General features: G+C 44.2%; 176 protein-coding genes, 1 tRNA gene, 5 pseudogenes and 1 riboswitch (2 of these 183 cut by a window edge). Of the genes and pseudogenes, 145 read left to right on the forward strand and 37 right to left on the reverse strand.

Translation table 11 applies throughout. The features are described 5' to 3' along the window. Positions 1 to 2,438, forward strand: the 3' portion of a protein-coding gene (locus tag NST40_RS06365) for a collagen binding domain-containing protein (protein WP_342410533.1). 1,501 nt of this gene lie to the left of the window's left edge; the window shows 2,438 of its 3,939 coding nt (coding positions 1,502-3,939); its start codon lies beyond the left edge, outside the window; it ends in the stop codon at positions 2,436 to 2,438. A gap of 67 nt (positions 2,439 to 2,505) precedes the next feature. Here the strand turns inward: NST40_RS06365 and NST40_RS06370 are convergent, their stop codons facing one another. Next, positions 2,506 to 3,651, reverse strand: a complete 1,146-nt coding sequence (locus tag NST40_RS06370; protein ID WP_081387680.1) for a response regulator — start codon at positions 3,649 to 3,651, stop codon at positions 2,506 to 2,508. A gap of 83 nt (positions 3,652 to 3,734) precedes the next feature. Next, a complete protein-coding gene (locus tag NST40_RS06375) occupies positions 3,735 to 6,833 on the reverse strand; it encodes an ATP-binding protein (RefSeq protein WP_076278010.1) in 3,099 nt (1,032 codons plus the stop codon). Between the two features lie 103 nt (positions 6,834 to 6,936). Here NST40_RS06375 and NST40_RS06380 point away from each other — a divergent pair, with 103 nt between their 5' ends. From NST40_RS06380 to NST40_RS06395, 4 genes are all read left to right on the forward strand, one after another. Next, on the forward strand, positions 6,937 to 7,518 hold the full coding sequence (locus NST40_RS06380) for an RNA polymerase sigma factor (RefSeq protein WP_076125482.1): 582 nt from the start codon (positions 6,937 to 6,939) through the stop codon (positions 7,516 to 7,518). Further along, positions 7,515 to 7,967 carry a zf-HC2 domain-containing protein gene (locus tag NST40_RS06385; RefSeq protein WP_038569222.1) on the forward strand — a complete coding sequence of 151 codons (453 nt, stop codon included), beginning with the start codon at positions 7,515 to 7,517 and terminating at the stop codon, positions 7,965 to 7,967. Before NST40_RS06380 ends, NST40_RS06385 begins: the two co-directional genes overlap by 4 nt. 75 nt (positions 7,968 to 8,042) lie before the next feature. Next, positions 8,043 to 8,540, forward strand: a complete 498-nt coding sequence (locus tag NST40_RS06390; RefSeq protein ID WP_076125480.1) for a hypothetical protein — start codon at positions 8,043 to 8,045, stop codon at positions 8,538 to 8,540. A 17-nt stretch (positions 8,541 to 8,557) separates the two neighbouring features. Next, entirely contained in the window at positions 8,558 to 9,649 is a 1,092-nt protein-coding gene (locus NST40_RS06395; protein ID WP_076218521.1) for a DUF5668 domain-containing protein, read from the forward strand. A gap of 76 nt (positions 9,650 to 9,725) precedes the next feature. On the opposite strand, the gene NST40_RS06400 is transcribed toward NST40_RS06395, so the two are convergent. Continuing rightward, positions 9,726 to 10,706 (reverse strand): aldo/keto reductase, encoded by a 981-nt coding sequence (locus NST40_RS06400; protein ID WP_076218520.1) that lies wholly within the window; start codon positions 10,704 to 10,706, stop codon positions 9,726 to 9,728. 226 nt (positions 10,707 to 10,932) lie between these two features. On the opposite strand from NST40_RS06400, the gene leuB reads away from it, so the two are divergent. The 5 genes from leuB (at position 10,933) to NST40_RS06425 (ending at position 16,477) form a co-directional block, all read left to right on the forward strand. After that, positions 10,933 to 12,015, forward strand: coding sequence for a 3-isopropylmalate dehydrogenase (gene leuB, locus NST40_RS06405; RefSeq protein WP_036680106.1), 1,083 nt, complete (start codon positions 10,933 to 10,935; stop codon positions 12,013 to 12,015). Positions 12,016 to 12,196: 181 nt separating this feature from the next. Then, on the forward strand, positions 12,197 to 12,736 hold the full coding sequence (locus tag NST40_RS06410) for a peroxiredoxin (RefSeq protein ID WP_076278011.1): 540 nt from the start codon (positions 12,197 to 12,199) through the stop codon (positions 12,734 to 12,736). 225 nt (positions 12,737 to 12,961) lie between these two features. Further along, the gene (locus NST40_RS06415) at positions 12,962 to 13,369 is read left to right on the forward strand and encodes a hypothetical protein (RefSeq protein ID WP_036680100.1); all 408 of its coding nucleotides are present in this window, start codon (positions 12,962 to 12,964) and stop codon (positions 13,367 to 13,369) included. A gap of 391 nt (positions 13,370 to 13,760) precedes the next feature. Further along, the gene (locus NST40_RS06420; RefSeq protein WP_076218519.1) at positions 13,761 to 14,864 is read left to right on the forward strand and encodes an ATP-binding protein; all 1,104 of its coding nucleotides are present in this window, start codon (positions 13,761 to 13,763) and stop codon (positions 14,862 to 14,864) included. 107 nt (positions 14,865 to 14,971) lie between these two features. Further along, entirely contained in the window at positions 14,972 to 16,477 is a 1,506-nt protein-coding gene (locus tag NST40_RS06425) for a leucyl aminopeptidase (RefSeq protein ID WP_143761989.1), read from the forward strand. Positions 16,478 to 16,575: 98 nt separating this feature from the next. Here NST40_RS06425 and NST40_RS06430 read toward each other — a convergent pair. The 5 genes from NST40_RS06430 to NST40_RS06450 form a co-directional block, all read right to left on the reverse strand. Next, positions 16,576 to 18,134 (reverse strand): IS3 family transposase gene (locus NST40_RS06430; protein ID WP_342410153.1). Its coding sequence is split into 2 segments (ribosomal slippage): positions 16,576 to 17,501 and positions 17,501 to 18,134, totalling 1,560 coding nucleotides; the frame shifts between segments, so codons are not numbered across the junction. Between the two features lie 115 nt (positions 18,135 to 18,249). After that, positions 18,250 to 18,396: a hypothetical protein gene (locus NST40_RS06435; protein ID WP_172628785.1), complete on the reverse strand. Its 147-nt coding sequence runs from the start codon at positions 18,394 to 18,396 to the stop codon at positions 18,250 to 18,252. Between the two features lie 103 nt (positions 18,397 to 18,499). Beyond that, positions 18,500 to 18,679 carry a FeoB-associated Cys-rich membrane protein gene (locus NST40_RS06440; RefSeq protein WP_038569228.1) on the reverse strand — a complete coding sequence of 60 codons (180 nt, stop codon included), beginning with the start codon at positions 18,677 to 18,679 and terminating at the stop codon, positions 18,500 to 18,502. Between the two features lie 44 nt (positions 18,680 to 18,723). Next, on the reverse strand, positions 18,724 to 20,736 hold the full coding sequence (gene feoB / locus NST40_RS06445; protein WP_076276672.1) for a ferrous iron transport protein B: 2,013 nt from the start codon (positions 20,734 to 20,736) through the stop codon (positions 18,724 to 18,726). Beyond that, positions 20,733 to 20,975, reverse strand: a complete 243-nt coding sequence (locus tag NST40_RS06450; protein WP_036680093.1) for a FeoA family protein — start codon at positions 20,973 to 20,975, stop codon at positions 20,733 to 20,735. Before NST40_RS06450 ends, feoB begins: the two co-directional genes overlap by 4 nt. A gap of 238 nt (positions 20,976 to 21,213) precedes the next feature. Here NST40_RS06450 and NST40_RS06455 point away from each other — a divergent pair, with 238 nt between their 5' ends. The 4 genes and pseudogenes from NST40_RS06455 to NST40_RS06470 all read left to right on the forward strand — a co-directional run. Beyond that, complete coding sequence (locus tag NST40_RS06455; protein WP_339189972.1) at positions 21,214 to 22,173, forward strand: aldolase catalytic domain-containing protein; 960 nt, start codon at positions 21,214 to 21,216, stop codon at positions 22,171 to 22,173. A gap of 244 nt (positions 22,174 to 22,417) precedes the next feature. Further along, positions 22,418 to 24,544, forward strand: a complete 2,127-nt coding sequence (locus NST40_RS06460) for an EAL domain-containing protein (RefSeq protein WP_076276671.1) — start codon at positions 22,418 to 22,420, stop codon at positions 24,542 to 24,544. A 64-nt stretch (positions 24,545 to 24,608) separates the two neighbouring features. Further along, positions 24,609 to 24,682, forward strand: a tRNA-Gly gene (locus NST40_RS06465). Between the two features lie 147 nt (positions 24,683 to 24,829). Further along, positions 24,830 to 25,093, forward strand: a pseudogene (locus tag NST40_RS06470) (cation diffusion facilitator family transporter); the annotation flags it as partial. A 316-nt stretch (positions 25,094 to 25,409) separates the two neighbouring features. Here the strand turns inward: NST40_RS06470 and NST40_RS06475 are convergent. Further along, entirely contained in the window at positions 25,410 to 26,765 is a 1,356-nt protein-coding gene (locus NST40_RS06475; protein WP_076136221.1) for a dipeptidase, read from the reverse strand. Positions 26,766 to 26,923: 158 nt separating this feature from the next. Then, a complete protein-coding gene (locus NST40_RS06480) occupies positions 26,924 to 27,607 on the reverse strand; it encodes an SDR family NAD(P)-dependent oxidoreductase (RefSeq protein WP_076276670.1) in 684 nt (227 codons plus the stop codon). 115 nt (positions 27,608 to 27,722) lie between these two features. Between NST40_RS06480 and NST40_RS06485 the strand changes: the two genes are divergently transcribed. The 4 genes from NST40_RS06485 (at position 27,723) to NST40_RS06500 (ending at position 30,120) form a co-directional block, all read left to right on the forward strand. Continuing rightward, positions 27,723 to 28,118, forward strand: coding sequence for a helix-turn-helix domain-containing protein (locus tag NST40_RS06485; RefSeq protein ID WP_244886429.1), 396 nt, complete (start codon positions 27,723 to 27,725; stop codon positions 28,116 to 28,118). A gap of 42 nt (positions 28,119 to 28,160) precedes the next feature. Continuing rightward, complete coding sequence (locus tag NST40_RS06490) at positions 28,161 to 29,114, forward strand: RNA methyltransferase (RefSeq protein ID WP_076276669.1); 954 nt, start codon at positions 28,161 to 28,163, stop codon at positions 29,112 to 29,114. Between the two features lie 33 nt (positions 29,115 to 29,147). Then, the gene (locus tag NST40_RS06495; protein ID WP_076125462.1) at positions 29,148 to 29,765 is read left to right on the forward strand and encodes an NUDIX hydrolase; all 618 of its coding nucleotides are present in this window, start codon (positions 29,148 to 29,150) and stop codon (positions 29,763 to 29,765) included. Positions 29,766 to 29,967: 202 nt separating this feature from the next. Continuing rightward, positions 29,968 to 30,120 carry a hypothetical protein gene (locus tag NST40_RS06500; RefSeq protein ID WP_155288093.1) on the forward strand — a complete coding sequence of 51 codons (153 nt, stop codon included), beginning with the start codon at positions 29,968 to 29,970 and terminating at the stop codon, positions 30,118 to 30,120. A 101-nt stretch (positions 30,121 to 30,221) separates the two neighbouring features. Here the strand turns inward: NST40_RS06500 and NST40_RS06505 are convergent, their stop codons facing one another. Together NST40_RS06505 and NST40_RS06510 are read right to left on the reverse strand one after the other, a co-directional pair. Then, entirely contained in the window at positions 30,222 to 30,689 is a 468-nt protein-coding gene (locus NST40_RS06505; protein WP_076276668.1) for an ASCH domain-containing protein, read from the reverse strand. A gap of 24 nt (positions 30,690 to 30,713) precedes the next feature. Further along, a complete protein-coding gene (locus tag NST40_RS06510; protein WP_076125458.1) occupies positions 30,714 to 32,675 on the reverse strand; it encodes an ABC-F family ATP-binding cassette domain-containing protein in 1,962 nt (653 codons plus the stop codon). A gap of 465 nt (positions 32,676 to 33,140) precedes the next feature. On the opposite strand from NST40_RS06510, the gene NST40_RS06515 reads away from it, so the two are divergent. The 23 genes from NST40_RS06515 to NST40_RS06625 all read left to right on the forward strand — a co-directional run bounded on the left by NST40_RS06515 (position 33,141) and on the right by NST40_RS06625 (position 59,623). Next, a complete protein-coding gene (locus NST40_RS06515; protein ID WP_036680049.1) occupies positions 33,141 to 33,518 on the forward strand; it encodes a PH domain-containing protein in 378 nt (125 codons plus the stop codon). 517 nt (positions 33,519 to 34,035) lie between these two features. Further along, complete coding sequence (gene ggt / locus NST40_RS06520; RefSeq protein ID WP_076276667.1) at positions 34,036 to 35,613, forward strand: gamma-glutamyltransferase; 1,578 nt, start codon at positions 34,036 to 34,038, stop codon at positions 35,611 to 35,613. Positions 35,614 to 35,737: 124 nt separating this feature from the next. Continuing rightward, positions 35,738 to 37,156, forward strand: a complete 1,419-nt coding sequence (locus tag NST40_RS06525; protein ID WP_256718981.1) for an amidase family protein — start codon at positions 35,738 to 35,740, stop codon at positions 37,154 to 37,156. A 613-nt stretch (positions 37,157 to 37,769) separates the two neighbouring features. Further along, the gene (locus tag NST40_RS06530; RefSeq protein WP_179087005.1) at positions 37,770 to 37,922 is read left to right on the forward strand and encodes a hypothetical protein; all 153 of its coding nucleotides are present in this window, start codon (positions 37,770 to 37,772) and stop codon (positions 37,920 to 37,922) included. Between the two features lie 94 nt (positions 37,923 to 38,016). Further along, positions 38,017 to 38,352, forward strand: coding sequence for a hypothetical protein (locus tag NST40_RS06535; RefSeq protein ID WP_143761899.1), 336 nt, complete (start codon positions 38,017 to 38,019; stop codon positions 38,350 to 38,352). Positions 38,353 to 38,683: 331 nt separating this feature from the next. Beyond that, positions 38,684 to 40,279 (forward strand): PucR family transcriptional regulator, encoded by a 1,596-nt coding sequence (locus NST40_RS06540; RefSeq protein WP_076276666.1) that lies wholly within the window; start codon positions 38,684 to 38,686, stop codon positions 40,277 to 40,279. A 74-nt stretch (positions 40,280 to 40,353) separates the two neighbouring features. After that, positions 40,354 to 41,478 carry an XdhC family protein gene (locus tag NST40_RS06545; protein ID WP_076276665.1) on the forward strand — a complete coding sequence of 375 codons (1,125 nt, stop codon included), beginning with the start codon at positions 40,354 to 40,356 and terminating at the stop codon, positions 41,476 to 41,478. Continuing rightward, the gene (locus tag NST40_RS06550; RefSeq protein WP_175617362.1) at positions 41,420 to 41,992 is read left to right on the forward strand and encodes an NTP transferase domain-containing protein; all 573 of its coding nucleotides are present in this window, start codon (positions 41,420 to 41,422) and stop codon (positions 41,990 to 41,992) included. Before NST40_RS06545 ends, NST40_RS06550 begins: the two co-directional genes overlap by 59 nt. 254 nt (positions 41,993 to 42,246) lie before the next feature. Continuing rightward, positions 42,247 to 43,407, forward strand: a complete 1,161-nt coding sequence (locus NST40_RS06555) for a BMP family ABC transporter substrate-binding protein (protein WP_076276664.1) — start codon at positions 42,247 to 42,249, stop codon at positions 43,405 to 43,407. Positions 43,408 to 43,516: 109 nt separating this feature from the next. Then, positions 43,517 to 45,049 (forward strand): ABC transporter ATP-binding protein, encoded by a 1,533-nt coding sequence (locus NST40_RS06560; protein WP_076218314.1) that lies wholly within the window; start codon positions 43,517 to 43,519, stop codon positions 45,047 to 45,049. Next, positions 45,046 to 46,188 (forward strand): ABC transporter permease, encoded by a 1,143-nt coding sequence (locus NST40_RS06565; RefSeq protein ID WP_076276663.1) that lies wholly within the window; start codon positions 45,046 to 45,048, stop codon positions 46,186 to 46,188. Before NST40_RS06560 ends, NST40_RS06565 begins: the two co-directional genes overlap by 4 nt. Positions 46,189 to 46,191: 3 nt before the next feature. Further along, positions 46,192 to 47,121 (forward strand): ABC transporter permease, encoded by a 930-nt coding sequence (locus NST40_RS06570; protein WP_042185778.1) that lies wholly within the window; start codon positions 46,192 to 46,194, stop codon positions 47,119 to 47,121. A gap of 58 nt (positions 47,122 to 47,179) precedes the next feature. Then, positions 47,180 to 48,079: an FAD binding domain-containing protein gene (locus tag NST40_RS06575; RefSeq protein WP_076276662.1), complete on the forward strand. Its 900-nt coding sequence runs from the start codon at positions 47,180 to 47,182 to the stop codon at positions 48,077 to 48,079. Positions 48,080 to 48,113: 34 nt separating this feature from the next. Beyond that, positions 48,114 to 50,408, forward strand: coding sequence for a xanthine dehydrogenase subunit D (gene pucD / locus NST40_RS06580; RefSeq protein WP_076276661.1), 2,295 nt, complete (start codon positions 48,114 to 48,116; stop codon positions 50,406 to 50,408). Beyond that, complete coding sequence (locus NST40_RS06585) at positions 50,395 to 50,931, forward strand: (2Fe-2S)-binding protein (RefSeq protein ID WP_081387469.1); 537 nt, start codon at positions 50,395 to 50,397, stop codon at positions 50,929 to 50,931. Before pucD ends, NST40_RS06585 begins: the two co-directional genes overlap by 14 nt. 4 nt (positions 50,932 to 50,935) lie before the next feature. Then, positions 50,936 to 51,448: a 2-oxo-4-hydroxy-4-carboxy-5-ureidoimidazoline decarboxylase gene (uraD, locus tag NST40_RS06590; protein ID WP_076218310.1), complete on the forward strand. Its 513-nt coding sequence runs from the start codon at positions 50,936 to 50,938 to the stop codon at positions 51,446 to 51,448. Between the two features lie 39 nt (positions 51,449 to 51,487). Continuing rightward, positions 51,488 to 52,438 (forward strand): factor-independent urate hydroxylase, encoded by a 951-nt coding sequence (pucL, locus tag NST40_RS06595; protein WP_076218309.1) that lies wholly within the window; start codon positions 51,488 to 51,490, stop codon positions 52,436 to 52,438. Further along, positions 52,438 to 52,812 (forward strand): hydroxyisourate hydrolase, encoded by a 375-nt coding sequence (gene uraH / locus NST40_RS06600; protein WP_076125436.1) that lies wholly within the window; start codon positions 52,438 to 52,440, stop codon positions 52,810 to 52,812. The genes pucL and uraH overlap by 1 nt, the downstream gene beginning before the upstream one ends. A 33-nt stretch (positions 52,813 to 52,845) precedes the next feature. Continuing rightward, the gene (locus NST40_RS06605) at positions 52,846 to 54,240 is read left to right on the forward strand and encodes an allantoinase (protein WP_076276660.1); all 1,395 of its coding nucleotides are present in this window, start codon (positions 52,846 to 52,848) and stop codon (positions 54,238 to 54,240) included. Then, positions 54,237 to 55,493 carry a M20 family metallo-hydrolase gene (locus NST40_RS06610; RefSeq protein ID WP_342410535.1) on the forward strand — a complete coding sequence of 419 codons (1,257 nt, stop codon included), beginning with the start codon at positions 54,237 to 54,239 and terminating at the stop codon, positions 55,491 to 55,493. Before NST40_RS06605 ends, NST40_RS06610 begins: the two co-directional genes overlap by 4 nt. A 34-nt stretch (positions 55,494 to 55,527) precedes the next feature. Beyond that, entirely contained in the window at positions 55,528 to 56,760 is a 1,233-nt protein-coding gene (locus tag NST40_RS06615; RefSeq protein ID WP_076125430.1) for an alanine--glyoxylate aminotransferase family protein, read from the forward strand. Positions 56,761 to 56,994: 234 nt separating this feature from the next. Beyond that, the gene (locus NST40_RS06620) at positions 56,995 to 58,812 is read left to right on the forward strand and encodes an adenine deaminase C-terminal domain-containing protein (protein ID WP_342410888.1); all 1,818 of its coding nucleotides are present in this window, start codon (positions 56,995 to 56,997) and stop codon (positions 58,810 to 58,812) included. A 358-nt stretch (positions 58,813 to 59,170) separates the two neighbouring features. Beyond that, positions 59,171 to 59,623, forward strand: a complete 453-nt coding sequence (locus NST40_RS06625; RefSeq protein ID WP_076125508.1) for an IDEAL domain-containing protein — start codon at positions 59,171 to 59,173, stop codon at positions 59,621 to 59,623. Between the two features lie 92 nt (positions 59,624 to 59,715). Here the strand turns inward: NST40_RS06625 and hemH are convergent, their stop codons facing one another. Beyond that, positions 59,716 to 60,729: a ferrochelatase gene (gene hemH, locus NST40_RS06630; protein ID WP_342410536.1), complete on the reverse strand. Its 1,014-nt coding sequence runs from the start codon at positions 60,727 to 60,729 to the stop codon at positions 59,716 to 59,718. A 450-nt stretch (positions 60,730 to 61,179) separates the two neighbouring features. Here hemH and NST40_RS06635 point away from each other — a divergent pair, with 450 nt between their 5' ends. Further along, complete coding sequence (locus tag NST40_RS06635) at positions 61,180 to 63,477, forward strand: FMN-binding protein (protein WP_342410537.1); 2,298 nt, start codon at positions 61,180 to 61,182, stop codon at positions 63,475 to 63,477. A 197-nt stretch (positions 63,478 to 63,674) separates the two neighbouring features. Continuing rightward, positions 63,675 to 64,631 (forward strand): HD domain-containing protein, encoded by a 957-nt coding sequence (locus tag NST40_RS06640; RefSeq protein WP_036680004.1) that lies wholly within the window; start codon positions 63,675 to 63,677, stop codon positions 64,629 to 64,631. A gap of 70 nt (positions 64,632 to 64,701) precedes the next feature. Here the strand turns inward: NST40_RS06640 and NST40_RS06645 are convergent, their stop codons facing one another. Further along, positions 64,702 to 65,358 carry a 3'-5' exonuclease gene (locus NST40_RS06645; RefSeq protein WP_076125424.1) on the reverse strand — a complete coding sequence of 219 codons (657 nt, stop codon included), beginning with the start codon at positions 65,356 to 65,358 and terminating at the stop codon, positions 64,702 to 64,704. Positions 65,359 to 65,469: 111 nt separating this feature from the next. On the opposite strand from NST40_RS06645, the pseudogene NST40_RS06650 reads away from it, so the two are divergent. The 4 genes and pseudogenes from NST40_RS06650 to NST40_RS06665 form a co-directional block, all read left to right on the forward strand. Continuing rightward, positions 65,470 to 65,985: pseudogene (locus NST40_RS06650) on the forward strand (TerD family protein); the annotation flags it as partial. 111 nt (positions 65,986 to 66,096) lie between these two features. Then, positions 66,097 to 66,768, forward strand: coding sequence for a VWA domain-containing protein (locus NST40_RS06655; protein ID WP_248547966.1), 672 nt, complete (start codon positions 66,097 to 66,099; stop codon positions 66,766 to 66,768). Positions 66,769 to 66,951: 183 nt separating this feature from the next. Then, a complete protein-coding gene (locus tag NST40_RS06660) occupies positions 66,952 to 67,569 on the forward strand; it encodes a DNA-3-methyladenine glycosylase (protein WP_076276655.1) in 618 nt (205 codons plus the stop codon). A gap of 22 nt (positions 67,570 to 67,591) precedes the next feature. Then, positions 67,592 to 68,302, forward strand: coding sequence for a DNA alkylation repair protein (locus NST40_RS06665; RefSeq protein WP_076276654.1), 711 nt, complete (start codon positions 67,592 to 67,594; stop codon positions 68,300 to 68,302). A gap of 27 nt (positions 68,303 to 68,329) precedes the next feature. Here the strand turns inward: NST40_RS06665 and NST40_RS06670 are convergent, their stop codons facing one another. Together NST40_RS06670 and NST40_RS06675 are read right to left on the reverse strand one after the other, a co-directional pair. Then, positions 68,330 to 69,022, reverse strand: a complete 693-nt coding sequence (locus NST40_RS06670) for a PspA/IM30 family protein (protein WP_076136267.1) — start codon at positions 69,020 to 69,022, stop codon at positions 68,330 to 68,332. A gap of 59 nt (positions 69,023 to 69,081) precedes the next feature. After that, on the reverse strand, positions 69,082 to 69,300 hold the full coding sequence (locus NST40_RS06675; protein ID WP_038569266.1) for a PspC domain-containing protein: 219 nt from the start codon (positions 69,298 to 69,300) through the stop codon (positions 69,082 to 69,084). Between the two features lie 286 nt (positions 69,301 to 69,586). Here NST40_RS06675 and NST40_RS06680 point away from each other — a divergent pair, with 286 nt between their 5' ends. Then, positions 69,587 to 70,000 carry a zinc ribbon domain-containing protein gene (locus tag NST40_RS06680; RefSeq protein WP_076125416.1) on the forward strand — a complete coding sequence of 138 codons (414 nt, stop codon included), beginning with the start codon at positions 69,587 to 69,589 and terminating at the stop codon, positions 69,998 to 70,000. A gap of 292 nt (positions 70,001 to 70,292) precedes the next feature. On the opposite strand, the gene NST40_RS06685 is transcribed toward NST40_RS06680, so the two are convergent. Beyond that, positions 70,293 to 71,396 carry an endospore germination permease gene (locus NST40_RS06685; protein WP_076125414.1) on the reverse strand — a complete coding sequence of 368 codons (1,104 nt, stop codon included), beginning with the start codon at positions 71,394 to 71,396 and terminating at the stop codon, positions 70,293 to 70,295. Between the two features lie 145 nt (positions 71,397 to 71,541). Here NST40_RS06685 and NST40_RS06690 point away from each other — a divergent pair, with 145 nt between their 5' ends. The 16 genes from NST40_RS06690 to NST40_RS06765 all read left to right on the forward strand — a co-directional run bounded on the left by NST40_RS06690 (position 71,542) and on the right by NST40_RS06765 (position 90,891). Then, positions 71,542 to 73,056 carry a spore germination protein gene (locus tag NST40_RS06690; RefSeq protein ID WP_076125412.1) on the forward strand — a complete coding sequence of 505 codons (1,515 nt, stop codon included), beginning with the start codon at positions 71,542 to 71,544 and terminating at the stop codon, positions 73,054 to 73,056. After that, complete coding sequence (locus tag NST40_RS06695) at positions 73,053 to 74,276, forward strand: Ger(x)C family spore germination protein (RefSeq protein WP_076125410.1); 1,224 nt, start codon at positions 73,053 to 73,055, stop codon at positions 74,274 to 74,276. The genes NST40_RS06690 and NST40_RS06695 overlap by 4 nt, the downstream gene beginning before the upstream one ends. Before the next feature lie 6 nt (positions 74,277 to 74,282). Next, entirely contained in the window at positions 74,283 to 74,513 is a 231-nt protein-coding gene (locus NST40_RS06700; protein WP_076185386.1) for a hypothetical protein, read from the forward strand. 239 nt (positions 74,514 to 74,752) lie between these two features. Beyond that, positions 74,753 to 76,312, forward strand: a complete 1,560-nt coding sequence (locus NST40_RS06705) for a helix-turn-helix domain-containing protein (protein ID WP_076276678.1) — start codon at positions 74,753 to 74,755, stop codon at positions 76,310 to 76,312. Continuing rightward, positions 76,309 to 78,099 (forward strand): sensor histidine kinase, encoded by a 1,791-nt coding sequence (locus NST40_RS06710; protein ID WP_076276653.1) that lies wholly within the window; start codon positions 76,309 to 76,311, stop codon positions 78,097 to 78,099. The genes NST40_RS06705 and NST40_RS06710 overlap by 4 nt, the downstream gene beginning before the upstream one ends. A gap of 184 nt (positions 78,100 to 78,283) precedes the next feature. Continuing rightward, positions 78,284 to 79,585: an extracellular solute-binding protein gene (locus tag NST40_RS06715; RefSeq protein WP_076125404.1), complete on the forward strand. Its 1,302-nt coding sequence runs from the start codon at positions 78,284 to 78,286 to the stop codon at positions 79,583 to 79,585. Between the two features lie 228 nt (positions 79,586 to 79,813). After that, positions 79,814 to 80,626, forward strand: coding sequence for a sugar ABC transporter permease (locus NST40_RS06720; protein WP_232061505.1), 813 nt, complete (start codon positions 79,814 to 79,816; stop codon positions 80,624 to 80,626). Further along, a complete protein-coding gene (locus tag NST40_RS06725; protein ID WP_076185385.1) occupies positions 80,626 to 81,447 on the forward strand; it encodes a carbohydrate ABC transporter permease in 822 nt (273 codons plus the stop codon). Before NST40_RS06720 ends, NST40_RS06725 begins: the two co-directional genes overlap by 1 nt. A gap of 37 nt (positions 81,448 to 81,484) precedes the next feature. Next, on the forward strand, positions 81,485 to 84,556 hold the full coding sequence (locus NST40_RS06730) for a glycoside hydrolase family 2 TIM barrel-domain containing protein (RefSeq protein WP_076276652.1): 3,072 nt from the start codon (positions 81,485 to 81,487) through the stop codon (positions 84,554 to 84,556). A gap of 156 nt (positions 84,557 to 84,712) precedes the next feature. Further along, positions 84,713 to 85,423 carry a lantibiotic protection ABC transporter ATP-binding protein gene (locus NST40_RS06735; protein WP_076276651.1) on the forward strand — a complete coding sequence of 237 codons (711 nt, stop codon included), beginning with the start codon at positions 84,713 to 84,715 and terminating at the stop codon, positions 85,421 to 85,423. Next, the gene (locus tag NST40_RS06740; RefSeq protein WP_076276650.1) at positions 85,420 to 86,166 is read left to right on the forward strand and encodes a lantibiotic immunity ABC transporter MutE/EpiE family permease subunit; all 747 of its coding nucleotides are present in this window, start codon (positions 85,420 to 85,422) and stop codon (positions 86,164 to 86,166) included. Before NST40_RS06735 ends, NST40_RS06740 begins: the two co-directional genes overlap by 4 nt. A 2-nt stretch (positions 86,167 to 86,168) precedes the next feature. Beyond that, positions 86,169 to 86,930 carry a lantibiotic immunity ABC transporter MutG family permease subunit gene (locus tag NST40_RS06745; protein WP_076276649.1) on the forward strand — a complete coding sequence of 254 codons (762 nt, stop codon included), beginning with the start codon at positions 86,169 to 86,171 and terminating at the stop codon, positions 86,928 to 86,930. A 15-nt stretch (positions 86,931 to 86,945) separates the two neighbouring features. Continuing rightward, positions 86,946 to 87,605 (forward strand): response regulator transcription factor, encoded by a 660-nt coding sequence (locus tag NST40_RS06750; RefSeq protein WP_076276677.1) that lies wholly within the window; start codon positions 86,946 to 86,948, stop codon positions 87,603 to 87,605. Between the two features lie 101 nt (positions 87,606 to 87,706). Continuing rightward, entirely contained in the window at positions 87,707 to 88,969 is a 1,263-nt protein-coding gene (locus NST40_RS06755; protein WP_179087004.1) for a HAMP domain-containing sensor histidine kinase, read from the forward strand. Positions 88,970 to 89,258: 289 nt separating this feature from the next. Beyond that, on the forward strand, positions 89,259 to 90,032 hold the full coding sequence (locus NST40_RS06760) for an SDR family NAD(P)-dependent oxidoreductase (protein WP_036675873.1): 774 nt from the start codon (positions 89,259 to 89,261) through the stop codon (positions 90,030 to 90,032). Positions 90,033 to 90,531: 499 nt separating this feature from the next. Then, positions 90,532 to 90,891, forward strand: coding sequence for a hypothetical protein (locus NST40_RS06765; protein WP_036675871.1), 360 nt, complete (start codon positions 90,532 to 90,534; stop codon positions 90,889 to 90,891). A gap of 64 nt (positions 90,892 to 90,955) precedes the next feature. Here NST40_RS06765 and nrdF read toward each other — a convergent pair whose 3' ends face one another. From nrdF to NST40_RS06790, 5 genes are all read right to left on the reverse strand, one after another. After that, a complete protein-coding gene (nrdF, locus tag NST40_RS06770; RefSeq protein ID WP_076275365.1) occupies positions 90,956 to 91,915 on the reverse strand; it encodes a class 1b ribonucleoside-diphosphate reductase subunit beta in 960 nt (319 codons plus the stop codon). A 39-nt stretch (positions 91,916 to 91,954) separates the two neighbouring features. Further along, positions 91,955 to 94,039 (reverse strand): class 1b ribonucleoside-diphosphate reductase subunit alpha, encoded by a 2,085-nt coding sequence (nrdE, locus tag NST40_RS06775; protein WP_076185378.1) that lies wholly within the window; start codon positions 94,037 to 94,039, stop codon positions 91,955 to 91,957. Beyond that, a complete protein-coding gene (gene nrdI / locus NST40_RS06780) occupies positions 94,026 to 94,385 on the reverse strand; it encodes a class Ib ribonucleoside-diphosphate reductase assembly flavoprotein NrdI (RefSeq protein ID WP_036675861.1) in 360 nt (119 codons plus the stop codon). Before nrdI ends, nrdE begins: the two co-directional genes overlap by 14 nt. Positions 94,386 to 94,788: 403 nt before the next feature. Further along, a complete protein-coding gene (locus NST40_RS06785) occupies positions 94,789 to 96,438 on the reverse strand; it encodes a helix-turn-helix domain-containing protein (RefSeq protein WP_076185377.1) in 1,650 nt (549 codons plus the stop codon). Between the two features lie 30 nt (positions 96,439 to 96,468). Further along, complete coding sequence (locus NST40_RS06790) at positions 96,469 to 98,292, reverse strand: sensor histidine kinase (protein ID WP_081383302.1); 1,824 nt, start codon at positions 98,290 to 98,292, stop codon at positions 96,469 to 96,471. Positions 98,293 to 98,519: 227 nt separating this feature from the next. Here NST40_RS06790 and NST40_RS06795 point away from each other — a divergent pair, with 227 nt between their 5' ends. From NST40_RS06795 to NST40_RS06810, 4 genes are all read left to right on the forward strand, one after another. Continuing rightward, positions 98,520 to 99,863, forward strand: a complete 1,344-nt coding sequence (locus tag NST40_RS06795; RefSeq protein WP_036675860.1) for a sugar ABC transporter substrate-binding protein — start codon at positions 98,520 to 98,522, stop codon at positions 99,861 to 99,863. A gap of 99 nt (positions 99,864 to 99,962) precedes the next feature. After that, entirely contained in the window at positions 99,963 to 100,901 is a 939-nt protein-coding gene (locus NST40_RS06800; protein ID WP_036675858.1) for a sugar ABC transporter permease, read from the forward strand. Between the two features lie 15 nt (positions 100,902 to 100,916). Further along, entirely contained in the window at positions 100,917 to 101,756 is an 840-nt protein-coding gene (locus tag NST40_RS06805; protein ID WP_081383301.1) for a carbohydrate ABC transporter permease, read from the forward strand. Positions 101,757 to 101,905: 149 nt separating this feature from the next. Next, positions 101,906 to 108,586, forward strand: coding sequence for an S-layer homology domain-containing protein (locus tag NST40_RS06810; RefSeq protein ID WP_143761898.1), 6,681 nt, complete (start codon positions 101,906 to 101,908; stop codon positions 108,584 to 108,586). Positions 108,587 to 108,754: 168 nt separating this feature from the next. Here the strand turns inward: NST40_RS06810 and NST40_RS06815 are convergent, their stop codons facing one another. Then, on the reverse strand, positions 108,755 to 109,591 hold the full coding sequence (locus tag NST40_RS06815) for an AraC family transcriptional regulator (RefSeq protein ID WP_076185376.1): 837 nt from the start codon (positions 109,589 to 109,591) through the stop codon (positions 108,755 to 108,757). 180 nt (positions 109,592 to 109,771) lie between these two features. On the opposite strand from NST40_RS06815, the gene NST40_RS06820 reads away from it, so the two are divergent. The 11 genes and pseudogenes from NST40_RS06820 to sigK (NST40_RS06870) all read left to right on the forward strand — a co-directional run. Further along, a complete protein-coding gene (locus NST40_RS06820; protein ID WP_076276647.1) occupies positions 109,772 to 110,914 on the forward strand; it encodes a DUF2264 domain-containing protein in 1,143 nt (380 codons plus the stop codon). 73 nt (positions 110,915 to 110,987) lie between these two features. Then, entirely contained in the window at positions 110,988 to 112,796 is a 1,809-nt protein-coding gene (locus tag NST40_RS06825; RefSeq protein WP_076276646.1) for a heparinase II/III family protein, read from the forward strand. A gap of 72 nt (positions 112,797 to 112,868) precedes the next feature. After that, complete coding sequence (locus tag NST40_RS06830; protein ID WP_076276645.1) at positions 112,869 to 114,005, forward strand: glycoside hydrolase family 88 protein; 1,137 nt, start codon at positions 112,869 to 112,871, stop codon at positions 114,003 to 114,005. Between the two features lie 19 nt (positions 114,006 to 114,024). Further along, the gene (locus tag NST40_RS06835) at positions 114,025 to 115,875 is read left to right on the forward strand and encodes a DUF2264 domain-containing protein (protein WP_081387474.1); all 1,851 of its coding nucleotides are present in this window, start codon (positions 114,025 to 114,027) and stop codon (positions 115,873 to 115,875) included. Positions 115,876 to 116,082: 207 nt separating this feature from the next. Then, positions 116,083 to 116,784 (forward strand): RNA polymerase sporulation sigma factor SigK, encoded by a 702-nt coding sequence (gene sigK, locus NST40_RS06840; protein ID WP_036675850.1) that lies wholly within the window; start codon positions 116,083 to 116,085, stop codon positions 116,782 to 116,784. Between the two features lie 297 nt (positions 116,785 to 117,081). After that, positions 117,082 to 117,275, forward strand: a riboswitch (cobalamin riboswitch). 330 nt (positions 117,276 to 117,605) lie between these two features. Further along, the gene (locus tag NST40_RS06845) at positions 117,606 to 119,468 is read left to right on the forward strand and encodes an Ig-like domain-containing protein (protein ID WP_076220111.1); all 1,863 of its coding nucleotides are present in this window, start codon (positions 117,606 to 117,608) and stop codon (positions 119,466 to 119,468) included. A gap of 53 nt (positions 119,469 to 119,521) precedes the next feature. Beyond that, the gene (locus NST40_RS06850; protein ID WP_076276601.1) at positions 119,522 to 125,272 is read left to right on the forward strand and encodes an RHS repeat-associated core domain-containing protein; all 5,751 of its coding nucleotides are present in this window, start codon (positions 119,522 to 119,524) and stop codon (positions 125,270 to 125,272) included. 28 nt (positions 125,273 to 125,300) lie between these two features. Continuing rightward, complete coding sequence (locus NST40_RS06855) at positions 125,301 to 125,687, forward strand: DUF5071 domain-containing protein (protein WP_076276600.1); 387 nt, start codon at positions 125,301 to 125,303, stop codon at positions 125,685 to 125,687. A 425-nt stretch (positions 125,688 to 126,112) separates the two neighbouring features. After that, complete coding sequence (locus NST40_RS06860) at positions 126,113 to 126,304, forward strand: RHS repeat-associated core domain-containing protein (protein ID WP_256718978.1); 192 nt, start codon at positions 126,113 to 126,115, stop codon at positions 126,302 to 126,304. After that, positions 126,301 to 126,798, forward strand: a complete 498-nt coding sequence (locus NST40_RS06865; RefSeq protein ID WP_076276599.1) for a hypothetical protein — start codon at positions 126,301 to 126,303, stop codon at positions 126,796 to 126,798. The genes NST40_RS06860 and NST40_RS06865 overlap by 4 nt, the downstream gene beginning before the upstream one ends. An 834-nt stretch (positions 126,799 to 127,632) precedes the next feature. After that, positions 127,633 to 128,137: pseudogene (gene sigK / locus NST40_RS06870) on the forward strand (RNA polymerase sporulation sigma factor SigK); the annotation flags it as partial. Positions 128,138 to 128,504: 367 nt separating this feature from the next. On the opposite strand, the gene NST40_RS06875 reads toward sigK (NST40_RS06870), so the two are convergent. The 5 genes from NST40_RS06875 to NST40_RS06895 all read right to left on the reverse strand — a co-directional run bounded on the left by NST40_RS06875 (position 128,505) and on the right by NST40_RS06895 (position 134,668). After that, positions 128,505 to 130,070, reverse strand: coding sequence for a histidine kinase N-terminal 7TM domain-containing protein (locus NST40_RS06875; RefSeq protein ID WP_076276598.1), 1,566 nt, complete (start codon positions 130,068 to 130,070; stop codon positions 128,505 to 128,507). A gap of 409 nt (positions 130,071 to 130,479) precedes the next feature. After that, complete coding sequence (locus NST40_RS06880; protein WP_076276597.1) at positions 130,480 to 131,469, reverse strand: family 43 glycosylhydrolase; 990 nt, start codon at positions 131,467 to 131,469, stop codon at positions 130,480 to 130,482. 29 nt (positions 131,470 to 131,498) lie between these two features. Then, positions 131,499 to 132,332 carry a carbohydrate ABC transporter permease gene (locus NST40_RS06885; protein ID WP_076125501.1) on the reverse strand — a complete coding sequence of 278 codons (834 nt, stop codon included), beginning with the start codon at positions 132,330 to 132,332 and terminating at the stop codon, positions 131,499 to 131,501. A gap of 16 nt (positions 132,333 to 132,348) precedes the next feature. Beyond that, entirely contained in the window at positions 132,349 to 133,245 is an 897-nt protein-coding gene (locus NST40_RS06890; RefSeq protein ID WP_042185833.1) for a sugar ABC transporter permease, read from the reverse strand. Positions 133,246 to 133,330: 85 nt separating this feature from the next. After that, a complete protein-coding gene (locus NST40_RS06895) occupies positions 133,331 to 134,668 on the reverse strand; it encodes an extracellular solute-binding protein (RefSeq protein ID WP_042185834.1) in 1,338 nt (445 codons plus the stop codon). Positions 134,669 to 134,931: 263 nt separating this feature from the next. Here NST40_RS06895 and NST40_RS06900 point away from each other — a divergent pair, with 263 nt between their 5' ends. Further along, on the forward strand, positions 134,932 to 135,996 hold the full coding sequence (locus NST40_RS06900; protein ID WP_076219034.1) for a GntR family transcriptional regulator: 1,065 nt from the start codon (positions 134,932 to 134,934) through the stop codon (positions 135,994 to 135,996). Positions 135,997 to 136,785: 789 nt separating this feature from the next. On the opposite strand, the gene NST40_RS06905 is transcribed toward NST40_RS06900, so the two are convergent. Then, positions 136,786 to 139,944: an amidase family protein gene (locus NST40_RS06905; protein WP_081387465.1), complete on the reverse strand. Its 3,159-nt coding sequence runs from the start codon at positions 139,942 to 139,944 to the stop codon at positions 136,786 to 136,788. A gap of 881 nt (positions 139,945 to 140,825) precedes the next feature. Between NST40_RS06905 and sigK (NST40_RS06910) the strand changes: the two are divergent. After that, positions 140,826 to 141,340 (forward strand): annotated as a pseudogene (sigK, locus tag NST40_RS06910) (RNA polymerase sporulation sigma factor SigK); the annotation flags it as partial. A gap of 413 nt (positions 141,341 to 141,753) precedes the next feature. Here the strand turns inward: sigK (NST40_RS06910) and NST40_RS06915 are convergent. Continuing rightward, on the reverse strand, positions 141,754 to 142,719 hold the full coding sequence (locus NST40_RS06915) for a nitronate monooxygenase (protein WP_076219033.1): 966 nt from the start codon (positions 142,717 to 142,719) through the stop codon (positions 141,754 to 141,756). A 247-nt stretch (positions 142,720 to 142,966) separates the two neighbouring features. Here NST40_RS06915 and NST40_RS06920 point away from each other — a divergent pair. From NST40_RS06920 to NST40_RS06975, 12 genes and pseudogenes are all read left to right on the forward strand, one after another. Then, positions 142,967 to 143,290 (forward strand): annotated as a pseudogene (locus NST40_RS06920) (sigma factor); the annotation flags it as partial. A 498-nt stretch (positions 143,291 to 143,788) separates the two neighbouring features. Beyond that, positions 143,789 to 143,947, forward strand: a complete 159-nt coding sequence (locus NST40_RS06925) for a hypothetical protein (protein ID WP_248547758.1) — start codon at positions 143,789 to 143,791, stop codon at positions 143,945 to 143,947. Between the two features lie 256 nt (positions 143,948 to 144,203). Next, positions 144,204 to 144,818 (forward strand): Gfo/Idh/MocA family oxidoreductase, encoded by a 615-nt coding sequence (locus tag NST40_RS06930; protein ID WP_249267684.1) that lies wholly within the window; start codon positions 144,204 to 144,206, stop codon positions 144,816 to 144,818. Between the two features lie 501 nt (positions 144,819 to 145,319). Next, a complete protein-coding gene (locus NST40_RS06935) occupies positions 145,320 to 145,952 on the forward strand; it encodes a carbohydrate-binding family 9-like protein (RefSeq protein ID WP_076125364.1) in 633 nt (210 codons plus the stop codon). 224 nt (positions 145,953 to 146,176) lie between these two features. After that, the gene (locus tag NST40_RS06940) at positions 146,177 to 147,055 is read left to right on the forward strand and encodes an ABC transporter ATP-binding protein (RefSeq protein ID WP_342410538.1); all 879 of its coding nucleotides are present in this window, start codon (positions 146,177 to 146,179) and stop codon (positions 147,053 to 147,055) included. Beyond that, positions 147,052 to 149,511 carry a hypothetical protein gene (locus NST40_RS06945; RefSeq protein ID WP_342410539.1) on the forward strand — a complete coding sequence of 820 codons (2,460 nt, stop codon included), beginning with the start codon at positions 147,052 to 147,054 and terminating at the stop codon, positions 149,509 to 149,511. The genes NST40_RS06940 and NST40_RS06945 overlap by 4 nt, the downstream gene beginning before the upstream one ends. Further along, positions 149,508 to 150,200 (forward strand): hypothetical protein, encoded by a 693-nt coding sequence (locus NST40_RS06950; RefSeq protein ID WP_076276595.1) that lies wholly within the window; start codon positions 149,508 to 149,510, stop codon positions 150,198 to 150,200. The genes NST40_RS06945 and NST40_RS06950 overlap by 4 nt, the downstream gene beginning before the upstream one ends. Before the next feature lie 26 nt (positions 150,201 to 150,226). Then, positions 150,227 to 150,820: an RNA polymerase sigma factor gene (locus tag NST40_RS06955; RefSeq protein WP_076125358.1), complete on the forward strand. Its 594-nt coding sequence runs from the start codon at positions 150,227 to 150,229 to the stop codon at positions 150,818 to 150,820. Next, positions 150,795 to 151,772: a hypothetical protein gene (locus NST40_RS06960; RefSeq protein WP_342410540.1), complete on the forward strand. Its 978-nt coding sequence runs from the start codon at positions 150,795 to 150,797 to the stop codon at positions 151,770 to 151,772. The genes NST40_RS06955 and NST40_RS06960 overlap by 26 nt, the downstream gene beginning before the upstream one ends. A 9-nt stretch (positions 151,773 to 151,781) precedes the next feature. Beyond that, the gene (locus NST40_RS06965) at positions 151,782 to 152,435 is read left to right on the forward strand and encodes an ATP-binding cassette domain-containing protein (protein ID WP_081387462.1); all 654 of its coding nucleotides are present in this window, start codon (positions 151,782 to 151,784) and stop codon (positions 152,433 to 152,435) included. A 259-nt stretch (positions 152,436 to 152,694) separates the two neighbouring features. After that, positions 152,695 to 152,886, forward strand: a complete 192-nt coding sequence (locus NST40_RS06970; protein WP_076218378.1) for a hypothetical protein — start codon at positions 152,695 to 152,697, stop codon at positions 152,884 to 152,886. Between the two features lie 713 nt (positions 152,887 to 153,599). Then, complete coding sequence (locus NST40_RS06975; RefSeq protein ID WP_076218377.1) at positions 153,600 to 153,839, forward strand: hypothetical protein; 240 nt, start codon at positions 153,600 to 153,602, stop codon at positions 153,837 to 153,839. Between the two features lie 293 nt (positions 153,840 to 154,132). On the opposite strand, the gene NST40_RS06980 is transcribed toward NST40_RS06975, so the two are convergent. Next, complete coding sequence (locus tag NST40_RS06980; protein ID WP_342410541.1) at positions 154,133 to 154,762, reverse strand: hypothetical protein; 630 nt, start codon at positions 154,760 to 154,762, stop codon at positions 154,133 to 154,135. A 176-nt stretch (positions 154,763 to 154,938) separates the two neighbouring features. On the opposite strand from NST40_RS06980, the gene NST40_RS06985 reads away from it, so the two are divergent. Together NST40_RS06985 and NST40_RS06990 are read left to right on the forward strand one after the other, a co-directional pair. Then, entirely contained in the window at positions 154,939 to 155,298 is a 360-nt protein-coding gene (locus NST40_RS06985) for a hypothetical protein (protein WP_076218375.1), read from the forward strand. Between the two features lie 31 nt (positions 155,299 to 155,329). Further along, on the forward strand, positions 155,330 to 155,989 hold the full coding sequence (locus tag NST40_RS06990; protein WP_256718976.1) for a hypothetical protein: 660 nt from the start codon (positions 155,330 to 155,332) through the stop codon (positions 155,987 to 155,989). Between the two features lie 55 nt (positions 155,990 to 156,044). Here the strand turns inward: NST40_RS06990 and NST40_RS06995 are convergent, their stop codons facing one another. Then, on the reverse strand, positions 156,045 to 156,461 hold the full coding sequence (locus tag NST40_RS06995; protein WP_076218374.1) for a MerR family transcriptional regulator: 417 nt from the start codon (positions 156,459 to 156,461) through the stop codon (positions 156,045 to 156,047). Between the two features lie 120 nt (positions 156,462 to 156,581). Here NST40_RS06995 and NST40_RS07000 point away from each other — a divergent pair, with 120 nt between their 5' ends. The 4 genes from NST40_RS07000 to NST40_RS07015 all read left to right on the forward strand — a co-directional run bounded on the left by NST40_RS07000 (position 156,582) and on the right by NST40_RS07015 (position 161,469). Further along, positions 156,582 to 157,631 (forward strand): NAD(P)-dependent alcohol dehydrogenase, encoded by a 1,050-nt coding sequence (locus tag NST40_RS07000; RefSeq protein ID WP_076218373.1) that lies wholly within the window; start codon positions 156,582 to 156,584, stop codon positions 157,629 to 157,631. Positions 157,632 to 158,199: 568 nt separating this feature from the next. Continuing rightward, positions 158,200 to 159,600, forward strand: coding sequence for a sugar ABC transporter substrate-binding protein (locus tag NST40_RS07005; protein WP_342410542.1), 1,401 nt, complete (start codon positions 158,200 to 158,202; stop codon positions 159,598 to 159,600). Positions 159,601 to 159,685: 85 nt separating this feature from the next. After that, complete coding sequence (locus NST40_RS07010) at positions 159,686 to 160,603, forward strand: sugar ABC transporter permease (protein WP_248547752.1); 918 nt, start codon at positions 159,686 to 159,688, stop codon at positions 160,601 to 160,603. After that, complete coding sequence (locus NST40_RS07015; RefSeq protein ID WP_076125340.1) at positions 160,600 to 161,469, forward strand: carbohydrate ABC transporter permease; 870 nt, start codon at positions 160,600 to 160,602, stop codon at positions 161,467 to 161,469. Before NST40_RS07010 ends, NST40_RS07015 begins: the two co-directional genes overlap by 4 nt. Positions 161,470 to 161,683: 214 nt before the next feature. Here NST40_RS07015 and NST40_RS07020 read toward each other — a convergent pair whose 3' ends face one another. Then, positions 161,684 to 163,213, reverse strand: coding sequence for a helix-turn-helix domain-containing protein (locus tag NST40_RS07020; RefSeq protein WP_076218371.1), 1,530 nt, complete (start codon positions 163,211 to 163,213; stop codon positions 161,684 to 161,686). Between the two features lie 195 nt (positions 163,214 to 163,408). Between NST40_RS07020 and NST40_RS07025 the strand changes: the two genes are divergently transcribed. From NST40_RS07025 to NST40_RS07110, 18 genes are all read left to right on the forward strand, one after another. Continuing rightward, a complete protein-coding gene (locus NST40_RS07025) occupies positions 163,409 to 163,660 on the forward strand; it encodes a hypothetical protein (protein WP_076125336.1) in 252 nt (83 codons plus the stop codon). Positions 163,661 to 163,671: 11 nt separating this feature from the next. Further along, on the forward strand, positions 163,672 to 165,420 hold the full coding sequence (locus tag NST40_RS07030; RefSeq protein WP_076218369.1) for a CocE/NonD family hydrolase: 1,749 nt from the start codon (positions 163,672 to 163,674) through the stop codon (positions 165,418 to 165,420). Positions 165,421 to 165,437: 17 nt separating this feature from the next. Next, positions 165,438 to 165,821 carry a holo-ACP synthase gene (locus NST40_RS07035; protein ID WP_076125332.1) on the forward strand — a complete coding sequence of 128 codons (384 nt, stop codon included), beginning with the start codon at positions 165,438 to 165,440 and terminating at the stop codon, positions 165,819 to 165,821. Next, positions 165,822 to 166,826, forward strand: a complete 1,005-nt coding sequence (locus NST40_RS07040; protein WP_076276591.1) for a phosphate acyltransferase — start codon at positions 165,822 to 165,824, stop codon at positions 166,824 to 166,826. Between the two features lie 4 nt (positions 166,827 to 166,830). Further along, positions 166,831 to 167,964: a butyrate kinase gene (gene buk / locus NST40_RS07045; protein ID WP_076218367.1), complete on the forward strand. Its 1,134-nt coding sequence runs from the start codon at positions 166,831 to 166,833 to the stop codon at positions 167,962 to 167,964. Next, positions 167,957 to 168,880, forward strand: coding sequence for an alpha/beta hydrolase (locus NST40_RS07050; RefSeq protein WP_076218366.1), 924 nt, complete (start codon positions 167,957 to 167,959; stop codon positions 168,878 to 168,880). The genes buk and NST40_RS07050 overlap by 8 nt, the downstream gene beginning before the upstream one ends. 23 nt (positions 168,881 to 168,903) lie before the next feature. Continuing rightward, the gene (locus NST40_RS07055; RefSeq protein WP_076218382.1) at positions 168,904 to 170,358 is read left to right on the forward strand and encodes an FAD-dependent oxidoreductase; all 1,455 of its coding nucleotides are present in this window, start codon (positions 168,904 to 168,906) and stop codon (positions 170,356 to 170,358) included. A gap of 3 nt (positions 170,359 to 170,361) precedes the next feature. Next, positions 170,362 to 172,500, forward strand: a complete 2,139-nt coding sequence (locus NST40_RS07060) for an FAD-dependent oxidoreductase (RefSeq protein WP_342410543.1) — start codon at positions 170,362 to 170,364, stop codon at positions 172,498 to 172,500. Between the two features lie 2 nt (positions 172,501 to 172,502). After that, positions 172,503 to 173,864, forward strand: coding sequence for an NADH-ubiquinone oxidoreductase-F iron-sulfur binding region domain-containing protein (locus NST40_RS07065; protein ID WP_076276590.1), 1,362 nt, complete (start codon positions 172,503 to 172,505; stop codon positions 173,862 to 173,864). A 50-nt stretch (positions 173,865 to 173,914) separates the two neighbouring features. After that, positions 173,915 to 174,358: a hypothetical protein gene (locus tag NST40_RS07070; protein ID WP_076125323.1), complete on the forward strand. Its 444-nt coding sequence runs from the start codon at positions 173,915 to 173,917 to the stop codon at positions 174,356 to 174,358. Positions 174,359 to 174,398: 40 nt separating this feature from the next. Then, positions 174,399 to 175,367 carry a 2-keto-3-deoxygluconate permease gene (locus tag NST40_RS07075; RefSeq protein WP_076125321.1) on the forward strand — a complete coding sequence of 323 codons (969 nt, stop codon included), beginning with the start codon at positions 174,399 to 174,401 and terminating at the stop codon, positions 175,365 to 175,367. Positions 175,368 to 175,377: 10 nt separating this feature from the next. Further along, on the forward strand, positions 175,378 to 176,343 hold the full coding sequence (locus tag NST40_RS07080) for a flavodoxin family protein (RefSeq protein WP_076218364.1): 966 nt from the start codon (positions 175,378 to 175,380) through the stop codon (positions 176,341 to 176,343). Between the two features lie 45 nt (positions 176,344 to 176,388). Then, complete coding sequence (locus tag NST40_RS07085; protein WP_076276589.1) at positions 176,389 to 177,399, forward strand: 2-oxoacid:acceptor oxidoreductase family protein; 1,011 nt, start codon at positions 176,389 to 176,391, stop codon at positions 177,397 to 177,399. A gap of 26 nt (positions 177,400 to 177,425) precedes the next feature. Continuing rightward, positions 177,426 to 179,732: a thiamine pyrophosphate-dependent enzyme gene (locus NST40_RS07090; protein ID WP_342410544.1), complete on the forward strand. Its 2,307-nt coding sequence runs from the start codon at positions 177,426 to 177,428 to the stop codon at positions 179,730 to 179,732. 1,113 nt (positions 179,733 to 180,845) lie between these two features. Then, the gene (locus NST40_RS07095; protein ID WP_076276587.1) at positions 180,846 to 181,583 is read left to right on the forward strand and encodes a CPBP family intramembrane glutamic endopeptidase; all 738 of its coding nucleotides are present in this window, start codon (positions 180,846 to 180,848) and stop codon (positions 181,581 to 181,583) included. Positions 181,584 to 181,697: 114 nt separating this feature from the next. Beyond that, entirely contained in the window at positions 181,698 to 182,849 is a 1,152-nt protein-coding gene (locus NST40_RS07100; RefSeq protein WP_342410545.1) for a DUF4163 domain-containing protein, read from the forward strand. Positions 182,850 to 183,245: 396 nt separating this feature from the next. Beyond that, on the forward strand, positions 183,246 to 184,643 hold the full coding sequence (locus NST40_RS07105) for an MATE family efflux transporter (protein ID WP_076276585.1): 1,398 nt from the start codon (positions 183,246 to 183,248) through the stop codon (positions 184,641 to 184,643). Between the two features lie 322 nt (positions 184,644 to 184,965). Beyond that, entirely contained in the window at positions 184,966 to 185,772 is an 807-nt protein-coding gene (locus NST40_RS07110; RefSeq protein WP_179087002.1) for an ATP-binding protein, read from the forward strand. Positions 185,773 to 185,874: 102 nt separating this feature from the next. Here the strand turns inward: NST40_RS07110 and NST40_RS07115 are convergent, their stop codons facing one another. Next, positions 185,875 to 186,912, reverse strand: a complete 1,038-nt coding sequence (locus NST40_RS07115) for a LacI family DNA-binding transcriptional regulator (protein ID WP_076276583.1) — start codon at positions 186,910 to 186,912, stop codon at positions 185,875 to 185,877. A 465-nt stretch (positions 186,913 to 187,377) separates the two neighbouring features. Between NST40_RS07115 and NST40_RS07120 the strand changes: the two genes are divergently transcribed. The 18 genes from NST40_RS07120 to NST40_RS07205 all read left to right on the forward strand — a co-directional run bounded on the left by NST40_RS07120 (position 187,378) and on the right by NST40_RS07205 (position 210,752). Next, positions 187,378 to 188,298: an ABC transporter permease subunit gene (locus NST40_RS07120; protein WP_076276674.1), complete on the forward strand. Its 921-nt coding sequence runs from the start codon at positions 187,378 to 187,380 to the stop codon at positions 188,296 to 188,298. 17 nt (positions 188,299 to 188,315) lie between these two features. Beyond that, complete coding sequence (locus NST40_RS07125; protein WP_036675818.1) at positions 188,316 to 189,197, forward strand: carbohydrate ABC transporter permease; 882 nt, start codon at positions 188,316 to 188,318, stop codon at positions 189,195 to 189,197. 61 nt (positions 189,198 to 189,258) lie between these two features. Beyond that, complete coding sequence (locus NST40_RS07130) at positions 189,259 to 190,872, forward strand: ABC transporter substrate-binding protein (RefSeq protein WP_076193509.1); 1,614 nt, start codon at positions 189,259 to 189,261, stop codon at positions 190,870 to 190,872. 57 nt (positions 190,873 to 190,929) lie between these two features. Then, a complete protein-coding gene (locus tag NST40_RS07135) occupies positions 190,930 to 192,411 on the forward strand; it encodes a glycoside hydrolase family 32 protein (RefSeq protein ID WP_076276582.1) in 1,482 nt (493 codons plus the stop codon). A gap of 21 nt (positions 192,412 to 192,432) precedes the next feature. Beyond that, positions 192,433 to 193,320 (forward strand): ROK family protein, encoded by an 888-nt coding sequence (locus NST40_RS07140; protein ID WP_076276581.1) that lies wholly within the window; start codon positions 192,433 to 192,435, stop codon positions 193,318 to 193,320. Between the two features lie 100 nt (positions 193,321 to 193,420). After that, complete coding sequence (locus NST40_RS07145) at positions 193,421 to 197,224, forward strand: GH32 C-terminal domain-containing protein (RefSeq protein WP_342410546.1); 3,804 nt, start codon at positions 193,421 to 193,423, stop codon at positions 197,222 to 197,224. Positions 197,225 to 197,521: 297 nt separating this feature from the next. Next, positions 197,522 to 198,523 (forward strand): LacI family DNA-binding transcriptional regulator, encoded by a 1,002-nt coding sequence (locus tag NST40_RS07150; RefSeq protein ID WP_076125296.1) that lies wholly within the window; start codon positions 197,522 to 197,524, stop codon positions 198,521 to 198,523. Positions 198,524 to 198,544: 21 nt separating this feature from the next. Beyond that, positions 198,545 to 199,525 (forward strand): BadF/BadG/BcrA/BcrD ATPase family protein, encoded by a 981-nt coding sequence (locus NST40_RS07155; RefSeq protein WP_076125294.1) that lies wholly within the window; start codon positions 198,545 to 198,547, stop codon positions 199,523 to 199,525. Positions 199,526 to 199,568: 43 nt separating this feature from the next. Further along, complete coding sequence (locus NST40_RS07160) at positions 199,569 to 200,867, forward strand: 6-phospho-beta-glucosidase (protein WP_076307094.1); 1,299 nt, start codon at positions 199,569 to 199,571, stop codon at positions 200,865 to 200,867. 24 nt (positions 200,868 to 200,891) lie between these two features. Continuing rightward, a complete protein-coding gene (locus tag NST40_RS07165; RefSeq protein WP_076185343.1) occupies positions 200,892 to 201,818 on the forward strand; it encodes an ABC transporter permease subunit in 927 nt (308 codons plus the stop codon). Positions 201,819 to 201,877: 59 nt separating this feature from the next. Continuing rightward, positions 201,878 to 202,768: a carbohydrate ABC transporter permease gene (locus NST40_RS07170; RefSeq protein WP_076125288.1), complete on the forward strand. Its 891-nt coding sequence runs from the start codon at positions 201,878 to 201,880 to the stop codon at positions 202,766 to 202,768. Positions 202,769 to 202,801: 33 nt separating this feature from the next. Continuing rightward, positions 202,802 to 204,448: an extracellular solute-binding protein gene (locus NST40_RS07175; protein ID WP_076219658.1), complete on the forward strand. Its 1,647-nt coding sequence runs from the start codon at positions 202,802 to 202,804 to the stop codon at positions 204,446 to 204,448. A gap of 38 nt (positions 204,449 to 204,486) precedes the next feature. Next, positions 204,487 to 206,220 (forward strand): family 10 glycosylhydrolase, encoded by a 1,734-nt coding sequence (locus NST40_RS07180; protein ID WP_342410547.1) that lies wholly within the window; start codon positions 204,487 to 204,489, stop codon positions 206,218 to 206,220. Between the two features lie 266 nt (positions 206,221 to 206,486). Then, positions 206,487 to 207,770 (forward strand): DUF1963 domain-containing protein, encoded by a 1,284-nt coding sequence (locus NST40_RS07185; RefSeq protein ID WP_342410548.1) that lies wholly within the window; start codon positions 206,487 to 206,489, stop codon positions 207,768 to 207,770. Positions 207,771 to 207,936: 166 nt separating this feature from the next. Next, positions 207,937 to 208,266, forward strand: coding sequence for a PadR family transcriptional regulator (locus tag NST40_RS07190; protein WP_036675798.1), 330 nt, complete (start codon positions 207,937 to 207,939; stop codon positions 208,264 to 208,266). A gap of 14 nt (positions 208,267 to 208,280) precedes the next feature. Then, the gene (locus NST40_RS07195; protein WP_076219656.1) at positions 208,281 to 209,147 is read left to right on the forward strand and encodes a pentapeptide repeat-containing protein; all 867 of its coding nucleotides are present in this window, start codon (positions 208,281 to 208,283) and stop codon (positions 209,145 to 209,147) included. Positions 209,148 to 209,222: 75 nt separating this feature from the next. Then, positions 209,223 to 209,981, forward strand: a complete 759-nt coding sequence (locus tag NST40_RS07200; protein ID WP_076185338.1) for an ATP-binding cassette domain-containing protein — start codon at positions 209,223 to 209,225, stop codon at positions 209,979 to 209,981. Beyond that, a complete protein-coding gene (locus NST40_RS07205; RefSeq protein WP_076276575.1) occupies positions 209,982 to 210,752 on the forward strand; it encodes an ABC transporter permease in 771 nt (256 codons plus the stop codon). It abuts the gene before it with no gap. Between the two features lie 66 nt (positions 210,753 to 210,818). Here the strand turns inward: NST40_RS07205 and NST40_RS07210 are convergent, their stop codons facing one another. Next, positions 210,819 to 212,750 (reverse strand): ATP-dependent DNA helicase, encoded by a 1,932-nt coding sequence (locus NST40_RS07210; RefSeq protein WP_256718975.1) that lies wholly within the window; start codon positions 212,748 to 212,750, stop codon positions 210,819 to 210,821. Positions 212,751 to 213,041: 291 nt separating this feature from the next. Here NST40_RS07210 and NST40_RS07215 point away from each other — a divergent pair, with 291 nt between their 5' ends. The 8 genes from NST40_RS07215 to NST40_RS07250 all read left to right on the forward strand — a co-directional run bounded on the left by NST40_RS07215 (position 213,042) and on the right by NST40_RS07250 (position 220,387). After that, a complete protein-coding gene (locus tag NST40_RS07215; RefSeq protein WP_076276574.1) occupies positions 213,042 to 214,223 on the forward strand; it encodes an ATP-binding protein in 1,182 nt (393 codons plus the stop codon). A 182-nt stretch (positions 214,224 to 214,405) separates the two neighbouring features. Continuing rightward, positions 214,406 to 214,852, forward strand: coding sequence for a V4R domain-containing protein (locus NST40_RS07220; protein ID WP_076185335.1), 447 nt, complete (start codon positions 214,406 to 214,408; stop codon positions 214,850 to 214,852). A 148-nt stretch (positions 214,853 to 215,000) separates the two neighbouring features. Next, the gene (locus NST40_RS07225; protein ID WP_076219424.1) at positions 215,001 to 216,260 is read left to right on the forward strand and encodes an MFS transporter; all 1,260 of its coding nucleotides are present in this window, start codon (positions 215,001 to 215,003) and stop codon (positions 216,258 to 216,260) included. After that, positions 216,257 to 217,561, forward strand: coding sequence for an ectonucleotide pyrophosphatase/phosphodiesterase (locus NST40_RS07230; protein WP_076276573.1), 1,305 nt, complete (start codon positions 216,257 to 216,259; stop codon positions 217,559 to 217,561). Before NST40_RS07225 ends, NST40_RS07230 begins: the two co-directional genes overlap by 4 nt. Before the next feature lie 28 nt (positions 217,562 to 217,589). Then, on the forward strand, positions 217,590 to 218,462 hold the full coding sequence (locus tag NST40_RS07235; protein WP_036675789.1) for a YitT family protein: 873 nt from the start codon (positions 217,590 to 217,592) through the stop codon (positions 218,460 to 218,462). 168 nt (positions 218,463 to 218,630) lie between these two features. Further along, a complete protein-coding gene (locus NST40_RS07240; protein WP_256718974.1) occupies positions 218,631 to 219,719 on the forward strand; it encodes a nucleotidyltransferase domain-containing protein in 1,089 nt (362 codons plus the stop codon). Positions 219,720 to 219,849: 130 nt separating this feature from the next. Beyond that, positions 219,850 to 220,176, forward strand: a complete 327-nt coding sequence (locus NST40_RS07245; protein WP_076185332.1) for a DUF6442 family protein — start codon at positions 219,850 to 219,852, stop codon at positions 220,174 to 220,176. A 1-nt stretch (position 220,177) separates the two neighbouring features. Further along, entirely contained in the window at positions 220,178 to 220,387 is a 210-nt protein-coding gene (locus tag NST40_RS07250) for a helix-turn-helix transcriptional regulator (RefSeq protein ID WP_076125269.1), read from the forward strand. A gap of 104 nt (positions 220,388 to 220,491) precedes the next feature. Here the strand turns inward: NST40_RS07250 and NST40_RS07255 are convergent, their stop codons facing one another. After that, positions 220,492 to 223,164 carry a cation-translocating P-type ATPase gene (locus NST40_RS07255; protein ID WP_076276572.1) on the reverse strand — a complete coding sequence of 891 codons (2,673 nt, stop codon included), beginning with the start codon at positions 223,162 to 223,164 and terminating at the stop codon, positions 220,492 to 220,494. A gap of 311 nt (positions 223,165 to 223,475) precedes the next feature. Then, complete coding sequence (locus NST40_RS07260) at positions 223,476 to 224,882, reverse strand: MFS transporter (protein ID WP_076276571.1); 1,407 nt, start codon at positions 224,880 to 224,882, stop codon at positions 223,476 to 223,478. A 111-nt stretch (positions 224,883 to 224,993) separates the two neighbouring features. On the opposite strand from NST40_RS07260, the gene NST40_RS07265 reads away from it, so the two are divergent. After that, entirely contained in the window at positions 224,994 to 225,881 is an 888-nt protein-coding gene (locus NST40_RS07265) for a LysR family transcriptional regulator (protein WP_076276570.1), read from the forward strand. 406 nt (positions 225,882 to 226,287) lie between these two features. Beyond that, positions 226,288 to 230,686 carry the 5' portion of an endo-1,4-beta-xylanase gene (locus NST40_RS07270; RefSeq protein ID WP_342410549.1) on the forward strand. The gene runs 158 nt beyond the window's last position, so the window shows 4,399 of its 4,557 coding nt (coding positions 1-4,399); its start codon is at positions 226,288 to 226,290; the stop codon falls past the right edge of the window.

Here is a 230,686-nt window from a genome sequence, read left to right on the forward strand (position 1 = left end):
TAGTGGTGACAGATACTTTTGGCAATGCCGGATTAAAGCTTGTCCCGGGTACATTAAAGGTTCAACCAACTAAAGGCGGAACTGCTACCGTCCATAGTGTTGTTTACAATGCGCATGATCCGGTTGCAGTAAACGATGGATTTGTGATTACTTTTAATGCGCCGATAAATGAGCCTTACACAATTACTTATACAACAAGCTTTAACTATGATTGGCTGGCTCCGGGCAAAACTCAATTCACTAATACAGGTGCACTCGATTGGAAAGAAACGGTTAATGGGGTGCAGGAGTCTAAGCATAAAGAAGCGACCGTAACCTTTAATCCAAGAGATGAGGTTAAAAACAATGGGAAGAAGAGTGGTTCCTACAATGCTGTAACTAAGGAAATCACTTGGAACATTGGGGCTAATTATAATCAGAAAACGTTAAACCAAGCTCAACTGGTTGATACCATTTCAGCTGGCCAAGTTGTAAATATGGATTCTGTGAAAGTGAATAAATGGGAGTATGGAAAGGATGGAAATCCTTCTCCTCAAGCTAGTGTGAATTCCGCGGACTATAAAGTGGAGCTGGATGGCAGTGAGCTGAATGTGACATTTAATAAAACGATTAATTATGCGTTCTACGTCACTTTCAAAACAACGTTCGCGGATCAAGCGATTGATTCAAATGAAATTAAAAATACAGCTACGTTATATGACGGTGCGAAAGTAGAGTCCGCTAAACTGCAAGCTTCTGTTAATATCCCTCAGGGCGGGGAATACGTTAACAAAGAAGGTGCGCAGGATGGCAATAAAATACATTGGACGGTTTACATCAACCGTAACCAATCTTTTGTAAAAGAAGCGGTAATTACGGATATTCCAAGCGACAATCAAATCCTGCTGTCCAATACATTCCATGTCTACAAAACGAAAGTTGCAAGTAATGGGGATGTAACATCGACCAACCAAGAATTGGTGAGTGGTACAGATTATAAGCTGGAAATCACTACGGATAATGACGGAAAAGAAAGCTTTAAGCTTAGTTTCCTGAAGGATATTTCCGAAGCTTATATTTTGAAATATGACTCCCTGATCACAGCACAAAACAATGATAAGGTAACCAATAAGGTTAGTTTCGATGGTAAAAACATCAAGGTAGTTCCAGGTGTAAGCACCGAGGAAATTATCGTTAAGCTCTCTAGCGGCTCCGGCACAGGAAGCGGCGTAAGAGGACCGTTGACGATTACCAAAGTAGAAGACGGGAATACGAGTAAGGTGTTAAGTGGGGCCGTTTTTGATCTGTATCGGGTAGTTGATGCCGATAAGATCTGGATTAAGGAAGGCACTACGGATACAAACGGGATACTTGAATTTACCAAACTGACAGGTGGGAAATATGTCTTAATTGAGAAAACAGCGCCTGCTGGTTATGTTCTTGATCAAACACCACATGAAGTGACTATTTCTTCGACGACAGGGATAAGCCTTGAGGTAAAAAACAAAGTTCCGACACCAACAGCAACGCCTATACCGATCGTAACGCCCGCACCAACGGTAACACCAACGCCCGCACCAACGGTAACACCAACGCCAGCGCCAACAGCAACACCAACGTCGACACCAACAGCAACACCAACAGCAACACCAACGCCAGCGCCAACAGCAACACCAACGTCGACACCAACAGCAACACCAACGTCGACACCGACAGCAACACCAACGTCGACGCCGGCAGCAACACCAACGTCGACGCCAACAGCAACACCAACGTCGACGCCAACAGCAACACCAACGTCGACACCGACAGCAACACCAACGCCGACACCGACAGCAACACCAACGCCGACTCCAGAGGAACCGACAGGTCCTATCTGGACACCATCACCGACACCGGAAGTAGTCGTTACTTCTACACCAACAGCAACACCAGTTGTGGTGGCAACACCTTCGCCAACACCGATGGTAACGCCAGTGTCGACGGCAACGCCAACGGTTACGCCAACAGCTACTCCAAGCCAGCCTGTGGCAACTAGTACGCCTGTTGTTCCGCAGGTAACTCCACCTGTGCAGAAAGAGATTACCAATGAAGATGTTCCTATTGAAGGTGAAATTCCACTTGGGGGAGTGCCAAGCTTGGGAGATGAGCCGGGACATGGTAAAGTGACTATTACTAAGGATGGCAAATGGGTCTACACACCTGATCCGGGCTATATTGGTAAAGATAAGTTCACCATTATTGTTACAGATGAGAATGGAAATGAAGAAGAAATCCTCATAGAGATTGATGTGGAGGAAGTACCAAAGGGTACAGTTACTAAGCCGGGAAATAACAGCAATAAACCGACTCAGCTTCCGAAAACAGGAGAAGACAGCGCGTTTCCGATCTACTTGGCTGGTGGAAGTCTGGTGCTTTTAGGGTTTGTATTAACAAGACGATTCAAACGTAATAACTAGGAAGGTAATAATAAAGACACCCGGTTTTATCCGGGTGTCTTTATTATGTCTTGATAGGTTATTTAGCTCATCGCACTCTATGGTTAAGCTGTTCCCATTGCTCGTACCAGTGCTCAACGCTGGCTGGAAGATTAATGTTAAGCTCCTGCTGGAATAAACCCTTTAGCAGCTTGTACTGCTCTTCCACAGCGGAACGTTCTCCAATGCTGTCGTAGACCTTCATTAATCCTAAATGCCCTTGTTCAAAATAAGGCTGTAGCTGCACTACTCGTTGATAGACAGTAACGGCCTCGGCAATTCTGTTGCTTTCTATATAAAATTGGGCTATGCCCATTGCATGGTGCAGCCAAATGGTACGAAGGCGTTGCCGCTCACTTTCAGCCCATAAATAATCATAATCGTCATAGTAATCTCCAGAATAAAGCTCGAATAAAACTTGATGCTCCGCACAATTAACTTCACTGATGGTTTCCAGAGCCAGGATACCCTGTTCCCACTTATCTACATCAATCAACATTGATCCGGTTTCAAGGGTATAGCCTTCCCCCCCGCTAAGGTTGCTGATATGCAGGTCGACTTCATTCTGCTTTAAGCATTGCCGGACTTGATAAATTGTTGTATAGAGATGGGTAGAGGCCTTTTTCAGATTGAAGTCTGGCCACAGCAGTTCAATCAGCATGTCTTTACTTACGAAGCGGTTGCGATTATGGAGCAAAAAGGCAAATAACTCTTGGGCCTTAGAGGTTCTCCAACGCAGATTATTCAGAGATTGTCCGCCTCGTTCAAAACGAAGCGATTGAAGACAACGAATGGTTACCTCTTCTTTTGCAATTATGAGTTTTGGTGCAAGTGACAATCTTTCTTCTAACCGCTGGACAGCTTTCAGTAGTCGGTCATTTCGCACAGGCTTCAAAATATAATCGAGCGCATTAATCTCAAAAGCCTCCACAGCATAATGGTTATACGCGGTAACGAAGATAATATTTGCGTTTGGACAGGCCTCTTGGAGCATCTCCGCAGCTTGAAGACCATTAATTTCAGGCATTTCAATATCAATAAAAATAACGTCAGGATGATAAGACGGAGCCTCTTGAATGGCCTGTGAGGGGTCCGTATAGGAAGCGGCTATATGTAAAGATGGTATTTTTTTTAACATAAACTCTAATTTCACAAGGGCAAGCCGTTCATCGTCAACTAATATTGCCTGAATCATTATTAATCACCACTCAGATATAGTATTTTAGCCAAAATACGTCGAATCCTTACTTGATATTTCGGTTCACAATAGTTTGTCTGTTAATCAGAAGGTTTTCGAAGCGGATTTTTTTTGTCAGAAGGAATAATAAAACTCACAGAAGTTCCTTTCCCTTCGGAGCTTTTAATCTGCAGCCCTTTTCCGTAGACCCGCAACAGCCGTTTATGTGTATTTAAAAATCCGATTCCTCTTGCATCATTAGACGGATTGCTGAGCAACTGCTGGAGTTGTTCGTTTTTCATGCCTTGGCCATTGTCTGATATCGTGATTTCAATATCGCCAGCTTGTTCCTTGATGGTTATGGACACCGTTCCTCCTTGGGAGCGACTCAAAATACCGTGCCGGACAGCATTTTCAACCAGTGGCTGTATAGTCAGGGGCGGCAGCTGAAAATGCAAGCTTTCCTCATAATCCCAAAGAATGGTCATCCTATCTTCAAAGCGCTCCTTTTCTATGTAGAGGTAGGCATGAACAAGCTCAAGCTCTCGTTCAATCGGTATCATAGGCTCAGCATTCAGGAAATTGAAGCTTAAACGCAAATAAGAGCTGAAGGCATCCACAAGGTGACTCATTCTATTAATATCAAAAGAAGCCAGCGCGGATATTGAATTTAATGTGTTGAACAAGAAATGTGGTTGTATTTGCGCTTGAAGATAGGCAGCTTCCACACGAAGTCGTTCGTTTACGGACTGTTTTAGATCTGTTAAGGAGCGTACACGGGCCTTCAGCTCTATTGCATTCATAGGCTTCATTACATAGTCATTTGCACCTGAAATAAAACCGGTATAAATATCTTCCGCTTGGCCTCGTGCCGTCAGAAGCAGAATGGGAAGCTCAGCAATGGTGTAACGTTCACGAATTCTATGCGCCAGCTCATACCCGGACATTTGTGGCATCATTACATCTGTAATAATTAAATCCCACTGAACGGTATCCAGCAATAGTAAAGCATCGTTTCCGCTTGTCACCGTAACGATTTCATAGTCCTTGATGGAAAGTACGTTGGTAAGTATTTTTAGATTAACCGGATCATCATCTACAGCCAGAAGCTTGGGTCTCCTTCCATGGGCTGATGAAACGATACCCGGTGCGGTTAATTTGGATAAAGTGATCATAGATGGCGTGTCTGAGAATTCAGTCATAGAGGGCAGTTCTGAACTCAATACCCGGCTGGTTGAATCGTATAATGGCATTGTGAATGTAAAGGTAGTACCTTCTCCAAGTGTAGAGACTACACTGATTTTCCCGCCGTGAAGTTCAACTAACTGCTTGCTGGTGCTTAATCCAAGCCCGATGCCACCGCTAACTTCGTTCATGCTGGAATCGCCCTGTTCATAGGGCTGGAAAGCTCTGAGCAACGTCTCCTCGTTCATGCCAAGACCCGTATCCGTAATATGAATCTGCGCCGATTTTTTATGAATATCTGCATGGATTCTTATCGTGCCTACAGTCGTATATTTAACAGCATTTTGAAGCAGATTGAACAAGATCTGAATGAGTCTTTTTTCATCAGCCACAATAGAAGGGAATGAATCTGGTATTTCTGAGATTAAGGTTAAAGATTTCCCTTCCGTTAAGAATTTGAACATATCAAGCACACCCACTGCGAAGGATTGGATCTTAAGTTCTCTGAGCTGCAATTGTATATTGCTTTCACGGAGCTGGGATTGATCCAGCAGATCGTCTACCAGAAGGGACATACGTCTTCCAACGGTAATGAGCAGTTTTAAATTCTCAGCATTTTGATGCGTTACAGTGTCACGCTCGCTGTCCAGGACAGTTTCGGCAATGTTAATGATACTGTACAGCGGATTTTTTAATTCATGTGAGGTGTTAGCCAAAAAAACATCCTTTTGCGTAACACTTCTCTGCAGGCTGTGCGCCAGTTTTTCTGTCTCCTTAGTATTCCAGTGATATCGGTTAAATCCAAAAGTCGCAAAGCACAAAAAGGCGATAATTAGATCAAAAGGATAATAGGTAACGTTAACCCAGTTATAATTCTTGAACATTCCCCAAAGTGTGCTGTTAACGATGGCAAACATAGATAACAACAGGAAAATAGAGCCTTCGTAATTTTTAACAATAGATCTCAGAAAAAGAATTACGACACCTAATGCTAAAACTAATAAATTTATGCCGAAAATCAGTGTGTGAAATTCATAATAGTGAACAACGGGTCCAAATAATATGAACAGGATGTCTATTACGGACAGGATGGTTAGGATACGAATACTTTTTATTTTTAAATCCGCGAACAAAAGATGTTTGCTTGTCTGCAGGATAAAAATAAATACAGCAATATAAGAGATAAAAAATAGCTTGAAATTCCATTGATAGTTCAAGGGAAATACGTGCAATAAAAGCCTGTCATCATCTATGAGTACGGTAGTTATAGCGGATATTACCAGTAGAAAAAAATAGATCAACATCTTTTGCCGCAGCCCAATTATATATAAAATAACAGCATATACAGCGTGCAGTATTAGAACAACACATAATAGCAACTGTAGGCTAATAGAGAGCAGTCTTTCCTGTGTTAAAGCTTTTTCGCTGCCAAATACAATCGTTTTAGAAATTCCTCCCGTTTGGGAAAAGGAATAGTTGGCTACATGGATCACAATTTCAAGTTCACTTTTATCGGTTGTAAAGGATACTGAATAAGGCAGTATGTACGGAATATAGTGTTCTTTACTCTCAGCAGGAGTGCCAGAGCTGTCCAGCCGTTCACCGTTGATATACACTTCTGAAGAGGACCGAGCTCCGGAAATTAGAAGACTATAGGATTGCTTCTTATGATTATCTGTTAGGACACGTAGCCGATAGGAGCCGTAGCCATAAGCAGATTTATCGCTATCGCTAAGGGCATCTTTCCAGTTCCCCGGGACTTGTATATATTTTGCAAGAGCAGCAGTTACAGGTTGTTCGTTGAATGAAGGAAGCAGCATACCCGGATAGAACTCCCACTGCCCACTTAAAATAAGGAGTTTGTCCTGATTCCATTGTTTATCCCGTAAATCCAACACACCATTGATCAGTGGTGGTTGTGTGGTGTGCGGAGAAATCTTTACCCATAGGATACGGAATCCAGTGAGTATAATAAGAAACAATGCGATAATTAAGAAGAGTTTTCTTTTAGTCATAGTAGTTAAACATTATTCGACAACAAACTATATATTCCTCTCTTCAGCCTATTTCAAAAAAACCAAAAAAATTTATGTATAGGTTGCAGGGGAGAACGATTGGTTGGCGTCTAACGTTATGAAGGTGAAGGAGGGGAGAAAGCTGGAAGAGGCAGAATGGATTGCTGCTGTGCTGAACGGTCAACATCAAGCCTTTGGGCATTTGGTGACACGTTACCAAGGCATGGTATACAGAGTATGCGTCAAAATCACAGGAGAAGCCGAATCGGCCAAAGATATGGCCCAGGAGGTTTTTATAAAAGCATATAAAGCGCTCCCCTCTTTCAGAGGACAATCCTCCTTCTCGACATGGCTGTATCGGATTGCCTACCGAACCTGTCTGGACTGGAAACGGGCCAACGATAGGGAGTGGAAGTACCGAAGTGCAGCTGATTACACAGAAAATGATTGGGTAACGTCTCAAACTCCGGAGCATGAGGTACTTGAGCAGGAAACATCAGCTGAATTAGGAGAGAATGTGAACAGTCTGGCGGAACCGTACCGGTCGGTCGTCCAGCTGTACTATTTTCAGCGGAATTCCTATCAAGAGATTGCAGAGCAAAAGGGAGTTTCCGTGAAAACAATCGAATCGCAGCTTTATCGAGCCAGACAGATGATGCGTAAACAAAGGGAGGAATGGCGATGAATTGTGCAATAGTGAAGGAATGGATGCCACATTATATAGACGGCCTACTGTCTCCAGAGATGGAGCTGAGTATCCGATTGCACATAGAGTCATGTCCTGATTGCGCAGAGTGGCTGGAGGAAGCCAAAGCAATGTCGGAGCTGTGGTCGGAAATGGATGCTGACAGAGAACAGTTGCAGGCGCAGATGGACTTCCCGGATCTCGCAGCAGATGTTATGACACATATTGAGCAGCTCGAAACAGGGCGCAGATCACGAGCGACTAAGGCAACCAATGTAAGACGTCGTTCTGCCCCAAAAACCTCATGGATTCATTATGGAGTGGCTGCTTGCCTCAGTTTGTTATTGTTGCAGTTTGGGGTATTTGAGAATTTGGCCTATGGCATTACCGAAATAAACGGCCATATGTCGAATTCAGTAACCCAGTGGTTTGGTGGCTTTGGGAGATAGTAATAAAATAATTGATCATCAATAGATGTTTAAATTGGCTAAAGTTTTGCTACCCAAATTTTAGGAGGATGTATTATGATTAAGAAGAGACGTTGGCTCACTTTTATGCTGGCTATGATACCTGGAGTAGGTCATTTGTACTTAGGCTTTAAAAAGCAGGGTTTACAGTTTATGATCGGGGCCTCCTTATGTATAATGTTTATTCCGTCCGAGCCCTTGATCTTCCCGTTTGCCCTGGCGGCGCTGTGGTTTTATCAGTTGTTTGATGCCCTGCAGAAGGCGGCTTGGATGAAAATAACTGCTGCTGAACACGAACGAATGATGTTTCATCCAGACAGCTTCGGAGCCCCTTGGACCATGGGTATGTCCTCTATGCCTGGATATCCACATGAAGAGATCAATCCAGCTTGGGTGGGAATCGGCTGTGTTGTTGCTGGGTTCCTTATGTTGGTAATCACAGCTTTCCCTACCCTTTGGGATATGCTGACTGAGATCAACATCGGCACGATCTTATTATCAGTGGGTCTGATTGCGTACGGACTGAAGATGTTAAGGAACAATACGAGAGCATAAGAAACGGGGATTTAACTATGGGGAGATGGAAAATAGGAAGTTTCACAGCAGCCTTGGGCTGCATTGCCCTTGGTGTCATTATCGTGATGGCTCAGTATGATATGATCAGCTATGAGGTGCTTGGTTTTTTATGGCCGGCGTTGTTGGTCTTATTCGGAATTGAGATGTTGATTAGACTTTTTATCAAATCCGATGTCAAAAGCCGTGTAAGCGGCTGGGCCATCCTGTTAATTATTGTACTGATCGGAGCAAGTGCTGCTCAGACAGTAATGGCTGGAGGTTCACTCAGCAATCTGATCGGTAATACACATCTAACTCCGCTTAGTGGGAATGTGGAAGTGAAAGAGAATATTACGACGCTCAAAATCGTACTTCCAAGTGGAAAAGTAAAGGTTGAGGGTGTAGCTGGAGGCTCTTTGGATTATGAGGGGAGTTTACTGCTGCCTGGAAAATCGCAAAGTGATGCTGAAAGTGCACTGGAAAAGAAATGGAAGGTTAGTACTGAAGGAGATACACTGATTATGGAGCTTGATACCGATCATAATTGGTTCTCTAACATTCAGTTTGGATTCAATACCAAAAGTCCTTATTTAAATATAAGTGCACCCAATAACCTTGCTGTTGAGGTTGAGACAAGTGATGGCTCTATAGAAGCCTGGAATCTTAAGTCAGGTATAGAGGTTGAGACAAGTAATGGTGCATTAAATATTCATGATATTGTCGGCGAAGTGGATGCGCATACCAGCAATGGGTCACTATCCGTACAGAATATCCAAGGTGAAGTTGAACTTGTGAGCTCTAATGGAGCCATAGTATTGGATAACATTGATGGGGCGTTGTCAGCCAAGAGCAGCAACGGCAAAATTACTATAAACTCAGCAGTGACCGGAAACTGGAAATGTACATCCAGTAACGGAAAGATTATAGTGGGCTTGCCGGCCGTGTCGGATGCGAAAATTATTGCAGATACAAGCAATGGCTCGCTGAAGGGGAATGTACCCTGGGATCGGGACGGCGATAGCTATGGTACCGCTGTGCTTGGGAAAGCCACGTATACTGTGGATTTAAGCACGAGTAATGGAAGTGTGACCGTGGACACAGCTGAATAAGTATGAGTAAAAGGGAGCTGAGGCTTCAGCGAATGGATTCTGCTGAGGCCTCAGCTCCTTTTGTGATAGAACTTACCTACCAAGCATAGGCTTTAGGGGCTTCACCGCCGGGTCCAGGGAATATTTCATCTAGTCGTTTAAGCACAGCTTCATCTAGTACAATCTCAAGACTGCGCAGCGCACTCTCAAATTGCTCCAGTGTGCGGGGGCCGATAATAGGAGCTGTTACAGCAGGATTAGCCAGTAGCCAAGCAAGAGCGACATTATCCTGTGGTTCTCCCAGCTCCATACATAAGCTGGCAAAAGCCTCAAGCTGGCTCTTGTGCTGCTCTACACGATCTGCATTTCCGCCACTTCGGCTGCCCTCTATTTTTTTGAGTGCATTTCTTCCGAGCAGACCTCCATCGAGTGGACTCCAAGGAATAATACCTAGCCCCAGATGGCGAGCGGCTGGCAAAACTTCAAGTTCAGGAAGCCGACAGGTCAGACTGTATTTATGCTGCTCTGAGACTAGTCCAAGAAAACCACGAGCCTTTGCTTCTTGTTGTGCTATGGCGATATCCCAGCCTGCGAAGTTACTGGAACCGACATAACCAATCTTGCCTTGACTCACAGCCAGCTCGAAAGCCCCCCAGAGCTCTTCCCAGGACGTACTGCGGTCTATATGATGCATCTGGTACAATTCAATATGATCGGTCTGAAGACGCTGCAGGGACCCTTCAAGATGGCGGCGAATGATATATGAGGATAATCCTTCTTCATCATTAGGACCATCAAGCTTATCATTCATGGCTCCATAAACTTTGGTGGCTAGTACGACCTTTTCCCGCCGCCCGCCGCCTTGTTTAAACCAGCGTCCGATAATGGTTTCAGTCAGGCCAGAATTTTCGCCCCAGCCGTAAATGTTAGCGGTATCAAAAAAATTAACACCTGCATCCAGTGCAGCGTCCATGATGCGGAAGGCTTCTTTTTCATCCGTCTGTGGGCCAAAATTCATCGTTCCTAGACATAGGCGACTGACCTTCATGCCGGATTTGCCAAGCTTTGTATAATGCACTTCGCATTCACTCCTTTGATAGATGACTTCATAGTAATTGTAAACATCTTCAGAACTAAGAGCAAATATGCTCAGCATTTACGGTGGTGGTCTGATTCTCACTGTTTATAGGCTATACCTATCAGCTCAATAGAATCTATATCTTTGTCCTTTACGACTGGGTATGATACAACAATATAAAGAAGAACTATGTCTGTTAGAGCAGAAAACTTGAGGAGTGACTGAGATGAGTGAAGTTAAAAAAATCGCCGTTATCGCAGGGGACGGTATTGGACCAGAAGTTGTAGCAGAAGCGGAAAAAGTATTGAAAGTAACAGAAGAAGTATTCGGTTATGCCTTTGAAACAGAGCATGCATTATTTGGCGGTATCGCTATAGACGAGAAGGGCACTCCGCTGCCGGAAGATACACTTGAAATCTGTCGTAGCGCAGATGCTGTGTTATTGGGTGCTGTTGGTGGACCAAAATGGGATAATAATCCAAAGGAACTTCGTCCTGAAACCGGACTGCTCGGAATTCGCAAAGCACTGGGGTTGTTCTCAAACCTGCGTCCAGCTGTCGTATTTGACTGTCTTAAGGATGCTTCGACTTTGAAGCCTGAAGTCCTGGAAGGCACAGATCTTATGGTAGTTCGCGAACTGACTGGCGGGATTTATTTCGGAGATAAATTGCGCCGTCAAGGAGAACATGGTGAAGAAGCTGTGGACACCTGTGTGTATAACGTAATGGAAGTAGAACGAATTGTCCGCCAAGCTTTTGAAATTGCCGGCAAGCGCCGCAATAAACTGGCGAGTGTTGATAAAGCGAATGTACTTGAAACTTCACGTTTGTGGCGTGAGGTTGTGAATAAGATCGCTCCAGAATATCCGGAGGTAGAGGTAGAGCATGTACTGGTTGATAACTGCGCAATGCAGCTGCTGCGCCGTCCATCTAGCTTTGACGTTATCGTTACTGAGAACATGTTTGGTGATATCCTGAGCGACGAGGCTGCTATGCTGACAGGTTCTATCGGTATGCTTGCTTCGGCTTCGATGGGTGACGGCAACTATGGTCTCTACGAGCCCGTTCACGGCTCTGCTCCTGATATTGCCGGACAAGGGCTTGCGAACCCGATCGCAACAATCTTGTCGCTGGCCCTTATGTTCCGCTTAACCTTTGGTTATGAGGATGCTGCTGCTGCAATCGAAGCTGCAGTTGCTGCTGTATTGGATGCAGGACACCGTACAAGTGATATCGCCGTGGATAAGAGCAAAGCGATCAGTACAACTGAAATGGGCGACCTGATTGTTGCAGCAATCCGCAAAGCTTAATTATTAGTTTATAATGATTACAAATAAATAATTGGTCTAATCTTGACTTTGATTTTGTGCGATGATACCATTTGTTTAGTAGACAAGATATTATCGATTTCTGCAAATTTCAATATATTTCAGTATATTGAGAGATACAAATGGTACTTTTTCTTACATAATCAGAGGGAGGATTCTAGCAATGGCGGAACGTTTAGTAGGTAGACCGGCTCCCGATTTTACTATGGAAACCGTATCAGGTGATGGTAAGGATTTTGGTAAAGTAAGCTTGTCTGATTATCGTGGCAAATGGCTTATATTCTTCTTCTATCCGCTTGATTTCACATTTGTATGTCCAACTGAAATCACAGCTCTGAGTGACGCAGCAGCACAGTTTGAAGCACTTGATACAGCGATTCTCGGCGCAAGCATCGATTCGATCCACAGCCACAAAGCTTGGATCAATACCCCTAAGGATTCCAATGGCCTGGGTCGTTTGAATTTCCCGCTTGCAGCTGATATTACGAAACAAGTCTCTAAAGACTATGGCATTCTGATTGAAGAAGAAGGTATCGCATTGCGTGGCTTGTTCATTATCGATCCTGAAGGCGAATTGAAATATCAAGTCGTTAACCACAATGATGTAGGCCGCAGCGTGGAAGAAACTCTTCGTGTTCTGCAAGCCTTGCAATCTGGTGGCTTATGCCCAATGAACTGGAAGCCGGGCGATAAGAATCTGTAAATTCTCGACCGTTATCATAGTGATCTTTGATATTCTGATTTCTACCTCCTTGCAGAAAATTTTCTGTAAGGGGGTTTTTTGCTCCAAAAGATCTTGTATATCTAAATAGATTTGAAAATAGGCGCGAAAAGTTATATTATGTCCTCGAGTGGAGGAATCTCCATTGGGGTAATGTAATACAATAATAAACAATCAAAGGGTTATTTCTAAGGAGGGCGAACAAATATGAGCTTTTGCTGTGGAGCGAGTATGGTAGGAACAAAGGGGACCCTAAAACATTATCGCACGCAAGTCCATAATGTTCCCCTGCTTTTTTGTCCGGTATGTCATCGTGTGGAGGTTCACTACAAGGTCGAGAATGAATATGAGATCTTAGCGGAATATGCACATGGAGATGGTGTTACCGACGTGGACTTTCAGGACTATGTCATGGAAGACGAAACTGCAATATTCGAGAACGTCATTAACGTCGAGAGTGAAGATCCTCTAGCCGTTGTACGCAATCAAATCGATATGGCGCTTGACCTGCTAGCTGTAGCCAAACAGATTGAGGATACCAAGTGGGAACGGGAATTGAAAAAAAGGTTAGCTGTGATGAGTCAGCGCCGTCTACGCCTGCAACAAAAGGCATAAGTTTATTACTAATTTTTTGGGCATGCCCCATTTTTCCATGTAAGCCTCCGCAATCGCGGGGGCTTTTTAGCTTTTTATAATCCTTTTTAGCTTTTCGTGATCCTTTTTAGATTGTTTTAAATCATTTAGGCGAATAAATAGCAATAAATATAATTTGATGTGATGTTTCATATGTCTTTGGAATCATTTTATGAATTTTTTTACCATTCGACAGTTTCTCCGATTGCGTTGTCTAGTTCTCTTGGATATGATTGGAATATAATTGAACCGGTTGGAAAAAGTGCAACGATTACCGAATGTTCTGGCGGCTTCGTCATACACTCAAATACATAGTAATTTGATGTCGCTTAAGCGTCTTCGTCAAATGCAGTAAAAGGGGGAACTTCGTATCGTGATTAGCCAATATCAAGAAAGTCTTCTATTACCGGGAAGAACCTATCAAACTGGACCTGTGGATACTACATACGAGGATGTTCTAGAGAATATTGACAGCGGAATCATGCTTTTTGATGAAGAGGGAGTTATAAGTTTTGTAAATAAGCAAATGTACGGGATGCTTGAGCTTACCCGTCACTCTCTTGTGGGCTGCACATTTTCCCATCTGCTGTCTAATATTCGACTGAGCCGTTCCAAGAAAAAACAAGTACTGCAGAGCTACAGAGAGATGGTATACAAAGGAAAATCAAATTATGAGTTTCTAGACGAGTATGGCCGTTACTGGAAGGTTACTTTATGCTGCGGAGAGCAAATGAAAGGCTGTTATTTGTTCACTGTCAAGGAAATCTCGGATTATAAGTTAATCGAACAAACGGCTTACCAGAACGATAGCTTGGCTATGCTAGGCAAATTATCCGCATCTATTGCCCATGAAATCCGGAATCCGTTGACCGCGATCCGGGGATTTATTCAACTGCTTCATCCATACTTGCATCAACTGGGGAAAGAGGAATATGCCAAGATTATATTGGCCGAGATCGATCGTGCGAACGATATTATTCATGAATTTCTGTCCTCCTCTAAGCCGTCAGTTCCGCAGGTGGGGATGATACCCGTGTCCGCATTGCTTAAGGAGGTTGTTCTCCTTACAGAGAGCGAAGCTTTAATGAAAGGCTGCCAGATCAATCTTCATCCTCTTCAAGAGGACATGGTGATTTCTGGCGATGTCAAACAGATGAAGCAAGTCGTGCTTAATATGATTAGAAACGCAATGGAGGCTGTAGCGGATCGAGAAGATGATTCGATGGGGAAAATCGAAGTTGGTGCCCGCAGAGAAGGCTCTGAGGTCCGTATGTTCATATCTGACAACGGTAAAGGAATGGATATTCGTACACTGGACAGGTTATTTAATCCTTTCTTTACTACCAAAGAGAATGGTACAGGATTGGGTCTTTCCGTAAGTGACCGCATCATCAAAAATCATGGCGGATGCATTTCTGTTAGCAGCAGAGTCAACGAGGGTACTCATTTTGTGATCTCTTTGCCATTAATCCATTAGAATAAGTAATAAGAGGCTGATCCCTGCGGATAATACAGATGCGGAGATCAGCCTTTGCTTATGTTACAATGGGTGTTGGTTTTGGGAAACAAATGGAGGGAATCACAATGAATATAGATTACAACAGTGGTGTTGCCAACAATGTGCAGGGTGATGCCCTTATCCTTATTATTTCTGAGTCTGAGGTTGAAAATGGAGGCTTTTCCGAGGGCTGGGATGACAGAATTCGCCTATTGGGAAAGGCAGGTTTATTTAAAGGCAAGCTTAATCAGACTTATGTACTACCTGCTGAGAATTCATCTGGTTGTCCTGTTGTTATTTTGGTTGGCAGGGGGGACCAACTTCTCACGACTGAGGATCTAAGGCAAATGGGGGCTCAGACAGCCCGTGCAGCACTTCGTTTGAAGGCGCTCAAGCTGATATTTGAAGTGCCGGACAAATTACAGGAGCTTACCGTAGAGAAGGATGTGACTTCTATTGCTTATGCGCTGACGGAGGGGCTAATGCTTGGTTCCTATCGTCGGGCTACCTATAAGCAGGTGCAGTCTTTTTATACAGGCCCAACAGCAGTTGTTTTCACTATAAAAGAGAAATTAGAGGGTACTGCCGGGCGGGGTTGGACTCAAGGCATTCAGAAGGGGCTAGCTTTCGGTGAGGCCACGAATTTGGCGCGGAGCTTGACCAACATGCCTGGTAATCTATTGACCCCCTCAGACCTTGCTGTGGCCGCTATAGAGGTTGCTGAACGATATGGCTTTCCTTCTGAGGTGCTGGACGAACGGGAAATTGAGAAAAAAGGAATGGGCGGATTGCTCGCCGTCGGAAAAGGAAGTGTAAACCCTCCACGAATGATCGTCATCCGTTATCAGGGGACAGGGAATTGGGATAACGTAGTGGGGCTTGTAGGGAAGGGAGTTACCTTTGACACCGGCGGGATCTCCTTAAAAAGAGCACCAGGTATGGAAGAGCTGATTAGTGATATGGGAGGGGCAGCGGCTGTACTCGGAGTAATGGAGGCGCTTGGCCGCTTACGTCCACGAATGAATGTCGTTATGGTTATTCCATCTGCGGAGAATATGCCATCGGCCAATGCTTTTAAGCCTGGAGATGTTATTACCTCCATGAGCGGACGAACAATAGAAGTGTTGAATACCGACGCTGAAGGCAGAATTGTCCTGGGAGATGCGCTGACTTATGCTCGGGAATGGGGAGCGAAACGTATTATCGATGTAGCTACGCTGACAGGCGCTGTGTTGTCCACTTTGGGAGATATAGCAACAGGTGCTGTGACTAATGATGAAGCGTTTCTGGAGCGATTTCTGGCCGCTTCAAGCTATTCAGGGGAAAAGGTCTGGCAGCTTCCGGCATACCCGGAATTTCGTGAAATGCTAAAGAGCGAGGTTGCCGATATCCGTAACACTGCTGGAAGATATGGTGGAGCTACTACAGGCGGATTATTTGTAGGTGAGTTTGCTGAGGGCTTGCCATGGATTCATCTAGATATTGCTGGCACTGCATATGTATCTAAAGAACGTGGAGTTAATCCTAAGGGAGCAACAGGTGTCATGGTTCGTTCTATCATTCAGTGGCTGCTGAGCGAAAGCGAGATCTAAACATCCGGGGAGCTGTCCGTTCTAAACAACAAGGGGTGTTCCCTAAACCAGACTGAACTGCACCCCGTCAAGTAGACAGCAAAAAAAATAAAAGTAGTTTAAGCGGCCTTAGTCCTAAATTCAATGGGACTGAGGCCGTTTAGTTTTGCCTGTAACCGTTCGTTATTGTAAAAATGAATGTAGGTATCAATATCTGTTTGGAGTTCTTCAAAGGTCTGGTAGGAATGTAAGTAGTACTTCTCACATTTCAATGTTCCCCAGAAGGATTCCATCGGCGAATTGTCAATGCAGCAGCCTACTCGGGACATGCTTTGCTTCAGTTCTGCATCGTCCAGCATCTTTTTAAAATGCAGAGAGGTATACTGAAAACCACGGTCGCTATGGAGTAAGGTTCGGCTCTCCGGTGCTGCCTTCAAAGCTAATTCCAGTGTGTTAAAAACTAGCGAATTATTATTGGAATGACCCAGAACGTAAGCAACAATCGACTTGTCATACAGATCTTTTATTGCACTTAAATACGCCTTCTTGCCGTTTCCGTATTTGAATTCCGTTACATCCGTTACCCATTTTTGGTTTGGAGCTTCAGCCTCAAAATTACGGTTCAGCACATTCTCTGCAACCTGCTGAGGCGTGGAGCCTACATACTTCTTTCTCTTTCTGCGGATGACTGACTGGATGCCTTGGCATTTCATCAGCCGGTACACTCGCTTTGCGTTAATAGATTTATCCATTTGTCTGCGCAAATGCAGGGTCAATTGGCGATACCCAAAGGTTCGCTCCACCTTCTCATACAAGAGGAGCATAGCCTCTGTCAGTTTCTCGTTGTCAGCCTCTCGAGAACTGGGTTTGCGATTCAACCATTTGTAATAACTTGACCGTGAAATCCCTGCGATGTCACACAAAAGCCGAATGGAGCAAGATTGTTCCTGCTGAACGGCCTGAATGGCCAGGTAAATGTTCACCTGGCGAATGGTCCTTAACGTCTCCTCCTTTCGAGCTCCTCTAACTTTTTTAGAAAAGCATTCTCCGCACGCAGGCGTGCATTCTCGTATTCCAGTTTTTGCATCGCGAGTTTGTGGCGATCTGCTTCCGTAAGTTCTTCAGGCGCTTTAGTGCGTCCTCTACCGTCTCGTAACGCCTCTTCACCACCAGCTTCGTACTTCTTTACCCAGCTATATACTTGTTGGTAAGACACGTGAAAATGGCTTGCCGTCTTCGCATAGTCTTCTCTGTTCGAAAGGCAGTACAGCACGATATTTATCCGTTCCTGCCAAGTGGTTACGCGTCCTTTGGTCATAGCTTTAGTTCCTCCTGAATGAGCTGTTAAGCTGTTGCTATGACCATTATACTTCCTAATCCAGTTGGCAAGTTGGGTTGAACTTGCAATCTTATACTTGCAGATGATTTGGTTTTGCGACAATCCTCCCTCGAGATAGTCCTTAACGGCATGGAGTTTAAGTTCTGCAGAATATGTACGATTGTAGCTTCGGACTTCCAGCCCTTCGTATCCATACAATTGATAACGTTGCCGCCACTTCACTAATGAGTTTTTGGATATTCCATACTTCCGGGCCGCAGTTTTCAAACCAATGTCGCCCCGTTCAATTTCTTGGAGAATCATTAACTTTTCCAGTGCTGTAAACTTCTTTTGTTCCATAAAAATGCTCCCCATACAGCGACAGGTTTTTATTATTTCACCTGTCTACTATATGGGGAGCATATCAGACTCTGGTTTAGGGAACACCCCTTTATTGAAATCCAAGAGCAGAAGCTTAAACAGTACCACTGGATTTTTTGGCCTTCGATTGGGAAGTGTAGGATTGAATGCCGTTCATAATTTTATCGCGAGTTCCCTTATTCTTCAGTAAATATACTGCTCCCAATGCGACTGTTGTAAATAATGTCTTTTTGGTATTCATAGGAATTACCTCCTTGGTATTGTCTTTAGTTGCTTATAACAAACATACCCGTTAGTTAAGGAGGCTAAACGATAAATCTCTATTTATTGCTCGTTTTACAAGCTTACTTCTTGTTGTTAACCGGTGTTGAACAACAAGAAAGAGGGGAATCCATCGATGCTGCCGAGCAGCTTTTTCCTTTATCACAGCCTGCACAAGCGCCCTGCTTCCCCTTTTGCACATGTCGATAGATGGTCCAGCCAGAATAACCGAAAATTAAGGCGACAATCACAACATTTATCATAATGGTACCCCACTTTCATCATGAGAATCTTATTATTTACAAGTCTACGACCATCCTAATAACCGTCCGCCTTGAAAAATAATTAAAGATACGATATACGCCAGAACGAGAGAATAGCCCATGGAGAAGAAGGTCCATTTCCAAGATGCTGTTTCTTTTTTGATTACCCCTACAGTAGCCAAACAAGGAATATATAGCAGGATAAAGGCCATAAAGCTGATCGAACTCAATGGTGTGAAGACTTGAGAAATTTGATTTTCTAAACCAGCAGCATCTGGTGCGTGATAGATGATATTCATGGTAGAGACTACTACCTCTTTTGCCAAAAATCCCGGAACCAATGTAGAGCCAGCCTGCCATGTTCCGAAACCAAGCGGTGCCAGTAGCGGTGCGATCATACCTCCAAACTTAGCCAGGAAGCTGTGATCCATGTCCACATCAAACCCGCCAGGACCGGCATAAGACATAAACCAAATAATTGCTGAGCCTGCAAGAATAATAGTTCCAGCTTTTCGCAGGAAACCTTTGCCCTTTTCCCAAGTGCTGCGCGATAAGGTCTTGATCTGCGGCATACGATAAGGTGGAAGCTCGATCATGAAAACTGAGGATTCATTTTTGAATAAATATTTAGAGAATACCTTACAAAGAATCAGTGCAAACACAATACCCATCACATACATGGACAGAACTGCTACGGCCTCTTGCGCCGGAAAAAACACAGCTGCGAATAAAGCGTAAACAGGCAGTCTCGCAGAACAGGACATCAGCGGCATTAGCAAGGTGGTCAGCATTCGGTCTTTGGGCTGTTCGATGCTGCGCGCCGCCATTATGGCAGGTACATTGCAGCCAAAGCCAATGATGAATGGAATAAATGCTTTTCCGTTTAGTCCCATACGTTCCATCGTGCTGTCCATTAATAAGCAAACCCGAGCCATGTATCCTGAATCCTCCAAGAAGGAAATGATCAGGAAGAGAATGAAGATTTGCGGGACAAAGACGAGGACGCCCCCTACACCGCTAATTAATCCATCGACGATCAGGGCATGGGTGAAGCTGGATGCTCCAAGCGTCTGTAGCAGGGAATTGGCTCCATCACTAATCGGTCCGGAGATCAGGCCATCGAGGAGATCTGATAGAGGTCCGCCGACCCAGTCAAATGTGGTCTTAAAGAGAGCATACATAAAGAAGATAAATAAGGGCAGTCCTAGAAAACGATGCGTCAATATGGAATCTAATTTTTCTGTTAAGTTATGAGGCTTCTGCGTTGTTGTATCAAGTACAACCTCACAAATGGAGTGGATATAATCCATCCGCTGTGAGCGAATCCATTGGGGGAGCGTCAGGGCCAGCTTTTTGATCTGTAGCTCACTCTGACAGGATTCACAGATGTTTAGCAGGCGGGTGGTGTCCATACGTGTCTTTAGAAAATGAAGAATAACCGGATTCTGCTCCATAAGCTGTAGAGCAATCCAGCGATGATTTGGTAAGTTCTTGATAGGAAGTAATTCCTTTTCTATAGAAGATATCGCATGCTCTACAATCTCACCATAGTTCAACTTGAACTTTACAGCGGGAATCGCAGAGGATTTCTCTAAAATACTGAGGACTTGTGCGCAGCCTTTTCCCGTTCTTGCAACAAGCGGGAGGACAGTTATACCCAGTCGTGATTGTAAGACTTCATGATTGATGCGAATTCCACGTGCATTGGCGACGTCAATCATATTCAGTCCGAGTAAGGTAGGTTTGCCATACTCAAGTAATTGAAGCGTGAGCAGCAGATTTCGTTCCAGCTGTGAAGCATCCACGATATTAATTAAGGCTTCAGGAGATTCTTCTATTAAATACTGGGCAGCAACTCCCTCATCACGTGAGAGTGGGTGCAAGGAATAGATGCCCGGCAAATCAATGAGCTTGCCAGCGCCGTTCTTCAGGCTGCCGATCTTCTTTTCTACCGTTACCCCTGACCAGTTACCAATATATTCGTATGAGGAGGTCAATGTATTGAAGAGAGAGGTTTTACCTGTATTGGGGTTACCTACAAGTGCTATTGAACTCAAGACACGTTCACCTCAATCAATGAAGCTTCCTTCCGGCGGATGGCGAACAGTTGTCCATTGCATTCCAAGGTAATAGGTCCTAAAAAAGGTCCTTTTCCTTTCAGGCGAATGCTCACACCCTCGGACACTCCAAGATCAGCCAGACGACGACGCAGGATGGGGTTGATTCCTTCTATTTTATGAATATATCCGGTCGAACCCGGTTGTAGTCGCAGTAATGAGCAAGAGGTAGAAGCCATTTTTATCCCTCCAAAAGAGACTGATAATCAATCTCAATGATTTTCTTGTAATGTAGCATTTTTAGGGCTTATTTACTGTGATCATTGTCGCTGACACGATGTGGTAATAGCATTAAAGAGAAGAAGATGAAATTCCTTTACATTTTATTCTTCATTAAAGTATGATTATACGATATAAATTGCATAGTAAAGCTATATTCGCGGTTATAATGATTGCAATAGTTGAAGGGAGATAATTATGAAGACTAATCAATGTAAGATTGTTGACTGCACCATCCGAGATGGGGGCCTAGTGAACAACTGGGATTTTAGTGTGGAATTTGTACAAAACTTATATGCCGGCTTGAATGAAGCTGGTGTTGATTATATGGAAATCGGTTATAAAAATTCACCAAAATTGCTCAAAGGAGCAGAGGGTGCCGGACCATGGCGTTTTCTGGACGATGATTTCCTGCGTAAAGTGATTCCGCAAAAAGGTCACACCAAGCTATCTGCTTTGGTTGATATCGGCCGCGTGGATGAGAATGATATTTTGCCTCGCAGCGAAAGTATGCTGGATTTGATTCGTGTGGCATGCTACAGCAAAGATGTAGAGAAAGCCCTGCAATTGGTACAAACTTTCCATGATCTAGGCTATGAGACAACGATCAACATTATGGCTTTGTCTAATGTTATGGAGAATGAATTGTTGGAAGCTTTTGAAATGATCCGTGAGAGCGTTGTTGATGTGGTATATATTGTAGATTCATACGGCAGCTTGGATCACAATGACATGAATTATCTGGTTGAGAAGTTCAAGACACATCTGCCAAACAAACGTCTAGGCGTACATACTCACAATAATCTTCAGTTGGCGTTCTCCAACACGTTGATTGCTGCTGAGAATGGTGTAGAGTTACTGGATGCTTCTTGTTATGGAATGGGACGAGCTGCAGGAAATTGCCCTACAGAGCTGTTAGTAACTCATTTGAAGAAAACACGTTACTCCTTGCGCCCTGTGCTTGATATTATTGAACGCCTGATGATTCCTTTGCGTGAGAAAGAGGAGTGGGGCTATATCATTCCTTATATGATCACAGGTACACTTGATGAGCATCCACGTTCAGCAATGGCACTTCGTGCATCTGCAGACAAGGATAAATCCGTTGATTTTTTTGATAAGCTTACAACACCAGAAGTAACCTTTGGTGACAAATAAACTTGAGTTTCTTAGAAGCACTGAACCCTTTCGTAGGGGGAAGTGCTTTTTTGGTTGCCTGCTAGCAGAAAATGGTTTATATTTATGCAAGATTTATGAATATATAACTTATAAACGCGCCTTCCTTTTGAATGCCCATAAAAGAAATGTAACTTAAAAGTCCTATCCCGCCGATATTTATACATAGGACATAACTATACTTGAATGTTAATTAATAGATATTATTTTCAGACGCGAGGGACTTATGAGACAAGAAGAGAAAAAGACAATTCAAGCAGCTGCTGTAGGCGCCTTGCTGTTCCTTTTAATTCAAATTTTCCATACATCGCTTAACCGATTGGACGATTGGGATATTATTTCTTCTCTCTATCTCATTGTCGGCTGCTGTAATGTTGCTTTTGGATTTGCAATATTTGCACAGGGCTGGTTATTCTTCTCTAGCAGATTATCTAAAGGAAGATTATATGCCGCTGCTCTTTTTGGTGGAATATGTATTATTGATTTCTTGCATACACTGGGTTTTGTCGGCGTCCCGTTGATTTCATCATTCATAACTTTTGAAGAATCGTTGTGGCTGCGAACCCTCTCACGACTAATCAGCGGTTTAGGAATGTTGTTTATTTTTAGCAGGGAAGATAAGCCCGTGTCTGTCTCTGAAAAAAGAAAATTGTTTAGAATAGCCTTCATGTTGATTGTGCTTTCCATTGTTTTGTTTATTTTCAGCCACTCGGCATTGCCTCAGTTATTAACTAAGCCTTGGATGAATCCATTGAAGCAGATTGCTGATTTAGCAGTTCTTTTTGTTTACTTGGCAGGTGTTGCAGTTATTGTATTTCCTGAAAAAAGTGAAAAGTCAGCCTCACTGCTTATTATTATTCGAGCACTTATCTTTTTCTCTTTGGGCCAAGCCTTTTTTATGAGTCCATTCAGTAGTGGCAATATAGATGATCTTTTCGGAATGGTGTGTAGCGGAGTTGCTTACTACTTGCTGCTTACCGGAGTATATCGTCTGACGATTGAAGAACCTTTTTACGAAAAGCAGTTGGCTGAGGAGCGGATCAATTATTTAGCCTATCATGATGATTTAACGGGACTTCCCAATAGACGTCGTCTGACGCAGCGTGTAGAAGAGATGATTATTGCTGGAGAGAAGAAAACGAGCGATAAATTCTCAGCGTTAGCTATTATGAATATTAATCATTTCAAGAATATAAATGACTCCCTGGGCCATTTTGCCGGAGACCATTTATTGAAGCTGGTGTCTGAGCGGCTTGTGAATGAGGCCAAATCTACTGAAGAGCTTTATAGTATGGGGGCGGATGAGTTCGCTTTTCTTATGATGGAGAGAGCAAGTCTTGGAGATTGTTTGGTACGAGCTACGGAGCTGCATCGATTGTTTGAGGTACCTATTGCCTTAGAGTCGGGGGAGTACCATATTTCGCTTAGTATGGGGTTAAGTATTTATCCCGGTGACGGTGAAACTGCGGAACATCTGATTCAGAATGCTGATACGGCTGTACATAATGCCAAGGAACAGGGAGTGGAGATTCGCCGGTATATCCCAGCTATGCAGATGAAAGCAAAGGAACGTCTAAAGCTGGAAAATGACCTCCGCAGAGCGCTTGAACGCAATGAATTCTTTCTGGTGTATCAGCCAAAGGTTTTGCTGGAGACGGAAGAGATCGTAGGAATGGAAGCTCTGCTCCGCTGGAATCATCCGAAACGTGGTCTGGTCTCTCCTGCGGAATTTATCCCGTTAGCTGAGGAGAGTGGACTCATTGTTCCGATTGGGGAATGGGTACTCAAAACAGCTTGTCTGCAGAATAAAAAATGGCAGCTGGCCGGCTATGTGCCGATTTGCGTCTCCATCAACCTATCTATGCGGCAATTCCTTCAGCCTAATCTAGCAGGGAGGATTCATACCATCTTAACCGACATTGGATTAGATCCGTGTTATGTCGACCTTGAGATTACTGAGAGTATGACCTTGGATAAAGAAACAGCCTTTGATCAGCTGAAACGTCTGAAAGAGCTTGGTGTCTTCATCAGTATTGATGATTTTGGTACAGGCTACAGCTCCCTGCATTATCTAAAGAACATGCCGATCGACAGATTGAAAATCGACAGGTCGTTCGTATCAGAGGTTATGGAGGACAGCAACAATGCTGCTATAGTCTCTACAATCACTTCTATGGCGCATCATTTGAAGCTGAAGGTTACGGCTGAGGGTGTTGAGAACAAGGAGCAGCTGCAGTTTTTGCGTGAGCAGCATTGTCATGAAGCTCAAGGATTTCTGTTCAGCAAACCTATTCAACCAGCAGAGTTTGAGGCGATATTTTTAAAAAAGGCACCCCTCGGCGCTTCCCTGTAAACTAAAAAAATGTTGATTTTTACTTGTAGGGATGATACAATATCTCTTGTATTCAATTTCTAGTGCGGGTGTAGTTCAATGGTAGAACTTCAGCCTTCCAAGCTGATAGCGTGGGTTCGATTCCCATCACCCGCTCCATAAATTCAAACTTCCAAATCCTTGCGATGCAAGGGTTTTTTATATCCCATCAGCCTATTAATGGTTGGTGGGATTTTTTTGTTTATACTATTTGCCTAATGGAAAAACTTTAATATAGCGTACTTTTAAGAAAAGGTTGTGAAACTTTTGAATGGTGCAAAGATTGCGTTCCTATCTGTACTTAGCAATACATTTATCGTTTCTTTAAAGCTTATGGTCGGAGTACTTACAGGTTCAGTAGCAATTATCTCGGAAGCGATCCACTCCTCCTTAGATTTAGTTGCTTCGTTGATTGCTTTTTTCTCGGTCCGATGGTCGAGTCGCTCTGCGAATAAAGCTCATCCTTATGGTCATGGCAAAGTGGAGAATATCTCAGGGACGATTGAAACGTTGCTTATTTTTGTTGCTGGAGATATTACATGAAGGATAATAATTGTGATTAAGCACAGAGTTTCTCTGCTATTTCAATATTTTGTATTAAGTGATATGGTGATTATATCTCTTTTATATTCATTCTATATGGGGGACGGATAATGATCGCTTATTTAAGACCTTTAATAATAAGTAGCTCAGTTAAAAGCCTGGTTTTTCTTTTATTAATAATGGTGATAGCAATGGTATGGTGGTTTTATAAATGGACTAAGCAATGATGCTCTTTTGTTTGGCCGCATACTAAAAAGCCAGGCTCCCAATTTAGGGACCCTGGCTTTAATTGTTTGTAGCTATCTTATACAGTCTTTAGGAACTCAACAATGGTGAGTAATCCCTTGTCGAAGTTCTCCAGGTTGAAATGCTCATCCGGTGCATGCAGGTTCTCATCATCGAGACCAAAGCCCATCAGAACGACAGGTGCTTCCAGTACACGGGAGAAGCTCTCCATGATCGGAATGGAGCCGCCGTCTTTGGTGAAGAGGGCACGGGTTCCATATACTTTGCCATATGCGTCTGCTGCAGTTTGCAGAATAGGATTCGACGGATCGATGTTAAAGGCACGTGCCTTCTCCATTTGCTTAACATGCACTTTCGCTCCGGTCTGAATATTAGCCTTCAGATGTGCTTCAACGGCATCGAGGATATGCTGTGGATCCTGATCGCCAACTAAGCGGCAGGTAATCTTCGCATGGGCTTCTTTAGGGATAACCGTCTTACTGCCTTCCCCTTGGAAACCGCCGTATACGCCGTTAAGCTCTAGCGTAGGACGAGCGCCAATCCGTTCTACAAAGGAATAACCTTCTTCGCCGTATAACGATTCCAATCCAAGACCTTCGCGGATTTTATCTTCATTCACACCTTGCTTCACGAATTCTTCCCGCAGCATTGGGGAAAGTTCAGGAACGCCCTCATAGAATCCGTCTACAGATACACGTCCTTTGTCGTCATGAAGTGAGCTTAGCAAAGATACTAGGGCATGCAGTGCATTCGGAACGCCACCGCCGTAAGAACCGGAGTGCAGGTCTGTCAAAGCGGTAGTTACATCAACTTCAAGGGAAGCTAGTCCACGTAGCCCAGTGCAGATGGCAGGACGACCGCGTTCCAATAGGGATGTATCGGAGACTAACACCGCATCCGCAGCGAGCTTTTCTTTATTGGCTTCAAGGAACGGAGGCAGATTCACACTGCCGATTTCTTCTTCACCTTCGATGCAAAGCTTGAGATTCACAGGAAGAGTACCTTCTTGTTTTAGAATCGCCTCAATGGCTTTGAGGTGAACGAATACTTGTCCTTTGTCATCTGTTGCTCCGCGTGCATAAAGCTTGCCATCACGAATCTCTGGTTCAAATGGAGGTGTGGTCCATAGGTTTAATGGGTCTACTGGTTGTACATCGTAGTGACCATACACGAGAATGGTTGGTTTGCCTGGAGCATGAAGATAATCGGCATATATAACGGGATGTCCCGCTGTCGGATGCAACTCAATGTTCTCAAGTCCGGCTTTTTTCAGGGTGTCTGTCAGCCAATGGGCTGCCTTCAGTACATCGTCCTTATGTTCAGATAAGGCAGAAATACTTGGAATTCTGAGCCATTGTTTTAGTTCTTCGAGATGTTCATCCCGGTGGGTTGAAAAATAAGTTTCGTATGACATAGTGAGTATGTACCTCCTTAAGTTTTGCTGCGCAAAACCGGCTTTGTAAGCGCCTGGGCATAAGCTTATTGGCCATGCGTGACCGTCTTGTTTAGCATTCTATAGGAACCATTATACTGGAGAACTCACTATGGATCAAAAGCGATGGGGCAAACCTCTCACCAGATGATTGTAGCCGGTCTCACACCTTGGGGAAAAGTATCCTCAGCTTTGCTTTTGTCCATATACATCTCATACCAAACATCAGCGATGAGTCCTGGATCTGTAGCGGTGCCGGGTTTAATGAATACACCAAGTGCTAAATGACCTACATAGATTTCTTGTGGAGCCAAATCTGCATGCAGGTTAAGTGCGTAGTTTCTTAATCCGCTAAGCGCAATGCCAACATTACCCATCATCTGCATGGGATAGATGGAGGACAATCCGGTTGTGAACAGCAGTGCGCCGCTGCGTTTCTCCAGCATCTCAGGCAATACCTGTGCTACGCTGCGGATAGCGGCTACAACCAGTGCCTGAAAGGCATCCTGTGCATTTTCTTCGGTTACTTGTGAAGCAGGAGTAGGAGGGTAATTTCCACTTGTCGGGCTGAATTCGAGCACATCGATAAAGCCGTATTTTTTCTTGATATTATCGAAGGCTGTGGCTACTTGTTCTTTATTGTATACGTCGGCAGGAAAAGCAGCAGCCTCGATATTTAGTGCTTGCAGTTCCTGAACAAGGGTGTTCAGCTTCTCTTTATTTCGAGAGATTAATGCCACTTGAAATCCGTTGGCTCCGAATTTTTTGGCGATTGAGAGTCCTAGGCCGGGTCCAGCACCCATGATGGCAATGGTCTTTTTCATGATTTATTAGTTCCTTTCCGGTTGTTGATTACTAACAGTAACCATGATAAGCTGAATAGGCTTGAGGGACAAGAAGGCACTATTACATGCTTAAGTTACATGGAGGTAACCACAGTTGGAACATTCAAAGGAAGAACCCACCCGGTTCATGCCGATGCTGGAGGATTGCTCCATTACCCGCCAGATTCTGGACAGGGTCGGAGACAAATGGAGTGTACTGATCATAGTCAATTTAGGTGCTGAAGCTTTGCGGTTCAAAGAGTTGCAAAGGCGCTCTGGAGGGATATCACAACGGATGCTGACCCAGACCCTGCGCCATTTGGAACGGGATGGATTAGTTTGGCGTAAGGCGACGCCTACAGTCCCACTGACTGTGGAATACGGTCTGACGAGCATAGGAGAATCATTGTTGGGACCTTTAACCTCGCTTGTGGACTGGGTCAACAAAAACAATGGGAAGATCGCCAAAGCGCGTATAGATTATGACCACCAGCACGACACACAGGAGTAACAAGACAGCAGAACAATTCACTGGGATAGAGGATGGATTATATTGCATACGGAAAGTGGAACCAACACATTTATTTATACTTACACCTGTTCAGAGGACGAGTTATCGCTGTGTCAGATGGAGCTGCGATGTCTTTTTGGCGAGCAGGTGCCGGCTGCTCTTTTTAAGAGTGAGGTTGAAGTGGATGTCAGCCGCAGTCCCTTCATTAAAGAGCGGATAGATGTAATGTATGAAGGGGATAGTCTGCCTGAGATTTATGATCAAACGGAGCAGGTGGAGCTTGGCGGCAAGACGTTTAAGGTTATTTTTGTGAAGACCAACGATCTGGGCCCTGCAGACAAAATAGAGTATGATGAGCGCAGAGTGATCGAGCGGGAAATTGGGTTGCGGATTGAAGGAGAAGCGGATGTTAACCATCCGGAGCTGGTATACGGCATTGTTACGCTGGGTGGACGCTGGTACTTCGGATCTTATCATAAAAACAAGGCAACTTGGTTCCGCCAAATGAAGAAGCCACGCAGCTATTCTATCGCGCTTAGTACACGTGTTGCCCGTGCCGCGGTTAATATGGCTATTCCGAATCCTGAAGGTATACGTGCTATAGATCCTTGCTGTGGTATTGGAACTGTAATGGTAGAAGCCTTGTCAATGGGAATCGACATGGTTGGACGTGATATTAACCCTATGATTGCTACCGGTGCGAGAACAAATATTGCCCATTTTGGATTCACCAGTGAGGTAACGCTTGGGGATATTGCGGATATCACTGATCATTACGATGTAGCCATTGTAGATATGCCATATAATCTATATTCTAGTATTACACCTGAGGAGCAGTTCGCGATTCTAGTGAATGCGCGCCGGATTGCAGATCGGGTGGTTATCGTTGCGATTGAACCGATGGACGAGATGATCACTGAAGCTGGATTTACAATCATAGACCGTTGTGAAGCTAAAAAAGGAGCCTTCTCGCGTCATTTAATGCTTTGCCAGTAATCCTAATCAAGGTACCGAAAAAGGGGTGCAGCAATGGAGCAGAAATGGTTAACGTGGGCCAAAGAAATTCAGGCCATCGCACAGACTGGATTAACTTATGCTAAGGATGTTTATGATATAGAACGGTATCAAGCTTTGCGGGAGCTCAGTGTAGATATCCTCGCTAATTATACCTTCGAAAGCAAGGAGAGAATTAGACTCTCCTTTGCGGGTGAAGGGGGTTATGCTACTCCAAAAGTTGATGTCCGTGGTGTTGTATTCCGGGAGGATGAAATTCTACTTGTTCGCGAGAAGTTGGACGGGAATTGGGCGCTTCCTGGTGGCTGGGGAGACATTGGACTGTCCCCGAGTGAGGTTGTTGTGAAAGAAATCAAAGAGGAATCGGGTTTTGAGGCAGAAGCAGTTCGCTTACTGGCTGTATTAGATAAGAAATTTCATAACCATCCACCGGAGCCTTATCACGTGTATAAGTTCTTTATTTTATGCCGCATTGTGGGCGGAGAGGCAATGGAAGGGGTAGAGACAAGCGAAGTTTCTTTTTTTGCAGAAGATAAGCTGCCTGAGCTCTCAGCAGAGCGGAATACAGAGGCACAGATTCGGACGATGTTTGAATATTTACGAAATCCGGAAAAAGTAGTAATATTGGACTAAGAATCTGCATATACTGTATGACTTCCGCAAATTTAAGTTTTTAATTATTCAAAATTTGGTTAATATCTAATATGTAAGCACTTACAACGGTTTGGCCGCTGAGCCTTTATATCTACCAAAATTCAAAATTTTAATTTTTTGGGTCGAGCGGTCTACATTTTTTCCTCTACTGTGACGATAAGATATTTTAGGAGGGGATCGCATGGAACAAGAAGAATTGAGCATTCCATTGAAACAGGAAAATGTGGTGCGTCCTGCAGAAGGCAATATTGCCACTGGGCTGGTTTGGGGTATCTTAATCAGCATTCCGTTATGGATCTCTGTTATTGGCTGGATTTTGGGATTTTGGCACTAAACCATAAATTAATGAGGATCTAATTCTGTTGAATTTATAGTATACACAAAAGGCTGTCCCTTCCTTGTGGAAGAGACAGCCTTTTGCGTTTTTTGAAGATCTTAGCCTTTTGTATATACCACTTTAAAATTCTCACAAACAACTTTCATCTTTGGATCAAAGGGTTTGTTTGAGAATTTTAAGGATTCTCGGGTGAAGAACTGCTCATGATCATGACGCCATGACTTAAGCGTCCGGTCACCCTCTCCTTCAGTATAGGCAAACTCAGCGCTAACCTCATCAAAAGGTATAATTTGTACCTCTGTAGTAATAATTATTGCCTGCGGATCACCAGAACCATCCAGCACGATACTGTGCCCGCCAACTTGCGGAAACGTCTCGTCACAAGTTTCAAATATATCATAATTTGAAGCAGTTCCTGTCTTGATCCCACGAATCACCAGATCGAGCAGTTTATCGGCCATCTGGGGACTGTCACCAAAGGCCCAGGCGTCATATTTATCCGCTTTTTGTGGATGAAGCTGGGTATATTCTTTCCATAACAACTTAATTTTCTCTTTGTTGCTCATATGCTCATCTCCTTATAGATCAATTTATAGATCAGTTGTCTCCATCCATCCTGTATAGAGCTCATCCAACTGTTCCTGTATCGCATCACGTTCTTGTTGCAATTCAGCAAGTTCAACTGCATCGCTGCTGATCAGGGGCTCTAACATCTTGGCATCGATCACGCCAAGGCGTTTCTCTACCTCTGCAATGGCCGTTTCCCAGTCGAAGGTGGTGTTTTTCCTACGGGAACTGGAGGATTTAGCGTTGGTTTCTTTCCCTGAATTGTTAGATTGAGGCTTATCAGAGCCTGAACTTGTTCGTTCTGCAGAGAAAGGTTTAGCTTGATCCGCAAAAGAGGGAGCTAATAATGCTTTTTCAGCTTGTTTTTCCTTGTAATATTCATAGTTTCCGTTGAACACTCCAAACCGCCCGTCTTCAATGGACCATAGTTTGTGAAATAGACGATTGATGAAATAACGGTCATGAGATACCGCCAGAACTGTGCCTGGAAACTCCTCTAATGCTTCTTCGAGTGCTTCACGAGAATCTATGTCCAGATGATTGGTCGGCTCATCGAGAATCAGCAGGTTTGGCTTGCGATGCATTAGTACAGCGAAACGCAGGCGGGTCCATTCACCACCGGACAGATTCGTAATGTCTTTGAATACATCGGGACCATAGAATAGGAAACGTGCAAGCTGCCCGCGAGCTTCACCTTCTTCAAGTCCAGCTTCTTCGCGGAAGTAGCGGAGTACAGACTGTTTGTTATTTTCCGGAACAGCCTCTTGTGCGAGGTAGCCGACCACAGTTCTTGAACCGAGTGTACAGCTTCCGCTGTCCGGGGTTTCCTGCCCTAAAATAATTCTTAAAAGTGTACTTTTACCTGCCCCGTTACCGCCGATGAGTGCCGTAGTCTCTCCGTAGCGAAGCACTTCGTTTGCCTCTGTGAAAAGGCTTCGCTGACCATATGCTTTTCCGATATCCTCCAAAATGACAACCTGATTACCGGAACGGTCATTTTGCTGTAGCTGCAAATCCATTGATTTGCGCTCCAGAATGGGACGTTTAACCTTCACCATACGATCCAGTGCTTTTTGCATGGATGCTGCTCTCCGGTAAAAGGAAGGGTTAGGAGGAGTCCCGCGATTGCCAAATTCAATGAGACGTTTGATGCTTTCCTGCATTTGTTTTATTTTTTTCTGCTGCTCTTGATAATCAGCAAATTGTTGAAGAAGTCGTGTTTCCTTCTCCACTTGATAGCCGCTGTAGTTGGTGTGGAAGGTAAAAGCCTCGCCATCTTCAATCTCGATGACTTTCTTGACTACAGCGTCCAGAAAGTAGCGGTCATGGGAGATCGCCAGCACTGTTCCATCATAACTCTGTAAAAATTGCTCCAACCATTCGATGGCATTCATATCGAGATGATTGGTTGGTTCATCCAGTAGAAGGATGTCTGGACGGCGCAGCAGCAGCTCCGCAAGTCCGACTTTTGTTTTTTCTCCTCCTGAAAGAGAGGCGAACAGTCGGCTGTATTGTCCGGTTCCGATCCCGAGACCCGAGGCTACGCGCTGAATAGAGGATTCGATCTCGTAACCTCCGGCGGCCTCGAACTTATCCTGCAAGCTGCCATATTCTTTTAACAGCCGATTCCAGAGGGTTTCATCCGTTCCGCTGTTAAAGCTGGACATTTCCAGCTCAAGCTCCCGCAGGCGGTGCTGCCATTGCAAAGGTTCAGCAAAGCTGCGCTGTAGAACATCATATACGGTTTCTTTTTCGCTAACTTCTTGTATTTGAGCCAGCAGGCCTACTACGCTACCTTTGCGTATTGAGATTTGCCCTTCATCGGGACGTTCTTCCCCGTTCAGCAGGTGGAATAGTGTCGTTTTGCCACAACCGTTGCGGCCGATCAGGCCAATTTTTTCCCCTTGGCGGATATCGAAGGTAATGCTATTCAGCACGAGTTGTGCCCCGTGGTATTTTTGAACATTTTGGCATTGGATGATCATATATATTCTCCTTTAAGAATGCCCTTCGCACCGCCAGTACCCTAAATGGCTCCGAAATCCTGTAAAAAACCATAAAAAAGACCGTAGGGAAATTTCCCCACGGCCTTATCATTCTCCGGTTAACTGATCCGTCCGGGTGATGGCAGGAAAGGCATTTCACAATTGTGTAGTGTTATTAAATTCATACAAATGGACAGACTTCTCCCGTTATCGCCATTTACATGAGCAATGCCAGCTATCGCTTTAGGTAGCCGACTCATAACACTGTTGGTCCAATTGTGATCCATTCCTTCCACACCCCTCTCTTAGTAAATTTAATGACAGTGTAATCAAAAATCAAAAAATAAGCAAGTAAAAAGATGTCAGAGAGTATTTTTACACAGCATAGAATATGAAAAATAGAATAATATGGTTCTGTAGTGGGGGGCAAGTGGCTAAATTTAACGGATGAAAAGAGGAAGAGATATGGCACTTTTTGACGGATTAATGGGCAATGCATCGCAAGTGAATCTTACGGAGGTCCAGCGGGAATACGCACAAATTCTTGCCCCTCAGGAGAAAATTGAACGCGCCTATAAGCTGATTAGAGATATGTTCATTTTTACGGACAAGCGGCTTATTTTGGTGGATAAACAAGGTCTGACGGGCAAAAAAACAGAATATCATTCGATCCCTTACAAAAGCATCTCGCATTATTCCGTGGAGACGGCAGGGCATTTTGATCTGGATGCGGAGCTATGTATCTACATTTCCAGCAGCACGCTTCCGGTGAAGAAGACCTTCAATAAATCCGTAAATATTTACGAGGTGCAGGCCGTGTTATCGCAATATATTTTAAAATAAATTGTTTATTCGGTGTTCCAAAGCACAAGCCCCCCCTAAGTAAAAGTGGCTAAGATTACTAAGGTTAGATGCAGTTAGATATATCTGAGATAGGCAGCCACAAGACAAAACCGAGATAGGCAGCTATATAGCGGCAAAAGGTGACTAGACATATTCGAGATAGGTAGCTATATGGCGGCAAAAGGTGACGGAAGTACGCCATGGGTGTATGCGGCTCCCTGTAATTAAAATGATTTTATAATATTCGTAGGCGTGAATCTACAAGGTTAAACAAAGAGGACCTCTTATTTGTGCATAGCTCACAAAAAGAAGAGGTTTATTTTGCGTTTCAGCGTAACCGATTGACAAAGGATTTTCGTGTAATGTTAAATGACACTAATTAAACCAGAAGTTATAGGGGGCTCGCAGAGGAACCTGCCGCAGAATATAGGAGATTGAATATGATGGAGAAACCCGCCGCAAAAAATAAGGAGTTGGGACATGGCGAAGAAACCCGTAAAACATAGGGGGATGGGACATGGCGGAGAAACCCGTAATAGGCACAAAAACTATGGTAGTTAGCCCCCACTATTTAGCTTCTGCTGCTGGTGCACGTATGTTGGAAAAAGGGGGGAATGCCTTTGATGCAGCGGTGGCGATCAGTGCGACATTAGCTGTAGTATATCCGCATATGACGGGGCTAGGCGGAGATTCCTTTTGGTTGACCTATAACACGCAAGAGGCGCGTGTTCGGGCCTATAACGGAAGCGGGCGCTCCGGGTACGGAGTCCGCAGAAGCAGCTATGCCGGGGAAGCTTTCATCCCGCGGCGGGGGATTCGCAGCGCCATTACGGTGCCGGGGATGGCAGACAGTTGGGATGCCATACTGAGTAAGTATGGCCGCTTTACGCTGGCGGAAGTACTGGAGCCTGCCGTTGGTTACGCTTTGGAGGGGTTTCCGCTGTCTCCGGATCAGCGGAATAACACGGCTGTTGCGGGCTCTGCGCTGTCGCCGGAGGCGGCAGCGATTTACACGCCAGGCGGCGTGATTCCTTGTGCTGGATCGCGATTCCAGCAAAAACAGCTGGCGGCCACCCTGCGGACATTGGCGGCGGGTGGGCGGGATGCTTTTTATAAGGGGGAGATTGCGGAGGACATCTGTGACTTTATGCTGGCATCTGGCGGGTATCTGACTCGGGATGACTTTGCGGATCATCAGGGCGAGTGGGGCGAGCCGCTTCATACGGATTATCACGGGCATACAGTGTACCAAGTGCCGCCTAACTCTCAAGGTTTCACAGGACTAATGAGTCTTAATATGTTGGAGTATTTCAATTTTGAAGCAATCGAGCATGGATCGTATGAATATTATCACCTGCTTGTTGAAGCGTTGAAGTTAAGCTTCCGCGATCGGGATAGGGTGCTTACGGATCCGGATTTTAGTGCTATACCTTTGGAGCAGCTGCTGGAAAAACGTTATGCAGGACAATTAGCGTCTGCGATTTCGATGCAAAAAGCTACACAACTGACAAGTCAGCCTATCGGCAGTGATACAGCTTATGCTGCAGTTGTGGATGAAGACGGGAATGCGGTCTCTTTTATTCAGAGTCTGTATTTTGAATTTGGTTCGGGCGTGGTCGCTGGGGATACTGGGATTCTGCTGCAGAATCGAGGTTCGTTTTTTTCGCTGGACCCCGGGCACATCAATACGCTTGAGCCGCATAAGCGCAGCTTCCACACACTGATGCCAGCGATGGCCTGCCGTGAGGGAAAACCTGCAATTCTGTATGGGACGCAAGGTGGCGAAGGTCAACCACAGACTCAAACTCTGCTGCTCACAAGGATGCTGCATTATGGCATGAATCCACAAAAAGCTGTGAATGAGCCGCGTTTTGTGTGGGGGAGAACGTGGGGAGAGCCTACGCAAGAACTGAAGGTGGAGAGCAGGATAGCTGATGAGGTGCTGGCAGATTTGGCCGCAGCCGGTCATACTGTCCGGAAAGTAGATGACTATGATGGGGTTATGGGTCATGCTCACGTGATTTCGATAGATGACAATGGATACCGCAGTGGGGGAACGGACCCGCGCTGCGATGGTGCGGCGATTGGGTGGTAGGTATAGGAATGATGGAGCGGCCGGAAGGACTCTGAAGGAATCGTAGGAGAAAAGGTGACGGATACGAAAAGCTACTAGAGGGATTGTAATAGTAATGGTGAGGGGAGGAGGAGTAATTATGGTTTTGGATAATCGGTATGGTGCGTTTATAGATCCTGAGCTTACGGTTGAGAGTTTAGGTAGCGGGATATTGGATGGACTGACCTTTGCAGTAAAAGATGTATTCGCTGTAGCTGGACACAGCTCTTCTGCAGGTAATCCTGATTGGCTGCATAGCCACCATCCGTCCACGGAGCATGCGGTGGCTGTACATCGTTTACTGTTGTCGGGTGCTACACTTCGTGGTGCTGCCCATACGGATGAGCTGATGTATAGTCTGGGCGGCGAGAACCATCATTTTGGAACGCCGATTAATCCGCGTGCTGTAGGTCGTATCCCGGGCGGATCTTCAAGTGGTTCGGCAGTAGCGGTAGCTTCTGGTAGTGTTGATTTTGCGCTCGGTACGGACACCGGTGGCTCAATTCGAGTACCTTCCTCCTATTGCGGAGTATATGGCTTTCGACCAACGCATGGAGCTGTAGATTTTCAAGGTGTTATTCCATTATCTCCGGCTTTTGATACCGTTGGCTGGATGTCAGATCGTTTGGATGTGCTCCAGCAGGTAGGGGAAGTGTTACTTGTGGCTGGGAGTACATCTGTGAAGATGGCAAAGAAAATTGAAAGTAGTATAGAGGAAATTGTAGAGAAGAGCATGGAGAAGAAGGTAATTAAAAATTTAGAGAACAACCTAGAGGGAGACATGGTGAAGACTGATGAAAATAATTTAGAAATGAGCCAGAAGGAAAGTGTAGAAATGATTTTGGAGAAGCGTATTGAGAAGAGTACGGAGGAAATTTTAGAGATCGGCCCGGAGAACAAGGTAAAAAAGAATATGGAAGACAAAAACACAATGGGTACTTTATTTGTTGCTACTGACTGCTGGGCTTTGGTTAATCTGGAGAATGCAGCTATTTTATCGGAGGGATTAAGGTGTTTGCGATCCGGGGCAGATCATCTCATGGAGATAGAGATTGCTTTGGAGGGTTTAAAGGTCTGGATGGATGTTTTTAGAGAATTGCAGGGGAATGAAATTTGGGAAACTCATGGCGCTTGGATTGAGAACGAGAAACCAGACTTTGGACCTGATATTGCAGCGCGATTCTCGTGGGCTGCTAGTTTGGCGGAAGAGGATCATAGTGTTGCGAAATGTAAGCAAAAAGAGATTTCTAATCAGATGCGCTTGCTGCTAGGTGAGGACAATTGTCTTGTGATTCCGACAGTTCCGGGACCAGCGCCGCTGCGTGGAGGGGATTTGCGCCAATTGGAGGAGAATCGTAGCGGTGCGATGATGTTGAGTTGCATAGCAGGGTTGGCGGGTTTGCCTCAGGTAACAATACCTATGCTCTCCACAAGTGGATTGCCACTGGGATTATCCGTTATTGCCGGACATGGTCAGGATCTCCGGTTACTCTCTTGGGTGAATGAAGTGTGGCAGCAGTCCTGAGATGCTGGGTGCAGTGATCTTGAAAAAGTGATACTAAACAGATCGTAGCTACTGAACAACATAGCTTGATGATACTTTTCTAGTTACTGTTAACCGGTATTCCTCCATTACCCTCTTGGAATACACTCTTGGAATACACTCTAGGAGTACACTCTTGGAATACACTCTAGGAGTACACTCTTGGAATACACTCTTGGAATACACTCTTGGAATACACTCTAGGATTACATTCTAGCGATACACTCTAACGTCACACTCACTTATTCGTTCACAAATTAACGGAATACACATGTGATTTCCTCCTGCTCTTAGTTTTATTGACACCGGGGAGCCTTGTGGAGTTGCTTTTAATACTAAGATAGTTGGAGTTAGCTCAATAGTGGGGCAGTAGAGTGAAAAAGTTAAATTCAGCGCTCGATTATGTGGTGTAAGACCAGTGGAATTAAGTGAATACGTCGCTGGAGAGAAAAGAACGGTATAAATCCCGTAGAATCTAGGAAAGTGGCTTAAGTAACTAAAAAAGAACGGTATAAATCCCGTAGAATCTAGGAAAGTGGCTTAAGTAACTAAAAAGAACGGTATAAATCCCGTAGAATCTAGGAAAGTGGCTTAAGTGACTAAAAAGAACGGTATAAATCCCGTAGAAGTCGGGGAAGTGGCACAAGTAACTAAAAAGAACGGTATAAATCCCGTAGAAGTCGGGGAAGTGGCACAAGTAACTAAAAAGAACGGGATAAATCCCGTAGAATCTAGGAAAGTGGCTTAAGTAACTAAAAAGAACGGGATAAATCCCGTAGAATCTAGGTGAGTGGCTTAAGTAACTAAAAAGAACGGTATAAATCCCGTAGAATCTAGGATGAGTGGCTCAAGTAGCTAAAAAGAACGGTATAAATCCCGCAGAAGTCGGGGAAGTGGCACAAGTAACTAAAAAGAACGGGATAAATCCCTTAGAATGTGGCGAAGACGCCTATGTAGCCAAAAAAAGGGCAAAAGTGCCCTCCACCTCTACTGGCTGTAATGGATCTATAAGAGATAATACCTCTACCACAGTTGCTGCAGTGGGTGTATTATCTCTGCTCGTATGGATCTCCTCCACCGATCAATTCCCCGTCTTGCAGCGCTGGTGTGCCTGCGACTTCGATCCGATGGCCAATTCGAATGGTCCGAGAATACCCTCCTATCAACTCCCATGTTGAACCCGTAAAAAATTGATTTTTACTCGAAAGCCCTCTTCCAACTCCACCAACTCCACCAACTCCACCTACTATTTTCCAATCCCTTTATACAGTTCGCATGAACGATATGAGCTAAAGTTCAATAATTCATAATTCATAATTCATAATTCATAATTCATAATTCATAATTCATAATTCATCATCCATGTTAATTTTGTGTTAAGTTTATTTACATGCAATCATGAAATTTTAACTTTCCTCTATTCAACACGGTTCATTTTAATTATAATGTTACATAAAATAACATTATAAATCAGAAATGGTTCTATTGATCCTAATAAGGAGGGGTGGCATGCATCTTACGGTTGAAGAAGCGTTGTCCATTTATCCTTTGTCCGAGGCGAAGCTTATCGCTGGGTCTAAAGGGAAACATCGAATTGTGAAGTCAATTAATGTGATGGATGCCCCCGATATTTCGGATTGGATCAAAGAAGGCGAGATGCTGCTAACGACAGCCTATTTGATAAAGGACAATATGGAGGAAGCCTCTGCCTTGCTGCAGACTTTAAATCGCCGGGGATCTTCGGCCTTGGGCATTAAGCTGGGGCGGTTTTGGGAAGAAGTACCAGAGCAACTGGTCGCAGAAGCGGAGAGTCTTAACTTCCCTCTAATCCAGCTGCCGTTCGAGTTTACTTTTTCGGATCAGATGAATGGTCTGTTTCGCGCCGAGCTTAGCCGCAGCACTCACGTTCTGCAGAGCATTATGGAGAAGCAGAAAAAGCTGATGCAATTCGCCTTAAGATCTGTCCGCAGCCGTCCGTTGTTTGACTCGGTGTCTGAAGTGATTGGCCATTCACTTGTGGTGGTTAGCGCACGGGGGGATGTGATCTACAACAACTCTGAATACCATCCTTCAGAGCTGCTGGAGGGGTGGCCATGGCAGAAACGGAATCAGCGCTTTCGTGTGGGAGATCATGTGAGCTACCGTACGCCACTTTTGCAAGGAGAGAAGTGTTCCGGATATCTATTGTTTTGTGCCATCGACCCTTTGTTGCTCCCAATGGAAGAAAGTTTGTTCGTTCAGGGAGCTGAACTTATTTCATATCATATTCATTCAGGATACGAAGATTATTTTGAACAGGCAGAACACAGGGAGTTTAGCGGATTGCTGAGACGTTGTTTGAGCGGTAATTTATCTTACACAGATTTGGCGCAGGCTGCTCTCGACTTGAAGATTGAGCTGCTTCAATCACCATTTTGTCTCTTATTGACCGATACAGCTGCGACTGGGGAAGAACGCCAAGGGGAGCTGCTCAGACTAAAAGAAGAATATCTTGAACATCCCGGGCTGCGGGAAGTAAAGGGAATTCATGTGATTATAGATCAAGGACTTTTGTCTATATATCCGGGAGATCGTCAGCGTCCTGAACAATTTCGGGATCTAATCCAGGTTTGTTTTGACAACATGAAGTTTGATAAGGGATATTATCCGCGAGCTGCGATAAGCAGTTGTAAAGCAAAGCCGGAGGGGCTGAAAGAGGCTTTTGCCGAGGTAAAGGATTGTATGGGAATGCTTCAGGGCGGGGGAGTAAAAGGGAGTGTTGTGCATTACCGGCAGCTTGAGCTTAACCTGCTACTCGGGCAAATTCCGGCAGAGGTTATGGAGAAATATTGTAATGAAAGTCTTAGAGGGTTGCTTAGCCGAGAACCGGAGTATGTCAGGGAAATGCTGCGGACGCTGGAAGTTTATCTAGAGAACGATGGTCATGTTAATGAGACGGCTAAGAAACTGTTTATTCATCGAAACACGGCTACCTACCGGATCGAGAAGCTTAGTGAGCTGCTGGACGTCGATTTTAAAAAAATAAATGATCTAATGAGGTTGAAGTTAGTATTCATGTTTCGGAGGATGCTCGGACGGGACTTAGGTGTGAGTTCTAAGGTCTGAGTTCTAAGGTCTAAGGTTTAAAGTCTAAGGTCTAAGTTCTGGGTTGAAATGCAAACACGGAGGAGGGGTACCTCGTGAATACACATGAGATCGCAATGCATATTCAAACCCATCAGGCGCCTGCGGTGCTGGCAACGCTGATAGAGGTGGAGGGACACTCGTATCGTAAAGCCGGAGCGGTGATGTTGTTTTTTGAAGGAGGTACGATTGGGAGCCTGAGTCCAGGTTGTCTGGAAAACGATCTGCAACTGCGAACTTCTGAAATCTGGGAACGAGGGCTGCCCGAAATTGTGGAATACAACATGCTGTCTCCGGATGATCTGTCCTGGGGTGAGGTTGTCGGCTGTGGAGGCAAAATCAAAGTAGTGCTTGAACCCGTGCAGGGTCAGCTCTACAAGCTTTTAGTGCAGGCGAGTGACAGATTGGCTAGGGGAGAAAAGCTAATTCTGTTCCGCGAAGCAGTGGAGAACGATTTTGCCTATAAGCTGGAGCTGGATCCAGACAATGAACTGCCGCAGAGCAAGAAACATCCGAAATTATCCCACTCGGCAAAAGAAAACCTGGCGGCAGGTCGCTTTATGGCCGCTCCAGCAGAATTGACAGCATTCCATACGTCTTTCGTGCCTAGACCGCGGCTTGTGATTTTTGGCGGGGGACGTGATGTGGTTCCAATTGCGGAACTTGCTGACAGAGTTGGCTTTCGGGTTGCGGTTGCGGATTGGCGCGAAGGAAGCTTGCACAATAAGTTTCCTCGAGCTGAACAAGTAATTTGTTCCCCTCTGGAGGTTGTTCAGCGATTGGGTGTAACTCGGGAGGATTATGTATTGATTTGCAGTCATCAACTTGGGCGGGATAGACAGTTCCTGGAGAGTGTGATTCCGCTTGCCCCTCTATATATAGGGATTATCGGTTCGAAGGCGCGAATATCTCTTTTACTGGAAGGGTTTGAGGCTCCTGCATCTTTGCATGCACCTGTAGGGTTGCCGATTGGAGGAGAAGGTCCGGAGGAGATTGCGGTCAGTATTATAGCAGAAATTATTCAAATTAGAAGGGTTGTCTCACGAGAGCTGCCCAAAGGAGCGGATAGTATTGAAGGTAGCAGGAATATATTTGGCAGCGGGGCAGAGCAGGCGGATGGGCGTGTCCAAGGTTTCACTGAAATTGTCGCAGGAGGTCTCCCTCGGGAGCGTCGCGCTTAGTGAATTGGATCGTTGCAATCTAGAACCGCTAATCGTGGTAGTGCGTGCGGATGATAACTTGGAATGGCTGCCACCCGCGATTGAACCGCAAGGCTCCAGACGTACCGAAACTTGCTTAACCGCACATCTGGGATTGTCTTTTTCATTGCGCTGCGGTCTTAATGCGGTATTACCTTTACAGCCCGATGCAGTAGTTGTGGCGCTTGCGGATCAGCCATTTATTACTACAGCATTAGTGAATCGTCTAATACAAACGTTTGAACAATCTCCGGAGATGGACTATGTTGCTAGCGTCAGCAATGGGTCGGCTATGCCCCCGGCTTTGTTCTCGAAGACGTTGTTTCCAGCACTACAGGGATTAGATGGAGATCGAGGAGCGGCGGGGATATTGCGTTCACCTGATTATAAGGGGATTGTTCTGGAATCTGAGTCTGCCCATTATTTCATGGACGCAGATACAAAAGAAGATTTTGGTGAGATTCAGGAGCAATGGATTCTGAGAAATGGAAAGTGAAGTAAAGAATAGTCTGGAAAGTAATCTGAAAAGTAATCTGAAATAGTGTTCCTTTTCCAACTTCGGTCATATAATATGACACGTAACTCACCTTCCGAATACCAATTAGTGCATTACACACAAAAAAAGTTCTGATTCTTATATTCAAATACAAACGTATGTTATATAAATTTACGCCAAGGCCACCTCTAAGTATAGTAGAAGTACATTAATGGTTGCAGCCATGATGAGAGATGATTTGGAGGAGGAGAATTATGAAAAAAAGGGGTCAGTTCATAACATCTTGTCTTGCATTAATGGTTCTAATGACGGTGGCTTTGGTGGGGTGTGGCAGCAATAATAATACTTCTACAAATGCAACGGAGGCACCAGCGACAACTACAGCGGCAACAGAGGCAACTGCAACAACAGAACCGGCTGCAAAGAAACCGACGGTTGCTTTTGTTTATATCGGACCTCCAGGGGATGGCGGCTACACGTACCAACATGATCAAGGACGGCTGTATATGGAGAAGGAGCTGGGGATTAAAGCTGACTTTGTAGAAAATGTCCCTGAAAGTGCTGACGCCGAACGAATCATCACAGAGCTTGCGCAATCACACGACATCGTGTTTACAACGAGCTTCGGATATATGGATTTTACATTAAATGTAGCGGGCAAATTTCCCAACGTGAAGTTCCTGCATGCTTCGGGTTACAAAACCGCAGAGAACATGGGGACCTACTTCGGAAAGAACTATCAGGCCAGCTATCTGAGCGGCATAGCGGCAGGGAAAATGACCAAAAATAATCAGTTGGGTTATGTAGGGGCTTTTCCGATCAGCGAAGTGATCTATAACTTGAATGCTTTTACCCTTGGAGCACAAAGTGTCAATCCTGATGTAAAGGTGAATGTGGTATGGACGAATACATGGTATGACCCGACGACTGAACGTCAAGCGGCAATCAGCTTGCTGGATAAGGGTGCGGATGTGCTTTTGGCCTATCAGGATTCACCTGCAACCCTGCAGGCTGCTGCTGAACGAGGGGCTTTTGCCGGGGGAAATGACTCGGATATGAGCAAATACGCTCCGGACAATTATTTGACGAACCCGGTATGGAATTGGGGGCCGTATTACGTAAAAGCTGTGCAGGCAGTTATGGATGGAACCTGGAAGAGCGAGCAATATTCCGGTGATATGGCTGACGGTATGGTGGAGCTGGCTCCTTTCGGGAACAAGATCCCAGATGATGTGAAAAAGCTTGTCGAAGACGCCAAAGCCAAAATTATCAGTGGTGAGCTTGAGGTTTTCACAGGTCCGATCTCAGATAATCAAGGGAATGTGAAGCTTCAGGAGGGTCAGAAGCTGACCTTGGAGGAAGTGCTGGGCATGAACTGGCTCGTAAAAGGTGTGGAAGGAACTATCCCGCAATAATGTTTAAAAATAGGGAATAAGATGTGCACAATCTATGGGTGGGGCGGGTTCCGTTAAGCGGAAACTTCCCCACCCGTACTACAACTTGAAGGAAGGAGGGGTTCAGGCCATGCGGGGAACTTCAGTTGAAATGCGGGGGATTGTGAAAAAATTCGGCTCGGTAACCGCCAGTGATCAAGTCGACTTTTCGGCAAATGCGGGTGAGATTCATGCGTTGCTTGGGGAGAATGGGGCCGGGAAGAGCACGGTGATGAGCATGCTGTCAGGGGTGTACAGAGCAGATGAAGGAGAAATCTTCATTCATGGGAAAGGTGCTCAGATCCGTTCTCCTAAAGATGCTGCGCAGCTGGGTGTAGGTATGGTGTTTCAGAACTTTAGGCTGGTGCAAAGCCTCACAGCAGCAGAAAATATCGTGCTTGGCGAAAAGTCGTCTTTCTGGCGCGGCCGTAAGTGGATGAAGAACAAACGCGAGGAGATAGAGGCATTAGCGGAACGGTTTGGACTGAATTTCCCAGTGGATCGCCCGATCTGGCAGTTGTCCGTGGGTGAGCAGCAGCGTGTTGAAATCGTTAAGACGCTGTATCGCGGGGCTGACATTATTATTCTGGATGAACCAACCTCTGTATTGACCCCGGGAGAGGTGGAACAGCTATTTGAAACGCTGCGGGTCATGAAGCAGGCAGGAAAAACGGTCATTATGACTACTCATAAAATGAAAGAGGTTATGGCTTCCTCCGATCGGATTTCCGTCATGCGCAAAGGGAAAATGATCGCCACACTGACCACGGCAGATACAGATGAACTGGAGCTGGCTCGTCTGATGGTGGGCAAGGAAGTAACCATCACCCGTCAAGAACGGGAAGCCACTGAAGGGGATTCTTTATTAGAAGTGAAAGATGTGGACGTATATGCCGATCACGGGCGAAAAGCACTGGATCACTTCTCTCTGAACGTATGTAAAGGGGAGATTGTAGGCGTAGCTGGGGTAGCTGGCAACGGGCAAAAGGAACTGGCTGAAGTGTTAACAGGTCTTAGAGGCTGGAAAAGTGGTGAAATCACGTTTGATGGAAAAACGGTGAAATCGGCTTCGGTTAGAGGGGCAATTGATTCAGGAATCTCCCACGTGCCGGAGAACCGGATGAAGAGCGGTTTAGCTGGACGCCTCGGATCGGTGGATAATCTTTTGTTTAAGTCTTACCGCACAGAGGAGCACTCCAAATTTGGTTTCTTGAAGTCCGCGAAGAACCGTTTGTGGTCACAGGAGCTGGTCCAGCGCTTTAACGTCAAAACACCTGAGCTGGAGACGCCAGTACAACAGTTGTCAGGTGGTAATCAGCAGAAGCTGCTCTTTGCACGTGAAATCAGTCATCGGCCTAAGCTGATGGTCGCCGTTCATCCGACACAAGGGCTGGATGTAGGTGCCACGGCTGGTGTTCACGACCTTCTTATGGAGTTGCGTGGTTCAGGTAGTGGCGTGTTGTTAATTTCGGAGGATTTAGATGAATTGCTTCAGTTGTCCGACCGGATTCTAGTGATCTATAACGGCTCAATTATTGGTGAGAGTACACATGAGGAAGCGAATCGAGAGAGCATCGGACTACTAATGGCTGGTATTCATAATAGAGAGGAGAGCGCCGTATGAGCCCGGAGAATGGAAGAAATACCGCAGCAGCTGTACTGGAACCCCTCCCCTCTCACTCCGGAAAACGATTCTCTCTACGTTTCGAATACGATGCCAGCCGCATCCGTTCTCCTTGGTGGACACCTATTGTATCTATAATTTTAGCGCTATTGTTGTGTGCCCTATTTATTGCGGCGAATGGCATGAATCCGGTGCTGGTCTATGAAAAAATGTTCCGTGGCGCATTTGGCACTGCGTATGGGCTCACGGAAACGATGGTTAAAGCGATCCCGCTACTCCTATGTGGGCTTGGGATTGCTGTGGCTTACCGCATTTCGGTATGGAATATTGGAGCAGAAGGCCAGTTAACCGTTGGGGCTATGGCGGCCACAGCGGTCACGATTTATTTTCCTGACTTACCTTCATTCTGGTCCCTGAGCTTAATGCTACTGTTCGGGATTGCCGCGGGTGCGCTTTGGGGACTATTGACTGCTATTCCGCGGACGCATTTTGGAGTGAATGAGCTAATCACTTCATTAATGCTGAATTATGTTGCCCTATTGGCGCTCGATTACGTGGTATTCGGACCTTGGAAAGATCCTAAAGGTTTTAATTTCCCGGGATCACCTATGTTTACTGCGGCTCAGTCGCTGCCTGTTCTCGGAAGTACAAGATTGCATATTGGATTGTTATTTGGACTTATCGCCGTTGTGATTTATTACTTAATGATTCGTTTTACCAAGTGGGGTTACGAGCTCCGTCTGATTGGGGCCAATCCTGTTGCAGCCAGATATGCGGGGATTCCTATCAAGCGCCATATTATTATCGTCATGCTGATCAGTGGGGGGCTCGCCGGGATCGCTGGCATGGCGGAGGTCTCCGGTGTTACACACAAGCTGATGCAGGGCATTTCACCGGGTTATGGATACACCGCCATTATTGTGGCTTGGTTGGCCAAATTGAATCCGCTCGGTCTAATCGTTACTTCTATTTTATTCGGTGGTTTAATTGTTGGCGGATATAGTGTTCAAACCATCGGGTTGCCCTCTTCAATTTCAGAAATGCTGCAGGGCTCCATCCTGTTTTTCTTGATTGCTGGCGATATGATCTATCGTTTCCGCATTCGCCGTAGCCGGGTTCAGCTGAAAGGGGGGAGATAGGCGATGGATTTTACAACACAGCTACTTATTGCCGCTATTTCCGCAGGGACCCCGCTGCTGCTGGCTACGCTGGGAGGCATTCTAAATGAACGAGCCGGCATTATACAGCTTGGGGCTGAAGGTCTGATGCTGATGGGAGCGGTCACCACTTGTATCGTGTATATTCGCTCCGGAAACCTGTTGCTGGCTCTGCTGGCTACCGTAGCTGTAACGGCTGTGCTTGGTTTGCTGCATTCTTTTCTCTGTGTGACCTTGCGGGCGAATCAAACGATGTCCGGTCTTGCGATGACCTTGTTCGGCAGTGGGTTGAGCGCTTATCTTGGTAAACCGATCAGCGGCATTCCTTTGCCGGGAACCTCCCCTAAGCTGCATCTGGCTTGGCTGGAAAATGTACCGTTCATCGGAAAAATATTCGGCAACATGGATTACCTAACCTGGTTCAGCCTGCTGCTAGTGCTTGCTTTGCATCTGCTAATTCACCGCACTTCATGGGGCCTGCATTTGCGGGCAGTCGGAGACAGTCCGGCTACCGCAGATGTGATGGGGATCCGTGTGCAGCTTATCCGCTACAGCTATGTGATCACCGGTGCTGCTCTCATCGGCCTGGCCGGAGCGGATATGGTATTGGCCTATGCGCCAACCTGGAATGAAGGGCTGACAGCCGGTCGAGGCTGGATTGCGGTAGGGCTAGTGATTTTTGCCAGATGGAATCCGCTGCGCGCCTTGTTCTGCGCTTACTTTTTTGGGGCATTGGATTCACTTGGCTTCCGCATTCAATTGCTGGGCAGTGCAGTTCCGCCCTATTTTCTCAAAATGATTCCGTACCTTGTGACCATTCTGGTCCTGATGTACCTGGGGTACCGCAATCGCAACAAACCATCCGGTACACCGGAGGCGCTCGGAGTTCCTTATATTCGGGAACAAAGGTTTTAAGGCAGGCTATACGAGAAGGGAAGCGGCAATCTGGTACTCAAAAAGGGAGGCGGAGTGTATGGGAGTTATACGGGAAGAGGATGGAAGACTACCTGAAGTAATTCAACCCCACAGCCTGCACGAAGCTTGGGAGAGAAAAACGGCGTTTGGAGACAGTTCCCGATATGTCGCAGGAGGAACATTGCTGAGAACAGGGTGGGAAAATGGAACGGATCATATGCCCAAACAGCTGATTGATCTTCGGCAAATCACAAATCTCGGCGACATTACCTTAACGGAATTTCACTTATCTCTGGGCGCTCTTGTTCCACTCTCCCAGTGCCGCAGTAATGAGCATTTGCAGGCCGTGGCTCCTGCGCTGCAAGAGGCTGCACGTTGCATAGCGGCTCCGTCGGTGCGTAATCTTGCCACGCTCGGGGGCAATATCGCTTCTGGCTTCGGAGATATTCTACCTGCGTTACTGGTCTATGACGCGGAGTTAATCTCCTTTGACGGCAAATTTATGACGGCACTACCTTTGATAGAGTGGCTAAACAATCACTGGAGCGGGATAAAACCTGCGGCAGATCTTGTGGCTGAGATTCGCATCTCACCTACTCGCTTAGAGAGTCCGTTAACGGATAGGCTAGAAATTTTTCGTAAGGTTGGCCGCAGGGAAGCGTTCACCCCTTCACTTGTAACGGTAGCAATCTCAGCATCAATCGATGAGGAACTCCGTTTCCGTGAGGTGCGTATCGCCGCAGGTGGGGGCTCTGGGCGGCCGCAGCGACTAAGTAGAGCTGAAGTTATGCTTGAAGGTGTGAGGTATACAGAGGAGCTGTTGGCTTCTTTATATGAAGAGGTTGAGAACAGCTTTGAGACGTATAGTGATCCCTTTGCAACAGAACTTTACAAGAAAAAGACTGCTGGGAATTTGGTTGTATCTGAGCTGTGGAAGGCTATGAATATACGGAGTTAAGAGGTGAATAACCCGACGAAAGGAGAGAGGGAAAATGCTGCTGAATAAGGAATCCAGCGGTAGCCGCTGGCGTACACGACGCGATGGAGAGGGCAAGGTATCCGGTAAGCTGCAGTATTTGACCGACATGAGGGCAGAAGGAATGTTGATCGGCCGCGTGCTCCGCAGTGAGCAGGCACATGCTCGTATTTTGTCCATACGCATTGAGAAGGCCGTTGAAGTCCCTGGTGTACACGCTGTAATTACTTATGAGGATGTGCCCGGACTTAACGGCTTTGGCATAGCTTTGCCGCATCAACCGGTATTTTGCAGTGACCGTGTGCGTTACACTGGCGATGCGATTGCGGCAGTCGCGGCAGAGACGGACGAAATTGCGGAATATGCCTTATCTCTTATCGAAGTGGATTATGAGCTTCTACCCTTACTTGAGAATCCGGAAGAGGCGATGAAAAAGGACGCAATTCTGCTGCATGCCGAGGGAAACGTGCTTCATCATACGGAATATCGGAAAGGGGAGCCGGAAAGGGTATTTACGGATTGCTGTCATGTGGTAGAGGAGACTTATTATACACCACGCCAAATGCACACCTATATGGAGACTGAAGGTGGACTGTTTATCCCAGAGGATAACGGACGGCTTACCGTATATTCAGCTACACAACATGGGTTGATGGATCGCCTGCAGCTATCCAGAATTCTGGCTATTCCTCAAGAAGATATTCGCGTCATCTCGAGTCCTATCGGCGGGTCCTTTGGAGGAAAAGACGAGCTGAATGTACAGCCATATGGAGCGCTGCTCGCCTTGCGGACACTCCGTCCGGTAAGACTGCATAATTCGAGAGCTGAATCGGTACGTGCAGGACTAAAACGCCATCCCATGAAAATCACCATGAAAACTGGCTGCGACCCCGAAGGAATCATCAGGGCACATCAGGTCAGAATTATTTCGGATACGGGAGCTTACGCAACACTGGGGGCGGAGGTGCTCAACTTCGCGACAGAACATGTGATGGGCCCCTATATCATCGATCATGTGGATGTGAAGGGTTTTGCTGTATATACCAATAACGGTGTATCTGGTGAATTTCGCGGTTTTGGCGGCAATCAGGCGATTTTTGCTTTGGAGGGACAAATCGATCGGTTGGCTGAGCGATTGCAGATCGATCCGTGGGAAATGCGCCGCCGCAATTTGCGTAAATATGGAGATCTGGGGCCGCTGGGTCAGGAAATTGCTCAGACCGATGGTGCCTTTCAGGTGTGGGAAGCGCTGGCGGGTTCGCCTCTTATGACTGAGGCCGCATCTACAGACAGTGATTCAGGTGTTGTGGAACCTTGGATCGTAACTGGAACGGGTGCTGCTATAGCTATGCATGGTGCAGGACTTGGCTATGGTATTCCCGATCCGGCGGGTGGCAGGCTCTCTTTGACGCTAGAGGGCAAAATTGAGGCGGTGTTTGGTTACGAGGAGTTTGGTCAGGGGTTAATCGCAACCATGGAACAAATGCTGATTGAACAGTTTGGCTTGGCGGCAGAGGATCTAAGCATCGTCATTGGCGATACGGATGTTGTGCCCGATAGCGGATCTAGTACGGCTTCCCGATCAACCAGCATGATGTGGATGGCCTTAAAACGGCTGCGTCCAGACTTCACCGCTCGAGTGCTGCAGGCAGCTGCGATGATAAAGCCAGAGCTGGATAACTATGAAATGAAGCTCGGCCCTGGCGGCATTTGGCTAAAAGACGGCGGTCTGCTTCTGACTTACAAGGACTTGGCACAGCGTATTTCAGAACCCATTGTCTGTAATACAAAGTTTACTTATCCAACGACACCCTTTAAAAGAGTGGGGGCACATTTCCTATACACCTATTCCGCAATCGCGGTCCGTGTGGAAGTTAATCTGCTTACAGGACGTGTTCGTGTACTGGACCAATATCATGCGGTAGCGGCGGGACCGGTGGCTAATCCGCAAGGTTATCTCGGGCAGATCGAAGGTGGCAGCAGTATGGCGGTAGGCTTCACTTTGTCCGAGGATGCTATGATGTCAGGCGGCAGCTATGTCACCAAAAATTTAGACACCTATTTGGTGCCGACCATTGCCGACATGAATGGCAGCATTCAGGTGCAGCCGATAGAGGATTTGCCGGATCATGACACGTACGGTCCTCGCGGCATTGGAGAGGTGGGTTCCGTCAATTTAGCTCCGGCAGTCGCGTCAGCCATATTTCAGGCTGTAGGGAAACGGGTAACCAAGCTGCCCATTGATCCCGAATGGCTGCAGTCTACACCGTTTATTCCACAAAAGGTGGTGAACATCCATGTCGAGCCATAATTCAGAAGCGAATCTAGATGAAGATAACCTTGACCCCTTATCGTCTGAGGAAGCCTTTGCAGAAGAGAGGTTCACCTTTAATTGCAATCTTAATGGCAAAGCGATATCCACGGAGATTCCACCCTCCCGCCGGCTTTTAAAGGTCATACGTGAAGATTTGGAGCTGACCGGCACAAAACGTTCTTGTGAGATTGGCCGCTGCGGGGCATGTATGGTGCTGGTGGATGGACGTCCAGTGAATTCATGTCTGGTCATGGCCTATCAATGCTCAGGTGCGGAAATTACAACGATTGAGGGTCTTAGTGAAGTAGGCCTGCATCCCGTTCAGCGGGCTTTTTTAGAAGAGGGGGGGTTCCAATGCGGTTATTGCACACCAGGGATGGTCATCTCGGTGGTTGCTCTGCTGGAAGAGAACCCGCATCCTACTCAGGCTGAAGTGGAAGAAGCTTTATCGGGTAACATTTGTCGCTGTACGGGGTACGGTGGTATTTTACGAGCTGTTAACAAAGCTATTGGAGGTTGAGTGGATGGTCGTTTCTGAAGGCAGGTTTACGTTGGAAGAGATAAATGCCATGAGTATAACGGATTTTGTGAAGCATCTAGGCGGCATTTTTGAACATTCACCGTGGGTAGCAGAGGAGGCTTATAAGCAGATTCCGTTCCATTCTTTAGAGCATTTGCACAGCACAATGATGCAGACCGTACTGAATGCTGACCGGAGCCGAATGGAGGGACTATTAAAAGCTCACCCGGATTTGGCGACTAGGCTTCAAGTTACGGCTTTATCTGCCTCTGAGCAGCAGGGAGCTGGACTGGATCGGTTAACAACGGAAGAGTTCAATCTATTAAATGATCTGAATCGAAAGTATACGGACAAATTTCATTTCCCTTTTATTCTAGCTGTTCGTGGCAAAAACAAAGAAGACATTATCAGCGCCATTGGAGTGCGAGTAGAGCGTTCCCCTCAGGAGGAATGGGTTCAAGCCTTTTCTGAAGTCGGTACAATTACGAGATTTCGCCTAAGTGATTTAATTATTTAATTATTCATTCATTCATCATAAACGGGGAGGGTGTCAGCCATGCTGGAACCAATTAACGGACGTACAATGTTTTATGGAAAAAGTGATGTGCTAACTTATCGAACCTATGCTAAACCGCTGGCCGTTACCCCCGTTCCCGAATCTTCCTTCACGGGCTGCGACAACATTATATTCGCACATAATATTACATTCGCAGTCACGGGCGAAGCGTTTCTTCCTTCTTTTTCAGAGGGGGATAATTCCATGGTTGTTGCTACCGATTCTATGAAAAATTTCATCCTGCGCAATACCGCGGACTACACTGGAAGCACAACGGAGGGGCTACTGCAGCTTCTAAGCAGCCGTTTTCTCGATAAATACGATCATGTCACCGCAGTTTCAGTTTCCGCAGACCGGTTACCTTTTGAACAGGTGATGGTGCCCGGGGTTGAGGGGCTTAAACAGAGTCATTTAGTACTGCGTCACTCCAATAATGAATCTTATTCGGCTTCGTTAACTATAAAACGTGGAGAGAATGGGACTGAGGTTATCGCTCATGAATGCCGATTGAAGGATTTACAGCTGATAAAAGTGAGTGGAAGCTCGTTTTATGGATTCGTCCGTGATGAGTATACAACATTGCCGGAGAGCTTTGACCGTCCGCTTTATATTTTTCTGAATATTAACTGGACCTACAGTGATGTTCAGCATGCTCTGGATGGAGATCTAGGCCAATATGTGGCATCGGAGCAGGTTCGCGATATCGCCCATAACGCTTTTCATGAGCTGAACAGTCCATCAATCCAATCGTTGATTTATCAAATTGGGCTGCGCGTATTGTCCCGTTTTCCACAGCTGGCTACCGTTTCATTTGAGTCCAATAACCGGACTTGGGAAACCATTGTTGAGCCTGAAGAAACTAAAGGTGGAGTCTTCACCGAACCTCGTCCACCCTATGGTTTTCAGGGCTTTTCTGTCAGCCGTGCAGATCTGGCCGGAGAGACAGCGTAATGAGCGGGCGTCTTACCACCCATGTGTTGGATCTGTCGCGGGGGATTCCTGCTACAGGTCTGACGCTTCAGCTCTGGAAGCTTACGGATGGGATGAGCAAGCTTCTGTGTGAAGAAGTCACGAACAGTGACGGGAGGCTGGATGCTCCGCTGTTGGAGGGAAACGAAATGGAGTCTGGATGTTACGAGCTGCTGTTTATGGTTGGCGATTACTACCGTAGAGCGGATGCCAAAGCGTCAGCAGACACTCAACGTGAGATGCCTTTTTTTCTAGAACAGATACCTATTCGCTTTCATATAGAGAGCTCCATGCAACACTACCATGTACCTTTGCTAGTAGCACCTGGTGGATATAGTACGTATCGGGGAAGTTAAGAGAAAGTTGACGACCGGAGGAGGTGGCAGCTCATGAAGGAATCCTATGAACTTGTGATTAAGAACGGGAATGTAGTGCTGCCCGATCAGGTACTCAAGCTGGATATTGCAGTATCAGAGGGTAAGATTGTCGCACTTGGAGAGGAACTTTCGCTTGCGCCGCTAACCAAAGTCATCGACGCAGAGGGGTTCTATGTGCTCCCCGGTATGATTGATATGCATGTCCACTTTAATGAACCAACGTTTGGACATTGGGAAGGCTTTCGCAGCGGTTCTGCGGCGTTGGCAGCTGGCGGCTGCACAACCTATGCAGATATGCCGCTTAACGGTAATCCACCTACTGTGAACGAGGCTGGGCTTCGTCAAAAGGTAGATGCTGCGGCTGGAAACTCTGCCGTTGATTATGTGCTGTGGGGTGGGCTCGTTCCCGGCAATCTGGATGATTTAGAAGTTTTGGCAGCCGCTGGCGTCACTGGGTTTAAAGCCTTTCTCTCCAATCCTGGAGGGGAGGGCGAAGGCAGATTCCGTGAAGTGGATGAGGATACACTCTATCAAGGGATGCAGCGAATCGCTTCTCTGGGCGGGATTCTGGCGCTGCATGCAGAAAGTGAGGCTATCACGGCGGTGTTGACCGCAGATGCAGTGCGAAATGGCAGAACCAGCGCAAGTGATTTTGCGGCTTGCCGCCCTGCTGAAGCAGAGCTGGAGGCAGTGTCCAGGGCGCTGCTGTACAGTGAACGTACGGGCTGCCGGTTGCATTTTGTTCATATCAGCACGGCCGCCGCCATTGAGAAAATCTATGAAGCTAAGCTTCGAGGTCTGGACGTTTCGGCCGAAACCTGTCCACATTATCTGGTCCTCACTGAAAATGATATGAAGGCTTTAGGCCCTGTGGCGAAGTGTGCGCCTCCGCTGCGAAGTGCGGTGGAGCAGGAGAAGTTATGGGAGATGCTGGCCCAAGGCAAAATCGATCTGATTGCTTCGGATCATTCCCCCTGTCCAACGGAATTGAAGGTGAAGCCGGACTTGTCTTTTTTTGCAGCTTGGGGTGGGATCTCGGGTGCGCAGAGCAGTCTGGAGCTTATGTTCCATGAAGGCGTGAATGTGCGGGGTTTGGATGTTACAATAATTTCCAGTCTGCTTGCAGGGCAACCCGCAAAACGTTTTGGAATAGAGCATCGCAAAGGCGCTATAGCTCTAGGTCTAGATGCCGATTTAGTTCTGCTGAATCCAAATACAACCTATACGCTGACTGCGGAGGATTTATTGTATCGCCACAAGCACAGCCCCTACATCGGAAGAACTTTATCCTGCAAAGTAGTTGCTACGATCTGTCGCGGGAATGTGATCTATACCTCTGAAGAAGGAGTGATCAGTGAGGGAGGTGGACAGTGGCTGCGAATTAGGAAGGAGCAGTACAGCCTATGAATGATTCCAGAGTTCAAGCGTCGACTCAGAAACTGCTGGAGCTGCTGGAGGAGCTGGCGGCATTCAGCACACCTGGGCCAGGAGTTACTAGACTGCTATATACGGAGGAATGGAGCCGGGCGCAGATTTTTTTGCAGGAAAAAATGGCTGGGCTCGGCTTAGAAGTTTCCATAGACAAGGTTGGCAATGTATATGGACGATTGAGTGGATGCAATCCGCAGCAAAAGGTTATTTTAACCGGATCGCATATCGATACTGTAGTCAATGGCGGAAAATATGATGGTGCCTATGGGATCGCTGCGGCTATGATTGCGCTTCAAGATTTGCAGAGGAACTTTGGCCAGCCGCAGCGGACGCTTGAGGTCGTATCTTTTTGTGAAGAAGAAGGGAGCCGATTTCCGCTTGCTTATTGGGGTTCGGGCCATGTCACGGAAAGGTATGACGGAAGCGAGGCCGAGACCTGTATGGATGCAGAGGGCGTGACGTTAAAAGCAGCAATGGCACAATCCAGCTTCTCACAGGACATAACGGAGGAGAAAGCTTCTAAGCGGACTGGAGTCAGAAATGATATTGGTGCTTTTGTAGAACTGCACATCGAGCAGGGGATTATTCTGGAGAAGACGGACACTCAGATAGGCGTAGTTCAGGGGATTGTTGGCCAGAGACGATATGTGGTCAAGGTCAGTGGTATTGCTAATCATGCAGGCACGACACCGATGTTTATGCGGCAGGATGCACTGGCTAGTGCGGTTGAAATGCTGTACGTGCTTGAAAGTGCTGCTAAAACTACTGGTGAACCTCTTGTAGCAACCTCGGGTAAGCTTGAGGTGTATCCGAATACGCCAAATGTGATCCCGGGTGAGGTTCTTTTTACACTAGATATCCGCCATAGTGAAGAGGACGAACTGGAACGTTTCTGTGAGAAGCTTCTTGCGGAATGTAATGAAATTGCTGTTAAACGTGGGGTGACTCTTGAGGTTACATCCGTGCTCAATACAGTCCCTGCGCCTATGGATATGAAGCTATCTGCAATGCTGGAAAATATCTGCCGCCAACAGGGGAAGACGTACCGCATGATGGTAAGTGGAGCGGGACATGACGCCCAGCTGTTTGCGCCGCGTTGCCCTACTGCGATGATATTTGCGCCAAGCCGAGCTGGGATCAGCCATTCTCCGGAAGAGTATACTTCCCCTGAGCAGCTCGTTGCTGGGCTTGAGGTTCTGACTGCGATGTTATATGAGTTAGCTTATTAAAAAGAGTTCGCCGAACTTTTAAGGGAGGATCATCATGAAGCGTTACGAAGATTTGTCGCCGTCCCAACGCTGTATTATGACTCCGGGTCCGGTCGAGGTAGATCCGCGTGTACTGCGGGCGATGTCTTTTCCGGTGCTGGGTCAGTTTGATCCAGAGTTCACCTCTATTATGAATGAAACGATGGAAATGCTGCGGGAGCTGTTTGCTACTTCTAATTCATGGGCTTACCCAATTGATGGTACCTCCCGTGCTGGAATTGAAGCCGTGATGGTTAGTTTGATCCTGCCGGGTGAGCGTGTGCTGATTCCGATCTTTGGCCGCTTCGGACATCTATTGCATGAGATTGCTGAAAGATGTGGCGCTGAGGTGTTCGTGTTGGAAAAGCCATGGGGGAGTGTGTTTGAGCCGGATGAAGTGATAGCAGCTATGGAGACTTTTAAGCCACATGTGGTGGCAATGGTTCACGGGGAGACCTCTACAGGACGTGTGCAGCCACTCGCGGAAATTGGTAGAGCTTGCCGCCGGATGGATACTTTATTCATAGTCGATGCAGTTGCAACCATTGGGGGCATTCCTGTCGAGACAGATGCTTGGATGTTGGATGCCGTCGTTGGCGGTACACAGAAATGCCTGTCCGTCCCTTCCGGAATGGCACCGATAACGTATAATGATCGTGCTGAAGCTAAGCTCATGACCCGAAAACGAGTAGAACGCGGGATTAGAACAAGTGATGTCCAGCCAGGTGACTTATCTTTTGTCCGCAGCAATTATTTCGATCTCAGCATGCTTCAGGATTACTGGAGTCCCCAACGTCTCAATCATCATACAGAGATGACCTCAATGCTTTATGCACTGCGGGAGGGCTTGCGGCTTACCTTTGAAGAAGGGCTGGATGCCCGATTCGCCAGACATATCCTCCATGAAAAAGCACTTGTAGCTGGATTAACAGCTATGGGTTTAGAACTATACGGGGATCCTTCCTGCAAGCTTACTGTTGTTACCTGTGTGCTCATCCCTGAGGGGATAGATGGGGAAGCTGTCCGTTCGCTGCTGCTGGGGCGGTTCGGAATTGAAATTGCCAGTTCTTTTGGACCGTTAAAGGGAAGGATCTGGCGCATTGGTACGATGGGTTTTAGCTGTCGTGAGAATAACGTGTTGCGGCTGCTTGGAGCGCTGGAAGCCGCATTACAGCGTCATGGATTTAAGGGGCCTTGCGGGTTTGGGGTTCAGGCAGCACTTGACGTATATGAGGCAAAAGTAAGATAATCGTTGGAATAGAGCGGATGGCGGGAGAGTAAAAACAGGGGCATGTCCGGATGGTTCGGACAATCTTTGGGAATAAGTAAACGGCTATCATCTACAGGGATGATTGAGCCGTTTTTTCTTACAAATACAGACCTGCGCAACTATATTATCCTAGGCTTAATAGTTAGGCAATCCTCTATGATTACGGATCTATTCACTACATCAAGACAACACTTGGATACTAACGGGGGAGAGATGAAGATGACAACTTTTACAAGAAAGCCTTTAGCGGATTGTGTACCTGAGCTTGTGGCTACGGCAAGAGGCGATAAACCGGCAACGCTGGTAATTACAGGTGGAAAGCTGGTCAACGTATGCTCTGGTGAAATTCTAGAAGGAATGTCTGTTGGTGTTCAAGGTGGACGAATTGCTTATGTTGGTAAAGATGTGACACATATGATTGGCGAAGGAACGCAAGTTATTGATGCGAACGGCAAGTATATAGCTCCGGGATTGCTCGATGGCCACTGCCATATTGAGAGCACCCAGCTAACCGTTACTGAATTTTCCCGCGCTGTTCTGCCGCTTGGCACAACAGGTGGTTTCTTTGATGCACATGAGATTGCTAATGTATTCGGGCTGAAGGGTATTCAATTGATGCTGGATGAGATGCGGGGGACGCCGTTAGCTGCTTACATGCAGGTGGCTTCTTGTGTGCCTGCGGCAGGTGCGGAATTCGAGACAACGGGTGCCTCAATTGGTCCTGAAGAAGTTGCCGAAGCTTTTACGTGGGGCAAAGATGTGATTGCTCTGGGCGAAGTGATGAATTTCCCTGGCGTTGTTTACGGCGATGAGAAAATGCTTGGAGAGATTCAAGCTACGCTGCGGGCAGGCAGATTTGTTGACGGTCATTTCACATGGCCTTCCAGCGACTGGAGACTGCCAGTGTATGCTGCGGCAGGGGTGACTGGTGATCATGAGTGTGTGACAGCAGACGATGTGATTGAGCGCATTCGACTGGGGATGTATGCCAAAATGCGCCGGGGCTCGGCTTGGCATGATGTTGCCAAGACCATCACCGCTCATACAGAGCGTGGACTTGATCCGCGTCGCATGATGCTGGTAACTGACGACCGCAGCTCGGAATCGTTACGGGACGAAGGTCATATGGATTTCGTTGTTCGCCATGCGATTGCTCAAGGCGTGAAGCCAGTAACAGCCTTCCAAATGGCAACTATTAATACGGCAGAGCGTTTTGGGTTGTCTCAGGATATCGGATCTATTACTCCAGGTTCTTTTGCGGATATTATTCTGCTGGACGGGAATTTGGCCGATGTTCGTGTGGTACTTACGATTGCTGCTGGTGTAGTCGTTGCCGAAAACGGTGTGATGACGGCAGAGCTTGCTAAATTCACATATCCAGAGGAAGTTTTGGCTTCGGTTCATTTGCCGCAGCGTCCTACCGCCGAAGATTTTATTATCGCGGCTCCAATTGAAACAGGTGAACTTACTACAAGAGTTATTAAAGTAAGAGAAAATCATGTGGAGACCATTGAACGTATGGTTTCGGTACCTGTAGTGGCAGGGCAGCTGGATGTAAATGCTGTAGAGGGTCTGTGTAAAATCGCTGTGCTCGAACGGCATAAAGGAACAGGAAATAAATCAGTAGCTGTTGTGGAAGGCATCGGTTTTAAAGAACCGGCTGCTATCGCAATGACTGTTGCTCATGATAGTCATAATGTACTCGTCATCGGCAATGATAATGAGTTAATGGCTAAAGCTGCGAACGCGGTGGCGGACGCTCAGGGTGGGGTTGCCGTAATTACTTCTAGTGGAGAAACGTTATTCCCGTTGGCCATTGCAGGCCTAATGTCTACAGAGCCATTTGAAATTGCTGCTGAGAAATCAGCTGCGATCAGCAAATCGTTGAATGATGCCGGCTGTACTTTGAATTACGCGTTTATGACGTTATCGCTGCTTGCTTTGGCGGTTATCCCAACGTTACGTATCACAGATAAAGGACTCGTGCGGATTTCACCCGAGGGAATACAGTTAGTGCCATTGTTTGTTTAAGTAAATTAACTGAAGTATAATCCTAATGCAAAAAACTGTTCTGAGGTCATAATGACCCTTCAGAACAGTTTTTTTTGTTTAAATATAAGAAAGCAAAAGCTTCACATGTTGCGTAATCTTTATACATCTTATTGTAATGAACAATAATATTAAACAGATTTTTAGAGAATGAAACATTTTTCTGAGCGAAATCCTAAAAAAATATAAATAAAGCATAGTCAGGTGACGATAATAATGTTAAATTAGATAAAATTAAAGTGAATTAATGGAGTTAATTTTACATTAATGGCATATAAAGAATTATAGATAATGGCAGGTTTCGAATAACCCAACTAAGAGGGACGAGGTGCATGGAGAGATGATCAGACTAGAAACGCAAGATATTTTGAATATTAGCATGAAGCAAATTGCTACTATTTTTAAGATGAAGCCGCTTGAACTGAGATTTGTCACCGATTTTCAGGGTGAGAAATATCTCTTAACTAATGATAAGTTACACCTCAACAACCAGCAATATTGGGCAAAGGTTATGGAATGTGTCTTTGATGATCATGTTAGACCTGTGTTAATGTGTGAGGTATTATATTTCCTTCGTAATGAATTTCTGGAAAGTGACATTAAGTTATGTTTTTCTTATGATTACGCAGAGGATGGGAATGGCGCAGCTACAGCTACGGCTGAAGTATCCTTTAATGACTCAGCAGATTTACAGCCGAGTGAGATTGCCGAGCTGATTGATTTTGCGTTGACCTTGCAGGACAAGCAGTGGTTCCATGAACTGACTACGAAATATAAGCAGCTTACAGCATAAGTATCCTTTCGATTCTTCATGCTTAACAATTGATATAGCTAACCGTCTTGTCTGCAACAGAAATGATCTGTGGACAAGACGGTTTTTTTGATTTACCATCCTTGGGCGTTTTTATCTACATGTTCAGCCAAAAAATCAAGCCAATCCTCATGGTCATTCAAACAGGGGATTGCCATAAATTCCTCTGCTTGTCCTCCACCAGCCTCGAATTGTTCTCGTCCTTCTATGGCTAGCTCATGCAGCGTTTCCAGACAATCGGTCACAAGACCCGGTGAAAAAATCAGAGGTCTACGTATTCCTCGTCCGGCAAGCTCTCCCAGAACATCCGCAGTAGAGGGTCCTACCCATTCTTCTCGTCCGAAACGTGATTGAAAACTAAGCTGCCAGCGTTCGGGCTCCCAGTTCATAGCAGAAGCAAGAAGACGCGCAGTTTCCATACATTGCTGCGGGTAAGGATCACCGGTATCCGCATACCGTTTGGGAATCCCATGGAAGGTCAGTACAAAATAATCAGGTTCTTTGCTCAGAATCTCCATTTGACGCAGTAGGTGTGACTTCAAGGCTGAAATATAACCGGGCTCATTATAGTAGGCATCAATAAATCTTAGAGCCGGAATCAGACGTTTAGTTACAGGTCCAGTGGAGCTTTGGCGACCTAAGGCTGCAAAGCTGGCCTGATCGAATACGGATGCGGTAGTCGTGGACGAATATTGCGGAAACAGCGGCACAATGATAATTCGGGTAACTCCGGCGGTGTCGAATTTCGCCATCGCTTGCTCCATGCTGGGTTCGCTATAAGCCAATCCAAGCTCTACCTGATACCGTGGACCCAACAGTTCTTGTAATCCAGATTGCTGAGCTAAAGAGTGAAAGAGCAATGGTGATCCTTCGGTTGTCCATATTTGACTGTACAGCTCAGCGGACCGGCGTGGACGTGAACGCAGAATGACACCTCGCAGCAAAGGCTGCCACAGCAGAGGAGAATAATCTATGATTCGGCGATCTGATAAAAAACGTTTCAGATAAGGCCGTACAGCTTTTGCAGTTGGTGCAGTAGGGGTGCCGATTTGGGCGAGTATAACTCCAATAGGTGGCTGTTTGCTCAAAGCACAGAACTCCTTTCCCATATAAGAGATCGTTCTAAAATAGCATAGCTAGCCTTGAATGCACAGTTATTGAGATCACTTTGCGCGTATAAATTAAATTTAATCGCAAATAGTGATGTTTCTTATAGGGTGTGTGATTTTCGATACAGAAGAACCGCAGAAAGGTCTGGTAGTATCAAACCAGAAATTGATGGAAAACGGGTGTAAGTGTTTTTATAGTAACTTATGTGAATTATTTCACCTTTTATACAGCTTTGTGTTAAAAGGAAGAAATGAAATAGATTCAAGCTATTTTTTATTGAAAATCGAGCCTGCATAGGCATGAGAGGGGGGATGAGTTCTTATGAAGAGAGAAGTTATGCTTCATAAGAAGAGAAGGGGCATCGTACGAAAAAGGTTTGGTTAACAAAAAGCTACATATCACTGGGGTTTGGTAAAGGAGAATTTTCATTGAAAAAACTAATTTCTTTAACGGTTAGCGCGGCTATATTGTTAGCGCCGTTTGCTTACACACTTAATGTGCCTGCTGTAAACTTGAAGGTGGATGCAGTATCGGCAGCCTCCGAAGAAGCGGATGCACCGGCAGCAAAACCAACAGCAAAACCCACGGCAAAACCAGCAGCAACACCAAAAGCAACGGCAAAACCAGTAGCAACACCAAAGCCAACGGCAAAACCAACAGCAACGCCAAAGCCAACGGCAAAACCAACAGCAACACCAAAGGCAACAGCCAAACCAGCAGCAACCCCAAAAGCTACAGCAGCACCAGTAGCAACCCCAAAAGCAACCGCTGCACCAGCAGCGACAGTAGTACCGGCGGAAACTGTTAAGCCTGTGGCTACAGCAAAGCCTGTTACAGTTAATGAAAACGTATACCAAGATGGAGTTTACGTAGCTTATGGCGATGCATACTCCAAAGGCACGGAAGGTGCCAAGATCGAAATTAAAGATGGTAAAATTACTAGCATTGAGCTTTTGAGAACCAGTCCTAAGCTGATTGATAGAGATGCTCGTAACAATTATAGTGCTTTATGGCAAGCTTATGGATTGATGAAGGATAGATTGCTTGGCAAAACAAGAGATGGAGCAGCGGCAGTTGATGCTGTTTCGGGAGCTACCCGCTCCAGTAATGGCTGGAAATTGTCTGTAGATAGAGCGTTTGAAAGAGCTCTAACAGTGAAAGATACAAATGCAGTTTACTTTGATGGAGTTCATATGGGCGTAGATCCTACAGGTAAATATTCTGTATTTGCGACCTACGAATCCAACAAGCTCACAGATGTTAAAGTGTATCCTATGAACAGCGCTGGTGATTTCATTGAGGAGAAAGCTTACACAGCTGAGCAAGCGGCAGCGGTTGCAGCTATAGCTCCAGCCTTGCTGGCCAAAGGAACAGAGGCACAACCTGTTGCAGGTCTTGAAGCCGACTTTAAAGCAGCGATTAACGCTTTCTGGGATGCTGAGCAGAATGCAATAATCAATAATACATCTGCTTATGTAGACGGATTCTATTCCTCTTATGGTACGGCAAGAAGTGTTGGCGTTGAAAGAGCCGACATCGTGATTCGCAACGGTAAGTTGGTTGATGTGAAGCTGTTTAGACTTGGCAACAACCTGATTGACAGAGGGGCAACAGCTTATGCGGAAGTAGTAAAAGCAAATGCTCCTATGACAGCTAAGCTGTTAGCGAATGGTTCATATATCGCTAACTATGATGAAAAGGTTGACGGAATTTCCGGAGCCACAGAAAGCAGTCACAGCTGGAACCAAGCTGTAGAAAGAGCATTTGAGAAAGCGCTGAAGGTTCCTGCTGAAGGTCAATATTTTGACGGCAAATTTGCCGGAGTAGATAACCAATCTAAAGTGCTGCTGCTAGTTGATGTTGATGCAGATGCGGTAACAGGCATTAAAGTAAGTCTGTTTGGAGCTGACGGCAAGCTGATTGCTGACGATAAAATGAGTGCAGAACAAAAAGGATGGGTAGCTACACTCACATCCGGGCTGTTAGAAAAAGGTGTACAAATGGCCGATATTACAGGCCAAGAAGCATTGTCGGCAGCAGCTAAAGCAGCACTGACAGATGCTTTGGCCAATGCATCCAAAGTCCAAGGAACCTATAAAGACGGAACCTTTACTGCATTTGGTGATGCTTATGATAAAGGAACGAACAGAGCGGACGTTACCCTGCGTAACGGCAAAATCGTAAATGTAGCCTTGTACCGTGTAGGAATGAACCTTGTAGATAGAGGGAACGCTGCTTATCCTGAGGTGGTAAAAGCAATTCCTCAGTTGACGGCTAGCTTCCTCGCAGCAGGGACTAGAGAAGGTGTGCAGGAAGTAGATGCTGTGTCTGGTGCAACTAGCAGCAGCGTGGCTTTGAAGACTGCGGTGGATAGAGCATACGGAAAAGCTGAGGTTGTAGAAGCTAATAAAGCGGCTTATTTCGATGGAATCTTCATTGGTGTAAGTGCCGATAAGCTTGTAAATGTTATGGTGAATGTAGAGTACGGTGTTCCTGTCAAAATGCTTGTTTATTATTTGGATAAAAACGGAAGTGTAAGAACAATCAATCAGTTAACGGACGCGGAGCTGGCAGTGAAAGGTGAAATCGAGTCGACATCGACCGGATACAGCCTGCACAAATATGGTTACCGTCCAGCAGCCTTCGGAAAAAATGATGCAGAAAAAGAAATATCCGCTAAAGCGGTAGAAGCTATTAAATCAGCGCTTGAATCGGCTGGTAAATAATTATCGTTTTATAATAAAAGGAGGATATTCCAGTGCCAGAATATGGCCGGGGAGTAGCCTCCTTTTTCAAATATTCTTGGCTTGTACATAAATATGAAAATAGATCGTATAGTGATTTAAAGGGATTTTGGAGGTGAGTGTCTAAAGTTTAATATAGAGAGCAGGCCAAAAGCCTGTTATTAATAGGAGGCTCCAACATGACACAAATTAAACAGCTCGCTCCACAAGATGAATTTGTTGGCTTTTATCTTTTAAGAGAGCTGGCAATTAAACAAACGAACGGCACTCCTCCAAAAGATTATTTTGACATCGTTCTGGGGGATTCCACTGGACAATTATCTGCGAAATATTGGGATGCCAGCACAACCGATAAAGAAACTTTTTTTCCTATGGCGCTTGTGAAGGTACGCGGGATTGCTCATACTTATCGTGAGAAATTACAAATAAAAATTACTAAAATCAGGTTGGTTAACGATGAGGATGGTGTTGCACTTACGGATTTCATCCGTTCTGCCCCAATTCGTCCAGTAGACCTTATTCATACGATTAAAGGGGTTATGGCAAGTATTTCAGATCCGGAAATTGCTTCGATTGTCTCTTTTTGTGTGGGTAAAGTGGAAGAGAAATTGATGCATTATCCGGCAGCCAAAACACATCATCATGCTTATTTTGCCGGACTTGCTTATCATATGGTGCGTATGCTGGAGATTGGTGATTTTCTGTGCAAGCAGCGTCCGTTCTTGAATCCAGATCTAATGAAGGCAGGAATCATTCTGCATGATATCGCGAAGCCGGAGGAGATGGTCTCCCAGCTTGGGATTGTCTCGGAATACAGCGTTCAGGGCAAGTTGATTGGCCATATCTCGATGGCGTCTAACTGGATCACGGAAGCGGCTATCCGTTTAGATATTGATTTGAATTCGGAAAAGGTTATGGCGTTACAGCATCTCGTATTGTCACATCATAATTTGGGCGAATGGGGTAGTCCTGTTCAGCCACAGACAGCTGAGGCAGTCGCTCTGCATCATATCGATGCGATGGATGCGAAGCTGCAAATGGTGGAGGATGCTTTGGATACCACACCGGAGACCGAGGAATGGACACCGTTCATCAGAGGTCTAGAGAATAAGGCTGTGTATCGTTTGAAGATTTAAGAGATACCCTGTAAAACCAAACCCCCAATCAGCAGAAAGGAGCTGGTTGGGGGTTTTTGATGTTCTTTGGTTATTTGGACAAAGTGGCGCGGCTGCTATAAATGGAGGGTTTATGTTTAGTGCCTTGTTTCTTAGCAGGCTTTTTCGCGCGAGTGGAAAATGGGGTATACCCGCCGGCAAACATCGTTCCGCTAGTATATCCTTGACTGGCAGAGAGCAATAGAGGATCATAGTGCTCCTCCTGCTCCATAAGTTTTACTAGAATTGCAGCGGCTGCGCGTGCGTCATCTAAGGCATCATGGTGCTTTAGCGTAATGCCGAAAAACTCGGAGACTACATTAAGTTTATGGGAGGGCAGGTCGGGCAGCATTTTTTTGCCTAATAAATAGGTACATAAGTATTGAAAGCTTGGGTAGCTCAGGGACATTCCATCGAGACAATAACGCAGGACACTCATATCAAAAGCAGCATTATGCGCCACGACGATTTGTCCGTGTAGTAACGGTTCAACGGTGGGCCACAGCTCTTGAAAAGTAGGTTGCCCGATTACCATTGATGGCGTGATGCCGTGTATCGAAATGTTCATGCCATCAAACCGCTGCTGCGGGTCAATTAGCCAAGAATGTTCTGCGGTTATATTTCCAGCTTTAACTTCCACAAGTCCCAAGGCACATGCACTGGATCGACTGGAGTTCGCGGTCTCAAAGTCAATTGCTATAAAGTCCATTCGTAAAGCTCCTTATCTATCATATATACGTTTCATATTAAAGTAGTAAAATGATAAATACAATCTAGTGAATCACAATGAGCTGTTCAGTAAAAATAAGGAGATGATAGAGTGCGGCTTATAAAGGGGCAAAAGGTGGATATTACGAAAGGGAGAAATGTGAACAAGCTTTTGCTGAAATTTGGGTGGATGACTGCTGATACTAGAATTGGCATAGACTCTGCTGCTTTTTTACTGTCAGAGCAGAACCGTTGCGAACGCGATGAGAACTTTATCTTTTATGGTAATCCGTTGTCTATAGACGAAGCTGTAACTCATTCTGTCTTACAACTAGGGGATAAAGAAGCTATCGCCATTACACTTTCTCGACTTCCTAAGGATATTACTAGAATAGCTTTAACTTTAACGATCTATGAAGGAGAAAAATTAGGACACTCTATGAAGCAAGTAACCTCTCCTTATCTACGCTTAGTGGATGCTGCTAGCGGTGAGGAATTATTCGTTTTCGAGTATGGCTCTGACCTGTCGACGGAGACAGCTATTGTGGTTGGAGAGCTATATCGCTATGGCCCAGAGTGGAAATTCAGTGCGATTGGTAGTGGCTTTGAGGGAGGATTGGCTGCGTTATGTACAAACTATGGGCTCGTTATTGAAGAAGACGAAGGGAACCCTGAGGTAGCGGCCACAGCTGAGTTATCCCTGCCTTTAGAGACGATCCGTTATGAAGAGAAGAATGTACTGTCCTCTATTGATTTACGTAAAAAAATTGTTCAGATTACCTTAGAAAAAAAGAATCTGACAGGAGTCATCGCAAGGGTAGGCGTTGTTCTGGATATTACAGGATCTATGAGAAATCTCTATAATAATGGAACCGTTCAAGAAGTAGTTGAGCGTATATTAGCCGTTGCCTGCAAATTTGATGATAACCAATCGTTAGATGTTTGGGTGTACGATACGGAGTTTAGCCGGCTGCCACCAGTGACAGAGCAGGAATTAGGAAGATATGTGTTTACACATATTTTAAATAATCGTACCATTCATAAGTTTGGCCGCAATAATGAACCGCCAGTAATGGAGGATATCATTAAAAAATATACGGAGGAAGAACCCGATTCTACACCAGTATTTATCATATTTATTAACGATGGTGGTGTAGTGAAATCCACTAAAAATGTGATTATGGCTGCTTCGGTCCAACCGATTTTCTGGCAGTTTGTCGGAATCGGTAACTCGGATTTTGAAGTATTGAAGCAACTTGATACGATGAAGGGCCGTTTGGTGGATAACGCCAATTTTATTCATCTGGACAACATTGAAAAGGTGACTGATGAAGATCTATATGATCAGCTGCTGAATGAATTCCCCTTGTGGCTAAGCGCAGCGAAAGAAAAAAGAATCCTGCGAACATAAAAATACATTACTGAAAATGAATAAGCCTGTGCGTTACTATAGGCCATAACCACCTATCTTAGGAGGTATTATGGCTTTTTTAGTTTCGCTATCTTGCTATTCTATTCAACAATCCGTACACTGCCAAATAGGTATTGTATATTAGGATTAGGGTCATCACTATCAGATACGGGAGGAAACACTTTGAGCAGCGTAGTTACTAAGTTTTTTGATTATGGGCAAGAAGAAATAGATTATCTCCGAAGTGTGGATCCAGTACTTGGCGCAGCTATGGCACGGATGGGTAGAGTGGAACGTGTAATTATACCGGATCTTTTTGCTGCGCTTATCTATGCTATAGTAGGACAGCTTATTTCAGTAAAAGCGGTTCGGACCATTTGGAACAGAATGTTGGCTCAGTTCGGAGACATCACTCCGCAGCAGTTAGCCTTACATACGGCGGATGAGATTCAAAGCTGTGGGATGACGATGAAAAAGGCACTATGTATCCATGAGATTTCCAATTTGGTCGCTCAGGGTGATTTTAAGCTGGAGGAATTGCCTGGGTTATCAGATCAAGAGGTTATACAAAAACTTATGACGTTAAAGGGCATTGGCAAGTGGACGGCAGAAATGATGTTAATCCATTCTATGGAACGACGGGATGTGGTCAGCTGGGGAGATATTGCGATTCGTCGGGGGATGATGAAGCTGTATGGACTTGATAAGCTTACCAAAGATCAATTTGAACAATACCGGCTAAACTATTCTCCTTTGGGTTCTGTGGCTTCTATATATTTATGGGAAATTTCATTTGAATAATGGACGGGTAAGGAGTACTACTATGGAAAAAACAATAAGAGAACAGCTATTGAATTTGGCAGATGTGGACTACCAAAAGTTTTCTGCGGCCTTAATTCCGACGATAGATAATGTTATAGGCGTCAGGCTACCGGAACTGCGCAAGCTTGCCAAAATCATTGCAAAGGGTGATTGGAGAGCCTATTTGGAGCATGCCGAGACAGATTATTTTGAAGAAGTGATGCTGCAAGGTATGGTGCTTGGCTACGTGAAGACAGATCTTGAAGAAATCCTACGTTATATCGCTGACTTTATTCCCAGAATCGATAACTGGTCGGTATGCGATAGCTTTTGCACAGGCCTGAAGTTTACCGTAAAGAATAAAGAACGGGTATGGGAGTTTATAATGCCGTACTTATCATCAGATAAAGAATATGAGATCCGATTTGCTGTGGTAATGCTGCTTAATTTCTTTATTGAAGAAACGTATATCAGCCGGATTTTATCATTGCTCGATAAGGTCAGTCATGAAGGCTATTATGTAAAAATGGCGGTTTCTTGGGCGCTTTCGATTTGTTATGTGAAATTGCCAGAGCCTACGATGAGTTATTTGAGAAACAACAGCTTAGATGATTTCACTTACAACAAGGCTTTGCAGAAAATCACGGAGTCTTATCGCGTGGATCCGGAAACGAAAAAATGGATTCGTGGGATGAAAAGAAGTAAAAAACAAACCCCTTATTCAGCACAATAGCTGAGTAATAAGGGGTTTGTTGTCTATTTATTTTTTCTCAGTGTTTACTTCAGTGTTAGTTTTACGGTTGCGGATTCGCTCAATTTCGATGTCAACAGCGCTACGCAGGTTAGGATCGATGGAAGGACTTATTCCTGTGCCTGTATTGAATTTATTTTTGGAGTTTTCCGCCAATGCTTCCCACTCGAAAATCTTCTCTTCCATACGTTCGAAGCCTTGTGAAGCTGATCCTACATTTAGACCTTTCGTAGAACTACGTGGAGCTGAGTGGAGTGTTTCTGTGGCTTGTTGAGCGCGAGCGATAAGCTCAGTTCTTTTCGCTTTGAGATGTTCACGCTCTTCTTTAGCTCTAGCGATATTGATCTCAAGCTCTGCCAGGGATTGCTTAGTTTGTACTTGGCTATTTATGGACTCTTCCAGCTGTTCCACGTACCGTAACTTGGCTATGAGTGCCAGGCGAGCTCTTTCTTCATTTCCTTGCTCAACTGCTTGAACGGCTTCGGCTTCACTTTGCTCTACTAACTGAGTATATTCTTGTTTGCGGCGTTCCAACACACTGGCTGTTACTTGTAAATCACGCTCATTGCGTTCCGCCTTAGCAATATCATTTTCAAGATCACGTAAATACTGACCTGTCAGCAATACCGGGTTTTCTAATTTATTTAGACCTTCGTGTAGGGCTGCTTTAGTAATTGTGGAAATTCTTTTTAATAGACTCATGTTCTATCTCTCCTTTTTTATGGCTATATTAGGGCTGGCTTGTATTAAACGACGATTAATTAATAGAAATCATGTCCATCTGAAAAGCTGTTAAAAGGTTCTTTAGGAACGATGATACTAGCGATGACGTAGAAGATAAGTACTGTTCCGAAGCTGAACAATGCTGCGGCAACAGCAACAAGACGGATTACTGTAGCATCAATACCAGACCAACGAGCAAGACCTCCGCACAAACCACTTATCTTCTGATCACTTTGGGAACGATATAATTTTTTCATTTATTGTTTTCTTCCTCTCGTATGGGTGTGATTGTTATTGAATCCTGCAACCCGTTTGCTTATGTACTCATTCTAATGTCTTTTTGCATGCGAAAAAACGGCCTGAAGGCGGTTTTGTATACCAGACCTGAGTCGAGGTTCGTTCCCGCAGGAAGGCGGGGAAAGGGTTAGTAAATCGGTTATAGGCTACAAACCATGGACGAAGTTAGGTACAATAAAGAAAGGAATACTTCTGGCGGTGTCGAAATATGCTTATATATGACTACTACGGAATTGGGGGCTGAATATGAGTTTTTTTAACAAAGTAAAAGCAGGGGTAAGCGAGGCTGGGAATAAAGCAAAAACAGTGGTGGAGATTAACCGGTTGAAGCTGCAAAATAACGGTAAGCAAAATGATATTGACCAGCAGTATCAGGTCATGGGCAAACTGTTATTTGAAGCCGTAACTCAAGGTGCAGGACCACTGCCAAGTGAGCAAATCGAGACTAATATCAATCGTATTCTCGAATTGAAGGCGGAGATTGAGACGAACCTTCAGCAAATAGCTGAGTTGTCCGATGTAAAGCATTGCAAAGCATGCGGTGGGAATGTGGCGATCGAGGCACGCTTTTGTCCGGCCTGCGGATCCACTTTTGAAGTGGCAAAAGAACCTGTCAGTGATGTAACTCCATCGTCGTTTTCTTTGGATAAGAAGGAATAGAGTTACTTCATACAAGAAACTTATGAACAAAGAGGCTGTCTCAAAAGTAGTGAATACTACTTATGAGGCAGCTTCTTTTTTAGTAAATAGTCTATAAGCGGATTCTTGCTTTAGCCAATAGACTATGGGCTACGCACACAAAGTATTCTATGCCATTAGGTTGGGCGGCGGAATATTCACTTTGTGAATTTCAGGGAGAAATTCCCCAATTATTTTAGTGGAGCGTAATTAGATCATTAAGCGGGATTCGTATCTACAATCTTAATTTCACTTATTCACAATCTAGTGTCGTTTAAACCTTAGAAGCGTGGCGTTTCTTAAATTTATACACAACTAGCAATATAAGCGGCAGAACAAATGCACAGGTGAAATCCCAATCTACCCAGTAGGCGGGGATCTCCTTCACATAGAAAATGATGTCTTTGGCAATCAGCTGTGACATGCCGAATAACAAAAATCCAGTGGGGATGATCAGAGGACGGTGGCTTTTGAGTTTAAATAATTGGGCTGTACCTAAGGTTAAAGCATAGTAATAAACTGCAGTTTTGAAGTATGTGCTGATAATCCATGCTGTAGCCATAAGCGCTTCAATACGTTGCAGAGAATTAGCAATATTAATTTTTTGAGCAAGAATATAAGCGGCATAAAATTGATGTTCAGAAGCGTAAACACCTAGAACGGTAAGGGAAAACAATAAGATGAGGTTAAGGCCCAGAGCTCCGATGATCAAGGCTATGAAAATATCCCGGCTTGTTTTGCCATTTTTCTGAGCATAAGGATATATCATTAGAAACACGCACAATTCGCCAAAAGGATAAAAAACACCATACATCAAAGTATGAAGCATGTCCGGTACTGGTGTGTTCAAGATGGGGTATAAACGTTCCATTTTGACATCGGGGGTCAGCAGGAGCAGCAGACCGATTAAAAAAACTGCAAATAAAGGGAAAAAAAGCTGAGCTGCCCGGCCCAAGGTTTCTAGGCCAAGTCGTACCCCATATACCAGCAGGAAAATGGCCATGAAACGAATAACCCCACCGGGTGTTTTCTCGTAAATCTGTGTACACATGAAATCTTCAATTTCTCTTATGTAAGTGGCGGCGGCAATCAGGAAGAACACTAAATAGAACAAGGCTACAGCAGATCCGATCCATTTCCCTAAAATTTGTAGGCTAAGCTCGATAATATTCTTGTTCGGCTCAAGGTCTGCTAAGCAGAGTAGCAGTTTTATGGTCACTAGACCCAAGGGAATACTAATCAAAGCAGCAATCCATGCATCTTGTTTCGCTCCTGATATCATTAACGCCGGATACACAAGCGCCATATCCCCAATAAATGTGAATAGCCCGAGTATAATCATTTGATTGGTACTAATTCGATCTTTCTCCAAACTCATATACCCCCTCAAATTTATTGGACTAGTTTTAGTATGGTTGTAGTTACCAGAATTATGCCATCCCGATTTTTTAATCCGAAGGAATAATTATCATAATTAACATCAAACTATACTCATCTATCTATGGAGAAGTGGAGGTTGCATCATGAAAGATACGGAGATTGGTACATTATCAAGCCGGTTGGAAGTTAATATTGCTAATTTGTACCAATTGATGGGTGAAAGCTCTGATGTAGTGATAAAAGAGTTGCAGATAGAAGAGAACACTCATATTTCTTTGATTTATATAGATGGTCTTGTGGATACTCAGGTGCTGCATAATTCAATTTTGTATTCCTTGCAGGAACACATTCCTTACGAACAGCTGAGGGGGCTTTCTCCCGAGCAGAAGTTTGAGATGATTAAGAAACAGATATTAATAGCCGGCGATATAGCCGTTATTGACGATTACAGCCAATTTATTCATCATTTATTGTCCGGTAATATAATGCTGCTGCTTGACGGGTTATCCAGCGCTCTGCGGATCGGCTTACCAGGCTGGGAAGATCGTAATGTAGGGGAGCCTAGCTCACAGTCGGTTGTTCGGGGTCCAATGGAAGGATTCACTGAGAATTTACGGACGAATACGGCACTGGTTCGGCGAAAAATCAAAGATAGCCATTTATGGCTGGAAACCGTTCAGATCGGAAGGGTGACTCAAACCAGCGTATCCATTATGTATCTAAGTAACATCGCGAATAAGGAACTGGTGCAAGAGGTAAAGCGCCGTCTGAATAAAATAGATACGGACAGTATTCTCGAGAGTGGATATATTGAAGAGTTTATTCAAGAGACGGCAGTTACACCTTTTCCTACCGTATACAACAGTGATCGTCCGGATACGATTGCAGCGGGTATTTTGGAAGGAAAAGTGGCCATTCTTGTTGATGGAACTCCTTTTGTACTGCTTGTGCCCACATTTTTTGTGGCATTTTTCCAGTCAGCTGAGGATTATTACCAAAGGGCCGATATTGGAACATTGCTGAGATTAGTTCGTTTTATTTCATTTTTTATTACTTTGCTTGCCCCTTCATTGTATGTTGCGATTACTACCTATCACCAGGAGATGATACCGACCAATCTTGTAATCAGTTTAGCTGCCCAGCGGGAGAGTGTTCCTTTTCCTGCTTTTGTTGAGGCGCTGATCATGGAAATGACTTATGAGATTTTGCGGGAAGCCGGGGTGCGGATACCCAAAAATATTGGTCAGGCGATTTCCATTGTCGGAACGTTGGTGATTGGACAAGCCGCGGTAGCAGCGGGTTTTATTTCATCCGCAATGGTCATTATTGTATCGCTAACAGCCATTTCTAGTTTTGTTATTCCGGAGACAGGAATGTCTATTGCTGCGCGGATGATCCGTTTTGTGCTTATAGCTTTGGCTGGATTCATCGGATTATATGGAATTCTCTTCGGTATTTTCATCATCGTATTGCATTTGTCGAGTCTGCGTTCTTTCGGAATGCCTTATATGAGTCCGCTCGGACCGTATAATTCCAAAGATTTAAAAGACTCTATTTTTCGCTTTCCGTGGCCGTTTTTAAAGACAAGGCCTGCTGAGAATAAGACGCAGAACCTGTTTCGTCAAAGCACATCCAGTGATAAGGAACCAACCAAATGAATAAAAAATTAGTTAGAGGCGTTCTTCGATTAATGATAGCTCTCCAATTTACGTTAGTGCTAAGCGGCTGTTGGGAAAGAAATGAGCTGAATGAGATAGCTTTTGTCTTGGGGATAGGGATTGACAAGGCAGAAAAAGGTTATACCGTTTCGATGCAGGTCGTTATTCCATCTGCGATTTCCTCCCAAACGAATGGAGGAGGGGGAGGCAGTGGAGTCCCAGTGGTTGTATATAAATTTACTGTACCTACGTTTTATGATGCGCTGCGTAAGCTGAATCTGGATAGCTCTAGGTCAAGTTATCTCGGTCATATCCGGGTGTTGGTGATTGGGGAGGAGCTTGCCCGCACCGGAGTGGGTGAGATACTCGATGTATTTAAAAGAAGTCGGGAACCCCGGATGGATTTCTACGTTATGGTTGCCAGAGATACAACCGCCAGCAATGTCTTGAATGTCCTTACACCTATGGATAAATTACCAGCGAACAAATTATTTAGTTCCTTGGATAATTCTTATAAAGATTCAGCAAAAACAGTCGCTGTTACACTGGATGATTTTATTGAGAATTTATTGTCTGAAGGCGAGAATCCTGTGCTAACCGGAGTGAAAATTATAGGCGATCCCAAAGATGGAGAGGACAAAAGCAATGTAGAGCGAACAATGCCTAAGGCAAGATTGGAATACCATACTGTAGCTGTATTCAAAAAAGACAAGTTGATCGGTTGGCTAACCGAGGGAGAAACGATTGGTTACAATTATATCAACGATAAGGTAACCGCACATTCTGGCCCGATCGCAGGGGAAGACGGAAAGCCCATTGTAATCGAAGCGATCCAGGCTACAACTAAACGCAAAGTGAAAATCATTAATGGGGAGCCGCATATTTACCTTAGTGTTAAGACGCTTTGCAATATTGAAGAAGTGCAAAGTGTAGAAAATTTGGAATCGGAAAGTACTATAAAACGTTTGGAAAAGGAAACAGAGGAGCGGATTATAGAGCGGATGCAAAAAACTGTGGAGCATGTAAATGATCGTTTCAATGTTGATATTATGGGATTCGGACAATCGATCTACCATGCCAGCCCTAAAGCTTGGGCAAAGCTACAGCAACAAAAGGGTGACGATTACCTTAAATCATTGCCCATCCATTACAAAGCCTCAGCAGTTATTAACCGCGTGGGTCTCACAGATAATTCTTTTCTTGAAAAAATCAAGGAGTGAAGTCAGATGCTAGTACTGTTATTCTCGGTGATTGCTGTAGGTTGTATGGCACTTGATTTGCCTAAATTAATGCGAAAGCGCCGAGTGCCTGATCTTAGCGTATATTTTATTTTTTGGATTTTGGGTCTTGGTGCGACCTTCTGCTCGTTGTTAAAATTGAACATCCCCAGTCCGCTGTTTCTTATTATTTTTATCTATAAGCCAATAAATAATTTATTTGGATTATTGTTTCATTAACAAAGAAGCTGCAAATATCGCAGCTTTTTTTGTTGCATCATCTAGAAGTTTTTTCCTTAAATTTAAGAATATTTCATGGGATGAAAAATGAGAGGTTGACCATATTTGTCGGTGGGGCATATGATTTGGAATGAACAATTTTTAAGTAAGCTTACGGCTTTACTTGTCTAGAAGCTTGCTCCTTGTTGGATGTATTGTATACTAACAAATGGAAAGAAAACGGTTACAAGGGGGAAGAAATGAAACCAATATTCAAAATTATGATTGTTGATGACGAGATGCTTGTAAGACAAGGAATCAAACATCTTTTGGATTGGGAAAATGAAGGGTATCGAATTGTTGGTGAGGCTGCTAACGGTCTTGAAGCACTAAATATGATGGATGAGGTCAGCCCACATATCATCATTACAGATATTGTTATGCCAATAATGGGCGGAGAGAAACTGGTTAAGATTGTTAAGGAGAAATACCCTCATATTGAAGTAATCGTCTTAAGTAGTTTCAGTGAATACGATTATGTCCGATCCACATTTCAAAGTGGGGTAGCGGACTACATTCTGAAGCCAAAGCTGGAAGCTGATTATTTGTTATCCATCCTAAATAAAACCACTGCTAAATTGGTAGGGATGGAGATGTCCGATCAAGGAACGGATTCTGGCGAAAAGCAAATTTTGCTAGTTATCGAGAAGCTTATGACCGGATATGAGTCTGGGATTGAACCTGCTTTGCTTCATGCGAAGTTTCCACACCCACTATTCGCTTTCTTCGGAGCGGATATGAGACATATTAAAGATTCTGGGGATAGGTTAACTTTCACACAGAAAATAGAAAAAGGGCTTAGTACGCTCCCTTTGGGTGATACAGTGTTTATTCGGTTGAAGTTTGTCAATGATTCAGTTATTTATTTGCTTAATGCAAACCCGGAACAGTGGGACGAGCTTGTTATAGAGCTCCGATATCTGGTCTCGGAAATGGATCATTGGGCGAGAGAAACACATTTCGTTATCAGCCAAAGCTTTACGGATTTTAATAAGCTGGGAGAGATTTATCGAGACAATTATTTAAAGCTTACACGATACAGTTTCTACTTGCCGGATCGAAGCTTAATTGAAAACGATCATTTGCCCAGCCTTCCGAGAGCCTATCAGGAATATGATATGGGCGAATTAATGGAACAACTGAAACGTAAGCAATACCAGAAGGCATTTACTGGATTTCTGGAATATGTTCATCTCCGTTCGATGGATTATAGGACCGATATTTTCGAATTCAAATCGTTATTGGGGAATTTCATATTTAACGTAGCGACCACACTTGGAAAAATGAAGTACGAGACTGGAGGCTTGGAGGCATCCAAATACGATTTCTTTCGAAAAATAGATGAAGCGATGTATGCCGGAGACGCAATTGCTGTTGCTGAAGCCTTTATTCGCGAAGCTGAACGTGCGATTGGTGAGACGAACCTAACGATCAATCCCAATATGACCCGATTGCTTGAATACATTCAGACTCATTACGCTGATCCCATCACGTTGACTGGGGTTGCACGGCAGTTTCATTTCAACGCTTCTTATTTATCGAGCCATTTCACTGCTCAGAATGGTGAAGGATTTAATGAATATTTGAACAAGGTCCGGTTGGAGAAAGCCATGGAGTTACTCGTGACGACGGAAAAAACAATTTCTGATATCAGCGCTAGTGTGGGGTATTCGGATCAGAGTTATTTTACTAAAGTGTTTAAGAAACAGGCTGGTATTTCTCCGAGCCAGTACCGAAGACGGGACGTAGAGCGACCATGATTGGAACTATCATTAACAAGATTAGAAAGCAGGGCCTATTTCTTAAGCTTTTTCTTGTGACCCTCATAAGCATTGTTGCTGTATCCCTGCTGACTTTGTCTATTACCATCCGTATGTCAGAAAATTTATTCTTAAAGACCTTCAGCATAACGAATGGCAAACTACTAAATCAGATGAAGACAAACTTGGAGTCCTACAACAACGTTGTAGCTACGGGTGCTACAATGACAGCTCAGAAAGGTGCCATCCGCAGCTATTTGTCTGGGGGAGAGACGGATTCATTGACACTCGCTATCAAAACCTACCAGATGACAGAAAGCATGCGGGCAGTCCGCTCCAACCTAAGTGCTTTTGATGTGGGGATTATGATTGTAGGTGCGAATGGCAGAAGTTACTCAACTGACCCTTGGTATTGGTCTGCTACTGCTGAAGAATTGAAGAACCACCCGATTACGAAAGCGACAGTGGCTCATCCGCAGCAAATTCTGTACCAGCTTTATCAAAAAGAGGATGGTCAAACCCATAAGAAAGAGATCATGTTAGTGGCTTCTAAAGCTCTATTTGATCATTCGACCGGCAGTATCTATGGCACTATGTACATTGCAATTCGTGATAGCGATTTCAAGGCCTTCTATGCCAATTTTACGAGTGAAGGTAATGATGTTGTGTTGCTGAATGCAAAAGGGCAAATTGTATCCAGCAACAGGACAGAGCTGATTGGACTGAACGATCAACAGCTGCTTCAAGAAGTAGTTGATGAACAGAGCACAGGAGACAATGGAGAATCTGTCTATGTGATGGGGAATGAACGGGTAGTATTCTCGGAATACTTGCCTGAATTTGATGTTTATTTGGTGAATCTGATCGATAAAAAAGCTGTGACCGGGCAGATGGTTAATGCCAAAGCAGTGTCGTTGACGATCATGGCTATCGTAGCCATTTCGCTTATTATTGTATTTTTAATTACAAGGAAAATGACGAAGTCCCTGCGTGTACTCGTTGAACAGATGTCGAGTATTCCTAAGGGGGGATTCGATAACCACGTGGATGTGGCTACTAGTAGTTATGAAGTTAAGGAGCTAGGCAATGCCTTTAATTTTATGCTTGATTCCCTACATGATTATGTTGATCGGTTGATGGAGACCCAGAAGCAGCAGCGTAATGCGGAGCTGGCCGCCCTTCAAATGCAGATCAATCCCCATTTTTTATACAATACACTGGCTTCTATCAAATTTCTGGTGCAACAGGGTAACAAGGAAAAAGCAGCTGGCACGATAAATTCGCTAATCTCACTCCTGCAAAATACTGTCAGTGATGTTCAATCCACTATACCTGTTAGTCAGGAATTAGAATCGCTGAAGCATTATGTATATATCAATCATGTAAGGTATGGCGAGAAGATCCGCGTGAATTATTTTGTGGAGCCTGAAAGCTTGGATTATCATATGCCAAAGCTAATTCTGCAGCCTTTTATCGAAAATGCGTTCTTTCATGCATTCAATCTTAAAGATGAGGGAAGAATTCTAATCATGATCGCCGTTCAGGAAGATCAGCTTCTATGCGAAGTTGTAGATAATGGTGACGGGATGGACCTTGATCCTAATTTTCTGAAAGAAGAACAGTTGCCAGCCTCGAAGCACAAACGCCAATTGTTCTCTGGGATCGGTATACGGAATGTTGATGACAGAATCAAATTGTTGTATGGAGAGAGTTACGGTATTAACATCACAAGCAAACGAAATGAAGGTACGAAGATTATAATTACGCTTCCATTGTTAAAAAGCTAAAAAATTTACAAAAATCTAAAATTAGTACCAGAGTCGATCTCAGAGTGAAAATAGAATCCAATAATAACACCAAAGCTAACAAAGATACTGCCAAAGAAAGCGAATACAAAATGATAATATGGAATTGTAGCAGAGAAAACGCTTCCATCTTTATTATTTTACAGATTAACAAGGGGGTTACGAAGTGAAAAAATTATTATCCGTGATGCTGGCTAGTGTGGTTCTACTTTCGGCATGTTCCTCAGGTGGAACGAAAAACGAAACGGGCAACTCCGGAAGCGAAGGTAGCAGTAAGCCACAAGAAATCACAGTTTGGGCTTGGGACCCAGCGTTTAACATTGCAGCCATGAATGTTGCCAAAGAAGCTTATGCGAAAGTCAATCCAGACATAACGGTAAACGTCGTAGAGAACGCGCAGGCTGATATCGTGCAAAAGCTGAACACAGGGCTGAACTCTGGATCTACGAAGGGTCTTCCTAACATTGTATTGATCGAGGATTACCGTGCGCAAAGCTTTTTACAAGCGTATCCGGATTCCTTTTATGAATTGACTGATGTTGTAAAAGCCGCTGATTTTGCGGATTATAAGATTGGCCCGACCAGTGTTGACGGCAAGCAATACGGTGTTCCGTTTGATTCTGGTGTGACTGGAATGTATGTACGGACAGACTATCTTGAGCAAGCAGGCTACAGCCTGGATGCACTACAGGATATCGACTGGAAGCAATATATCGAGATCGGTAAAGCTGTAAAAGAAAAAACCGGCAAAAGCATGATCACACTGGATCCCAATGATCTTGGACTTATCCGGGTCATGATTCAATCGGCGGGTGCATGGTATACAGGTGAAGACGGTCAGACTCCGACCATTGCAGACAACGCTGCTTTGAAAGAGGCACTTGTATTGTACAAAGAAATGATGGATTCCGGCATCGTGAAAGTTAACTCAGACTGGAGCCAATTTGTAGGCGCATTTAATAGTGGTGAAGTGGCAACCGTGCCGACGGGTAACTGGATTACCCCTTCAATTAAAGCCGAAGCTTCCCAATCCGGTAAGTGGGCAGTAGCTCCACTTCCTAAGCTGGCAGCAACAGCAGGCTCCGTCCATGCATCTAACCTTGGGGGCAGCTCCTGGTATGTAATGAATGTAGATGGTAAAGAAGCCGCTGCGGAGTTCCTTGCAAAAACATTTGCTTCTGATGCTGATTTGTATCAGACGTTGAATACAAAAGTTGGTGTTATCGGCACTTTAAAAGCTGCGGCAAGCGGAGAAGCTTATTCAGCAGCGGATGAATTTTTCAAAGGTCAAAAGGTTGTATCAGATTTTGCGGCATGGACCGAGCAAATTCCTAACGTCAACTACGGCATGAACACTTACGCAATAGAGGACATTATGGTTGTAGCAGTGCAATCTTATCTTGGTGGAAAAGATGTAGATACTGTTCTGAAAGATGCCCAGAAGCAAGCAGATACCCAAGTTCGCTAATCACACTTAGGCTGTACAATCTAAGCCCTTGCTTCTACTTCTCCTGTAAATTGGATTTCTACAGAAGGATGGGTAGCAGGGGCTTTCATCTCTAATAAATCAGACAGAAGGGTGTGAAGTGGAGTGGAAAATGTAAAGCCAGGGCTAAGCTCTCAAAGACATAAAAGCTCTAAGGGTCAACGGCAGATCCATCTGACAGGTTGGTTATTCGTTATTGTGCCGGTAATTATGATCAGTATTTTCTATTTCTATCCAATGATTCAAGCCTTAATTCTATCCTTCAAGACAGGTAGGGGCAATAATCTTCATTTTACCGGCCTTGATAATTATATTCGGCTGTTTAGCGACACCACTTTCCTTACAGCCGTCAAAAACACTTTTATTTATTTGATTATTCAGGTCCCAGTTATGCTGGTGCTGGCGCTCTTTATCGCTGTGCTGCTAAATGACGAAAGACTGAAATTTAAAGGGTTTTTCAGAACGGCCATATTTCTGCCAACGGTAACTTCACTTGTAGCCTACTCCGTTGTTTTCAAGTACATGTTTGGAGCCGAAGGTATCGTCAATAAATTTCTGGTGAATCTGCATCTAATCAGCGAACCGATTCAATGGATTACTGACCCCTTCTGGGCCAAAGTCACTATCATTATCGCTATCACTTGGCGCTTTACTGGCTATAATATGATTTTCTATTTGTCCTCACTGCAAAATGTCGACAAATCAATATATGAGGCTGCTCATATAGATGGTGCGAGTGCATTTACACAATTTTTCAAAATTACAATTCCCCTATTGAAGCCGATTATCTTGTTCACGACGATCACATCGACCATTGGTACCCTTCAGTTGTTTGACGAGGTGGTTAACATCACGAAAGGTGGACCCGGCAATGCAACCATGTCGATTTCCCAATATATTTATAACCTTTCCTTTGAATACACACCTAACTTTGGATACGCTGCAACCGTCTCCTATTCGATTGTTGTAATGGTGCTCATTCTGACGCTTATTCAGAACAAAGTAGGAGGGGATAAGAGATAATGAAAACCAAACGCATGTTTACTTACGTTTTTCTAATCATCGCTGCGCTGATCTCTATCTTTCCATTTATCTGGATGGTTATAAGCGCCACGAACCAGTCGGTTGATGTAACCAAAGGAACATTGCTGCCGGGTGCACATTTAGTGAAAAATATAAACAATCTATTTAGTTCAGTGGATATGTGGCAGGCTCTCTGGAACTCTGCAAAAATCTCTGTGGTGACTACTGTGCTTTCACTGCTAGTCGCATCGGCGGCTGGATATGGTTTTGAAATGTACCGCAGCCGGAGTAAAGATATCGTATTCAATATTTTACTTGCTTCAATGATGATTCCATTTGCGGCGATCATGGTACCTCTATTTCAAATGTTCGCAAAAGTATCTAGTGTAGTGCCTTTTCTGGGCATCGATACAGCATCGGCGGTCATTCTTCCGACATTTACAACAGCATTTCTAATTTTCTTCTTTCGTCAAAGTACAAAAATGTTTCCTAAGGATATGATGGAGGCTGGGCGCATCGATGGTCTTTCGGAATTTGGTTTGTTCTTCCGCATTTATATGCCAACGATGAAATCAACTTACGCTGCCGCAGCGATTATCACATTTTTAAACAGCTGGAACAATTATCTGTGGCCTTTGATCGTATTGCAATCACCAGAAAATATGACTGTGCCTCTTCTTATCTCGAATCTAGGCTCAGGTTATGCCCCTGACTATGGTCTGATCATGTCTGCGATTGTCATTACAACCTTGCCGACAGCACTAGTGTTCTTCATGATGCAAAAGCAATTTGTAGCTGGGATGACGGGTTCGGTTAAATAAGTTAGCGATCATGTTATGAATAGAGGAGGAAATATAGATGAAGCAGCAGGTTGAACGAAACCTCACTCCAAGTCTGGAATGGTTATCAGACCCTTCCATTTATGCAATAGGCAGAGTGCACGCGCATTCTGACCATCGATATTACCAAACGAAAAATGAAGCCGAAGCGCTTGGAGAAATGCCCTGGCGCCACAGCCTGAACGGCAGCTGGAAATTTAGTTATGCCCAAAATGCCATGGAACGACAGGTTCATTTTTATAAGGAGAATGTGTCTTGCAGAGGCTGGAAGGATATTAAAGTTCCCGGTCATATCCAACTTCAGGGTTATGGGCAGCCTCAGTACGTGAATACGATGTATCCATGGGACGGTCATGAGCATCTTAGACCTCCAATGATCTCTGAGGACCACAATCCTGTAGGCAGCTATGTCAAATATTTTGAAGTTCCTGCGGGCTGGGAGCAACGTCCGGTGTATATTTCTTTTCAAGGAGTTGAATCGGCTTTTTATATATGGCTAAACGGGGAATTTGTTGGCTATAGCGAAGATAGCTTTACACCGAGTGAATTTGATTTAACATCGTACTTGACGGAAGGTGAAAATAAGCTGGCGGTCGAAGTCTATCAGCGCAGCACGGGGAGTTGGTTGGAGGATCAGGACTTCTGGCGCTTTTCGGGAATCTTTCGTGAGGTGTATCTATACACCGTGCCGGATGTTCATGTGCGGGATCTCCATGTTCAAACCGATTTGGATGAAAAGTTTGAGCAAGGAACGCTGACGACTGTCATGCAATTGATAGGTAAGTCTGCCTCAAAAGTGCTCCTTGAGCTTAAGGATAGAGCAGGTAATCTTGTGGCTAGTACTGAAAGTGAAGTTTCAGGAGATTCCCTTTCGCTTACGCTTGCGGCAACAAAGGTGCAGCTGTGGAGCGCTGAAGCTCCTAATCTGTATACCCTTTACGTCTCTGTTTACAACGCATCCGGGGATCTTGTAGAAGTTGTGCCGCAAAAAATTGGTTTTCGGAAATTCGAAATGATAGATAAGATTATGCACTTAAACGGCAAACGTATTGTATTTAAAGGTGTCAACCGACATGAGTTTAATCCGCGCTTTGGACGCAGCATTACAAAAGAAGATATGCTGTGGGACATAAAAACCTTAAAGCAGGCGAACATCAACGCTGTGCGGACCTCGCACTATCCGAATATGACACTCTGGTATGAGTTGTGTGATGAATACGGAGTCTATGTCATTGACGAGATGAATTTAGAGTCGCATGGATCATGGCAGAAAATGGGGGCCATTGAGCCGTCTTGGAACATCCCCGGCAATAAGCCTGAATGGCAGGATATCGTGATGGATCGTGCGATTTCCATGGTAGAGAGAGACAAAAACCATCCCTCCATTCTAATTTGGTCCTGTGGGAACGAATCTTTTGCAGGAGAAGTAATTTTGAACGTAGCCAATTATTTTCGAGAGAAGGATCCTACTCGTTTGGTTCATTATGAAGGGGTGTTCCATAACCGTGAATATGATGATTCGAGCGATATGGAAAGCCGCATGTATGCGAAAGCGGCAGATATCGAAAGGTATTTAACAGAAGATCCGTTAAAGCCATATATTAGCTGTGAATACATGCATGCGATGGGCAATTCCGTCGGGGGATTGCATAAATACACAGAGCTGGAGCAGAAGTATCCAATGTATCAGGGTGGATTTATATGGGATTATATGGATCAGGTGATTGTGAAAAATGATCGATACGGTAAGCCCTTCATGGCTTATGGAGGAGACTTCGATGACCGTTCAACCGACTACAACTTCTCCGGTAACGGAATTGTGTATGCGGATCGGAGATGGTCGCCAAAAATGCAGGAAGTGAAATTTCTGTATCAGAACGTCAAGCTGCTCCCGGACAGTCAGGGTTTTACAATCAGAAATGAAAACTTATTTGTGGGCTTGGATGCTTATGAATTACAATACGCTCTGAACTATGAGGGTAGGGTCATCCAGCGTGGAACTGTATTCGTTCAGGTTAATCCGGGCGAGGAAAAATATGTACAAGTGGATCTACCTGATATTAAGAATCAGCCTGGCGAGTATAGCTTGGATGTTTCACTTGTCCTGAAGGAAGATTCATTATGGGCGAATAGCGGTTATGAAATCGCTTTTGGCCAGCATGTTTTTCAAGTGGCAAATACGTCAGCCGAGGAGTCTTTAACAGATGCTAAGATAACATCTGTCGTGAATGATTTTCGCGTGGTTGAAGGAGATGTGAATATTGGCGTACATGGTCGCGACTTCTCCGTAATGTTTTCAAAGCAGGCGGGTACATTAATTTCTGTTAAATATTCAGGGCAGGAAATGATCTCTTCACCGCCCGCACCGCTCTTCTGGAGAGCAATGACAGACAATGACAAGGGGGCAGGAATGCATTTCGACTCTTCCCCTTGGTATGCAGCAAGCTTGACCCGTAGAACGTTAAGCTTCGAGCTCGTGGAGGAGAAAGACCGTGCGACGGTGACTTACGTGTATAAGCTTAGTGTATCAGAGGCGGTACGTGTAAGTGTAACTTACACAGTGTTCTCCGATGGAAGCATACAGGTGAAATCAAGCTACCATGGAGCAGCGGGTTTACCAAAGCTTCCGATCTTCGCTTTAAGCTTTAAGGTGCCAGCGGATTATCACCAGCTGAATTGGTATGCAAATGGTCCGGAAGAAAATTATATCGACCGTGCGTGTGGGGCGAGATTGTGTCGCTTCCAGAATCATGCGGTGGACAATGTGTCGTCCTATTTGGTGCCGCAGGAATCGGGCAACCGCACAGGTGTGCGCGAAGTATCCATAAAGAACGATTATGGCCAAGGCATTATAATATCGGCACCAGCTACAGCCCCTGTTGAAGCCAATATCTCGCCTTACTCGGCAATGGAGCTGGAGAATGCGACACATCATTATGAGCTGCCGAACGTTCACTATACCGTTGTTACCATTGCTGGACGTCAAATGGGCGTAGGCGGGGATGACAGCTGGGGAGCTCCAGTTCTTGATGAATATCAAATCAATCCATCCTTAGATATGGATTTTGAATTTACAATTCGCAGAGCATGATGATAAAAATTCAACAGGCTCGGTTCAATGTTAAATTTGAACCGAGCTTTTTTATGCTCGTTATAATTCCTTATAATTTGAGCTCAGTAAAACCTTATAAAGTCCTTAGATTTGCTATATATGATCAACGTATAGCAAATGAGAGGATGATATAGGATGGGAGAGTATATTTTACAAACTAATAATTTATGCAAGAGTTTCAGGGGGCAGCGTGCGGTTAGCGATATCAGCATAACCGTAAAAACTAATTCGATTTATGGACTGTTAGGCCCAAACGGCGCAGGTAAATCGACGACTCTAAAAATGATAACAGGGATTCTTCGAGCGACGTCAGGACAAATATTATTTGACGGTCATCCATGGACACGTAAGGATTTACTACACATTGGAGCGCTGATTGAGTCCCCGCCACTTTACGGGAATTTGACTGCTGCCCAAAATTTGAAGGTACATACGACAATATTAAACTTACCGGATTCTCGGATTCGGGAAGTTCTTGAAATTGTTGATTTAACAACAACAGGCAAAAAAAGAGCGGGACAATTCTCTATGGGCATGAAGCAACGTCTCGGGATTGCGATCGCCTTGTTAAATCAACCTAGACTCTTGATTCTGGATGAACCGACAAATGGGCTTGATCCGATTGGGATTCAGGAATTACGTGAGCTTATACGCTCATTTCCTGCACAAGGGATTACCGTCATCTTATCGAGTCATATTCTTCATGAGGTGGAGCAAATTGCCGATCATATTGGGATCATTAGTAATGGTGTTCTAGGGTATCAGAATGCAATATATCCTGGTGATGATTTGGAGAAATTGTTCATGGAAGTCGTGACTCGGAACAGACAGGAGGTAATAAGATGATCCACTATCTTTTATCCGAAAATATTAAATTTAAACGAACATTTTCGCGAAAATTGATTGTCGTGGTGCCACTGTTTTTTCTTCTATTTTCATTTTTCACGCAACAGAATCTGCAAACTGAAGACCACTATTTTATGGAAATGGTATTTAATTGGTGGCCGCTGTTATTCATGACCATAGGTTCTGCTTTGTTGTCTACACTATCGAATAACAAGGATCGTAAGGCTGGAGGGTACCGTAGCTTAAGCAGTCACGGAATTAACATCGTTAAACTTTGGCTCAGTAAAATTATTGTTGTGTCATATTATTTGTTGCTGTCTTCGCTGCTTCTTATTGCAGTAATGTACCTATCTGGTCTTTTGTTTCCTTTGGGTGCAGCACCCTTATCTGAAATTACAACAGCCGCTATTGTTGTTTGGTTGACCTCTTTGGGGATGATTCCAATCTATTTTTTCTTAGCCGAACAATTTGGGGCGGTAGTATCTATTCTTGCAGGTCTTTTTGGGATGATTGTGAGTGTACTAGCAGCGGATCAACCTTCATGGATTTATGTTCCGTGGAGTTGGGCTTTAAGGTTAATGTGTCCCATTGTTGGTGTGCGTCCCAATGGTGTGGCTCTTTCAGCACAGGATGCTCTAAGAGACTCTTCGGTTATTTTACCTGGAATTGTGGTGTCGCTTGTATTCTTTTTGGTAACCCTCACCTTAACTAGCTGCTGGTTTAGTAGAAGAGAGGTGCGATAGAGATGGTGATACTCCGACTATTGCAAGCTGAATGGTTGATGACAAAGCACACTGCAATTCGTTGGTTGATATTCCTTGTTCCTGTTCTATATCCGATGATGGTACTTTGGTATTTTTCACAGCGTGCGGATCAGCTTCACATCTATGATGGTTATTTTTCATTAATAGCCTTTGGGTTGCCTGTTGGGATAGGATTATTCTCTGCTTTAATGAGTGGTTTAGAGGAGGGGGCAGGGGGATTCTATAATTTATTAAGTGCTCTTTCACGTCCGAAGTGTTATATAAGAAAACTCGGGTTCATAATCTTGGCGATGATATGGATCGTATTCGGTTCAACATCAATTCTAATACTGGGCATGAAAAAAATTTTGCATATAGAGCAGATCCAATATCTAATATTCTGGCAAGGAGCTTGTTGGGTAGTAGGCACTGCTCTAATCTTAATGATCTTTCATCTCATCTTAAGTTATGCTGGAGGCATGGGACTTTCTCTAACGGTGGGTAGTGCAGGTACGCTAATTGCAGCCATCGTAGGTGGAACCATTGTAGGAGATAAAGTGTGGTTATACATACCGTGGGCCTGGTCGATGCGGATGATTCAACTTCCCTTATTTTATGCACAACCCAACGGGCTCATTGAAACGGAAGTATTGAAGCTGCAACTTCTTCATTCCGTACCTGCTATACTTATTAGTACAATGGTAATGGCAGTGTTAGGCTTGATATGGTTTTATTACTTTCAGGGTAGGAAATCATATGAATAAATAGGAGTGAGGTCACTGGCTAATATTTTAATAATAGATGATGAACCTGATATTTTGGCGTTAGTAAATAATATTCTCAGCAAAGATCACCATAGGGTTACGGTAAAAACAAGTGCACGACATATGCCTTTGAATGAGTACTCGACATTTGATTTAATCCTGTTGGACGTGATGATGCCAGATATCGATGGTTTTGAGCTCTGTACTCAAATCAGGGATATCGTAGACTGTCCGATTCTGTTTCTTACAGCTAAATCAATGGAAACGGATATTATGTTTGGACTTAGTGTAGGTGCAGATGACTATATCGTGAAGCCTTTTCGCGCAGGCGAGTTAAAGGCTAGGGTTAACGCTCATTTGCGGCGTGAAAATCGAGGGAAAAATCATATGTTAAGCGCATCTGGAGTGAAATTCAATCTCTCGGCAAAGGAGATTTCTGTTGATAAAGAGAAAATAAATCTCACTAAAAGTGAATATCAGATATGTGAATTTCTTGCTAGAAATAAAGGTCAGGTTTTTTCCAAAGAACAAATTTATGAATCGGTTTATGGTTATGACAGAGAAAGCGATAGCTCAACTATTACAGAACATGTGAAAAATATCCGCAGTAAGCTGAGTGCGAGGGAGGTTTCACCGATTGAAACCGTTTGGGGGATAGGTTACAAATGGGTGTGAAACGAATACGGCTCCGTACAGTCTTCATTCAATATTTATTATCATTAGGTGCGTGTACTCTATTATTGGCATTTCTGTGTTTAGGGGTATTTACTCTCTTAATGCAGTATGGAATGATTGTTCCAGCAAACCATACCGAGCAATCCATTGCAAAGTCTTGGGATGTTTTGCAGCGTGCGCCACAAATTACGGAAGAAATGGTCCCTTGGGGAGCGGAATATGCGGTATTGGATCAGCAAAAGAACTATATTTCAGGAAATATTCCTAAAGAACGCGCTCTAGATATATTGCAGAAGAATCAAAGCAGTTGCAATCTCATGGGTACAAACTGCACCGATGTGATTGAGCGGGAGCATGAGGTTATCGTACTGCAATATGCAATTGTACCGCAGTTCACCTCAAATTTTCTGCATAACACGCTGCCTAATCCGCAATTAACGTTATTGCTGTTTTTTGTAGTTCTGATGTTACTGGAAGTTATTCTGATTTCTGGATTTTTCGCTCGAAGACTGAGTCGAAAAATGGCTTCCTTGCAGGAAGCTGCACATCACATTGAAGCTAAGAATTTGGATTTTACTGTCGTGTATTCTGGGGTCAGTGAAATTGATGAGGTGCTATCATCTCTGGAACAGCTGAGAGAGGAATTGAAAAAGTCGCTAGAACAGCAATGGAATCTGGAACAAATGAAAAAAGAGCAGATTTCTGCGCTTGCCCACGACATTAAGACTCCTCTTACGATTATTCAAGGAAATGCAGATTTGCTGATAGACTCAGATTTAGCGGAGAATCAGCAAGAATATATAGGGTATATTTCCAAAAATGCGGATCAAATCGAACAATACATGGCAACACTTATTGAGATTTCTAATACGAGGAAACAAATTTCTCCCCGCTCTAAATGGGTGAGAACGGAAGCCTTTATCCAGCAAATTCGTACGCAGTTAGATGCGTTGGTTGTCCCTAAGCGTCTTCAGATAGAATTCCACCAAGACAATGATCTGCCCCCTGAGGTGTTGATAGACAATGAGCTACTTCATCGGGCTGTGATGAATGTGCTCGCTAATGCGGTAGAGTATTCCCCGTATGAGAGTGTGATTTATTTGCAGGTTGAGGCAAAACAAGATCGGTGGAGTATAACGGTAGCAGACAGTGGATCAGGATTTACGAGTGAGGGACTCCAATCAGCAGTTAAGCAGTTTTATCGAGGGGACAGTAGCCGTACCTCCAAAAGTCACTATGGATTGGGACTTTATATTGCCGACACCATTGTCAGGCAGCATCAGGGCAGTCTGCATATTAGCAATTCTCCCCTGACGGGTGGAGGTCAAGTTCGAATCGACGTCCCAGTTCGTGGAGTTAGGTAGAGGTTTATTACACCTCTTAGACTAACATTGGATAAAACTTCTGGTTTATCTGATGAAATTCTAAGGGGTGTATTTTTTATGACGATCAAAACCAAATTCTCAATTGTTGGAAAAGTAGATTAAAATATTGATTGCTATATACAATTAAATACAATAAAGTTGTCATATAGAGGATAATTTTGTCGATTTTTCTGCAAAAATGTTCCAATCCACATTGTATCAGGTGACATTAGGGTCTATGAGGTTCAAATCCTCTTCCTGAAAAAGACATAAGAAAGTGGTGCGCATAATGAGTAGCAACAGATTTGAAAACAAAGTAGTTATTATTACGGGTGCTGGTACCGGAATCGGAAAAGCTACAGCATTGAGAGTAGCAAGAGAGGGTGGTACTGTAGTAGTTGCCAATCGATCAGATGCTGGCGCTAACACAGTCGAAGAAATCAAAGCTTTAGGTGGAGAAGCTCTGTTTGTGCGGTCAGACGTTTCAGTTGAAGCAGACTGCAAAAATATCGTAGATCAAACCTTAGCAGCTTATGGAAAGATTGATTGCCTTTATAATAACTCAGCAATTACAGGAGATAATGCGGATGTTACAGAATATGATCCGATATTGTTTCAAAAGGTGATTCAGACAAATCTTAATGGCCAATTCTACATGTTGCATTATGCATTACCACATATGAAATCCGGTGCTTCCGTTCTAAACTGTTCCTCCTTGCATGGTATTTTTATTGGGATGGCAAATGATGCAGCTTATTCAGCAAGTAAACACGCCATTGTGGGCATGACTAAATCGGTTGCTAAAGAAGTGGGTCACCGTAATATCAGAGTGAATGCTATTTGCCCTGGTCCTATCCCTACACCAACCATGAACAGATACGAAAAGCTGTTGTCTGATGATGTAGAGATGCTTCAATCTCTTATCGCTTCTGGAACGGCTTTGGGCAGATATGGTACGCCTGAGGAAGTAGCTGCTTTTGCATGTTTCCTTCTAAGTGATGAGGCTTCATTTATTACAGGTACAGCACATGTGATTGACGGGGGCTACTCCGCAACTAAGTAATTAGACGGATTAATTTACTTATATAAGCATCTAGTATCGAAGGCTTTGCGGCGTATTCCTGTTCGAAAATCCTGTAGGATGAATGGACTGGAGTTGGAAGGCGCACGCAGAGCCTTTTTTAGTTGTTTCTAAATGATAACGGAATTACACAAGTGTGAATGAAATTAAGGCAAATATAACCATGGATATGTTGGAATTTGTAGAAATTTGTATTTTAATATAAATAAAAAAAGAAATTTGTCGATAATAATATAGGTAATAGGTATGAGTTAAAATATATTAGAAAGGATGTTGCAATAAAACGATACAGGAAATAGATGTCATTAACTATTGATTGTAACGATATGGCATCATTTAAACAAGGCAGTTTGTTCCAAACCCAGTTGCCAAAAGTAGAAGTTACTGAAAAGCCTGGTCAGAAATTTTTTTGTCTGTTGGAGTTACATACATTACTTTCTATTATTAAAAAATAACTATTAAAACTTGGAGGAATACAATTATGTCATACACAATTAAATACAACAAAAGTGAAAACCACATCGATGTAGTATCTATCGATTTTTCTGCTGAGGATGTTCCAGGATACTTGAAAGATTTTGAGAATATCATGAAGCTTGTTAGTCCTAAATTTACGGGTACAACTGATGTAACTGAATCTGCAAGTGTACTTTCTCCTGAAGTTGCAGCAATGTTGGCTCCAACAGGTGAGATGGCGAAAGCAGCTGGCCAAGCAGGATGGGCTTATGTAACTAAAAACCCAATTTGGAAAATGCAATTGAAACGTATTTTTGGCAGAGATTTTGCTGATGCTTACGATACCTATGAAGAAGCTAGAACAGTTCTGAAAAAATTGCAATAATCTAATAAATAGAGTTAGCAAAAAGTGCGGAGAGCTTTCTCCGCACTTTTTGTTTTATCTATATTTAAAATTGAAAATCTTCATCCTTCAGTGGCTCCACATTAAGCGCCCGGACATATCCGTTGCCTTTCTTCGAGAAGAAGTCATGCTGCTTGGTGTGGGTGCTGATCCCGTTCTGAACAATCGGGTTGATCTCTTCCTCGTCGAATAGCGGGTCATGGCCCAGATTCATCATCGCTTTATTGGCATTGTATCTTAGGAAAGTCTTAACCTCGTCCACCAATCCGATAGGGGCATAGATCTGCTCGGTATAACGCTCTTCATTCTCATGCAGCAGTCGAAGCAATTCTACCAGCGTATGGTGAAGTTCGCGTTGCTCGTCTTCTGGGAGCCCCTCAAAGATCTCCTGTGCCAGCACACCGACATATACCCCATGGATGCTCTCATCCCGTAGAATAAGGTCGATGATCTCACCGCTGCAAGTCATTTTGCCCTGCCCAGCCAGATATAGGGGATAGAAGAAACCACTGTAGAACAAGTAGCTCTCGAGCAGCACGGAGGCTGCCATGGCGAGGTACAGGTCTTTAGGTGAGTCTATGTTTTTGTAATATTGTGAGATGGTCTCCGCTTTGAACTGGAGGAAGGGGTTCTCTTCTACCCAGCGGAATACACTGTCGATCTCCTCTGTAGAGGACAAAGTGGTGAAAATACTGCTGTACGATTTGGCGTGAATTTGTTCCATCATACCCATGAAGCCCAGTACAGCTTTACGTTGAAGGCCTTCGACATGCTCCATAATCTGCGGCATTCCGACTCCGCCTTGAATCGTATCCAGCAGTGTCAGACCGCCCAGCACCTTCATATAGGAGTCCTTTTCTTGCTCACTGAGCGTGAGCCAGGACATTTTATCATCGGATAATGGAATTTCATCGTCCGTCCAGAATTGCATAATGTTCTGATTCCAGAACATCAATGAGAAATCGTCGTCGGGACGGTTCCAGTTAACGGCTTGGATAGCGGTCATAATATTGCAATCTCCTTTTCTGCGGCTATAGCCTTCCTTTTAGATCGAGCAGGTGAGGCATTCCTCGACGGACAGCTTTTTGGTCCGGGTGTAATACAGCGACTTCAAGCCTTTATGCGCCGCATACAGGTAGGAGCGGGCCAGTTCTCTGGTGGAAACATCACTGTTAACATGCAGAACGGTCGAGATACCTTGGTCGATATGGGGCTGAATTTCCGCGATCAGATCGATTACCTTGAACTGGTCCATCTGGTAAGCCGATTTATAGAAAAACACATTGTCCGGCCGCAGGTACGGCATCGGATAATAAGTAGTTGAATTAGCATAAGTCCGAGTCTCAATCTGCTCAACAATCGGCATAACGCTTGAAGTGGCGTTTTGGATATAGGAAATGCTGGCCGTTGGCGCAATCGCCAAACGGTAAGCATGGTATAGGCCATTTGTTTTTACCGCATCCCGCAATTGTTCCCAGTCTGCTGGGGATGGGATATAAATATCTCCGAATAACTCTTGTACCCTTGGGGTAACCGGGCGGTAATCGGTAGTCAGGTAACGCTCAAAATAAGCTCCCGTAGCATAATCAGAAGCCTCAAATCCATGGAAAGATCGGCCCGTGGCGGCAGCGATTTCCATACTTTTCTCCAGCGAGTGGAAATTCATGGTCATAAAGAAGGTCCGGGCAAAATCGCGGGCCTGCTCGCTTTCATAAGCAATGTTGTTCTTAGCCAGATAGCCGTGCAGATTCATGACGCCAAGACCGACAGAGTGCATTTCCTTGTTTGCTTTGGCTACGCCTGGGGCATTGGAAATACTGGTCATATCGCTAACAGCGGTCAGGGCAATCATGCCCTCATGTACGGATTCACGGATTTTGCCATGTTCCATCACGTTAACAATGTTCAAGGAAGCCAGATTGCAGCTTACATCGCGGCGGATTGTACTCTCCTGTCCGTAGTCGGCAATCTCTGAGGTCTCCTGCAGCTGAAAGATTTCAGTACAAAGGTTGGACATTTTGATCTGACCGACGTTTTTCAGGGCATGGGCCGCATTGGCATTGCTCTTGTTCATGATATATGGATAGCCAGATTCCAGCTGGATCATGGCAATTTTGGTCAGCATATCCCGTGCGCTCATAGCTTTCTTCTTTTTGACACGTGGATCGGCCAGCAGCTTATCATACATGTCATCCAGATCCATATCGTCGAGATGCGTGCCGTAGGCTTTGTACACACTGTAAGGAGCAAATACATGCAGCGCTTCATTGTCCTTTGCCAGCTTATAGAAGCGGTTTGGAATAATCAGGCCGATGGACAGGGTTTTGAGTCTTGTTTTTTCGTCGGCGTTGATTTTCTTGCTGTCGAGGAATTCCAGAACGTCCCAGCCAAAAATATTGTAATAGGCTGCTCCTGATCCTTTACGTTGACCCATCTGATCTGCATAGGAGAAGCCGTCTTCCATCAGCTTAAGTACAGGTATAATTCCCTTCGCAGCATCCTCAACACCCTTGATAGTTTCACCACGGGAGCGTAGCTTGGATAGGTTAACGGCCACACCGCCACCGATCTTCGACAACTGCATGCAGGTATTCAGCACATAGTTGATGGAATTGAGCGAGTCGTCCATTTCGATTAGGAAGCAGGAGACGAGCTCACCACGCCGGCTCTTACCGGCATTTAAGAAGGTTGGTGTCGCAGGTTGCAGGCGCTGTTCCATCATCGAACGGGCAAGTACCCCCGCAGTATCGGCATTGCCGCGTCCCAGGTGAAGGGCGACTGCCGCCACACGGTCCGGGTAATGCTCCAGATATTGTTTGCGGTCATTGGTTTTTACAGCGTAATCCGTGTAGAATTTCGAAGCTGCCATATAAGATGGAAAACTGAAGTTGTAGGCGTGGGTAATCTGGTAGACTTCTTCAATTTCCGCCGTGCTGTACTGTTCATAAAAATTCTCGTAGAAATCCTGTTCAATCATATAATCAACCTTGGCTTTTGTATTCGCAAAAACCAGACTCCGCCGCTCTACATCCCGCATAAATTCGGCTACTGCCTCAAGATCTTTGTCTAGCTGAAAGAAGCCACTTTCGTCTCTCTTCATCAACATGTTGTTTAATTCAATATGCCGCAACCCGGCTCACCTCCTGTTTAATCCGTTCTACATCGCCAAATGTACCCGATAACTCAAATTTACCGATAACGGGCACGTTATACCGATCTGCAATCAAGTCCGCGCTGTGCGCGAACAGCTCGCCCCAGTTCTTATTGCCGCTGGCGGCGATGCCCTTCAGATTGGCATTATTGTTCTTCAAGAAAGTAGACACCTTTTCTGGAATCTGTCCAAAGCCGGTGGTATATGTAATAAGCACATAGGGCTCATCAATCGTCATATGCTCCTCAATCTGCACAGCCGGCAACTTAAGTTTGCTGATGAAGCGTCTGACATTTCCTGTTTTTGAATCATACGCGACTAGCATGGTGTCTGTCCCCCTGTAAATATTAAAAACTATTGAAAATAGTATGAAAACTGAATGGATAAGCTATAAATTCTGAAAAATCGTATCTATACTATATTTAGTGTGCGTTGTTTATTTTAATTACTATATGTTGAAAAGTCAATATGGGAACAGCAGTCTTAATAGCTGAGAAAGTGTCTCGTAAGCGGTTTTTTGGTAGACTTTTAGGGCAGAAAGACCGGAGTATTAGCATTTTGCTAGTTTAAAAATAAAAATAAAAAAATTGCAGGAATAAGGGTGATACTTAGGGATGCTGCTGAGGGTGATGGCAAGCCAATAAATCTGTAAGGAACAGAGCCTGCTCCTTGCAGATTTATTGGCTTTATTTTTGCGAAGTGGGATTATTCTTAATAATCTCTTGATCTCAAGAACGGTTGTTCACTCCGAGGCTTCGGTCAGATGGTGAATCTGCTTTAAGTTGCTGCATGTATTCCCTGGGGGAAATTCCGGTTACCTTTTTGAAAACTTTACTGAAATAGAAGGCACTCTCATATCCCAGCTTCTGTGAGATTTCGTAGATGCGACCTTCCCCACGTGCCATCATTTCTTTGGCTGTCGTGATTTTGATCTCCGTGATATATTCCACATAGTTGACCTTGGCAACCTTGGAGAAAAGGTGGCTCAGATAGTTGGGACTGAAATTGAAGACATCAGCCACTTGATTGAGCGAGAGCTTAGTTCCGAGATTTCGTTTAATATACTCTTGGACATTTTTGACGAGCTGCTCCTTGTAGCTTTGTCTGCGGGTAGAGAGGATGTCTGAGCAACCGTCCCGGAACTGGATCAGCCAGCCAGCGATCTCTTCAATCGTATGCATCTGGTAGATAGCCCGGTAGCCCTCCGGTTCATTTTCGAAAATTTGTTCCACAATGTTCTCACCGTCTGCGAGCAGTGAAGTGGCCATGTACAGAATGTTGCAGGCGGCATCAGTGGCGGGAACCAGCAGGTCGGCCCGGCCGTCGAAGATTTCGATCATTTTGGAGATAATGGCGTATAAAGCTTGGGTATCCATTTCTTCAAAAGCACGGCGGATCTCTGTACGCAATTCGGAGAAATCAAACAACAGATGATCCTGCTCCAGCGACTCTCCTTCGGCAAAAAACACAAACGACTGTGCTTTAACCGCAGCAGGAAGCGCTTTTCGCGCAGCGAGGTAGCTTTCCCGCAGCAAATAAGGATCCTCGACCGCAAAGCCGATCGCGCCGATGATCCTTACATTGAAGTAGTTATGGAGTATGGAGGCCATATGGGTCAATAGCATTTCAATCTCAGGCATCCATTGCCGTGAATCCGTCCCGTTGACGGGCAGGGTTACAGCAAAATTGCGCAAGTCCAGACTGCTCACATAACAAGGTCTTATGGAAGTAAGCGTATCTTTGGCCATTTGGACGGTACTTGAACACAGAGCAACCATTTTATCGCCGCGGGGCGGGACACTGTCTGGCCCCAAAATACGGCAAGTGCAGACTAGATAAGCAGGTTCCTTGAGCTCAAGGTTTAAATCATCTCTCTGCAAAAGGTACTGGTTTTTATTTGCGAATAAGTTATTGAACAGGCGGATGAAAAATTTATCGCGTTGAGCTTGTAGATTGCCTCTATGAGCAAGCATGGGATAGCTGTCTAGGGTTTGAAAAGCCTCCAACTGGGAAATTGCTTTCCGAATGGAGGCATCAAGTGCCTCTGGTGTCAGTTCTAGCTTCACTAGATAATCTGTGGCTTGCACTTCAATCGCTCCACGCGCGTATTCGAATTCCTCGTAGCTTGTTAAGATGATGAACAGCGGAAGCCGGCCGTGTTTTTTGCGTACCGCATTGGCAACTTCTAAGCCGCTTTTAATTGGCATTTTTATATCGCTGATTACGATGTCAGGACGAAGGGTGTCAATCATTTCTTCCTCTTGAGCCCCGTTGTGTGCAATGCCGACAATTTCTATATTATATTGCTCCCACTTCAGCATGGACTGCAAGCCGATACAGACCAGCGCCTCGTCATCAGCAATTAACAACTTGATCAATTCCATCACATCCTTGCTTGATATGCTACTCTATTCCTTTTGCAGGAACGGCAGAAGAATCTTCATCCGGGTATATTGGCCCGACTCACTCTCAATCGAAAGACCGTAATTATCCCCAAATGCCAGGCGCAAACGTTCATTTACGCTGCGGAGTCCAATATTCTCGGGCATTTCTTTGCTTCCATTACCTGGATTCGACAGAATCGTGGAGATTTCTTCTTCCTTCATCCCTATACCGTTGTCTTCAATCGTAACTAGAATATCGGCGAATCCACTTTTGGCCACCTTAATGAGAATTTCTCCTCTGCCTTTGGGCTCAATGCCATGGAAGATGGCGTTCTCGACCAGGGGCTGGAGCGTGAATCGTGGAATTAGGCCGGTTAGCAGTTCCTCGTTGTCAATCTCCTTTACCATAGAGACCGTACTGCCATAGCGATATTTCTGAATTAGAAAATAATCATCCAGCAGGCTCAGCTCATCTTTCAACGGCATTAGTCTACGGTTGTCTTTGGCGATGCTGCGCAGCAGTCTGGATAGTGAAGTGGTCATTTCCGCGATGCCGGTAGCATTCTGAATTGTAGCCATCCATTTGATCGAATTCAGTGTGTTGTACAGGAAATGGGGATTGATCTGACTCTGCAGCATCCGGTATTCCAGCTCCTGCTTCTGTTTCTCGTCAGCGAGCCGGCTGTCCATAAGCGCTACGATATCTTGGGACAGGCGGTTAATGCCCCGGCCGACATCGCCAAGCTCGCTGTTCCATTCGATATTGCGGTCCAGCAGGAAATTGCCCTGGGCGATCTTATCAATCCGCTTCTTCAGTTTTTCCACCGGAAGACTGATGGTACGGGTCAGATACAGCGTAATGATAGCGCTTAAGACAATAACCAGGAGACAGACGCCGAGCATAACCAGAATCCATATATTTGTCTTGGGAGCGAACAGGTCATTGGATAAAGTCTGTGACAGAATGACTCCGCTGCGTACGGGATAAGATACCACGATATGGCTCTCTTTCTCGTCCTCGAGCTTGACCATGGACAGCTCAGTTTGCGGACCGACAGGTTTATCATTGGTATAGGCCACCGGTTCATACGGCTCTGCAATGGCGATGACCTGGTCGCCGATGAGCTGATAATGATGATTGCCGAGCGTCAGCAGCAGCCGGGAATTCTTCGGCAGGGAGTACCCTTTCAGCTTGTCGGTAATAACAGTGGTATTCGCTAACAGGTACACTGTTCCAACGCGGGAAGCTCCTTTGCCGTAAATAGGAAAAACAAAAGGAATTCCGTTCGTGTTGGAGAGCGGGTCCTTGATCACCCGGTCCCATTTCTCCTCGGCATCATTGCTAAGGCCGGTAATTTGACCGATATTGTGTATGGTAAGCGGAACAGAGGTGCCGGTTTTATCCACCTGCAGAAACTTTCCGTTGCTGTCCGTAACAATCAGACGGCGGGCATAGCTGTTGGAGCGGTTGTTCAGGAAGTCCTGCTGCATCGAGTTGAATACATTAACTGCTTCCTTAGAGCTAGCCTTAGGTGAGCTGAAGTAGTCTGTAATCAGGGTATTAGTAGAAGAGTTAGTGCTGCAGGTCATCGCCAGCGATGACAGATCAATTAAATCCTGTTCAATAATATGGGATACCAGCTGCAGATTGAACTCGGTCGCCTGGATGGTTGTTTTACGCTGATAATAAGTAATTAATTCATAGCTAAAAAAAGACAACAGCGACGCTATCAGTAGTGCGAATACGGCCATGAGCAGAATAATGCGACTTTTAATGGTGGATTTTCTTACCGTATTTAACACTCCTCTACAAAATGTGAAAACATATAAAGCGTTTTCATATACCATAGCATATTCCTGCGTTCCGATACAGGGGGAGGTACATAAGCTGAATATTTTACATGTTTTAGATAGAAAATTACAGGTTTGAACCGGAGCAGGGAAGAAGAACACAGAAAAGTGAATGAACTTTGTTTGATAATGCATGCCATTCTTGCGAAAAAAGCTATAAACTTTGAACTAAGCTCAGAAGAGCCGATCGTAGTTACACAATCAGAAGAAAAGGGGATATTTAAATGAAACTGAAAAGATTCTATGGCATAACCCTCGCCACAGTATTCTCCATGAGTCTGTTGGCTGGATGTTCTGGTAATAACAACAACGAAGGTGCTGCTGCAACGACAGCTCCAGCAACGGGGAATTCTGCAAACGCTTCCGCTGAACCGAGCCAGGAGCCTGTGACTTTGAAATGGGCCTTGTGGGATTGGGAAGCTACCGCTTACTACAAGCCGCTAATCGATGCCTATAAAGCTGAGCATCCGAATGTAACGATCGAATATGTCGATCTGGGGTCGACGGACTATATGACCATGTTAAGCACACAACTATCCGGTGGCGCAGATCTGGACGTACTTACAATTAAAGATATTCCGGGCTACTCGAACCTTGTGAAACAGAATCACCTGGAGCCGCTTAAAAGCTTTATGAGTGGCAACGCTATTGATCCTTCGGTATATGGAGGTACTGTAGAACAAATCGAAGTGAACGATGAGGTGTATGCGCTTCCTTTCCGCAGCGATTTCTGGATTCTCTACTACAATAAAGATTTGTTCGACAAAGCAGGCGTGGAATATCCAAGCAATGATATGACATTCGAGCAATATGATGAGTTGGCCAGAAAAATGACTTCCGGCAGCGGTTCTGAAAAAGTGTACGGAGCTCACTACCATACTTGGCGTAGTGCGGTTCAACTGTTCGGTATTCTGGACGGCAAGAACACTGTTGTTGACGGAAACTACGATTTCTTGAAGCCAACCTATGAGCGGATCCTGAAAGAACAGGAAGACGGCATCGTAATGGATTACGCCACACTGAAGACTTCAAGCACGCACTATTCTGGCGTATTCTACAATAATTCCGTTGCTACTATGAACATGGGCAGCTGGTTTATCGCTACACAGATTGAGAAAGTGAAGAGTGGCGAGTCCCAATCGGCTAACTGGGGCATTGCGAAATACCCTCATCCGGATGGTGTGGAAGCCGGTACAACCCTGGGTACAATTACTTCCCTAGCTGTAAATCAGAAATCCAAACATAAAGAAGCCGCACTTGATTTCATGAAATTCGTGACTGGTGAAGAAGGCGCTAAAGTCATTGCTTCCACCGGAACCATTCCAGCGATTAAGAATGATGAAGTTATCAATTCCATTACTTCCATCGAGGGCTTCCCTACGGATGAGAACAGCAAAGCGGCACTGACTACTGTTAAGACTTATCTGGAAATGCCTATGCATGAAAAGAGCGCAGACATCGAAGTTATTTTGAATGAAGCGCATGACAATATTATGACTAAAAATGCTTCGATTGACGAAGGTTTGGATGATATGAATGCTCGCGTACAGCAGCTCTTGAATAATTAACCTTAAGAGAGCCGGTTCTAAGGGCGGGTGAAAGCCCGCCTTTTATATTAAAGAGTATAGATTTGTGGGGAAAGTTTTAGAAGGTTTGGAGGAGAAAGAATGCAGAACGAAACCATATTGGGTACAAAAAAGATCCCTAAACGTCATTTGTCAAAAGGTGTCCGGGAAAACCTGGTAGCTTACAGCTTCATTGCGCCGAACTTTATCGGATTTGCCCTGTTTACACTGGTACCTATGTTTTTTGCCTTTATCCTTGCTTTTGTGAAATGGGACGGGGCCAATCCAATGAAGTTTATCGGGCTGGACAATTTCACCCGGTTGATCAGAGATACAACATTTCACAAAGCATTATGGAATACCATTGTTTACACTATTGGCGTAGTACCGTTCACCATGATTGTCGCGCTGGCGCTGGCGATTCTGCTTAATCAGAAGATAATGGCCCGCAATTTCATGAGAACCGTATTCTTTTTCCCTTATGTAGCATCCCTGGTAGCCGTTGCTGCCGTATGGAACTTTATCTTCAGTCCTACGATGGGTCCGATCAACAATATCCTGCATACCCTTACCGGTATCCCGCTGGAGGATCTTCCCCGCTGGGCAGCGGATAAACACTGGGCGATGTTCACAGTAATACTGTTTACAGTGTGGAAAAACATGGGTTATTACATGGTTATTTACTTGGCAGGTCTTCAGGGCATCAACCCTGAATTGTATGAGGCTGCTGAACTTGATGGTGCGGGCGCGTGGAGAAGATTCCGCAATGTGACGGTCCCTCAACTGGCGCCTACCTCTTTCTTTGTTCTGATGATTCTAGTCATCAATTCGTTCAAAGTCTACGATATCTTTATCAACCTATTTGCCGGCGCCGATAACCAGTTGAATGATTCTACAAGGGTTATGGTGTATCAAATCTATAATACGGCGTTCCGCTCGCTTGATTACGGATATGCCAGCGCCATGGCCATTGTATTGTTTCTGCTGGTACTTGGCATCACCATCGTCCAGTTCCGCGGCGAGAAGAAATACGGACAATAGGAGGATTCAAAAGATATGGTTGGTAAAAGTAAAGGACTTAGAATCAGCATTATGGTTCTTGTGTATATTTTGTTGTTTGCGACAGTACTGGCGATGCTGGTTCCGTATATATGGATGTTGTCTTCTTCACTCAAGATGAACAAAGATGTGTTTTCCTTCCCAATGCAGTGGATTCCACAGAATCCGCGCTGGGAGAATTTCGCGGATATCTGGACACGGATTCCGCTGGGCCGTTTTATTTACAATACGGCGAAATTATCGATTATCGTAACGATTCTACAACTACTGACTTCCAGCTTTGCTGCGTACGCGTTCTCCAAACTGCATTTCCGGGGAAAAAACATTCTATTCCTTGGATATATTGCAACGATTGCGATCCCTTGGCAGGCTTACATGGTGCCGCAATTTATCCTGATGCGTTACATGGGACTTAACAACACGCATTTGGCAATCATACTGCTGCAGGCATTCTCGGCATTTGGAGTATTTCTGATGCGCCAGTTCTATCAAGGTGTTCCGGATGAATTATGCGAGGCTGCCCGTATTGACGGCTTGAGCGAATATGGAATTTGGGCGCGAATCATGCTGCCGTTGTCCAAGCCAGCATTGTCTACATTGACGATCTTCACCTTTGTCGCTACCTGGAATGACTTCCTAGGGCCAATGATTTATCTGACAGATACGAAACTCAAGACTATCCAAATCGGACTAAGAATGTTCATCTCGCAATATTCCGCCGAATATGGCCTGATTATGGCCGCGAGTGTGGTGTCCATTATTCCGGTTGTAATTGTTTTCCTGGCTCTGCAAAAGTACTTTGTACAAGGTGTTGCAGCATCGGGCATTAAGGGCTAGAACCGTATTTGACCTGGCAGTTGCATGCTTCATAGGCTGCCAGGTTTTTTTATAAGTCAAAGGGGTCTGTATAACTCTAGTAATTATTCATTTAACAATAAAATGAATACGCTTTCTTTTATTATTGGCCATCAAAGGAGGAGAAGAGAATGAACAGAGAGCACGTTCGAAAAAGGCTTTTCTCAATAACGATGACTACTGCGCTCGTAGTTGGGATGTTTCCGGCATTCACTCTGCCTGCAGCCTCTGCTGCTACCGTAAATTCTATCTACGCTGCCGCCCATATGGGGGCTACAACAATTGCAGATACTACTCTGCCAGCCAGCATTGATATCGGAGGCCAGAGCACAGCAGTGAACTGGAATATTGGAGCAGATACCTTTGCCGTGCCATACGATGCCGTGACCGTCAGCGGTACAGCAAACGGGGGGCCGGTCGTAGCCAGTGTGGAAGTTATTCCGCCCGCAAGTAATCCGTTGGTTTACTTTGTGGATAGCGGCAGAGGGGGCGATTCCGTAGGCAACGGGCCTACTTCCTCGCCGCTGTACGAAGCGGTCCGCACGCTGAGCGGCAGCGATTTGCTCAACCAGTCACCCGACCAGAAGTATATCAGCGGTACGGCGGACTGGGGATTTGATGATTCCGTAAACAAGGTCAAGAATTCCAAAGACGGGGGACTTACCGATCCAGCCACCGATCCGTCCCTATGGACTGTCGGACTTCGTGCCGACCCTGCCAGCAATCATATCGTGTATAAATTAAAAGCGCTTGAAGCTGGAACCTATACGCTCAGCAGCGGTTTCCATGATTGGTACGGCAGCCGCTCCCGTGTAATACGTCCTCAGATCGAGTATAAGGATGCTATCGGGGCAACCAAGACGATCTTGTTTGACCAGTTCAACACTAATGTGACTAAGCTAATTTCCGGCGAATTCACCATTCCTGGAGACATTGACGTTAGTAGTCCAATGACGTTGACTTACGCCTATGTTGCTGACGAAAAACCTATTTTGAGCTGGTTCGCCGTTGCCAAGGGCGGAATCAAGAAACAGATCGAAGAGGCTACACAGAGCGCAGCTTCTATGGTCAAGGTTCTGCTTGACGGCAACGATATCCAAGCTGACAATGTCAACGGCCTCACATTCAAGGGATTTGGCGTACTAAGCGCTAACAGCACCAGTGCGCTTTTGATGGACTATAAGTCAGAGCATCCAGAGGCTTATGCAGAAATGCTACAGATCTTGTTTGGTGGAGAACATCCGCTCATGACGCATGTGAAAATCGAGATGGGCAATGACCGCAATAACTCCACGGGACCTGACCCGGCGACTATGCGTACGGCCGATGAAGAGGCAAATGTTACCCGGCATCCCGGCTTCCAGCTTGCCGCAGATGCCAAGGCAGTGAACCCTGATCTTAAAGTGAGCATCCTGCGATGGAGTGCTCCGGCCTGGGCGAATAACAACGACAAAATCTATACCTGGTACAAAAAAACCATTCTGGCCGCTTATCGTGAATACGGTTATATGGCCGATTACGTTAATCCTTATATCAACGAGCACGCTCCAGATTTGGCGTGGACCAAACAGTACGCTGAGAGAGTCAAGACTGACAGCGAAGGCTTCAACAGCACCGAAGAGCGGGAACTGTACAACCGGATCAAGTCTGTGATATCCGATGAAGTCGGGATTGGCAGTTTCGGTGCCAGTATGGTGAGTGATCCTTCTCTGCGGGAAGCCGTGCCGATCGCTGGATACCACTACAACACGGACGACGACAGCGCAGGCAATTTCAAAAAACTTGCAGAACAATATGATATTGAGGTTTGGAACAGCGAGGCGCAGTCTACCTTCAGTAATTCCTCTTTCCGTCCCAACAACAATATGAAAGATCCTACAGTGGCAGGAACAGGAATTGGTGGTGTCGGCAGTCCGCTGGAGATGAGTAACACGATTATTAAAGGATTCGTTAACTCCCGCCGGACACACTTTATTTACCAACCCGCCATTGGTTCCTTTTATGAAGGCGGACAATATTCCTTCAAGGAATTGGTCAGCATGCGCGATCCGTGGTCGGGATGGATTCATTATGATGCGGGTCTTGTCACTCTGCAGCATTACAGCTGGTTTGCGAATGTAGGCTGGGAGAACGAGGATAATACTGCTGGGATCTGGCGAGCGGTTCCTCAAGCCAGCTCTACAGGTGCGACAGGCACCAATCCGGTCAGCGGCCGCAACGGTTCCCCTAGCTATATAACCCTTGCAGCACCTGATAAAAAAGATTTCTCGACGGTTATCGTGAACGATAGCGAGTATTCCAAAATCTACAAACTGCAGACAGTCAATATGGCTTATACGGGTAATCCATCCATGGAAGTATGGGAAACCCGTGCCGCTGATGCAGGAGAAGCGTTCAACAGCAATTATATGCAGTATCTCGGTGATGTCACTGCTGATGGCAGCGGGGTGTATACCGTTAAGGTTAAACCGTATTCGACCGTGACTGTGTCTACTTTGAAGAACAAGGACAAAGAAGAATATAATACACCGCTGCCTGTAGAAGGCGAGCGTACCGTACTGGATACTGATGCTACAGGAGCGGGACACAGTACTGTGGACAACATTTTGTACGCTGATGATTTTGACTATTCCAAGCAGACTGTTGTGAAGATTGGTGCAGGTGGTCAATCTGAGGGTACCCAGAGTTATATCGAATCCCGCGGCGGTTCCCAAAGTGTTATCCCGCGTTATACCCATGACCGCAACGGGGCATTTGAGGCCTATCTTCCGGAGGGGTCAGACAATTATATCCTGCGGCAGCAGCTGGACACGGGAACCATGGGACTTGGCGGCACATGGAACAGCGGAGATCCCGTAACGGCCATCGGCGACAACCGGTGGATGAACTACAAGGCCAGTGTTGATGTTTCGTTCGAAACAAACAATACTCAGGGCGGAGCCAATTATGCTGCGATAGGCGCCCGTTATCAGGGAGGTGGCAGTTCCCACTCCATAACCGGTACACCGTATGTGCTGAAATTCTGGTTCGACGGCGGCTGGCAGCTGCTGGTCAACAATAGCGCAGTTGCGAGCGGAAATGCCGCGAACGGTTCCGGCGGCGTGAAGATCGACGGATTCGATACCGCATATGACGCATGGCATAATATTGCCGTTCAGGTTACGGGCGATAAAGTGACTGCCTATCTGGATGGGGTGAAGCTGGCTTCCTATACCGATCCTACTCCTGAATTGTCCGGCCGGGTAGATCTGGCCAGCGGCTACTATCACGTCCGCTTCGATAATTTGAAGGTGGAGAAGGTTGAGGGCTACACGCCGTATTATTCAGAGCTTCTAGACAATCTTGAGATGTATGACCTGGCTGCGGCTCCGAACCCTAAACTGATATATACCGGGTCGTGGAGCCATATAAATGGAGCGGGCATGTACATTTACCAGCGTTCTCTTTCTACCAGCCAGGCTGTAGACGCTGCAATGGAATATACGTTTGAAGGCACCGGACTGGATATTCTAGGAGCGAATAACGGATCGGCGAAGCTTGAGGTAACGGTGGACGGAAAAGTTATTGTTCTATCGGCTGATACATTAGCTTCCAAGGAGCTGTACCAGACGTACGCACTCCGCGGGCTTAAATATGGCCAGCACCATGTGCAGATAAAGGTGGTAAGCGGCACCTTGGTTGTCGACGCGGTGGCGGTTGTTTCCGGGGAAGTAACCGGTACTGTAGATACTGCTGCTCTTCAGGCGGCGGTAACAGCCGCGAAAGAAATGAACAAAAAGGATGAATATTCGGACAGAGACTGGCAGCTCTTCGTAGATGCACAGAGCGCTGCACAGGAAGCACTGGATAATCCTATTTTATACAAATTGGATCAGGAAGGAGTTACTCAGCTTGAAGCACGCCTGATCTCCGCCCAGAACCAGTTGACTACGGGAGATATACGGGAGCTTGTCGCTCCTCAGGATTTGGCTACTTATGCTGGAAAACTGCCGAATCTTCCAGACAAGGTGGAAGCCACTCGGGCAGACGGATCCAAATTGCTGGTATCAGTAAAGTGGAATGTAAATGCGGCCAGCTTCAACAATCCGTATGAACGGGTAGCTGTAACCGGTACTTATGGAAATCTGAAAACAACTTGTTATGTGGAAGTGGTGCCGGAGGGGCTCTTATACTTCCTCGATGCTGGTGTATCGGTGGACGGTATCACGCCGCCGTATACGTTAATCAAGGATTTTGTAGGTGACAGCTTGCTTAATAACAAGGCGGATCAGCCTTCGACAGGCAATGGCGTATGGGGGCATACCAGTACTAAGTACCTCCTCAAGGGGCTTGGTGGCGCTGTAGTTCCTTCTGATAAAAGTCAGACAGGTGTTTATGGTTCCGATACAAAAAATAATCCACTTGTATACCTGCTCCCTTTGAACGCAGGCAAATATACGATTACGTCATTCCATCGGGACTGGTGGAACAACACCAACCGCACGATGGATATTACGCTCAGCTATATTGACGCTGAAGGGAAAGAAGTGACCAAACCGGTCCGAACCGGCCTCGTCGCAGGTCCTAATGGCGCTATGATTAACTATGACTTTTCGCTTCCGGTGAGCGGTAGTGTGAAATACTCAATAAACAATACGTATTCAGGCAATCAGGCTGCATTGATCAGCTATGTGGCTGTAGCTAGAGATAAAGCCAGCGTTGCTAATGAGCAGGCTGTAAATGAGGCTAAGAGTATCATAGAAGGTGCGGTATACAGCGTGCAGAAGGAAGCGGCAAACAGCGAAGAAGCTGTCCAGACTTGGCTGCTGCAGACGATAGGCGCTCTGCCCGGTCTCAATGATACCGGAGTTACGATCGGTGAGATTACCTTGTCTTCCTTCCAAGAAGCAACCGATGAGACTAACGGCAGCTTCAGCTTTACGGTATCACTGAGTAAGGGAGAGGCCACAGCGGACAGTTCGGTGAGCGGAACAATCAAGCTGCCGGAACCGGATACTGTTCAGCCTTTGATTACTCTGTTAGGTGATGCAATAGTGAATTTGCACATCGGTTCTGAATATACAGATGCAGGAGCGACTGCTTATGATGACAAGGATGGTGATATTACAGACCGTATAACTACAACAGTTAGCAGTGAAGTATACGGGTTGACTGCTCTCGATACAGCGAAAGCTGATATTTATACCTTCCATTATAATGTCAGCGATACTGCGGGCAATGAGGCTGAAGAAGTGACAAGAAAAGTAGTCGTTGCACTTGATCCGGATGTAATGAAGCCGGTGATTACACTGCTTGGTGAACCGTCCATTCAACTGGAAAATGGCGCAAGCTATATGGATGCCGGAGCGACAGCGGTAGATGACCGTGACGGCGACATTACGGAGCACATTGTAGCAACGATTACGAAGAATGAGGAGAATGTGCTGGCACTGGACACTAAGGCGGCAGGCATCTACACCTATCATTATAATGTGAGTGATGCGGCGGGCAACGCGGCTATCGAAGTGACTAGAACCGTGACAGTGGGCGAAGCAGAGCAACCTCCGGTAGTGACACCAACACCAACACCAACACCGACATCGACGCCGGAACCGGAGCCAACAACAGCACCAACATCTACGCCGGCGCCAACGGAAGCACCAGTGTGGACGGTAGCACCGACACCAGCAGTCACCCCGTCCCCAACGCCAACACCGCTGCCGCAGACCGAAAAGGTTCTTGATCCAAAGGATTTCACGGCACCGGTTGGAGGAGTAATAACGGTTCAGCTTACTGAAGCTACAGAATCCGTGCTCCTTCCAGCAGGACTATCAGGAATCATCGGAGAGAACACTCTACGTCTGGCTTGGAGTAAGGTTGCTATCGATCTGACCCCAGAAGTGCTGAAGAGCATTCAAGAAAAAGCTACTGGAGGTCAAACGGAGGGGGCGCAAATTAAGCTCTCAGCAGTGAAGGTATCCAGAGATGCTGTGGAACAGTTAATCAATAATCCGGCTGTTAATGGTTCCGTACATTTATCTGCGGCGAGTGATGTGATTAACTTCAGCTTGGAGGTTGTTGCTGCCAACGGCACTGCTGTAACGGTAACTGCTTTTGATAAACCGTTGACACTTACGTTCAACGTAGATCCGGATGCCAATACAAGCTTGCTCGGCAGCTACTATATTTCTGCAAATGGTGCGCTTGAATTCATGGGCGGAACGTTGACTAATGGTAAATGGACTGCTGAAATACGGCATTTCAGCCAGTATGCAGTCCTGGAATACGATAAGCTGTTCACAGATGTCAGCAGTGATAGCTGGGCCAGCAATGTGATTAAGACCATGGCTGCGAAGCATATTATTGAAGGCATTTCCAGTACGGAGTTTAATCCGCAAGGGGATGTAACTAGGGCACAATTCGCTGCTATGATTGCACGCGCGCTTGGGCTTAAGGCAGGAAGCCATGCAACATTTGGTGATGTGGATTCCAAAGCCTGGTATGCCGAAGCCGTGGCAGCTGTTAGCGGAACGGGTATCGTGCTCGGACGCAGTGCGGATTCGTTCGCCCCGGATCAGAGCATTACCCGCGAGGAAATGGCTGTGATGATCGTTCGTGCTTATGAATATTTGCAGGGAAGCGAGACCAATGAACCTGCTGTAGGATCGTTCAGTGATTATTCCCGGATTCATGACTGGGCGAAGAACGCAGCAAACATCGCCGAACAGGCGGGACTGATCAAGGGACGCGGCAATAAGCAATTCGCGCCACAAGAGACGATGACCCGTGCCGAAGGTGCGCAAGTTATCTCCAATCTGCTGGGATATTTGTAAGTAGCATTTCAAAGAACCTGGCAGGCTGCATTAAGCGGGCTGCCAGGTTCTTTATAGATTTGGAGAGGCGGGGGAGTGCTTAGGAAAACAGCGGCCGGAAGTCCAACTATTCACCGCAGTAGCGATTGCATCTTTTTTTGAAAAATCCTTGAATTTGAGTTTTAAAGCTCAGCTTCTTTTACTATATTTTCCGGGTGGAATGCCCGTGATGTTCTTGAAGGTACGGATGAAATTGGCATAATCGTTAAAGCCGGACAGATAGCAGGTATCGGATACGGAGTTCCCGGCGGACAAGAGCTGCTTGGATAACGCAATTTTTTTGAGCAAGACGTAACGGTAGATGGTTCCGCCTGTCTGCTGTTTGAACAGATGGCTGAGATAATATTTATCGACGTTCAGTTCTCCAGCGATTTGCTCCAGTGACAGATTTAGATGCAAGTGGTTGTCGATATAGCTCATGGCTGATTGAATATGTGAGGAAATGATGCTGGGCACGGTAGATCGGGTGCGGCTGTACAGCTCATTGATGAGGACGAGGATCTGAACCAGGTAGGTCAGAGCCAGAACTTCGCTCCCGTACTGCTGATTCTCTAATGTCTCAATCAGGCGGGAAGCAAGGGTTGTATACTCTTCAATCAGCGGTTCATCCATTTGCGCGAGATTATGCTCTCCGGGCTGGCGGTTCTGGAAACAAGCGAGCAGATTTGTAGATGCGGTACAGAAGGGATAGACAAGCGGAGCTTTGAAATGGATTGTCAACCGTTCATAGGGCTCCGGAGATAAATTGATGATTTTATGAATCTCGTGATTGTTGAACAACAGGACATTGCCCCGCTGCAGGGGATAGCTGAACTGATCTACAAAACCGTTCACCTTGCCGCCCAAGAACAGGAAAATTTCATAGTGGTCATGGATGTGGAAATCCCTGGTAGGTGAGATCGGCGAATTTCCGATACCTGCCAGAATATCTCCATCGAACGGCTCATAATACTGGGCATGCTTCATTGGAACTGCCCCTTTCAGATTGATCACAATATACGCAATAAAACATCATTATTCGCAAAGACATTGCAATAATACAACACTAAACTATAGTAGAAGATTACGCAATATAACAAGATTCAGGCGTTAGGCAAGAGAAGTAGCTGTAGCTGATTAGATGCAATTGAAAGGGTGGAATTGTGCATGAATGGGAAGGAACAGCGTAAATACTGGCTGGATACAATGCTGCTGATCGGGGGGCCTGTGCTGAATGCTTTGGCTGAGCGGAAATTAAAGGAACAGTTGCCTACAAAGTTTCATAGTGACCGGAGCCAGTTTGCCCATTTGGAGGCTTTTGCTAGATTGGCATGTGGAATGGCCCCTTGGCTTGAGCTAGAGGGACTTGAGGGTGAGGAAGAACAGCTTAGAGCGCGTTATGCCGGGCTAATGCTGGAAGCCATTGATGCCGCTGTTGATCCGAATTCACCTGACTATATGGAATTCAAGGCTGAAGGCCAACCGCTGGTTGATGCGGCATTCCTGGCACATGCGCTGGTGCGTGCACCAAAGCAGCTTGCCGGCAAGCTGAGTGCGCGGGTCAAAGGCAATGTAATAACAGCGCTGAAGCAGACACGCCGGACAGCGCCAAGCGGCAGCAACTGGCTGCTGTTCAGCGCAATGGTGGAAGCCGCTTTGTATATACTTGGCGATCCTGAATATGACCGGATGCGCGTTGGCTATGCGGTCCATATGTTCATGGATTGGTATAAGGGCGACGGAGTTTACGGGGATGGCAAGGACTTTCACTGGGATTATTACAACAGCTTTGTTATTCAGCCGATGCTGGTGGATGTGGTAGCACTTTTTGAACAGGAGTCGGAGCAATATTCCGCATTGAAACCGCTGATTCAGCAACGGGCACAGCGATACGCTACTGTTCTCGAACGGGTCATTGCACCGGATGGAACCTATCCCTTTATCGGGCGTTCGATCGTTTACCGTTTTGGGGCGTTTCAACTGCTGTCGCAGGCGGCGCTGCAGCATTTTTTGGAGGAAGCATTGCCCCCTGCACAGGTACGCTGCGCTTTGACAGCTGTGATTACGCGAATTATGGAATATCCGGGTACGCTTGATGAGTCCGGATGGCTACGTCCGGGGGTATACGGTTATCAGCCGGAGCTTGCGGAGAGCTATATCAATACAGGCAGTCTTTATTTATGCGCCTCCGTATTCCTCCCGCTGGGGCTGCTCCCTTCTGATCCTTTCTGGTCAGGGGAAGAGATGAAATGGACTTCACTAAAAATTGCAGCCGGTGAGGATGTTATGAGAGATCATGCCTTGGAATAAAAAGTATTCAGCCATATTAGTGAAGAATAAGATGCTTCGCGGATCTGACTGACCTATAAGGAGGAAAAAAGGCATGAATAAACAGATGCTTTTGGAAATAGTGCATAAAATGAAGCCAGTCGATCTGAGCTTGTATTATCCAAAGGGGGAGGCGGCGGCTTTTTGGAAACGGGCGTTATCATCGGGAGTACTACAGGCAGATATCAGCGAGATCCGCGCGGAGGCGGTAAGACTGGACGGGCAGTCTATACCTGAACTGTCGTATACGTTATTTTCCACTTATTCGCGTACGGGTTCGAGGCTGGAATATGAACGGGTCTATTTTGAACGGAGAAGAAGGCTGAATACTTATGTATTTCTGGCTTTGCTGGAGCCGGATCATCCGGAAGTACTGGAGAAGCTGGAGGACATCCTCTGGGCTATTTGCGATGAGTACACCTGGTGTCTTCCGGCCCACCTCCCAGCGGATCATAATGCAGCTGATATCAACCGGTATATTGATCTGTTTTCTTCCGAGACCGGATTTACTTTAAGTGAAGTTTTACTTTTGCTCGGGGAACGACTTTCGCAGCTTCTGAGATCCCGAATCCACCATGAAGTAGAGCGGAGACTGTTTCGTCCATTTCTTGAAAATGGTCCTTATGATTGGGAGACAGCGCGGCATAATTGGGCAGCGGTCTGTGCGGGATCAATCGGGGCTGCTGCCTTGCTGTCTGTGGAGGACCCAGCCATGCTTTCGGATATTCTGCTGAGGACAGAGCGCGCCATGTTGTATTACCTGGAAGGGTTCGGTGAGGACGGTGCCTGTCTGGAAGGCCTTGGGTACTGGAATTATGGGTTTGGTTATTTCACTTATTATAGCGATCTCCTCTGTTCCAGAAGCGCAGGCAGACTGGACTGGTTCAACCAAGAGAAGGTAGCGCGAATCGCGCGCTTCCAACAAAAATGTTTCATTGACGGAAGTCATGTAGCCAATTTCTCTGATTCAGTGCCTCAGGTGCTAGTACATATGGGATTGTCCCATTATCTGGCGGAAGTCTGTACGGATGTCGAACGCCCCCCATCCGCTTTGCGCGCTCCTTACACTGAAGATCATTGCAGCCGCTTTGCACCGGCTTTCCGCAATCTGATCTGGACCAGGGCTGGCAAGGAGGACGAAGCTTGGCGAGCCGCCAGCTATTATCTCCCTGATGCCGCTTGGCTTGTCTCGCGTCATGTGTCGGAGGCGGGTTCATTCGGATTCGCCGCCAAGGGCGGGCACAATGCTGAACCGCATAACCATAATGATCTGGGACATTTCATTCTGAGCGGCCGGGGAGAGATCTACGCATCCGATCTTGGAAGCGGAGAGTATACTGCTGATTATTTTGGGGCTGGCCGTTACCAGTATGACTGCAATGGATCGCAGGGTCATTCGCTGCCGATCATTGATGGCCAGTATCAGCTGGCCGGTCGGGCGTTCAGCTCCACAGTGCTGCATGCATCGGCGGAGGAGAATGATGAGCTGACACTGGATCTGACACAGGCGTATCAGGTAACAGGACTACAGTCCTTAATCCGTTCGTTCGTCTGGCATAAAGAGGAATGTCCTCGGCTGGAGCTTACAGACACTTACCGGTATGCGGGAATTCCGGCGAGCTGGACGGAGCGGTTTGTCACCTGGCGTGAGCCGAAGCTCCTTCATCCGGGTACCTTGCTGCTGCCGGGGACTACGGCTCGCGGCGTTGAAGTGACTTACGATTCACTGAAAGTTGAGCCGGAGATTACTGTGCATGTGTACCGGGATCATTTTGGTATGGAGAAGCTCTGGTATAGTCTGGACTTCCATGTGCTTCAGCTTGGCGCGGTGGGCAAACTGGTATTCACTTTTCAATTTCTATAAAAGATGGGCCTGAGCTTATAAAAAGTCCTCTATCAGAGGGTAGAGGCTAATTCGAATAAAGGCGGGATTTAGATGAGTAGATTAGTAAAGCAAGCTTGGGTAGACGAGGCTTGGGGCAAAGCCTTGGAGAAGACTAGAACGAACAGTCGGAGAATCGGTGCAGAATTCCCCCATGCCAGTCAAGGCGGCAAATACGTGCTTGAAGCACCAAACTGGTGGACAGCCGGCTTTTGGCCGGGAATGCTCTGGCAGCTCTATGCTGAGAGTGGTGATGAGGATTTGAAAGCGGTTGCTGAGCAGTGTGAGGAACGGCTTGACGAGGTGCTGGATGGTTATGTGAAGCTGGACCATGATCTAGGCTTTATGTGGCTGTTGACCAGTGTTGCGAACTATAAGCTCACGGGCAGAGAAGCATCACGAGTCCGGGCGTTGAAGGCAGCCAACTATCTGGCGGCCCGCTTCAATCTGAAAGGACGCTACATCCGGGCCTGGAATCCATGGAGTGAAGGCGAGGATAACAGCGGGGTAGCCATTATCGATTGCTGCATGAATACCAGCCTGCTTTTTTGGGCTTCCGAAGTAACAGGGGATCCACGTTATCGGCATATCGCTGAGGCGCATATGGATACGGTGCTGGAGCATTTCATCCGGCCGGATGGTTCGGTTTATCACATCGTCAAATTTAACCCGGAATCGGGCGAAGTGGTTGAAAAGCTTGGCGGGCAAGGTTATGCGCCCGAGTCGGCTTGGTCGCGCGGGGCAGCCTGGGCGCTCTACGGACTGTCATTGGCCTATCATCATACGGGCAAGCAGAGTTACCTCAATGCATCCAAGCAGGTCGCGCATTTCTTCTTGACCCGTCTGCCCGAAGATCACGTTCCACATTGGGATTTCCGTGCTCCCGGTGAAGTTGGGGAGATTCGGGATAGCTCTGCAGGTTCCTGTGCAGCGAGTGGCTTGCTCCTGCTGGCTAGCCAGGTGGACGACTCGGAGGCTCATGTGTATCGGAACGGGGCTATAAGAATTACTGAATCCCTTTATCGGAATTATGGAACTTGGGACAATGCAGAAGAAGAAGGATTGCTGCTTCATGGTACGAGTAACTATCCTGAGAATCGAAATATAGATGTTCCGCTTATCTATGGTGATTTCTTCTATGTCGAAGCGCTAGCCCGGCTAAAAGAAGCCGGACCGTTCTACTGGGAATAGGGGGGATATGATGCAGACCATGAAGGCTTCTACTACTATAGCTATTAATCCGCTGAAGACCCGGGAGGATCTGGTCTCTGCTCTTGAACAGCTTACAGATCCGCTTCGGCCGCTCTACAGCAGAGGCGGCGCACGGCTGGCAATCGGCGGAACAGGAGCGAGCTATCCAGCAGCAACTGCAGAAATGGAAGGTTTCTCCCGGGTATTGTGGGGCTTAGTGCCCCTGCTCATGGGAGGCGGAGAAAGCGGGCTTTGGGATACTGTGCTGGATGGCATACGCCACGGCACGGATCCTGCCCATGAAGAATACTGGGGTGAAGTTCAAGATTATGACCAGCGTCTGGTAGAGATGGCGGTCTTCGGTTTCGCCTTAGCCGCCATTCCTGGACAGATCTGGTCACCACTTACCCAGAAGGAACAGGAGCTATTGTACAGTTGGCTGAATCAGATTAATTCCCATCCTTGCTATGACTGCAACTGGCTGTTCTTCAACGTGCTGGTTAATGTTGGATTCCGCAGAATCGGCCGCCCCTACGACGCGGAGCAGCTGGAGAACAATCTGAAGCGAATGGATGATTTTTATCTGGGTGATGGCTGGTACAGTGATGGAATTAACGGGCATAGCGATTATTATGTTCCTTTTGCCATCCATTACTATGCGTTACTGTACGCGAAGCTGATGGAACAGGAGGACCCGGAACGTTCACAGGTGTTCAAAGAACGGGCCCGGCTTTTTGCCACCGAATTCTTGGGCTGGTTCGCTCCGGACGGATCTGCCCTTCCTTATGGAAGGAGCTTAACCTACCGCTTTGCCCAGTCTGCTTTCTGGAGCGCCCTCGTCTATGCAGGCGTTGAAGTATTCCCTGTAGGTGTGGTCAAAGGATTAGTACTGCGCAATTTGCGCTGGTGGTTCAGCCAACCGATCTTTGATGCCGGAGGCGTTCTGACGATTGGTTATACCTACCCCAACTTGGTCATGGCGGAGAATTATAACGCTCCCGGTTCGCCCTACTGGGCGTTAAAGACATTCCTGCCATTGGCTCTCAGCGCGGAGCATCCATTCTGGAAAGAAGAGGAACTGCCGCTGCCGGATATTCCTGCAGTTATAGTCCAGAAACCTGCGCATCTTGTCATTGTCCGCGAACCTGCTTCCGGCCATGTGGCTGCCTTCAACAGTGGTCATCTATATACGAATGAGCATACCCACACGTCTGCCAAGTATGAGAAATTCGTATACTCAACAGGCTTCGGGTTCAGCGTACCCCGCTCCGAATGGGGATTGTCTCAAGGGGCATTTGATTCCATGCTCGCTCTAAGTGAGAGCGGGGACAACTTGTATCGGGTCAGACGGCGGAATATGGAGTCAAAAATTGTGGACAATGTGCTGCACTCCGTCTGGAAGCCATGGACTAATGTGGAGGTTCGGACCTGGATCGTTGCTGGGCTGCCCTGGCATATTCGGATACACCGGATCGAGACCGGACGACCGTTGGACGCCGCAGAGGGCGGCTTCGCGCTTGGTCAGGAAGCGGGGGTGGAACAGCAGATCGGCCTTACAACCGCGGCAGTATCTACAGCATGGGGAACAAGCGGAGTCAAGGGTTTGATCGGCTACGAAAAGGCTGAGCTAATTTGGCCTAATGCCAACACAAACCTGCTTCATCCCCGGACTGTTTTGCCTACACTGACGACTTTCCTTGAGCCTGGAATCCATTGGCTGGCTTCGGCTGTATACGGTGATCCGTCGGGAGATTCTTGCGGCGGTATTATAGAACAATTACCTGAGTCTATTTTGAAGGTTACTTTTGATAAGGACATCATAAAGGTTCTTACGTCTAGTGAAGCGGAATTTATTATCAGAAGAGAGTGAGAATTACCGCTAACAACATTGTGTTAAAAAGACAAGTAATTGAGTAGAGTATGACTGATTTCTCGTATGAAAAATAAATTTCTGTGGTTGTACAATTTCCCCCGTACAGGCACTTCTAGGCGCACGCCCACATACAATAAGGATGACCATGAACCCGTAAGGCAAACAGATCGGTTTCATTGTACAAGTGCGGGAGGTGTCGCCAAGTTGCCTGGATTCTTAAGCACGATTGCGTTGCTGATCAAAGAACTGACGCTGCTGGTATCATACGTAAGGAATAATGCATTTCCACAACCGCTCTCGGAGCAGGAGGAAAGCCGATACTTAGGGATGATGGCTGAGGGAGATGCCAAGGCCCGCAATTTGTTGATTGAGCATAATTTGCGGCTCGTTGCCCATATAGTGAAGAAATTCGATAACACCGGAGAAGACATGGAGGATCTGATCTCCATCGGGACCATCGGCCTGATTAAAGCTATTGAGAGTTATCGTCCAAACAAAGGAACCAAACTAGCCACATTTGCAGCACGTTGTATTGAAAACGAAATTCTGATGCACCTAAGATCCTTGAAGAAGACTCGTAAAGATGTATCTCTGCACGATCCGATTGGGACAGACAAGGAAGGTAATGAAATTACTTTGATCGATATCCTTGGCTCCGAGGCTGATGATGTCATTAAAGAAGTAGATCTGAAGATCGAAAAGAGTAAGATTTATCGTAACCTTGATATTCTGGATGACCGGGAAAAAGAAGTTGTCGTGGGGCGGTTTGGATTGGATACAGGTGGAGAAGAGCGGACACAGCGGGAAATTGCTAAGGAGTTGGGGATCTCGCGGAGTTATGTTTCGAGGATAGAGAAAAGGGCGCTTATGAAGCTTTATCATGAGTTTTATAAGGCTAAGCGGTAGGGTCTTAGAAATAACTAAAGATTCACAATAGATTTTGTTAAAAGCGACTTGCCAACAAGGGGGTTGCTTTTTTTGTTAATTCAAGTAGTTGGGCTAAATGAACATAAAAAAAGCATATTCAGAAATTTAATTGCCCGTCTGCCCATTTATTGCTCAGCTCACACAACACTGATATTTCGCTGCGGACTGATCATAACGCTGTAACAAAATATGAATTATGCAAAATCTCATGTGAAAATAATGTTAAAAAAGTCATTAGAAATATTGATATGAACATTTTTCTTTTCATGGTATATTATTCAAATAAATATTTATGGTGATCACATAGAACTTTCCATGTGACTTAAAAGGGGAATGTTGGTGAAATTCCAACGCGGTCCCGCCACTGTGAACGCACTTAAGAATTACATTGTTAACTTTAAAAACAGTTGATGGTGTAATTCCTAATAAACTGCGAAGTCAGAATACCTGCCATAAATAAATTCAGAGATCCCACGAGGATGGGGGAGGTGTTTTTTGTCATGTCCAAATTTTTTTTTGGTGCTTTACTGTTTATTTTATTAGAGTGATATTGAATCAATTATGTTCATTCTTAATGGATTTCAAAGATTCATAAATACGGAAAATGTTTCGTTGTTAGCTTCAGAGGTGCTGCTGTTGACATGTACTATTAGTGGTTACTGATGTTGTATCACCATCGATAATTCTCCTATATTTATACCGCGGCAAAATAGAATCAGTTGTTAAATAATACTGTACAATTGATTTTATCAGTTGTACATTTTCGTGAGAGCGAATTTATTTGATAGGAGAGAAAAAATATGAAGAAATATAATGCACTTTTGCTTGCCTTATTTCTTTTAATTGCATCTTATAGCCTTATATCTTATGTGAATGCTGATAGTATAAATAAATCAGAAGAGTCATTTGTTGGATTAAAATTGATTCCAGAAGAACAAACAATTGATTTATCAGAAGATTCTCCGTTGAATGTGGAATTTGATCAGGGTATTAGCGAAGGTCAATTCTTTAATTTGATTAATTTAGTGGATATTAATAGTAACAAGTCGATAGATATAACGAAATCGATCGAAGGTCATCAATTAATAATAACCCCGCAAATTGCTTTGGAAAACGCCAAAGAATATATTTTGTATATACCTCCGTACTCCCTTTCAAATATAAATGGAGAAAAATTGAAAGACAATTACATACTTAAATTTAAAGTTGTTAGTGACGAGAGTCATCAACAAGACTCTGTAATAAACTCTACATATCAAAATTTAACGGTAGTTGAATCCACATATGATGATTTTAGTGTGATTAATTCTACTCATGGTAAGCATTTAATGAAATCTATTTTTTTAAGTGAAAGTACTAATGGATTAGTTCCATTTTTAACTCAAAGTGCACAAGTTGGTGGGGAAATATATGCTGGTATAGATAAGAGTGGTTTTATAGGTGCAAATGGAGATTTATGGTTATGGGGAAGTAATGATATGGGACAGTTGGGAGACTTTATAACTCCATCTAGTAATAAACCAATACAGTTAGCTGGCACCGATGTGGTTGCGATGAATAAAGGCATCACTGGTGGTACTTATAGCACATATGCTTTGAAAACTGACGGTACAGTGACGGCTTTTGGATTCAATTATTGGGGGTTTTTGGGTTTGGGTCCTGCTAGAGATCAGACTGATTTTACTGTCTTTCCAACTTCCATTTATGGATTATCAAATGTAAATAATATTAGCAGTAGATTCTATCATACTCTTGCTGTTAAATCGAACGGATCATTATGGGGATGGGGAGATAATCAATATGGGCAAGTAGGAGGGGATAGTTCAGAGTTAATTACAATTCCTGAACAAATCGAAGGAGTAAATGGGATTCCTCTTACGAATATCATAGCTTCAGATGTTGGTGAGACACATTCTATTGCACTTTCTTCAAATGGAAATGTATATGTTTGGGGGGGCAATAATCACGGTCAACTAGGGAATGGAACCCTCGTAGGTAGTAATATTCCACGTTTAATACTAATGAGACCGAATAATGCTCCTCCAATGACAAATATTAAAGCAATTAGTTCAGGAGATAATTTTAACTTGGTATTAAAAGATGATGGGACCGTATGGAGCTGGGGGCAGAATGATAATGGGCAACTCGGTGATGGTTCTACAATAGAACGTCGTTTTCCTGTCCAAGTAAGAGGGGAAAATGGGGTAGGTCTACTAAAAGATATAATCGCTATTAGCGGTGGTGGAAATTATTCTTTAGCATTAAAGTCAGATGGGACTGTTTGGAGTTGGGGAGGAAATAACAAGGGCCAACTTGGAGATGGCACGACTGAAAGAAAACTTGCTCCTACCAAAGTGAAAGCGTCTAATGTATTGAAAATAGATGCAGGGGAATCACATAGTATAGCGCTTACAGAAAATGCGGTTATAACATGGGGAAATAATGAGGTTGGTCAATTAGGTAATGGATCAATGAATTCTTATTCAAGTCTTCCAGTAAACGTTATCAAGTTTGATACTAGTCATAATAATGAATATATTTATGATTCCGATAATCGTTTATCGGCAATTATTATTCATAAAGGGAATATTAATTATCGGCGCGACTATGTATACGATGGTAATGGAAATTTACTTTCTGCGATTACTAAGTTAATACAGTAGCTTGATATAAAAGTTGATAAATTTTGATTGAATATTTAACTGAGGTGATAATAGTGAAAAAAATAATATCCTTAATATTAATAATGCTAATCACAATGTCTAGTTTTAATAATTTACAAACTGTTCAGAATGTATTTGCTGAGTCTGATTATAATGAAGGGTCTCCAGCGGTGGAAGAAACGCCTTTAGCATCTTCAGAAAACATAAATATAAAAAGTGAGGATCTTGAGACTCCAATTGAGGAAGAGTTAATAGGAGATGAATTTGGTTCTGAATCAATATTTGATAAAGTCTTGAGGAGAAATAAAGAGTTCTTAAAGCCTTCTGTACAACCGAGTGATCGGACTAAAGCATTCCTCGATGAATTTTCAAGTGAAATGAAACAAATAACAGCTTATTTTTATCCAGAATTCTCTCAATATCTAACCAACACTGAGAAACTTGAAGCTTCTAATTGGGATGAAAAAGAAGCTGTGAATCTCCTACTTTCTCTAAATGAAACCTCTAGAACAAAATTGTATCAATATGTACCAATGGCTGAGGATTTTTTAGATTATTATAAGAATCCTACCAAATATTTAAATGAACATAAACCGATGCTTACACTTGCGGATGAGAAAATATACAAAAGTGAGGTTCATGAACAACTGTCAAAACAGAGCCAGGCAGCCAATACCTTGAAAAGCAAGAAAAATGCTGCTACTAATACCTTTGCTAGCAGCCCAACTAATCAGAAGTATACTATCACTGAATCTAAAAACGTATATAATTACAAAGTTAATACGGATGATCTTGTTGATTCCGTGTATCGGACAGCAAATAGAAGTGTTGTGGATCTTGAAATTAAAGGGAAATCGGATCTAGATATTGTTTTGAAAAGAACTTACAATTCTTTAAATAGTAAATTATTGAAGCCTAAGTTAGAAATAGGAGTTAGCACTTCAAGTAAATTCTATGAGCAAAATGGCGGCAATGAGGCTGTTCCTCTAGAAAAGGGTGATCGTGTTGCATATATAGCAGCAGGATGGAATTTAAATATTCCTGTTATGGAAAAATCGGAAATAAAGGCGGAAGTTGTAAACACTCATGAAAGTTCATCCTGCTATATCAATACTCCACAACCTTGCTATCAAGATGGGTATTCCTATAAAGAAATGATCACGCCATATGAAAAAACTGTTTTCACATTAGAAAGCGGAGATTCCTATGAATTTCATGATTTAACGATCTTTAATTATCCTTATAAAAATGTAGTTCTTAGTAAGGAGCCATATACTGAAAATGGAGTTTCTAAATACTACTTTATTCTTAAATTAAACAATGAAATAAAATACAAGTTTAATGATCAGGGTAATATTGTCAGTAAAAGCAATGCAACTGGCGACCAGGTTACCTACGTTTTCAATACAGATGCAACTACGAATAATTATAATATTGTTATTACTGATTCGTATCAAAGAATTATTACGATACTTAGGGATTCGAATAATGTAATTTCAGGCCTATTATTGGATGATGGATCTGTAAGAGTAAAAAAAATAATGTATAGTACAACTCAAGAGAAGGCTACTATTACATTTAGGAAATGGACAACAAGTGGATATCAAAATGTGACTGAAGATGTTGTTTATTGGAATTTAAATTCTGTATATGACTATACAACTAATGCTGTAGTGAAAATGGAAGAATATACTTACTATGGGGTAGACTCCACGAAGTTGGCTGATTTTAATTTTAATGTTTATACACCTTTAAATGGATTCTATTCGAATTCGGCAGGTGAATTATTAAATATTAGTTATAATAACTTTTATAATTGCTATGGCTGGTCTGATAATACTTATTTTGAAGCAAATAGTATTCAAAAAAATAATATTCTTACTTCCGGAGAAGTTCCATATTTACTTCTAAAGGACATTCAGTATTATAATGGCCTGACAGCTAGATTTTCATATGCGAATTATGACTCGGCATGGAGAAATTCCACATCATTAATGAACCAAGGTCAAGTAGCAAGATTATACCAAGATAAATATGCATTAGAATACGTATCTTATCATCCAGTTCAGTCATTGGATTATATTTACACTGAGGATTCAAAACCGATTATTATTTCTAATTACTATTCCAATGTACACAATGATCATGGGTGGCAAGTGGATGAATTTTGGAAAAGTAATAAACAAGATATCGCTCGTTTAAGGAATTCATCACGTTTCGGTGATAAACAAACTATACTTAAGAAAGTAACAGCTGCAGATGGAAAAAAAGAAGTATCGTCTTTACATTATTACTTAAATAGTTCAAGATTTTTGATGGATTATAGCATGATAAGCAACGCACCAAATGGAAATGAATTGTATCAATATGGTTATAAGATAAAAGATCAATCAAATAACTATTATAAAGTTTATAATAATGTTTATACTCAATACGAATATGATACGGGTCAAATTCAACCTAAGAAAAAGTCTACATTTGTAGCGAATAATTCAATAGATGATATTAATAGTTTAATGAATCCCGATTCTATAACTTCGATTTCAGAAAAAATTCCATCTCTATATACCTATGACGATTGGGGGAATATTTTAACACAAAGTGATAACTTGGGTAACATGGCGGTTATGCAATACAATGGGCCAAATCATAAACTCAGTAAATCAGTTTATACTGAGCAAGGTGGAGATATTCAGACAACCAAAGAAAATAGTTATTATCCAGATACAGATTTTAATATTAACAATCGAAATCAACTTTGGATTACAGTTGAGACATATAGTTACAAGAATCCTTCTAATGTGATGAAGAGCGATCTGAAGACTACTGAATACACTCAATATGATGCTATCCATAAAGCACCAACTAAAATCAAAACCAATATGAGGGGTGAACAATTTGGTTTGGGAAATAATGATACAGAAATTAATTTTGTTTATACTGACAAAGGAAATGTGAAATATGAGACAACAAAGGTAAAACTGAAAGAAAGAGCAAGTGCTCAAGATTTAACTTTAGGGTATGAATATTATCTTGACGGTAAATTGAAAAAAACTACATATCCTGATGGTAGTAGTTTTATTGATACATTTGATGTTTTGAATAGATTGATTTTAAGACAAGTTAATAATGGAACTGGTATTTTAACAGAAAAGAAATACATTTATAATAACAGTACACGCCAGATTTCAACCATTATGCCAGATGGAGAAATTGATGATGAATTCTATACACCTTTTGGGACACTTACAAAACAACAACGGACTATTAATGGTGTAACACGGACTATTAATACAAATGAAGTACCTGATGGTGTAATGGTTACAAAAACAATGCCTTACGGAGACTCTAATAAAAAAGTAGAATTTGTATATGATACTAATGGACGTGTGGTTAAAGAAACAAATGCAATTGGAGAAACTACAACTTATTTATATTCAAATGTTGTTGAGCGCTCGGATAATGTAGCTATATCTCAGGATACAATTGAAAAGACATTTAGTGATGGAAAAAAAGAAACCTCATATTATGATTTTAATAGTCGCTTAACAAAATTAGTTGAAAAAACACCAAATGGATTGAAGCTAAGAATTAAAAGTTATACTTATACACCTACTGGGAAAATTTCATCTGAAAAAATTGAGGATAAAGATGGAAATACCCATATAACCAAATACCGATATGATGGTGAAGGCAATTTAATCTATATAATGAATGCTAAAGGAGAAGAAACGAGGTATACACATAATAGTTTAGGACAAGTCATTGAAATTTATAGAAACAATATCCTTCAAAAATACAATTCATACAATGAAATAGGTTGGAAACTATCTGAAAAGAACAACAGTAATCAAAAAGAAACATATGAGTATGGAGTAAATGGGAATTTGAATAAGGCTACTGATAGAGTAGGACAAATACACAATTACTCATATACTCATGATAATCAAAAAGAGCGTGAATCAATAACTAAAAATGGAACTGAGGTGTATTGGGAACAGTTTGAATACGATTCTACTACTAGAGGTATTACAAAATCATGGAATAGTGAGAATAATAAAATAACATATCATTATGACCAGTGGAAAAGACTAGATGTACAGTCTGTATCGGGAGTTAGTTATACTTTAGGTTATGATAGCTTTGATAGGATGAATACAATTGCTTATCCTGATGGGAAAAAAGTATCTTACGAATTTGATAATTTGAATAGAATAAATACAGTCTCATATCCTGATATGGGAACAGTAACTAATGTAAATGTTACTTCATCCGATTTTAATTCCATTAGAACCACATTTCCAGGATCACTTGAGCAATTAACTGTAACTGACGCCTTTGGTGAAGTTTTCAGCAATCGTATAAACGATAGCTCAACAACAAATTTCAATGAAACTTATTCATATGATGGGTTTGGAAACATTGATAAAATTGATGGAAATGGTGTTATTGCGGGATATAAATACGATGCTCTTAATCGAATAATGGATGAAAATCCTGTTCCTTCTGCAAACAAAAATTACACATATAATGCAAATGGGGATAGGGCAACTTCAAAGGATTCAGAAGAAATTGATCTCTTAATGGAATCAAAACAATATACGTATAATAGTCTGAATTTATTAAAGGCTTATAGTGATAGTAACGATAGTGCTACTTACACATATTATCCAGATGGATTGAGGGCAACTAAAACAGTTAATGGAGTCTTCACTAGATATGTTTATGTGAATGGGAAAGTTATTGATGAGCTTGATGCTAGTGGGAAATCAAAAGCGAGAAATATTCAAGGAAGTAAATTGTTATTTAGAAAAGATTATGTTAATTCAAGAGCTGGATATTACTTTTATAATGCTCATGGTGATATTGTAAAAATTATTGATGCAGATGGGAGCAAGGCAACCCTTAAAAGTTATTACTATGATATTTGGGGAAATCTAACTAATGAAGATAGTAATCAATTAAGGTTCTTTGACAACCCGTATAAATATTCAGGTGAGTTACTAGATGATGAATCGGGGTTAATCTATCTTAAGGCTAGATATTATGATCCTTCAATAGGAAGGTTTATAACGGAGGATACTTATGATGGGCAGATTACAAACCCACTGAGTCAAAATTTATATACGTATGTCCAAAATAATCCTTTATTATATACAGATCCTAGTGGAAACTATTGTGAATCTGGTAACGGCAGATATGCTCATAGTGGCGGATGTACAAGTACAAGTAGTATCTATATCCCTGATAATATTAAGAATTCAAATCCAGGAAAATCAATAACTCAACTTATGAAAATTTATAATAATGAGAAAGAGGAAGCAATAAAGAAAGCTCAGAATATTCAGGTTTTTCAAGTTCAAAAAAATGAAGTGGCGGCACCATATCCAAATTCAGTTGGAGGTTCTATTTTAAAGGGATTAATTCAAGCGGCAGGGATTACATCAGTAATAGCAATGGATCAAGTTAAAGTAGATGAGATGAACCCATCTGGTGATGATCGCCTTATTTTTAGAAATAATGGCTTAGGTAATAAAAACCTTACGCCACGACCAGGAATAGATGCATTGGGTTTGTCTTTTTTTCTTGCACCGCGGCAACCAAAAGGAGTTCTTACTACAATGGAAGCAGTGAATGCAACTGGGAAATTATATGCCTTTGTTGATAAACCTGCAACTGGTCACGTTGCTATTATTGCAGTTGACCCGTATGAGCATAAGTTATGGATGGCATCAAGAGAAAATTCACCGGATAATCCGTATTATCTAACAAAACTATTACAAAAAATATGTATTAAGTATTAGTAAGTGAATTTTGATTTGGAGGAATATTATGAGCATTAGAAAATTATTACCAAAAGATAAACATGATTTCGATAGTGTGAAAATATTGCAGGAATGTGATAAGGATGCTATTAGAACGATTTTACCTGATTTATTTGAATGGCTTCAAGATTCAAATTGGCCAATTTCAATAGAGATTAGTGATATCCTATTACAATTCAATTCAGAATTAGTTCCATTTATTAGAGATATTTTAAATTCTGAAGATGGTCTGTGGAAGTGTTCTATCTTAAGTCTATTGTTTGATAAATTATCTTTGAGGGATAAATTGGAGTTAGTACCAGATCTTCAGCGGTTATCCACTTATCCAACTCTTGATGATAAAGACGCAGGTATAGATGAAATCACAATGGAAATTTTGGAGAGGTTAATTTGAAATTAAATCATTATATATTAGTTTAAATTATAATATTACACGAGTGAGTAATTATAGAATGTAAGACATTCTACCTCATGTGTAACACTCTGAACTGTACCTCGATTGTTGACTAAACTCACAATTTGAGGTGCAGTTTTTCTATGTTAAAGCAGATTAAATAATAATTAGTCAATTGATATGTAATTTGTGTAGAAAATAATAATGGAGATTCATGAAATCAATCGGTACTATCTTTCGAATAAAAATTTGGAGTAACAATAATGATGATATGCTATCCACTAATTGCATAAGAAAATAAAACGTTTGTAATAAAATAAATTCGATGTCCATGCTAAATATCTAAGTTAACACGTGTTTGCACGCATACCATAATTATCGACGCATATGATAGAAAGACGACTCTTAAGAGTTATGACTATGATATTTGGGGAAATCAAACTAATGAAAATAGCAGTCAATTCAGGCGATTTGACAACCCATACAAATATACAGGAGAGTTACAAGATGCTGAGTCGGGACTAATCTATCTTAAGGTTAGATATTATGATCCTTCAATAGGGCGATTTATAACGGAAGATACGTATGAAGGTCAGATTCAAAACCGCTTAGTTTGAACTTATATACTTATGTTCATAATAATCCATTAATTAATATTGATCCAACTGGAAATTACTGTGAGTCGGGTAATGGTCGATATGCGCATACTGGGGGGTGTACCAATTCTAGCTCTTTATTTGTTCCAGATACCATTAAGAATAATAACCCTGGAAGAAGCATAACACAACTACTTGATATCTATAAAAAAAATCTAGCAGAAGCAGTTGCTAATGCTCCAAAGATTGACCCCCATAATTACGTGGTCAAGGGCGGTGCGGCAGTTGTCCCATATCCTAGTGCACAAGCAGGTAAAGTAAATGAAGCATTGGTGAAAACTATAGGAATAACGGCTGCAGTGTCAGTGGGAGAATCTGTAACTGAAGCTACTTCCTCAAATAAGAAACAGCAGACAATATATCATAGTGGATCAATGACCAATACAAATCATACAGCTCGACCTCAAGATACAAAGGGATTATCCGCGTTTCTTGCACCAGATACACCTAAATGATATTAGAACGTAAGGAATTAAGTCATGGCTATGTTGTTCAAGCCTTAGATTCATTAAAAAACATAATAAAAGGAGAAGGCGGTACAGTTGAACTCGCTTTTTGTTGAGTCATAGAAAAAATTGAAATATACTTGCGGCCACCTTGTGACTAATAATCATAGGGTGTTTTTTCTAGATCATTTCTTGCCCATAACCTCTGCTCACCCACATAATCAAGTATTTGATTATCTGATTTGAAGATTAATAGTCCACAGATAAATTAAAAGCATGCAATATGTAAGAAACTTTTTAATTTATGTCATACGATATTAAGAATTTTTTTGTTTGTTTCTTTATTACCCTCTTATAAATATATTGTTCTGTTTCTTCTACACGTGTTGTAAAATTGATATTTCGTCTCTTTGTCTTTCCTGTGGAGATTCATTAATCCTGTATATTCCTAAAAATGAAAATGGGGCTACCAGAGGTTTATCCTGAGTTCAGTAACTAAAGATCCTTCCGGCATATGCTGTGGATGTAGTGAACAATACGGAATTGGGGAAACATGGGATTTAATCTTACAACCTTTCAGAAGATCCAAGCCGGACAAATGCCTCCGCTACTGCGCCAAAAACCAAACAAGCCTGAAGCGAAACCGCATCAGGCTTGTTCCTATCTAAGAATAAATCCCCTTATCTGGAGATTCCTCACTCCATGGTGCACAATATCCAGGTTGAAGTAGACTGTTAGGCAGTCCCCAGGTAGCGTAACCGCTTTTCCCCGGATGGCGGAAATGTGTTTGTATCAAATCATCATATTGGTACTCTGTTAATGACATCGCATCGTGTCCATAACCTCAAGAAATTCGATAACACCGGAGAAGACATGGAGGATCTGATCTCCATCGGCACCATCGGCCTGATTAAAGCTATTGAGAGTTATCGTCCGAACAAAGGGACAAAGCTAGCCACTTTTGCTGCCCGTTGTATTGAGAACGAAATCCTGATGCACCTAAGATCCTTGAAGAAAACTCGTAAAGACGTATCCCTGCATGATCCAATTGGGACAGACAAAGAAGGTAATGAAATTACACTTATCGATATCCTTGGCTCCGAAGCTGATGATGTCATTAAAGAAGTAGATCTGAAGATCGAAAAGAGTAAGATTTATCGTAACCTCGATATTCTGGATGACCGGGAAAAAGAAGTTGTGGTGGGTAGGTTTGGGCTGGATACAGGCGGGGAAGAGAGGACAGCGGGAGATTGCCAAGGAGTTGGGGATCTCGCGGAGTTATGTTTCGCGGATAGAGAAGAGGGCGCTCATGAAGTTGTATCATGAGTTTTATAAGGCGAAGCGGTAGGACTGATGACAATTACACAGTAATAATCCATTAATAATAAAACTTGAAAAGCGACTTGTCTAAGGATGAGTCGTTTTTTGTGTAGATAGGGTTCGCCCTACTTATGATACGGTTCACCGTAACATCTATAGAGCGAAATACAGGTAATTCTCATACCTATACCGTTTACAATTCCTCTTTCTGTAAATTGCCTAATAGCATCACTAGCATATGATCCTTCAATATCAGAATAACTGACTGTTATATCCTGTTGAAACAGTCACTCATAAGTATATTTCTTCTTGATTGAGAGGCATTTTGCTCTCAATCCACCAAGTTACTAAACTAAGCACGGCTCCGATGTACGCCTCTATTTTAATTTGCTGTACTATTCCACATATTCGTACTTTTCATTAAAAACCCGCACTTGATTTCGACCAGCTCTTTTGGCAGCATAAAGTGCTTCATCAGCTTTATGAAGAAGTTGATGGATTGTTTCCTCCACAGCTCCTGTCGTTACGGATACCCCAAAACTAGAGGTAATCGTTACCAATTTTTCATTTTCAACTAGAGGCTTCTGTTCAATGCAAAATCTAAGGTAATTAGCGAAGTTTTCCCCTTCCGCTAGTGTATAACCAGGTAAAGCGAGTACAAATTCTTCACCACCATATCTAGCAAATAGTATATGTTCTCCCATCTCAGCCTTACATATTTGAGCCACATGTACTAGCATTTGATCTCCGGTTTGATGCCCATAAGTGTCGTTCACTTTTTTGAAAAAATCAATATCAAATAGAATAATCACAAAGGATGATAATTCACCCTTTGCTTTCATTAAGCTTTGCTCACTTTTCTGGAAAAAGGCACGACGATTGTATATTTGTGTAAGATCATCATAATAGGCTTGATGCTCTAACTTTTGTTGTAATGTATGTAGCTCTGTTATATCCGTAAATATAATTAGTAAGCCAGAGTTATTATTAGATTGTTGAAGCATAGAAATACGTAGCTGATATATATAATTACCTTGATGAATCGTAACATTCAATTTATCTGAGATCGTATCTAATTGAACAGGGAATGATTGATCCGTTAGCATATACCAAACTTGATCAAATGGCTGCCCTAACGTTGATCGATCCAATTCACTAAACATACTTTTACAAGCTTGATTATATTCGATTAATTGATAGGTATCATTAAGCACAATGACACCATCGTTCATACTATTAAAGATCGTTTCCTTTGCAATTGGCATTATTGATAACATTCGAGAGGAGGTAATAGACCAAAGGTACAAAACAGAAGAAAACCAAATAACCATGGGTACAGGATCGATACCATCGGGTGTCACTCCTATGAATAATAAAAATGCAGTCATTATTGGAAGCAGTTGACCGCAGATGAGGGCAAATAATTGAGATCGATATACACTAACGGTTTCCTTCCAGCGTGAAAGCAGCAATAAGAGCGCAGCTAACATACAACAGAAAATGTAAATATTATGTACGGCAAACCATGCCCCATACTCAATCTCACTATATGGAGCCCCAAGCACCGAATGGATATCATATATTCTATAGTAAAAATGATGGGATTCATTAGTTACATTGATGAGAAAAGTAATACAAGGGATTGTAAGTAGTGCGATTATTCTTTTTCTCGTTATTTTATAACCCAAATATTGCATGACAAACATTAATCCTAACGGAGGGAAAAATGGCATCCCTGCATACTGTACAATATTCCAAAATCTAAGCTGTTCTAACGAAGTCGATGTTAAGCTAAAGGCATAACCAAAGCAATAAATCATTGAAGTTAATGTATTCCACATGAACAAATTAGCGATATTTGTATAATAATGTCTCCTCCAATAAGTAAAGACAAGTATAGACAAATTCAGAACAGCCGAAGTACAAACTAATGTTATATATGCTGCTAGCTTCGAATCCAATAGGTATACCCACTTTCATACAATACATATATTTACGTTAACACGATTAATATAAGATGTTGATTTGTTCCTTGAACCATTTACAGGATTCCGTCCACATCACTATTATGTCTGTACTACCCACATCGTATTGATTATTGCTTCATGAAATAGATTGTTTTTAACTTAGCATGACACTCATGACAGTAGCAACACATTTAGCCAATCAGTAATGCTATGATTACTATTTCGTCTATACCGATCACCAAATAGTTAGTACAACATTACGTAATTCATCACTTCTATTGCATTGCAAACAAGTACCCATCGATTGGATGGGTACTTGTTTTTATTTCTAATTATAAAGGCTTCCCCATGTACGACATAAGTCAACTAAATCCATTTAGAATTTTGTGAAGCGCTTGCAGATCTATTCGTATTGTACAGAACGTGCAAGTGCCGCAACAGAGCCGCGAAAATCAGGTCTGCCGTCATCCGTCCACAACAGCTCCGCTACAAATGTATGGCGATTCGGATCGTATAGCGGATCTCCTGCAATATGCTTATACGTTCTTGCGTGGAACACAAACAGCGTCTTCTCGCCAGTCTCTGACACCGTGAAACTATTATGACCAGGACCATACATCGAGATGCTCTCATCAGTCGTGAGAACCGGTACTTTCGACTTGCGCCATGAGGCAGCATCGAGCAAATCCGAGTCCGCATCGGCTTCAAGCAAGCCCATGCAATAATTGAAATCAGTAGCGCTAGCAGAGTAAGTGAGGAATACCCGATTATCTTTGCGAACAAATGCCGCGCCTTCGTTCACTTTATACCCGATGATCTCCCAGTCATATTCGGGCATCGTAATCATCGTTTGCGCCCCAATCAACGTCCACGGATTGCTCATTTTAGATATGTAGAGATTAGAGTTGCCTTCGATTTCCGGATCCTTTTGTGCCCATACGTAATAGAGGCTACCATTGTGCTCAAAGGTAGTGGCATCGAGGGAGAAGCTTTCCCAAGCGGTACGAACCTGTCCTCTTTCCGTCCAGCTGCCTTCGAGCGGATTTGCATTTTCATTCTCCAGTACATACATCCGATGGTCGAACAAGCCTTCTGTAGTTTCCGACGTATGCGCGGCAGCGAAATATACGTACCATTTTCCATCAATAAAATGCAGCTCTGGCGCCCAAATATTGGCACTAAGAATGCCAGTCTCTCTCTTTCTCCAGATCACTACAGGAGCTGATGTAATAAGCCCTACAAGGTCCTGTGCCCTACGGATTTCAATCCGATTATACTCTGGAACCGAGGCCACGAAATAATAATAACCATCTGAATGTCGGCATATAAAAGGATCAGCTCGTTGCTCGATCAATGGTTTAATGACGCGTAACTCCTCTTGTTGGACTCCCATCTTATCACCTATTTCATAAGTAATAGATACTAACCTTTAACAGCACCCGCAGTCATACCATCAATGAAATATTTCTGGAAAGCGATAAACAATATGAAGATTGGAATGATGGAGAAGAAGGAGCCCACGATCAGAAGGTCATAGTTATTCCCATAAGGAGTTAACAATGTTTTTAAACCGATTGGCAGTGTATATTTATTTTGATCTCCCAACACCATGAATGGCCACAATAGATTATTCCAGCTATTCATACCATTCAGAATGGCCATTGCCGCAAAGGAAGGCTTCATAATCGGCATAATCACTCTGAAATATATCGCATATTCGTTTGCTCCATCAACTCGCCCAGATTGAATAATTTCTTTTGGTATGCTTCTGAGATATTGCCTAAAGAAGAATATCGTCCCGGCATTAGCTATACCCGGCAGAATGATTGCCGAATAGCTATTCACCATTTGCAAATCATTTATTAAGCTGTACAAAGGAACCAGCAATATTTCAAATGGCACCATCATAATGAGCAACACACATATAAAGAGGAAGTTCTTACCTTTGAAATCATACGCTGCAAAACCATATGCAACAAAAGCGCTTACAAACAGTGTTAAAGCAACCTGAATGATTGTTAACGTCATACTGTTCCAAAACCATACAAAATAATCATGTTGTCCAGTGAATAAATAGATAAAATTATCAAAACTCATTATTTCAAAATTCAAACTTAAGTTAAGACCATATCTTATTAAAGCTTCACCTGGTTTAAAGGAAGAGAGGGCCACTGCATAGAATGGAACCATAATTATAACGAATAGTATAATAAAGGTACTAATTATGACTATTCTAGCAATTACGTTGTTCTTCATCTGACTAGTGCCCATTTTAATCCTCCTCCTTTTTGAACATTCCACTAAATTTCAACTGCGTTAAATTGATAATCATAGCAATGACTAATAGAACGATACCAACTGCTGCAGCGTAACCGAGCTTATTCTTCTCAATTCCTTGTCTATACAAATATCCGACTATAGTTAGGCCAATATTTTTCGGTGAATTGTTACCGTTAAACATCATTAAGCTCTCGGTAAACATTGCCAAACCTGCATAAACACTAATTGTCGTAACATATATCGTGGTCGGCTTCAATAATGGCATTGTAATCGATCTGAACTTCTGCCAAGCAGATGCCCCGTCAATTGAAGCAGCCTCATAATAATCATTGTCAATGTTTTTCAAACCAGATAGATAGTACAGCATATTAACACCTGTCCATCGCCAACATGCAAGAATTAATAGTGCAGCCATACTCCATTCTGCATCTTTCAAGAATTTAGTAGGCTCTACACCAAATAGACCTAGAAAACTGTTCATTAATGAACCATCCATTTCGCCGAATGTTAGGCGAAAAATAGTACCCGCCACTGCGACAGATGTCAATGCAGGAAGAAAGAACGAAGATTTAAAAAACTCCCTCCCCAGCATTAACTTACTGTTTATCATAACTGCAAATAACATTGGGAAAGGGATTAACAGCACTAAGGTTCCTAGCATGTATACAACGCTATTTTTAATAGCCGTCAAAAACACTTTATCTGTGAATAACTTCGAATAATTCGCTTCACCAACCCATTTTGGATCCTGTCCCAACATCCTATCTTGAAAACTCATTACGAATGAATTTACAAGTGGATAAGACCAGAATATCAAGAATATGATTATGAATGGCAACACAAATACATAAGGTGCAACCTTTTGAGAGTATACAAATTTCTTTATCATAATCCCACTCTCCCTTGACTATGACTAAACCTGTCGAGCACCATTCTTGCCGACAGGCTTAATCATAACCATTTACTTATTATTTTTATTTCAATTCTTGTTCAATTGCTGCCTGTGCTTCATCGAGAGCTTCCTTCACGTCTTGGCCATCTTCAAAGATCGCATTCAGAGTAACCGTATTGAGCACATTGCCGATCGTCGGTGAAGCTTTTACGGATTTGATAGCTCTAATTTCGTCTTTGATTTCATTCAAAGTATCAAATGCATTTGTTTTAAAATACTGGACGTATTCGTTATCAGGGTTTTTCGTTACAGCCTCATCTTTCCATACTTCCATATTGATTGGGTCAAATCCAAGTGTATTCCAGATTTCAGTAGTAGCTTCTTTCGAAAGCTTAGCAAAAGCTACAAACTCTTTTGCCAACTGAACGTCTTTACCAGTCTTAGTAACAACTGTGCCAGTACCGCCTAAGCCAACGGAACGAGGATTACCTTCTTCGAATACAGGCAATGGAGCAATTGCATACTTACCTTTAAGGTCCTTCATTTCGTTTACAAAGCGGGACATGTACCACTCAGGCATCAATGCGCTTGCGTAGTTGCCTTTGTTGTATTCGCCTTTTGCTTCTTCTGTGTCGGGTTGTCCGCCTGGGATCGTATGAATAACATTATTCTTCTGCAGGTCAACTAACATTTCAAATGCTTTAATCATCTCAGGGGAGTTAACTTTTGGATTGCCATTTTCATCTGTAAAATCAGCGTTTTGCTGAGCAAGTAACAGCGAGGCTTGCCACGTAGCGGATGTATCAGCAGTACCTAAGTACTTACCAGTCTTTTCATAAACCTTGATACCTGCTTGATTGTAATCTTCCCAAGTTTTGATCATCTTGTAGTCAACACCTGCTTGTTCGAGAATTTCCGTGTTGTAGAAAGCAAGCGTAGCACCTACGTGATAATCAAAGCCATAAACCTGGTCAGCTTTGGAGTAAATATCGACACGTGAGGGAACGACAACGTCTTTGTATGGTGCAAATACATCATTCAAAGATTCCAGTGGAACGTTGTCCCCTTCCAAGAATTTAGGGAACTGACCAAGCTCGATATCCGCAATATCAGGAGCACCTTTTCCACTTGTAACTGCCAATAAGAGCTTGTTGTGCATATCATCATAAGGCATAACCGTTACATTCAACTTAATCTGTTTGTCTGGATTCTGTTGGTTCCATAACCCCAGCATTTTATCCAAATGCTTGCCATGCAAATCTACGAATGTCCAAAATGACATTTCTGTTGCATTCTCACCGGCATCAGCGCCTAACTGCTGTGTTTCCGTTGATGAACTGGAAGACTTACTACATGCCGACAAAACTAGTGACATCATAAGGATTGTAACGATGGAGATTAATGTAATGCGTTTTTTCATTTGTTCGTCATCCTCTCTTTTTTTGTTACTCATTTGAGATGCTGGGTGACTGGTCACTTCTGTTAATTTAAGCGGTTTCAATACGTCTCGTTACCAACCTTCTTAACATGATTCTAACCTTTCAATGAAAAGACACCTTCGTAATAAATTTCCTAATTCTGTATTGTAAGCGCTTTATAAATTGCATTATAATATATACGTAATATATTTTATATAACCAATTGATTATAAAAATCATTAAATTTTAAGGGAGATGTACTTATTTGAAAAAGCTGGTGCTCTACAAGCAAATTCAAGAAGATATTGTACAGAAAATTAAATCTGGGCAGCTTCGGCCAACGGACCGCGTCCCTTCTGAACAAGAATTAATGGACGAATTCAAAGTAAGTAAAATAACCGTCAAAAACGCCTTAACCCAGCTAGCTGACGAAGGATTAATTATACGCGTACAAGGCAAAGGCACATTCGTCTCTTCTAGTCTTGATATTTCTAGCATTGATTCTCCATTATCTCCACACAGCGCGTCGTCCTTGCCGCTCATCGGCTTCATTATTCCGACGATGGTAACCCGTGTCATTCAGAAGCTCGTCGACTACACGGAACAATTCCTGTCTGAAGCTGGCCTCAGCATGGTACTAAGCATCACGCGAGAGTCCTCCTCTATCGAATCGAACGCCATTCGTACACTAACGGGGCTCGGTGTGAAGGGACTGATCGTTTTTCCAACAGAAGATGAGAAGTACAACGAATCACTACTGCGTCTGTCGCTCGATAAATTCCCATGTGTGTTCATCGACCGCTACCTGCGCAACATTGAGACATACACGATTACATCAGACAATTACGGCGGTGCGTATAAGGCTGTCTCTCATTTGCTATCCAAGGGTCATCATCAGATTGCGCTCATCTCACCTGAGAATGCCAATACAGCCATCGAGGATCGCACGCTCGGCTTCGAGAAGGCGTACACAGATCGAGGTATATCAATCGACAAGAGCTTGTGGTGTCACATCCCTCTCGACATTCTACGCGGTAAGCAAGCATTGGACTATGTAAGCGACTTCTTGCAGGGGCATAGTGGAATTTCGGCAGCTTTCTCCTTAACCGAAGAAACCGCACGCCTTACATCGGCCGCTATCAGCCGTCTCAACAATCACTCAAATATCGATTTGCTATCTTTCGATAATCCACATCTTTCATTCGTAGCTTATGTACAACAGGATGAACAGGAAATGGCACGTACAGCCGTAAAGCTGTTACTTGAACAAATAGAGAATATATATTCACCTAAGAATGCCGTCATTCCCGTGCAGCTCATCTTCCCCTAACTATTTCATTGGACTTTATCGACACTCTAGGAGCACCTTCAGTAGAAGTTGTCTTCTTTTGCGTTCCAGCGCATAGAGTATAACAATATATCATAAAGGTGCTAGCGGCCAAAACGGGAGATTCGCTCCACTTTGTTACGAAAACCGCTGATTCATACGGATGAAACCGATCTTCGGGTCGGGGAGTGAGTGTCAAGGAATCTCAGAGCATGATAATCATGAAGGAATATTCAAATGTCTCCAGGAACTCAATGAGGAAATAAATATGAAAATGTTTATATGAGCAAATAATTTTCTAGGCGCTGGATGGAGTAAGATCGAGTAGGGATGACATGCCGAGTGTACCGACTTGTACATCGACCGAGCCCCCACCATAGTAGATTGTAAGATATTCATACTGATTTGAGACCATATTTTATTCACGTTTTGTAGCCAACTATTTGTAGAATCTTTATAGTGATTATCGCCGCTGTAGCTTGCAGGAATAGTGTGATTACCAACCGTAAGATCTGACGCCTCATAGACCGCTAGTCCCCTAGCATACAGTCCCTAACTCTACTTTTCCGCCATAAAAAGTGATAGTCCCGCTAGGAACAAACGACTTACAGAGGGAACTTCTGCTATAAACGAGACCGTCTTTCTATAATCCGGAAAAAGTCTTTTCGTTCTACTTATGGTACGGTTCATCGCACTATCTGTAACGGCAAGTTATAAGGCCATCCCTTTCGGGATGGCCCTTCCTGTAAACGTGGTTACTCGAGTACTCTGTCATTTTTAATTGAATTTCTTTTAATTAGTAGTCTCTAGTAATCTGGAAACAATTGTTGCAAACTCTGCTCTAGTAATATCTTTTTCAGGCTTAAATGTACTGTCTGCGTATCCTGTAATAATATTATTGGATGCGAGTGCATCAATGGAATCATAATACCATGCATTTCTTGTAACATCTTTGAATGATGTGTTTCCAGTACCTGTTAGCTTAAAAGCTCGAGTGATTAGTGCCGCTAATTCACCACGACTAATCTTCTCATCTGGACGGAAGCTTCCGTCACTATATCCGTTCATCAAGCCTGATCTAGCAGCTGCACCAATAAACTTATTCGCCCAATGAGTTGGAGATACATCTATAAAGTTACTTTCTTGTCCTTCAAGTTTCATGTGCGTTGCAATTACCTTGATGGCTTCCGCACGAGTCAAACCTGAATTTGGACGGAATGTTCCATCGGAATACCCCGTCAATAATCCCTTAGCAATTAGTGCGTCAATGCTTGTTTTTGCCCAATGATTCATGGTATCTACAAAACTAACAACTTTTGGCTTATCTGCTGGTGTTATTGTTTCTGCAGGTGCCGGTGTTTCTATAGGCGTTGTTATTGCTGGAGGTGTCACCGTACCTCCTCCAGTATTTGGATGGGTTGGTCCATTATCTGTGTTTGGATCAGGATTAGTAGAGTTTGAAACGTATTGAAGTGCTGGAGCAAATGTTGTAAGTAGTCTAGCTTGACTTTGTTGCTCAAGAGCGTAGCTCATGCCTAAAACTTGTGCATCGTCCCATGCTCTACCAACCAGTTGCATAGAGATAGAATATCCGCTGTCATTCGTTCCTACAGGAACAACTACCGTAGGTAGACCCATAGTAGAGGTTAATACGCCTGTGTTACGGTCTGAACTTAATTGAGAAGCTGCTGCGTCATTGTTATATACGTCACTAATAAAACCTGCATAAACAACAGCATCAACGCCATTCGCGTCCATCCAGCTTTTAATAACATCTTTATAGTCAGTTCTATACTTAATGTAATCTTGTACAGCCTGTTCAGTCATACGAGTTGGGGTACTATATCCTCTTTGATTATAGATAAGCACTTTATCTGAAGCTAGTACACTTGCTCCATCAATATAAGGGAAGTCCTTATGCAACTCAATATAACGTGCCCAACCTTCAGTAGATCCATTAATACCTGAAGGACGACTAGGGCCTGATGGTACAGCTGACATTTCAACCATAGTCGCGCCCGCTGCTTGAAGCTCTGAGAACTTATCCATCACTGCCTGTCCAGTATCATCATCAGCATATGCAGATACAAAGGATGCAGGAATGTATCCAATTTTCTTTCCTTTCAATGCATTAACATCCAGAGATTCCTTCCAATCCACTGGACGCTTATGATCTGCATCAGCAGTGACTGTGAAAATATCCTGTGGGTCCGTACCCGTTGTAGCATTCAATATAATAGCTAGGTCAGTTACTGTTTTAGCAATGGGACCTGCATAATCTTGTCCCCAAGTGAGTGGCAGTACACCTGTAGTACTTGCCATACCGTCTGTACCCCGGAAGCTTTTTAAGCTAGCGCCTGTAGTTGGTGCATAGAGAGATACTCCTGTTTGCGATCCCATTGCTGCTGCTGCAAAATCAGCTGCAACAGATACTGCAGACCCGCCGCTTGAGCCAAAAGATGTTTTCGATGGATAGAGTGCATTCCATGTTTGCTGCCAGCCGCTTTCACTAAAGCTTCCGCTGTTAGCAAACTCAGAAGTATTTACTTTACCAATAATTACAGCTCCAGCTTCCCGCAGTTTTTTCACTTGGAATGCATCAGAATCAGGCTGCCAGCCTTCAAGAGCTTTACTGCCACCGGTAGTAGGCATATCCTTTGTATCATAAATATCTTTTATCGCAATTGGAATACCCAATAAATCACCTTTTACACCTTGTGCACGGGCATCGTCAGCAGCTTTTGCTTGGTTAAGCGCAGTTTCAGATACATGCAGGAATGCATGGAATCCCAATTGTCCCTCATCGTATACCTTGATTCTATCTAAATAGGCTTGAGTAATTTGTACAGAGGTAGTTTTGCCAGTAATCATATCCTGCTGCATTTCTGCAATGGATTTATTCTTAACATCATACGGCGATGAAGTTACTAATTCTTTAGGTGCAGGAGCATTTGGTATAACCAGATGATCTCCAGTATCAAGTCCCTCTATAGCAGATATATCCCAGTTGCTAATTGACCGAATTTGTGCGTTTGTTAATCCTGTTACATCCAGCAGACTATTAAGTCCATCTAGCATAGCAACCAGATTTTTCAACCCTTCTTCACCAGCTTCTCCAACTTGTACATAATTTACTAGGGATTTCGATTCGCCCGGCCCAATATTTAGTGAATTAATGAACCCATAGAAATTCGCTTCATTTCCATACTCAGCTAAGGGTATTGTGAAGGGATCCTGTTGCTGATTACCTAGACCGGTTAATCCATTATCAAACGGCTTTGGAGATCCCACTGCAACGCCTAGCGGCTTATTGTTTTTGGCGCTACTATCTACAACAATCCATGAATCATCTGTAGTTACCTTTAGATCGCCTGAATAGGTTGCCTTAACTACTGAAGCATTTGTTGTTGTACCATATCCTAAAGAGCCACCGAATGATACATCAACTTTTATTGCCACATCATTTTTATTAGTGAAAGTATCAAAGAATCTCGTTCGATTATGAATAGTATCCACATACACCTCACGTGTTACTGTTACATTTCCTAGATTTACAGATTGAGCCGAAGTAAACTTATTAACGCCGTCATATTTCAAGTCAAACCCACGCATCATTTGACCATTCATCAGCGGAGCTGAAGGCGAGGACACTTTAACAAAGATATTGCCGAAACCTTGTACTTGTGTAGCACCAACTGTACGTAAACTTCCTGTGTCTAAGCTAGGAGCAAAAACATCGTGAATCTCCCATACTGTGCCACTTTCTGAAGTAACTCTAGTTAAAGCGTCAGCTGTTTGGAACGGAATTACACTCGTAGCAATAACAGATAACACAATTGAAGTAGCTATAAATTGCTTTTTACTCCAATTTTTTTTTGCTGGTGAATATTCAGATCGGGTGGAACTAGAATGCTCTCTTTTAGTTTCACGTAGACGTTTGAACTTATTCATGTGCGTAATCTCCTTTTCCTGTATGTATTTTATTATTTAATGTTAGGAAATATAACACTAGTATTTGTTTCAGTCAATGAATATTATAAATTTAATATATTTTGAGTTTGTGAAAAGGAAAAAACGGCTCTTTTGATTATTATGTGTAATGTATATGTAAACTATTGTGTTAAATATATTACAATTTATGATAGTTTTTGGGGAATCCATTGGATATTGAGTATCATCATCCGGCTGCATCACCAAAAACCTTGAATTTCACTAGATCTTTATGTGAATTTGACGAAATCAAAAAGTAAAGGAACAGCTAAAAATTAACGGAGAATATTATGTTTTTCATTTCATGAAAGTGGAAGATTCTATATCGGAGCATGGCATAAAACAGAATCACTGATGATTCCAGATGTATAGCCGCAAGATCACTAATGGGCATCCTGAAAAGAGTAAAGTATCTGCTGGGAAAGAAGCCATAAGAATAGCCAGGTAGTGTATCTGGAATAAGTGGGATTTCATTGTGGAAACCACTTTAGCGGGTGGTAACGTTATAAGGTAGATGAGGATGCAAAGGAACAAGGCTTTGAAATTATTGTGTTTTATGTGGAACTAGCAGATGTTCGGCTAAATATTGAATGTATTGCTCTACGTGTGAAAAACGGTGGCTATCTTATTGAAACCGAGGATATTATTAGACTCAATTTAACAAGTGTAATACTCTGACATCTCACTTAGAGTTAATTGATCAAGTAAAGTGTTATTTAAATGGATTACCAGGATGTACACAAGAAATCAATCGGAAACTACAAATTAAATATAATGTGCAAAAGGAAACCAATTCGAATCAGAATCGATCGTAATTGGTTTATTTTTTGACATCACATCGTGCCCATAACCTCAAGAAATTCGATAACACTGGGGAGGACATGGAGGATCTGATCTCCATTGGCACCATCGGAATGATTAAAGCTATTGAGAGCTATCGTCCAAACAAAGGAACAAAGCTAGCCACATTTGCAGCACGTTGTATTGAAAACGAAATCCTGATGCACCTGTGTTCGCTCAAGAAAACACGTAAGACGTATCCCTGCACGATCCAATTGGGACGGACAAAGAAGGTAATGAAATTACACTTATCCATATCCTTGGCTCCGAAGCTGATGACGTCATTAAAGAAGTCGATCTGAAGATCGAGAAGAGTAAGATATATCGCAACCTAGATATTCTGGATGACCGGGAGAAAGAAGTTGTGGTGGGTAGGTTTGGGCTGGATACAGGTGGAGAAGAGAGGACACAGCGGGAGATTGCTAAGGAGTTGGGGATCTCGCGGAGTTATGTTTCGAGGATAGAGAAGAGGGCGCTCATGAAGCTTTATCATGAGTTTTATAAGGCTGAGCGGTAAACTCATAATCACAAGGTAGTATCCGTTAACCGGCATACATAGAATGCTTCAAGGACCATATTAGAATTATATTAGAGAAGATATAGTTCAGCGAATTTTTGTATTAAACCAACTCATAAAAATACATGAGAAAGGGAGAGGGAAAATTGTTAAGTGGTGCTCTGAAAAGTACATATATCCAGTCATCTTTTGCGATTATCCTGGGGATTGGGCATATTGCATTTTGGCTGTGAAGATATTTAGCTGTTGTTGCAATTAAAAAGAAAGGTACGGAAATCTTTAGTTAAATACAACACAAAAGCTTATTAAATATAACTAAATTTGAGTATCAAGCGAAATAAAAAAACCACTTATGCTCGGAAATCCCAAGCTTGCTTAAGTGGTTAATCGTGCTTTTGAATCTTATAACAACCTTAAGTTGTCGGGTTCAATGCCCCTTGATACTCATCCATTAAATTGTCGATAATCTGCTGTACGGACAAAATCTCTTTAATCTCATGAACTCTGGACCCAGCAAAAACCAATCCGTTCTTAACATCTCCTCTAAGGGAAGTGAGCAGGGATTCCATTGTACAGAAGCGATGTGAACAAACCTTTAGACAATTATAGCATTTGACTATCTTTAATTTGGCATCATCACTGATCCGGTCCGTAAAATCATTCCGAATCGCTCTACCTTCTAGACCCACAGTAGACTTGATTAGGACAGTATCTCCTTGCTGAGCATCTACATACTTTTGCTTGAAGGCTAAGGGAGCATCACACTCAAGGCTAGCCACAAAACGGGTACCCATTTGAACACCAGATGCGCCGATCCGAAGGGCTTTTGCGATATCATCCCCTGTTAGAATTCCACCCGCAGCAATAACAGGAATCGAAACGGCCTCTAAGACTTCAGGAAGGATATCAAACATGGATCTGTCTGTACCTAAATGGCCTCCAGCTTCGAACCCTTCCACAACGACTGCGGAGGCACCAAGTCTTTCGGAAATTCGGGCTAATTTGGCGGATGAAACAATAGTTACGACAGGAGTGCCATATTCTTTACCCCAAGCATAAATATCTCTAGAAATTCCGGCTCCGGAAATAATAAAGTCAACCTTTTCCTCCAAAGCAATCTTCATTTTTTCGGCAAAGTCCTTCACTGCGAATAGTACATTCACACCGATGTAGCCATTCCCTTTAGAGAGTTCTCTTGTTTTGCGAATATGCATTCTCAGCTCATCAGGAGTAATCCCTGTACCAGAGATGGTGCCGATCCCGCCTGCATTGGCTACAGCAGCGGCTAGTCCACTTAAGGATATGCCTACACCCATTCCACCTTGAATAACAGGAACTCTCGATTTAATATGTCCGAATTGGATTGTTGGAAGTTTCAATTACACACCTCTTTTGCAAGTTGTTGACATTATTAATACTCCTCTAGAGTAATAAGATATATCGTAACACAGCTAATTCTTTCCCGGATGTGACTGTAAACATGCTCAAACTATGTTAAATATCATGTCTTTCAACTGTTAAGTTGTTGATATCAAGTGAAAATTTAAGAAAACGAAGTGACTATTAAAAAAAGGACAATGAATAACAAAAAAAGAGCCATCCATCCGGTAAAACCTTCATACTTCTATCAACGCTTTTCTATCAAGAAAGTGGATTTTGACATCGTATCGTGTCCACAACCTCAAGAAATTCGATAACACTGGGGAAGACATGGAGGATCTGATCTCCATCGGCACCATCGGCCTGATAAAAGCTATTGAGAGCTATCGTCCAAACAAAGGAACCAAACTAGCCACATTTGCTGCTCGTTGTATTGAAAACGAAATCCTGTTGCACCTGCGTTCACTTAAGAAAACACGTAAAGACGTATCTCTGCACGGTCCGATTGGGACGGACAAAGAAGGTAATGAAATTACACTTATCGATATCCTTGGCTCTGAAGCTGTATCATGAGTTTTATAAGGCGAAGCGGTGAGGATAGTAGATAATAACTTAAGATTCACTATAGAGTGTTTTAAAAGCGACTTGCAAAAAGGGAGTTGCTTTTTTATGTGCGCCCAACATTGGCGATCTATAGGGTTGAAGTTCCGCATACATCGTACAAAAATGGCAGACCTTGCGGCAAGCGATAGAAGAAAGAACCTATGAACCGAGCCCCTCCCCTACATAGAATTAGAAGGAATAACGGAATCGTGCAAAAAGTAACTTTCTTTGCTAAATAAAATTATCCATCATTCTTATATAATAAAGGTGACAAGGTATCATAACAAGATGCAGGTTATTCTGTAGTAGTCCGGTATTGTACAAATGTAAGAGAAGTATATGCATGAAGAATGGTAAATCATCAATGCCCAAGAAGACTAGACGTTGTAAGGAGACTTCGGTTTCTCCCAACAAGGAGCTTGGATCAACATAAAATAACCTCTGCGAGTGAGAAGGATAGGATGGATGCATCATGAAAAGGTACGGGGCGGTCGTGATAGGCTGCGGTTATATGGGCTCTCTCCACTTGGACGCGATATCACGACAGGTGCGGGTCCGGTTGATCGGCGTGGCGGATTGGAACCGGGACAGGGCCTCCTTAGTGGCAAGCCAATACGGAGCTGAGTGTTGGAGCACGGATTACCGGGTCTTGATAGAGCGTGATGATGTGGATCTGGTCATTATCGCCACGTACCCGTCCTCCCATCTGGGGATCGCAAAAGATTGTCTCGCTGCAGGGAAGCATATCCTATGCGAGAAGCCGATGGCGGGCAATGCACGGGAAACACAGGAATTCATGAAGCTGGCCCGTGGAGCTAAAACCAAGGTGCTGATCGGTCACATCCTTCGCCATAACACTACGTACCAGGCGGTTATGAAGATGATCCGGGAGGGCGCCATCGGCTTCCCTTTGGTCATCCGGCTATCCCAATTGAAGCCCTCCAAAAATTGGGCTTCCCACTTATCCCTGCTCCGGGACGTCTCGCCGATCGTGGATTGCGGCGTCCATTATATCGATGTGATGCGTTGGGCTACAGGGGCGGACGTAGTAAGCGTCAATGGGATCGGGCAGCGTCTCTACGAAGAAGTCCCGCCGTATACTTACAATTACGGACTCATGACCCTCCGTCTGTCGGACGGCTCCATCGGCTACTTTGAGACAGGGTGGGGCAAGGGGCTTCCGACTGATAACCGGAAGGAATTTATCGGACCGGCAGGCCGGATTCGCATCATATACAAGAACGAACGACCGCGAGAGGATCAGCATCTGGGGAATCTGATCGAGGTCGAAGACTACCAGAAAGGAGCGGTCCGGCAGATCAATATGGACTTCTCCGTAAAGCCTACGGGTGCCCAGCTGGACTATTTCCTGTCCATGCTGGAGAACAACTTGCCCCCTATACCGGCAATGGAGGAAGCCTGCCGGGCGATGGAGATCGCTCTCTTAGCCGACCGGGCGATCCATGAAGGAATTACGTTACCTTGCGCGAAATAAGGGTTGACCAACATGGTGATGGTAACAGGGGATGAACCGGTGCATGGTGTACACCTGCTGAGGAATAAATTGTCCACACCCATGCAAAGTACGGCAGCCGACATCAGTCAGTCGAACTGAGGGATGTATACGGTGCCGTCGGGTACCACCCGCTGGATCATCAACGGATTGCAGGGCTAGTAAGCTCCGGAGCCATATTCCGGGAGGTTCCATTCGGCGAGGTGAAGGTAGATTTCGACGCCTATTTCGCCGCATTGCAGGAGAACGGATACGGGGGGATCTGACCATCGATCGGGAAGTGGGGGAAGCGCCCGAGGGGATATAGAGTGTGCAGTTCCATCATCCGCCAATACAGGTAACGGCAGACGGCCGTGCGAAATTTCGGGGATCGAGACTGCGTATTGGAAAACCGGTAAGTCGCGGGTCTAAATAATCAAGTTAATTAATAGGGTTGTTTTGCTGTGTTAGCCTAGTGGGATTTCCAACCGAAGGGAATGAACCATGGAAAGAAAATTAGAAACCTTAGTGATTTCCCGCCTGATAAATCAGACGGATGTTTCAGTTACAGAAGATTTCCAGATCATTAAACAGTATCAATGGCTTAAAGGATATAACCCGGTCGTTACAGCAAGATTAAATTACAGTCAGGAGGATCTGAAGCTTCAGTTTAAGGTTTACGAACAGAATCCAATACGAACATATAGAAACATGAATGATCCTGTGTATAAGGATAGCTGCATCGAGTTCTTTTTTCAGCCTTCTCCGGATTCGGACCAGCGCTATATGAATTTCGAATTTAATGCGAATGGCGCAATTCTCTTGCAGATAGGAGCGGATCGGTATGATCGCTTCCCAATCACTATCAATCCAGCACTTTTCCAAGTCCTATCCACCACGGATCAGATTAATGATAAAGGGGAAGCGTATTGGGAATTAAGCTTTTCGATCTCATGGGCATGGGTACAATCTTATTTTTCGGATTTTCGGGCAGTGCCGGGAAAAAGGATAAGAGGAAACTTTTACAAGTGCGGCGATGAAACGGTTTATCCGCACTTTGGAACATGGAGCAAAGTTCATTCGAACAAACCAGAATTTCATAGAAGCTGTGATTTTGGGATTCTGTACTTAGAGTAACTGCGAAATGCAGGTTAATGAATAACTTCCGAAGCCGCATATACGGGGTTGGAGGTTTTTTTGTCGTAGTAGACACATCGAACAAATGTCATATTGGCAGCGCAAGGATACTATTATTTTAAAAAATCACCTGTTTTTTAAACTTTTAGAAGGGAGTGTCGTTATACTGTTCGACAATCTACTCGTGCGCACGGTAGTTGGCCAAGTACGAATGGAGGCAGGTAATGATGCATGTAGTTATCCAGCAATTGTGCAAAAAATATGGCAGTAAACAAGTACTGAACGGAATTAACCTGACATTGGGTACGGGTATGTTCGGCTTACTCGGTCCCAATGGGGCGGGAAAATCAACATTGATGCAAATATTGGCAACAGTAATACCGAAAACATCAGGGGATGTACAAATTGGACATTGCAAGCTTGGGCGGGATGAACGTGAAATTCGTGGCTTGCTTGGCTACCTGCCACAAGAGTTTGGCGTATATCGCAAGTTGACAGGCGCAGAATATCTCGATTATGTCGCGTCCATGAAGGGCATTACAAATGGAAAAGTCCGGAGGAAAGCAGTAGCCGAAATGTTGCGCCGAGTCAATCTGGAGGAGAAGCGCCATGTGCGTATAGGCAAATATTCTGGCGGGATGCGGCAGCGCATCGGTATTGCCCAGGCGTTGCTAGGTGATCCGCAGTTCATTATTGTGGACGAGCCTACGGCAGGGCTTGATCCTGAAGAACGCATGCGATTTCGTGATATGCTGACTGAGCTGGGTAAAGATCGTACTGTGCTACTGTCTACACATGTCGTCGCCGATATTGATAATAACTGTAAGAGTATGGCGATTATGAGCGGAGGGCGCATCGTATTTCACGGTACGCAAGAACAATTGCTCCAGCGTGTGCAGGGACAAGTGTGGACGGTCCAAGTGGGTGATGAGAAGCTTGCAGAGCTCAAAGAAACTGCAGCCATCGTGACTGCAAAGCGTTCAGGAGCCGGCTATGAGGCGCGTGTTCTTGCCAGTTCTGTTCCATTACCTGGAGCAGTCCTGGCAAAGGCAGGGCTTGAGGACGGATATATCGCGGTCATGAGGGCGGGGAATAGCCAATGAGCCTGATTCGCTATTACAAAACCGAGTGCAAGCTGCTGCTGCGTGGCCCAGGCTTGTATCTGATGCTGGCAACCGTGGTCGGCATCCTGTATTTGATGTTTCAGACCACCAATGCCAAATTGGATCGTGCAGTATACGTGATGGACATTTCTGAGGTGTATTGCCTTGTAGCCCTCATTATTTTGCCTTTGTTAGCAACAGCGATCGCACGGCGGGATGAAGAATGGAAGACAGCAACCATGATGGCTACCTTTCCGTATCGAACATGGGAAATGGAGGCTGCACGCTTGCTTTGTGCTGTAACCCTTCCGTTAGCAGCTGCGCTCGTGCCGATGGGGGCTTATGTATGGTTGGTAGTAAATGATGGTATCTCATGGGGAATGCGTGAATGGTATACCTCTGCTGTATTGGCTTCCTTTGCGATCCCAATGTTATTTGCAACTGTAATTGCCTACTTAATAGGTATCCTTATCCGTAAGCGATACAGTTACTTGATCAGCTTCGTCCTGTTGCTTAGCTTGGCAATTATTTTACCGGAATTTTTTAAGACCGATCGCCCTTCTTTTTCATTACCCCCTCATACGCAGATTTGGTTCGATTATTCACTAGTTAAATATATTGGTAAGTCTTACTCACGTATGTGGGGATTTATATATGATTCGGCATTTTGGCTGCATCGCGGCATCGTTGCAGCTTTAGCAGCAGGAATGGTCATGACTGTTCTACTTGTAGTATGTAGACGCAGGCGGGAACGGGTCAAGGCATGGCTTGTCTATCCCACGATGCTGATTCTAGGTGCAGCATTGTTATGGGCAGGTAGTGCGATGTACGGATACCTGCAGGAACGGGCAGATATTGCGGATGCCAATGAACGTTTCTATCGCGAACGTCTTACTTCAGCCAATGATATCACGCAACAGCGTGAATTGGAGCAACTGCTCGTTGCTGGAATTGCAGCGGGTAAATATTCGGAGGCGGATATTGAGGAAATGTCTCGGATCACCCTTAACACAAACGGGAATACCAGCAATCCGCTCTCGGTATCGCATATTAAAGATCTGCTTGTCGGAATGAAGTTCCAGGATCTACACATTAACAGCTACAAGCTGAATTTGGAATTACTGCCGCGGCATGGGTTAGAAATACAGGCGACGATGCAAGCAAGCAATGGACAAGCGGCAACACTAGAGCGATTCCCAATCATGCTGCGACATATCTTTGATGTACAGGAACTGAAGGTGAACGGTGCTGCTGCTGCCTATGAGTGGGAAGAGGCTACAGATGTACTTTGGATCAAGCCTGCAACGGATGTTATGCCAGGGGAGCATATGGAGATCGAGATGACATATAGCGGTACCCTAAATGATTGGCGGCATTATTATTCCGTCGCTCCTAGCAGGGATAGATGGGAGCAGATCGCTGTTGTCGACGATAACAGGATTTTCCTGCCAGCTTTCTATGGCTGGTACCCTGTTATCGGCAATAGCCGGCTATCGGAATTGCTTACCGATCACTACGAATGGGGGCGTCACGCTACAGATATTCTGGACACACAACTGCCGCGCCCTATGGCGGGCTTTGAAGTTGCTATCACAGGGCCAAGTGGCTTGAAACTGTTCTCCAACGCCTCTGTCATTACTAGTAAGATGGCTGGAGAGAAGGGAGCGACCATCACGCGCCTGAAGCTGGAAGAAGCAAGCGGACTTACATTATTTGGGGGCGATCTGCAACTTGCAGAAGCGACGGCAGACGGCAAGACGTTTCGTCTGTTGGCATCTGGTCAATTGCCTGCCCGTTCTGTCGAAGAAGCAGCACAGTTCGCAGCCAGGCATTACGCCCAAGCGGCACATACTTTGAAAATGTTGGATGGAGAAGCTGCAACGAGCTTTCCCCAGACGGTTACTATGGCACTTGCCGATTATCCGTATTATAGTTTGAACATGGTGAGTATGAGCACTCTTGGCATGGTAGATGCATCAGTTGGAGGTCCGGAAGCTCGCGATATCCACTTTTTGTCTAAGGTGTCTGTGTCAAGTTATTTTGGGGCGGAAATTGATCGAGGGAAGAATGGGAATATCCAACTGAGAACGGGGCAGTACTGGCTTGATTACAGTGCCAAACGTAGAGAGATTAGAAATGCGAGAATGTTAAATTTAAACGCCCAATATACACTGAATAACTTTTTTCAGGCTTATAACGAGCTCGAGCTGGTCGGAGGGAAACTGCCAGATCGACTGTTCGAACCTGTTAGCAGCTATTTTTTGAACGGTACACCGAATCAGGTTTATGACCTTATGAACACCATATACAGCCAGTACGGTATTGAAAGTGTCTACGATGTCATCAAGCTTGTCTATGACAGTATTGGCACAGAGCAGCTAATCGAGGACAGTGATGAACAAATGGAAGCGCTTCTGCGAGGCTATTTGCAAAGGAAAACGGAGGGAGGACAATGAAGGTTGCCCTCATTCTTTTGTCCCGTGCAAAATATGCTTGGCGCATCCTATGGGGCGGCTACTTGCTAGCTATAGCTATTATTGCGGCGCTGATAGCAGCTGGTTGCCTCATGCTGCCAATGATGATGCCCTCTCCTGGTTTTTATCATGTCAAAGTGGCTTTTATATTTGTGCTGCCTTTACTTGCGATTGCCTTGAGTGCTGCCTTGTTCGTCGATGATTTCAGTGAGGGTACTTTTGCCCATCATTTCAGCTATCCATATTCACAATTACTCGTGTTCGCCGAGCGAGGAGCGGTCGCTGCGCTATTGCTAGTTATCTATGAAGCAGCGTTGCTCTGGGCAATTGACCGCTGGGCGATCGCTTTAAGTACGGCACAACTAGCTTACATAATTAAACATAGCCTCAGTGTGAATATGTTCCTTGGCGGTCTGGCGGCATTGGGCAGTCTGCTAGGGCGCAATATGGCTGTCGGGCTAGGAGTGGGGGCAACGGTGTGGCTGCTGGAGTATTTTATGTCCAGTATGCCGCTCAATCGTTACTATTTATTTCAAGCCATCTGGCCGGTGAGCCGGTTCACAGATAAATCGCATAACGCTATCGCATTATTTGCAGCAGCTGGAATACTGCTTTTCTGCTGTATGCTTCTATTGGGGAAAGGCAGAGGTTGGCTCGTGTGCAGGCAATAGTGCTGAGCGAGAAAGGAGAGAGTCAAGTGAACAGCAGGGCTGTTGTTACGGATGAGCAACTGCTCGAGCAATACAAGCAAGGGAATACAGCCGTGCTGGAGTTGTTCGTCTATCGGTATCATCAGACCATCTATGCGTATTTATACCGACTGACCAGCAAGCGTCAACTCGCAGAAGATTTGGTGCAAGAGTGTTTTGTCAGAGTATTCACGGCTTTGCAAGCTGGTCGGTTGCCTGAACGGTTTCGACCATGGATTTATCGAATTGCGACGAACCTGTGCCGTGATGTATGGAAGTCCGGAGCTTATCGTTATGAAGTAGCGGCTAAGGATACCGGAGTGTATGATGCGGCAGATGGCGGTAAGGATACGGTAGCGTCTTTTTTAGACAAGCAATATGAGCGTGAAGCAGTCATTGCTGCCCTTGGCGCTTTGCCTGAGGAGGAGCGGCAAATTGTTATTTTGCGTTTTTATGAGGAACTCAAGCTGGATGAAATAGCCGAGTTGCTGGAACTGCCGCTTGGAACGGTCAAGTCCAAGCTGTATCGGGCGTTCAGGCGACTGGCCCATACATTGCAGAAAGGGGAGGATCAGGATGAGTTACATATCCGGAGCCGGTAGCGCCGATAAGGCTAGTCGCGACAGTCAACTGCACAGGGAATTGCAAGAGCAGCGGCAACTAGAGGAAAAGGGTGAAGCAGCAGCGGATCGATGGGAGCATGACCAGATCGGAGCCGTATTCAGCCAACTGGATCGCTATACCGTCGATGGTCCCAGCGGCCAGCAGACGGAATCTCTGCTGGCGCTTGCCGCCACATATGCCACACAGCCTGAGTGGGCGGTTGCTGTACCCTCTTCCAGGCGAGTGGCAAGACATGACAGGCTTGGGCGGCAAGCAACTGTCGCTATATCTTTACCAGTAAGGCTTATGCAACGCATGGCAGCTCAGGTAAGGACGATGCATTGGCTGTTTTGGCTTACATCAGCGCTTATGATTGGCATAGGAGCAGTCGTTGAGGGGCTGGTAGCAAGTGAATGGTTCAGTAGCTCTGCCAAGCCGGATGTATTTTTATTTACGATTATGTTGCTTCCTGTAGCCAGTGTGGCCTATTCACTCCGATCCATGCATACGCCAATGAGTGAGCTTGAGGCGACCTTTCCTGTTACACCCGTACAGCTTATGGTAGCCAGAATAGGAACCATACTGCTATATGACCTCCTTCTAGCGCTGTTGTTTTATGGAATAATCGTTATGACGGGTACCAGCGGTGAATTCGGATCTAACACTACTTTACTGATCACAGATCTATTACTGCCGATCTGCCTGAGCGCTTTTGCAGCGCTGGCTGCAATGCTTCGTTTCGGGACATGGTCTGGTACCGCGGTTGTCCTCGCAGTGGGCGTCATCCAGTTTTCCGCTGGCGAGAGGCTTGGCGTATTTCAATTGTTCAGCGAATACGGGTCCGAACACTGGCTTGCAAGCAAGCTTGTTGCTGTTAGTCTGGCAATAGCGCTGGGTGTTATAACAAGTATTTTGCTGCGCCATCGGCATTATTACAAGCAATATGGATAGGAGGGAAGAGTGGTGCGAGGAGCTGAGCTAAAACTTACCGCGGTTGAACTTCTTGCAGATAATGGTCACCTGCTGCTAGGGGATGTGAATCTGGCTTTGCCGCCAGGCTGGTATGGTCTGGAGGGCGCCAATGGCAGTGGGAAAACAGCATTGCTCAAAGCGATAGCTGGTCTATACCAGCCTGTACGCGGCCTGATTACCTATCAGCTTCATGGCGTGACGTTGTCAGGGAATGCTTTCAAGTCTTATCTGGGCTACAAGCCACAGCAGACAGCGTACTATGATAATATGAACGTCGAGGCATACTTGCGTTATGTGGGTGAGATGAAGCTGATGCCACGGGCAACCATTGAGGAACGATCTCGTGAGCTATGTGAACGGCTCGGGCTTACTGCCGAGTGGAAAACGCCCATTCAGCGGTTGTCAGGCGGCAACAAGCAACGGCTTATGATTGCTCAGGCGATGCTTGCTGATCCATGGTTTCTGCTGCTGGATGAGCCCCTCTATGGCATGGATATCGAGATTCGTTTCCTGCTGCTAGACACGTTGTACGAAATGACACCTGGCACAGTCGCAATCTTTTCAGGCGCTTTGGAGGGCCTACAGGGAGGTTGGCTGGATGCTGTGATCAAACTTGAAAATGGTACAGCGGCGCTGAACTGATGCAGCGCCGTTTTCTATATTAAATCATCCTGCTGCGGCTGCGAAACTTGTCTGTCGGATAGCCGGACACTTGTTTGTACCATTTGCTGAAGGGATGGATAGAGTCGGCCTCTAGCTGGCTGGCAATGGAGACTCTTCTCCCTTTATCATTTGCAAAAATAAGGGGAGTTAATAATGAGAAGTGACAGATTCGCTTAAGAAAGTAAAAGGACAGGCGGACAACACTGTGGAGTGTCTAATAAGGTATGGAGGTATTTGGTTGCAGCTGTCTAATGTTAAGTATACACATGAGAAAGCAAAAGAAGGTTTATTAAAATCCGGTATGTTTGCGGGAAAAGTGCTACATGAAGAAGCGCTTTGGAGAATTATTACTAGAATAGAAAGACAAGAGACTTTATCTAGGTATTTAAATGAGATTGATATTGCCATTACAGAGGATCGTAGTAGGTAGTTACCCTTAGCTATGGAAGTAACGGATTCTTCCCTCCTCCATTTAAGGAAGGTCCAAGTATAAACCTTATGGTGTAACATCATAATGACTTAAAAACTTCAATAAATCGTTAAACAGCTGCACAATTTCGTTATTTTCATTAATGTAATAATCTGGGAAAATCATATCTTTCACCATCAACTCAGTCGATTGATGATTATTTATCTATGGATGAACGAGTAGTCATAAATGATGATAACGATTTGAATTATGAAAAAGAAAGATACGCCATGAAAAAATGCATTCGGACAGATAACAATCCAAGTATACTGTGTTTCAACCATGCAGGTGAACCAGAACGGAGAGATTTTTTTGAAGAGCAATTCGAGTACTGTAGGTGACTAAGTGAAAAAATACACTTCTGGTTTTGAGGTTTATGAAAACCGGGATAAGTATGGCAATAGGAGAGGGAGGCAGGTTATCACCTAAATACAAACATAGGGATAGTTTGAATAGATTATCTAGAAAATGGTATTTTTATAAACGACAAGCCGGAGGAGGTTGACGGGAGATTTTGAGTTTATGGCTTTTTGGCCTCATTTTAATATGCTCTATCACGGACTGCTAGCCTTGAACTTCTGATAAACATAGTTCAGTAAGCTTTTTTTAGTAAAATACATTTTTTTATAAGAAGATCGATATGGGTTAAGGATATTAGTTTGTAGGAGGTAAACATGGCTATTATTAAAATATGGGGAAAGGAACTGGTTTGTAACTGTTGCAGTCAATCAGACTGGGATCACTCCAAAATTAGAGTAACTATATGTGATATTAGTAAGGGAGAAGAAGATTCAATACAATCTAGATATCTATTTAGTTGTACCACTTGCGGTATAGAGGTAATGTTTGGAAAAATATATGATTGGGAAAACAGTACTAGAAATATTGTAATTGAAGAAGAAAATTCAAGATAGTTAAGTGAAAGGCCACATAGGAGCGTAACAACTCCATGAGGCTTTTTAATTGTTTGCATGCCCAGAGGCATGCATAATCCAGTTCATTTCTAGGTTATTACATCCTATCGCGTCCATAACCTCAAAAAGCGACTTTTCTACTGGGAATTGCTTTTTTGATTGGTAGGATGTCTTTCATGAGGTAGAATCCCAAAGGTCCTGCAGGCAAAGCCCAGCCCGGAATGCAGTGAAACAGAGGTGGCGGAGATGTCGGGCGACCCACCTGAAAACTTAATTGTATATTTTGGCGATATTTATTTAATTTGAAGATTGCTACAAGTTTTTTTCGGTGTACAATTTTTTATGTCCCGATTTTCATCTGTTTTAATAATTACTACGCGTCCGTTTATATTGTCACTAAAATATATCGACATTTTAGTTATGGGCATTTTACCAATGAATGATTGTATCTCCTCAGAAGTAAGCTTGCTGTCTGAGTTTTTAATTACTAGGATGGAGAGATAGTTATAATATTTTGAGTTCTGGAGACTTTCTTTTTTGTAGATTGAAAATGGAAGATGATGATCTTTAATAATTCTTTCTATCGCTTGAATTTCATTTTTATAATTTGAATGGAACAACATTCGAATATCTTCTGATGCTGTATAGTAAGTGTTTGCAATGGCCGGAGTGAATAAGAGCATAGCAATAGCAATACTCGTATTTATAATAATTATTATTTTCCTTTCAGTTTTAATCCAAAGCGCTATAAATAGCAGGCAGGCAACCCCCACTAAAAAAGTATAAAGAGTCATCATGTATGAATTCTTTTCAATGAAAAAATATCCTCCATAAGATAGAACCTGAAAAAGAAGGACTCCAGCTGTATAAACAATTATGAAAGTTATAAATCCTATCAAGATATTTATTTTATTCTTATTCATTTTTCCTCCTATTGTGAAAACAACTTAAGGGAAATAGGAATCTTTTCTATAATACTAGACAATAAAAGGAATTGATTCAATATATTTCTGAACGAAGCTAAAAAAACTGTTTAGCATGATACATCGAGCAGTACATTACATTTCGAGAGTTCGTAACGGACGCATTTAAAGAGCTGGTGGAACTCCATGACTTTAAGGGCTTAGATTTCTCAGAGGTATACGATTCAGCTTTTACGGTAGAAAAAGAAGAAGATCAAAAACGTAATTACCAAGCAGTCCTTGATTTCATAGAGCGCAATAAGGGAATTGAAGTTTCATATGATGAGGCTCGTTTCCTTATGGAGCAGGGAAAGGCTGTTGCCAGCGGAAAATGGAGAATGCAACTGGATGAGATTGCTGAATTGTGGATAGCAGATCTGACACCAACTTTGGTTTATGACTGGGGACAGCCAAACTTTCTTGCGATTTTTTCGACGCCTTCATTCTTGAATACTATCAATAAAGATAACCGTCAAACAATAGAATATATGATATAATGACGTGGTTGTTGTAAGGTGCAATTTTAATATGAAAAATAGGATGGGCAATATGAAGGGTTATCTTTATAACGTGAATAAAAAAAGATTGATTATTATGGTTATCGGCAATGTATTTCTGGGCATGGGAATTAGTATTTTTAAGCTGTCCGGTATGGGGAATGATCCCTTTAGCGGCATGGTAATGGCACTTGCAGAGTGCGTGGGTATAACATATGCAAATTTTCTGATCTTGCTGAACCTGGTGTTGTTTGTAATCGAATTCATAACCGGACGAAGGTATATTGGCGCAGGGACTTTTGTAAACGCAATCTTTTTGGGGTATATCGCTACGTTCTTTCATAGTACTTGGCTATCTCTGTTAGGCGAACCTCAGCTGTTATGGCAGCGGGTGGTCGTCGTAGCGATTGGCGTGGTGGTATGCAGTTTTGGGGTATCCCTGTATCAGACATCGGCTGTGGGAGTCGCTCCTTACGACAGCCTGTCCCTGATAATGAGGGATAACGTCCCGAAAATATCTTATTTTTGGCACCGGATGTTTACGGATGCTCTTTGTGCTTTGATTTGCTTCCTGGCAGGAGGCGTTATAGGCTTAGGTACTCTAGTGTCCGCACTTGGTTTGGGACCCATTATTCATTTTTTTGATGTGAATTTTACGGAGAAGCTGCTGGCAAAAAAGCGTCCAAATTAAGAAAGGCGGGGCAGACCAATCTGCCCCGCCTTTACTGTAATTTGAAGGTCCATTTTTAATGAGTAAATGCACTCTTAATGTTATTTTTTTTATGAACATCTTCCGTGCCGCTATCCAAGGCGGTCTTGTAGTAGAAGCATTTATGGTCTATGACTTCCATCGTTTTTCTCAATTCTTCCATTTGTGCTTCTACAGAAGCTTTCCGCTCCAGGAACATATCATATCTCTGCTGCAAGGTGGAGTCCCCCTCAGAGCACCACTCAATGAAATGTTTTATTTCCTTAATCGGCATCCCGGATGACTTCAGGCATTCAATTACTTTTAAAGCGTCCATATCCGTTTCTTTGAAAATGCGTTTCCCGCTGGGGGTTCTTTCTATAAAAGGCAAAAGCCCCTCTTTGTCATAGTAACGCAGGGTATGTGATGTCATATTAAAATATTCTGCAACTTCACTAATGGAGTATGTCTTCATCATCTATCTCCAGTCTTAATTATATTTTATGCTTGACTTAGAGTTAACTTTAAGTAATAACATAGGTTTTGTAAAGTCGGCGTTACAGCTTTTTATATTAACTAGAAGAGAGGTTTCACTATGATAAAGGTTAATGCACGCGCTACATTCAATCAGGAAGGCCCGTTCAAGCTAACTACAATTGAACGCCGGAATCTGCAGCCGCACGATGTTCTTATTGAGATTAAATACGCTGGCATTTGCCACTCGGATATTCATACAGCCCGCGGGGAGTGGGGACCGGTTAAGTATCCACTTGTTCCAGGGCATGAGATCGCCGGTATTGTCAGCCAGGTCGGTTCCGAAGTTACAAAGTACGCAGTTGGCGATCGTGTAGGGGTAGGTTGTATGGTTGACTCCTGTGGAGAGTGCAGTAATTGCCAAAAAGGTGAGGAGCAGTATTGCCTGAGTGGAAATACGGGCACCTATGGAGCTATCGACCGGCATGGTCACTATACTCAGGGCGGATATTCCACGCACATCGTTGTAACAGAAGACTTCGTGGTCCGGATTCCTGACGCTATTCCGCTTGACGCGGCTGCCCCGCTTTTGTGTGCAGGAATCACCACCTATTCACCGCTGCGCCATTGGGGAGCCGCTCCTGGCAAAAAAGTAGCTGTAGTGGGTCTTGGCGGGCTTGGACACATGGCTGTGAAGATTGCTCATGCCATGGGAGCTGAGGTTACTGTGTTATCACAGTCACTGAAGAAGAAGGAAGACGGATTGCAATTAGGAGCGGATCATTATTATGCGACCAGCGATCCGGAGACATTTAAGCAGCTTGCCGGTTCATTCGATCTTATTGTGAATACAGTAAGCGCACAAATTAATATTGATGCTTATCTTTCACTTCTGGCATTGGATGGTACATTAGTCAATGTTGGTGCGCCCGCTGATCCATTGGCAGTTAACGTATTCTCGCTGATCGGCCACCGCCGTTCGTTTGCCGGATCGATGATTGGCGGAATCCGTGAAACGCAGGAAATGCTTAATTTCTGCGCTGAACATAATATTGCTTCTGAAATCGAGGTCATTTCTGCTGACCGGATTGATGAAGCTTGGGAGCGTGTGCTTGCTTCAGATGTCCGTTACCGGTTTGTCATCGACATCAGCACGATGGGGAACGAATAAGAGACGCCTTCATTCTTGACCTCGGTTCGTGGCCACAACCTCAAGAAATTCGATAACATAGCGGGAATTTGCTAAGGAGCTGGAAATCTCACGCAGTTATGTTTCGAGAAGAGAAAAAAGGCGTTGTTGCATACAGCAGCATATGTGTATAAATGCTAAATAGGCAGAGCAGTGCTTCTACCATTGGGGTAGGAGGACGGCTCTGCTTATTGTCGTTACTGCAATTGAATATTTTGGTTTGCTGATTCTGCCGTTTTTATGAAAAAGCTGATTCTTTAAAGGTTGGAATTTTTAAAAATCAGGTTGAAAAATGCTATTTTCCCTAATAGAAAATCATGACACAATAACAATAAAGCGCTTACTTCATTAAAATATCCCAAGTTCATGAAGACTCTATACCACTTTTTGAAAATATTTACGATATTAAAAGTCGTATCTGCTGGCCGAAATTTCGGATTCCAAGCAAAGGTTGAAATTATTAAAAAAGTTGGTACTAAACGTTTAACTCAATAACTTAAGGGGTCAAACGGTTAGACATATCTATGTAATTATGAAGGGGGAGAGGGAAATGAAAGTAGGTAAAGCATTCGGGGTAGGTATTCTTTCAACTGCACTAGCGTTAAGTGTCATTGGCTGCGCGAAAGACGAGACAAACACAGCAACCAAGGCATCTGATGCACCCAAAGCATCTGAGAACGCAACCTCCAAGCCTGAGGAGAAGGTCAAGATTATCTATTCGATGTGGGGAAGTGCGGAAGAAGGAAATGTAACCCAGGGAGTGGCGGATAAGTTTAATGCTTCTCAAGACAGAATTGAAGTAGAAGTACAAGCAATTCCTTGGGAAAACTACATGACTAAGCTGAATACAATGGCTACGGCAGGGCAATTGCCTGATACAGGGATGCTCAGAGAAGATGGGGTCGTTCAGTGGTCTACCCAAGGCATGCTGAATGATGTAAATACAATGTACGAAGGAAGCGACAGCAAACCACTGGATAGCTTAGCCTACAAATATCAAGGGAAAACCGTAGCCTACGCGGCTGCCAATGAAATCTTACTCCTCTATTACAACAAAGATATGTTCGACAAAGCCAATGTACCCTATCCCCCAGCCGCTTTAGACCAAGCGTGGACATGGGACGAATTTGTAACAACAGCAAAGAAGCTGACCCTTGATAAAAATGGTAAACATCCTGATGAGAGTGGCTTTAATGAGCAGAGTATCGTACAGTTTGGCGCATCCGTTGAAAACTTACCATGGCAGCTTGAGACCTGGGCGCTTGGTAATGGTGGAGGGTTCTATTCGGGTGATGGGACTGAGGTGAGAATTGGAGAAGACGCCAGTATAGAGGGAATTCAGAAGGTTGCAGATCTTTACTTGAAGGATCATGTTGCTCCGTTGTCTGTCGGACAGACTGATGATGGCATTCAACGAACCATCATCGCGGGAACTGTTGCCATGGCTACTAACGGTGCGTGGAACGTGGGAACTAGTCTGAATACGGCCAAGAATGAAGGCTTGAACTATGGCGTTGCAGTATTGCCTTACATGAAGGATAAGGTTACTCTCAACACGGGTGGCGCCAATGTCGTCTTCTCCCAGACTAAGCATCCAAAAGAAGGGATGGAATGGCTGAAATGGTACAACTCAGAAGAAAATAACTGGGGCCTCATTAGCTCGGGGATCTGGATGCCGACGCTGGAGAAGTGGTACACGGATGAGACCCTTACCCGTAAATGGGTCGAAAATCCTAACTTCCCTGTTTATGACGAATATAAATCTGCAGTAGTCGATTATGCGCAATCACCTGCTGTGAAGCCTGCAGCGTGGTTCTATACGAATCATACGACGGAGTTTAACACCTTGCTCGGGTCGGTTCTAGGGGATGTATGGACTGGAAAGACGACCGCTAAGGATGCTATTTCTAAAAATCTCGATGCGTTGAAAGCAGCCCATTCAGGCAATTAGTAAAGTTCGTAAAAGACTGGCCGCTGCCAAGCTCACACACGCGGCGGCCATATTATGATCTTCAGGTGGGGAGATAGAGATGGAAATGATTAATAAATCTCCGAAACGTCGTTCACGTATTCATGCAGGTGAGGCACGAGCCGCGTATATATTATTGATCCCTGCCTTCATTGGGCTGATCTTTTTAACGTATCTACCTCTTATTGGGGTGCTCGGGATCAGCTTAACGAATTGGACGGGACTTTCAGACCCCAAATTTGTTGGCTTCGAGAATTATATTAATCTATTTACCACTGATCCTTATATTAAAGATTCTATTATAGCTACGGTCTACTTTGCCGTCTTATCGGTAGTTGGAGGCATGATTTATTCACTTTTTATTGCGATGCTACTGAATCGTAAAATTCCGGCAAGAGGGTTTTTCCGAGCTGTGTTCTATGTACCGTACGTTTTGCCGGCAGCCGCAATATATGTAGGATGGTCCTGGTTATACGAAGCTAATTTTGGATTTTTTAACTTTATTCTCTCTGAGATGGGTTTGAACAAAGTTTCTTTTATCGCGGATTCCAGCTATGTCATTCCATCCCTATCCTTGATTTCGGTTTGGCTGTCAGGTAACTTAATTGTTATTTTCTTAGCTGGGCTGCAAAATGTTCCGGTCGTCTACCATGAAGCGGCTGAAATGGATGGTGCGAATGGATGGAAACGATTCTTGCATATCACTTTACCGTGCATGTCGCCCATTATCTTTTACAATTTGCTAATGAGCTTGATTGCCAATCTCCAAATTGTTACGCCGGCTCTTTCATTAACGAATGGCGGCCCGGGTAATTCTTCACGCTTTTTAACTTATCTGATGTATGATCAAGCTTTTGTAAATTATAAATTGGGGTATGCTTGTGCGACAACAGCCGTTATTTTTGTTATTCTTGCAGGCTTTACTGGTGTATTATTCAAAACCTCCAACCTATGGATCTTTAATGAAGGAGGCGATGACAAATGAGTGTAGCCTCATACGGAAGATTAAAGAGCAAAAAACGTAATAATCAATGGATGAACCTGATCTCGTTTGTCGTTGTTATTTTTTTTACTATACTCGTGCTCTTTCCAATCTGGTGGATATTTCGCACGTCGCTCATGTCGAATGCCGAGATATACCAATATCCGCCTTCACTGCTGCCAGGAAATTGGTTGTTTTCAAACTATGCAGAAACGCTAGAGATCTTTAAGTTTTGGAAATATTTATGGAACACTATGATTATTATTGTACCCGCCTGTTTGGCAGGAACCTTTACAGCGACTTTATGCGGTTATGCCTTTGCAAGACTGCGTTTTCGGGGCAAAAAATTGATTTGGGCTCTTTGTGTCGGTTCGATGCTTCTACCTGCCATGGTTACACTTATTCCGCTATATATTGGGTGGACGAGAGGCTTAGGAATTCATGACAGCTATCTGCCGTTGATTTTGCCTTATTTCTGTGGTGGCGGGGCTTTTAATATCTTTTTGATTAGGCAGTTTATCATGTCTATACCGAGAGAGCTTGATCAAGCAGCAACGATCGATGGCGCTGGATATTACCGCATTTTGTTCAGCATTATTATGCCGGCCATTAAATCTGCGATGATCGTCGTCGCATTATTTATCTTTATCGGTTTATGGAATGATCTACTTCAACAGATGATTTACATAAACTCAAGCGATAAGTATACGATAGCCTTGGGACTAACCGCCTTTAGAGGCCAACTAAAGCAGGACTGGTCGCTGACGATGGCGGCTACGTGTATGTCCTTTGCGCCGGGTGTCATTTTTTATCTGATTGGTCAAAAATATTTCGTAGAAGGAATCACGTTGACGGGACTGAAAAATTAGCTTCAATGGCTAAAGATAGCGCACTGTAATCTGCTCTGAAGTATTAATGGGGGCACCTTTCTGCTAAGGCTTAAGTTCCGAGCCCGGCGGTATAAGGTGCCCTTTATTTGTGCTGTAAAAGCTTCTACAGATTATGAATAAAGTTATATAGGTTTGCTGGGACGAGTCCTCTCTTTGAATTGGAACGTCCATACAAACTCCTCGAAGATTAGTTTTATTTATGTACTTCGTATTTTAAGTTCAGAAAATGAAATGTCAATTGCAGTTTGAGACGAATATCACCGTTGCTTAAGTCTAATTGGAAAAGCTCCCGGATCCTGTTGATACGATAGAACAAAGTGTTTCTATGGATAAAAAGAGCTTTTGCCGCAAGAGCTGGAGTATCCACATACTGAAGATAGGCTTCAAGGGTAGGCAGCAAACTTGTTTTGTGGGTATGGTCATAAGCAATAAGCTTCTGAATAACCGGATGACAGAAATCAGCAAGATCATGATGTTCAGATATGATTTTTCCAATATGCTCACAGAGATAGTCCTCATACACATAGATTGACTTGTTAAAGTCAAGTTGGAGTCCTAAGTCGATGGCAGCCAGACATTGTTTGTAATATTTTCGCAAAAAATTTAATTGACTGAAGGAGTCACTCATTGAAGCAGTCAGACTATTTACTTGCAGAAACTCCAGAATCCGTTCTTCTTTAGTAATTATTTCGTGGGATGAATCGGTGAGAGAGATTAGAAATACAATGCGCCCTTGAAAAACGATCCAACGGTTGTTTGGCAGGAATTGACTTAGATGCTGCGCGACCAGTTGAACTTTTCCCTCAAAAAAACCGTTGTTTTGGTCAATTAAGGTCAACACACGCAAGTTAGAGGACAGCGGCCACTCCATATGAGCCAAGCGCATTGCAATGACATTAGCATCATAGAGATCACCAGTAAGGAGTTCGGTAAGCAGAAAGCTATGAACCATTCCTTGATTGGATTTATAGAAATCACTCTTCTGCAATTCTACCGAAACCAGTTCGCAAAGAAATTTTACTAGTTCAAAATCAATATCAGTAAATTCACGATCAAGCTCCATAACACTAACCTGTGCAAATTCTATACCGTGGACGTACACAAAAGCTGTAATCCAACCGTTCTTGGTCTCGGGATCACGAGAGTAATAAGGAAAAAGAGCCATCCGGGTCCGCTCGTATAAATTGGATTTCTTCATGCTTTGAATATTTCGGTCAAGGACATAACCTAAGTGTCTCTGTTGTTCAATATCAGGTCGGCTGGGAATAGGTGCTTGACACATAGCAAGTAATTTATAGCCAGCATCAACAATGATAACCGGATTACCAAAGATGCGGGTGGCTTCATTCGTCATGTGCTGCAATCCTTTGTTGGAGTTAAGTGCGGAGATAAGCGTGTGCATATGCTCAATAAGCCGATTCTCATGAGCAAGGATAGTAGAGATTTTCTCTGAAAGATCAAGCAAATCCAGTTCATTTGGCAGAAGGGTAAGGCAAGTATAAGAATCAACAGATGCGTCACAATCCTGAATACAGAAAAATGGGGTGTCTGTTGGAAAGTCCCTTGGTATATCTGAAAGCTTGCCTAAATAGGCAGTGTCAGTCTTGAATACGGAGCAGGGTCGCAGGATAGCAAATTCGTTAATCTCTTTGGTTTGTAATGCCTCTTCCGGCCAGGCAAGACAACAGTCGCTAAGTTTTCTGATGATCTTTTGAAGATTCACGAGAACAGCCTCCAATAGCACTAGGAACCTTTGTGCAATTTTACAAAACTTTGCTGAAATAACCGATCACGATTAAGTTGCAGCACATGGGAGATAACGCTCTCATTATATATACTGAATTTATCACATGCAGCAATAAATGACACTTTAGCTTGAAAATGTGTGATGAGCTGTATTCAACAAGGAGGGATTGTATTGGAATTACGTGAAGAAATTTATGCGAAGCTGGTGGAAAGAGCTTCGCCTTTATTCGGGAAGAAGCCGGAGGAATTGTCGGAAAGTCTTTCATTTACGAGTGATTTACAGGCAAAATCTGTGCATTTTTCGCAGATCACTACTTTCTTGGAGGACGCTTTTAATGTTGAAATTCCATATATGAAATTTCGCCGGAAACAAACCATCGCTGAGGCTGTTGATTATGTGCTGGAAATTTGCGAGAACGGATAAGGAGAAGGACAATGAACAAATTTTTTACAAAGAAAGAAATGTTTCAGGGCGAAGAGCTTGAGAGTATTTACCGTGTGGCCCGTCGGCCTGTTGATAAAGAGCAGGATATTGATCTTTCTGCAAGTGAAAATCCAATGGATGCAATGGGACAAGGTTTCTGTCCTCCCTTCAACCAAAGAACATACATTGCGGGTGAAGGCGTGATCTGTCAGCAAGACGTACCCGTTAAAATGCGTGACGGGGTAACTATCTATTGTGATATATATATGCCGGAAAACCGAATAGACAAGATTCCTGCACTAGTTTCCTGGAGTTTTTTCGGGAAAAGGCCAGGAGAAGGAATGAGTGAGTGGCAGATTATGGGCGTTCCTCCGCAGACCGTATCCAAACTCGCAAAGTTCGAGTCTCCGGACCCTATGTATTGGTGCCGAATGGGTTACGCCGTTGCCAACGTTGATACTCGCGGTGCAGGTCATTCCGAAGGTGATGTAAGCATGTTCAGTCGTCAGGATTGTGAGGATGGCTATGATTTTATCGAATGGCTGGGTGTTCAATACTGGTGTAATGGTCGAGTGGGTATGGGAGGAAACTCTGGTGTAGCCATGACCCAGTATCGTGTAGCAGCTTATCAACCTCCCCATCTCGCCTGTATAGCCCCGTGGGAAGGCACGACTGATGTGTACAGGGAAGCAATTTATGAAGGGGGCATCCCAGCACTTAGCTTCAATGAATTCATCGCAGCTTCGGTTACGGGGAATGGCGGTGTCGATGATCAAGTGGCTATGGCACGGAAATATCCTTTAATGAACGGTTACTGGCGTGACAAAATTCCTGATTTCAGCAAGATTACGATTCCGTGTTACTGTACCGCCGGCTGGAGTCATTTTCATCTGCGTGGTTCAATTCAGGGCTATCGTAAAATTAAGACGAAGCAGAAATGGCTGCGCGTACATCGCGATTTTGAATGGGCAGATGCTTATGATCCTTACAATCTTGAGGACCTGAAGCGCTTCTATGACCGCTACCTGAAAGACATTCATAATGGCTGGGAATTAACCCCCCGTGTCCGGCTTGATGTTATGGATGCTTTCGATTGTGATTACCAGGTACAGCGCAAGGAAAAAGGATTTCCTCTGGAGCGAACTCAATATACACGTTACTACCTGGATGCGGCCAGCATGAGCATGCAAGAAGGTTCTGTTTCTGCCGCATCCGAAGTAACTTACGACTCGGCCAGTGGAGAAGCAATGTTTGATATGGAGTTTAAAGAGGATACTGAGCTGACCGGTTATATGTTTTTACGGCTTTATGTTGAAGCAGCCGGGCATGACGACATGGATCTTTTCATTAATATTCAGAAGGCTGATGGAGAGGGCAATTGGATTCCCTGGCATGTACTGGATGAGCCGCATCCCGGAGCATGGGGTAAGATTCGTGTTTCGCACAGAGAGCTTGATTCAAAGCTTAGTACCCACTATCAGCCTGTGCTTTCTCACGAACGTGAGCTGAAGCTCACTGGGGGAGAGGTAGTTCCGGTGGATATCGAAATTGTGCCTTCCAGCCGGATCTGGCATAAAGGTGAGAAACTGCGGGTGCAGGTGGCAGGCCGCTATATCCGGGAGGGATGGTTCGAGCCTCTAGCGTGGGACACAGACAATAAGGGCAGACACATCATTCGCACTGGCGGGGAATATCAATCCTTCCTTCAGGTACCGGTAATTCCGCCACGTTATCAATCTGGTGAATATATCTACCGTTAGATATGGAGGAAAGTCCGATGATCGGTGTGGGGACAGATATCGTGAATTTTTCTCATCTGCGAGCCATTACGCTGGTGCAGGAAGATCCATTTATACAAAAAACATATACTCCGAATGAGATCGCGCAAGCTATAAGCCGTCCGGAGCCTTTTTATTACTATGTAACGCGGTTTGCCGGCAAGGAAGCGGTGTTCAAGTCTCTAGCTATCAGTGGCGAGGGAGTTAGTCTCAAAGAGATTGAAATCCTTAATGATGCCGAAGGGCGGCCTAATGTGATACTGCATGGGGAAATCGCCAAACGGGCGCTGCAAAGCTCATGTGCGCAAGTGAAAATTTCCCTTTCTTATGATACAGACTACGCGGTGGCCTTTGCCATAGCTGCAGATGGAAGGAGTATATAAATGAGCCTGCTGGAAACGCTCGAGCAAAAAGCACGTCTTCATCCCAAAAGGGTGGTTTTTCCGGAATGTGATAATGAAATGATTTTGAAAGCCGCCGCGGAGGTGGTCGCACGCAAGATAGGCCAACCTGTGCTAATTGGCAATTCAGAGAGTATCAGTGCGCGTGCGGTGGAACTTGGAATTTCGACTGAGGCATTCAGTTTCTTCAATAATTCGAATGAGCAGCAGTTAGAAGAACTCGCTGACGAATATACAGCCCGTTTTGATGAGTTGAGCAGAAAAGCGGTCCTGCGCAAGGCAAAAGATCCAGTAAACTGTGCGATGCTGCTGGTTAAGACCGGCAGGGCTGATTGTGCAGCTGCTGGACGCGAGTATACTACGGCTGAGGTTATTGTGGCGGCTCAAAACATTATCGGGATGCAGGAAAGCTTTAGCAGCATTTCAAGTCTTGGTATTGTGAATGTGCCGGGCTTTGAGGGTCCTGAAGGTCAGCTGCTTGCTATAGCTGATTGTGCGGTGAATGCCGCTCCCGATGCTGACGAACTTGCTGACATCGCCATATCCTCTGGACATACTGTCAAAACGCTGCTCGGCTGGGAGCCTCGTATTGCTATGCTTTCCTTTTCTACATGTGGCAGCACGGAGCATGAGAGTATTGATGTTATCCGCAAGGCAATCGATATTGTACATGGCAGAGTGCCGGACTTGAAGATCGATGGTGAATTTCAACTTGATGCAGCTATATCCCCAGGGGTGGCTGCAAACAAAGTGAAGCGTGAAAGTGATGTCGCTGGCAAGGCAAATGTGCTTATATTTCCAAATCTGCATGCCGGGAATATAGGTGTCAAGCTGATACAGCTTTTTGGTCAAGCCGATGCATATGGGCCTGTACTTCAAGGCTTTGCACAGCCGATCTGCGATTTTTCCCGCAGTGCTCCGCTTTCCGAAATGATGGGCAATATTATTATGCTAATTGTACGCGCACAGCATGGAAAGGAACTGTGAAGACATGGAAAGGATATATAAAATTTTTACGCTCAGCCCAGGCTCTACTTCAACAAAATTGGCGGTTTTTGAGAACAACACACAAGTATTCAAAGCGAATGTTGCCCATGACCCGGCAGTTCTAAAGACCTTTGCAACTATTGGCGACCAACTTCCTTACCGGCGCGAGACGATTCTATCGGAGTTATATAAGGCTAAAATCAGCCTTACTGCTATGGATGCTTACGCTGCGTACAGTGGAGGTCTGGAAAGCATGGTTGGTGGCATTTATCCGATTAATGAAGCCATTCTTAAGCATTCCCGGGAGGGAAGAACGGTCAAGCATCCGGCAGTTCTCGGCGCACAGCTTATTCAAGCATTCTCGGATGAATTTGGCGGAGCACCTGCATATTTGGTCAACCCGCCTGATGTTGACGAATATGAGGAGCTGGCCCGTTTTACAGGGATAAGGGGCATTTATCGAGAGAGTAGAGTACATGTGCTCAATCAGAAAGAAGTCGCCATGCGGTATGCCAAAGAACTACGCAGACCGTATGAGGAATGCAACTTTATTGTGGCGCATGTGGGCGGGGGGCTATCTGTTACTGCCCATAAGAAGGGAAGAATGGTAGACGGCAATGATGTACTAAATGGAGAAGGTCCTATGGCGCCGAATCGTTCTGGCTCAATCCCTGCCGTCCCCATTATTGATATGTGCTTCTCCGGTGAATACACCCATCAGGAAATGATCCAGAAGATCAGCAAGACAGGAGGACTAGTCAGTCATCTCGGTACAGATAACACCATGGAGATCAAAAAAATAATTGCTAGCGGAAATACTTATGCGAAGCTTGTTTATGATGCTATGGCTTATCAGTTATGCAAAGCTGTCGGTGCTTGCGCAGCAGTTCTTCAAGGCCAAGTGGACGGGATCATTCTCACAGGCGGCGTCAGCAATGACCTCTATTTTACAGGTTTTGTGGAGCTATACTGTGGCTGGATCGCACCTGTTAAGGTGTACGGGGGTGATTTTGAAATGGAGGCACTTGCGGCAGGCACTGTGCGTGCTCTGAACGGTGAAGAAGAAACCAAAGTGTATACGGGTTATCCCGTATGGGAAGGTTTCAACAGAACAGAAACAGGAAAATCAAATGGATGATTTCTTGCAAAGCTTCATTAAAATCATACCCTCCATTCGTGCATCTGAAAGAATGGTCCTGTTGTCACAGCATATTCATGGAGAGCGGCTGGAAATACCTTGCGGTGAAAGCCACAGTGTTGAAGTTTGGTTGCATCGTGCCCAGCGGCAAAACTCGCCAGTACTTTTTGAGCTGCATGGCGGGGGGCTAGTGCTTGGCGATGCTGCCAAGGATGATAACCTGTGCGAGGAAGTCAGAACTCTTATTGGCTGTCACGTAGTAGGGATAAATTACCGCAAAGCTCCTGAGAATCCTTACCCTGCAGCGCTAGATGACGTCTGTGGGGTAATGAAGTGGTTTGCCGAAAATGCTGAAAGCTTCAGTATGGACCCTTCACGGTTTGCAGTTATGGGATTCAGTGGAGGGGCGACTCTTGCTACAGCCGCATCAATGAAGGCAAGGGAACAGGATCGCTACTCTATTTGCTGCCAGATTTTGCATTACCCCTATCTTGATGCCGTAAATGATCCGGCAGCGAAGGAGCGCTGTTTGTCCGATATGGCCCCAGAGTTGATGAAAGCGTTTACTTCTCTATATTCAAGTGAGGAGCAACGGAAGGAACCCTATGTATCACCGCTCCATGCGCCTGAACGGTTCATTACTAATATGCCGCCGGTCATTATAGTACTTGCCGAGTGTGATGCGTTGTGCTATGAAGGCGAACAATATGCAATTCGTTTGTCCAGGGCAGGCGTTCCAGTCTTTATACGGCAGATGCAAGCTGCGCACCATGGCTATATAGAAGATGCTTTTAACAGTGCCTGTTATAACGAACTTCCCATAGATACAAAAGAAACCCATGCAATCAACTTCCGTGAGCTGGCAAATGAGGCGGTGGAATGGAGTGCGCAATGGTTAAGGGTGTATTTAAATTAATGTTTCTAGGAAAGGAACTTTATATGAGACAGATCGAGACAGAAATAGTTGTAATTGCCGCAGGACCTTCCGGATTGGCAGCCGCTGCGCAAGCTGCTGAGAACGGAGCGAGGGTAGTAGTGCTGGAGAAAAACAGTACGGTAGGTGGCGCAGCAAATATGGGGATGGGACCTCTGGGGATAGGTACGCGGCAGCAAAAATCCATGATGGTAGATATCAGTGTAGAACGGGCCTTCAAAATGTTTATGGAATATACGCATTGGCGCGTAGATGCCACTCTTGTGAAAAGGTATTTTGAAAATTCCGCCAATACCATTACCTGGCTAGAAGAGATGGGCGTCCAGTTTGCTGGCGCATACAAATATTTTCCGAAATCTGAGCAGACCTGGCATATCGTAGCAGTGAACGGTGGCATTGGCCGCAATGGCGGTGCCATCATGAATAAAGCAATCATGGAATACGCACGTGAGCATGGGGTTGAGTTTTATCTTGAAACCCCTGCTCAGCGTATTCTTACAGATGGACAGGGCAAGGTCTGCGCAGTTATTGGCAGAGGGCCTGATGGTGAAGAAACTGAGTTCCGGTGCAAGGCTGTTGTTGTAGCTACGGGAGGTGCAGGTGATAATCCAGAGATGATTAAGGAGCGCACCGGCTATAGCTACAAGGAGGATATGTTCAATTTTGCAATCCCCGGACTCAAGGGTGACGGAATTCGTATGGCCTGCGAGGCAGGGGCTGCGACAACCGATATGACAGTTGAAATGATCTACATTCTGCCACATTCGGATACCGGTCCGGATAGTGTGCCTGCCGTACTGATGCAACCTAACCTGATGGTGAATCAACTCGGCAAACGTTTTATTAATGAGGAAGAAATGCAGAACAATACCTTCACCGGCAACGCCATCGCTATTCAAAAAGGGCGTGTAGGTTATTCCATTATTGATTCCACTATTCTAAAGGGGTATAAGCGCAATGGTCTTGATGTCATAAACTTTGTGCATGACCCGGATGATGTCAGTGATTTTGATGAGGTCGTAGAGGATTACATCCTTCAGGGCAATCCGGACATTATCAAAGCAGACAGCATTGAGGAGCTAGCTGAAAAACTTGGGATCGTTCCAGAGGCTTTGCTCGATACAGTTGATGAATACAACGATATGTGTGATAGAAGTGATGAGCTCTTCTTCAAAAACAAGACTTATATGAAGCCTGTTGTGAAGGCACCCTTCTATGCCGGATGCTTTCGTCCCAGCGCGTATGGCACACTTGGCGGTATAAAAATAAACGATAGAGCAGAAGTGCTGGATAAGGAATGGTTGCCTGTACCCGGTCTGTACGCTGCCGGTACAGATACCTGTACCATTTACGGGGACAGCTATATGTTTCTTTTACCCGGAAACACGATGGGTTATTGCTTGAATACGGGACGTTTTGCCGGTGAAAGTGCCGCTGAATATGTGAGAGCAGAGGAATAAACGATGAAGGACGAACAAGTGACACTGGTGATTGACGGAAAGACCGTATCTGTGCGTACAGGTGGAACGATTCTAGAAGCTGCACTATCAAACGGTATCTATATCCCGAACCTCTGTTACCATGAGAATCTTCGTCACACTGCCTCCTGCCGTCTCTGCATGGTGCGTCAGGAAGGGAAAAAGGGTGTCGTGGCTGCCTGTGCTGTAAAGGCGGAAGAAGGAATGGTCATTGACAGTAAGGATGCTCTCGCTGAAAACGTACGAAAGCTTTCTGTTGATTTAATGTTCAAAACACATCCAAGTGAGTGTACAGGCTGTCCAAAATTCGGACACTGCCAGTTCCAATCCATTTCCCAATTTGTCGGAGATACGGGGCGCCGCCTCCGGGCCAACCCGATCCGTATTGCTGAGGATGCCAGGAACCCGATTATTCTTCATGAAATGACCCGCTGTATTCTATGTGGAAGATGTGTGCGTGCATGTGAAGAGATGCGGGGTGTGGGAGCTATCCGCTTTGAGAAGGTTCAGGGCCGGTTGCAGGTTGTAGTAGATGGTAATTCCCTGCAGGATGCAGATTGCCGCTTTTGCAGTGCTTGTGTAGAGGTATGCCCCACAGGAGCTATTCGTGAACACGAGGCCATTACGCAGAAGATGACTGGAAAGTCCCGTTCAGATGCCCTGGTTCCATGCCGGGCGGCTTGTCCTGCCCATATTGATATACCCAAATATCTGCGGTTCATACGGGAAAAAAATTATCCGGCTGCGGCTGCCGTCATGCGCGAAAAAGTACCGTTTCCCCACGCGCTCGGGTACATATGCACCCATCGCTGCGAATTGGAGTGTAAACGTAATTTTCTCAATGAACCGGTGGCCATACGTGACCTGAAACGCCATGCCTGCGAGCATGATGACGGTAGTTGGAAAACTCGTTCTTTCCAAAAATCGGCCACTGGCAAAAAGGTCGCTATTATTGGTGCAGGTCCTGCTGGTCTGACGGCTGCCATGTACCTTGCAAAGCTAGGTCATGAGGTAACTATTTATGAAGAACGCCAAAAGGCTGGCGGTATGATGCAATACGGGATTCCACAGTATCGTCTTCCCCGGGAGATCGTTGACCGAGAAATCGGCATGATCCTGGAGTTGGGTGTGAAATTACAGACCGGTGTTCGGATTGAATTTCCTGCCTCCCTGATCTCAGAAGGATTTGACGCTGTTTTGGTAGCCGTAGGGGCTCATAAGGGAGCGCGTCTGCCACTGAAGGGCGCCGGGCTGGAAGGCGTATATACGAATATTGAATTTCTGCGCCAGACGGCAGAGGGGGAGGCTCCGACTGTCGGTAAGAACGTAATTATTCTGGGTGGGGGAAACGTTGCCTTGGACTGTGCAGGAATCGCAAAACGGTTTGGCGCGGAAACCGTTCATCTGGCTTGCCTTGAAAGCCGAAATAAGATGACCGCATCTCCTGAAGAGCTTCGCTGGGCTGAAGAAGAGGGAGTGCTGGTGCATAACAGCCGAACGTTTCTCGCCATTAACGGCAGCGACGACGGTAAAGTGAACGGGCTGCGGATGGCAGAAGTGAAAGGCTTCCAGTTTGATGAGAATGGCAGAAGTGTCATTGATCTTATACCTGGCAGCGAAACGATACTCCCGGTTGATACAGTGATTTTTGCAGTAGGTCAAGGACCTGATTTGGCAGAGGGCTGTGGGTTAGCCCTTGGTCGTGGCAGCCGCATTGTTGTCGAAGCGAATAGCTGTGCTTCAAGCATTCCCGGTATTTTCGCAGCCGGAGACTGTGTAACAGGCACAGATTCAGTTATTCGTGCCATAGCAGGTGCGCGCCTGGCTGCTTCAGAGATGGACCGGTTTCTCGGCGGGGACGGCAATATTGAGGAAAATCTTTCACCGGAGCAGGCGGTTTGCCCGAGAATTGGTGCAATTAAAGGCATGAGTGATAGAAAGCGAAAGAAAACACAGATTGTTGCACCAGAGGAGCGTTGCCAATGCTTTGATCCGATGGATCTGGGTTATTCTGAAGCGCAAGTACCGGATGAGGCGCAACGTTGTCTGCAGTGTGATCTGCGACTAGAAATAGCTGCGCAAAAATTTTGGAATGATTATTCGAGTGTTGCCAGAGGTGAATAAAGATGCCACATGAAGTCAGCCGAACTCCCCATTTTCTGTCGCCTTTCCCGTATGCTGAAGAGCCTGCTATTCAGGAGCTTTTGGAGAATAGGCTAGCAATTTCAGCTTCGGACGCGGCAGTAAGAATTAGAGCACTTGCATTGACGGATAAACAAGGAGTGCTTCTCGATGAACGTTTATCCGCAATCAATCCAGATGACGGGAGACCCGTATTAATCTGCTCTCTCGCACAGGAGTTAGATGGATTCACGGACTTTATTCTTGCGCATGTCGCGAGTCGAATAGCAGCAGGGCTGGCAATGGCTGCGAAGATTTGCATGGATTGTGAGATTCTGATCTATGCCGAGACAGAGGCGCAAGCTGAGATGTTGGCGGCACCGCTGCGTGAGATAGCTCCGGCCTCGCTTATATCAGTGAAGTACGGACCGGCTTCTCCTGTCCTGCGGGAAGAAACAGCATTATACAATGCCATAGACAATGGTGTAATACGTTGTGACTTATGGGTGAAAAGCTTCAGTGCCGAAGGCTGGCAAGGGAGACCTACCTTCCTGCTGGATGTGGAGACTGCGTACTGGATTTACGAAGGTGTAAGCAGTTCCCGCCGTCAGGAGAAATTAATAATGATTACAACAGATGAGAGAACCAGGGTTGTGGCAGTTGCACTTGGCACCCCTGTGTCTGCTCTGTTAGAGGAGCTTGAACTTGCGCCAGCCAAGCCCCTGCTGCTGGGTGGCATGCTCGGGCACTTCGCATCGGCTCCGGCCTTAACTTCGGAATTCATAAGCTATGATTCTGTTTATGACAGTATCCGAATCTTTACCGACAAGCACTGTATGGCAACTATCGCCAAAGGGTTACTTAGCGCTGCAGCGGAGACATCCTGTGGAAAATGTGTGATTTGCCGTGAGGGGAGCTGGCAACTCAAAGCAGTCTTCACTGATGTTACCGAAGGGCGAGCAAAAAAAGAGGATCTTGATTTAGTAACAGATATTGGCGAATTAATCGGAGCAGGATCTTTTTGCGCATTTGGAAGAAAAATGGTGGGGCCGGCGTTATCTGCTGTTGCCTGCTCCCGTCTTGATCTTGAAGCCCATATTGTACGCAAGACCTGTCCGGCTTCGGTGTGTACCCATTTTCTTGCCTATGTCATTGATCCGAAATTATGCAGCGGCTGCGGGGAATGTCTTGATGTCTGCCCGGAAAATGCAATCCAAGGGAAATCAGGCTATATCCATATGATCGATCCGGCGATTTGTGAAAAATGCGGAAGGTGTACGGAAGTCTGTGAAGAGAATGCGATTGTCACTGCATCTGGTCGCATCCGTGTCCCCAAACAGCTGACCAGGGTGGGCAGATTCAAGTAAGTAACAGAAAAATGGAAAGAGCATGCCATATCGGCTGCGGGTGCAGGAAAATGAGTAAGACATATTCTTTGTATTTTAAGCTTGTGTTGAATCTTCCCTCTGCGGCGGCGATGTCGCTTGCAGCTTCCCTGATGAATGAGGGGATTAATGGACGAACATGGGTGTTCACCCTGGTTGGTTTCTCGCTGGCTTGTCTTATTAACGATTTTATTCCCTTGATGAGGATTAGCGACTGGTTTACGGGGCTTTTTGCTCTAAAGAAGGATTTACTGGCGGGTCAATGTGTCGGCTGTCTGCTAATAAACTTCATTCCTGTAACTGTAATCAGCGGAGTGATGGCTCTGCTTGGCACATCAAACCTGTCAGGCTTTCTCACCTCATTTACTGGGAATTATCCGGTGCTTTATTTGGTTTCCTATCTAATGACCATGATCATGACACCTCTAGCCAAAGCTGCCGGGAATAAAGCATGCGCAAGAGTAACAGTCAGATAGAGGAAAGACACGATTACTTGGGAGAAGGGAATCGCCGTACATGAAAATATTAGAGAGAATACAGGGAATATCAGGCGGAATGATGCTGCTTCCTATGGGAATCGCTGCAATAATGCATACTTTTTATCCGAGAACCTTGATGGTTGGCAATCCGTCCACTGCTGTATTTTCGAATGCGGGAACGATGACGATCGTGGGAATTCTGCTAGTATTCTGTGGTATTCAGTTCAAACCTCAACAGCTTGTGACAACTCTGCGGCGGGGCGGCATACTAGTTGCGGTAAAACTTGTTCTTAGTGTTGTTTTTGGGATCGTTGTTATGAAGCTATTCGGTTTGGCGGGGTTTGGAGGAATCTCTACCCTGGCACTTGTGGCTTGCATCACTAGTTGCAATCCCGGCATGTACCTTGCGCTGATGGAGAATTACGGTGATGACACTGACATTTCTGCGTTTGCTCTGCTGAACCTTATCGGGCTACCGTTCATACCCGTCTGTATTCTTGGTTTCTCTTCCGGAAATGGGATTGACGCTCGAAGCATCATGGCTACTTTAATTCCATTTGTAGTCGGATTTCTTCTGGGTATGTTTGATCCTGCTGTTCGTAATTTTTCCAAATCAGGGACCTCACTTATGGTGCCTTTTCTGGGGTTTTGCCTTGGGGCGAATATCGATCTCAAGAGCGCACTCAGCTCATGTGGGCTGGGGCTGATTTTGTTCTTGATCTTTACCTTGATTAATAACATCCCCATGTTGTTAGTTGACCGATTCTGTCTGAAACAAGACGGGCATGCTTCTGCGGCGATTTGTTGTGTAGCCGGGTTATCCATAACGGTACCTCAACTTATGGCAGAGGTCGATCAGGCATATCTGCCTTATGTTGAGAGTGCCCGCGCACAAATTGCATTCGCAGTTGTTGCCAGTGCAATTGTCACTCCAGTTCTTGTGAAAAAGCTGAAACGATCTCGTGGATCAGTTTCTGAAAATATGCTTAACAAATTCGAATTGTAGGAGGCTACTAATGAAAATTTTAGGGATCAGTTGCGGAAGAAGAATGAGCAATTCAGAAATCCTTGTTAAAGAAGCTTTAATGGGTGCTGAGGAGCTTGGGGCCGAAGTAGAACTTGTGCGTCTTAATGATTTACATATTAAACCTTGCACCGGTTGTAATGCTTGTGTAGTGAGTCTGCTTGAAAAGTGTGGCTCAGGAGACTGTGTGATAAAGAATGATGACTATGGATTTATTGATGAAAAATTAATGGAATGCGACGGATTAATCTTGAGCTCAGCCATTTATGAAAAGAGTCCTAACGGATTATTGAAGATTCTGAATGACCGGATGGGGCCTTCTCATGACATTGCTTTCCGGATGATTGCCAAGAAGCAACGCGAGGAAAGAGGGATTACTACCGGCAAAGGCCCGGATGAAAGAAGCTTTAAAACTAGAGTAGCTTCTCTTATTGCTGTAGGAGGAAGTGAGTGGGACACACTCGCATTGCCGATGCTCCACCTTTTTACGTTGCCGATGCAAATTAATGTAATAGATAAAATGCTGGTCAATTGGGTTGGCTTACCTGGAGCAGTTGTGTTCAGGGAGGAAGAACTTAAGAGAGCAAGACAATCCGGTCGTCATGTGGCTGAAACACTCATGAATCCAGAAACGGAAGCGAAGTATATTGGCGAACCTGGTTTATGTCCAATCTGTCATTCCAAACTCATAGAAATCAGAAATCATGATGATAATTATCCAGCAATATGTGGAATTTGCGGGGTCAGGGGGACTCTGGAGGTGGAAGACGGAAAAGTAAGATTTGATATCGCCGAGGAAGATAGAGCACATTCCCATGTTCTAATCTCCGGAAAGCTTGGCCACGCAGATGAATTATATCAAGTTTCTTTAAAACGTAATCCAAAGGCTGACGAATTGCCAGAACGGTTGAAGAAGTACAAAAATTATTTAGCTTATTCCAGACCTGAACGGGATTAATGCTCTCAAGAGTATTACTAGTCTTCTAGTGAAAGGAGTTCATTTATGATTGAATTACCACGAATTAACGATCTCGGATTTTTTGAAATTCGACTGGAGTCTATTGGAGGCTTGGGAGCTAACCTGGCGGGTAAAATGCTCGCAGAAGCGGGAGTCGTCGGAGCGGGGCTGAACGGCGTAAGCTTCTCGTCTTATGGATCAGAGAAAAAGGGCTCTGCTGTAAAGGCCCACATCCGGTTCTGTGATTTAAACACGCATATCCGTGATACTTCGCCGGTAGAGCGTCCCCATGTGGTTGGGGTGTTCCACGAAGCGCTTGTCAAGACCGTTAATGTCACCAGCGGGATTAATGAAGACAGCACTGTTCTTGTGAACTCGGCCAAGACGCCGGAAGAACTCAAAGAGCTGTTGAAGATGAAAGCCGGAACCATTGCTGTGATCGACGCGACAAGCATCGCACTGAAAGAGAAAAACCGTGTAAACATGGCGATGCTGGGTGCCCTGTTCCGGCTCTGCCCATTCCTGGATACTGAAACGATGAAGGGCGTTATTGAGAAATCGCTCGGCAAAAAATATCCGCAGGCTGTACAATCGGCTATTACGACTTTTGAGCGCGGCTACAATGAAGTGAAGTTTATGCACTTCGAGCTGGAGGCAGGGGACAGCATGCCTGAATATGTGCGTTCCGACATTTCGCCGTTTGGCTATGAAACTCAGCCTATAGGCGGTACGATCATCAATCCGGGAAGCAGCTTTCTCAAGAACCTGAGCATTTCCCGTTCCGGAATGATTCCGGCTTATGAAAATGAGTCCTGCATTAACTGTGCACAGTGTGACACCGTCTGCCCTGACCAGTGTTTTGTGTGGGAAGAACGGCTTGACCGCAAGGGGCGCTCACAGATGTTCCTGCGGGGCATCGATTATCAATATTGCAAGGGTTGCCTGAAATGCGTAGGCGCCTGCCCGACCTCGGCACTCTCAAGCATGCGCGAGAAGGAAGGCTATGCCGACAGCCATACGGTGCATCATCCATTCGATCTCATCACGCAAGCGTAAATCTGGTTAGAAAGGCGGAATGAACAATGGCTATTGATTATGAAAAAGAAATAGGTTCTGCCAAAGTAGAACAGAAATTCCTATATGAATCAGGCAATGAGATGGCGGCCTATGCTGCGCATCAGATCAACTATCATGTCATGGGGTATTTCCCGATCTCGCCATCGACAGAGGTTTCCCAATTCCTCGATACGATGAAAGCCAGCGGCCAGCATGACATTATGCTCGTGCCCTCAGATGGTGAGCACAGCTCGGCAGGTATCTGTTATGGCGCTTCTACAGCCGGCGGACGCGTATTTAACGCCACCAGTGCGCAAGGCTACATGTACATGCTTGAGCAGCTGCCTGTACAAGCCGGTACGCGGATGCCCATGGTTATGAACCTGATTTGCCGCTCCATCTCCGGACCGCTGAACATTCACGGGGACCACTCCGATTTGTATTTTGCACTCAATACCGGCTGGCCGATTCTGATGTGCCGTGACCCGCAGTCGGTCTACGACATGAATCTGATGGCACTGAAGCTGGCTGAGCATGTCAAAGTCCGCCTGCCGGTTATGGTAGCTTCGGACGGATATTTCACTTCTCACCAGAAGCGCCGCGTACAGGCTTTTGCGCACCGCGCAGATGTGCATAAATTCGTAGGCGAACAGCCGCCAGCCGGCTCAACCGATACCCTTGACCGCAACAATCCGGTTACTGTTGGTCCTTACATGAATGAACCGGATTATATCAATAATCGCTATCAGCAGTCTGTGGCCATGTACAATGCCGGTGAAGTGTTCGAAGAGATCGCTCAGGAATTTGCTGATCTGACCGGACGCCATTATGAGGTGATTGAGCAGTACCGGATGGGGGATGCCGATGTGGCTGTCTTCCTGATGAATTCCGCGTCCGAGATCATTAAGGATGTTGTGGATCAGTTGCGACTGCAGGGAGTCAAAGCCGGAGCGATTTCACCGAACATGATCCGTCCGTTCCCGCAGAAGCAGATCGCGGAAGCACTGAAGAATGTCAAAGCCATTACTGTTGGTGACCGTGCGGATTCCTTCGGCGGACACGGCGGCAACATGGTTAACGAAATCAAGGCAGCGCTGTTCACTTACGGGAATACAACGACTAAAGTCATCAGCCGGATTTACGGATTAGGCGGCAAGGACTTCTATGCTGAAGATGGCCATCATTTCTTCCAGCTGGCGTTGGATGCTGTTGTTGCTGACCGTGTTGAAGTACCGTTTGATTACTACGGCCACAATCCTGGTGAACCGGAAAAGGCACCGCAGCGCCTGCTTAAGCCGATGAATTTCGATTTGTTGAAGACGGGCCTCATTACTGTTACTAAAAATGAAGAAACCGGAAAGCTGGCCGTGAAGATTCCCCCGATCCGCAGTTTGATGAAGAAACCAAGACGCCTGGCTCCGGGTCACGGCACATGCCCGGGCTGCGGGATTTTCTCGGGTCTTGAGCTGTTCTTCAGGGGAATTGAAGGAGATATCGTTGCGCTGTACCATACAGGATGCGCAATGGTTACAACAACCGGCTATCCTTATTCGTCGCACAAGTCAACGTTCATCCATAACCTTTTCCAGAACGGTGCGGCTACGTTGTCCGGGGTGGTAGAAATGTTCTGGGAACGCAAACGCCGCGGAGAGCTGGATGGACTGGGCCTGAGGAATGACTTTACTTTCGTTATGGTAACAGGCGACGGAGGTATGGATATCGGGATGGGACCAGCCATTGGTGCTGCACTGCGCGGACATAAAATGATTATCATCGAGTATGATAATGAAGGTTATATGAACACTGGTGCACAGCAGTCTTATTCAACACCGCTCGGTCACCGGACTTCTACTTCAAGCATCGGCAAGACCCAGCAGGGTAAAGTCACCCAGCATAAAGATACTGCCCAGATCATGGCAGCCACTAATATTCCTTATGTATTCACCGGCTGTGAAGCCTATCCGCAGGATCTGCTCAAAAAAGCAGCTAAGGCCCAATGGTACGCGCAGAATGAAGGTCTGGTCTACGGCAAGATTCTGATTGCCTGCCCGTTGAATTGGATGACCGAAGACAAGGATGGGACGGATATTGTATCCTTGGCGGTGGAATCCTGCTTCTTCCCGCTGTATGAAGTGGAACAAGGCACAACGACCATTACGTACAATCCGGAGAACAAGGACAAACGTATTGAAGTCTCTGCCTGGCTGAAGACGATGGGTAAGACCCGCCATCTGCTCAAGCCTGAGAACGAACCGGCTCTGCGCAGCTTTGAGAGCGAAGTTCAGCGCCGCTGGAGTCGTCTCAAAGCGAAACACGAGCATTCTGAATTGTAAATATAGTTTTTTAAACATTACACTTATCGATATTTTGATTCGGAAGTGGATGATTTGCTCAAGGGAGTATATCTGAAGATCGAGAAGAGCGGATACAGCGGGAGATAGCGAAGGAGCTGGGGATCTCACGGAGTTATGTTTCGAGAGTGAATTTAAGAAACAAAGTCTGGGAATAGATTAATACCTGTGAGGACAGGGGATTCGTCGGTTTACGTTACTTTATTCTTAAGTTCAACTTATATAGTGTAGAAGTTAAAAATCATGATAAAGAAGCAACTTATCTGCGGATAAGTTGCTTTTTGGCGATACGTCATTCTTTAGCTAATTCGGCTTTTTTATTATTCAGAGCGGTTCTGCTCAATCATTAGGTTGTACCTCTTCACAAGCAGCTTGTTGAAAAAATAAAAACATAACCCGTTAAGGAATCCTATTACGGTTGAACTGAATGCCGAGATTAGATATCCTTCATTTTCTACATTTGAAACAAGGTTAATGACAATAATTGAAAGAATTAGACTGAAAGCAAAACCTCCCAAGGAGAAATATAACAAATTGAGTAGAAAAACTCCTCTTCGCTTCTTAATCAAGCTTTCAATAAAATCATTTAAATAGATAATAAGTAAAATACCATAAACTAATAATAGGGCAATAAGCCCATAGAAACCAGCAGGTGGTGGCTTATCCGCAAGAGCAAAAAAGATGACAGTCCAAAAAAAGAAGAATGTGAAGAAATTTATCGTTTTAATTTTTTTTAACAGCTTCAGGTCCATAACATTGGTAAACCTCGCTTTTTAGTTTTTTAACAAGGGAACTGTTTATTCTATTATTACCTGTCTATTTTATCAAAACAACATAATTATTTCTGAAATAGATTCATTTTTTTAAAACATTTTCATGAATTTGCAAAATTAAGTGATGAATTAATTTCAGTTTATTCAAAACTTGTGTAAATATTGTAATTCTTTTCTGAAAAAATTGTAAATGTTTCAGAAAAAAATGGGAGTATAGTGTGATAGTACAAAAAAACAGCTGACTGTATTTCTATTCTCCGCATCATTGGTTTTAGTATTCAGAGAGTATAGCTTTTCATTATTTTCAGGAAGGATTTGATTAATGATGAGTAAAAGTAATTTTTTTAGATTTGAGCGTAAAAATGATGATTTTCCGTTCTACAGTGAACTGCAATCCCCTACTCTAAATTTGAAAACCAGCCTAATATTTCTGATAGCTGTTGCTGCAGGTTTTGCATTGTTTCTTATTGGGTTTGGAGGTACTTATGGACATCCTTTTATAAATGTGATTTTCCCATTAGCAGCAGTTATCTTTGTTGCACGGAGTCAGTGGACATTACTTTTCAGAAAATTAGTTGCTAAAGATATTATATTAATTCTTGGGACGTACATTGTAAATCTTATTGTGACCTATGGTGTTGGTTTTATTATTACGAAATTATTTAATTTTAGTGCAAATCCAGTGAGTGAAGGATTCAATGGTAATTTTTCCGATACAATTACGACGTTCCTGACAATGCTCCCGATGCTTTTTGGAGAAGAATTAATAACGATCCTTCCATTCTTAGTCATTTTGTACTTAGGAGTAAAAAAACTTAAACTGAACAGAAAGTCTGCGATTATCTTAGCGTGGATTGTAGTATCCATTATTTTTGGCGCATACCATTTACCAACTTATAATTGGAATATTGCACAAGCCATTCTCGGTATCGGCATTGTACGGATTGTTCTGCTCTATCCATACATTAAGACTAAAAACATTTGGACATCGTTTATAGTGCATGTGCTAAATGACTGGACACTTTTTGGATTTGCCTTAATGGTTTCAATGCATCATTGATTAGCGAATTCCATGTAAAAATTGTAATCTTTTTCTGAAAATACTGTAAACCATCCGGGAAATGACGGGATTATAGTGTGATAGTAAGAAAATGACTAAAAGGAGATCTTCAAAATGGAAACTCAAGTTAAAAAATTCACAACTAAAAAGCGGATGTCCGTACTTCTATTGTCAGCAGCACTGGCTGCAGTTGGCACAGCGGCGGCTTTACCCGTGTCTGTCGGATCAGTTCATGCTGCAGCCACTACTGCAACAATAACCTCCAGGGTGAATGTCCAGGTTAAAGGTAAAGCAATCGGGACTCAGGCTTACCTAAGCCCATTAGGTAATACACTCATTCCGCTTAAAGACGCAGCGCAAGCATTAGGCGCAGCTGTTAAATACGATAACAAAAATCATAGTGTAGAGCTTACCCTGGGAGAGAATACTGTAAATTATTCATTGGATATCGACAGTGCACTTGTAAAGTTAAATGGAAGCGGTCTGGGACAAAGATACGAAGCTCAGGTAATCGGAGGAACTTCTTTTGTTGCAGTGCAAGCCTTGGTTGAACCTTTCGGATATTTGGCCCAATGGAACGGACAAACCCGTACTGTCAATATCACGAATGCAGGAATGAATGAACTGACTATAACTGCCGGTAAACTCCAGTCTTCTAATTCCCATAAGGATGTAACCATCAATATCGTATATCCAGTTGTATCGCAGCTTGCGAATCAAAATGCCGAAGCGGCAATTAATAAAGCGGTGAAAGCTCAGGCACAGAAGTTTCTAGATGCCTCGGAAAAACAACTGGCTAAGTCTGGTGCTCCAGCGGAAGGAGCGACATACGATTTCGAACTGGCCTACAAGGTGACTTACAATCAAAATGGAGTGATTAGCTTCCTGCTTACCAATTATCAATACCTCGGCGGAGCTCATGGAGGCGGCTCACAAACAGGTCTTACTTACTCTCTGCAGGATGGTAGGACAATGAAGCTGGGAGATTTGCTGAAATCCAACAGCAATTACAGTCAGGTTATTAAGAAATCACTTCAAGAACAAGTCCAAAAAGGTACTGAGTCTTCTATCTACTCTATTGACCTGTTCAATAAGTTAACTAAAGATTCTAATGCATACCTGGATAACTTCTACTTGACTAATGCAGGATTCACTGTGTTTTTTGTTCCAGGTGATATAGCAGAAAGTGTTGTAGGCAGTCCTGAATTCAAATTCACATGGGCTCAGTTCCTTTCGAATAATGCGGATCCGTTCGCTGCTTATTAGGTCGGTTTTTGACTTCAATCGTTTTTTTTCATCGTTACTTTATCACAAAAGAGTTTTTTTAAAAGCAACTTGCCAACTGGGAAGTTGCTTTTTTTGTTGAGTTAAGTAGGGGGACTAAATGATTGCCTAGCATTCAAAATTGACCATGTACCGGAAACTTGCGGAGCCGCGACCACTCCTGCTGCAGTTTTTTAATAGGAATGGAAATGAGAGGGGGCTATTCCGGGGAGATTTATATAAATTCAAAGATAAAATCCTATATGAGATAGAAACAATCCTTTTTGCGGTAGTTGCTAGCCAACATGTCTTATAGACTAGTTAATGCAGGGAGTCCCGTATAATTTTTGAACGAGGACTTTGCATATTCAGTCAAAAGAAGGAGAGAAAATTCATATTATGAACACAGTAACACAGATAAACAACAGCAAAGACAAGCAGACGCATTTTATTCTCAACGGTAATCTATGGAATATTATGGTCCAGTTATCATGGCCCGCTATCATCGCAATGGTCCTCTATGGCTTAAATGCGGTTATTGCCGCTGTATTTGTGGGAAGGTTTGTCGGAGAGGAAGCACTGGCTGGGGTTTCGGTAGCTTATCCATTAACCCAGATCAGCTTGGGACTGGGCTCCTTGATTGGGGTGGGTGCCGGTTCTGCTTTAAGTTTAGCCCTCGGCAGGCAGGACAAAGAAATGCAGAAGCGTTTGATGGGGAATGTTAATTATCTGTCCATCCTTGTAACGCTTGTCTATATGGTATTGGGTTTGCTTTTCTCTACACAGCTGGTGCGAATCATGGGAGGAGAAGGGGAAACTCTGGCTCTTGGAGACAGCTATTTTAGAATTACGGTGATTGGTTCATTTTTCTGGATTTATGGACTGGCTGCCAACATGATTGTACGTGCCGAAGGGAAAATGAAATCGGCAGCCGTGGTAATGGGTATTGGACTGGCAGTTGATGTATTGTCCAATTATATTCTGGTAGCCTGGCTGGATTTTGGAGTAGAGGGAGCTGCCTGGGCTACAAATATCGGGATGCTGGTCTACACCTTGCTGGGATGGATTTATTTTGGCAAAGGATTTGCCTCATTCCGAACGAATGTCTTTGCAATCTATCGGGATGCTGCCACAATCAAATCCATAATTGGTCTGGGAATGTCCTCTTTCATTATGAACTTTATGAATCTGGTACAGGCTGTTGTAGTATTTAATGCACTGTCGAGATACGGGACTACAGCAGATATTGCATTTTATGGAGTGGTTTTTCGTGTATTCACCTTCCTGTTGACGCCGATATTCGGATTAATGCGCGCCTTGCAGCCAGTCATCGGCATAAATTTTGGAGCAGAACAGTATGAGCGCGCCATCAAAGCCTATAAAATATTCACACTCGTTTCCATGCTGCTGACTTTGCCTTTCTGGATAATTTCCATGATCTCGCCGGCTTCCATTCTGGGGCTAATGCTGCCGGATCAAATCTTTAAGACCAGCGAAATGTTATATTTCCGGTTGAACATGGCGGTTCTGCCATTATTGTCGCTCATTTTTATGGCCATGACCTTTTTCCCTGCGATTAATAAAGGGAAACCGGCGGCCGTTATCGGCATCACCAGACAACTTGTTTTTTATGTGCCAGTGATGCTTGTTTTGCCAAGATGGTTAGGCGTCTCCGGAGTATATTGGGGTTCGCTTGTAATTGATTCTGTGGTTGTAGTGTGGACGGTAATCCTGGTAACTAAGGAATTCAGCCGGCTCAGAGCTAAGTCCAAGCTAGCCAGGACTTACAATATGTGAAGGCAAGATGCTGGAACTTCTGCTTTGCCTGGAGGGCCGATTTAATAGATAAACCCTAAAAGAGCCTTGGAATTATAAAGGCTCTTTTAGGTGCTACTGGTTGACATTATAAACAAAAAGAAAGTATGATATTTTAAATCGTAATAATTACGAATAAAAACAATGTGCATTTGAATTGATTTGTGGATAATGAATGGTCACAAGCGGACTCTATCGTTCCTCACGAGGACTTCGAGCGGCAATTAGAGCAGGTTGAACTGGATTCAGAAAGGATCTTTTGGATTTCTTGAAAATAACCATTTTAAAGGAGCTTCAATAAATAATGAATAAAAGCAGTACCAATCAACGTCTACCCAGAGCAAAAGGGATTGATATGGGTACCTATTATACACCCAAAGAATGTGCCAAAAAGGTTAGACATCTCGTCCTACCCGATATGAATCGAAAGATTGTCGAAGAATTCATCACAATCCTAGGTATGAGGGAAAGATTTGAAGAACATCGAGTTCCCATTCCCAATAAAGTGGTTATGTATGGTCCACCGGGCACAGGGAAAACACTGACGGCATTTTATATGGCTCAAATGCTGGAGCTTCCACTTATCCTGGTTCGACTTGATGCAATTATTCACAGTCATTTGGGCGAGACTGGAAGTAATATCCGGAAAATATTTGAGTATGCCAAAGCATCTCCTTGTGTTCTTTTCCTGGATGAGTTTGATGCCATTGCAAGAACACGGGAGAGTAATGACGAGGTTAAAGAAATGGCTCGTGCGGTGAATACACTGCTGCAATGTCTCGATGATTTTGGTGACAATAGCATTTTTGTAGCAGCGACGAACCTAGAAAATGAACTGGATAGAGCTATTTGGAGAAGGTTTGATACAAAAATGATTTATGCTAACCCGGATGAATCAAGTAGGCGTCAATATGTCGAACTGTTAATTAATGACTTTGAAAGTGAAGCTGGGCTGCTGGAGGACACATGCGAACGTCTTTCCGGTTGCAGTTTTGCTGATATTGAACAAATTGTCCTGAAAGCGAAACGTAAGGCGATCATAGAGCATTGTCTGCTAAAAAGTGAGCATATTGTTCTTTCTTATGAAGAATACAATCCTTCCTTGAACTAATTGTGGGATTATAAATACAGGAAATTGTAATTGGAACAATTCAACGAAAAAAAAGAACCCCAGCGACGGAATTTTTAATCGCTTGGGTTCTTTTTAAATTCATCAACTGATATTAGGTGTAGATTCTCTTAGGATGAGTTTGGTATAAATATGAGAAACCTGATAGGGTTGCTTCGGATCATGAATTCGGGAAAGTAGCATTTCAGCTGCTTTGACACCCATCTGATTACTATAAATATGAACAGTGGTAAGATGGGGTTCTACAATGCTTGATTCAGGACCATTATCAAAACCACAAATGACGAGGTCATTAGGAATAGAAAGCATATTTTTGAGTGACTTCATAAAGGTAACCGCAATATAATCGTTAGCACACACGAAAGCAGAAGGAAGCTCATTGATTTGGCTCAGCCTAGTATCTGCCCACTCCGGACTCGAAAAAAACAGTCGGTCGTCATCGAGAATACATTGTGAGAGATCAAGCTGAATCCCACATTCTATCAAAGCGCGATTAAAGCCCACCCATCTTTCGTTAAAACTCCTACAGTGATTATAGTCCCCGATGAACCCCAGTGATGTGTAACCGCCATCAATTAACTTTTTTGTAAGTTGATATGTGCTGTGTTCATTTTCCATGAGAAGTACATCTGCTTGGAATTCAGGGTAGCAGATATCGGCAGAGCAGTCGATGAAAATAGTTGGAATGCCTAGACTTGTAATCAGCTTACTATATTCGGAATTGAACAACTCAATACAAATAATTCCGTCTACATTGGCGACATCAAAATTATTTGGAAGAGACAAGGACTCCTGATCAATGTCTCTTATAATGTGCATGGATAAATTATATCCTTCCGCGCTGATTCGTTTCTCCATGCCACTGATCAGTTTCGATCCAAAGTGGGAAGTGTTAGGTAAGTTTTCTGTTAATAAAGCGATGTTTCCAGAGTTTCTTGGTTGAACACTCTCGGTGTCCATAAAAGCAAATTGTTTATATTTTAACTCTATCGCTTTCTTTATAACCTTGTTTCTGGTTTCATCAGGTATACCATTCGTTCCATTTAAGGCTTTGGAAGCTGTATTTCTGGAGATTCCTAAAGCATCCGCGATGTCTTGTATGGTTACTTTTTCCCTGGCCATCTATGTAATTCACCTCTATATTCTTGTTCTTAACCTTCGCCACAAATAGTGTACTATTTGTCATGATTCCAACTCTCTTTAATGTATATTAGTTTACTCAAAATAGCAATATAATATTTACAAATGCACAATTTAGTTTACATTTTACCAGTGGGTAAGTGTGCGAAAAAGGTATTATTCTTTTCATCTTCATGAGAATATGTTGACTTTAAAGTATACAATCCTATTTAAATTGGCTGTATTTGTAATTTTGTAAAATTTAAAGCGTCATTTATGAACAAAGTATTTTGTCATATGCACATAAATATTTTTACAAAATGTATTGACGAACGATTAAGTGTTTGGTAAATTGTAAAAGCAGCAGGACATAAGCCAATTGAAAGCCCTTACTGCATCAAGATATAAACATTGATAAGAACGGAGGTAAAGGCATTGCAAAACCTAATAGAAGCTGAACACAGAACAATGGTGCCCAAACATAAGAGCTCCTTACTAGACTATCTAAAGAAATACTACTTTCTTTATATTTTGCTCGCACCAGCTGTGATCCTGACCCTGATTTTTAAATACGGTCCTATGTATGGTGCGATTATCGCCTTTAAAGATTTCAGCCCAATCAAAGGGATTATGGGGAGTGAATGGGTAGGCTTGTACAACTTCGAGAAATTCCTGTCATCCCCCAACTTCGAAGTTATCTTTATGAATACGCTTAAATTAAGTTTTTTCGGATTAATTCTGAGTTTTCCAATTCCAATCCTGCTTGCGTTGATGTTAAATCAAATTCGCCGTGCAGGCGTCAAAAAGAACATTCAGTTGTTCTTGTATGCACCTAACTTTATTTCTGTTGTCGTTGTGGTCGGGATGTTGTTTATCTTCTTGTCCCCAACGGGACCGATTAACCAGTTTTTTACGTGGCTTACAGGTGAACCAATCATGTTCATGTCTCGTCCGGAGTACTTCCGTTCGATCTACATTCTTTCTGATATTTGGACCGGAGCCGGTTGGGCATCCATTATTTATGTAGCAGCACTTGCTAATGTCGATCCTGAGTTACATAATGCAGCCAATCTTGACGGCGCTAATCTTCTACAAAGAATACGCCATATCGATTTGCCAACCATTCGTCCAATTATGGCTATCGTATTTATCCTTGCAGCTGGTGGGATTATGTCCATTGGTTTCGAAAAAGCCTATCTCATGCAAACGGCGATGAACTTGCCAACCTCAGAAATCATTCCGACTTACGTTTATAAAATTGGTTTGCAGTCGGGCGATTATGCCTATTCAGCCGCAGTAGGGTTGTTTAACTCTATCATCAACATCGTCTTGCTCGTCACCGTTAACTTCACCGTGAAGAAACTGAATGAGGGCGAAGGTCTTTACTAAGAAAGGAGCAACAAGCTATGCCCATTAAACATTCCGGATTAGATCGCTTTATCGTCGTGCTGAACGCGATCTTCCTGACACTGGCCGTACTTATCATTGTACTTCCTTTGATTTATGTAGTGATTGCATCTTTTATGGATCCATCAGTTCTGCTCAGTAAAGGATTATCATTCAACCTTTCGGACTGGTCATTAGAAGGGTATATAAAAATTCTTTCTAATCCGGCCATGATCCGAGGTTTTGGAAACTCTGTTTTATACTCTGTTTCATTTGCTATGCTTACCGTTCTCGTCTCAATCTGTGCAGGGTACGCACTGTCTGATGACAGGCTCAAAGGAAAAGGATTCTTCATGACCTTGTTTATTATCACCATGTTCTTTGGGGGTGGGCTTATACCTACATACCTGCTCGTTAAGAACCTTGGTCTGCTTGATACAGTCTGGGCGGTGATTATTCCAGGGGCAGTCAATGTATGGAACATCATTCTCTCTAGAACTTTCTTCAAAGGAGTACCGAATGAAATGAAGGAAGCCGCTAATGTCGACGGAGCTTCGGAGATGCGGATTTTCTTCAGTGTCGTATTACCGCTCTCCAAACCGATTGTTTTCGTGCTCGCTCTTTATGCTTTTGTGGGCCAGTGGAATTCCTACTTTGACGCCATGATCTATTTAGATAATCCGAATCTTCATCCACTGCAGCTCGTGTTGCGGTCCATCTTGATCCAGAATCAGGTAGATCCGGGCATGATCAGCGATCAACTCGCCATGGCGGAAATGAAACGATTGTCTGAAATCATCAAGTACGCTGCCATTGTTGTTTCCAGTTTGCCACTTATTGTTATGTATCCGTTCTTCCAGAAGTACTTTGAAAAAGGTGTTATGGTCGGTTCCCTTAAGTAGGAAACAGGCTGCACATAGATAAAGATTAATTCATTCATATCTAATTTGGAGGTCATACCCTATGAAAAGAATTAAGAAATCAAGAGTATCAACGAAAGTAGCTTCTGCATCTGTACTTGCTTCGTTTATGTTCCTTACTGCATGCGGTGGCGGAGGAGGAGGGGGAAGTGCAGCTAGTAAAGAACAGGACGCCAGCGGTAAAGTAACTTTGAACTTTATTACGCAAAGCTCTCCACTTGCACCCGTTGATCCAAATGAAAAACTGATTAATAAGCGTCTTGAAGAAAAGACGAATGTTCATATTAATTGGAAGAATTTCACGAAAGACGTATTTGTTGAAAAAAGAAACTTGGCTGTGGCAAGCGGCGATCTTCCTGATGCAATTTTTAATGCGGACTATAGCGACTATGAGCTGCTCAAGCTTGCTAAAGATGGTGCCATTATTCCGCTGAATGAGCTTATCGAGAACAATATGCCCAACTTCAAAAAGGTGCTGGAAGAAGCACCGGAATACAAGAGTATGATTACGGCACCAGACGGTAATATTTATGCCTTTCCGTGGATCGAAGAGCTGGGCAATGGCAAAGAAAGAATCCAGGCGGTAGACAGTATGCCTTGGATCAATGTGGAATGGCTTGAGAAGCTGGGCCTTGATATGCCTACAACAACAGAAGAATTAAAAGAAGTATTAATTGCCTTCAAGACAAAAGATCCAAATGGCAATGGTAAGGCTGACGAAATTCCTTTGTCCTTTATTAACAAGCCTGGAGCAGAAGATCTGGTTTTCCTATTTGCTTCATTCGGATTGGGGGAGAACCCCGACCACGCGGTTGTAAGCAATGATGGGAAGGTAATATTTACGGCGGCACAAGATGATTACAAAGAAGCCGTTTCTTTTATTAACGAGCTGTATAAAGAAGGACTCATTGATATTGAAGCCTATACACAGGACTGGAGTACTTACCTTGCAAAAGGGAAGGATCAGAGATACGGACTTTACTTCTCATGGGATAAAGCCAACATCACTGGAGCAAATGACATTTACGAGGTTATGCCTCCACTTGCTGGACCAGATGGTGAAGTTAACGTAACAAGAACGAATGCGCTTGGTTTGGGCAGAGGTAAGATGGTTGTCACTAGCGCCAATAAGAACTTAGAAACGACAGCAAAATGGGTTGATCAACTCTACGATCCGATTCAATCTGTACAGAACAACTGGGGAACGTATGGAGACGATAAACAGCAAAATATTTTCGAATTTGATAAAGAAAAAGAAATGCTGAAGCATTTGCCGCTGGAGGGTGCAGCTCCTGTAGAACTACGTGAGAAAACAAGTGTCGGTGGACCCTTAGCTATCCTTGATTCCTATTATGGCAAATACACAACCATGCCGGATGATGCCAAAGGCAGAATGGATATTATCAAGAACATCATGGCGCCTAAAATGAAAGCAGAAAACGTAATGCCGAGTGTATTCCATTCTATTCAAGAGCTTGATCGCCTTACGACAATTGAGACGGATCTATTTGCCTACGTGCTTAGAATGCGTACTGAATGGTACCAAAATGGTAAAGTCGAAGCGCAGTGGGATGAATATTTGAAAGAATTGGACCGTCTGGGCCTGCAAGAATGGCTTGAAATTAAACAAGGCGGCTATGACAGAGCAAGCAAATAATAAACTATAAATAATATGCGGTAAATGCCGTGTTCGGGAGTAAAGGAGAAAACAATAATGTCTACGATTGCGAAACAAAATTACCGCGGAGTGTATCATTTTTCCCCTAAGGAAAAGTGGATGAATGATCCAAACGGAATGGTTTATTTTGAGGATGAATATCATTTGTTTTTTCAGCACCATCCAGGTGGAATGACTATGGGCGCTATGCACTGGGGCCATGCGGTCAGCAAGGATCTGGTTACATGGGAGGAGCTGCCTATCGCTCTTGCTCCAGATGAGTTAGGTATGATTTTTTCCGGCAGTGCCGTAGTTGACTGGAATAATACGACTGGATTTTTTGAAGATGAACCAGGTCTAGTAGCGATTTTTACACACCATTTGGATATGCCGGAAGGCAAGCCAGCCATTCAGCGTCAAAGCTTGGCTTATAGTAAGGATAACGGAAGAACCTGGACGAAATATGATGGAAACCCGGTACTTGAACATGATACATTCATTGATTTCCGTGACCCAAAAGTATTTTGGAATAAAGATACTAATCAATGGGTGATGATTGTAGCTTGTGGCCAAACGGTGTGTCTATATCATTCTCCTGATCTGATGAACTGGACTTTTGCCAGTGAATTCGGAGAAGGAATCGGTTCTCATGACGGGGTATGGGAATGCCCGGACTTGTTCCCGCTAGCCATTGATGGCGATCCTTCGAACACGAAATGGGTGATGCTAGTGAGCATCGGTGCGGATCCCGCTTTTGTGGAAGGATCAAGAACACAGTATTTTACAGGGGATTTTGATGGAGAAGTGTTCACGCCAGATGAAGATTCGATAAAAGTTCGCTGGCTTGATTATGGAAGAGATAACTATGCAGGTGTAAGCTGGTCCGATATACCGGCGGAAGATGGAAGAAGACTATTTATCGGCTGGATGAGCAACTGGATGTATGCTAACAAGACGCCAGCAGAAGAATTCCGTGGCGCGATGACAATTGCAAGAGAACTTCAGCTCGAATCAAGACAAGGGGGAACCTTTCTTGTGCAGAAGCCGGTACAAGAGTTGGAATCAGCTCGTGTACAAGTCCTTTCTATAAAAAATGCAACGGTGCAAGAAATCAATACTCTTCTTAAAGAGATTCACTTGGAATCTTATGAGATTATAGCTGAGTTCGCTCGGGGTAAATCTGTAGGTTTCAAGGTAAGAGTTGGTGCGGATGAACAAACAGTGATCGGTATCAACGGTGAGACAGAGGAACTTTATGTAGACCGGAAGGCTTCGGGCCAGCATGATTTCCATGAACATTTCGTAGGACATCATTCAGCCAAACTCGCAGCGCTTGATGAGTCAAATGATCTCCGTATTTATGTGGATCGCTCTTCCGTTGAGGCGTTTAGTAATGGAGGTCAGGCAGTGATTACGGATCTTATATTCCCTGGACTAGAATCTAAAGGTATTGCTGTGTTTGCAGAAAATGAGAATGACTTGCTGATTTCCCTGGATATCTATGAGCTTACTCTCTCTGCTGAGCAAGACAAGAATTAGTCACCGAGAGGAGTCTTGTATATGCGTATAGGAGCGATTGAAGCTGGCGGAACGAAGTTTATATGTGGCATCGGGAATGAAAATGGGATCATTGAAGATCAGATCAGTTTCCCGACAGAACATCCTGAGTTGACGTTGCCCAAAGTTATTCAATATTTTCAAGACAAACCAGTAGAAGCTATCGGAATTGGATCGTTTGGTCCAATCGATATACGCCCAGATAGCCCGACGTATGGTTACGTTACAACAACACCAAAACCAGGTTGGGGAAATTACGATATGCTGGGCACTTTGAAAAGACACTTTTTGGTTCCCTTTGGCTGGGACACGGACGTCAATGCAGCGGCATTTGGTGAAGCCAAATGGGGCGCAGCCCAAGGGTTATCCAGCTGTTTGTACTATACAGTTGGCACGGGTGTTGGTGTGGGAGTGTATTCAGAAGGCAAACTCATACATGGTCTTGTGCATCCTGAAGGGGGTCATGTTCTTACAAGACGCCATCCTGAAGATGAATTTCCAGGGGGATGTCCCTATCATGGGGACTGCCTAGAAGGGATGGCGGCAGGTCCTGCTATTGAAGCAAGGTGGGGGAAGAAGGGACATGAACTTCCTATAGATCACCTTGCATGGGAAATGGAAGCATTTTATATTGCGCAGTCGATTACGGGTGCTATATTGCTTAACTCTCCTCAGAAAATCATTCTGGGTGGTGGTGTTATGCAGCAGTCACAATTGTTTCCACTTATTCGGCAGGCCGTGCTACAGAACCTGAACGGTTATGTCAGCTCAAGTACTATTTTGGAACACATAGATGAGTATATCGTTCCACCAGGACTAGGCCAACAGGCGGGATTATGTGGTGCTCTCGCTCTTGGACTCACAGCACTGGAAAGTCAGATTTCTGCTTAATTGTAAAAGAATATAGAGAGGAGGTCAGTGCAATGAATTGGTCTCCTTCTTATTTTACAATAAAAGAAATGATTGATGATAGAAAAAGAGGGTGAAGAAGATGGTTAATAAGGGAAAAGTAGCTTTACGCTTTCTCATGGCAACAGGATTTGTTATGACTTCCGCAGGCATATATGTAGCCAATCCCGGTATGGGTTGGGCTGCGCCCGCTGATCAGGAGGTAAGTAAACAAGCTAAGGAGGGGCTTTCTATTTTTGAAAGCGTAACCAAAACAAACACAAACTTGACAGGTTGGCAAATAAAAGGAAAAGGTAAGTTGGCGGATACTGTGGAAGGGATTTTACTGACTTCCGATCCACAAGAAAATGTAATGGCAATCTCCGAAACGGTGTCAGAGGATTTTATCTATGAAGCTGATGTCATGATCAAGGATATGCAAGCGGACGCGACCTTATTGTTCCGTTCTAATGAAGATGGCTGGGGTTCCTACATGCTCCAAATTGTTCCGAATGCAGGTATGATCCGCTTACGAGACGCAAGTGATGGTGAAGGGAAATTAAAAGAGGAGCGGAAGGTTACTATTAAGGCAGGAGAGATCTATCATCTCAAGGTGAAAGCAGAGGGTTCATCACTGAAAGTATATTGGGACAACGAATATAAACCTTTGATTGAGGTTCAGGATGATGCGTATCGTACTAGTAAGCTGGGACTCAATGTATGGAATGGTTCTGTTTTGTTCCAAAATATTTTCGTGAGTGACCTGAAAGGAAATTTGGGTGCTGTGGTTACAAATAAAGGACAATGGCAGCCTAATATCAACGGCAAAAAAGGAATGGCAGTAAACCAGATGAAGTCACAGCAAATTTATAATAAACAAGCTGCTGATTTTGTATATGAAGGAAATCTATCTCTTCGTCCTGATTCTGTTGCAGCGCTCGCCTTTCGTTCATCGGCTGATGGAACAAAGGGATATGAAGCAGCCCTTACGAAGGAAGGAAATCAGGTTCGTGTAAGTCTGACGAAAGCTAACGGAACAACGATTGCAAGTTCACAGCATACCTATCCAAGTCAGGCCGGAGCAAAACATCATGTAGAGATAAAGGCGAGGGGAAACAGAATTCAGGTCTTTCTAGATGGATACACCCCGGCCGCAATCGATCTAACAGATAAAACCTATACCGATGGATATGCAGGAATCGTTGTTAAACAGGGAACAGCTTACTTCCAGGATACCTATGTGACGGATGCCAGCAATTATTATAGTGAAAAATATCGTCCTCAATACCACTATACGCCAATTCGTGGTTCTGCCAGTGATCCGAACGGACTTGTCTACTTCGAAGGTGAATATCATCTATTCCATCAGGACGGAGGCACTTGGGCACATTCTGTCAGTAAAGATATGCTGAACTGGAAGCGGCTTCCGATTGCGCTGCCGTGGAATGATCATGGGCATGTCTGGTCTGGATCAGCTGTGGCAGATTTGACGAATGCATCAGGTTTGTTCGGGGATTCAGGAGGTAAGGGACTGATTGGTTACTACACTTCCTATAATCCCGATGGCCCGAATGGGAATCAGCGTATCGGTCTTGCATACAGCAAGGACCAAGGTCGTACTTGGGAATATTCCAAGACACGTCCAATGGTTATCGAGAATCCAGGCGATAATGGAGGGGAGCCGGGAGGCTGGGATTTCCGTGATCCGAAAGTGATTCGTGATAATGACAATAACAGGTGGGTAATGGTTGTATCCGGTGGAGATCATATTCGTTTCTTTACTTCAACAAATCTACTTGATTGGACCCTGACAGATAGTTGGGGATACGGGGACTATGTTCGCGGCGGTGTATGGGAATGTCCGGATCTGCTTCAGCTTTCGGTAGACGGAACATCACAGAAGAAATGGGTTCTGATGATTAGTACAGGAGCGAATTCAAAAACAGGCGGATCAGATGCTGAATATTTTGTGGGTCATTTAACAGCGGATGGTAAATTCGTTAATGATAATCCGGCAGGGAAAGTATTGCGAACAGATTTTGGAAAAGAATTCTACGCTTCAATGTCTTTTTCAAACATGCCAGATCATCGCAGCGTAATGATGGCGTGGATGACAAACTGGGACTATCCGTTTGCTTTTCCAACAAGCCATTGGAAAGGCGTACTGTCAATCCCAAGAGAAGTCTCATTAGTAACGACAAAAGATGGGATTCAGCTCGCTCAAAGCCCGATCAAGGAGTTGGGATCGCTGCGTAGTCAGCTGTATTCTACTGCTAACAAAGAGGTGAGTCCTTCTTCTCAGAATCTATTGAAGGGGGTTACCTCTGGTGCATACGAAATTGAAGCTGAAGTAGAAATTCCAGCAGGTAGTCAGGTTAGTGAATTTGGCTTTAACGTTCGTGTAGGGGGAAGTCAAAAAACGGTTGTTGGATATAAACCTGGTGAGGGTCGGATTTTCGTGGATCGGTCTGCATCTGGTTTGACGGATTTTTCGAGTCTATTTAATACAAGACATGAAGCGGCAATGCAAACGGAGAACAAGCGAGTTAAGCTGCGTATCCTTGTAGATGAGTCTTCTATTGAGGTTTTTGGCAACAACGGTAAAGTTGTTTTCTCTGACGTCATTTTTCCGGATCCAGCCAGCAGAGCTTTGAGTTTTTACACCAAAGGAGGCAACGTAAAAGTCGTATCTCTGAAGGTGAATCAGTTAGGCTCTGTATGGAATCAGGAGACGGGCTCAGCTACCAAGATAATGATGGATACAAGTGATCGCGAACTGAGCAAGGGGCAAAGCGACATACTTTTGGCGATGGTAGAGAATGGTACCGGTAATGGGGCACAGCCGCTTAAATGGAATTCCAGTAACAAGGATGTTGTTGAACTAAACGTGGTGGATAAATCCCAGGCAACCCTTGTAGCTAAAAAAGAAGGCGAGTCTATCATTACCGTCTCTACTCCAAATGGGAAGACATCCGCTAGCTTATTAGTTAAGGTATCTGGGGGTGAATTTCATACGAACTTAAGTGGGTGGACTAAAGATCTATCTGCAGCCTCCTGGGTCATTGGTGAAAATGGGATTCGTGGAAATTACTGGAGTGACGCGAATTATATCGCAGAGAAGCAGGCAGGAGATTTTACTTATGAAGCAGAGATGATGTTAGGGAAATCCGGAGGAGCAGGCTCTATGTTGTTCCGTGCCAGCGAAGATGGACGCAGCGGATACTACTTAAATCTGGATCCGAATATGAAGTCCATCCGTCTGTTTTATAAAATCGACGGCCGTTTTGAAGAGCGTCAGATTCTAGCAAAAGTTCCGACGTTCATTCAGCCGGGTCAAACCTACAAAGTGAAAATCGAAGCGAAGGGCCCGCATATCGTGGTTTATGTGGACGGGCAGAAAGTGATCGACCTGCAGGACGGCACATTTGCAGAAGGCCGCTTTGGACTACATGTATTTGGCGGAAATGTTTCATATCAAAACGTTAACGTGAGCGGAGAAACACCTGCCGATTTAACCACTTCCAGTCTAGTAAATGTAGAACTAGAGAAATCCCTTTATACAGCAAATCTCGCAAATGGTGAAGCTGTTACACTGAAGGATGCGAATGATTTTACGGATCAGAAGTGGGTATTCGTGCCGACGGGGGACGATGCAGGTTCCTATTCTATTCGTACAACAGCCGGTCAGGCGCTTGATCTAGACACAGGGCAAAATAAAATTCAGTTATACCCTTATCTCGGATATAACAATCAGCGTTGGATTTTTTACAAAAATGATGATGGGACCGTAAGTATTATTTCTGCTCATCATAAGAAAGCGATGGAAGTATCAGCGGATGGGTCGACACTGTCCCTTAGCGAGCTTGATCCTACTCTTGATCGACAACAATGGGTAATTACCAATTAACCTGAGGATGATAGAAGCAATGGAAGGGGGAATAGCGTGTCTAAAAAGCAACTTGTCTGCGGATGAGTTGCTTTTTGTTTTGGCTGCATTTTATGTATTGACGGATATTGGAAATGTAAGTAGAATGTAAATTAGTTAAAACCTTAAAACTTTTGCAAAGAATTTTGGTGTTCTTGATAAAGGCAAAGCTGACATTCAGTGTGCAATTTTCAATCAGAACATAGAAATATCACGAAAGGTAAGGTTTTTTTATTTACCTAAAAAGTTTAATCGTTTAAACTTTGGGGTGACGGAGGTATGGAAGCTAAGATGAATATTCATGATGTAGCCAAAAAGTCGGGACTCTCTGTAGTGACCGTATCCAGGGTGCTTAACAATTTACCCTCTGTACGGGAAGCTAATAGACAGAAAGTGCTGAAAGCTATGGAGGAATTAAATTATCAGCCCAATTCAGCAGCGCGGAGTCTTGTGAGAGGCAAAACGGGAGTCATCGGGATGTCGATTACCAACTTTAACGACTCTTTCTATGACCGGGTTATTCGCGTGGTGAACCGGAAGCTGGCGGCGCAAGGGTATTTTTTAGCCCTATCGATCGCCGAGAATGAGGATGAAGGCGATAATTTCCTGTTTCAGAAGGATCGCGTTGATGGAATTATCCTGTTGTCCCCACTTGAAGAAAAGGCATATGTAGAGGAACTGAAAAGAAAAAATATTCCGTTTGTATTGCTGGATAACCAGTTTCAGCATGAGGATGTGCCTAGCGTCGTGGTCGATAACTATCAAGGCGGGTATGAGGCTACAAAGCACTTGCTCGATCTTGGGCACACTCAAATCGCCTATATTGGCGGCCCTTCGGTATTTCTAAGTGTAGCGGAGCGTAAGCGCGGTTATGTCCAAGCGCTCGAGGATGCCGGGTTAACGCCATTCGGAACGGAATACTGCAGTTTTACAGTAAGCGGCGGCTATGAGGTGGCCAAGAGATGGATCCGCGAAGATAAGCTGCCGACAGCTTTTTTTTCCGGGGACGATTTTATTGCTCTTGGAATGGTTCAGGCTCTCCGGGAAGAGGGAATTCGAGTACCCCACGATATCTCAATTGTTGGATTTGATGATCAGCAGTTCGTAGGTGAATTTTACCCGCGGTTAACGACGGTCAGACAACCTGAGGCACAAATGGGCAATATAGGCGTTGATTTACTACTAAAAATGATCAATGGGGAGGTGATGCCGCCCGCTGTAACGAAGCTCGCTCCGCAGCTACTCATTCGTGAATCCACCGCATCTGTTAGATTACCTTGAATTTTAGGAGTGAAATCATCCGTGAAGTATTTTTTGGGAGTTGATGCAGGAGGCAGTAAAACCCACGCAATGATTGCAGATGAACAAGGGAAGGTCATCGGAGTTGGCAAGGGTGGGATCGGAAATCATCAAATAAACCGTGAGCAGGCGGTGAACAGTTTGCAGCAGGCCATATCGGAAGCAATTATGGCGTCAGGGCTGACCAAGGATCAGCTGGATTACTCCTGGTTCGGCTTAGCGGGAGCGGACAGAGAGGCTGATTTCCGGATTTTGCGACCGATCATCAGCAGCTTTGATCTTCCCCAAACTGAGATTTCCTGCGACACCTGGATTGCCTTGCGGTCAGGTACAGAGAAGAACTATGGGATCGTGCTGATTTGCGGATCAGGCGTGAACTGTAGTGGTAAAAATCCGTTGGGTGCTACATACCAATGTGGTGGATTCGGCTACCGGTTCGGGGATTATGGCGGTGGCTATGATTTAAGTATTGAGGTATTCCGTAGCGTCCTTCGGGCGGATGAGGGAAGAGAGAAGGAGACGGTCCTAACCGAACGCTTAACGGAATTGTTGGGCTATTCCAATGTTTCGGAGCTAAGAGAGGATTACCTGGATCATTTCAGAGACCTGCCTCCCCATATTGCTGAACTATTGTTTCAAGCGGCAGAGGAAGGGGACCAGGTTGCCACCGAGCTGCTGGTCAAGCAAGGGGATGAGCTGGGTTTGGCCGCGGCATCGGCCATCCATCGCTTGGGCATGGAGGAGGACTTCTTCGACATCGTACTTGCAGGCAGCCTGCTGACAAAGGGAGACCGCTCAGGCATCATCCGGCGGGCCATTGAGAGAAGAGTGAAGTTGTCGGCTCCGAATGGCACTTTAAGGATTTTGACCCGGGAGCCGGTTGTAGGATCGGTCGTTCTGGCTATGGAAAGCAGCGGTATGCGTGTAGATCAGAAGGTTCTAGATAATCTATCACAGGGGAAAGTACTGAACACAATAGGCTAGTTTTTATAAGACCAAAATGAAAAAGATGAAGGAAGGGTCTATCATGGAGGAAACATTGAAGCTGGTTGTCATCGGAGCGGGATCATCGTATACGCCTGAGCTTATTGAAGGCATCATCCTGCATCACCAAGAGCTTCCCATTCGCGAAGTATGGCTGGTGGATATTGAGGAGGGAAGGGAGAAGCTGCATACGATTGCAGAACTGAGCAAACGCATGATTGCTGAGTCCGGACTGCCGATTACCGTGGTCCAGACGCTTGAGCGCAGGGAAGCCATTGCCGGAGCGGACTTTGTATGTACGCAAATCCGGGTAGGCATGCTGGAAGCGCGCAAATGGGACGAATTAATTCCGCTTCAATACAATGTCATCGGCCAGGAGACGACAGGTCCCGGAGGGATGATGAAAGGCCTACGGACTATCCCGGTCATTCTGGATATTTGCAAAGACATTGAGGAGCTGGCTCCGGATGCCTGGTTGCTGAATTTTACGAATCCGGCCGGTATGGTGACTGAAGCTGTTCACAAATACTCATCGGTAAAAAGTGTAGGCCTGTGCAACTCGCCGATCGGTTTTCAAAAGTGGCTCTCCGAGTTCTTCGGACTTCCTATGGAGAAAATCTACGCGGAGTTTGTCGGCATCAACCATCTGCACTGGGTATCCGATATCGTGATTGACGGTAAAAGCAAGCTGCAGGAGCTCATTGATTACCCGCAGAGTTACAAGGCGAGCAATGTGCCGTTTGATTCCTGGGACTACCGGTTTCTGAATGCTTTGAAAGCGATTCCCTCTTATTACCTGAGCTATTACTATATGACGGACGCGATGCTTGCGGAACAGAAGGAAGCAGCAGCAACGACTGGATCGCGCGCTGAGGTAGTGAAGAAGGTGGAGGAAGAGCTGTTTGAACTGTACCGGAACGTAGCGCTGAAGGAAAAGCCCAAGCAGTTGGAACAGCGCGGCGGAGCCTACTACTCGGAGGCGGCAGTGCTGCTGATGCGCTCCATTTATAATGATTCCCGCGATATCCAGACGTTGAATGTAAGGAATAACGGAATGATTGACTTCTTGCCGGACGATGCCTCTATTGAGGTGAACTGTATGGTAACCAAGCAAGGCCCGCTGCCGATTCCGCTGCGTATAATTCCTCAGCCCATCAAAGGCTTGCTGGCCGCGGTCAAGCAATACGAGAGCCTCACCATCGAGGCGGCTGTACACGGAGACCGGGATATAGCCCTACAGGCTATGGTTCATCATCCGCTCGTGCCTTCGGTCACCGTAGCTGAACAACTGCTGGATGAAATGCTGGAGAAGAACAAATCGTTGTTGCCGTTGTTTCACTAGAATCGTCCAGAGGAGGAAAAGCGGATGAACACGGCCGAGAAACCGCGTAGATGGAAGAAATTTATCAGTCAATTGGATTTGCAGTCCATGGTTTGGCCGGGAATTATCTTTGTATTCATTTTTAGCTACATTCCGATGTATGGCGTGGTTATGGCATTCCAGCAATACGATATTTTTGGCGGCATTATGAAGAGCCCCTGGGTTGGATTTATGCATTTCAGAATGTTCTTCGAGGCGCCGGAGTTCTGGAATGTGATGCGAAATACCCTTGTGATTAGCTTGCTTAAATTGATTATCTCTTTTCCTGCCCCGATTCTTCTTGCACTGATGCTGAATGAAATCGGGAATATGGGCTTTAAACGGATTATCCAGACCGTCAGCTATTTACCTTATTTCCTGTCCTGGGTTATTGTATCCGGTTTTGTATTTTCGCTGTTATCCGTTGATAACGGAACGGTGAACTATTTGCTGGAGCGATTCAATTTGGTAGGGGAGCCAGTTAACTTCCTGGCGTTACCCAAATACTTTTGGTCGATTCTAGTAAGCGTAAATGTATGGAAAGAGGTCGGATTCGGGAGCATTGTCTACCTGGCCGCGATTGCAGGTATTGATCCAACCCTATATGAGGCCGCTTCTATAGATGGAGCAAGCCGGTTTAAGCAAATTCACTTGATTACACTCCCCAGCATTACCCCCATTATCATCATCTTTATGATTCTTGCCATCGGCAGTCTGCTCAGTGCGGGCTTCGAGGATATTTTGCTGCTGGCAACCAATCCAATTCTGCGACCCTACTCCGATGTTATCGACACCTATGTGTACCGTGTTGGGATTTTAAATGCCAGATTCTCTTATGCGACAGCGGTAGGGCTATTCAAGGCGGTGATCAGTGTCATTCTGCTAGTGACGGCCAACAAAATCGCTCGCCGGGCAGATGTTAGTCTCTGGTAGTACTACTACTCATAGCGAATGCTTCCGATGCTCCATAAACCTTTTAGGAGGGGTGAACAATGAGACTAAGCCTAGGCGACAAAATCATGCAGCGGAGTATTTATATCCTTTTGACGCTGCTGGCGTTACTCATGCTATACCCGTTTTGGAATGCGTTGGTCATTTCCTTTAATCTAGGGAGCGATACGGCGCTCGGCGGTGTAACCTTGTTACCGAGAGCTTTTACCCTGGAAAATTATTATATTGTGTTTCAGGATCAACGCCTGCTGAATTCTTTTCTGATCACCATTCTTAGAACGTTAAGCGGCACGGCATTGTCTGTCTTTTTCACGGCACTGTTAGCCTACGGAATGTCCAAGAAGACATTGCTTTTTCGAAAACAATATATGGTGTTCTTCATGATTACGATGTTCTTCAGTGGAGGGCTCATCCCTAGTTATTTACTAGTTCGCTCTTTGGGTATGCTGGACACCTTTTGGGTGCTGATTATCCCCGGCATCATCAGTGTTTGGAACATGATTGTCATCCGCACCTTCTTCCATGCTCTGCCGGAGGGTTTGGAGGAATCTGCCAAAATCGACGGCAGCAGCAACTACGGCATTTTTTTCCGAATCGTCATTCCGGTCTCCGGCCCGGTGCTGGCCACGATTGCCTTATTCACCGCAGTAGGTTATTGGAATGACTGGTTTACGGGAGCGATCTATATTACAAAGGATCACTTGCTCCCTATACAGACCCTGCTGCGCCAGATTATGAACTCCAACATCATGACCCAAATTGGCTCATCGAATGCTATCGCGCTGGATCATATGAACCGGAATCGGACGATTACCACGAAGTCACTGACTATGGCTACGATGATGATCGCTACCATTCCAATTATCCTGACGTATCCTTTTCTCCAAAAGTACTTTGTTAAGGGCGTAATGATTGGTTCGATGAAAGAATAGCAGTCTCCATATTATGTAGAAAGAAGGGAAAAGATGCGCAATCGTATGAAATGGGTATCTCTTTTGCTGACTTCACTGGTGCTTCTTCTCGCTGCCTGTAGCGGAGGAGGGAATTCTAACACTTCACCAAACACAAGCGAGAAAAATCTGAATACTGAGGCCGCCACAGATGACGGCAGCGGGATCAAGCCCGTCACCTTCAGCTTCTATGGAAACTATGACTGGCTTACGACATCACCCTGGGGGGATAATGAGGCGACAAAATGGATTCAGGAGAACCGTAAGGTTACTGTTGAACCCATACAATCCGGAGGAGCGGCCGGAGAAAAGCTCAACACGATGATCGTCGGCGGTGATTTACCGGATGTCATTTTTACTGACCGGGGATCCTCAGTGGAGCGGCTGGTGCAGGCAGGACAACTCGTTGCGCTGGATGATTACTATGAGAAGTATCCGAACTTCAAGAAATATGTGAAGGAATCCACCCTGAATTTGCTCCGTTCAGAAGACGGGAAAATCTATCAAATCCCGAACTGGTATACATCCGGGCAATTCGGCAACGGCGGATGGATGGTGAATAAAGATATTTATAACGAACTCGGCAGACCGGCGCTGGAGACCTTTGATGATTTGTATCAATATTTGCTTAAGGTGCAAGAAAAGTATCCGGATGTAGTACCTCTGGAGGTTGGGGAGAAGGGGGCAGGTCTGGAAATTATGTATGGTGGTTTTAAGGAGAACTCCACCAGTAAGTTTATTTCACTCATGGGATATCCGGATGGCGACAAGCTGTCATCTATCTTGGATGATCCTGCTTACGAAGAGATGGTGCTATATATTAATAAGCTGTATCGTGAACGGCTGATTACGCAGGATGCACTGCAGCAAACCCAGGATGCGGTCAAAGAAAAGGTCAATACCAACCGGGTAGCAGTCATGGTCGAATCCAATATCACTACGTATGGAGCCGAGGGACACCGGGCACTGACAGCGAATAATCCGGACAGCGGTTATGAGATTATATGGCCGATTCATAAATCCGGACTAGACAAAACACGAGTGTTTGTAAGCGGCTTTGAGACGCTGGGTTGGAACGTTAATGTCATTACGAAAAAGGCCAAGGATCCGGAGGCCATCTTCGCTTATTTTGACTGGATTACGGGTCCGGAGGGGCAGAAGGTGCTTTTCTTCGGTCCTAAAGGCTTGTACTGGGATGAAGAGGATGCGGACGGAGCTCCAATCCCGAATGAGAAATACAAGACGACTCCTGCTAACGAGCGTACGGAAACGATGCGGAAATTCGAGGACTTTAACTGGGCGGGAAATACGACCTTTATTGATACGGCGAAAATGAGCCTCGAGGCGCTGCTTTCCGCGAACCAGAAATCCTGGGAGACCGTGGCGCAGTCCACGGTGACCTGGAAAACCGCGTTGGATATCACAGAGTTTGTAAATACCGATCCGATTCCGGATACGGAGATCGGCATCATCGCACAGAATATCGGGGATATTTATACCCTTGCTTACGCCCAGATGGTTCAGGCGAAGTCGGATGAAGCGGTGTTATCGGCGCTAAAGACAGCTAAAAAGAACACCGAAAAAGCGGGGCTTGCTAAGCTGCTTGAATTCAGAACCGAAAAATGGCAGGAAAATGTTAAGAAAATCAACGCGACGAAATAAGACTATTTATAAAATCTTATAATTGTGGAGGCGAGATTATGGCATTTGCGTTGAGATCGAGGTTCATAGCACTGTTAAGCATCGTGTTGGTTTCTTCGATAGCCGGTGGTTCCGTTCCTGTTATGGCCGAAGAGGAGAGTAACCCCCCTTTCGAAACGGAAGTTATTGTACGGACCGTAAACCAGTTTAAGAACATGGCGGATGTCCAGAATTTCATCGCGCTGTCTACAAGCTATGGCGTCGATGTTATTAGCATGAACGTGAAGCAGGATGAAGATGATGAGGTTCCGTCTGGAAGTGTATTTTATCAGAGTAATATCGCACCAATTGCCCAAGGCTACCAGAATTTCGATGCCCTGCAGGCTGTCATTACGGCAGCCCATGCTGCAGGAATCAAGGTTCATGCCTGGATTCCGCAGTTCCATGATCAGCAGGCTTTCCTGGAGCACGATGAATGGCAGATGCAGGCGCTGGTTGACGGGGTTCAGACACCGTTTACAGGTTCTAACGGCAACGAATACTTCGTCAATCCGATTCACCATGAAGTGCAGGAGTATGAGCGTTCCATTATTCAGGAAGTAATCGAGAATTATGATGTGGATGGCGTTGTGCTGGATTGGATCCGCTTCGACAATTACAACATGGACGTCAGTGATTACACGGCCCTGAAGTATCAGGCGCAGTTCGGGTATTCACCGCTCAGCATTGACTTCGAGACAGATTCGCCTCAGCGTGAGCAGTGGAATGAATGGAGAACCGAACAAATCGGACAGTATGTGGGCGATATCCGTCAGGATATCACACAGTCCTCGAAGCCGGATGTGCAGCTCGGCGTGTATATTTTGCCGCCAGAATTCATTGAAGTTGGGCAGAATGTAGCCAAATTCAAGGATGATATCGACTTTGTTGCACCAATGGCGTACTTTGATGACTGGGAGTTCAACAGTGATTGGGTATACAGCACTTCCTACGGAATCCTGAAGGATACGAGCGACCGGATTAGCGGCAGTGATGTGGAAATTGTTGCGACGCTGGATAATGACTGGACAGATGATCAATATCAGGAGATTTACAAGGGAATCCGCGAGAATTATCCAGGTGTGAAGCGTCTGTCGTTCTTTGCTTACGGGGCCTGGCCAGAAGATGAGCTAGCCAATATCAAAGAACGTGAAACCTGGCCTACGCCAGGCTGGACGCCTCCGGTAGAACAAGACTATCCGGCTCAATTACCAGCAGGGTGGAAGGCGCGAAATATTGGTTCCATGCCGGGGAACGTTACCTACAATTCTTCCAATAAGCAATTTACACTCAGCAGCAGCTCTACGGATATCTGGGGAAATGGAGATCAATTGAATTATATATACCAATCCGTGCGGGGCGATGCGGAGATTATTGTTAAAGTGCAGTCCACTAGCCGATTGGACGGCTGGGCCAAGGCCGGCATTATGATTCGGGAGTCGCTGGGTCATAATTCGAAGCACGCAGATATGATGCTTACCCCCGAGAATGGGGCCACCTTCCAGTATCGTGCAGAGACTGCGGGCAATATGGTTGATCAGACTGCGGCTGCCTCGGCTCCAAGATGGCTAAAGCTGACCCGAAGTGGAAATACCTTCAAAGGGGCTATTTCGACGAACGGGAATAACTGGCAAACGGTCGGAACTGTTCAGATTCCGATGAACCGCAAGGTGTATATTGGCATAGCACTTAGCAATCCCGGGGATGACTCGAGGAATAAGGCTGTGTTTGGAAATGTGAAGATTACGGATTAAGCCTAATACAAGGGCACCGGTTCTTCTTTATCCGGGGGAGTTTTCGTTTATCAGGTTAACCAGAAATATTTGGTTGACCTTTTTTTGTTTCCGTTTAAGGTGATGGTGGGGGATATATCCAATTGAAATCTGAAATGAATTTAAAGCTGCTAAATCCGGTGGTATATTTAATGCAGCTAATTCTATAATATAGCTAATTCTATAATGCAGTTTAGCTTATTAATAATAGTCTTTGAGAATAACTTATACAGAATAGGAGAGATACGATGAGCGAGCGTATACCCTGCCAAACCTCAGGCTGCAAGGGAAGCATACTTCCTGCAACTGCTTTAAAGACGGGGGGAATCTGCATGCCCTGTCATCAGAGGAAGCTTGCGCTGGAGGAAAAGGCTTATATTGAACAAAATCGAAAAGACGTTGATTTGTACGCAGGTGTGAATGATCCGGTTGAAATTCTTAAAATCATGCACAAACCGCGGAGATGGAGCCCGCTTGAACACGAAATTCCCTATCACAAAACCGCGCAAGAGTTGTATCGTCAACTGACTGAAAGCGAAAGGGAGCGATTGGAATCCTACGCCATTGAATTGATGGAAGAAGATGATTTTGACCAGGCTGAGACTATTTTACTGTCGCTTATATGTTTTTCAAGTGCTCGCATTGAACGGGGGCTGGAAGTTTTTTTTCACAAAGGGAAGTATTATCCCGGTATTCTCTATAAAGAAGCGGGTCAGGAGATCCGCGATATGATCATTCATCAGTTAGAGCATGACTCGGAAAACCGTAATCATTTGCTGCTTGCATTGGCCTGGATTGGCGATGAAGAGGTTGTACGGCAGTTCGAGACATGGCGGCAGCATCCGCCTCGATGGACATCGGAGTTAAATGTGGCTCCGGAAACCTATGCTCACGAAGCAGGATGGGAATTAGATCCCGACGGTGGGAAAAGGCTGCTCTTTTACCCCGAGAGTTATCATTTTGAAGTAAACAGGGACGGAAAAAATGGAATGGATCGGGATCATACGGCGGTAGCAGCGCTACAGGCGGGTGAGCATTCCTGCCCTTGGTGTGGCGGTAAATTGACAGTGCTGTTTGATTACGATTTGCAGAATCCACTGGTTCAATTTATGAAGCTTTCCGGCCAGCGGTTAAGGATTGCAGCTTGCATGCATTGTAATTGTTATGGCACCGTGTTTATGAAAGCGGAGCTGGATGGCCAATATTCGTGGAGTGAATATAATACCGTTCCTGATTTTTTGCCTGCAAATGAAGACAGGGAAGAAATAGCATGGCATGCCATGCAGCTATCGGAACGGCAGATGGGAACCTATGAAAATTCGTATTGGATGCTTGAGGCGCCTGCGTCGCAGATTGGAGGACATCCGGCTTGGATTCAGGATGCGGAATATCCTGTGTGCCCTTGCTGTTCGACGACGATGAAGTTTATTGCCCAAATGGACATGGAACAGGCCGAGGACAGCGAGGGGATTTATTATGCATTTTTGTGTGAGGGTTGCCGGCAGGTAGCTGTGAATTACCAGCAGACATAAATCAACTTATTTCTGATTAGCGTAGATTGGAACTTCAGACTTAAAAGAGAAAAATGCTGCCTTAGACAACTAAGGTCGGCGTTTTTTTATTTTGTATAAACATGATGATCAAAGTACCTTGACTGTCACAGTAGTATGATATACAATGCGATTATGAGGTGATGAAATGAGTGAGAACAAAATCACATCCGATCTGCTACGAGGACATACCGATACGATGGTATTACGGCTCTTGTCCGAAGCCGATCGTTATGGATATGAAATCGTCAAATTGATTGCTGAGCGTTCCGGAGGCGAGTATGAATTAAAAGAAGCTACGATGTACTCCAGCGTCCGGCGGCTTGAGGCAGACGGTGATATTGAATGGTATTGGGGGGATGAGTCTCAGGGGGGACGACGGAAGTATTTTCGGATTACCGAGAAGGGGAAAGCTGTTTACGCCAATAACAAGACTAATTGGGAGTACGCAAAGCGTGTGCTTGAAAACTTATTATAAGGAGACTTGATAATATGAATGAGAAATTAAACATGTATTTAAATGGCGTATTCGCACCCTATGACGGGATAAAAAGCGTTGCTGAATTAAAGAGTGACCTCCTTTCCGATTTGCAGGAGCGGTTCAGTGAACTCAAGGCTGAAGGCAAGGATGATGAAACGGCGTTTAAGATGACGATAGACAGCATCGGCGACATTGAACAGACGGTGCAGGAGGTTGCCAATCTCTCCCGTTCACTTGAGCGGCAGGTGGTGACGAGCTTTAGGGCGAGCAACTTATCGAAGAGTGATTTTGCAGGCGTTACCGCCCATAAAGGGGATTTTAAAGTGAGCGCGTTGCGGGGTTCCGATTTTACAGGCGCTGACTTGACTGGCAGTTCTTTCGCGGGCAGTGACGTAGGCGAGGCCAAGTTCGACAGCGCTAATCTGACCGACTGCAATCTGTCCGGCATTGAACTGGCAAATGCGAGCTTTCACAAATCTATTCTTGTTCGCACCAACTTTAGCTCATCAGGACTTACAGGGGCGAAATTTATCAGTGCAAGACTGACCGACGTCAAGCTGTGTACGACTGATCTCACGAAAACAATCTTTGAGAACTGTATCTTTGACGGTGTGGAATTTAAAACCTCTGATCTGCGGGGATTATGTTTTGACGGCCAGACCTTTATCGGGGTCAAGTTTGAAAAGTCGGCGCTGAACGATATTTCGTTTAGAGGTGCGACGTTAAAAAATGTGTCATTCCTCTCCGGGTTTTCGTTATCCAAGAAGTTTTATCGTGCAATCAAAACGATCAACTTTGATGGTGCAATGATGGATAAGTTGACCTTTGCTGCGCTCAAAGGCATGGACGCTGATTTGACAAAGGTTACAGTTCTATAAGCCTGAGCTTCCGAAGTGAGTTTTGCGGGGGAATTCCATGAAGATATGCTAACAAAACCTTGAGGAGGGAATGCAATGAACAAGTCCATTAAAGTGGTTGGGTTAGAAAAGTCCTACAGACAGCTTCAAGTTTTAAAGGGGGTGGATTTTGAAGTGGAGCAGGGCAGCGTTTTTGCTCTGCTGGGCTCCAATGGTGCAGGCAAGACCACCATTGTCAAAATCCTCACCACTTTGCTGAATCAAGATGGCGGGACTGCTGCAGTGAACGGATTTGATGTCGCCACAAAGCCTGATTATGTACGCCAGTCCATCAGCCTGACGGGTCAATTTGCTGCCGTGGATGAGATTCTGACCGGCCGGGAAAATCTGATCATGATTGCGAGGCTCCGCCATGAGAAGCATCCGCGTCAAGTTGCGGACGATCTGCTGGAACGCTTCACTTTGACCGCTGCCGCGGATCGCAAGGTATCCACTTATTCAGGCGGGATGCGCCGGAGATTAGATCTCGCGATGAGTCTTGTTGGAAAACCGCAGATTATTTTCCTCGACGAACCAACCACTGGACTTGATCCTGAGGCAAGGATGGATGTATGGAAGATGGTTAAGGAGCTTGCCGACGGCGGTACGACTGTCTTTTTGACGACGCAGTATTTGGAAGAGGCAGAGCAGCTTGCTGATCAAATCGCCATTCTACATGAAGGTAAAATTATTGCGAGCGGTACACTCGAAGAACTAAAAAAGCGTTTTCCGCCCGCAAAAGTTGAGTACATTGAAAAGCAGCCGACGCTGGAGGAAATATTCCTCGCAATCATCGGCAAAAAGGAGGGAAAGTAAATGGAAATGATTAAGAAGCACTTTTTCAGTGACATGAGTGTAATGCTCGGACGCTCTATGCGCCATATTCTCCGCAGTATGGATACCATCATCACGGTAACTATCATGCCAATTGCATTTATGCTGTTGTTTGTTTACGTGTTCGGTGGGGCCATCCAGGCGGGTACGGATAACTATGTGAATTATTTATTGCCCGGGATCATACTGATCGCTATTGCAAGTGGTGTAACTTATACGGCTTACCGCCTGTTTAATGATGTGCAAAAAGGGATTTTTCAGAGATTCCATTCTATGCCGATTGCACGTTCTACCCTGCTGTGGGGACATGTGCTGACCTCCCTGATATCCAATGCGATTTCAGTTAGCGTCATCATTCTTGTTGCATTGATTATGGGGTTTCGTTCATCGGCAGGAGTGCTCTCATGGCTGGCGGTTGCCGGCATCCTCATATTGTTTACACTGGCTCTAACTTGGGTCGCAGCAATTGCTGGACTATCCGCAAAATCGGTGGACGGCGCGACTGCTTTTTCATATCCGATTATTTTCCTACCTTTCATCAGCTCGGCCTTTGTGCCTACCGAATCGATGCCGCCAGTCGTTCGCGCCTTTGCTGAAAACCAGCCCGTTACATCTATAGTAGAGGCGGTTCGCTCCCTCCTGATGGGGCAGCCTGTCGGCAATGATATTTGGGGAGCCATCATATGGTGCATAGCCATTCTAGTAGTTGCTTATTTAATAGCGATGCGGGTATACAAACATAAAGTAGTTTAATTGCCAGATAACGTTATAGGGTTTAGAAGCGACTTGTCTGCGGATGGGTTGCTTTTTTTCATCTCTCTACGTATCACTAAGCTGTATCCCTTTTTCTTTCACAAACTTCTCCAGAACCTTGAAATCCTCAGTAACCTTTTTAAAAGGTAAGGCTTCCAGTACCTGATCCCGGTAATCCTTTTTGGCGGCAATGGACAGGCGGGAATCAAGTATGCTGAGCACACCAAGGTCAGTTTCACTGCGGATCAGGCGCCCGGTTCCTTGTCTTAACCGAAGCAGCATGTCCGGTACAAAAACCTCTTTCAAGGGATTCTTTGCCATCGAAGTCTTATATTCATAGACAGGATCGGCAGGAACAGGGAAAGGCAGACGGAAAATGATTAACTGCGACAAATCGGAACCTTCGATATTCACACCTTCCCAGAATACACCGGTACTAAGTAGAACGCCTTTACTGCCCCGAAAGTCAGCTATCACCCCGTCCTGGGACGAGCCTTCCCTTTGAACATGTAATGCCCATGCCAGCTTCTCAGAGTTTAATTTCTTATGAATATACTTCATATCCTCTTTAGCTGAAAAAAGAACCAATGTCCGCCCGTCTGTTAAATTACAGAGCTTCATCATTTCTTTGTATGCCGCTTCAAGATAATCTTCCCGCCGCTGATGGTTATAGTAGGGGATGTCCTTGGCAATGTACAGCATGGTGTGGTTGTCATAATCAAACGGTGAAGCTTGGCGCTCCATATAATCTCCCCTGTAACCGAGGGACTCAGTGAGATAAGCGTATTGTTCCTCCAGCGTTTCTCCGCTTTGACACATCGTTGCTGACGTTAAAATAACAGAGGTTTTCCCGTTAAATAAGGTATATTTCAGAAACTGGCTTATCCCTTTAGGGCAGATACTAAGGGTACTCTCCCGCTGGGTATTGCTTGCCCAGATCAGATAGTTATCCTCTACTCCGGCGAGTACATCAAAGAGGTCGATAAGTCCGTTCATGGCTTCGAAAATGTTGTCAATCTCCCGCTCATGCCGTGAAGTTAAGACGGAAAGGCTGAGATTAAAATCTTTTAAAACCTGTGCCGCTCGTCTTAAGGGGATTCCTGTGATCTGCGATATTTTTATACGGTCATTGTCCTGCTTGGCTGTTTGCAGTAAGTCTGCCTCAACTTGTTTAAAAATATGGCCAACGCATCTTTTTATAAATTTAAATTGCGGCATAAGCTCCGTATCGGCAGATTGCTTGAAGAGAATCTGTAAGGCGTCATCCAGAATACGGCAGGTTCCCCGGTATGTAAATTCGACCGTTCTTGCATCTCTAACCTTTGCTTCCAGATTATGAGCTTCATCAATTACGATCAGAGCCGGCCGTTCAGTGATTAACCCCTTCGTTCCTTCCTTTTTCTTAATTAAATCACGGATGAGCAGATCCTGGTTTACGATAATAAAATCCATATCGCTCGCGTTGGCATTAATTTTAGCTCTCATCTCATAAAACGTACATGTACTTTTATAATGGCAACGTTCAAATTTGCAATCATTCACACAAACGTTAGACCATACTGCATCACTAACCCCGCCCTTAATATCTGCCCGCTCATCAATTTCATAATTGACAATCTGTTGAGCAAGCGCAGACAGAGGGGCGTTTGAATCATCCGCTTGGAACAGATCTGCTGCCCTATACCGGCAAGCATACTGCCCCATGCCTTTTCCAACTACCGAACGTACCCTTGTAAATCCGAGCCGACTTCCGATGAATCTCAGATCTTTATGTATTTGTTCTGAAAGTTGTATGGAGGATGTCGCAATAATAACCGGTTGCCTTGAGATTTGGTTAATAAGCAGGCTGGGAATGAGGTAGGCAAAGGACTTGCCGATGCCGACTCCAGCTTCAATCATCGCGTTACGACCATTAATATAGGCATCAGCGATATCTAGAGACATATCCTGCTGGCCGATCCGCTCTTTAAGTCCAATCCTGGGAAATTTATCATACATGCGAAAGATAGCATTGACTAAAGAGGGCTCGATGTCCTTCTTTAGCTCCTGCTTCTGTAATTTGTAGAGATCACTTAACCAGCTAATGACGACCGCCCCTTTTCAAAATCAGTGATCTTCCTAATTATAGTTTTTTTGGTTTTTTGGTGAGGTTGTAATTATCTTCGATGCCACTCTAACAGTCAAGTCCAGAATATAATATGATGATTAAAACAAAGTGAATTACTGTGTTTTTGAAGCAGGAAAATATACACATATCTTGAATACAAACTACAAAGAAGGAGGATGACAATGTCATACAAAGAAAATGAATTGCGTTCGTCATTAATCTTAGCAGTTCCAATCATTTTAAACAGGCATTATCATTCCATGACTATGAAAAACATCGAATTCTCCTGGTTTGTAGAGACGCATAAGGAATTGTTAGATTCATCATTCAGTACGATATTAATGAGTATGGTAGAAGCCATGTTTTTTGATTCTTTTGGTTACGATCAATACTTAAACCTGCTAGAAAAAGAGGGGGCTGAGCAAGGGGTTTATACTGCAGAAATATTCGGTGATCATTTTGATATTTTACTTGATATGAGCAAGGATTTAAATTTAACCGCTCAGAATATTATGTTTAAGATCATTGAAGAGTTTGTAGATGATTCCGCGATCCGATTGTTTTTTTATAATCGTTTAATGGAATGCAACTGGACCCGTTTTACTGGCTTTGCACAAGGTTATTTGTCTAATAAAAATCAACAGATTGACAATTTACATGAACAAAAAATTGCTGTTATGGGACAAATGGCAGCAGGAATGGCGCATGAAATAAGAAATCCGCTAGCTTCGATTAAAGGTTTTGCTCAGCTTGTAAATATCAGGCTAAATGAGCCGGAGATCAAAGCGGATGAATTGCGTGCATATCTGGATATCACCATCAAAGAGATTGATGCTCTGAATGGATTAGTAACGGATTTTCTAATACTGGCTCGAAAAGGTGACAGTACGAAAAATAACGGCGTAGTATTTAACGTTATGGAGGTTATACATAGAGTTAATAACATTGTGAATCAACTCATACTTAGTGATGATATTATACTTTCAGTAGAGTGCTCTTTAGAAAAAGTACTAACGTTTGGAAGCGCCTCTCAGCTAGAGCAGGTAATTCTTAATATTTTGAAAAATAGTATCGATTCCTTCACAGCTTTTAGAGGCAGAATAGATATTTCTGTTACCACAGCTGCTGAGACAAACGAAATTATTCTACTCTTTAAAGACAACGGAGAAGGAATTTCACAGGATAAATTAAAACGGATATTTGACCCTTTCTTTACTACCAAGCAAAAAGGGACAGGGATTGGATTATCGATTTGTAAACAATTAATTGAAATGTATGGGGGGCATATTAAGGTAGATTCAGAGGTTCAGGTTGGAACTAGCGTGAGGGTTATTTTGCCTTGGGTTTATGATTATCATATTTGAGATGCTGCTGCAGCTAATGAATGAAGGAGCGACTTGCCAACAGGGAAGTTGCTTTTTTTGTTATGGTTCTACAAAAAATCAGGATGTGCGTAAGATCACAAAGCAATTATTGGATACGTTTATACTCAATATATCAATTAAATTTGAAATATATATTACATAAGCAATTGGAGGCTACTGGCATGGATCAATTTACTTTTACAGATATGAAAAAAATAAAGAGGAAAAATTTAGGCAATGTCGTACCTTTAGAGCTTTTCAGAACGATTAGACTTATTGGTTTATATCAAGCGTTACCCATGAATGGTAAGGGTACAACGTTGACTATAGGAAGAAAAATTGGGGAAGAATTTGGTGTTACCTCGGTTAATGAACTATTCGAGTTATTCGAACAATTGAAGATAGGGATTCCTATAATAACCCATGAAGATGACAAGGGGATGACGATTGCAGTACACGATTGTTTCTGCGAAGGTTTACCTATTATGGAAGGGAAAATGGTTTGTGACCTGGAGGGGGCCATTATCGAAGGAGCACTTACTAAAATTCGTGGGAAACGAGTTTCCGTCCGGGAAATAAAATGTAATGTTAATGGGGATGAATATTGCGAATATATCGTCAAATATTAAATTCATATATAAAAGCGAGTAAGCGACCTTTCAATTTTAAAAGGTCGTTTTTTTATGAAGAAGTTGTGATGTAATTAACATTCATTTAACATGGCTCTTATGCTGAAATGATATAACAGTTACAAATAGGTGAAAAGGTGGCTGTTAGATGAAACTTAGCAAAGAGGAAAAATCATGGATTTTATATGACTGCGGGAATTCAGCCTATTCGATGGCGGTTACAACTGCATTATTGCCTATTGTATTTGGCATGTTTTCAAATGTTAACAGCAGCATGGATTTAGGGTACTTTAACTCCATTGCTAGTATTCTTGTGGCTATCCTTAGTCCGATTTTAGGCACGATCGCAGATTACAAGGATAAGAAAAAGCGCTTTTTCTTATTTTTCTCTTTGATCGGTGTGCTGGCTACGGCTTCGTTGGCATTCGTTGCACCTGCGAGCGGGCAGTGGCAGTTATTGATTGTGTTTTACATCCTGTCCGTCATAGGTTTTGCTGGGGCCAATATTTTTTATGACTCTTTTCTTGTGGATATAACCACTGATGAAAGGATGGATAAGGTATCCACAAAAGGTTTTGCTTATGGATATATCGCCAGCGTCATTCCATTTGGCATCAGCCTGCTAATGATTCTGTTTATGGGGATGGATAAGTCGATCGGTTATCAGATTGGGTTTATCATTACTGCCCTTTGGTGGGGGCTGTTGACCATACCCATGATCAGAGATGTGAAGCAGAGATATTATATTGAGCCTGAACCAAGACCTGTAATCAACAGTTTTAAAAGACTGGGAGACACCTTTAGGAATGTTAGACAGCATAAAGTTGTATTTGTTTTCTTAATTGCGTACTTTCTTTATATTGATGGGGTAGATACGATTATTAAAATGGTGGTGCCCTATGCCACATCGGTTCTGGGTGCGGATGCTTTTGACACCTTTACCTTACTGGGGATATTATTAGTTATCCAGATCATCGCTTTTCCTTGTGCAATCCTGTATGGTAATCTCGCCAAAAAATACTCCGCCAGGACTTTGATCATCGTGGGGATTGTTACATATATCCTTTCCTGCATCGCAGCTTTTTTTATCACTTCTGTGTGGCATATATTTATTCTAGGTGCGCTAATTGGTTCCGCTCAGGGAGGCATTCAGGCGCTCAGCAGGTCTTATTATGCGAAGATCATTCCAAAGGAGAATTCCAATGAATTCTTTGGTTTTTACAATATTTTTGGCAAGTTCGCGGCCATTGTTGGTCCTGCTGTAATGTCTTTAACAACAACCTTAACAGGTAATGCTAAATTTAGTATTTTAGCGATTATCCCCCTTTTTATTATTGGATTATTCGTATTTATAACTTTACCTAAAGAGCAGCCTGAACATGACGAACCTAAGGGGCTTATTCTATGAAGTCAATTAAAGCACAAACGGCTATGGCCAAGCATTTGATCGTCATCTCTTACGATGCCTTTTCAGAAGACCACTGGGCATTGGCCAGCCGGCTTCCAAACTTAGCGGAATTAATTAAAAACGGAGCCCATAGCCATAAATTGAAAAGTGTGTATCCCACGCTCACATATGTAGTGCACACCACCATAGCAACCGGTGTATATCCGGATAAGCATGGCATCCATCACAACAATCCGTTTCAGCCCTTTATTAAGGAAGAGGAGCAGAATTGGTTCTGGTTTAGAAATGCGATCAAGGTGCCAACGATTTACGATGTTGCGCGCGAGCATAAGATGAGCACCGCCGGAATCCTATGGCCAGTATCGGGTAAATCCTCCATCCAATACAATATACCTGAAATCAGAGCCATCAAAAACGAAAATCAGGCACTGAAGATATTAAAAAGCGGAAGCCCCTTATACTGCGTGGATATGGAGCTGAAATATGGCCGGATCCGCAAAGGGATTGAGCAGCCCTATCTGGATGACTTCACGACCAAATGTGCTATAGACACGATTAAGCGCAAAAAACCTAATCTTCTAATGATGCATCTGATCGATCTGGATGATGCCAAACATGCTTATGGAACTGACAGTGACGAAGTGAAGCAGGTAATCACACGTATGGATAAAAGGGGAGGCGATATTATGCAGGCAGTGGATGAAGCGGGGATAAAGGATGATACGATTTTTTTAATTTTGGGGGACCATGGCCAGTTTAATGTTAGGTACAAGGTGCATTTAAACAACCTTTTGCAGGAAAAGGGCCTGATCTATGAAGAGAACGGCGAAATGAAGTGGAGAGCTTACTTTCAGTGTGGGGGTGGAGCGGCTTACTTGCATATCCGGCAGGGCGATGAAGAAGCTGAGCAATTAGCATTAGCTGTTATTGGAGATAATATGAGAGATGAATCCTCAGGTATAGAGAAATTGTATGCTAGAGATGAACTGGATTATTTTCATGTGGGCCAAACCACAAAGTATATGCTTGAGGCTAAGAGAGGTTATTGTTTCGACGAAAGTATGGATGAACCAACGATTGTTGATTTGGACAAACAAGGCGTTAAATTTGCCACGCATGGCTATTCTCCTGATAAAGACGGCTATAGATGCAACTTGGTTGTCTCCGGGGAAAAGATTAGAAATGGGCATCATATAGGGGACATCGAAATGGTAGATATAGCCCCCACGATGGCAAAGATTTTAGGGATTGATTTTAATCCAGGTGACGGAAGACCTTTAGAGGAAATTTTTATGGACTAAATTAAGCAATGTGAAACGGAGAAATTCAATGATTGAAACGCGAAAACAGAAATCAAATAAACTCAAGATATTCTCAAAAGTATTCATGATTATTATTGGGGCGCTAATAGCTGCCTATGGTCTAGAATCCGTATTGATACCCAACAACGTCTCAGATGGAGGTGTCACAGGTCTAAGCATCGTTGGCTCTGAACTGTTTGGCTTACCGCTAGGGCTGCTAATTGGCATAATTAATATCCCTTTTGTATGGCTAGGGTATAAGCAAATTGGTAAAAGCTTTGCTCTTTACTCCGTTATCGGTATTGCTTCACTGGCTATTGGCACTAGTCTTATGCATCATGTACCGACGATTATAGAAGGTGATACCTTATTAATTACCGTTGTTGGCGGGATTATTATCGGTTTTGGTATGGGTTTAGCCTTACGTAATGGTGGAGCATTAGATGGGATAGATATGTTAGCTGTCTTACTTTCACGAAAATTACCTTTTGGGACCAGTGATTTAATCTTATTTCTAAACATGTTTGTCTTTATTGTTGTTTCAACAGTATTTGGCCTACAAGGGGCTATTCTATCAGCGCTTGCTTATTTTATTGCTTCTAAGGTCATTCATATTATTGAAGAAGGTTTGAGTGGCTCTAAAACGTTTAAAATCATCACCATTCAACCGGAAATCATGGTCGAGACTATTCGTGACCGATTGGGTCGTGGAGCAACTTATACAGATGCTTATGGCGGCTACTCCAATGAACAATTCAAAGAAATTACTTGTGTCATTAACCGTCTGGAAGAAAGTAAAATAAAAGATATTATTCGTGAAATTGACCCGAATGCCTTTGTAGTAGTCTACGATGTTGCAGAAGTTAAGGGCGGCAGTTTCAAAAAGAAAAATATTCACTAACGACTATAAAACGTGTTGGAGAGAAGCTAATTATGCTCTTGCCAGCGCGTTTTTTTGTTTTCTTTGAAGGAGAGGAAAGGCTTGGTACAGATTTAATATAATTAAAGTTGGAATACCTACTCTAACAACATGCTTATACAATAGAATTAATAAGGTTGGAGAGGGGACATGGATATGGATGCTGTTCATAAAGAAAAGATCTTAATCAAAAATGAAAAGCTTATTAGCATGGTCATTGAACGGGCTAAGAGAGATTTTTCTGATGATATTGCAATTATTGGGCTTACAGGTTCTTTTAGTACTGGGGATTTTCATGAAAAAAGCGATCTTGATCTAATCATAATTAATAACACAGAGCAGGGCTGGGGAATATCTTCGTGTTTTATTTTGGATGATATTGGATACGATCTATATTGTACGCCATGGGAAACAAGGATAGAAGATCAAGCCAATCTCGAGAGTCCAATGATTTCATGTCTGGTGGATTTACAGGTGTTATACTGTGCAAAACCCGAATATTTGGAAAAGCTAAATTTATATAAACAGAGAGCACTCGATGCTCTGGCAATGCCTATAGGGAGAGAATGTATCAGTAGAGCGAAAAAGTGTATAGACATAGCAAAACAGGAATATGCGAATACATTACTTTCTGAAGATATAGGAGCAGTAAGGTATGCTTCAAGCGAAGTTTTATACAATTTATTAAATACGCTGACTCATTTGAACAATACTTATTTCAAACGGGGAATGAAAAGATATTTGGAGGAAATAGCTACGTACCGTTATGTTCCTGATGATTTTGAAATGACATATATGGCTGTGATAGAGGCGAAGACTATCGATGAAATCAGAAGTGCAGCATATAAGGCACTTAAAAACATCAATGATTTATATAATAAAATGTATAAGGATTTTGTAGTGCAGCCTGTCCCAAGCTATGATAATCTTGGCGGAACTTATGAGGAATTATGGTGCAGCTACCGCAATAAGATTATAGCAAGTGTAGAATCGGGTGATAGATCGTATGCGTATCTAGCAGCAATGGGCATACAAGGTTTTCTTGATGAAATGACAGAATGGAAGGGAACCAAAAAGTTTGATATCATGCAGTATTTTGATTCTGACCATCTTCAAGTCTTTAAAAATGAGTTTCTGAAGGTCATGGATGAATATCTGGAGGAATACAACAAGGTAGGCAGGAAAGTCGAACGATACAATACTTTCGAGCAATTATATAACGAATATATGAAGGTATAGAAAATAGCCCACTACCAATCTTTGGATTGGAGTGGGCTATTTTTTTATTTGACAAGAAAACTTGGCGTATTATAATAATGATGACAAGAAAACTTGTCATCATCTTTTCAATTTGAAAGGAGAAATTTTTATGAAAAAGGAAGAAATATTAGAAAAAAGCAGAAATGAAAAAGGAGACGAAGGAAAAGAATTTGTATTTGCTAAAGGCAGAAAAAGCGGATTCATTGGAATGTTGATTGTATTTTGCATTCTGAGTGTCTTCAATTTATATAATCATAGTCAGGAAACAAATTTTGCATTAAAAGCTATGATAGCTATGTTTTTTGGATATTTGGGCTTTGAAGGACTTGGAATGTATTCTGTAACTAAGAAGAAGATGGATTTACTCAAATTCATTTTAGGATTAATTATAAGTGTTTATTTTTTGTTTATTTACTTTTATGGAATGAGTGATTAGTATGAGTGAACATTTGGTTTTAAAAAATAAACTGCGCGAAGCAAGAACAGAACAAAAATTATCGCAAGCACAATTGGCAGAAATGGTGGGTGTCTCAAGAAATACTATAAGCTCGATTGAAACGGGGCAGTTTAACCCTACTGCAAAATTAGCTTTGATTTTATGTATTGCGTTGGATAAAAAATTCGAAGAATTATTTTATTTTGATTAAAATCAACAGAAGCTTTTCTAGGTTTAACTCTGGATGTCAGAAAAACAGCGATACTCCATCATTGGAGAATCGCTGTCTTGTCTTTCCGGTCGATTATAGCTAACTCAGGAATTTACAGGATTCTGTTCATCAGATTTGGGTGTAAAAGCTCTTCGAACAACCTTCGTTATTTCCATTAGGATGAGGGAGCCGAGGGCTAAGCCTGCTGCAATCAGCCACTCTGACATTCCAAATGTAGCCGGAATCGAGAAGATTTCTCTAACCCCTGGCAGTACCGCAATGCCGTAAAAGGCAAAGCAGACCAGAACGGCTCCGATGACGTATTTGTTGCTGAAAAGGCCAGCTTCAATAGCAGTTTGACTGTTCGAACGGGCGGCAAAGGTCTGCAACGTACGAGACAAGATCAGGGTTGTGAATGCCATAGCTACGCCCATATCAGGCGAATCCTGAAGTCCGATATACAGGGATATGATTACAGCTATACCTATGAGTAGACCACGAGTGACAATCGCCTGCATCATTCCTCCTGCGAATATTCCTTCCTTGAGCTCTCTTGGTTTTCTGTTCATCACATTAGGTTCAGGTTTTTCCATCCCGAGAGCAATGGCGGGCAGAGAATCATTCGCCAGATTGATGAATAGAAGCTGAATCGCTGTGAAGGGATTAATCCAGTTGAAAATAAGGGCAAAGAGGATGGCGATAATTGCACCCAGGTTACCTGAAAACAAATAGGCGATCGCTTTTTTGATATTGTCAAATACCGTTCTGCCCACAGATACAGCATTGACAATAGATACAAAATTATCATCGGTCAAAATCATGGCAGCCGCATCTTTGGCAACATCGGTTCCACTGCCCATGGCAACTCCGATATCTGCTTGTTTCAAAGCAGGCGCGTCATTTACACCATCACCGGTCATGGCTGTTATTTTGCCTTTCCGCTGCCACGCGCGGACAATTCTGATCTTGTTCTCCGGGGAGACACGGGCGTACACACCAATCTGTTCGAGTTTTTGATCAAGTTCCTTGTCAGACATGGCATCGAGTTCTTGGCCGGTTACGGCAATTTCATTCTCAGTCATCAGACCGATATCGCGGCCGATCGCTTGTGCGGTCGTCTTATGATCACCGGTAATCATGATGGTTCGGATGCCAGCCTTCTGAGACTCTGCGATCGCGCCGTAGACAGCTTCCCGAGGTGGATCAATCATAGCTGTCAAACCTACGAGCACCAGATTTTGTTCATCCTCCAATCCGACTTCAGTAACCGTATTTGGTACGGTTTTGTAGGCATAAGCAAGTACACGTAGTGCTCTGCTGGAGAACTCCTCATTGGCTTCGAAGAAGTGTTCAAGAACTTCTGGTGTCATCGGCACTTCTTTTCCACTTAACAGTACATGCGAGCATAGACCAAAGAGCACATCGGGTCCACCTTTAGTAATCATTGCTTTTTGCCCGTTAAAAGTATGCAAGGTCGTCATCAGCTTGCGATCCGAGTCAAAAGGTAGCTCGGCTTCGCGCGGGAAATTATCGCGTATTTCCTTATAATCTTTATTCTTGCTGTTGCTGAAGGCAATAAGTGCTACCTCTGTAGGATCACCCAGCTCTTTACCATCCTCATTAATGTTAGAGTCGTTGCAGAGCACAGCAATATGCAGGAGCCGCCGGGCTTCTTCAGACCATTCTTCAGGCGCTTGATTGAATTGATCACGGTCCCCTTCTGGCAAAAAGTAATCTACAACAGTCATTTTATTCTGGGTGAGGGTACCTGTTTTATCTGTACAGATGACACTGGTTGACCCAAGGGCTTCGACAGCGGGCAGCTTACGAATAATCGCATGTTGCTTAGCCATCTTATTAGTACCTACGGATAGGACAATGGTTACTATTGAGGAAAGAGCTTCGGGAATCGCAGCAACCGCCACAGCGACTGCAAACATTAACGCATTCAGGATAGCTTCTGTTGTATCCACAGTATCATTCGACAACCAAACACGTCCGGCCTGGATGGTAAAGATTACAATGGACAGTAGTATAATTGCTACCCCCAGCTGCTTGCTGAATGTTTCGAGCTTGCGCTGCAGCGGCGTTTGCTTGGCTTCGGCGCTTTCAATGAGTTCAGCAATTTTACCGATTTCGGTAGTGAGTGCAGTTCCCGTTACTACCAGGCTTCCGCGGCCATATACAACTAGTGAACCGCTGAACGCCATATTACGCCGGTCTCCAAGCGGAGATTCTTTCGCGATGATATTCGTATGCTTTTCCACAGCTTCGGATTCTCCGGTTAGCATACCCTCATTTATTTTTAAGCTTTCCGATTCTATAATCCGGCCATCGGCGGGTACGAAATCGCCGGCTTCCAGCCATACGATATCACCGCGAACAAGTTCCCTTGCCGGGACGGTTTTTAATTCTCCATCACGCAGCACTTTGGCCTCGGGTGCTGACATCTGCTGCAAGGCATCAAGTGAACTCTCCGCTTTACGGGTCTGGATGACACTTATAACTGCATTGAGAATCAACACGAGGAAAATAATAAGCGACTCCATAACTTGTCCCATAACAATCTGGACAATGGCCGCTATAAGCAGTACGACTACCATAGGGTCTTTGAAGTTTTCAAGAAAAAGCTTCCAAACAGGATCTTTTTTCTTTCCTTTTAATTCGTTAAAACCATAGTCTTTCAGACGTTTGTCGACTTCTGCCGAAGTAAGCCCGTTAGCTGAACTCTGAACATCCTGTAAACTGTCGGCTACATTGTTGCGGTAATATTCCACTAATGATAGCTCCTCTCTGCTGTGCTGTGTCTTTGTTCTTAAAAATTACGGTTCAACCGGGGACAAGTTTCAAAATATCGAGCTGCCGAAACTGTTTTCACATGAAAAATATATGTAAATCTGGTTTCTTCATTATGTTTTTGGCTCACCGAGCACAAGTTTACTATGGGCGCTTTATTTATTATCCTATTTATGAATCGAGTTTATCCCCACTTTGAAGAGTTAAATAAAACTCATAAAGAGCTGAGGCTACGCATTAAAATAACAAAACAAGACCCGTCTGATGACAGGTCTTATTTGTCTGCACTTTCCTATTTTTTAGCGCCCGAATTAGCCGATTCCTGCAATTGCCCTGACTCACGGTGCTTCCGACTCATGAATACCAAAGACAATGCAATTACCGTGAGGATAACCCCAAGGACTTTAAATCCCTCGAAGCTAAACTTACCTCCCATTATGATACCTATTAACAATGAAGAGAGAATGGTTCCCAGGTATCTCGATGTATTAAATAATCCGGAGGCTACACCGATTATTTCTTTTGGAGAACTTTGGAACAAGGCTGCTTGCAGGCCGACATTGTTCAATCCGTTGCTAATACCGAATGCAGCTAAAGCCACACATACACTGATAACTGGTGAAGTCTGATTTAAGGTCACAAGCCACACTGATCCCAATGTCATCAGGACCCCGGACACTAGCAATGCTGGCCGGGGGCCTGATCTATCGATCCAGCGTCCTGCTATTGGAGCAGTAATCAGTGAGCATAATCCCAGCGTTAGCATGAGAATTCCTGTTTGGAATTCACTGACATGACGTACCATTTGCAAGTAGGATGGGATCCCGAAAAAGAGTGAGTAAAAAAGTACATTAACGAGCATGAATTCAACATTAACCCAAGTCATTGCCGGGTATTTGGCAAATGTACGTAAAGGAATAAAGGGTGATGCCGCTGTTAGCTCATGCCGGACGAATACTCCTAGCAGAACGAGTCCTGTTAGCAAGGTAATGACATGTATTAATGAGATATGTCCGGATGATTTTGCTGAAAGCAATCCAAGGAGGACGGCAATCAGCCCCACAGTGAAGAGCAGGATTCCTGACGTATCAATCAAATCAAACCATTTGCGCAGGGACATTCCCCGGGTAACGGTTGTTGACGGTTCGTCCTTGGGGATATGCCTCCAAGATAATAAAAAGCTAGCCACCACGAATGGAATATTGACGAAAAAGATAGCTGGCCAGTCCCACCAGTGAATAATAACCCCGCCAATAAAGGGACCAATTGCTGCCGCGCCGGATAGGAAGATGGATAAAACAGATAGTGCGGTCGCTTGTTTCTCCGTAATATGAATCCGCACAATGGCCATTCCAACGGCAACCATCATGCTAGTTCCAATGGCTTGCACAATACGGAACACGATGAGACAGCCAAAGTTTGGGGAGAAAGGAGCAAATAAACCTGCAATGAAGGATACGACAAGCCCGGTAAGAAATATTTTCCTCCGGCCGAATAAATCGCTGGCCTTTCCCATGACAGGTTGAGCGATGCTACTTGCAATGTAAAAAGAAAAAATAATCCAGGAAACACCTGTATAGTCAAGCTGGAATACATTTTGTAGCCTTGGAATAGCCACAGCCACCATCGAAGAATTTAAAGGGTTCAATAAAATCCCCAGACCTACTGAAATCATTAACCACCTGTTGCGAACACTCATTTTAAATCCCCCTAAAGCTTATTAATGTCATCGTACTTGAAATCGATTATTCATTCCAACGCATTTTATGTTATGATCTCATTGACTAGAGGGAATGAACGGAGGTGCGAATTGGAACTTTTGCAACTGCAATATTTTCTCGCGGTAGCTCGGTTGGAACATATGACTGAAGCTGCACGAAATCTACACGTTACTCAATCTTCACTAAGCAAAACGATTCAGCGTTTGGAGGAGGATCTGGGGGTACCTTTATTCGATCGGGTAGGAAGAAAGCTGCGACTGAATGAGTCCGGAAGCCGGTTCCTTCGCCGGACTGAAAGGGCATTGTTTGAATTGGAGCAGGGAAAACAGGAGCTTAGCGATTTATCAAGTCCTGAACATGGCACACTCGAATTAGCGGTGACGACGGCAAGCACATTACCCAATATCCTGCGAGAGTTTCGGAAAAAGCGGCCTGATATTCAATACCATGTACAAATGCTGACCACGCAGGAAATGGTTACACTTCTTAATAGAGGAGAGGTTGATTATTGCTTATCCTCACCTCCAATAAAAGGGGATGACATCGAATGTCAAATCGTCTTTATCGATCCAATTCTTGTGGCTGTTCCAAAGGGGCATCGGCTGGCCAATCGAAGCAGCGTAACTTTGATAGAGCTAAGGGATGAGTGGTTTGTTGGGGTAAAGAGTGGCTATGGTACTCGCGATTTAATAGACTCTGTATGCAAATCAGTTGGATTTGTGCCTAAATATGTGTATGAGGGAGATGAACCTGCAAGGCTTAGCACTCTTGTGGAAGCTGAAATTGGTTTAGCTTTCATACCAAGCACGGCACGGAATTCACGGGAAGATATCCAATACCTCCAAGTAGAGAATCACGAATTGGAAAGGGAGATAGCTTTATTGTGGCACAGGAGCCGGTACATTTCGCAGGCCGCTTTGGAATTTCGGGAGGTAGTTGTAGAATATTTTGGAGCGTTATCCAAACAGACCATTTAATTATGCGGCAGAACAACTAACAAACCAATTCCCCGTTACCTTCCGTTACGTTCAACGGTCCGTAAGTGGGGTTTTCTTTTTGGGTTAAATTTGTAGAATCTTTAATCATACCTATGTTTTCCTATAATTATGGGGGGTAACACCTTTAATATTAGCGTAGTAGTGCGTAGCAGCGAGGCTGTAAAATAGTGTGAGTAGACATGAAAGCGTTTACATATAAGGAGGGGATCTGTAAGTAAAAAGATTCATTTGTGATGATGTTCTACTGCTCTTCGGGATGATTGTACCACTGTTGAAATTAAGGATTTAGCAGGTAAGGAAATTAGCGTGGGAATATAGGGCTGGTGCTAATAAGGTAGGTCATTAACTGATTTTTATGAAAATCACTAGAGGAGGAATGCATTAAATGAGTAGAATGCTTAAACAAGTAATCTCGATCTTACTCGCAGCTGCCTTGCTTATTCCGACAAGCTGGATCGCTCCGGTTACTGAAGCTGCGGCGCAGGATACGACAGTATCATCAGATAGGGTAACGGTATATCATGAAACTTTTGCGAGTGGCAAGGGGATTGCAGCTCAAGCAGGCAGTGCTAGCCTTACACCTGTGAATGATAAAGTTTTTACTGGCAATGCTGACGGCGCAGCTTTATATGTAAGCAACAGAGCGAATAACTGGGACGCGGCTGATTTTAAATTCAGCGATATGGGCCTAGAGAACGGCAAAACCTACACGGTGACTGCATCAGTCTATGTGGATGCTAATGCGACTATACCTAGCGGTGCCCAAGCTTATCTTCAAGCGATAGGCAGCTATGCTCTTTTGGCAAATGTGAATTATGAAGCAGGTCAAGCGGTCACCTTGACGAAAGAATTTACCGTGGATACGGACAAAGATACAACACTGCGTGTTCAATCCAACGATGACGGGAAAACGGTTCCGTTCTACATTGGTGAGCTTCTCATTACAGCAAAAAAAGCAGTGACGGAAACGGATAAAGAAATCTATCACGAAACTTTTGTGAGTGGCAAAGGTTTAGCCTCACAATCAGGCAGCGCTAACCTAACCCCTGTCACCGGAAAGGTTTTTGCGGGCAATGCTGACGGGGCAGCTTTATATGTAAGCAATAGAGCGAATAACTGGGACGCGGCTGATTTTAAATTCAGCGACATGGGCCTAGAGAACGGCAAAACCTACACGGTAACTGCATCCGTTTATGTAGACGCTGATGTGATTGTACCTAGCGGTGCCCAAGCTTATCTTCAAGCGATAGGCAGCTACGCTCTTTTGGCAAATGTGAATTATGAAGCAGGTCAAGCGGTCACCTTGACGAAAGAATTTACCGTGGATACGGACAAAGATACAACACTGCGTGTTCAATCCAACGATGACGGGAAAACGGTTCCGTTCTACATTGGGGATGTATTGGTCACAGAAAAGGTGGCTACCGTAGAGCCAACTCCAACACCAGAAACACCTAGAGACCCAGCTTTACCTTTTACCACTGTTACTTTTGAGGATCAAACGCCAGGTGGTTTTGAAGGCAGGGCAGGTACAGAAACGCTTACGGTTACTAATGAAGCGAATCATACGGATGATGGTTCATACGCTTTGAAGGTTGAGGGAAGAACCAGTACATGGCATGGGCCGACATTACGTGTGGAGAAGTATGTGGACAAAGGCTACGAATATAAAATTTCGTTATGGGTCAAGCTGATCCAGCCTGCAAGCTCGCAGCTCCAGCTGTCCACGCAGGTTGGCAATGGCAGCAGCGCCAATTATGTGCAGCTCGCACCTAAAACCATCAGTGCAAGCGATGGCTGGATTCAGTTTGAGGGGTCCTACCGTTATAACAATGTAAGCAGTGAGTATTTGACCATTTATGTGGAAAGCTCCAGTAATAGCACGGCCTCTTTTTATATTGATGATATTAATTTTGAAAAGGTAGGCTCTGGCCCGGTAGATATCGAAAAAGATCTTATACCGATTAAGGATGCTTATCAGAATGACTTTCTGATCGGAAATGCGATAACCGCTGAGGATCTGGAAGGTGTCAGACTTGAGCTTTTGAAAATGCATCACAATGTTGCTACGGCAGGTAATGCCATGAAGCCGGACGCGTTGCAGCCTACTAAGGACAACTTCACGTTTACCGCGGCAGATACAATTGTAGATAAAGTACTGGCTGAGGGCATGCAGATGCATGGACATGTGTTGGTATGGCATCAACAATCGCCTGCATGGCTGAATACAACAACAGACGCAGCTAACAACACAATCCCCTTGGGACGGGATGAAGCTCTTGTGAATTTGCAGACCCATATCCAAACCGTTATGGAGCATTTTGGTGACAAGGTGATCTCTTGGGATGTTGTAAACGAGGCGATGAGCGATAATCCATCCAACCCAACAGATTGGAAAACAGCGCTGCGATCCGCCCCATGGAAAAGTGCCATTGGAGCAGATTACGTAGAGCAAGCCTTCCTGGCGGCAAGAGAAGTATTGGACGCGCATCCAGATTGGGATATTAAGCTCTATTACAACGATTATAACGAAGATAATCAGAATAAAGCGCAAGCCATCTACAGTATGGTCAAAGAAATCAATGATAGGTACGCGCTGACTCACCCTGGCAAATTGCTTATCGACGGTGTTGGCATGCAGGGGCACTACAGCATTAATACGAACCCAGAGAATGTGAAGCTTTCCTTGGAAAAGTTCATTTCCTTGGGTGTCGAAGTAAGCATAACTGAGCTGGACATTCAGGCCGGAACCAACTATCAGCTCTCTGAAAAGCTTGCTAATGCGCAGGGTTATCTATATGCGCAGTTGTTAAATATCTTCAGGGATCATGCTGATTCTATCAAACGTGTTACCTTCTGGGGAATGGATGATAACACAAGCTGGAGAGCTTCATCCAATCCGTTGTTATTCGATAAAAATCTGCAAGCCAAGGCAGCTTACTATGGCGTTATCGATCCTGATACCTTCATTGAAGAGCATGAGCCTGAATCAGTAGAAGCCAATCAATCTACTGCTAAATTTGCTGCACCTGTTATAGACGGAACAGTTGACGAGATCTGGAGCCAGACCGCTGAGATTCCGGTCAATCGGTATCAAACCGCTTGGCAAGGAGCGAGTGGAGTGGCAAAAGCACTCTGGGATGATCAAAATTTATATGTCCTGATCCAGGTGAGTGATACACAGCTTGATAAGAGCAGTGTGAATGCACATGAACAGGATTCGGTCGAAATCTTCGTGGACCAAAATAATGGGAAAACGACGTTCTATCAAGATGATGACGGCCAGTACAGAATCAATTTTGACAACGAGACTTCATTTAATCCTTTAAGTATCGCAGCCGGTTTTGAATCGGCAACCCAGATTTCCGGAACAAACTATACGGTTGAAGTGAAGATTCCACTTCAAGGGATCACTCCGGACAACGATAAAAAGCTTGGTTTTGATGTACAGATCAACGATGCTAAAGAGGGCTCACGTCAAAGTGTCGCGGCTTGGAATGATACGAGTGGAACTGGGTATATGGACACATCCGTTTATGGTGTGCTTACTCTAAAGGGTAAATCTACGGGTCCGGAACCCACTCCAACGCCGACAACAGCACCGACACCGACACCAACGAGCCCAACCGATCCAACCGATCCAACAAACCCGACGGAACCATCGGCAACCCCGACACCTGTTCCAACAGCGACGCCAGCACCAACAAATGCACCAACGGGTAGCAGTAACTCGGGAAATGTAGTATCAACTCCACAGCCTGGAGCCATTACAAACAAAGATGGTGTTGTTACGATTAAACTGGAGGTAAAGTCCGACAACGGGCGTGCTATAGGTACCATCTCCAGCGACAACATGAAAAAAGCGCTTGAGCAGGCTACTGTAGCGGCAAACGGCAAGAAACAAATTATCATTGAAGTGCCAAAGCAAACGGACGCGAAAGGGTATGATATACAATTACCGACCCAAAGCCTAACGGGGAAAGAAAACTTTGAACTATGGCTTAAGACGGAAAATGCCACAATTCAAATTCCAAGCAATATGCTGTCTAACGTAACAGACAATGCTGAGCAAGTATCTATACGAATAAGTAAAGTCACCACGGACAGCTTGGAAGCAGCTACCCGCAATATGATTGGCAACCGTCCAATTATCGGTCTAAGCGTAGTAGCAGGTGACAAAGTTATTCCTTGGAATAACCCTAAAGCACCTGTAACGGTAGCCATTCCTTACGTGCCGACAGCGGAGGAGCTAAGCCATCCAGAGCTTATAGTCGTTTGGTACATCGATGGCAAAGGCAACGTACTGCCGGTTCCGAGCAGTCGATATGATGCTGCAACCCAAACGGTTGTCTTTCAAACAACCCACTTCAGCACTTATGCAGTAACCTTCGTAAAGAAAAACTTCGGAGATCTGCAGAATCTTTCTTGGGCCAAACAAGCTATAGACGTTATGGCGGCTCGCGATATCATCAAAGGAACGTCCACGAACAGCTTTTCACCTGCAGATTCAATCAAACGAGCGGATTTCATTACTCTCCTCGTAAGAGCGCTTGAACTGAAGGGAACGGGCAAAAGTGCAATAATGTTCAGCGATGTCCAAAAGACAGACTACTATTATGATGAACTGGTCATCGCGAAGGAATTGGGAATTGCTACAGGTTTTAAAGATGATACGTTTAGACCCAATAGCAATATCTCCAGACAAGATATGATGGTGCTGACAGCACGAGCGCTGGCGGCAGCCGGTAAGCAAGTTAAGGCGAGCGGCGTTGTAGCTGCTGCTT

It is taken from the genome of Paenibacillus sp. FSL R10-2778 (genome assembly GCF_038593035.1).
Taxonomy (GTDB): domain Bacteria; phylum Bacillota; class Bacilli; order Paenibacillales; family Paenibacillaceae; genus Paenibacillus_AQ; species Paenibacillus_AQ odorifer.

What these genes read in the sequence shown, in the direction of transcription:
- NST40_RS06370 (WP_081387680.1), bottom strand. Translation starts at nt 3,651, where the DNA reads ATGATTCAGGCAATATTAGTTGACGATGAACGGCTTGCCCTTGTGAAA.
- NST40_RS06375 (WP_076278010.1), bottom strand. Translation starts at nt 6,833, where the DNA reads ATGACTAAAAGAAAACTCTTCTTAATTATCGCATTGTTTCTTATTATA.
- NST40_RS06385 (WP_038569222.1), top strand. Translation starts at nt 7,515, where the DNA reads ATGAATTGTGCAATAGTGAAGGAATGGATGCCACATTATATAGACGGC.
- NST40_RS06390 (WP_076125480.1), top strand. Translation starts at nt 8,043, where the DNA reads ATGATTAAGAAGAGACGTTGGCTCACTTTTATGCTGGCTATGATACCT.
- NST40_RS06395 (WP_076218521.1), top strand. Translation starts at nt 8,558, where the DNA reads ATGGGGAGATGGAAAATAGGAAGTTTCACAGCAGCCTTGGGCTGCATT.
- leuB (WP_036680106.1), top strand. Translation starts at nt 10,933, where the DNA reads ATGAGTGAAGTTAAAAAAATCGCCGTTATCGCAGGGGACGGTATTGGA.
- NST40_RS06410 (WP_076278011.1), top strand. Translation starts at nt 12,197, where the DNA reads ATGGCGGAACGTTTAGTAGGTAGACCGGCTCCCGATTTTACTATGGAA.
- NST40_RS06415 (WP_036680100.1), top strand. Translation starts at nt 12,962, where the DNA reads ATGAGCTTTTGCTGTGGAGCGAGTATGGTAGGAACAAAGGGGACCCTA.
- NST40_RS06425 (WP_143761989.1), top strand. Translation starts at nt 14,972, where the DNA reads ATGAATATAGATTACAACAGTGGTGTTGCCAACAATGTGCAGGGTGAT.
- NST40_RS06435 (WP_172628785.1), bottom strand. Translation starts at nt 18,396, where the DNA reads ATGAATACCAAAAAGACATTATTTACAACAGTCGCATTGGGAGCAGTA.
- NST40_RS06440 (WP_038569228.1), bottom strand. Translation starts at nt 18,679, where the DNA reads ATGATAAATGTTGTGATTGTCGCCTTAATTTTCGGTTATTCTGGCTGG.
- NST40_RS06450 (WP_036680093.1), bottom strand. Translation starts at nt 20,975, where the DNA reads ATGGCTTCTACCTCTTGCTCATTACTGCGACTACAACCGGGTTCGACC.
- NST40_RS06455 (WP_339189972.1), top strand. Translation starts at nt 21,214, where the DNA reads ATGAAGACTAATCAATGTAAGATTGTTGACTGCACCATCCGAGATGGG.
- NST40_RS06460 (WP_076276671.1), top strand. Translation starts at nt 22,418, where the DNA reads ATGAGACAAGAAGAGAAAAAGACAATTCAAGCAGCTGCTGTAGGCGCC.
- NST40_RS06475 (WP_076136221.1), bottom strand. Translation starts at nt 26,765, where the DNA reads ATGTCATACGAAACTTATTTTTCAACCCACCGGGATGAACATCTCGAA.
- NST40_RS06480 (WP_076276670.1), bottom strand. Translation starts at nt 27,607, where the DNA reads ATGAAAAAGACCATTGCCATCATGGGTGCTGGACCCGGCCTAGGACTC.
- NST40_RS06495 (WP_076125462.1), top strand. Translation starts at nt 29,148, where the DNA reads ATGGAGCAGAAATGGTTAACGTGGGCCAAAGAAATTCAGGCCATCGCA.
- NST40_RS06500 (WP_155288093.1), top strand. Translation starts at nt 29,968, where the DNA reads ATGGAACAAGAAGAATTGAGCATTCCATTGAAACAGGAAAATGTGGTG.
- NST40_RS06505 (WP_076276668.1), bottom strand. Translation starts at nt 30,689, where the DNA reads ATGAGCAACAAAGAGAAAATTAAGTTGTTATGGAAAGAATATACCCAG.
- NST40_RS06510 (WP_076125458.1), bottom strand. Translation starts at nt 32,675, where the DNA reads ATGATCATCCAATGCCAAAATGTTCAAAAATACCACGGGGCACAACTC.
- NST40_RS06515 (WP_036680049.1), top strand. Translation starts at nt 33,141, where the DNA reads ATGGCACTTTTTGACGGATTAATGGGCAATGCATCGCAAGTGAATCTT.
- ggt (WP_076276667.1), top strand. Translation starts at nt 34,036, where the DNA reads ATGGCGGAGAAACCCGTAATAGGCACAAAAACTATGGTAGTTAGCCCC.
- NST40_RS06540 (WP_076276666.1), top strand. Translation starts at nt 38,684, where the DNA reads ATGCATCTTACGGTTGAAGAAGCGTTGTCCATTTATCCTTTGTCCGAG.
- NST40_RS06555 (WP_076276664.1), top strand. Translation starts at nt 42,247, where the DNA reads ATGAAAAAAAGGGGTCAGTTCATAACATCTTGTCTTGCATTAATGGTT.
- NST40_RS06560 (WP_076218314.1), top strand. Translation starts at nt 43,517, where the DNA reads ATGCGGGGAACTTCAGTTGAAATGCGGGGGATTGTGAAAAAATTCGGC.
- NST40_RS06565 (WP_076276663.1), top strand. Translation starts at nt 45,046, where the DNA reads ATGAGCCCGGAGAATGGAAGAAATACCGCAGCAGCTGTACTGGAACCC.
- NST40_RS06570 (WP_042185778.1), top strand. Translation starts at nt 46,192, where the DNA reads ATGGATTTTACAACACAGCTACTTATTGCCGCTATTTCCGCAGGGACC.
- NST40_RS06575 (WP_076276662.1), top strand. Translation starts at nt 47,180, where the DNA reads ATGGGAGTTATACGGGAAGAGGATGGAAGACTACCTGAAGTAATTCAA.
- pucD (WP_076276661.1), top strand. Translation starts at nt 48,114, where the DNA reads ATGCTGCTGAATAAGGAATCCAGCGGTAGCCGCTGGCGTACACGACGC.
- NST40_RS06585 (WP_081387469.1), top strand. Translation starts at nt 50,395, where the DNA reads ATGTCGAGCCATAATTCAGAAGCGAATCTAGATGAAGATAACCTTGAC.
- uraD (WP_076218310.1), top strand. Translation starts at nt 50,936, where the DNA reads ATGGTCGTTTCTGAAGGCAGGTTTACGTTGGAAGAGATAAATGCCATG.
- pucL (WP_076218309.1), top strand. Translation starts at nt 51,488, where the DNA reads ATGCTGGAACCAATTAACGGACGTACAATGTTTTATGGAAAAAGTGAT.
- uraH (WP_076125436.1), top strand. Translation starts at nt 52,438, where the DNA reads ATGAGCGGGCGTCTTACCACCCATGTGTTGGATCTGTCGCGGGGGATT.
- NST40_RS06605 (WP_076276660.1), top strand. Translation starts at nt 52,846, where the DNA reads ATGAAGGAATCCTATGAACTTGTGATTAAGAACGGGAATGTAGTGCTG.
- NST40_RS06610 (WP_342410535.1), top strand. Translation starts at nt 54,237, where the DNA reads ATGAATGATTCCAGAGTTCAAGCGTCGACTCAGAAACTGCTGGAGCTG.
- NST40_RS06615 (WP_076125430.1), top strand. Translation starts at nt 55,528, where the DNA reads ATGAAGCGTTACGAAGATTTGTCGCCGTCCCAACGCTGTATTATGACT.
- NST40_RS06620 (WP_342410888.1), top strand. Translation starts at nt 56,995, where the DNA reads ATGAAGATGACAACTTTTACAAGAAAGCCTTTAGCGGATTGTGTACCT.
- NST40_RS06625 (WP_076125508.1), top strand. Translation starts at nt 59,171, where the DNA reads ATGATCAGACTAGAAACGCAAGATATTTTGAATATTAGCATGAAGCAA.
- NST40_RS06640 (WP_036680004.1), top strand. Translation starts at nt 63,675, where the DNA reads ATGACACAAATTAAACAGCTCGCTCCACAAGATGAATTTGTTGGCTTT.
- NST40_RS06645 (WP_076125424.1), bottom strand. Translation starts at nt 65,358, where the DNA reads ATGGACTTTATAGCAATTGACTTTGAGACCGCGAACTCCAGTCGATCC.
- NST40_RS06665 (WP_076276654.1), top strand. Translation starts at nt 67,592, where the DNA reads ATGGAAAAAACAATAAGAGAACAGCTATTGAATTTGGCAGATGTGGAC.
- NST40_RS06670 (WP_076136267.1), bottom strand. Translation starts at nt 69,022, where the DNA reads ATGAGTCTATTAAAAAGAATTTCCACAATTACTAAAGCAGCCCTACAC.
- NST40_RS06675 (WP_038569266.1), bottom strand. Translation starts at nt 69,300, where the DNA reads ATGAAAAAATTATATCGTTCCCAAAGTGATCAGAAGATAAGTGGTTTG.
- NST40_RS06680 (WP_076125416.1), top strand. Translation starts at nt 69,587, where the DNA reads ATGAGTTTTTTTAACAAAGTAAAAGCAGGGGTAAGCGAGGCTGGGAAT.
- NST40_RS06685 (WP_076125414.1), bottom strand. Translation starts at nt 71,396, where the DNA reads ATGAGTTTGGAGAAAGATCGAATTAGTACCAATCAAATGATTATACTC.
- NST40_RS06690 (WP_076125412.1), top strand. Translation starts at nt 71,542, where the DNA reads ATGAAAGATACGGAGATTGGTACATTATCAAGCCGGTTGGAAGTTAAT.
- NST40_RS06695 (WP_076125410.1), top strand. Translation starts at nt 73,053, where the DNA reads ATGAATAAAAAATTAGTTAGAGGCGTTCTTCGATTAATGATAGCTCTC.
- NST40_RS06700 (WP_076185386.1), top strand. Translation starts at nt 74,283, where the DNA reads ATGCTAGTACTGTTATTCTCGGTGATTGCTGTAGGTTGTATGGCACTT.
- NST40_RS06705 (WP_076276678.1), top strand. Translation starts at nt 74,753, where the DNA reads ATGAAACCAATATTCAAAATTATGATTGTTGATGACGAGATGCTTGTA.
- NST40_RS06710 (WP_076276653.1), top strand. Translation starts at nt 76,309, where the DNA reads ATGATTGGAACTATCATTAACAAGATTAGAAAGCAGGGCCTATTTCTT.
- NST40_RS06720 (WP_232061505.1), top strand. Translation starts at nt 79,814, where the DNA reads ATGATCAGTATTTTCTATTTCTATCCAATGATTCAAGCCTTAATTCTA.
- NST40_RS06725 (WP_076185385.1), top strand. Translation starts at nt 80,626, where the DNA reads ATGAAAACCAAACGCATGTTTACTTACGTTTTTCTAATCATCGCTGCG.
- NST40_RS06730 (WP_076276652.1), top strand. Translation starts at nt 81,485, where the DNA reads ATGAAGCAGCAGGTTGAACGAAACCTCACTCCAAGTCTGGAATGGTTA.
- NST40_RS06735 (WP_076276651.1), top strand. Translation starts at nt 84,713, where the DNA reads ATGGGAGAGTATATTTTACAAACTAATAATTTATGCAAGAGTTTCAGG.
- NST40_RS06740 (WP_076276650.1), top strand. Translation starts at nt 85,420, where the DNA reads ATGATCCACTATCTTTTATCCGAAAATATTAAATTTAAACGAACATTT.
- NST40_RS06745 (WP_076276649.1), top strand. Translation starts at nt 86,169, where the DNA reads ATGGTGATACTCCGACTATTGCAAGCTGAATGGTTGATGACAAAGCAC.
- NST40_RS06755 (WP_179087004.1), top strand. Translation starts at nt 87,707, where the DNA reads ATGCAGTATGGAATGATTGTTCCAGCAAACCATACCGAGCAATCCATT.
- NST40_RS06760 (WP_036675873.1), top strand. Translation starts at nt 89,259, where the DNA reads ATGAGTAGCAACAGATTTGAAAACAAAGTAGTTATTATTACGGGTGCT.
- NST40_RS06765 (WP_036675871.1), top strand. Translation starts at nt 90,532, where the DNA reads ATGTCATACACAATTAAATACAACAAAAGTGAAAACCACATCGATGTA.
- nrdF (WP_076275365.1), bottom strand. Translation starts at nt 91,915, where the DNA reads ATGACCGCTATCCAAGCCGTTAACTGGAACCGTCCCGACGACGATTTC.
- nrdI (WP_036675861.1), bottom strand. Translation starts at nt 94,385, where the DNA reads ATGCTAGTCGCGTATGATTCAAAAACAGGAAATGTCAGACGCTTCATC.
- NST40_RS06790 (WP_081383302.1), bottom strand. Translation starts at nt 98,292, where the DNA reads ATGGTATATGAAAACGCTTTATATGTTTTCACATTTTGTAGAGGAGTG.
- NST40_RS06795 (WP_036675860.1), top strand. Translation starts at nt 98,520, where the DNA reads ATGAAACTGAAAAGATTCTATGGCATAACCCTCGCCACAGTATTCTCC.
- NST40_RS06800 (WP_036675858.1), top strand. Translation starts at nt 99,963, where the DNA reads ATGCAGAACGAAACCATATTGGGTACAAAAAAGATCCCTAAACGTCAT.
- NST40_RS06805 (WP_081383301.1), top strand. Translation starts at nt 100,917, where the DNA reads ATGGTTGGTAAAAGTAAAGGACTTAGAATCAGCATTATGGTTCTTGTG.
- NST40_RS06810 (WP_143761898.1), top strand. Translation starts at nt 101,906, where the DNA reads ATGAACAGAGAGCACGTTCGAAAAAGGCTTTTCTCAATAACGATGACT.
- NST40_RS06815 (WP_076185376.1), bottom strand. Translation starts at nt 109,591, where the DNA reads ATGAAGCATGCCCAGTATTATGAGCCGTTCGATGGAGATATTCTGGCA.
- NST40_RS06820 (WP_076276647.1), top strand. Translation starts at nt 109,772, where the DNA reads ATGAATGGGAAGGAACAGCGTAAATACTGGCTGGATACAATGCTGCTG.
- NST40_RS06825 (WP_076276646.1), top strand. Translation starts at nt 110,988, where the DNA reads ATGAATAAACAGATGCTTTTGGAAATAGTGCATAAAATGAAGCCAGTC.
- NST40_RS06830 (WP_076276645.1), top strand. Translation starts at nt 112,869, where the DNA reads ATGAGTAGATTAGTAAAGCAAGCTTGGGTAGACGAGGCTTGGGGCAAA.
- NST40_RS06835 (WP_081387474.1), top strand. Translation starts at nt 114,025, where the DNA reads ATGAAGGCTTCTACTACTATAGCTATTAATCCGCTGAAGACCCGGGAG.
- NST40_RS06845 (WP_076220111.1), top strand. Translation starts at nt 117,606, where the DNA reads ATGAAGAAATATAATGCACTTTTGCTTGCCTTATTTCTTTTAATTGCA.
- NST40_RS06855 (WP_076276600.1), top strand. Translation starts at nt 125,301, where the DNA reads ATGAGCATTAGAAAATTATTACCAAAAGATAAACATGATTTCGATAGT.
- NST40_RS06880 (WP_076276597.1), bottom strand. Translation starts at nt 131,469, where the DNA reads ATGGGAGTCCAACAAGAGGAGTTACGCGTCATTAAACCATTGATCGAG.
- NST40_RS06885 (WP_076125501.1), bottom strand. Translation starts at nt 132,332, where the DNA reads ATGAAGAACAACGTAATTGCTAGAATAGTCATAATTAGTACCTTTATT.
- NST40_RS06890 (WP_042185833.1), bottom strand. Translation starts at nt 133,245, where the DNA reads ATGATAAAGAAATTTGTATACTCTCAAAAGGTTGCACCTTATGTATTT.
- NST40_RS06895 (WP_042185834.1), bottom strand. Translation starts at nt 134,668, where the DNA reads ATGAAAAAACGCATTACATTAATCTCCATCGTTACAATCCTTATGATG.
- NST40_RS06905 (WP_081387465.1), bottom strand. Translation starts at nt 139,944, where the DNA reads ATGAATAAGTTCAAACGTCTACGTGAAACTAAAAGAGAGCATTCTAGT.
- NST40_RS06925 (WP_248547758.1), top strand. Translation starts at nt 143,789, where the DNA reads ATGCATCATGAAAAGGTACGGGGCGGTCGTGATAGGCTGCGGTTATAT.
- NST40_RS06930 (WP_249267684.1), top strand. Translation starts at nt 144,204, where the DNA reads ATGATCCGGGAGGGCGCCATCGGCTTCCCTTTGGTCATCCGGCTATCC.
- NST40_RS06935 (WP_076125364.1), top strand. Translation starts at nt 145,320, where the DNA reads ATGGAAAGAAAATTAGAAACCTTAGTGATTTCCCGCCTGATAAATCAG.
- NST40_RS06940 (WP_342410538.1), top strand. Translation starts at nt 146,177, where the DNA reads ATGATGCATGTAGTTATCCAGCAATTGTGCAAAAAATATGGCAGTAAA.
- NST40_RS06945 (WP_342410539.1), top strand. Translation starts at nt 147,052, where the DNA reads ATGAGCCTGATTCGCTATTACAAAACCGAGTGCAAGCTGCTGCTGCGT.
- NST40_RS06950 (WP_076276595.1), top strand. Translation starts at nt 149,508, where the DNA reads ATGAAGGTTGCCCTCATTCTTTTGTCCCGTGCAAAATATGCTTGGCGC.
- NST40_RS06960 (WP_342410540.1), top strand. Translation starts at nt 150,795, where the DNA reads ATGAGTTACATATCCGGAGCCGGTAGCGCCGATAAGGCTAGTCGCGAC.
- NST40_RS06975 (WP_076218377.1), top strand. Translation starts at nt 153,600, where the DNA reads ATGGCTATTATTAAAATATGGGGAAAGGAACTGGTTTGTAACTGTTGC.
- NST40_RS06980 (WP_342410541.1), bottom strand. Translation starts at nt 154,762, where the DNA reads ATGAATAAGAATAAAATAAATATCTTGATAGGATTTATAACTTTCATA.
- NST40_RS06990 (WP_256718976.1), top strand. Translation starts at nt 155,330, where the DNA reads ATGAAAAATAGGATGGGCAATATGAAGGGTTATCTTTATAACGTGAAT.
- NST40_RS06995 (WP_076218374.1), bottom strand. Translation starts at nt 156,461, where the DNA reads ATGAAGACATACTCCATTAGTGAAGTTGCAGAATATTTTAATATGACA.
- NST40_RS07000 (WP_076218373.1), top strand. Translation starts at nt 156,582, where the DNA reads ATGATAAAGGTTAATGCACGCGCTACATTCAATCAGGAAGGCCCGTTC.
- NST40_RS07005 (WP_342410542.1), top strand. Translation starts at nt 158,200, where the DNA reads ATGAAAGTAGGTAAAGCATTCGGGGTAGGTATTCTTTCAACTGCACTA.
- NST40_RS07010 (WP_248547752.1), top strand. Translation starts at nt 159,686, where the DNA reads ATGATTAATAAATCTCCGAAACGTCGTTCACGTATTCATGCAGGTGAG.
- NST40_RS07015 (WP_076125340.1), top strand. Translation starts at nt 160,600, where the DNA reads ATGAGTGTAGCCTCATACGGAAGATTAAAGAGCAAAAAACGTAATAAT.
- NST40_RS07030 (WP_076218369.1), top strand. Translation starts at nt 163,672, where the DNA reads ATGAACAAATTTTTTACAAAGAAAGAAATGTTTCAGGGCGAAGAGCTT.
- NST40_RS07035 (WP_076125332.1), top strand. Translation starts at nt 165,438, where the DNA reads ATGATCGGTGTGGGGACAGATATCGTGAATTTTTCTCATCTGCGAGCC.
- NST40_RS07040 (WP_076276591.1), top strand. Translation starts at nt 165,822, where the DNA reads ATGAGCCTGCTGGAAACGCTCGAGCAAAAAGCACGTCTTCATCCCAAA.
- buk (WP_076218367.1), top strand. Translation starts at nt 166,831, where the DNA reads ATGGAAAGGATATATAAAATTTTTACGCTCAGCCCAGGCTCTACTTCA.
- NST40_RS07050 (WP_076218366.1), top strand. Translation starts at nt 167,957, where the DNA reads ATGGATGATTTCTTGCAAAGCTTCATTAAAATCATACCCTCCATTCGT.
- NST40_RS07055 (WP_076218382.1), top strand. Translation starts at nt 168,904, where the DNA reads ATGAGACAGATCGAGACAGAAATAGTTGTAATTGCCGCAGGACCTTCC.
- NST40_RS07060 (WP_342410543.1), top strand. Translation starts at nt 170,362, where the DNA reads ATGAAGGACGAACAAGTGACACTGGTGATTGACGGAAAGACCGTATCT.
- NST40_RS07065 (WP_076276590.1), top strand. Translation starts at nt 172,503, where the DNA reads ATGCCACATGAAGTCAGCCGAACTCCCCATTTTCTGTCGCCTTTCCCG.
- NST40_RS07070 (WP_076125323.1), top strand. Translation starts at nt 173,915, where the DNA reads ATGAGTAAGACATATTCTTTGTATTTTAAGCTTGTGTTGAATCTTCCC.
- NST40_RS07075 (WP_076125321.1), top strand. Translation starts at nt 174,399, where the DNA reads ATGAAAATATTAGAGAGAATACAGGGAATATCAGGCGGAATGATGCTG.
- NST40_RS07080 (WP_076218364.1), top strand. Translation starts at nt 175,378, where the DNA reads ATGAAAATTTTAGGGATCAGTTGCGGAAGAAGAATGAGCAATTCAGAA.
- NST40_RS07085 (WP_076276589.1), top strand. Translation starts at nt 176,389, where the DNA reads ATGATTGAATTACCACGAATTAACGATCTCGGATTTTTTGAAATTCGA.
- NST40_RS07090 (WP_342410544.1), top strand. Translation starts at nt 177,426, where the DNA reads ATGGCTATTGATTATGAAAAAGAAATAGGTTCTGCCAAAGTAGAACAG.
- NST40_RS07095 (WP_076276587.1), top strand. Translation starts at nt 180,846, where the DNA reads ATGATGAGTAAAAGTAATTTTTTTAGATTTGAGCGTAAAAATGATGAT.
- NST40_RS07100 (WP_342410545.1), top strand. Translation starts at nt 181,698, where the DNA reads ATGGAAACTCAAGTTAAAAAATTCACAACTAAAAAGCGGATGTCCGTA.
- NST40_RS07105 (WP_076276585.1), top strand. Translation starts at nt 183,246, where the DNA reads ATGAACACAGTAACACAGATAAACAACAGCAAAGACAAGCAGACGCAT.
- NST40_RS07110 (WP_179087002.1), top strand. Translation starts at nt 184,966, where the DNA reads ATGAATAAAAGCAGTACCAATCAACGTCTACCCAGAGCAAAAGGGATT.
- NST40_RS07115 (WP_076276583.1), bottom strand. Translation starts at nt 186,912, where the DNA reads ATGGCCAGGGAAAAAGTAACCATACAAGACATCGCGGATGCTTTAGGA.
- NST40_RS07120 (WP_076276674.1), top strand. Translation starts at nt 187,378, where the DNA reads ATGGTGCCCAAACATAAGAGCTCCTTACTAGACTATCTAAAGAAATAC.
- NST40_RS07125 (WP_036675818.1), top strand. Translation starts at nt 188,316, where the DNA reads ATGCCCATTAAACATTCCGGATTAGATCGCTTTATCGTCGTGCTGAAC.
- NST40_RS07130 (WP_076193509.1), top strand. Translation starts at nt 189,259, where the DNA reads ATGAAAAGAATTAAGAAATCAAGAGTATCAACGAAAGTAGCTTCTGCA.
- NST40_RS07135 (WP_076276582.1), top strand. Translation starts at nt 190,930, where the DNA reads ATGTCTACGATTGCGAAACAAAATTACCGCGGAGTGTATCATTTTTCC.
- NST40_RS07140 (WP_076276581.1), top strand. Translation starts at nt 192,433, where the DNA reads ATGCGTATAGGAGCGATTGAAGCTGGCGGAACGAAGTTTATATGTGGC.
- NST40_RS07145 (WP_342410546.1), top strand. Translation starts at nt 193,421, where the DNA reads ATGGTTAATAAGGGAAAAGTAGCTTTACGCTTTCTCATGGCAACAGGA.
- NST40_RS07150 (WP_076125296.1), top strand. Translation starts at nt 197,522, where the DNA reads ATGGAAGCTAAGATGAATATTCATGATGTAGCCAAAAAGTCGGGACTC.
- NST40_RS07160 (WP_076307094.1), top strand. Translation starts at nt 199,569, where the DNA reads ATGGAGGAAACATTGAAGCTGGTTGTCATCGGAGCGGGATCATCGTAT.
- NST40_RS07165 (WP_076185343.1), top strand. Translation starts at nt 200,892, where the DNA reads ATGAACACGGCCGAGAAACCGCGTAGATGGAAGAAATTTATCAGTCAA.
- NST40_RS07170 (WP_076125288.1), top strand. Translation starts at nt 201,878, where the DNA reads ATGAGACTAAGCCTAGGCGACAAAATCATGCAGCGGAGTATTTATATC.
- NST40_RS07175 (WP_076219658.1), top strand. Translation starts at nt 202,802, where the DNA reads ATGCGCAATCGTATGAAATGGGTATCTCTTTTGCTGACTTCACTGGTG.
- NST40_RS07180 (WP_342410547.1), top strand. Translation starts at nt 204,487, where the DNA reads ATGGCATTTGCGTTGAGATCGAGGTTCATAGCACTGTTAAGCATCGTG.
- NST40_RS07185 (WP_342410548.1), top strand. Translation starts at nt 206,487, where the DNA reads ATGAGCGAGCGTATACCCTGCCAAACCTCAGGCTGCAAGGGAAGCATA.
- NST40_RS07190 (WP_036675798.1), top strand. Translation starts at nt 207,937, where the DNA reads ATGAGTGAGAACAAAATCACATCCGATCTGCTACGAGGACATACCGAT.
- NST40_RS07195 (WP_076219656.1), top strand. Translation starts at nt 208,281, where the DNA reads ATGAATGAGAAATTAAACATGTATTTAAATGGCGTATTCGCACCCTAT.
- NST40_RS07200 (WP_076185338.1), top strand. Translation starts at nt 209,223, where the DNA reads ATGAACAAGTCCATTAAAGTGGTTGGGTTAGAAAAGTCCTACAGACAG.
- NST40_RS07205 (WP_076276575.1), top strand. Translation starts at nt 209,982, where the DNA reads ATGGAAATGATTAAGAAGCACTTTTTCAGTGACATGAGTGTAATGCTC.
- NST40_RS07210 (WP_256718975.1), bottom strand. Translation starts at nt 212,750, where the DNA reads ATGTATGATAAATTTCCCAGGATTGGACTTAAAGAGCGGATCGGCCAG.
- NST40_RS07215 (WP_076276574.1), top strand. Translation starts at nt 213,042, where the DNA reads ATGTCATACAAAGAAAATGAATTGCGTTCGTCATTAATCTTAGCAGTT.
- NST40_RS07220 (WP_076185335.1), top strand. Translation starts at nt 214,406, where the DNA reads ATGGATCAATTTACTTTTACAGATATGAAAAAAATAAAGAGGAAAAAT.
- NST40_RS07225 (WP_076219424.1), top strand. Translation starts at nt 215,001, where the DNA reads ATGAAACTTAGCAAAGAGGAAAAATCATGGATTTTATATGACTGCGGG.
- NST40_RS07230 (WP_076276573.1), top strand. Translation starts at nt 216,257, where the DNA reads ATGAAGTCAATTAAAGCACAAACGGCTATGGCCAAGCATTTGATCGTC.
- NST40_RS07235 (WP_036675789.1), top strand. Translation starts at nt 217,590, where the DNA reads ATGATTGAAACGCGAAAACAGAAATCAAATAAACTCAAGATATTCTCA.
- NST40_RS07240 (WP_256718974.1), top strand. Translation starts at nt 218,631, where the DNA reads ATGGATATGGATGCTGTTCATAAAGAAAAGATCTTAATCAAAAATGAA.
- NST40_RS07245 (WP_076185332.1), top strand. Translation starts at nt 219,850, where the DNA reads ATGAAAAAGGAAGAAATATTAGAAAAAAGCAGAAATGAAAAAGGAGAC.
- NST40_RS07250 (WP_076125269.1), top strand. Translation starts at nt 220,178, where the DNA reads ATGAGTGAACATTTGGTTTTAAAAAATAAACTGCGCGAAGCAAGAACA.
- NST40_RS07260 (WP_076276571.1), bottom strand. Translation starts at nt 224,882, where the DNA reads ATGAGTGTTCGCAACAGGTGGTTAATGATTTCAGTAGGTCTGGGGATT.